This is a genomic window from Lentzea tibetensis (assembly GCF_007845675.1).
Lineage (GTDB): Bacteria > Actinomycetota > Actinomycetes > Mycobacteriales > Pseudonocardiaceae > Lentzea > Lentzea tibetensis.
The window spans coordinates 1-170,844 of sequence record NZ_VOBR01000019.1; the positions used below are offsets into that span (position 1 = coordinate 1).

At 69.6% G+C, this 170,844-nt stretch carries 168 protein-coding genes, 2 tRNA genes, 3 pseudogenes and 2 riboswitches; of the genes and pseudogenes, 83 read left to right on the top strand and 90 right to left on the bottom strand.

What is annotated here, in order from left to right; genetic code table 11:
* Positions 1–311: 311 nt before the first annotated feature.
* Complete coding sequence (gene typA / locus FKR81_RS26955; protein ID WP_146355777.1) at positions 312–2,207, bottom strand: translational GTPase TypA; 1,896 nt, start codon at positions 2,205–2,207, stop codon at positions 312–314.
* A 162-nt stretch (positions 2,208–2,369) separates the two neighbouring features.
* Here typA and FKR81_RS45685 point away from each other — a divergent pair, with 162 nt between their 5' ends.
* Together FKR81_RS45685 and FKR81_RS26960 are read left to right on the top strand one after the other, a co-directional pair.
* Positions 2,370–2,492, top strand: coding sequence for a hypothetical protein (locus FKR81_RS45685; protein WP_268891585.1), 123 nt, complete (start codon positions 2,370–2,372; stop codon positions 2,490–2,492).
* A 55-nt stretch (positions 2,493–2,547) separates the two neighbouring features.
* Positions 2,548–2,886 carry a hypothetical protein gene (locus FKR81_RS26960; protein WP_222598416.1) on the top strand — a complete coding sequence of 113 codons (339 nt, stop codon included), beginning with the start codon at positions 2,548–2,550 and terminating at the stop codon, positions 2,884–2,886.
* Here the strand turns inward: FKR81_RS26960 and FKR81_RS26965 are convergent.
* A complete protein-coding gene (locus tag FKR81_RS26965) occupies positions 2,876–3,178 on the bottom strand; it encodes a YciI family protein (protein WP_146355780.1) in 303 nt (100 codons plus the stop codon). The genes FKR81_RS26960 and FKR81_RS26965 overlap by 11 nt on opposite strands.
* A 166-nt stretch (positions 3,179–3,344) precedes the next feature.
* Here FKR81_RS26965 and trpS point away from each other — a divergent pair, with 166 nt between their 5' ends.
* A complete protein-coding gene (gene trpS, locus FKR81_RS26970; RefSeq protein ID WP_146355782.1) occupies positions 3,345–4,283 on the top strand; it encodes a tryptophan--tRNA ligase in 939 nt (312 codons plus the stop codon).
* Here the strand turns inward: trpS and FKR81_RS45195 are convergent.
* Genes FKR81_RS45195 through FKR81_RS26985 form a run of 3 tightly spaced genes read right to left on the bottom strand, consistent with a single transcriptional unit; the run spans position 4,276 to position 7,049 of the window.
* The gene (locus FKR81_RS45195) at positions 4,276–5,049 is read right to left on the bottom strand and encodes an NUDIX domain-containing protein (protein ID WP_235921788.1); all 774 of its coding nucleotides are present in this window, start codon (positions 5,047–5,049) and stop codon (positions 4,276–4,278) included. The two genes, trpS and FKR81_RS45195, sit on opposite strands and share 8 nt — an antisense overlap.
* A 9-nt stretch (positions 5,050–5,058) precedes the next feature.
* Entirely contained in the window at positions 5,059–6,321 is a 1,263-nt protein-coding gene (locus FKR81_RS26980; RefSeq protein ID WP_146355784.1) for a sensor histidine kinase, read from the bottom strand.
* On the bottom strand, positions 6,318–7,049 hold the full coding sequence (locus FKR81_RS26985) for a response regulator transcription factor (protein WP_186763192.1): 732 nt from the start codon (positions 7,047–7,049) through the stop codon (positions 6,318–6,320). The genes FKR81_RS26980 and FKR81_RS26985 overlap by 4 nt, the downstream gene beginning before the upstream one ends.
* A gap of 134 nt (positions 7,050–7,183) precedes the next feature.
* On the opposite strand from FKR81_RS26985, the gene FKR81_RS26990 reads away from it, so the two are divergent.
* The 3 genes from FKR81_RS26990 to FKR81_RS27000 are packed head-to-tail and all read left to right on the top strand — an operon-like array spanning position 7,184 to position 10,103.
* Positions 7,184–8,239, top strand: coding sequence for a LolA family protein (locus FKR81_RS26990; RefSeq protein WP_146355786.1), 1,056 nt, complete (start codon positions 7,184–7,186; stop codon positions 8,237–8,239).
* Positions 8,236–9,258, top strand: a complete 1,023-nt coding sequence (locus FKR81_RS26995) for an ABC transporter ATP-binding protein (protein ID WP_146355788.1) — start codon at positions 8,236–8,238, stop codon at positions 9,256–9,258. The genes FKR81_RS26990 and FKR81_RS26995 overlap by 4 nt, the downstream gene beginning before the upstream one ends.
* Complete coding sequence (locus tag FKR81_RS27000; RefSeq protein ID WP_186763193.1) at positions 9,255–10,103, top strand: ABC transporter permease; 849 nt, start codon at positions 9,255–9,257, stop codon at positions 10,101–10,103. Before FKR81_RS26995 ends, FKR81_RS27000 begins: the two co-directional genes overlap by 4 nt.
* On the opposite strand, the gene FKR81_RS27005 is transcribed toward FKR81_RS27000, so the two are convergent.
* The 3 genes from FKR81_RS27005 to FKR81_RS27015 form a co-directional block, all read right to left on the bottom strand.
* Positions 10,065–11,039 carry an ABC transporter ATP-binding protein gene (locus FKR81_RS27005; RefSeq protein WP_146355790.1) on the bottom strand — a complete coding sequence of 325 codons (975 nt, stop codon included), beginning with the start codon at positions 11,037–11,039 and terminating at the stop codon, positions 10,065–10,067. The genes FKR81_RS27000 and FKR81_RS27005 overlap by 39 nt on opposite strands.
* Complete coding sequence (locus tag FKR81_RS27010; protein WP_235921789.1) at positions 11,039–12,592, bottom strand: ABC transporter permease; 1,554 nt, start codon at positions 12,590–12,592, stop codon at positions 11,039–11,041. The genes FKR81_RS27005 and FKR81_RS27010 overlap by 1 nt, the downstream gene beginning before the upstream one ends.
* 35 nt (positions 12,593–12,627) lie before the next feature.
* A complete protein-coding gene (locus FKR81_RS27015; RefSeq protein WP_146355794.1) occupies positions 12,628–13,623 on the bottom strand; it encodes a thiamine ABC transporter substrate-binding protein in 996 nt (331 codons plus the stop codon).
* Positions 13,613–13,727, bottom strand: a riboswitch (TPP riboswitch). Its footprint overlaps the gene before it by 11 nt.
* Before the next feature lie 47 nt (positions 13,728–13,774).
* Between FKR81_RS27015 and FKR81_RS27020 the strand changes: the two genes are divergently transcribed.
* Both FKR81_RS27020 and FKR81_RS27025 read left to right on the top strand, forming a co-directional pair.
* Complete coding sequence (locus FKR81_RS27020; RefSeq protein WP_146355795.1) at positions 13,775–14,068, top strand: 4a-hydroxytetrahydrobiopterin dehydratase; 294 nt, start codon at positions 13,775–13,777, stop codon at positions 14,066–14,068.
* An 81-nt stretch (positions 14,069–14,149) separates the two neighbouring features.
* Positions 14,150–15,118 carry a glycoside hydrolase family 88 protein gene (locus FKR81_RS27025; protein WP_186763194.1) on the top strand — a complete coding sequence of 323 codons (969 nt, stop codon included), beginning with the start codon at positions 14,150–14,152 and terminating at the stop codon, positions 15,116–15,118.
* Here FKR81_RS27025 and FKR81_RS27030 read toward each other — a convergent pair.
* The 3 genes from FKR81_RS27030 to FKR81_RS43755 form a co-directional block, all read right to left on the bottom strand.
* The gene (locus tag FKR81_RS27030; RefSeq protein ID WP_146355799.1) at positions 15,035–16,249 is read right to left on the bottom strand and encodes a mannosyltransferase; all 1,215 of its coding nucleotides are present in this window, start codon (positions 16,247–16,249) and stop codon (positions 15,035–15,037) included. The two genes, FKR81_RS27025 and FKR81_RS27030, sit on opposite strands and share 84 nt — an antisense overlap.
* Positions 16,250–16,507: 258 nt before the next feature.
* Entirely contained in the window at positions 16,508–16,663 is a 156-nt protein-coding gene (locus tag FKR81_RS43750; protein ID WP_186763195.1) for a DUF6131 family protein, read from the bottom strand.
* Positions 16,664–16,713: 50 nt separating this feature from the next.
* Positions 16,714–16,884, bottom strand: a complete 171-nt coding sequence (locus FKR81_RS43755) for a hypothetical protein (RefSeq protein WP_186763196.1) — start codon at positions 16,882–16,884, stop codon at positions 16,714–16,716.
* A gap of 156 nt (positions 16,885–17,040) precedes the next feature.
* Here FKR81_RS43755 and FKR81_RS27035 point away from each other — a divergent pair, with 156 nt between their 5' ends.
* Complete coding sequence (locus FKR81_RS27035) at positions 17,041–17,559, top strand: RICIN domain-containing protein (protein ID WP_186763197.1); 519 nt, start codon at positions 17,041–17,043, stop codon at positions 17,557–17,559.
* A gap of 101 nt (positions 17,560–17,660) precedes the next feature.
* On the opposite strand, the gene ychF is transcribed toward FKR81_RS27035, so the two are convergent.
* A complete protein-coding gene (gene ychF, locus FKR81_RS27040) occupies positions 17,661–18,740 on the bottom strand; it encodes a redox-regulated ATPase YchF (protein WP_146355803.1) in 1,080 nt (359 codons plus the stop codon).
* Between the two features lie 80 nt (positions 18,741–18,820).
* Between ychF and FKR81_RS27045 the strand changes: the two genes are divergently transcribed.
* Together FKR81_RS27045 and FKR81_RS27050 are read left to right on the top strand one after the other, a co-directional pair.
* Positions 18,821–20,149 carry a DNA-3-methyladenine glycosylase 2 family protein gene (locus FKR81_RS27045; RefSeq protein WP_146355805.1) on the top strand — a complete coding sequence of 443 codons (1,329 nt, stop codon included), beginning with the start codon at positions 18,821–18,823 and terminating at the stop codon, positions 20,147–20,149.
* Complete coding sequence (locus FKR81_RS27050) at positions 20,146–20,652, top strand: methylated-DNA--[protein]-cysteine S-methyltransferase (protein WP_146355807.1); 507 nt, start codon at positions 20,146–20,148, stop codon at positions 20,650–20,652. The genes FKR81_RS27045 and FKR81_RS27050 overlap by 4 nt, the downstream gene beginning before the upstream one ends.
* A gap of 162 nt (positions 20,653–20,814) precedes the next feature.
* Here the strand turns inward: FKR81_RS27050 and FKR81_RS27055 are convergent, their stop codons facing one another.
* Positions 20,815–23,694, bottom strand: coding sequence for an AAA family ATPase (locus tag FKR81_RS27055; RefSeq protein ID WP_146355809.1), 2,880 nt, complete (start codon positions 23,692–23,694; stop codon positions 20,815–20,817).
* Complete coding sequence (locus tag FKR81_RS27060; protein WP_146355811.1) at positions 23,691–24,830, bottom strand: exonuclease SbcCD subunit D; 1,140 nt, start codon at positions 24,828–24,830, stop codon at positions 23,691–23,693. Before FKR81_RS27060 ends, FKR81_RS27055 begins: the two co-directional genes overlap by 4 nt.
* A 99-nt stretch (positions 24,831–24,929) precedes the next feature.
* On the opposite strand from FKR81_RS27060, the gene FKR81_RS27065 reads away from it, so the two are divergent.
* Both FKR81_RS27065 and FKR81_RS27070 read left to right on the top strand, forming a co-directional pair.
* A complete protein-coding gene (locus tag FKR81_RS27065; protein ID WP_146355813.1) occupies positions 24,930–25,841 on the top strand; it encodes a DNA recombination protein RmuC in 912 nt (303 codons plus the stop codon).
* Between the two features lie 129 nt (positions 25,842–25,970).
* Positions 25,971–26,744, top strand: a complete 774-nt coding sequence (locus tag FKR81_RS27070; RefSeq protein WP_235921790.1) for a DUF6542 domain-containing protein — start codon at positions 25,971–25,973, stop codon at positions 26,742–26,744.
* A 71-nt stretch (positions 26,745–26,815) separates the two neighbouring features.
* Here the strand turns inward: FKR81_RS27070 and FKR81_RS27075 are convergent, their stop codons facing one another.
* Complete coding sequence (locus FKR81_RS27075) at positions 26,816–27,760, bottom strand: 4-hydroxy-3-methylbut-2-enyl diphosphate reductase (RefSeq protein ID WP_146355815.1); 945 nt, start codon at positions 27,758–27,760, stop codon at positions 26,816–26,818.
* A 64-nt stretch (positions 27,761–27,824) separates the two neighbouring features.
* Here FKR81_RS27075 and FKR81_RS27080 point away from each other — a divergent pair, with 64 nt between their 5' ends.
* The 8 genes from FKR81_RS27080 to FKR81_RS27115 all read left to right on the top strand — a co-directional run bounded on the left by FKR81_RS27080 (position 27,825) and on the right by FKR81_RS27115 (position 33,184).
* Positions 27,825–28,316 (top strand): lipid droplet-associated protein, encoded by a 492-nt coding sequence (locus FKR81_RS27080; protein ID WP_146355817.1) that lies wholly within the window; start codon positions 27,825–27,827, stop codon positions 28,314–28,316.
* Positions 28,313–29,551, top strand: coding sequence for an exodeoxyribonuclease VII large subunit (gene xseA / locus FKR81_RS27085; RefSeq protein WP_146355819.1), 1,239 nt, complete (start codon positions 28,313–28,315; stop codon positions 29,549–29,551). Before FKR81_RS27080 ends, xseA begins: the two co-directional genes overlap by 4 nt.
* Positions 29,544–29,885, top strand: a complete 342-nt coding sequence (locus FKR81_RS27090; protein WP_235921791.1) for a sugar ABC transporter substrate-binding protein — start codon at positions 29,544–29,546, stop codon at positions 29,883–29,885. The genes xseA and FKR81_RS27090 overlap by 8 nt, the downstream gene beginning before the upstream one ends.
* Positions 29,882–30,091, top strand: coding sequence for an exodeoxyribonuclease VII small subunit (locus FKR81_RS27095; RefSeq protein WP_146355821.1), 210 nt, complete (start codon positions 29,882–29,884; stop codon positions 30,089–30,091). The genes FKR81_RS27090 and FKR81_RS27095 overlap by 4 nt, the downstream gene beginning before the upstream one ends.
* 68 nt (positions 30,092–30,159) lie before the next feature.
* Positions 30,160–31,200, top strand: coding sequence for a class II fructose-bisphosphatase (gene glpX / locus FKR81_RS27100; RefSeq protein ID WP_146355822.1), 1,041 nt, complete (start codon positions 30,160–30,162; stop codon positions 31,198–31,200).
* Positions 31,201–31,321: 121 nt separating this feature from the next.
* Complete coding sequence (locus tag FKR81_RS27105) at positions 31,322–32,092, top strand: S1 family peptidase (protein ID WP_146355824.1); 771 nt, start codon at positions 31,322–31,324, stop codon at positions 32,090–32,092.
* A gap of 116 nt (positions 32,093–32,208) precedes the next feature.
* Positions 32,209–32,742 carry a L,D-transpeptidase gene (locus FKR81_RS27110; protein WP_222598417.1) on the top strand — a complete coding sequence of 178 codons (534 nt, stop codon included), beginning with the start codon at positions 32,209–32,211 and terminating at the stop codon, positions 32,740–32,742.
* A gap of 31 nt (positions 32,743–32,773) precedes the next feature.
* Complete coding sequence (locus FKR81_RS27115; protein ID WP_146355828.1) at positions 32,774–33,184, top strand: L,D-transpeptidase; 411 nt, start codon at positions 32,774–32,776, stop codon at positions 33,182–33,184.
* On the opposite strand, the gene FKR81_RS27120 is transcribed toward FKR81_RS27115, so the two are convergent.
* Positions 33,128–33,385: a hypothetical protein gene (locus tag FKR81_RS27120; RefSeq protein ID WP_146355830.1), complete on the bottom strand. Its 258-nt coding sequence runs from the start codon at positions 33,383–33,385 to the stop codon at positions 33,128–33,130. The two genes, FKR81_RS27115 and FKR81_RS27120, sit on opposite strands and share 57 nt — an antisense overlap.
* Before the next feature lie 203 nt (positions 33,386–33,588).
* On the opposite strand from FKR81_RS27120, the gene FKR81_RS27125 reads away from it, so the two are divergent.
* Positions 33,589–35,178 (top strand): PQQ-dependent sugar dehydrogenase, encoded by a 1,590-nt coding sequence (locus FKR81_RS27125; RefSeq protein WP_186763198.1) that lies wholly within the window; start codon positions 33,589–33,591, stop codon positions 35,176–35,178.
* Here FKR81_RS27125 and FKR81_RS27130 read toward each other — a convergent pair.
* The gene (locus FKR81_RS27130) at positions 35,175–36,146 is read right to left on the bottom strand and encodes an NAD(P)/FAD-dependent oxidoreductase (RefSeq protein ID WP_146355834.1); all 972 of its coding nucleotides are present in this window, start codon (positions 36,144–36,146) and stop codon (positions 35,175–35,177) included. The genes FKR81_RS27125 and FKR81_RS27130 overlap by 4 nt on opposite strands.
* 63 nt (positions 36,147–36,209) lie before the next feature.
* On the opposite strand from FKR81_RS27130, the gene FKR81_RS27135 reads away from it, so the two are divergent.
* Positions 36,210–37,604 carry a class II fumarate hydratase gene (locus FKR81_RS27135; RefSeq protein WP_146355836.1) on the top strand — a complete coding sequence of 465 codons (1,395 nt, stop codon included), beginning with the start codon at positions 36,210–36,212 and terminating at the stop codon, positions 37,602–37,604.
* Positions 37,605–37,627: 23 nt separating this feature from the next.
* Here FKR81_RS27135 and FKR81_RS27140 read toward each other — a convergent pair whose 3' ends face one another.
* Complete coding sequence (locus tag FKR81_RS27140; protein ID WP_146355838.1) at positions 37,628–38,548, bottom strand: DMT family transporter; 921 nt, start codon at positions 38,546–38,548, stop codon at positions 37,628–37,630.
* Between the two features lie 46 nt (positions 38,549–38,594).
* Here FKR81_RS27140 and pdxR point away from each other — a divergent pair, with 46 nt between their 5' ends.
* A complete protein-coding gene (pdxR, locus tag FKR81_RS27145; protein WP_146355839.1) occupies positions 38,595–39,959 on the top strand; it encodes a MocR-like pyridoxine biosynthesis transcription factor PdxR in 1,365 nt (454 codons plus the stop codon).
* Here pdxR and FKR81_RS27150 read toward each other — a convergent pair.
* Entirely contained in the window at positions 39,932–41,743 is a 1,812-nt protein-coding gene (locus FKR81_RS27150; protein ID WP_186763199.1) for a tachylectin-related carbohydrate-binding protein, read from the bottom strand. The genes pdxR and FKR81_RS27150 overlap by 28 nt on opposite strands.
* A 129-nt stretch (positions 41,744–41,872) precedes the next feature.
* Positions 41,873–43,687, bottom strand: a complete 1,815-nt coding sequence (locus FKR81_RS27155) for a tachylectin-related carbohydrate-binding protein (RefSeq protein ID WP_186763200.1) — start codon at positions 43,685–43,687, stop codon at positions 41,873–41,875.
* A gap of 184 nt (positions 43,688–43,871) precedes the next feature.
* Between FKR81_RS27155 and FKR81_RS27160 the strand changes: the two genes are divergently transcribed.
* On the top strand, positions 43,872–45,395 hold the full coding sequence (locus FKR81_RS27160) for an ATP-dependent DNA ligase (RefSeq protein ID WP_146355845.1): 1,524 nt from the start codon (positions 43,872–43,874) through the stop codon (positions 45,393–45,395).
* A gap of 97 nt (positions 45,396–45,492) precedes the next feature.
* A complete protein-coding gene (locus tag FKR81_RS27165) occupies positions 45,493–47,124 on the top strand; it encodes an RICIN domain-containing protein (protein ID WP_186763201.1) in 1,632 nt (543 codons plus the stop codon).
* A gap of 17 nt (positions 47,125–47,141) precedes the next feature.
* Here the strand turns inward: FKR81_RS27165 and FKR81_RS27170 are convergent, their stop codons facing one another.
* Genes FKR81_RS27170 through FKR81_RS27180 form a run of 3 tightly spaced genes read right to left on the bottom strand, consistent with a single transcriptional unit; the run spans position 47,142 to position 49,267 of the window.
* Entirely contained in the window at positions 47,142–48,179 is a 1,038-nt protein-coding gene (locus FKR81_RS27170) for an amidohydrolase family protein (protein ID WP_146355849.1), read from the bottom strand.
* The gene (locus FKR81_RS27175; protein WP_146355851.1) at positions 48,176–48,772 is read right to left on the bottom strand and encodes a DUF3558 family protein; all 597 of its coding nucleotides are present in this window, start codon (positions 48,770–48,772) and stop codon (positions 48,176–48,178) included. Before FKR81_RS27175 ends, FKR81_RS27170 begins: the two co-directional genes overlap by 4 nt.
* A 30-nt stretch (positions 48,773–48,802) precedes the next feature.
* On the bottom strand, positions 48,803–49,267 hold the full coding sequence (locus FKR81_RS27180; protein ID WP_222598418.1) for a CAP domain-containing protein: 465 nt from the start codon (positions 49,265–49,267) through the stop codon (positions 48,803–48,805).
* Between the two features lie 140 nt (positions 49,268–49,407).
* Between FKR81_RS27180 and FKR81_RS27185 the strand changes: the two genes are divergently transcribed.
* Genes FKR81_RS27185 through FKR81_RS27195 form a run of 3 tightly spaced genes read left to right on the top strand, consistent with a single transcriptional unit; the run spans position 49,408 to position 52,600 of the window.
* Positions 49,408–50,847, top strand: a complete 1,440-nt coding sequence (locus FKR81_RS27185; protein WP_146355855.1) for a GuaB1 family IMP dehydrogenase-related protein — start codon at positions 49,408–49,410, stop codon at positions 50,845–50,847.
* Positions 50,841–51,806, top strand: a complete 966-nt coding sequence (locus FKR81_RS27190) for an ABC transporter ATP-binding protein (protein WP_146355857.1) — start codon at positions 50,841–50,843, stop codon at positions 51,804–51,806. Before FKR81_RS27185 ends, FKR81_RS27190 begins: the two co-directional genes overlap by 7 nt.
* The gene (locus tag FKR81_RS27195) at positions 51,803–52,600 is read left to right on the top strand and encodes an ABC transporter permease (protein WP_235921792.1); all 798 of its coding nucleotides are present in this window, start codon (positions 51,803–51,805) and stop codon (positions 52,598–52,600) included. Before FKR81_RS27190 ends, FKR81_RS27195 begins: the two co-directional genes overlap by 4 nt.
* 52 nt (positions 52,601–52,652) lie before the next feature.
* Here the strand turns inward: FKR81_RS27195 and FKR81_RS27200 are convergent, their stop codons facing one another.
* The gene (locus tag FKR81_RS27200) at positions 52,653–53,942 is read right to left on the bottom strand and encodes a PhoH family protein (protein ID WP_146355865.1); all 1,290 of its coding nucleotides are present in this window, start codon (positions 53,940–53,942) and stop codon (positions 52,653–52,655) included.
* 392 nt (positions 53,943–54,334) lie between these two features.
* Entirely contained in the window at positions 54,335–55,585 is a 1,251-nt protein-coding gene (locus FKR81_RS27205; protein WP_146355867.1) for a DUF885 domain-containing protein, read from the bottom strand.
* Positions 55,586–55,814: 229 nt separating this feature from the next.
* Between FKR81_RS27205 and FKR81_RS27210 the strand changes: the two genes are divergently transcribed.
* Together FKR81_RS27210 and FKR81_RS27215 are read left to right on the top strand one after the other, a co-directional pair.
* Positions 55,815–56,087 (top strand): hypothetical protein, encoded by a 273-nt coding sequence (locus tag FKR81_RS27210; protein ID WP_235921793.1) that lies wholly within the window; start codon positions 55,815–55,817, stop codon positions 56,085–56,087.
* 83 nt (positions 56,088–56,170) lie between these two features.
* Positions 56,171–56,440 carry a hypothetical protein gene (locus tag FKR81_RS27215; RefSeq protein WP_186763202.1) on the top strand — a complete coding sequence of 90 codons (270 nt, stop codon included), beginning with the start codon at positions 56,171–56,173 and terminating at the stop codon, positions 56,438–56,440.
* Between the two features lie 64 nt (positions 56,441–56,504).
* Here FKR81_RS27215 and FKR81_RS27220 read toward each other — a convergent pair whose 3' ends face one another.
* Positions 56,505–57,284, bottom strand: a complete 780-nt coding sequence (locus tag FKR81_RS27220; RefSeq protein WP_146355871.1) for an isoprenyl transferase — start codon at positions 57,282–57,284, stop codon at positions 56,505–56,507.
* A 101-nt stretch (positions 57,285–57,385) separates the two neighbouring features.
* Here FKR81_RS27220 and trhA point away from each other — a divergent pair, with 101 nt between their 5' ends.
* Entirely contained in the window at positions 57,386–58,057 is a 672-nt protein-coding gene (gene trhA, locus FKR81_RS27225) for a PAQR family membrane homeostasis protein TrhA (protein WP_146355873.1), read from the top strand.
* 81 nt (positions 58,058–58,138) lie between these two features.
* Here the strand turns inward: trhA and FKR81_RS45690 are convergent.
* Positions 58,139–58,684: pseudogene (locus tag FKR81_RS45690) on the bottom strand (DUF1062 domain-containing protein); the annotation flags it as partial.
* A gap of 253 nt (positions 58,685–58,937) precedes the next feature.
* Complete coding sequence (locus tag FKR81_RS27235; protein WP_146355875.1) at positions 58,938–59,927, bottom strand: serine hydrolase domain-containing protein; 990 nt, start codon at positions 59,925–59,927, stop codon at positions 58,938–58,940.
* 138 nt (positions 59,928–60,065) lie between these two features.
* Between FKR81_RS27235 and FKR81_RS43760 the strand changes: the two genes are divergently transcribed.
* A complete protein-coding gene (locus tag FKR81_RS43760; protein WP_186763203.1) occupies positions 60,066–60,203 on the top strand; it encodes a hypothetical protein in 138 nt (45 codons plus the stop codon).
* Positions 60,204–60,251: 48 nt separating this feature from the next.
* Here FKR81_RS43760 and FKR81_RS27240 read toward each other — a convergent pair whose 3' ends face one another.
* Both FKR81_RS27240 and FKR81_RS27245 read right to left on the bottom strand, forming a co-directional pair.
* Positions 60,252–60,806, bottom strand: coding sequence for a hypothetical protein (locus FKR81_RS27240; protein ID WP_146355877.1), 555 nt, complete (start codon positions 60,804–60,806; stop codon positions 60,252–60,254).
* Between the two features lie 72 nt (positions 60,807–60,878).
* Positions 60,879–62,834, bottom strand: a complete 1,956-nt coding sequence (locus FKR81_RS27245; RefSeq protein ID WP_146355879.1) for a thioredoxin domain-containing protein — start codon at positions 62,832–62,834, stop codon at positions 60,879–60,881.
* Between the two features lie 54 nt (positions 62,835–62,888).
* On the opposite strand from FKR81_RS27245, the gene FKR81_RS27250 reads away from it, so the two are divergent.
* The 3 genes from FKR81_RS27250 (at position 62,889) to FKR81_RS27260 (ending at position 67,651) form a co-directional block, all read left to right on the top strand.
* Positions 62,889–64,241, top strand: coding sequence for a 3' terminal RNA ribose 2'-O-methyltransferase Hen1 (locus FKR81_RS27250; protein WP_146355881.1), 1,353 nt, complete (start codon positions 62,889–62,891; stop codon positions 64,239–64,241).
* Positions 64,241–66,715 (top strand): polynucleotide kinase-phosphatase, encoded by a 2,475-nt coding sequence (locus tag FKR81_RS27255; RefSeq protein ID WP_146355883.1) that lies wholly within the window; start codon positions 64,241–64,243, stop codon positions 66,713–66,715. The genes FKR81_RS27250 and FKR81_RS27255 overlap by 1 nt, the downstream gene beginning before the upstream one ends.
* A gap of 165 nt (positions 66,716–66,880) precedes the next feature.
* Positions 66,881–67,651, top strand: coding sequence for a nucleotidyltransferase domain-containing protein (locus FKR81_RS27260; protein ID WP_146355885.1), 771 nt, complete (start codon positions 66,881–66,883; stop codon positions 67,649–67,651).
* A gap of 12 nt (positions 67,652–67,663) precedes the next feature.
* Here FKR81_RS27260 and FKR81_RS27265 read toward each other — a convergent pair whose 3' ends face one another.
* The 3 genes and pseudogenes from FKR81_RS27265 to mca form a co-directional block, all read right to left on the bottom strand.
* Complete coding sequence (locus FKR81_RS27265; RefSeq protein ID WP_146355887.1) at positions 67,664–68,128, bottom strand: hypothetical protein; 465 nt, start codon at positions 68,126–68,128, stop codon at positions 67,664–67,666.
* A 26-nt stretch (positions 68,129–68,154) separates the two neighbouring features.
* Positions 68,155–68,364, bottom strand: a pseudogene (locus tag FKR81_RS27270) (hypothetical protein); the annotation flags it as partial.
* On the bottom strand, positions 68,361–69,242 hold the full coding sequence (gene mca, locus FKR81_RS27275) for a mycothiol conjugate amidase Mca (RefSeq protein WP_146355891.1): 882 nt from the start codon (positions 69,240–69,242) through the stop codon (positions 68,361–68,363). The gene mca and the pseudogene FKR81_RS27270, both read right to left, overlap by 4 nt.
* Before the next feature lie 112 nt (positions 69,243–69,354).
* On the opposite strand from mca, the gene FKR81_RS27280 reads away from it, so the two are divergent.
* Positions 69,355–69,777 carry a DUF4307 domain-containing protein gene (locus FKR81_RS27280; RefSeq protein ID WP_235921794.1) on the top strand — a complete coding sequence of 141 codons (423 nt, stop codon included), beginning with the start codon at positions 69,355–69,357 and terminating at the stop codon, positions 69,775–69,777.
* Between the two features lie 184 nt (positions 69,778–69,961).
* A complete protein-coding gene (gene greA, locus FKR81_RS27285) occupies positions 69,962–70,459 on the top strand; it encodes a transcription elongation factor GreA (protein ID WP_146356075.1) in 498 nt (165 codons plus the stop codon).
* A gap of 67 nt (positions 70,460–70,526) precedes the next feature.
* On the opposite strand, the gene FKR81_RS27290 is transcribed toward greA, so the two are convergent.
* Entirely contained in the window at positions 70,527–71,021 is a 495-nt protein-coding gene (locus FKR81_RS27290; RefSeq protein ID WP_146355895.1) for an Lrp/AsnC family transcriptional regulator, read from the bottom strand.
* Positions 71,022–71,094: 73 nt separating this feature from the next.
* On the opposite strand from FKR81_RS27290, the gene hppD reads away from it, so the two are divergent.
* From hppD to FKR81_RS27305, 3 genes are all read left to right on the top strand, one after another.
* Positions 71,095–72,276 carry a 4-hydroxyphenylpyruvate dioxygenase gene (gene hppD, locus FKR81_RS27295; RefSeq protein WP_146355896.1) on the top strand — a complete coding sequence of 394 codons (1,182 nt, stop codon included), beginning with the start codon at positions 71,095–71,097 and terminating at the stop codon, positions 72,274–72,276.
* Between the two features lie 95 nt (positions 72,277–72,371).
* The gene (locus tag FKR81_RS27300) at positions 72,372–72,884 is read left to right on the top strand and encodes a hypothetical protein (RefSeq protein WP_146355898.1); all 513 of its coding nucleotides are present in this window, start codon (positions 72,372–72,374) and stop codon (positions 72,882–72,884) included.
* A 49-nt stretch (positions 72,885–72,933) separates the two neighbouring features.
* A complete protein-coding gene (locus tag FKR81_RS27305) occupies positions 72,934–73,179 on the top strand; it encodes a hypothetical protein (protein WP_146355900.1) in 246 nt (81 codons plus the stop codon).
* A 54-nt stretch (positions 73,180–73,233) separates the two neighbouring features.
* Here FKR81_RS27305 and FKR81_RS27310 read toward each other — a convergent pair whose 3' ends face one another.
* The 6 genes from FKR81_RS27310 to FKR81_RS27335 all read right to left on the bottom strand — a co-directional run bounded on the left by FKR81_RS27310 (position 73,234) and on the right by FKR81_RS27335 (position 78,659).
* A complete protein-coding gene (locus FKR81_RS27310) occupies positions 73,234–74,388 on the bottom strand; it encodes a cystathionine gamma-synthase (RefSeq protein ID WP_146355903.1) in 1,155 nt (384 codons plus the stop codon).
* Positions 74,389–74,401: 13 nt separating this feature from the next.
* Positions 74,402–74,926: a hypothetical protein gene (locus FKR81_RS27315; RefSeq protein WP_146355905.1), complete on the bottom strand. Its 525-nt coding sequence runs from the start codon at positions 74,924–74,926 to the stop codon at positions 74,402–74,404.
* A 14-nt stretch (positions 74,927–74,940) separates the two neighbouring features.
* Complete coding sequence (locus FKR81_RS27320) at positions 74,941–75,597, bottom strand: hypothetical protein (RefSeq protein ID WP_146355907.1); 657 nt, start codon at positions 75,595–75,597, stop codon at positions 74,941–74,943.
* 10 nt (positions 75,598–75,607) lie between these two features.
* Entirely contained in the window at positions 75,608–76,150 is a 543-nt protein-coding gene (locus FKR81_RS27325) for a hypothetical protein (RefSeq protein ID WP_146355909.1), read from the bottom strand.
* Positions 76,151–76,154: 4 nt separating this feature from the next.
* Entirely contained in the window at positions 76,155–77,210 is a 1,056-nt protein-coding gene (locus FKR81_RS27330; protein WP_222598419.1) for an RDD family protein, read from the bottom strand.
* Positions 77,211–77,288: 78 nt separating this feature from the next.
* The gene (locus tag FKR81_RS27335) at positions 77,289–78,659 is read right to left on the bottom strand and encodes a cystathionine beta-synthase (RefSeq protein ID WP_146355911.1); all 1,371 of its coding nucleotides are present in this window, start codon (positions 78,657–78,659) and stop codon (positions 77,289–77,291) included.
* Positions 78,660–78,771: 112 nt separating this feature from the next.
* Between FKR81_RS27335 and FKR81_RS27340 the strand changes: the two genes are divergently transcribed.
* The 3 genes from FKR81_RS27340 to FKR81_RS27350 all read left to right on the top strand — a co-directional run bounded on the left by FKR81_RS27340 (position 78,772) and on the right by FKR81_RS27350 (position 81,275).
* Positions 78,772–79,635, top strand: a complete 864-nt coding sequence (locus FKR81_RS27340; RefSeq protein ID WP_146355913.1) for an SGNH/GDSL hydrolase family protein — start codon at positions 78,772–78,774, stop codon at positions 79,633–79,635.
* Between the two features lie 46 nt (positions 79,636–79,681).
* On the top strand, positions 79,682–80,902 hold the full coding sequence (locus FKR81_RS27345) for an acetyl-CoA C-acetyltransferase (protein ID WP_146355915.1): 1,221 nt from the start codon (positions 79,682–79,684) through the stop codon (positions 80,900–80,902).
* Between the two features lie 157 nt (positions 80,903–81,059).
* Complete coding sequence (locus tag FKR81_RS27350) at positions 81,060–81,275, top strand: hypothetical protein (protein WP_146355917.1); 216 nt, start codon at positions 81,060–81,062, stop codon at positions 81,273–81,275.
* 1,143 nt (positions 81,276–82,418) lie between these two features.
* On the opposite strand, the gene FKR81_RS27355 is transcribed toward FKR81_RS27350, so the two are convergent.
* Positions 82,419–83,222 carry a Bax inhibitor-1/YccA family protein gene (locus FKR81_RS27355; protein WP_146355919.1) on the bottom strand — a complete coding sequence of 268 codons (804 nt, stop codon included), beginning with the start codon at positions 83,220–83,222 and terminating at the stop codon, positions 82,419–82,421.
* Positions 83,223–83,539: 317 nt separating this feature from the next.
* On the opposite strand from FKR81_RS27355, the gene FKR81_RS27360 reads away from it, so the two are divergent.
* The 3 genes from FKR81_RS27360 (at position 83,540) to FKR81_RS27370 (ending at position 86,791) form a co-directional block, all read left to right on the top strand.
* Positions 83,540–84,928 carry an MSCRAMM family protein gene (locus FKR81_RS27360; protein ID WP_146355921.1) on the top strand — a complete coding sequence of 463 codons (1,389 nt, stop codon included), beginning with the start codon at positions 83,540–83,542 and terminating at the stop codon, positions 84,926–84,928.
* Complete coding sequence (locus FKR81_RS27365; protein ID WP_235921795.1) at positions 84,913–85,608, top strand: class F sortase; 696 nt, start codon at positions 84,913–84,915, stop codon at positions 85,606–85,608. Before FKR81_RS27360 ends, FKR81_RS27365 begins: the two co-directional genes overlap by 16 nt.
* 169 nt (positions 85,609–85,777) lie before the next feature.
* Positions 85,778–86,791, top strand: coding sequence for a polysaccharide deacetylase family protein (locus tag FKR81_RS27370; protein WP_235921796.1), 1,014 nt, complete (start codon positions 85,778–85,780; stop codon positions 86,789–86,791).
* On the opposite strand, the gene FKR81_RS27375 is transcribed toward FKR81_RS27370, so the two are convergent.
* Complete coding sequence (locus FKR81_RS27375) at positions 86,792–87,823, bottom strand: PQQ-dependent sugar dehydrogenase (protein ID WP_146355925.1); 1,032 nt, start codon at positions 87,821–87,823, stop codon at positions 86,792–86,794.
* Between the two features lie 154 nt (positions 87,824–87,977).
* Positions 87,978–88,967: a PQQ-dependent sugar dehydrogenase gene (locus tag FKR81_RS27380; RefSeq protein WP_146355927.1), complete on the bottom strand. Its 990-nt coding sequence runs from the start codon at positions 88,965–88,967 to the stop codon at positions 87,978–87,980.
* A 262-nt stretch (positions 88,968–89,229) separates the two neighbouring features.
* Between FKR81_RS27380 and pqqA the strand changes: the two genes are divergently transcribed.
* The 9 genes from pqqA to FKR81_RS27425 all read left to right on the top strand — a co-directional run bounded on the left by pqqA (position 89,230) and on the right by FKR81_RS27425 (position 96,582).
* A complete protein-coding gene (gene pqqA / locus FKR81_RS27385; protein WP_146355929.1) occupies positions 89,230–89,334 on the top strand; it encodes a pyrroloquinoline quinone precursor peptide PqqA in 105 nt (34 codons plus the stop codon).
* Positions 89,335–89,414: 80 nt separating this feature from the next.
* On the top strand, positions 89,415–90,110 hold the full coding sequence (pqqC, locus tag FKR81_RS27390; protein WP_146355931.1) for a pyrroloquinoline-quinone synthase PqqC: 696 nt from the start codon (positions 89,415–89,417) through the stop codon (positions 90,108–90,110).
* Positions 90,107–90,385, top strand: coding sequence for a pyrroloquinoline quinone biosynthesis peptide chaperone PqqD (gene pqqD, locus FKR81_RS27395; RefSeq protein WP_146355933.1), 279 nt, complete (start codon positions 90,107–90,109; stop codon positions 90,383–90,385). Before pqqC ends, pqqD begins: the two co-directional genes overlap by 4 nt.
* Positions 90,369–91,460: a pyrroloquinoline quinone biosynthesis protein PqqE gene (pqqE, locus tag FKR81_RS27400; RefSeq protein ID WP_146355934.1), complete on the top strand. Its 1,092-nt coding sequence runs from the start codon at positions 90,369–90,371 to the stop codon at positions 91,458–91,460. Before pqqD ends, pqqE begins: the two co-directional genes overlap by 17 nt.
* A 13-nt stretch (positions 91,461–91,473) precedes the next feature.
* Complete coding sequence (pqqB, locus tag FKR81_RS27405) at positions 91,474–92,358, top strand: pyrroloquinoline quinone biosynthesis protein PqqB (RefSeq protein WP_146355935.1); 885 nt, start codon at positions 91,474–91,476, stop codon at positions 92,356–92,358.
* A 357-nt stretch (positions 92,359–92,715) separates the two neighbouring features.
* A complete protein-coding gene (locus tag FKR81_RS27410; RefSeq protein WP_186763204.1) occupies positions 92,716–93,681 on the top strand; it encodes a YncE family protein in 966 nt (321 codons plus the stop codon).
* Between the two features lie 31 nt (positions 93,682–93,712).
* Positions 93,713–95,083 carry a hypothetical protein gene (locus FKR81_RS27415; protein ID WP_146355937.1) on the top strand — a complete coding sequence of 457 codons (1,371 nt, stop codon included), beginning with the start codon at positions 93,713–93,715 and terminating at the stop codon, positions 95,081–95,083.
* 16 nt (positions 95,084–95,099) lie between these two features.
* The gene (locus tag FKR81_RS27420; RefSeq protein WP_146355938.1) at positions 95,100–95,963 is read left to right on the top strand and encodes a tachylectin-related carbohydrate-binding protein; all 864 of its coding nucleotides are present in this window, start codon (positions 95,100–95,102) and stop codon (positions 95,961–95,963) included.
* A gap of 19 nt (positions 95,964–95,982) precedes the next feature.
* Positions 95,983–96,582, top strand: a complete 600-nt coding sequence (locus FKR81_RS27425) for a hypothetical protein (RefSeq protein WP_146355939.1) — start codon at positions 95,983–95,985, stop codon at positions 96,580–96,582.
* Here FKR81_RS27425 and FKR81_RS27430 read toward each other — a convergent pair.
* Positions 96,557–97,828 carry a hemolysin family protein gene (locus tag FKR81_RS27430; RefSeq protein WP_146355940.1) on the bottom strand — a complete coding sequence of 424 codons (1,272 nt, stop codon included), beginning with the start codon at positions 97,826–97,828 and terminating at the stop codon, positions 96,557–96,559. The two genes, FKR81_RS27425 and FKR81_RS27430, sit on opposite strands and share 26 nt — an antisense overlap.
* Before the next feature lie 21 nt (positions 97,829–97,849).
* Positions 97,850–98,932, bottom strand: coding sequence for a cytochrome P450 (locus FKR81_RS27435; RefSeq protein ID WP_146355942.1), 1,083 nt, complete (start codon positions 98,930–98,932; stop codon positions 97,850–97,852).
* Between the two features lie 58 nt (positions 98,933–98,990).
* Between FKR81_RS27435 and FKR81_RS27440 the strand changes: the two genes are divergently transcribed.
* From FKR81_RS27440 to FKR81_RS27460, 5 genes are all read left to right on the top strand, one after another.
* The gene (locus FKR81_RS27440; RefSeq protein ID WP_146355944.1) at positions 98,991–99,992 is read left to right on the top strand and encodes a TetR/AcrR family transcriptional regulator; all 1,002 of its coding nucleotides are present in this window, start codon (positions 98,991–98,993) and stop codon (positions 99,990–99,992) included.
* A gap of 1 nt (position 99,993) precedes the next feature.
* The gene (locus FKR81_RS27445) at positions 99,994–100,857 is read left to right on the top strand and encodes an ABC transporter substrate-binding protein (protein WP_146355947.1); all 864 of its coding nucleotides are present in this window, start codon (positions 99,994–99,996) and stop codon (positions 100,855–100,857) included.
* A 31-nt stretch (positions 100,858–100,888) separates the two neighbouring features.
* Positions 100,889–101,848 (top strand): TIGR01777 family oxidoreductase, encoded by a 960-nt coding sequence (locus FKR81_RS27450; protein WP_146355949.1) that lies wholly within the window; start codon positions 100,889–100,891, stop codon positions 101,846–101,848.
* Positions 101,849–102,246: 398 nt separating this feature from the next.
* Positions 102,247–102,384 carry a hypothetical protein gene (locus FKR81_RS45205; RefSeq protein WP_407936556.1) on the top strand — a complete coding sequence of 46 codons (138 nt, stop codon included), beginning with the start codon at positions 102,247–102,249 and terminating at the stop codon, positions 102,382–102,384.
* A 175-nt stretch (positions 102,385–102,559) separates the two neighbouring features.
* Entirely contained in the window at positions 102,560–104,146 is a 1,587-nt protein-coding gene (locus tag FKR81_RS27460; protein WP_186763205.1) for a sensor histidine kinase, read from the top strand.
* On the opposite strand, the gene FKR81_RS27465 is transcribed toward FKR81_RS27460, so the two are convergent.
* From FKR81_RS27465 to FKR81_RS27520, 13 genes are all read right to left on the bottom strand, one after another.
* On the bottom strand, positions 104,130–104,846 hold the full coding sequence (locus FKR81_RS27465) for a GAF and ANTAR domain-containing protein (protein WP_146355953.1): 717 nt from the start codon (positions 104,844–104,846) through the stop codon (positions 104,130–104,132). The genes FKR81_RS27460 and FKR81_RS27465 overlap by 17 nt on opposite strands.
* An 18-nt stretch (positions 104,847–104,864) precedes the next feature.
* Complete coding sequence (locus FKR81_RS27470) at positions 104,865–105,596, bottom strand: GAF and ANTAR domain-containing protein (RefSeq protein ID WP_146355955.1); 732 nt, start codon at positions 105,594–105,596, stop codon at positions 104,865–104,867.
* 10 nt (positions 105,597–105,606) lie between these two features.
* Complete coding sequence (locus tag FKR81_RS45695) at positions 105,607–105,879, bottom strand: type II toxin-antitoxin system Phd/YefM family antitoxin (protein WP_146356079.1); 273 nt, start codon at positions 105,877–105,879, stop codon at positions 105,607–105,609.
* A 117-nt stretch (positions 105,880–105,996) separates the two neighbouring features.
* Positions 105,997–106,073, bottom strand: a tRNA-Leu gene (locus tag FKR81_RS27480).
* 110 nt (positions 106,074–106,183) lie between these two features.
* Positions 106,184–107,233 (bottom strand): ATP-grasp domain-containing protein, encoded by a 1,050-nt coding sequence (locus FKR81_RS27485; protein ID WP_146355956.1) that lies wholly within the window; start codon positions 107,231–107,233, stop codon positions 106,184–106,186.
* 62 nt (positions 107,234–107,295) lie between these two features.
* Positions 107,296–107,418 carry a hypothetical protein gene (locus FKR81_RS45700; RefSeq protein ID WP_268891586.1) on the bottom strand — a complete coding sequence of 41 codons (123 nt, stop codon included), beginning with the start codon at positions 107,416–107,418 and terminating at the stop codon, positions 107,296–107,298.
* A 200-nt stretch (positions 107,419–107,618) separates the two neighbouring features.
* Positions 107,619–108,944 carry an NAD(P)/FAD-dependent oxidoreductase gene (locus FKR81_RS27490; protein WP_146355958.1) on the bottom strand — a complete coding sequence of 442 codons (1,326 nt, stop codon included), beginning with the start codon at positions 108,942–108,944 and terminating at the stop codon, positions 107,619–107,621.
* Positions 108,945–109,086: 142 nt separating this feature from the next.
* Complete coding sequence (locus tag FKR81_RS27495) at positions 109,087–109,548, bottom strand: hypothetical protein (RefSeq protein ID WP_146355960.1); 462 nt, start codon at positions 109,546–109,548, stop codon at positions 109,087–109,089.
* The gene (locus FKR81_RS27500) at positions 109,542–110,771 is read right to left on the bottom strand and encodes a DUF58 domain-containing protein (protein WP_146355962.1); all 1,230 of its coding nucleotides are present in this window, start codon (positions 110,769–110,771) and stop codon (positions 109,542–109,544) included. The genes FKR81_RS27495 and FKR81_RS27500 overlap by 7 nt, the downstream gene beginning before the upstream one ends.
* Positions 110,768–111,709 (bottom strand): AAA family ATPase, encoded by a 942-nt coding sequence (locus FKR81_RS27505; RefSeq protein ID WP_146355964.1) that lies wholly within the window; start codon positions 111,707–111,709, stop codon positions 110,768–110,770. The genes FKR81_RS27500 and FKR81_RS27505 overlap by 4 nt, the downstream gene beginning before the upstream one ends.
* A complete protein-coding gene (locus tag FKR81_RS27510; RefSeq protein WP_146355966.1) occupies positions 111,706–112,056 on the bottom strand; it encodes a hypothetical protein in 351 nt (116 codons plus the stop codon). Before FKR81_RS27510 ends, FKR81_RS27505 begins: the two co-directional genes overlap by 4 nt.
* Positions 112,053–112,643: a DUF4129 domain-containing protein gene (locus FKR81_RS27515; RefSeq protein WP_146355968.1), complete on the bottom strand. Its 591-nt coding sequence runs from the start codon at positions 112,641–112,643 to the stop codon at positions 112,053–112,055. The genes FKR81_RS27510 and FKR81_RS27515 overlap by 4 nt, the downstream gene beginning before the upstream one ends.
* A 15-nt stretch (positions 112,644–112,658) precedes the next feature.
* Positions 112,659–113,429 carry a hypothetical protein gene (locus FKR81_RS27520; RefSeq protein ID WP_146355969.1) on the bottom strand — a complete coding sequence of 257 codons (771 nt, stop codon included), beginning with the start codon at positions 113,427–113,429 and terminating at the stop codon, positions 112,659–112,661.
* 55 nt (positions 113,430–113,484) lie between these two features.
* Here FKR81_RS27520 and FKR81_RS27525 point away from each other — a divergent pair, with 55 nt between their 5' ends.
* A complete protein-coding gene (locus FKR81_RS27525; RefSeq protein WP_146355971.1) occupies positions 113,485–113,916 on the top strand; it encodes a hypothetical protein in 432 nt (143 codons plus the stop codon).
* Here the strand turns inward: FKR81_RS27525 and FKR81_RS27530 are convergent, their stop codons facing one another.
* Positions 113,917–114,525: a uracil-DNA glycosylase gene (locus FKR81_RS27530; protein ID WP_328593162.1), complete on the bottom strand. Its 609-nt coding sequence runs from the start codon at positions 114,523–114,525 to the stop codon at positions 113,917–113,919. It abuts the gene before it with no gap.
* Between the two features lie 60 nt (positions 114,526–114,585).
* Here FKR81_RS27530 and FKR81_RS27535 point away from each other — a divergent pair, with 60 nt between their 5' ends.
* Positions 114,586–116,040 (top strand): S10 family peptidase, encoded by a 1,455-nt coding sequence (locus FKR81_RS27535; RefSeq protein WP_146355973.1) that lies wholly within the window; start codon positions 114,586–114,588, stop codon positions 116,038–116,040.
* Positions 116,041–116,114: 74 nt separating this feature from the next.
* On the opposite strand, the gene FKR81_RS27540 is transcribed toward FKR81_RS27535, so the two are convergent.
* From FKR81_RS27540 to FKR81_RS27605, 14 genes are all read right to left on the bottom strand, one after another.
* The gene (locus tag FKR81_RS27540) at positions 116,115–117,062 is read right to left on the bottom strand and encodes a hypothetical protein (protein ID WP_235921797.1); all 948 of its coding nucleotides are present in this window, start codon (positions 117,060–117,062) and stop codon (positions 116,115–116,117) included.
* A gap of 128 nt (positions 117,063–117,190) precedes the next feature.
* Positions 117,191–117,538 (bottom strand): hypothetical protein, encoded by a 348-nt coding sequence (locus FKR81_RS27545; RefSeq protein ID WP_146355978.1) that lies wholly within the window; start codon positions 117,536–117,538, stop codon positions 117,191–117,193.
* 139 nt (positions 117,539–117,677) lie between these two features.
* A complete protein-coding gene (locus tag FKR81_RS27550; protein ID WP_146355980.1) occupies positions 117,678–118,064 on the bottom strand; it encodes a hypothetical protein in 387 nt (128 codons plus the stop codon).
* A gap of 192 nt (positions 118,065–118,256) precedes the next feature.
* Entirely contained in the window at positions 118,257–119,252 is a 996-nt protein-coding gene (locus FKR81_RS27555; protein WP_146355982.1) for an ABC transporter ATP-binding protein, read from the bottom strand.
* Positions 119,245–120,222, bottom strand: a complete 978-nt coding sequence (locus tag FKR81_RS27560) for an ABC transporter ATP-binding protein (protein WP_146355984.1) — start codon at positions 120,220–120,222, stop codon at positions 119,245–119,247. The genes FKR81_RS27555 and FKR81_RS27560 overlap by 8 nt, the downstream gene beginning before the upstream one ends.
* A 5-nt stretch (positions 120,223–120,227) precedes the next feature.
* Entirely contained in the window at positions 120,228–121,160 is a 933-nt protein-coding gene (locus tag FKR81_RS27565; RefSeq protein WP_146355986.1) for an ABC transporter permease, read from the bottom strand.
* Entirely contained in the window at positions 121,153–122,076 is a 924-nt protein-coding gene (locus FKR81_RS27570; RefSeq protein ID WP_146355988.1) for an ABC transporter permease, read from the bottom strand. Before FKR81_RS27570 ends, FKR81_RS27565 begins: the two co-directional genes overlap by 8 nt.
* A gap of 72 nt (positions 122,077–122,148) precedes the next feature.
* Positions 122,149–123,780 (bottom strand): peptide ABC transporter substrate-binding protein, encoded by a 1,632-nt coding sequence (locus tag FKR81_RS27575; RefSeq protein ID WP_146355989.1) that lies wholly within the window; start codon positions 123,778–123,780, stop codon positions 122,149–122,151.
* A gap of 168 nt (positions 123,781–123,948) precedes the next feature.
* On the bottom strand, positions 123,949–124,905 hold the full coding sequence (locus FKR81_RS27580; protein ID WP_146355991.1) for a Ppx/GppA phosphatase family protein: 957 nt from the start codon (positions 124,903–124,905) through the stop codon (positions 123,949–123,951).
* A 63-nt stretch (positions 124,906–124,968) separates the two neighbouring features.
* A complete protein-coding gene (locus FKR81_RS27585; RefSeq protein ID WP_407936557.1) occupies positions 124,969–126,294 on the bottom strand; it encodes a lytic transglycosylase domain-containing protein in 1,326 nt (441 codons plus the stop codon).
* Positions 126,295–126,482: 188 nt separating this feature from the next.
* Positions 126,483–126,962, bottom strand: a complete 480-nt coding sequence (locus tag FKR81_RS27590; protein WP_235921798.1) for a DUF501 domain-containing protein — start codon at positions 126,960–126,962, stop codon at positions 126,483–126,485.
* On the bottom strand, positions 126,959–127,324 hold the full coding sequence (locus tag FKR81_RS27595; RefSeq protein WP_146355997.1) for an FtsB family cell division protein: 366 nt from the start codon (positions 127,322–127,324) through the stop codon (positions 126,959–126,961). The genes FKR81_RS27590 and FKR81_RS27595 overlap by 4 nt, the downstream gene beginning before the upstream one ends.
* A 127-nt stretch (positions 127,325–127,451) precedes the next feature.
* On the bottom strand, positions 127,452–128,738 hold the full coding sequence (gene eno / locus FKR81_RS27600; RefSeq protein ID WP_146355999.1) for a phosphopyruvate hydratase: 1,287 nt from the start codon (positions 128,736–128,738) through the stop codon (positions 127,452–127,454).
* A gap of 41 nt (positions 128,739–128,779) precedes the next feature.
* Positions 128,780–130,003, bottom strand: a complete 1,224-nt coding sequence (locus tag FKR81_RS27605) for a cytochrome P450 (RefSeq protein WP_146356001.1) — start codon at positions 130,001–130,003, stop codon at positions 128,780–128,782.
* Positions 130,004–130,018: 15 nt separating this feature from the next.
* Between FKR81_RS27605 and FKR81_RS27610 the strand changes: the two genes are divergently transcribed.
* Genes FKR81_RS27610 through FKR81_RS27620 form a run of 3 tightly spaced genes read left to right on the top strand, consistent with a single transcriptional unit; the run spans position 130,019 to position 132,006 of the window.
* Positions 130,019–130,720, top strand: a complete 702-nt coding sequence (locus FKR81_RS27610) for an alpha/beta fold hydrolase (protein WP_146356003.1) — start codon at positions 130,019–130,021, stop codon at positions 130,718–130,720.
* 1 nt (position 130,721) lies between these two features.
* Positions 130,722–131,618: a DMT family transporter gene (locus FKR81_RS27615; protein WP_146356005.1), complete on the top strand. Its 897-nt coding sequence runs from the start codon at positions 130,722–130,724 to the stop codon at positions 131,616–131,618.
* Between the two features lie 10 nt (positions 131,619–131,628).
* Positions 131,629–132,006: a tetratricopeptide repeat protein gene (locus FKR81_RS27620; RefSeq protein ID WP_146356007.1), complete on the top strand. Its 378-nt coding sequence runs from the start codon at positions 131,629–131,631 to the stop codon at positions 132,004–132,006.
* A gap of 606 nt (positions 132,007–132,612) precedes the next feature.
* On the opposite strand, the gene FKR81_RS27625 is transcribed toward FKR81_RS27620, so the two are convergent.
* Positions 132,613–133,452 (bottom strand): lysozyme family protein, encoded by an 840-nt coding sequence (locus FKR81_RS27625; protein ID WP_146356009.1) that lies wholly within the window; start codon positions 133,450–133,452, stop codon positions 132,613–132,615.
* A 109-nt stretch (positions 133,453–133,561) separates the two neighbouring features.
* Between FKR81_RS27625 and efeU the strand changes: the two genes are divergently transcribed.
* From efeU to efeB, 3 genes are read left to right on the top strand one after another with little or no spacing between them, the layout of a single operon-like run.
* On the top strand, positions 133,562–134,386 hold the full coding sequence (efeU, locus tag FKR81_RS27630) for an iron uptake transporter permease EfeU (RefSeq protein WP_146356011.1): 825 nt from the start codon (positions 133,562–133,564) through the stop codon (positions 134,384–134,386).
* 8 nt (positions 134,387–134,394) lie between these two features.
* Positions 134,395–135,513 carry an iron uptake system protein EfeO gene (gene efeO, locus FKR81_RS27635; protein WP_407936558.1) on the top strand — a complete coding sequence of 373 codons (1,119 nt, stop codon included), beginning with the start codon at positions 134,395–134,397 and terminating at the stop codon, positions 135,511–135,513.
* Positions 135,510–136,760: an iron uptake transporter deferrochelatase/peroxidase subunit gene (gene efeB / locus FKR81_RS27640; protein ID WP_146356015.1), complete on the top strand. Its 1,251-nt coding sequence runs from the start codon at positions 135,510–135,512 to the stop codon at positions 136,758–136,760. Before efeO ends, efeB begins: the two co-directional genes overlap by 4 nt.
* A 148-nt stretch (positions 136,761–136,908) precedes the next feature.
* Here the strand turns inward: efeB and FKR81_RS27645 are convergent, their stop codons facing one another.
* Together FKR81_RS27645 and FKR81_RS45705 are read right to left on the bottom strand one after the other, a co-directional pair.
* The gene (locus FKR81_RS27645) at positions 136,909–137,577 is read right to left on the bottom strand and encodes a hypothetical protein (RefSeq protein ID WP_146356017.1); all 669 of its coding nucleotides are present in this window, start codon (positions 137,575–137,577) and stop codon (positions 136,909–136,911) included.
* Between the two features lie 94 nt (positions 137,578–137,671).
* Positions 137,672–140,845 carry a S41 family peptidase gene (locus FKR81_RS45705; RefSeq protein ID WP_222598420.1) on the bottom strand — a complete coding sequence of 1,058 codons (3,174 nt, stop codon included), beginning with the start codon at positions 140,843–140,845 and terminating at the stop codon, positions 137,672–137,674.
* A 115-nt stretch (positions 140,846–140,960) separates the two neighbouring features.
* Here FKR81_RS45705 and FKR81_RS27655 point away from each other — a divergent pair, with 115 nt between their 5' ends.
* Entirely contained in the window at positions 140,961–141,470 is a 510-nt protein-coding gene (locus tag FKR81_RS27655; protein ID WP_146356021.1) for a hypothetical protein, read from the top strand.
* Position 141,471: 1 nt separating this feature from the next.
* Here the strand turns inward: FKR81_RS27655 and FKR81_RS27660 are convergent, their stop codons facing one another.
* Genes FKR81_RS27660 through mfd form a run of 3 tightly spaced genes read right to left on the bottom strand, consistent with a single transcriptional unit; the run spans position 141,472 to position 146,905 of the window.
* On the bottom strand, positions 141,472–142,401 hold the full coding sequence (locus tag FKR81_RS27660) for a MazG family protein (protein ID WP_235921800.1): 930 nt from the start codon (positions 142,399–142,401) through the stop codon (positions 141,472–141,474).
* Positions 142,398–143,336 carry a SurA N-terminal domain-containing protein gene (locus tag FKR81_RS27665; protein ID WP_146356023.1) on the bottom strand — a complete coding sequence of 313 codons (939 nt, stop codon included), beginning with the start codon at positions 143,334–143,336 and terminating at the stop codon, positions 142,398–142,400. Before FKR81_RS27665 ends, FKR81_RS27660 begins: the two co-directional genes overlap by 4 nt.
* A gap of 14 nt (positions 143,337–143,350) precedes the next feature.
* Complete coding sequence (mfd, locus tag FKR81_RS27670) at positions 143,351–146,905, bottom strand: transcription-repair coupling factor (RefSeq protein WP_146356025.1); 3,555 nt, start codon at positions 146,903–146,905, stop codon at positions 143,351–143,353.
* 321 nt (positions 146,906–147,226) lie between these two features.
* Between mfd and FKR81_RS27680 the strand changes: the two genes are divergently transcribed.
* Positions 147,227–148,366 carry a PQQ-dependent sugar dehydrogenase gene (locus tag FKR81_RS27680; RefSeq protein ID WP_146356027.1) on the top strand — a complete coding sequence of 380 codons (1,140 nt, stop codon included), beginning with the start codon at positions 147,227–147,229 and terminating at the stop codon, positions 148,364–148,366.
* A complete protein-coding gene (locus FKR81_RS27685; RefSeq protein WP_146356029.1) occupies positions 148,363–149,205 on the top strand; it encodes a glycosyltransferase family 2 protein in 843 nt (280 codons plus the stop codon). The genes FKR81_RS27680 and FKR81_RS27685 overlap by 4 nt, the downstream gene beginning before the upstream one ends.
* Positions 149,206–149,209: 4 nt before the next feature.
* Here FKR81_RS27685 and FKR81_RS27690 read toward each other — a convergent pair whose 3' ends face one another.
* Complete coding sequence (locus tag FKR81_RS27690) at positions 149,210–149,806, bottom strand: TetR/AcrR family transcriptional regulator (protein WP_146356085.1); 597 nt, start codon at positions 149,804–149,806, stop codon at positions 149,210–149,212.
* Positions 149,807–149,839: 33 nt separating this feature from the next.
* Positions 149,840–150,781, bottom strand: coding sequence for an acyl-CoA desaturase (locus tag FKR81_RS27695; RefSeq protein ID WP_146356031.1), 942 nt, complete (start codon positions 150,779–150,781; stop codon positions 149,840–149,842).
* A gap of 140 nt (positions 150,782–150,921) precedes the next feature.
* Here FKR81_RS27695 and FKR81_RS27700 point away from each other — a divergent pair, with 140 nt between their 5' ends.
* The 8 genes from FKR81_RS27700 (at position 150,922) to pth (ending at position 158,489) form a co-directional block, all read left to right on the top strand.
* Positions 150,922–152,046, top strand: a complete 1,125-nt coding sequence (locus FKR81_RS27700; RefSeq protein WP_146356033.1) for an alpha/beta hydrolase family protein — start codon at positions 150,922–150,924, stop codon at positions 152,044–152,046.
* Between the two features lie 115 nt (positions 152,047–152,161).
* Positions 152,162–152,232, top strand: a tRNA-Gln gene (locus tag FKR81_RS27705).
* A gap of 35 nt (positions 152,233–152,267) precedes the next feature.
* Positions 152,268–153,944 carry a GGDEF domain-containing protein gene (locus FKR81_RS27710; RefSeq protein WP_235921801.1) on the top strand — a complete coding sequence of 559 codons (1,677 nt, stop codon included), beginning with the start codon at positions 152,268–152,270 and terminating at the stop codon, positions 153,942–153,944.
* A 45-nt stretch (positions 153,945–153,989) separates the two neighbouring features.
* A complete protein-coding gene (gene glmU / locus FKR81_RS27715) occupies positions 153,990–155,459 on the top strand; it encodes a bifunctional UDP-N-acetylglucosamine diphosphorylase/glucosamine-1-phosphate N-acetyltransferase GlmU (protein ID WP_146356035.1) in 1,470 nt (489 codons plus the stop codon).
* A 17-nt stretch (positions 155,460–155,476) separates the two neighbouring features.
* On the top strand, positions 155,477–156,448 hold the full coding sequence (locus tag FKR81_RS27720) for a ribose-phosphate diphosphokinase (protein WP_186763208.1): 972 nt from the start codon (positions 155,477–155,479) through the stop codon (positions 156,446–156,448).
* Between the two features lie 317 nt (positions 156,449–156,765).
* Positions 156,766–157,368, top strand: coding sequence for a 50S ribosomal protein L25/general stress protein Ctc (locus tag FKR81_RS27725; protein WP_146356037.1), 603 nt, complete (start codon positions 156,766–156,768; stop codon positions 157,366–157,368).
* Positions 157,369–157,372: 4 nt separating this feature from the next.
* Positions 157,373–157,930 (top strand): DivIVA domain-containing protein, encoded by a 558-nt coding sequence (locus FKR81_RS27730; RefSeq protein ID WP_146356039.1) that lies wholly within the window; start codon positions 157,373–157,375, stop codon positions 157,928–157,930.
* The gene (pth, locus tag FKR81_RS27735; RefSeq protein ID WP_146356041.1) at positions 157,881–158,489 is read left to right on the top strand and encodes an aminoacyl-tRNA hydrolase; all 609 of its coding nucleotides are present in this window, start codon (positions 157,881–157,883) and stop codon (positions 158,487–158,489) included. Before FKR81_RS27730 ends, pth begins: the two co-directional genes overlap by 50 nt.
* Here the strand turns inward: pth and FKR81_RS27740 are convergent.
* The gene (locus FKR81_RS27740; RefSeq protein WP_146356043.1) at positions 158,486–160,096 is read right to left on the bottom strand and encodes a fatty acyl-AMP ligase; all 1,611 of its coding nucleotides are present in this window, start codon (positions 160,094–160,096) and stop codon (positions 158,486–158,488) included. The genes pth and FKR81_RS27740 overlap by 4 nt on opposite strands.
* Positions 160,097–160,252: 156 nt before the next feature.
* On the opposite strand from FKR81_RS27740, the pseudogene FKR81_RS43765 reads away from it, so the two are divergent.
* The 3 genes and pseudogenes from FKR81_RS43765 to FKR81_RS27760 form a co-directional block, all read left to right on the top strand.
* Positions 160,253–160,357 (top strand): annotated as a pseudogene (locus FKR81_RS43765) (DivIVA domain-containing protein); the annotation flags it as partial.
* A gap of 6 nt (positions 160,358–160,363) precedes the next feature.
* Entirely contained in the window at positions 160,364–161,461 is a 1,098-nt protein-coding gene (locus FKR81_RS44440) for a DivIVA domain-containing protein (RefSeq protein WP_407936559.1), read from the top strand.
* Positions 161,461–161,841 carry an SAM-dependent methyltransferase gene (locus FKR81_RS27760; RefSeq protein WP_146356045.1) on the top strand — a complete coding sequence of 127 codons (381 nt, stop codon included), beginning with the start codon at positions 161,461–161,463 and terminating at the stop codon, positions 161,839–161,841. Before FKR81_RS44440 ends, FKR81_RS27760 begins: the two co-directional genes overlap by 1 nt.
* Here the strand turns inward: FKR81_RS27760 and FKR81_RS27765 are convergent.
* The 8 genes from FKR81_RS27765 to rsmA form a co-directional block, all read right to left on the bottom strand.
* Positions 161,838–162,173 (bottom strand): DoxX family protein, encoded by a 336-nt coding sequence (locus FKR81_RS27765; RefSeq protein ID WP_146356047.1) that lies wholly within the window; start codon positions 162,171–162,173, stop codon positions 161,838–161,840. The genes FKR81_RS27760 and FKR81_RS27765 overlap by 4 nt on opposite strands.
* Before the next feature lie 255 nt (positions 162,174–162,428).
* The gene (locus tag FKR81_RS27770) at positions 162,429–164,195 is read right to left on the bottom strand and encodes an ABC-F family ATP-binding cassette domain-containing protein (RefSeq protein ID WP_146356049.1); all 1,767 of its coding nucleotides are present in this window, start codon (positions 164,193–164,195) and stop codon (positions 162,429–162,431) included.
* 42 nt (positions 164,196–164,237) lie between these two features.
* Positions 164,238–165,428 carry a hypothetical protein gene (locus FKR81_RS27775; RefSeq protein ID WP_146356051.1) on the bottom strand — a complete coding sequence of 397 codons (1,191 nt, stop codon included), beginning with the start codon at positions 165,426–165,428 and terminating at the stop codon, positions 164,238–164,240.
* 196 nt (positions 165,429–165,624) lie between these two features.
* Positions 165,625–166,590 (bottom strand): 4-(cytidine 5'-diphospho)-2-C-methyl-D-erythritol kinase, encoded by a 966-nt coding sequence (locus FKR81_RS27780; RefSeq protein ID WP_146356053.1) that lies wholly within the window; start codon positions 166,588–166,590, stop codon positions 165,625–165,627.
* A 56-nt stretch (positions 166,591–166,646) separates the two neighbouring features.
* A complete protein-coding gene (locus tag FKR81_RS27785; RefSeq protein ID WP_235921803.1) occupies positions 166,647–167,411 on the bottom strand; it encodes a MetQ/NlpA family ABC transporter substrate-binding protein in 765 nt (254 codons plus the stop codon).
* A gap of 53 nt (positions 167,412–167,464) precedes the next feature.
* Entirely contained in the window at positions 167,465–168,148 is a 684-nt protein-coding gene (locus FKR81_RS27790) for a methionine ABC transporter permease (RefSeq protein WP_146356057.1), read from the bottom strand.
* Positions 168,145–169,143 (bottom strand): methionine ABC transporter ATP-binding protein, encoded by a 999-nt coding sequence (locus FKR81_RS27795; RefSeq protein WP_146356059.1) that lies wholly within the window; start codon positions 169,141–169,143, stop codon positions 168,145–168,147. Before FKR81_RS27795 ends, FKR81_RS27790 begins: the two co-directional genes overlap by 4 nt.
* A gap of 202 nt (positions 169,144–169,345) precedes the next feature.
* Positions 169,346–169,439: riboswitch (SAM riboswitch) on the bottom strand.
* Positions 169,440–169,527: 88 nt separating this feature from the next.
* On the bottom strand, positions 169,528–170,367 hold the full coding sequence (gene rsmA, locus FKR81_RS27800) for a 16S rRNA (adenine(1518)-N(6)/adenine(1519)-N(6))-dimethyltransferase RsmA (RefSeq protein WP_186763209.1): 840 nt from the start codon (positions 170,365–170,367) through the stop codon (positions 169,528–169,530).
* Positions 170,368–170,844 lie beyond the last annotated feature (477 nt).

Genomic DNA, 170,844 nt, shown 5'->3' on the forward strand with positions numbered 1-170,844 from the left:
ACTCTCCCGGCCCACCAGCAGGGGCACGATCTTTCGTCAGGACTCAGACGTCCAGGAGGAACGAGTGCTCACCTGCCAGCGGCTACCAGACCCGAGTCTGCCCGACGGGCGACTCACGACTCATTAGAAGGAGCGCCCGCCGCACTGGTGACCCCGCACTGCCCAACGGGCGCGGCCCTCGAGCACAACCGGCGGCCGAACGATCTCCCCGAACTTTCCCGAGGTGGGTGGGGCCTCGCGACAACCCGGAAAGCCATGAGGGGAGCTTTCCCAGCGGTCAACGCTGGGAAAGCTCCCCTCATGGCGCACGATCAGCCGCGCTGCTTCAACTTCGAGCGCTCACGCCCACGCAGGTTGGCGTCCAGCGTCACCTTGCGGACGCGGACGACCTCGGGCGCGACCTCGACGCACTCGTCGGACGCGCAGAACTCGAGCGCCTCCTCGAGCGACAGCTTCCGGGGCCGGGCCAGCGTCTCCATGACGTCCGCGGTGGACGTGCGCATGTTGGTGAGCTTCTTCTCGCGGCACACGTTGACGTCGAGGTCCTCGGCGCGCGGGTTCTCGCCGACGACCATGCCCTCGTAGGCGTCCGCGCCGGGCTCGACGAAGAAGGTGCCGCGGTCGGCCAGCTGGATCATCGCGTAGGCGGTGATGGAGCCGGTGCGGTCGGCGACCAGCGAGCCGTTGTGGCGGGTGCGGATCTCGCCCGCCCACGGGCCGTAGCCCTCGGCGACGGCGTTCGCGATGCCGGTGCCGCGGGTCTCGGTGAGGAACTCGGTGCGGAAGCCGATGAGGCCGCGCGACGGCACGACGTACTCGAGCTTGATGCGGCCGGTGCCGTGGCCCGCCATGTTCTCCATGCGGCCCTTGCGGTTCGCGAGGAGCTGGGTGATCGCGCCGAGGTGCTCCTCGGGGGCGTCGATGGTGAGGTGCTCGTACGGCTCGTGGATCTTGCCGTCGACCATCCTCGTGACGACCTGCGGCTTGCCGACGGTCAGCTCGAAGCCCTCGCGGCGCATCTGCTCGACCAGGATGGCCAGCGCCAGCTCACCGCGGCCCTGCACCTCCCAGGTGTCCGGACGCTCGGTGGGCAGCACGCGGACCGACACGTTGCCGACGAGCTCGGCGTCGAGACGGGCCTTGAGCACGCGGGCGGTCAGCTTCGTGCCGCCGTTGCGGCCGGCGAGCGGCGAGGTGTTCACACCGACGGTCATCGAGATCGCGGGCTCGTCGACCGTGATGCGGGTCAGCGGGCGCGGGTCGTCGACGTCGGCGAGGGTGTCGCCGATGGTGATCTCCGGGATGCCCGCGATGGCGCACAGGTCGCCTGCCTTGGCCGACTCGGCGGGGATGCGGTCGAGCGCCTCGGTGATCAGCAGCTCGGTGATCTTGACGCGCTGGGTCGTGCCGTCCTCGCGGCACCAGGCGACGATCTCGCCCTTGCGGATCGTGCCCGCGGCGATGCGGCACAGCGCGATGCGGCCGAGGAACGTGGAGGCGTCCAGGTTGGTGACGAGCGCGCGCAGCGGCGCGTCGATCTCGACCTTCGGGGCGGGGATGTAGTCGAGCAGCACCTGGAACAGCGTGTCCAGGTTCTCCTCGTCCGGCAGGCCGCCGTCCTCGGGCTGGTTGAGCGACGCGCGACCGGCGCGCGCGGACGCGAACACGACCGGCAGGTCCAGCACGGAGTCGTCCGCGCCGACCTCGGTCGCCAGGTCGAGCAGCAGGTCGTGCGCTTCCTCGACGACCTCGGAGATCCGAGCGTCGGGGCGGTCGACCTTGTTGACGAGCAGGATGACGGGCAGACCGGCGGCGAGCGTCTTGCGCAGCACGAACCGGGTCTGGGGCAGCGGGCCCTCGGAAGCGTCGACGAGGAGCACGACGCCGTCGACCATGGCGAGCGCACGCTCGACCTCACCGCCGAAGTCGGCGTGGCCGGGGGTGTCGACGACGTTGATGATCACATCGCCGTCAGGCGTGTGACGCCTCACAGCGGTGTTCTTCGCGAGGATGGTGATGCCTTTTTCGCGCTCGAGCTCGCCGGAGTCCATGACTCGGTCCACGAGCTCGGCACGCGCGGAGAAGGCACCGGACTGGCGCAACATGGCGTCGACCAGCGTGGTCTTGCCGTGGTCAACGTGGGCGACGATCGCGACGTTGCGCAGGTCAGTGCGCGTCTCGGTGATCGACGCGGTGGCCGTGGGCACGCGGAACTCCTAGAGCTTGAAGTCAAGGGAGGGGCATGCGCCGGACACAGTTATGCGCACCGCCGTACTCCAGGGTACCGGCCGCGTCGCGAATACCACACAGTACTGCCCCGTGAGGTGAGCCTCACCTAGCCTAGCGACACCCGTCGGAGTGGAGAGCTAGTGGGTAAGAAACTCAAGAAGAAGTGCTGCCGGTCGAAGCCGCGGTGCAAGCGGTGCCCGGTGCTCGCACTGCTCAAGGCCAAGGAGAAGGAAAAGAAGAAGAAGGACAAAAAAGCTGCTTAGAGTAGTTGCCTCAACACGGTCGGCTACCGTCCGCCGCGATTGCGTCGACGAGGCGGTGCTCGCCGAGGAGGCGGGCTTCGACCGGGTGTGGGCCGTCGAGCACCACGGGCTCCGGCACCACGCGCACATGAGCGCCCCCGAGATCTTCCTGACGATCGCGACGGCCGCGGCGTACGGCGTCGGCGCGCTGGTGCTGGGCTTCGGCGGGCCCGACCACATCAGGGAGCTGCGCGGGACCTACGACAAGGCCATCGGCGAGCACCTGGTCTCGACCGAGGTGAACGACCACTTCGCCGCGCTGTGCCCCACGGTCGTCCTGCCGGACCGGGACCGGGCGCGCGAGGTGGGCCTGCGCGGCCAGCGGTTCTTCGTCATCCCGCGGTTCAGGTGGTGAGCACGGCCTCGTTCAGCATGACGACCTCGGCCGCGGTGCGGGTGGCCTCGAACTCGATCACCTCGCACTTCACGAGCTTCTGCACGACCCACGGGTCCGTCGCGAGCAGCGCGTCGAGCTTCCCGCGTGGCATGGGCCGGGTGAGGATCACGCCGCCGGTGCGCGGCCGCTGACGACCCGATGCGATGAAGAGACCCGCCTCGTACTGCTTCTCGACCCACGCGCGGTGGTCGGGCAGGGCGTAGTCGATTTGTTCCAACGGCGCGTCATATCGGAGCAGCACGATGAACATGGACCAACGGTAGTCCTAGAATGGTGAACGTGCGCACTCTGAACGTCTTCTGGTGGACCGTCTCCCGGCGGTCCTAGAGCTGTGCGCTCACCTCAACCAGGCCGCCCCATCGGGCGGCCTTTTTCGTGCGCTCGACGTGGCGGCCCTGCACCGAAAGGGCACGATCATGATTCGACTCTCGGCCATCACCCCGTCCGGGCACGTCCAGCTGGGCAACTACCTCGGGGCGGTGCGGCGCTGGGCGCGCGAGGGCACGCCGGACGACGTGTACTTCATCAGCGACCTGCACGCGATGACGTCGTCGCACAACCCGGCGAAGCTCCGCACCCTGACGCGAGAACAGTTCGCGGTGCTCATCGCGACCGGGGTCGACCCGCACAGCGTGTGCGTGCAGTCGGACCTGGTGCGCGAGCTGGGCGCGCTGACGTGGGTGCTGGAGTGCACGTGCACCTACGGCGAGGCCGCGCGGATGACGCAGTTCAAGGAGAAGTCAGCCAAAACAAATTCGGCTAGCCGGTCGTCGGTGCGGCTGAGCCTGCTCACCTATCCGGTGCTGATGGCGGCGGACATCCTGCTGCAGGGCGCCGGTGAGGTGCCGGTCGGCGAGGACCAGCTCCAGCACGTCGAGCTGGCGCGCGCGTTGGCGCGGCGGTTCAACGGCACGTACGGCGAGGTGTTCACGGTGCCGAAGGCCGTGGTGCCGAAGGCGGGCGCGCGCATCAAGGACCTCGCCGACCCGGCGCGGAAGATGGCGAAGTCCGCACGCGACTCGACGGGCACGGTGTTCGTGCTCGACCCGCCGGACCTGGTGCGCCGCAAGATCCGCCGCGCGGTGTCCTCTCCGGAGGGCATCGCGAACCTGGCGGACGTCCTCACCGCGTGCACCGGCAAGGAGGCCGAGGACTTCACGGATCGCTACGCCGAGTTGAAGGACGTCGTCGCCGACGCCGTCATCGAGGAGCTGCGCCCGGTCCGCGAACGCACCGTCGAACTGCTGGAGGACCAACCGGAACTGGACCGCATCCGCGCGTCGGGGGCGTCCCGCGCCCGCTCGCGCGCCCAGCACACCCTCGACGCGGCGCTGCGGCTCTCCGGCCTCACCTGAGGAGCGCCTCCAGCGCGGGGACGAGCACCCGGTCCGCCGGGAGCCAGTCCAGCGCGGGGATCTCGGCGGCGGTGAGCCACCGGATTGCCTTGTGCTCCAAGGCTTCCGGCTCACCGCCGTCGAGCTTCGCCGCGTAGACGCGGAGGAGCAGATCTTCCTTCAACGGGATGTCCGGCCCGACCTGGTCGCCCACGACGACCGGAACGCCCAGTTCCTCGTCGCACTCGCGCACCAGCGCGTCCACCGGCTCCTCGCCCGGTTCGACTCGACCGCCGGGCAGTTCCCATTGCCCCGCATGGGATTCCGGGTACGCGCGCTGCTGCGCCAGCAGCAGTCCGTCCCGCACGATCGCCGCGCCGACGACCACACAGGCCTGGTTCAACGCCTCGCAGCGCTTCGCCAGCGCGTCTCCCCGTTGTTCCAGCACGCGCAACGCCATGCCGCGCCCGACCGTGACGTCCACGAACCGGCCGAGCAGACCGCCCGGCGTCGTCCACGACACGAGGTCGACCACCATCGTCCCGGCGGCCGTCGGCACCAGATCTGTTCTGAGGGAAAGGAAATCGCCTTCAGCGGACACACCGGACAGATCTGCTCGCGTCACCTTCAAGCGCACGCCGAGCGGTCCGCCGAGCTCGTCGCCCAGGCACAGCAGCGGGCCCGCCACCTTCACGCCGAACTTGGTGATCAGCGACGTGTCGAGCAGCGCGCCCGCAACGGTCTGGACGGGCGCTTCGACCAGCGCGGAGGCTCGGAGTTCGGGCACCAGCGATCCTTACCAGGACGGCCAGCGGATCTCCAAACGCGCCCCGCCCGACGGCGACTCCCCCGCGCGCACGGAGCCACGCCGCCGCCGCACCAGGTGCGCAACCAGCGCGAGCCCGAGCCCGAACCCGCCGGACGACCGCCCACGATGCTCCTCGACCCGGTAGAACCGGTCGAACACGCGGGTCCGGTGCTCGGGCGGGATGCCGTGCCCGTCGTCGTCCACCATCAGCCGCACCTCCCGCCCGGCGGGCAGCACCGACACCGTCACCAGCGTCTGCGCGTATCGCGCGGCGTTGCGCAGCAGGTTGTCGATCACGAGCTCGACCTCGGACCTGGTCGCGGACACGAGGCACGCCGACGGCGGCGCGGTCAGCCGCACCACCAGGTCGGAGTCGAGCCGCGCGATGGCCGCCTCGGCCTCCAGCACCAGGTCGACGCCCTCGGCGCGGGGCAGCTCACCGGTGTCCGCGCGCGCCAGGATCAGCAGCGCGTCGACCAGTGAGGACAGCCGCTGCGACTCCTCGACGACGGACTCCAGCACCTCGATTGAGAAGTCCGGGTCGGGGTGCGCGACCGCGACCTCGGCCTGCGCGCGCACGGACGTCACCGGCGAACGCAGCTCGTGCGCGGCGTCGCCGGTGAACCTGGTCAGCCGCTCGGTGGCTTCGTCGCGGCGAGCCAGAAGCGCGTTCAACGCCTCGGCCAGAGCCTGCAGCTCGTCCTTGGACGCCGGCACGGGCAGCCGTTCCCCGCGCGGCAGCGAGGCCGCGGCGATGCGCATCCGTTCCACCGGCACCAGCGACGACCGCACGGCCAGCCAGGTCGCGATGCCCACCAGGCCCGCGACCAGCACCGCGGCGACCGCCAGCCAGCGCGTGCCGAGCGAGTTGGCGTTGCGGTAGCCGAGCAGCACGTCACCGGCGACCCGCAGCTGCGGTGTGCCGTCCGGGCTGAACACGACCTCGCCCTTCCACCGGTGCGCGGACGTCTCGTCGAGCCGCAGCACCGGCTCACCGGACTTGAGCTGCCGGATCTCCGACGTCGTCAGGTCGATCGACGGGCCGCCGTCGACCGGCGCGCCGGAGATGTCGAGCACCCGGACCATCCCGCCGCGGTCGAGCTCCTGGTCGACCGCGCTGATCTGCACCAGGCCGATCAGGCCGGGCGCGAGCAGGGTGAATGCGAGCAGGCACAGCAGCGCGACGCCGGTGGCGACGACGGTGATCCGGAACCGCAGCGAGCGCCGCAACCACCAGCGGCGAGGGTTCACCGGCGAACCCGGCTGGTGGACTGGCTGAGCGCGGAGTCCAGATCGGGGGTCGACGCGATGTAGCCGTGGCCGCGCACGGTCCGCACGACCTCGCCCGCGCCCATCGCGTCGAGCTTGCGCCGCAGGTAGCCGACGTACACCTCGACCGCGTTGCGGGTGGCGGCCTGCTCGTCGCCCCACACCGCGCGCAGCAGCTCGTCCTTCGTCACCACGGAACCCGCGCGCGAGGCGAGCACGTCCAGCACCGCGTACTCGCGCGGCGACAGCGCCACACCTTCACCGCCCCAGGTGACCTCGCGCAGCGCGCGGTCGATCACCAGCTCCCCCAGCGTCAGCTTGCGCCGCGCTCCGCCGCCGCGCCGCAGCAACGCGCGCACCTGCGCGACGAGCACGACGAACGAGAAGGGCTTCACCAGGTAGCCGTCGGCGCCGAGGTCGAGGCCGTCGGCCTGGTCGACCTCGCCGTCCTTCGCGGACACCATCAGCACCGGCGTCCGCACGCCTTCCGCGCGCATCCGCTGCAGCACCCGGTACCCCGACAGTCCCGGCAGCATGATGTCCAGCAGCACCACGTCGAACGCGCCGGTCAGCGCGACCCGCAACGCGGTCGGCCCGTCGGCGGCGGTGACGACCTCCATGCCCTCCGCCGACAGGCCGCGTTCCAGTGCGCGGCGCACGCCGATCTCGTCGTCCACGACCAGCACCCGAGGCTTCACACGGCACAGCATGCCGCCTACGAGGGAGAATCGCCTCGGGTTCCTCAGTCGACTCTCAGCATCCCGAGGCAGGCCGGAGCCGTCTCAGCGCGATCTCAGCAACGACCGCGCAGTGTTGGGGATGTCAGAGACCCACAGGAGGGGACATGAACAAGCGAAGGGTGACCCTGGCCGCTGCGGCGGCCGGCGTGGTCGCCGGTGTCGTCGGGCTGGGGGTGTCCGCGATGCCAGCGGGTGCGGGCCCGTCGCCCGACCTGCCGGACGTCACCGCACAGTCACTGGTCGAGTCGGTGCTCACCGCGAAGCCGGGCGCGTTCGGCGGCACGGTGGAGGCGACGAACAACCTGGGCCTGCCCGCGATTTCGGGTGTCCCGCAGCTCGCCGACGGCGCGCACAACGCCCGGATGTGGACCGACGGCGACGGCAGGCTCCGCCTGGCGCTGCCGGACGGCCAGTCCGAGCAGACGATCGTCGACGACGGCACCACCACGTGGACGTGGAACTCGTCGAAGTCCGAGGTCACGAAGGTCGTGCACGGTGCGGAAGCACCGGACGCGAAGGAGCAGTCACCGGGCGACCCGGTGTCGACCGCGCGTGAGCTCGTCGCCGAGATCGAGAAGTTCAGCGACGTGAAGGTGGACGGGACGGCACGCGTGGCCAACCGCGCCGCCTACGAGCTGGTGCTGGAGCCGAAGCCGACGGAGAAGACGCTGCTGCGCGAGGTCCGCGTGGCGGTCGACTCCGAGATGCGCATCCCGCTGCGGGTCGCCGTCTACACCAACGGCACCAACGCGCCCGCCGCTCAGGTCGGCTTCTCCGACATGAACGTCGGACCGCAGGACCCGGCTCTCTTCAAGTTCACCCCCGGTGCCGGCGTGAAGGTCACCGAGGGCAAGAAGGAAGAGGCCCGGCACGAGGTCGAGTCGGCTGAGGAGGCGATCGCGTCGGCGACGCCGCAGATCTTCGGTGACGGCTGGGACACGGTGGTCGGGGTCAGGGTCCCGGCCGACCAACTCCAGCAGATCACGGCTGAGGGCCGCGGCCTGGTCGACAAGATCATGAAGCCGGTCAGCGGCGCGTGGGGCAGCGGCAAGCTGTTCACCGCCAAGGTCGGCAACATCCTGCTCGCGGACGACGGCCGCGTGGTCGCGGGTGCCGTGCCCGAGCAGGTGCTCTTCGACACGATCGGACAGGTGAAGTGACCACCTCGACCAGCGCGCCGGCGACGGCGGCGCCCCAGAACGACGGGGCGAAGAAAGCCGCCGTCGCCGCTCGGACCCGCGGTCTGCGCAAGGTGTACGGGAGCACGGTCGCCGTCGACCGCGTCGACCTCGAGCTGCCTGAAGGCGCGGTGCTGGGCATGCTCGGCCCCAACGGGTCGGGCAAGACCACCACCATCCGGATGCTGCTCGGGCTCGTGCGGCCGACGCAGGGGGAGATCGAGCTGCTCGGCAAGCCCTTGCCGGAAGGGGCCGAACACGTGCTGCCGCACGTGGGCGCGCTGGTCGAGGGACCGGGGTTCCACCCGTTCCTGTCGGGGCGGGAGAACCTGCTCCGGTGCGCCGCTTTCGAGCCGCTGCTTCCCAGCGGTTCGGTCAGGCAGGCGGTGGAGGACGCGCTGGAGCGCGTCGGCCTCGCCGCGGCGGCGCACCGGCGCTACCGGGGCTACTCGCTCGGCATGAAGCAGCGCCTCGGCCTGGCCGCGGCGTTGCTGGTGCACCGCAAGCTGATCGTGCTGGACGAGCCGACGAACGGGCTCGACCCGGCGGGCACGCGGGAGATCCGCCGGATCATCGCGGACCTGCACGCGGCGGGCACCACCGTCCTGGTGTCGTCGCACCTGCTCAGCGAGGTCGAGGCGACGTGCACGCACGTGTGCGTGCTGCACCGCGGAACCGTGGTGGCGCAGGGGGAACTGGCGGACCTGTTGCAGGCGGGCGGTTCCGCGCTGCAGGTCATCACACCGGACGTGGAGGCCGCGCTGACCGCGTTGCGCCACGCGAAGATCTCGGCGCGGCCGCTGGAGGAGGGCCTGCGCGTCGAGCTGACCGGGACGTCGGCTCCGGCCGTCGTCGAGACGCTCGTGCACGCGGGGGTCGCGGTGCACGAGGCGACGAAGTGGAAGACGGGGCTGGAGGAGCTGTTCGCACGGCTCACCGAGGCCGAGGAGTCAGAGCACAGTCTGTCCGCTGTGGACACGCTGGACGGGGGGAACCGATGATCGTCGACCAGGGTGTGCTTCCCACCCGCGGCGGCATGCTGGTCCGGCAGCTGCGCTCGGAGCTGCGCTGGATGCTGCGCAGGCCGCGGACGCTGATCGGGCTCGGCGGCCTGTGCCTGGTGCCGATCGTCGTCGGTTTCGGCGTGTGGCTCGCGACCAGGGACGAGGGCGGCGGCGGTGGGGCCGGCCTCGAGGGGATCCTCAGGGGCAACGGCCTGGTGCTGCCGATCTTCGCGCTGTTCCTGTCGGCCGGGTTGCTGCTGCCGATGGTGGCGTCGATCTGGTCGGCGGACGGGCTGGCCGGTGAGTCGCAGCACGGCACGCTGCGCGGGCTGCTGATCGCGCCGGTGTCGCGGGTGCGGCTGCTCGTGATCAAGTTCTTCGGCCTGGCCGCGATGTCGCTGTTCGCGGTGACGATGATGGCGGTCGTCGGGGTCGTCTCCGGCATCGCGTTCCTCGGCAACGACGGGATGCTCACGTTGTCCGGCAACGTGTTGACCACCGGCCAGGCGGTCGGGCGCATCGCGTTGTTCGTGCTGCTGATCACGTTCCAGATGATCTCGATCGGCGCGGTCGGGCTGGCGATCTCGGCGTGCACCGAGCACCCGCTCGTGGTGCAGGCGTCGGTCATGGCCGGGTTCATCGTGTTCGCCGTGCTGGGCAACCTGCCCTCGCTGGACTGGCTGGACCCGTTCCTGATCACCACCGCGCTGCCGGGGCTGCTCGACGTGATGCGCGACCCGATGCCGACCGAGCAGCTGTGGGACAGCACGTTCCTCGCGGCCTGCTACCTGGTCATCGGGCTGTCACTGGCCACCATGCGGCTCGTCACGAAGGACAGCTAGGCCGTCCTGCTCGACGACGAGGCGGACCCGGTCACCGATCTCGGTGACCGGGCCGACCGCTTCGTACTCGTCGCCGTCGATCTCGACCAGCAGGCGCACGTGGTCGCGGCGGTGCACCCGTTCCAGCACCACGCCTTCGAGCGTGCCCGCCGGGTCGACTCGCAGCGCGGACGCCCGCAGACCGACCCGGTCGTTCGCGAGCCCGACGAAGCTGCCCGGCACGAACTTGTTGCAGCCCAGGAACTTCGCGGTCTCCACGTCGGCGGGCTCGCGCCACACCTCGGCCGGCGGGCCGACCTGGCGGATCTTCCCCTTGCGCATGATGGCGACCCGGTCGGCGAGCGTGAACGCCTCGTCGTGGTCGTGCGTGACGACGAGCGCGGTCGCACCGGCCTCCCTGAGCAGCCGCGCCAGGTCGACGGCGAGCTGTTCGCGCAGCGCGCGGTCGAGCGCGGAGAGCGGTTCGTCCAGCAGCAGCAGACGGGGTTGCGGGGCGAGGGCTCTGGCGAGCGCGACGCGTTGCTGCTCGCCGCCGGACAGCTGGGTGACCTTGCGGTGCTGGTAGCCGTCGAGACCGACGAGCTCGAGCAGCTCGTCGATGCGCTTGAGCCGCACTTCCTTGTCCACCTTGGCCATGCGCAACCCGAACGCCACGTTGCCCGCGACGTCGCGGTGCGGGAACAGCTGGCCGTCCTGGAAGACGAGGCCGAAGCCGCGCTCGTGCACCGGGGTGCCGGTGAGGTCGTCGCCGTCCCAGCGCACCTCGCCGTCGTCGGCCTTCTCCAGTCCGGCGACCGTGCGCAGCAGCGTGGACTTGCCGCAGCCGGACGGCCCGAGCAGCGCGACGACCTCACCGTCCGCGATGTCGAGGCTGACGTCGTCCACGGCCGTCGTCTGTCCATAGCGGACGGTGATGTGCTCGATCCGCAGTGACATCAGAACTCCCCGCTGCTCGGCACGCGCAACCGCTCGATCAGCAGCACGCAGGCGATCGTCACGACCATCAGCAGCGCGCACGCCGCGTAGGCCATCTGGCTGTTCAGCGCGCCCGGCCGCGACATGAGCCGCGCGATCACCACCGGCAGCGTCGGCGCGTCCGGCCTGGCGAGGAAACTCGTCGCGCCGAACTCCCCCAGCGCCACCACGAAACCGAAGCCCGCGGCGGCGACGAGGCTGCGTCCGACGAGCGGCAGGTCGACCTCCAGCCACACCCGCGCCGGGCCGGCGCCGAGCGTCGCGGCGGCCTGGCGCAGTCGTTCGTCGACCGCTCTGAGCACGGGCAGCACCATGCGCACGACCAGCGGCGTGACGACCAGTGCCTGCGCCAGCGGCACCAGCAGCGGGCTGGTGCGGAAGTCACCGGGCAGCGCGTCCATCGTGACGAGGTAGCCGAAGCCCACCGTCACCGCGGAGACGCCCAGCGGCAGCATCAGCGCGGTGTCCAGCGCCTCGGAGACGCGGCTGCCCGAGCGCTTCAACCCGATCAGCACGAACGCCGAGAACACGCCGACGACCAGCGCGATCGCGGTCGCGTCCGTGGCCGTGCGCAGCGAGTTCAGCGCCGCTTCGACCCCTGAGACGGACAACGTGCCGCGCTCGCCCGTGGTCGCGAGCGCCCGGTAGCCCGCTAGGCTCCAGCCATCCCTTGTGGACAGTGAACGAATGATGAGCCCGACAACGGGTGTGAGCAGGGCGAGCACCACAGCGCCCGCCGCGGCGACGACCGCCCACTCGCCGCCGGTGGGCCTGCGGGCCAGCTCTTCGCGGCCCTTCAACGCCAGCGCGGTCTCGCGGCGGCGCCGGGCCAGTGCGCCGAGCAGCAGCACCGCGATCACGGCCGCGAACTGGATCAGCGACAGCGCCGCCGCGCCGGACAGGTCGAACAGCTCGACCGTGCGCAGGTAGATCTCGGTCTCCAGCGTCCGGTACCGCGCGCCGCCGAGGATGAGCACGACGCCGAAGCTGGTGGCGCAGAACAGGAACACGACCGCGGCGGCCGAGCCGATCGCGGGCGCCAGCGCGGGCAGGACGACGCTCAGGAACGCGCGCGGCCTGGACGCGCCGAGCGCGCGGGCGGCGTCCTCGGCGCGACGGTCGGTGTGCGCCCAGAGCCCGCCGACCGTGCGCGCGACGACGGCGACGTTGAAGAACGCGTTGGCCAGCACGATCGGCAGCACGCCGCCGTCCGGCCAGAACGCGCGGAACGCCAGTCCGACGACCACGGTCGGCAGCACGAACGGCACCATCACGGCCGCGCGCAGGACGCCGAGCCCGCGGATCTTGCACCGGGCCAGCACGAACGCGACCGGGAGCCCGGTGATCACCGCGACGACCGTGGCCGCGGCGGCCTGGCCCAGCGTGAACGCGACCAGCTCCCAGGTGTCCGCGCTGGTCAGCGCCTCGGAGATGCCGCCTTCACGGAGCCCGAGCGTGATGATCGCCAGCACGGGCCACGCGAAGAAGACGGCCAGGAACCCCAGCGGCAGCAACGCCGCCAGGGTCCAGTTCAGCCTGGAACGCCGGTTCAGCCTTGAACGAGGGTGCGCCACTGTTCGACCCAGCGTTCCCTGCCGTCGCGCACCTTGTCCGGTGCCAGCTGCTGCGGCTTCTCGGGCAGCGGCGCGGCCTTCGCCCATGACTCCGGCAGCGCGACACCCTCGCGTGACGGGTAGACGTACATCTGCTCGGCGACCTGGGCCTGGAACTTCTCGCCCAGCAGGAAGTCCAGCACCTTGCGCGCGTCCTCGGCGTTCTTCGCGCCCTGCAGCACGCCCGCGTACTCGACCTGTCGGTAGCAGGTGTCGAGCAGCGCCTTGGTGCGGCCTTCCTCGGCGCTCGGTGAGGAGGCGTAGGAGACGACGACCGGGCGCGGGCCCTTGCCGCTGGAGCCGGAGAACTCCTGCGTGTAGGCCTCTTCCCAGCCGCTGACGACCTTGACACCGTTGGCCTTCAGCTTGGTCCAGTACTCCTGCCAGCCGTTCTCGCCGAACTTCGCGATGGTGCCGAGCAGGAACGCGAGGCCCGGTGAGGACGTGGCCGGGTTCTCGACGACCAGCTTGTCCTTGTACTTCGGGTCGAGCAGGTCCTCGTACGACTTGGGCTCGTTGCCCGCGAGCGCGCCGGTGTCGATGTTGACGCACACGTCGCCGACGTCGACGGCGTGCAGCTTGCCGGTGTCGTCCGCCTTGTACCGCTGCGCGCCCTTGTCCGCCTCGGGCGAGGCGTATTCCGCGAACACGCCCTCCTGGAGCGCGCGGCTGGCGAACGTCGAGTCGACGCCGAACGCGAGGTCGCCGATCGGGTTGCCCTTGGTGAGCACGAGCTTGTTCGTGAGCTCACCGGCGTCACCGCTCGCGAGCTGTTTCACGGTGATGCCCGAGGTGCGCTGGAACTCGTCCAGCACCTCCTGCTTGACCGCGAACGAGTCGTGCGTCACGAGCGTGACCTCGTGGCTCTTGGGCGCGGTCTGCGTCGAGCAACCCGCCGCGAGCAGCGCGGCGACGAGCACAATCCTTCTCATCATCTCTCCCTACGCCGGCATGAACCGGATCAGGTGGGGACGGTCGAGGGCTGGCGCGCCCTCCTCTCAGCCCGGCGCAGCACCGGACTCCCGTGGCAAACGCGCAGCTTACGCCCATGCATCAGATCGATTTGGGTGGGACGATCTGGACATGGCCGAACTGCTGACGGACGACCAGCTGACCGAGATCCTCACGAAGCTCCCCGACTGGACCGCGCAGGACGCCGCGCTGGTGCGCACGGCGGAGCTGGGCAGCTTCCCGATGGCGATCATGGTGGTGAACCGGGTCGCCGAGATCGCGGAGAACGACAACCACCACCCGGACATCGACATCCGGTGGCGCACGCTGACGTTCCGGGTGAGCACGCACTCCAAAGGCGGGATCACGGCGCTGGACGTGTCGCTGGCCGAGGAAATCGACGGCGTCCTGGACGCGCTCGCCTGACGTCCGCCAGGATGGGCGACACCGCCGCCTCGAGTGAGAGGCACCTTGATGCGGTTTCGCACATCTCTGGTTGTCGCATTTGTGGCGGTTGGGCTGGTTTCCACACCGGTCACCGCGCAGGCCGTGCCCTGTGCCGTCACGGACGCGATGACGAAGGCGAGCCAGCACTGGCTCACCAACGGCCCCGACCTCGCGGCGAACAACTGGTCCAACGCGAACTACCACGTCGGCAACCTGGCGCTGGTGCGCACGACGGGCATCAGCAACCACAAGACGTGGCCGTGGGTGAAGGCGAACAAGTTCCTGCTGCCGCTCGACACGGCTCACCCCTACGCGGCCGACCCGCAGTCATCGGGTGAGCCGTACCTGGACGTGGCGTTCTTCCACCCGGAGCCCGAGGTGCTGCAGCCGCTGCGGGACAACCTGCGCGCGCAGGTCCGCGACGGGAAGACCTACTGGACGACGCCGGACGCGCTGAACATGTCGCTGCCATCGTTCACCCGGATCGCCGTCGCCGACCGCGACCAGGCGATGCTCGACTACGCGCAGAAGTCGTTCCGCGCGTTGCAGCGCCGCACGTACAACGAGTTCACCGGCCTGTGGAGCTTCCACACGCAGACCAACGGGTGGGCCGTGCAGGGTCTCGCGAAGGCCGTGCTGAACCTGCCCGCCGACAGCCCGGCCCGCGCCGACTTCGCTCGCACGCTGCGCAAGTCCGCTGCCGCACTGGCGCGTCAGCAGCGTTCCGACGGGTTCTGGGCGTCGTCCGTGCACGGCCGCGACATCGAGGCCGCGTCCACCGCGATGATCACCTACGCGATCGCCGCGGGCATCAACGCGAACGTGCTGGACCGGCCGACCTACCTGCCGATCGTGCAGCGCGGCTGGGCGGCGCTGACGTCGAAGGCGCTGGCCGCGGACGGCAAGTTCGGCTACGTGCAGGCCCGCGGCTCGTCGACGCCCGCGTCAGCCGGTGACACCGCTGGTTTCGCGGTCGGCAGCTTCCTGATCGCCGGTCAGCAGGTCGTCCCGCTGACGCCGGGTTGCTAGCCCGATCGCGGCCAGCGTGAGCAGGCCCGCGGCCGGATAGCCCCAGCCGAGCAGCGAGAAGTACCAGGGCCGCGGGAAGTCCCAGATGTTCGGCTGGGCCATGAGCAGGAACGAGATGAGGTAGCCGCCGGTCGCGAGGACCCAGGCGACCGCGGCGACCGTGCAGAGGCGGTGTCCGCCCTGGTAGATGAGCCACACCAGGGCGGGCACCATCCACACCCAGTGGTGGCTCCACGAGATCGGCGACACCAGCAGCCCGAGGAACTGGACGCTGATGATCAGGGCGAGGGTGTCCTTGGTCTTGCTGACGGCGTACCAGGTGAGCGCGGCGGCCACGAGCACGCACAGCAGGTACGGGATCCCGGTCTTGACGTCGTAGCCGAGCGTGCGGGAGATCGCACCGCGCATCGACTGGTTGATCGCACTGCCGACGGGGCCGACGCGGCTGGCGTCACCGAGCAGCTCGAACCAGAACTTGTTCGACTGGCCGGGCGAGATCAGGTGCCCGATGCCGAACGTGGCCACGAACGCCGCGAACGACCACGCGGCGGCGGCCCATTTGCGCGTGATGAGGAAGTACAGCCCGGAGATCGCCGGCGTGAGCTTGATCCCCGCGGTAACACCGACGCCCGCACCGGCGACGTAGGAGCGGGCGCTGGCCAGCGTTCCGATGAGGACAGCCGCGAGCACGAGGTTGACTTGCCCGTAGTTCAGAGTTGTGCGCACCGGCTCGATCCACAGCGTGAGCCCGGTCCACAGCATCACTCGCCTGGGGTCGTACCTGCCGATCAGCTTGAAGCTGGTGCGGACGATGAACCACAGGCACGCCAGGCAGAGCAGCTGCCACACCCAGCGCGAGGCCTCCCACGGGATCCAGCTCATGGGCGTGAAGATCGCGGCCGCGAACGGCGGGTACGTGAAGGGCAACGGGAACACGTCGGCGTACTGGTCGAGCCGCCACTCGTAGAGGTCGCCGGCGAACAGATGCGGTGATCCGTTCCGGTAGACCAGGAGATCGATCATGGTCATCTTGGCCTGGAACTGGACCATCAGCAGGTGCCCGGCGACCGACAGGGCGAGCAGCCACGGTGCTACGGAGAGCACACGCGCTTCCACAGCACGCAGTTTCACCGAAATCACGTTACCGGAGGCAACATTTCGGGGTACTCCGGCGTCAGATGAGTTGGAGAGAACAACTGAGGGAGTATTGCTGATCATGTCTGTTGATCTTGTAGTCGCCGGGTTGGCCGCACTGGGGATGCTGGTTACCGCGTTCGGCGTCTTCGCGGTTGCCGCGCGCACCAAGGGACTCTGAGTTGCGCGCCTAGGGGCCTCGACCGAATTGGTCGAGGCCCCTTTTGCGTTACCTGCGTTATCGCGGCTCACGGTTTAGAAGTAGTGAGCACGCCCACCGATCGGACGGCCGACTGCACCGAGGACGGCCAGGATGGCGCCGATCACGAGCAACACGACGCCGATGGTAGTCAGGATGGAAATCCCGGCCAACCAGCCGACGACGAGCAGGATCAGTCCGAGGACGATCATGACACCTCCAAGTGGGGAATGCATTCCAGAGGTACCCCACGCGGACGGCATCAAACGTCGAGCAGAACGCAGATCGCATATTTCCAGGCGCGGTGTTCACCGCGCCGGGCAACACTCACCGCTTGGTCACCGACTATCAGCGCGCAGTCACAACCCTCGACGACCTGCTTCGGCTCGGGGACGTAGCTCCGTCCGGCCGCGCACAGCTCGGCCGTCAGCATCAAGGTCTCGGCCCGATGGCGTCACCGCGTTCGGGTTCGGTCGGAATCCGGTCACGTGACCTGGCAGCACCGGACAGTCGTCGGCAGAACGACGCAGCACCAGTGCGGACGGCGGCCGTTGCCGGTTCGGCGCCCGAGCCTACGAGAGGGATCCAGATGAGAAAACGGATCGTCGCAGCAACGCTCGCCCTGATGGCGGCCATGATCGGTTCGCTCGGCACCGCCACGCCGGCGTCCGCCGACGACCACTTCGACGTGACCGTCCGGAGCACGGCCACCGGGATGTGCCTGGCGCCGCAGGGCGAGTCGTTGGCCACCGGCGTGCCCATCGTCCAGGTCACGTGCAACGGCAGCCCGTTCCAGCGATGGGACTTCGTCGACCACGACGACAGCATCTTCCAGATCCGCAACGCGGTCTCGCGGAAGTGCATGGACGTGGCGGGTCGCAACAACAACGGGACGCCGGTCCTCCAATGGGACTGCGGCGCCGCCAGCAATCAGCGGTTCCAGGCGGGCACGAACCTGCCGAACTTCGTGACGCTCAGGTCGCGCGTCGCGCGCACGAGCTCCCACTGCCTCGACGTGCCGGGCGGTGTGGCCACCGAGGGCGCCGCGATCCAGATCTGGGTCTGCAACCGCACCCCCGCGCAGATCTACGGCGTTTTCCCCGTCTGACAGCAGGCCGGCCCGGCTGCGGCGACCCGTGCGGTTGCCGCGGCCGGTGTCGTCTCACCGCTCGGGGTCGGTCCACAGGATGTGTGGACCGACCCGAGCGCTCAGACGTTGAAGCGGAACTCCACGACGTCGCCGTCGACCATCGTGTAGTCCTTGCCCTCCATGCGGACCTTGCCCGCCGCCTTCGCGTCAGCCTTGGACCCGCACGCGACCAGGTCGTCGAACGAGACGACCTCGGCCTTGATGAAGCCCTTCTCGAAGTCCGTGTGGATGACGCCCGCGGCCTGCGGCGCGGTCGCGCCCTGCGGGATCGTCCACGCGCGCGCTTCCTTCGGCCCCGCCGTCAGGTACGTCTGCAGGCCGAGCGTGTGGAAGCCGGCGCGGGCCAGCGAGTAGAGACCCGGCTCGTGCTGGCCGATGGACTCCAGCAGCTCGCGCGCGGACTCCTCGTCCAGCTCCAGCAGCTCGGACTCGACCTTCGCGTCGAGGAACACCGCGTCGGCGGGCGCGACGAGCTCGCGCAGCTCCTTCATGCGGGCCTCGTCGCTCAGCACGCCCTCGTCGGCGTTGAAGACGTAGAGGAACGGCTTGGTCGTGAGGAGGCTCAGCTCCCTGAGCAGCTCACTGTCCACTTCGGACTGCGCGGAGAACAGCGTGCGACCGGAGTCGAGGATGTCCTTGGCCTTCTTGGCGTTCTCGAGCGGGGCGCGGCGGTCCTTCTGCATCCGCGCCTCCTTCTCGATCCTCGGGATGGCCTTCTCGAGGGTCTGGAGGTCGGCGAGGATCAGCTCGGTGTTGATCGTCTCGATGTCGCTCGACGGGTCGACGCGACCGTCGACGTGCACGACGTCCGGGTCGTCGAAGACGCGGATGACCTGGCAGATCGCGTTGGCCTCGCGGATGTTCGCGAGGAACTTGTTGCCGAGACCCTCGCCCTCCGACGCGCCCTTCACGATGCCGGCGATGTCGACGAACGACACGACGGCGGGCACCTCGCGCTCGGAACCGAAGATCTCGGCGAGCTTCGTGAGGCGCGCGTCGGGCAACGGCACGACACCGACGTTCGGCTCGATGGTCGCGAACGGGTAGTTCGCGGCGAGCACGTCGTTGCGGGTCAGCGCGTTGAACAGGGTGGACTTGCCGACGTTGGGCAGGCCGACGATACCGAGGGTCAAACTCACGAGCGACGAGTCTACGGCAGCGGAACGTCGTGTCTGATTTCCGCGAGCCATGTCGGGTTTCCGCTGGCAGGATCGTTGTCATGTTGGTTGACGAGGAACGCGCCTACCGAGCGGTCGCCGCACGCGACGCCCGCTTCGACGGCTGCTTCATCCTCGCGGTGCGCACGACCGGCATCTACTGCCGCCCGTCGTGCCCCGCCATAACCCCGAAGCGCCGCAACTCCCAGTTCTTCACCACCGCCGCCGCGGCCCAGACCGCGGGCTTCCGCGCGTGCCGCCGCTGCCTGCCGGACGCCGTTCCGGGCTCACCCGAGTGGAACCTCCGCGCCGACCTCGCGGCCCGCGCCATGCGCCTGATCTCGGACGGCACCGTCGAACGCGACGGCGTCCCCGGTCTGGCCGCACGTCTCGGTTACTCGGAACGCCACCTCACCCGCGTGCTGAACGCCGAACTGGGCGCCGGCCCTCTCGCTCTGGCCCGAGCCCACCGCGCCCACGCCGCACGCCTGCTGATCGAGACGACCGAGATGTCGTTCGCCGACATCACCTTCGCCTCGGGCTTCGCGTCCGTGCGCCAGTTCAACGACACGATCCGCACCGTGTTCGCCGCGACCCCCTCCGAGATGCGCGGCCGCAGCCGCTCCCCGCTCGGCACCTCGGGCCGCATCGTCCTGCGCCTGCCGTACCGCCCGCCGTTCGACGCGGCCGGCCTGCTGGCCCACTTCGCTGCCTCGGCTCTGCCCGGTGTGGAGGAGGTGACCGCCTCGTCGTACGCGCGGGCGTTGCGTCTGCCGCACGGCTCCGCCACCGTCCGCCTGGTCCCTCGTGACGGCCACGTCGAGTGCTCGCTGCGCCTGTCCGACGTCCGCGACCTGGGCAGCGCCGTCGCCCGCGTACGCCGCCTCCTCGACCTCGACGCCGACCCGCACGCCGTCGACGAGTTCCTCGGCCGCGACCCGGCTCTGGGCGGGTTGGTCGCGGCGACACCGGGCATCCGCGTCCCCGGCAGCGTCGACGGCGCCGAGACCCTCCTGCGCCTGGTGCACCCGTCACCGCCCCTGGGTGAGCCGCTCGACCAGCCGGACGGTTCACTGACCCACCTGTTCCCCGCGGTCGTCGACGACTGCGCGGTGTGTTCGGCCCTCGCGTCCGGACGCCTCGTCGTCGACGTCGGCCGCGACCCGGAGGACCTTCGCGCGGAACTGACCGACCTGGTCGGCCCGGCCGTCGCGGACACCGTCGTCATGCGGGTGCTCGGCGCACCGGACGTGCTGCCGCTCACCCCCGACGTGCGCGCCGCGGCGCGGTCGCTGGGCCTCCCGTCCGACCTGGCCGCACACGGCCGCACGTGGCGCCCGTGGCGTTCCTACGCGGCGGCACACCTGACCAGAAAGGCACCGACGTCATGAGCACGGCACACACGTCCACTGTGGACACTCCGGCGGGCCCGTTCACCGCGATCGTCGCGCCGGACGGCGCGGTGCTCGCGAGCGGCTGGACCCCCGGCCCCGACGCACTCGTGCCACTGATCAACGCCTCGCTGCGCCCCGCGTCGTTGCGGACGATGCGCGACCTCGGCCCGGTGACCGCCGCCGTCGTGGCCTATCACCGCGGCGACTTCGCCGCCGTCGAGGACGTCGAGGTGCGGCAGCGGTCCAGCGAGTTCATGGAGTGGTCGTGGTCCGTGCTGCGCGGGGTGTCCGCCGGCAAGCCCATCTCCTACGCCGACTACGCGGCGCTGGCCGGGCGTCCGGCCGCTGTGCGGGCCGCCGCTTCCGCTTGTGCGCGCAACGGCGCCGCGCTGTTCGTGCCGTGTCACCGGGTGGTGCGGACCGGCGGGGCGCTCGGCGGGTTCCGGTGGGGTGTCGACGTGAAGCGGTGGCTGCTCGGCCACGAGTCGTCAGAGGCCTGAGCCCACGCCGCCCCCGCGTTCCTCTTCCTTGCGGGAACGAATGGGACCACCCCTTGCGTTCCTCACTTTCGGGCGATGTGGATGGACACCGAGCGTGAGTTGACCACCGTGAGCCCTGTCGCATTCACCCTGTCGAGGGGCACGCACGCAGCGAGCGAGCTACTAGCTGGCTACCACCTCCAGGGTTGAGCCGGTGCGCGCTTTGTGCACGCGCAGGCGGGTGGGGATGCGCTGGCGCAGTTCCTCGACGTGCGAGACGAGGCCGACCACGCGGCCGCCTGCGCGGAGTTCGTCGAGGGTGTTCATGACGGTGTCCAAGGTGTCGGAGTCGAGCGTGCCGAAGCCCTCGTCGACGAACAGGGTGTCGAGCAGTGCGCCGCCGGTTTCGTTGGCGACCACGTCGGCCAGGCCCAGTGCGAGTGAGAGCGAGGCCAGGAAGGACTCGCCGCCGGACAGGGTTTTCGCCGGGCGTTCGCGGCCCGAGTAGTCGTCGAGCACGTCGAGGCTCAGGCCGCCGCGGGTGCCGCGGGCGCCTGCCTCGTCGGAGTGCACGAAGCTGTAGCGGCCCTGGCTCATCCGCTGCAGGCGGGCGCTTGCGGCTACCGCCACCTCCTCGAGGCGGGCCGCCAGCACGTACGAACGCAGGGTCATCTTCTTCGAGTTCTGGCCTCGGCCGTTGATCACGTCGGTCAGCGCGTCCAGTTCCGCGTACTCGGTTTCCAGCGGCTCCAGGGACGTCCACTCCGCGCGCAGGCGCGCTGCCAGTTCACTGACGCGTTCGTGCGCCTTCGTGAACCTGCTCAGATCCGCGGACGCCTGCGCCGCCGAAGCGCGGGCTTCGGCTGCACGCGCCTCCACCCCGGCGAGGTCGAGCTCTTCGGCGGGGTCGACGCCGGGCAGTTCGGCGAGTGTCGCCTCGGCTGCCGCGCGGGTGCGTTCCCACGCGGCGATGCGCTCGTCGAGCTGAGCCAGCTGCGCCTCGGTGCGCGCTGCGGCCAAAGCAGAAGCGACGTCGGGGAACCCCGCCTCGGTGGCCAGGGACGACGCCAGCGACCGCTGTTCCTCGACACGGTCGCGTGCTGTCGCTGAGGTGGCTCGCCGGTCGGCGAACGCCGTGAGTGCGGACGCCAGCTCCAGCAGGTGTGCGCGCCTGGTCAGGACGTCGGCGTGCTCGCCGCGGGCCTCGTCGAGGCGGATCGCTCGTGCCGCAACGGTTTCGCGCAGCTTCGCGTCCTCGACGCGCAGGCCGGCCAGCTCCTGCTCGACGCGGCCCTTCTCGGCGCCGAGGTCGCGCGTACGGGCCTCCAGGCCGACGAACTCGTTCTGCCGCTGCGACCTCGTGCGCGCCAGCTCGGCCGCCGCGCGGAACTCTGCGATCACCGACGCCGGGTCGGCCGAGCCGAGCACATCGCGGTAGCCGTCCAGCCGCAGCGAGGCCGCCTGGCGCGCCTGCTCGGCGAGTGCGCGCTGGTCGAGCGCGCCCTGCTCCTCGGCGTGCGCCGCCTCCTCATCCGCCGCGTCCACGGTGCCGAGCATCGGCTGCGCGGGCGACGGGTGCCTCGGCGAGCCGCACACCGCGCACGGGCGGCCGCGCTTCAACGCGGCGGCGAGCTCGATCGCCATGCCCTCCAGGCGCTGCTGACGCACCTGCAGCAGCACGTCCTTCGCCTTCTGGTGCACGTCGATCGCGAGCCGCAGCGAGTCCTCGGACCGCGCCAGCGCCGACACCGCCTCCGGCAGCTGGGTGGCCGCGTCGAAGCGCACCTTCAGCCCGTCCAGCCGGGCCGCAGCTTCCTGAGCGGCGTCCAGCTGCGTGCGGCACTGCGCCAGCTTCTCGGGCAGCACCTCCAGGTCGTTGCTCAGCAGTTCGAGCCGGTGCCGCACGTTGTGCTCGACCACCTCGATCTCGTCAAGCCTGCGCAGGTCGCGGCGGTGCTGTTCGGCCTCGGCGGCGAGTTGGTTGAGCCCGCCCGCCTCCTCGCGGAACCGCGACGCGTCGTCCCGCAGCTCCTCCCCGGTGTAGCCGAGCCGCGCCACCGCAGCCGCGGCCTTCGCCTCGTCGGACAGCGCGAAGTCGAGCGTCGTGCCCAATCGGGTGATGGCCTGGTGAGCCGGCACGACCGTCACCGCCCGCCGCGCGGCGTCCCGTTCGGCGATCCACGCACCGGGATCGACCTGCGCGTCCAGCGCCTGCCGGGCCTCCCGCACGCGTTGCACCCGTTCGGCCTGCAGTCGCGTCTCCGCGAGCACCGCGTCGAACACCTGCCGCAGATCGGACGCGTCCGACGAGCGCTGCGCGGCCTCCTGCAGAGCCTCGCTGATGCGCTTCTCCACGCCGCTCAGCCACTCGCCGTCGTCGCGCTCGTCCGGCGGCTCCTCGCCCGCCGCCTCCGCGACCCGGCCGAGCACGTCGCGCGCGACCTGCCTGCGCTGGTCGAGCACCCGCCCGGCGACCACGCGCCGTTCGCGGAACCAGTTCTCCACGTCGAGGAACCGCTGCGTGCCGAACAGCTTCTCCAGCAGCTTCTCCCGCTCGGCCGTGTCCGCGCGGAGGAACCTCGCGAACTCGCCCTGCGGCAGCAACACGACCTGGAAGAACTGCTCGTGCGTCATGCCGAGCAGGTCCTCCACGACCATCGCGACCTCGTCGATCCGCGTGACACCGTCGCCGTGCCAGCCCTCGAGCCACGTCAGCGACGCCTTCGCGGGCTGCGTGGTGAACCCGCCGCCGCGCTTCTTCGGCCGGTCGAACTCCGGGCTGCGGACGATCCGGAACCGCCGGTTCTGCACCGTCAGCTCCAGCGACACCGACGTCGGCGTCTCCGGGTCCGCGTACTCGCAGCGCAGCTTCTTCACCTCGCCGCGCGCGCCCGGCACCCGGCCGAACAGCGCGAACGCCACCGCGTCCAGCAGCGTCGTCTTGCCGGCGCCCGTGTCGCCGTGCAGCAGGAACAGGCCGTCGGCACCGAGCACGTCGAAGTCGACGACCTCGGGTCTCGGGTAGGGCCCGAACGCGGTGAGCTCCAGCCGGTGCAACCTCATGTCAGCTTCTCCCGCGCGACCTCGGCGAACGCCTCGCGCAGCAGCTTGCGCTCACGATCGTTCGGCTCGGCGCCGCGGCTGTCGCTGACGAAACAGCACGCCACCTCCTCGTCCGTCCGCCCGCGCACCCGCTCCGCGTACGTCATCGCGTGCGACCGGCCCTGTTCGGGGCGCCACTCCACGTGCACGGCGTGCGGGAACCGCTTCTGCAGCTGCCGCAACGAGTCCATCGGCCGCACCGCGTCGGTCAGCACGACCGAAAGGTAGTGGCCTTCGAGGTCCGCGTGCTCCGGTGCGGTCAGCAGTTCGCCCAGCGTCCCCGTCAGCGCGGCGAGCGGCCGCGGCACCGGCAGCTCGCGGCGTTCGACACCGGCGAGGCCGCCCGCGTCGAGGTCGACCAGCCACACCGATTTCCGTTGCCGCGCCTCGGAGAACGAGTACGCCAGCGGACTGCCCGAGTACCGCAGGTTGTCCGCGAGGCGCTGCGGGCCGTGCAGGTGCCCGAGCGCCACGTAGTCGATGCCGTCGAACACCGACGACGACACGTCCTGCACGCCGCCGACCGCGATCGTGCGCTCGGACTCCGACGGCGCACCACCGGTGACGAACGCGTGCGCGAGCACCACCGACCGCGTCCGCCGCGCGGACAAATCGGCCCGGACGCGGCGCATCGCCTCCGTGAGCACGCCCGCGTGACCACGCGTCTCGACCTGCAACGCGTGCCGCGCGGGCTCCGGTTCGAGAAACGGGATCCCGTACAGCGCAACGGGTCCGTGCTCGTCGTCGAGCAGCACGGGCTGGTCGAGCTCGGCGATGCGGGTGCGCAGGTGCAGGCCGCCGAACGCCGCGAACTCGCCGAACACGCCGATCCGCGCCGCCGAGTCGTGGTTGCCGGGCGTGATGACGATCCGCGCGCCGGCCGCGCGCAGCCTCATCAGCACTCGGGCGCACAACCCGACCGCGTCGGCGGACGGCACCGCGCGGTCGTACAGATCGCCCGACACCACCACGACGTCGACCTTCTCGTCGACGACCAGGTCAGCGAGGCCGCCCAGCACCGACTCCTGCTCCACGAGCAGGTCGCGGCCGTGGAACGTTCGCCCCACGTGCCAGTCGGAGGTGTGCAGGATCCGCATGCCGACCACGCTAGAGGCGGGCACTGACAAAACTCGCCGAGGGTCCCCGGCGTGTCACCCGATCGAGAATTGTCGGTGTCGTGGAGCATCATCGGTGCCGTGACCGCAGTGATCAGCACAGCCGCGATCGTCCTGGCCCTTCTCCTGGCCGGGGCGCTGGTGGCCGTGTGGCGGCTCTACCAGGACAGCGTGCGCCGCACGGACGCCGCGCTGGCCGCGATCCAGTCGGAACGCCAGCGCTTCGACGCGCAGCAGGTCGCGTTGCAGCGCTACGAGGTGGCGTTCTCGTCGGTGTCCGGCCGCGGTGAGCTCGGCGAGCAGGTGCTGGTGGAAACCGCGCGCGCACTCGGTCTCAGAGAGGGTCTGCACTTCACGCTGCAGACCGACGTCGCGGGCGGCGGCTCCGTGCGACCGGACATGGTGCTGAACGTCGGCGGCAACAGGCTGGTGCCGGTCGACTCGAAGATGTCGATGGCCTGCTGGGCCGAGGCCGTGGAGACCGACGACCCGCAGGAGCGGGCGGACGCGTTGCGCGTGCACGTCCGCAACATCAGGTCCCGCGCGGCCGAGCTGGCGGGCAAGGGTTACCAGCGGTGGGCGGACGCGATCTACGGGACGATCATGTTCGTGCCCAACGACGGCGCCGTCGTGGCGGCGCTGGACACGGATCCGGAGCTGCTGCGCTGGCTGCTGGACCGCCGGGTGTTCCTGTGCGGCCCGACGGGCTTCGCGGTGATCGCGTCGTCGGCGATGTTCGCGGTGACCGAGCGGGCGCTGGCCGACGACGTGGAACAGGTGCGTGCGCAGGCCGGTCGCGCGCACCGGGCGGCGGACACGGCGATCGACGCCCTCAACCTGTCGAGCACGCACCTGCAGCGGTTCCTGTCCGCCCGCAGGCGCGAGCTGGACGCGCTGGAGGGCTTCCGCGCGGCCGTGGAGCCGCTGACCGAGGCGTCGGGCACGCCGACGCCCATCCCGTTGGTGAGGAGGGCCGACGAGCAAACTGCCTGACAATTGTTCCTCCGTGTCCCAGGACACGGCTGTGAAGAAACAACGCGATCGGGCGATGCGAGGTTGCTCGTGAGTGAGATAACGACGGACTCACGAACAGCTGAAGCCTGAGCGGCTACCGTGTGCCGCGTGAGTGAGCAGCGTGACCGCCGGGTGGCACTCGACGATGACGACGACTTCGAGGTCCTCGACGCCCCAGCCTGGAACTACCGCGCCATCGCCGGGACCTTCAAGGGCATCCCGTGGTGGGCGTCGATCCTGTGCGCGCTGGTGCCCGCGATCATCGGGGCGTACATCGACATCAGCTCGGGCAAGACCGTCGGCTGGATCTTCAACATCCTGTTCTTCGTGGGCGCGATCGCCGGTATCTGCCTGGTGCAGCGCCGCAGCCTGTTCGCGCCGATGGTGCAGCCGCCGCTGGTGCTGGCCGCGACGGTGCCGACACTCGTGCTGCTCACCGGTGGCGTCCCCAAGGCGGCGCTCACCGCGATGGCGCTCGGCCTCGGCAAGCCGCTCATCGACAGCTTCCCCGTGATGGCCGTGACGACGCTGTTCACCGTCGGCATCGGCATCGCGCGCATGTTCACGCAGAAGGACCCGAACCGGCCGACGAAGGCCGAGGTCAGGGAGGCGAAGGCCGACCTGAAGCGCAGGCCGAAGCCCGCGGCCGAGCCGCGCCGCCGTCCCGCCGCCGAGGAGCGCCCCGCGCGCGACCCGGAGCGCCGTCCGCGCCCCGACGCCGCGCGCCGCGAGCCGGGCCGTGAGTCAGGCCGTGAGTCGACGGGCAGGCGCCCGGCGCCGCAGTCCGAGGGTGAGCGGCCCCGCCGTCCCCGCCCGGACCAGGCCCGCGGGGAACGCCCGGCCGCACCCCGCCGCCCGCGCCCGCCGCGCGACGAACGCTGACCAAGACGAACGCTGACGAACGCGAAAGGGGCCACCTCGATCCGAGGTGGCCCCTTTCGCGTGTCAGAACGTCAGCGCACGAGGTCCTTCCGGAGCTCGCGCGGCAACGCGAAGGCGATCTTCTCGTTGGCCGTGGTGATCTCCTCGACCTCTTCCCAGCCGCGTGCCTCGAGAAACTTCAGCAGCTCCATCACGAGGATGTCGGGCACGGAGGCGCCGGACGTGACGCCGATCGTCTCGACGCCCTCCAGCCAGGCCGGGTCGACCTCCTTGGCGTAGTCGATGAGGTACGAGGCACGGGCACCCGCCTGGAGCGCGACCTCGACGAGGCGCACCGAGTTCGACGAGTTCTTCGAGCCGACCACGAGCACCAGGTCGCACGAGGGCGCCATCGTCTTGACGGCGACCTGCCGGTTGGACGTGGCGTAGCAGATGTCGTCCGACGGCGGGTCCTGCAAGTCCGGGAAGCGCTCCTTGAGCTGCCGGACGCGCACCATCGTCTCGTCGACGGACAGCGTCGTCTGCGACAACCAGACCACCTTGGACGGATCGCGCACCTCGACGGTGGCGGCGTCCTCGGCGGTGTCGACGAGCCGCACGTGCTGGGGTGCCTCACCGGCGGTGCCCTCGACCTCCTCGTGGCCCTCGTGGCCGATCAGCAGGATGTCGTAGTCGTCGCGGGCGAAGCGCTTGGCTTCCATGTGCACCTTGGTCACCAGCGGGCAGGTCGCGTCGATGGTGCGCAGCGACCGCGCGGCCGCCTCCTCGTGCACCATCGGCGACACGCCGTGCGCCGAGAAGACCACGAGCGCGCCCTCGGGCACCTCGTCGGTCTCGTTGACGAAGATGGCGCCGCGGTCGCTGAGTGTCTCCACGACGTACTTGTTGTGGACGATCTCCTTGCGCACGTACACCGGTGCGCCGTACTGCTCGAGGGCGCGTTCGACCGTCTCGACGGCACGATCCACGCCCGCGCAGTAGCCGCGTGGCTTCGCCAACAGCACTCGCTTGGACATGGCCCCCAGGGTACGCGGCGCTGTTTGTAGGCATTCGGGACGGAACTACGGCAGGCTTAGGCGCATGAAGCCACTGCCGTTGCCGGTCCGCGTCGCAGCCGGACTCGCGGCGTCCGCCCTGGAACAGGCCCGCAGGCTGCCGCAGCAGCTCGCCGGGCTGCCCGTCACGGTCGTCAGCGAAGCGCTGCAGTTGTCCATGCGCGTGCAGCAGCATGTGACCGAACTCGCCATCAAAGGTGACGACGTGCTGTCCGGGTTGCGCCCGGTCGAGGAAGAGCCCGAGTGGGCGACGTTCGACGAGGATGAGCCGGAAGCCGCCGAAGAGGACTCGGACGAGGGCGACCCGTGGGCCGAGGAGGAGCGCGCGCTCGCCCAGGAGGTTCCAGGGGCGATTCCGACGTACGACGACCTCTCCATCGCGCAGCTGCGGGCGCGGCTGCGGAACCTGACCGTCGAGGACCTCGAGGAACTGCTCGCGTACGAGAAGGCCCACGCCGCACGGCCCGAGTTCGTCGGGATGCTGAACCGCCGCATCACCACCGTGCGTTCCCAGTGACCGACGCACCATCCACCGCCGAACAGCCGTGGCCGGTGCGGACGGTCGCGCGCAAGGTACTCGAGTGGATCAACCGCCTCGGCCCCGTGTGGGTCGAGGGCCAGGTGACCCAGCTCAGCAACCGCAGCAGCACCGCGTTCCTCACGCTGCGCGACCCCAGCGTCGACATGTCGATGTCCCTCACCGCCCCGTCGGGCCTGCTCAGGGACATGCAGCTCACCGAGGGCAGCCGTGTCGTCGTGCACGGCAGGATGAACTTCTACCCGGCCCGCGGCACGCTCAGCCTGCGCGTCGACGAGATCCGCGCGGTCGGCATCGGCGAGCTGCTGGCCCGCATCGAACGGCTCAGGAAGCTGCTGCACGCGGAGGGCCTGTTCGACCCGCGCCGCAAGCGCAGGCCGCCGTTCCTGCCCACCAAGATCGGCCTCATCACGGGACGGGCGAGCGCCGCCGAGCGCGACGTGCTCACCAATGCCCGCGGCCGCTGGCCCGGCGCGCACTTCCGGGTCATCAACGTTGCGGTACAAGGTGTTTCGGCTGTGCCGCAGATCGTGACGGCACTGTCCACGCTGGACCGCGACCCCGAGTGCGACGTGATCATCATCGCGAGGGGCGGGGGCAGCGTGGAGGACCTGCTGCCGTTCTCGGACGAGGCGCTGTGCCGGGCGGTCGCGGAGTGCCGCACGCCGGTGCTGTCGGCGATCGGGCACGAGCCGGACACCCCGCTGGTGGACCACGTCGCGGATGTCAGGTGCTCGACGCCCACCGATGCGGGCAAACGGGTGGTTCCTGACGTCGCCGAGGAGACGGAGCGTGTTCGGCAGCTCCGTGACCGGGCACGACGCTCCCTGCACGGGTGGGTCGACCGGGAGCGCCGCCTGCTGGACCAACTCCGGTCCCGACCAGCACTTTCGGACCCGTACGGTCCGCTCGACCGACGTGCCGAAGAAGTGAAAAGGCTTCGTGAACAGGCACGACGCGCCGTCCAAACGCGTCTCGACAGGGAGCACGTCAACCTGGAAGGGACCAAAGCCCGCTTGACGACCCTCGGTCCGGCCGCCACGCTGGCCCGCGGATACGCCGTTGTGCAACTCGTCACACCGGACGGGGTGGACGGTGTGATCCGGTCCACCGCCGACGCACCGGCGGGAACGCAACTGCGGGTACGGGTCGTTGACGGGGCGGTGCACGCCGTCGTCACGGAGCTGGAGGAAGGGGGAGGTACCGGTGGTTGAGCCCGTGTTCCTCCCGCTCACCATGGCCGCGGCCGGTGACTGCACGTCGGGTGTGCGCAGCGTCGCGGAAGCCGCGAACAAGGCCGCCGCGCACTGCTGGACGGCGCTCGTGGGCGGCTGCGACTCGACCAGCCGCAGCTCGCTGATCCTCACGCTGCACGACCTGTCGGCCGCCACGGCCGGATCGGCGCACTACCGGCGTGTCGCGGAGGCCGAGTGCCGCATCGACGAGGCCGTGCGAGAGGGTGACGGCGCCGAGTTCGCGGAGGCGTTCGTCGGCTACGACCAGGCGGTTGCCACCGTACTGAGCCGACTGAGGAGCACACCCGCGTGACTGAACTGGGCTATGAGGCCGCCAGGGACGAGCTCGTCGAGGTCGTCCGCAAGCTGGAGGCAGGTGGCCTGTCGCTGGAGGACTCGCTCGCGCTGTGGGAACGCGGCGAGGCACTCGCGAAGATCTGTGACCAGCGTCTCGCCGGCGCGCGTGAGCGAATCGATGCAGCTCTCGCCGTCGTGGAGGAGGACGTTTCCGAGGGGTGACTCCGTGCAAGGATTCGGGCGAGCCGATCAGATCTTGGCCCGCTGAGCAATCCCCCTGGAGGCGCGCAATGGTGAACACCCCCGCGGAACGACGTCGCGAAGCCCCCGACCGCAACCTGGCGCTGGAGCTCGTGCGCGTCACCGAGGCGGCGGCCATGGCCGCTGGCCGCTGGGTGGGTCGCGGAGACAAGAACGGTGGTGACGGCGCGGCGGTCGACGCCATGCGCAAGCTCATCCACACGGTCTCGATGCGCGGCGTGGTGGTCATCGGCGAGGGCGAGAAGGACGAGGCGCCCATGCTGTTCAACGGCGAGGAAGTCGGCAACGGCGAGGGCCCGGACTGCGACGTCGCGGTCGACCCGATCGACGGCACCACGCTGATGGCGAAGGGCATGCCGAACGCGCTGGCCGTGCTCGCGGTCGCCGAGCGGGGCGCCATGTTCGACCCGTCCGCCGTGTTCTACATGGAGAAGCTGGCCGTCGGCCCGGACGCGGCCGACGTCATCGACATCACCGCCCCCATCGCGGAGAACATCCGCCGGGTCGCGAAGGCCAAGCACAGCGACGTGTCCGACGTGACGGTCTGCATCCTCGACCGGCCGCGGCACGAGCAGATCGTCAGCGAGGTGCGTTCCGCGGGCGCCCGGATCCACTTCATCTCCGACGGCGACGTCGCGGGCGCGATCTCCGCTGCCCGCCCGAACACCGGCGTGGACATGCTGATCGGCATCGGCGGCACGCCCGAGGGCATCATCGCGGCGGCGGCGCTCAAGTGCGTCGGTGGCGCCATCCAGGCCCGCCTGTGGCCCAAGGACGACGCCGAGCGCGAGCGGGCCATCGCGGCGGGCCACGACCTCGACCGCGTGCTCATGACGGACGACCTCGTGAGCGGCGACAACGTCTTCTTCTGCGCGACCGGCGTCACGGACGGTGACCTCGTCCGCGGTGTGCACTACCGCGCGGGCGGGTGCACGACGCAGTCGATCGTCATGCGGTCGAAGTCCGGAACCGTGCGCATGATCGACGGTTTCCACCGGTTGACGAAGCTGCGCGAGTACGCCTCGGTCGACTTCGACCGTCCGGAGGACGCACTCCCTCCTCTGCCGTAGTCCTGTGAACAGTTAACGCACCGTCACCGTCCGAGTGGGGCTGGTCACACTGTGACCTTTGTCCATAGTTTCCGAACCGACCCCGGCATCCCTGCGCCGGGGAAGGAAAGGAACGGAAACGATGAGGGCACGTTCCCTGTTCACCGCATTCGTCGTGGCCGCGGGCGCCCTGCTCGCCTCGGCTGCCGCGGCTTCAGCGGCTCCTAGCGACCAGCCGGACGGCGACATCACGCCGTACATCGTCGGCGGGCGCAACGCCACGCAGGTCTACTCGTTCATGGTGTCCCTGCAGAGCACCGCGGGCAGCCACTTCTGCGGCGGCTCGCTGATCAAGGCCAACTGGGTCGTCACGGCCAAGCACTGCGTGCAAGGCCGTTCGCCGGCTTCGGTCCGGGCGCGGATCGGCACGACCAACCGCACCACCGGCGGCACCGTCGCCACGGGCGCGCAGATCGTCGTCCACCCGTCGGCGGACCTGGCGCTGGTGCGTCTGTCCACTTCGGTCGCCAACGCGCCGATCAGGCTCGCGGCGGAATCGGGCCCGGTCAACACCGCGACCCGGATCATCGGCTGGGGCCAGACCTGCCCGTCGCCGGGTGGCTGTGGCGCTCCGACGATCCTGCAGGAGCTCGACACGTCGATCGTGGCCGACAGCCGTTGCGGCGGCATCCGCGCGGCCACTGAGATCTGCACCAACAACACCGGCGGCAACAAGGGCGCCTGCTACGGCGACTCCGGTGGCCCGCAGGTCAAGTCCGTTGGTGGCGCGTGGCAGCTGATCGGTGCCACCAGCCGCAGCGGCGGCGGCTCCGTCTGCGCGACCGCGCCGTCGATCTACGTCGACGTCCCCGCGTTCCGCTCGTGGATCGCCACGTACGCAGGCGCTGTGTAGCTCCTCCGCACGTCTGGGCCCGTCTCCCGATCGTTATGGGAGGCGGGCCCTCTTGCTGCAACCTGTCGATCTCCCCGGTCGTCTATGTCGGCAAGGGATGCAACAGGGGGTGCGCGATGGGGAAACTGCTACTGGTGGTCGCGTTGTTGTCGGTGGCGGGGTGCACGCAGCAGGTGGTTCACGCGGACACGCAACCGCCGACTTCTTCAACTTCTTCAGCGGCGCCATCGTCTTCATCAGCGGCGCCGTCGGTCGAACCGTCGACCACCACGCCGCCGCCTCCTCCCCCGCCACCGCCGCCCACACCGTGCGACATCACCGACGGCGCGTGTGTGCAGCTCTCGACCAACCAGACGTGGCTCCTGCGCGGCAACAAGATCGCGCACGGCCCGTTCCCGATCACGTCGGGCATGCCGGGCTACAACACGCCGATCGGCAAGTTCCCGGTGCTGCGCAAGGTGAAGGACGAGTGGAGCAAGCCGTACAACGGCCCGATGCCCTACTCGACGTACTTCACGCACAGCGGCATCGCGTTCCACGAGGGCAGCCTGACCCAGCCGTCGCACGGCTGCATCCACCTGGCGCGCGGCGCGGCAGCGACGTACTTCAGCGAACTCTCGATTGGCGAGACGGTTCAAGTTGTGGCGTAGTGGTTACCCCACGTGTTGAGGGGTGATTCGGATGCGAATACTCGCAGTCGCGGTGCTCTTCCTCCTCGGCATGGCCGTACCGGCTCAGGCCGCGGCGGGATGCACCGTCTACAACGGAGCGTGTCTGCAGAAGTCCACCAACACAGCGTGGTTGGTGTTCAACGGCAAGACCAGCTACGGACCCGTTCCGATCAGTCACGGCAGGCCCGGCTACGAGACGCCCGTCGGGATGTTCTCGGTGCTGCGCAAGGTGAAGAACGACTGGAGCATTCCGTACAACGCTCCGATGCCGAACTCCGTGTACTTCACGTCGTCCGGCATCGCGTTCCACATGGATGACGTCAACGTGCCCTCGCACGGATGCATCCACCTGCAGCCCGAGCCGTCACTCGTGTTCTACGACAACCTGATGATCGGCGAGCAGGTCCAGGTGCTCCCGTAGGTAGAGCCTTCCGAGGTCGATGAGGAACTGTCCCAGCTCCTGATAGCGCTCCGCGCGTTCGGGAGCTGGGACCAGTCCGCACGTGCCCAGCAAGTGCTTGGCCAGCAACGGTCCCAGCTCCGGGATGTCCTTGCGCACCTCCTGCGACAGCCGTTGCAGGCTCAGCCGCAGCAGGTCGTCGGTCAGCACGTCACCGGCCACGGCCGCATCCCCTCCTTCTCACGCCCCACCAAGTTGTTGCCACGTCAAGGATGCCTCGGAGGCACCACACCGGCGCCACACAACGTCTCCTGGAAGCCGTCAAGTCCGGGTTTCTGTCAGACGATCGACAGCAAGTCCGGTCCCGGAAATTTCCGCCCGTCTCAACAGCGACGTCGAAACCGGCTTCGCCATACCTTCGGCACGTGGTTTCACTGTCGCGCCCGGCCTCGGTGGCCGTGTCAATCGTCCTGCTCGTCAGCACAGCAACTCCCGCTACCGCGACACCGGATGGCCTCAAGGTCACCGCGGTGTCCCACACGAGCGTGACGCTCGCGTGGAACGCGTGGGCGGGCGATGTCTTCTCCTACGAACTGGTCCTACCCGACCGCGTGTTCCGGATCGTGCCCGGCGACAGAACGTCCAAAACGGTGGACAACCTGGTGCCCGGCACCGAGTACCGGTGGCGGATCGCGGCGCGGGACCAGGACATGCGCCTGTCGGCGTTGAGCGACGAGGTGGTCGTCAAGACGCCGCAGTACCCGGCGGACTCCGAGAAGCCGGGGGCGCCGTCGAATCCGCGCGTTGCGAAGAGCAGTGCGAACAGCATCTCGTTGGTGTGGAACGCATCCACCGACAATGTCGGTGTCGCGTCGTACGATGTGTTCGACGGCGACAAGAAGGTCACCACCGTTCCCGGCACGGCGGCGGCCGTCAACGGGCTGCGCGCGTACAGCCCGCACGAGTTCACAGTCGTGGCGAAGGACTTCGCTGGAAACCGTTCCGCCGCAAGCGATCCGGTGGCGGCACGGACGCGCGTCGGCGCGGATCCGGTCGGTGAGGCGCGCACGGTCGCCACGAGCGACGACATCCCGTGGGGGCTGACGTTCCTGCCGGACCGGTCGGCGCTGTTCTCCGAGCGGGACACGTTCCGGATCTACCACGTGTCCGGCGGCAGGAAGACGCTGGCCGCGACGGTGCCGGACACGCACAGCCTGCGCGGCGAGGACGGCGTGCTCGGGCTGGCCGTGTCACCGGACTTCGTGCGTGACCGGTGGGTGTACGTGTTCCACACCAGGGAGAACGACGGCCGGATCGTGCGGGTGAAGTTCGTCGACGGCACGCTCGACTTCACGCGGGCGGAGACCGTGCTGGCCGGCATCCCGCGTGCGAAGAAGCACCTCGGCGGCCGGTTGCGGTTCGGGCCGGACGGCAAGCTGTACGTCAGCACCGGCGAGTTGCAGCGCGGCGAGCTGGCGCAGGACCTGTCGACGTTGGCGGGCAAGATTCTGCGGATCAACCCGGACGGCTCGGTGCCGTCGGACAACCCGTTCCCCGGCAGCGCGATCTACAGCTACGGGCACCGCAACCCGCAGGGGCTCGCGTTCGACTCGCGCGGGCGGCTGTGGGTGGCCGAGTTCGGGCACTTCGAGGTCGACGAGATCAACCTGGTGAAGCCCGGCGGCAACTACGGCTGGCCGTACTGCGAGGGGCCGTGCGGGCGGTTCGTCGACCCGGTGCGCACGTTCCGCACGTTCGACGCGTCACCGGCCGGGATCGCCATCGTCGACGACGTCATCTACCTGGCGGGTGCGCGCGGGAAGCGGTTGCACCGCATGGTGATCCGCGGTGACGCGACGAGCGAGCCGGAGCCGTTCTTCCGCGACCACTACGGCAGGCTGCGCACGGTCGAGGCCACCCCCGCCGGCAACATCTGGTTGACCAGCACGGGTGGCGACGACCTGCACGAGCCCGGTGGCGACGCGAACGTGATCGTCGAGGTCCGGTTGCGCTAGCCCGCGTTGCTCGAGTGCCCCGGGAACAGGTGCGCGTCGGGGTTGAGTGCGACGGCGATGTTGTTGACCGCCGTCGCCGCCTCGCCGAAACCGGTCGCGATGAGCTTCACCTTCCCGGGGTACTGGGCGACGTCGCCGGCCGCGTACACGCGGTCCAGCTTGGTCCTCATCGTGGTGTCGACGACGACCGCGCGGTGGTCCAGCTCCAGGCCCCACGACTCGATCGGCCCCAGGTCCGCGGTGAAACCCAATGCTGCCACCACGCTCTGCGCGGGCAGCACCTTCTGGTCACCGGACTTGAGCCGAAGCTCCACTTCGGACAGCGGCTCGCCACGCAGCTCCAGCACCTCGGCGTCGGTGATGATCTCGATGCCGAGCTCGCGCACCTTCGTGACCGTGCCCGCGTGCGCGCGGAAGGTCGCGCGGCGGTGCACGAGCGTGACGCTCGCCGCGATCGGGTGCAGCGCGAGGGCCCAGTCGAACGCCGAGTCGCCGCCGCCGACGATGACGACGTGCTGGTCGGTGTGTTCGGCGAGCACGGGCACGAAGTGCACCATGCCGCGGCCGAGCCAGCCGTCGCCCGCGGGGAGCGGCCTCGGGTTGAACTCGCCCATGCCTGCGGTGATCAGCACGGCGCCGGTGTTGACGACGCCGCCGTCCGCGAGACCGACGGCCAGACGTCCGTCCTCCAGTGTGGACAGCGTGCGCGCCTGCTGGCCGAGCAGGTACAGCGGTTTGTACTGCCCCGCCTGTTCGACGAGTCCGTTCACGAGGTCGCGGCCGCGCACGGCGGGGAAGCCGGCCACGTCGAAGATCATTTTTTCCGGGTACATCGCGGTCACCTGGCCGCCCGGTTCGGGCAAGGCGTCTACCAGTGCGACGGTCAGTTCCCGGAACCCCGCGTAGTAGGCGGCGAACAACCCCGTGGGTCCAGCGCCCACGATGAGGAGGTCGACGTCACGCTCCATGAGTTGAGCCCTTCTGCCAGTGGTGGGTGGCAGTGCTGAGATCGACCATAGAGACTCGGGAGCATGTCTGAACAGGAGTACCGCGTCGAGCACGACACCATGGGCGAGGTCAGGGTGCCGATCGACGCGTTGTGGCGGGCGCAGACGCAGCGCGCGGTGGAGAACTTCCCGATTTCCGGTCGTGGCCTCGAACGGTCCCAGATCCGCGCGCTCGGCCTGCTCAAAGCGGCTGCCGCGCGGGTGAACGCCCGGCTGGGCGTGCTGGACGAAGACGTGGCGCAAGCGATTGCGTCCGCAGCCGACGAGGTCGCCGACGGCAAGCACGACGCGCATTTCCCAGTTGACGTGTTCCAGACGGGCTCGGGCACGTCGTCGAACATGAACGCCAACGAGGTCATCGCGACGCTCGCCACCCGGTCGCTCGGCCGTGACGTGCACCCGAACGACCACGTGAACGCCTCGCAGTCGTCCAACGACACCTTCCCGACGACCCTGCGCGTCGCCGCGACCGAGGCCGTCGCGAAGGACGTGATCCCCGCGCTGGAGCACCTCGCGGGCGTGCTGGAGTCACGGGCGGCCTCGTGGTCGGCGCTGGTCAAGTCCGGTCGCACGCACCTGATGGACGCCGTGCCGATCACGCTGGGCCAGGAAGCGGGCGCGTGGGCCACGCAGGTCCGGTACGGCGTCGCGCGGCTCGAGTCGTCGCTCCCCCGGCTCGCCGAGCTGCCCATCGGCGGCACCGCGGTCGGCAGCGGCCTGAACGCGCCTGCCGAGTTCGGCGCGGCGGTGTCGGCCGAGCTGGCGTCGGTGACCGGGCTGCCGCTGACGGAGGCCGCGGACCACTTCGAGGCGCAGGCGACGCAGGACGGCGTCGTCGAGATCTCCGGCCAGCTGCGCGCGACCGCCGTGGGCCTGTTCAAGATCGCGAACGACCTGCGCTGGCTGGGGTCCGGCCCGCGCACGGGGCTCGGCGAGCTGTCACTGCCGGACCTCCAGCCGGGTTCGTCGATCATGCCGGGCAAGGTGAACCCGGTGATCTCCGAGGCGACGATGATGGTCGTGGCCCAGGTGATCGGCAACGACGCGGCCGTCGCGTTCGCCGGTTCGCAGGGCAACTTCCAGCTCAACGTCATGCTGCCGGTGATCGCGCGCAACGTCCTCGAGTCGTCGCGCCTGCTCTCCGCCGTGGCGCGGCTGCTGGCGGACAAGGTGCTCGTCGGCGCCGAGCCGCAGGTTGAGCAGATGCGCGAGTACGCCGAGTCGTCGCCGTCGATCGTGACGCCGCTGAACCGCTACCTCGGCTACGAGGAGGCCGCGTCGATCGCCAAGCAGTCCCTGAAGGAGCGCAAGACGATCCGCGCGGTCGTCCTCGAGCGCGGCCACGTTCCCGGCAAGCTCACCGAGGAGCAGCTCGACACCGCGCTCGACGTTCTGCGGATGGCGAACGGCGGCCGCTGAAATCTTTGGCGTGAACGGGCCGTTCACTGCACAGCACCGGCGGAGATGTCGGTGCTGTGTGGCAACGTTGTTTCTGGGGTGTCCCCCTCAAGGGGACCCCTGCTCAAGTTTGCGCTGCGGCCTCTGCGCAGGCCGATGACGCAGCCGAGGCCGACCGTGAGCGCGCCGAGCACGGACACGAGTGTCAGCTGTTGCGCGCCGAGCGCCACCGAGGTGACCAGCCCGGACACCGGCATCATGCCGATCAGCACACCGGCCCGGTCCGGCCCGAGCGTGTTGACCGAGAAGTACCAGAGGCCGAACGCCACGGCCGTCAGCAACGTGCCCAGCAGGATCAGCGCCACGAGCTGACGGGTGTCCGGCATCCGCCAGCCGCCGACGAACGTGCCGGCCACCGCACCGATCACCGCCGCCAGCAGGCACGTCCACGTCGACACGGCCAGCACCCCGAGCCGCCGCACGACGCCCACCGCGAACACGGTGAACGACACCTCACCGGCCATCGTCAGCAGGGCGAGCGCCAGCCCCGGCCCGTGCCACGCGCCACCACCGGACAGCACGACGACACCCGCGCCGACCACCACGGCCCCCACGACCGCGGCCGCCGAACGCCGTGCCGCGAGCAGTGCCAGCGCGATCGGGCTCGCGCCGAGCACGGCCGCGACGAAGCCCGGCTCCGCGTAGCGCTGCGCGGCCAGGATCACCGCGTTGAACCCGAGCATGCCGGTCGCCACCAGCCCAAGCAGCGCGGGCATGTCCCGCAAGGCCGGCAGCGGCAGGCGCTTGCCGCTCACGAGCACGACCAGCAACAACACCGCAGCGCCGAGCGCGTACCGCATCGCCTGGCCGGTCAGCAGCGGGTAGCCCTCCAGCATCCCCGTGACCGGCACCGACGCCCCGACGATCGTCGCCGCCCCCGCTCCCGCAACCACCCCTAGTCTCATGCGAACAGCCTCAACTCAATGTGGTCCAGGTTTAAGCTCCACTTCGATGGAGACGAACTGGACCACTTTCCGCGAGCTGCTGCTGCCTGAGCACGGCAGGCGGCGCGGTGTGGAGGCGGAGCTGCGGCGGGCCATCCGCGAGGGCAGGCTCACGCCCGGCACCCGGCTGCCGTCCAGCCGCGACCTCGCGCAGCAGCTCGGCATCGCTCGCGGCACCGTGACGTCCGCCTACGCGCAGCTCGTCGGCGAGGGCTACCTGACCGCGCGCCGCGGTTCCGGCACGACCGTCGCACCGCTCGGCCCGGAAACGGCCGAGCGCACGCCGGAGCCGCCCGAGCGGTGGCGCTACAACCTCCGCCCCGGCCTGCCCGCGCTCAGCGCGTTCCCGCGCGCCGAGTGGCTCGCCGCGCACCGCGCCGCGCTGACCGAGCTGCCGGACGACGACCTCGCCTACCCCGACCCGGCCGGGTACGCGGGGCTGCGCGGCGAGCTCGCCGACTACCTCGCCCGCGTCCGCGCCGTCACCGCACGGGACATCGTGATCACCAACGGCTCGGCCGACGCGCTCTCGCTGCTCGCGCGCGTGCTGCGCGGCAGCATCGCGGTCGAGGAGCCGAGTCACTTCGGCGCGGTGGGCATGCTGGCGTCGCACGGACTGCGCATCGTGCCGATCCCGGTCGACGACAACGGCATCCGCGTCGACCTGCTGTCCACAACGGACTGCTCGGCCGTGCTGGTGACGTCCGCGCACCAGTTCCCGCTCGGTGTGGTGCTGCACCCCGAACGCAGGCGCGCGCTCGTCAAATGGGCACAGGCGCGCGACGCGGTGATCATCGAGGACGACTACGACGCCGAGCACCGCTACGACCGGCCCGCGCTCGGCGCGCTGCAGTCACTCGCCCCCGAGCACGTCGTGTACCAGGGCAGCACCAGCAAGGTGCTGGCACCGGCGATGCGGCTCGGCTGGCTCGTCGTACCGGAACGGCTGCGCGACGCGGTCGTGGACCGCAAGCGCCTCGACGACCTGGGCAGTGCCACCATTCCCCAGGCCGCGCTGGCGCATCTGCTGCGCACCGGCGGCTATGACCGGCACCTGCGGCGCACGCGCACGTTGTACCGCAAGCGTCGGGACGCTTTGTTGGACTCCTTCGCCGAACACCTCCCTTCGTGGCAACCGATCGGCGTCGCCGCCGGGCTGCACGTGGTGATGCGGCTGCCCGACGGTATCGACGACGTTGCCCTGCAACAAGAATTGGCGGGCAAGGGCATCAACGTGATGGCCCTCACCAACTACTACCAGGGCACACCGACATTTCCGGGCCTCGTCCTCGGGTACGCGGCGCTGTCCCCGGACCGCCTGCGCGAGGCGGTCCGGGAGATCGCTCAGTCGAGGTTCGTGCAGGTGGCCTGAGCCGCGAGCGAGCAGTACCGCAGCGACTGGGTGCCGTGGCGGTACAGCAACGCCATCTCGCCGGTGCGGCGGAAGATCAGCGCCGGGTCCGACGTGGTCTCCGTGTCACCGGTCTCGATCTCGGTCCACGGGCCGAACTCGCCCGAGCCGGGAGCGGCCTGCGTGGTGCGTTCCCACTTGCCGTTGAACTTCCGCGCGACGATCGTGACCTTGCCGTCGGCATCGCGCGCGAGGGCCGGTGACGACGTGTTGTAGTAGCCGAGCTGGTTCCACGACCGGCCGGCGCCCGCGACGATGACGTGGCCCTGCTGGGACTGACCCGCGACCCACACCTGACCGGCGCCATCGGCGACAGCCGTGACGCCGTCGCTGTACAACAGGATTCCGTTGCCGAACTGCTGGAACTCACCGAGCCCGGATGCCGTGTGCGTGACCTCGAACAGCTCGCCGCGGGTGTTGCGCACGAACAGGTTCACCGAGCTGTCGGTCTGCTTGCCGATCGTCGCGTAGCCGCTCAGGTCGGTGCCGCCGAGTGCGCGCCACGGCAACGTGCCCTCGCGCAGCCAGAGCTGGCCGTCGACAACTCCGTACAGCGCAACGGTTCCGTTCGCGCGGCGGTGCACCGCGGGCGCGTGCGACAGGTAGCCCGCGTGCTCCTGGCGCTGCTGCCACTGACCATCCGCGGACCACCGGTTGGCCGACGCGCCGAAGCGCTCGGTGCCGTACACCTCGGCGACGCCCGTGCTGGACACGTGCGGCCGCAACACGTTCCCGTACACCTGGCCCGGCGCGGTGGTGGAGCGGAAGCTCGCCGGATCGGTCATCGTCCCGTGCACCAGGGAGTCGTTCTTGACCTGGAACGTGTGCAGCACACCGAGATCGGAGTCGACGACCGCGGGCGGGTAGGTGGACCCGCTCAGCCCGTGCTCCTCGGGCGAGCGCATCGTCTTCGAGCGGCAGTTCCACGTGTTCGCGCCGATGTCGCGCAGACCTGCCCAGTCACGGCCGGCCAGCCGCCCGGTGTCCGCCACCCACCGGTTGCTCGCCTCGTCGTAGCCGTACCAGAGGAGATCACCGTTGTAGCGGTTCACGCCGTAGAGGACGTCGCCGCCCATGGAGAACATCTTCTCGAACATCTGCCAGCCCTGGCCTGAGCTCGTGTTCTCGCGGATCCAGCGCTGCGAACCCTGGTGGTACCGGAAGCGCGTCATGGCGCCGTCCGAGCGCCTCGCCTGCAGCACACCGGGACCGGCCGCGGTGATCATGTCGTACTGGCCCCAGCCGGTGGCCAGCACGCGGCCGCTCTCGGGGTGCCAGCCCTGGTGCGCCTCGTCGAAGTACCACCAGCGCAGGTCGCCCTGCTGGTCGATCGTGAAGAGCGCGCCTTCGGAGTCGAACGTGATCCGGTTGCGGTAGGCCGCCGACGTGTAGAGCTGCCAGTCCGAGCCGATCACGTCGTACTGGCCGCCGTGCGGCAGCTGCCGGAACTCCCTGCCGTTGAAGGAGAACTTCCGCAGCTCGCCGGAGTCGGTGATGTTGTGGACGGATCCGCCGCGCCCGACCAGCGTGCGACCGGACCAGCCGGTGCCGATCCGGGTCGGTTGCGGGCCGTACCAGGCGAAGCCGCCGTTGGCCGGGTCGCCGTGGGCGAACACCCAGTACTCGCCGTTCTGCCGAACGGTGTGGATCCAGCCCTCCGACGCGCACGACACCGTCGGTGACTCCGACGTCGCCACCGCCGCCGGAGCGGTGATCGCAGTGGCCGCCGCCGCCACTGCGAGCACAACGGGAACATGTCTCAGTCTCATCGAACCCCCAGTTGGTCGTGGCGCAATTGTGCCGGGAGGGTCTGACAGTTCTACTGCCGTTCGGTCGAACGGCCCCCGGACCGCCGAAGCGGTCCGGGGAGTCGATCAGCCGACCTTGCCGCCGACGTAGCCGGACGCGGTGCGCTTGTAGACGTGGCTGGCGTTCGCCGAGTCGCGGAACGTGATCACCAGCTGGCCGGTCGCCACCGAGCGCACGATGGCGGGCGCCGACGAGTAGCCGCCACCGACCGGGACCCACGGTCCGAACGCGGTGCCATTGGGCTCGAGCTGCGTGCTCACGACCACCTGGCCACCACTCGCGCGGCGCACGATGTCGACCCGGCCGTCCGGGCCGGCCGCGGCCGCCGCGGCGTTGCCGTACGACGGGTCCGGGCCCGCCACGGTCGTCCACTCCTGCGAGCCGGAACCGCCGATGCGCCGCGTGACCAGGGTCTTCTCCACGACGTCCGTGTAGGTCACCCGGACCGTGCCGTCGGCGTCGAGCGACAGCGCCGGGTCCAGCCCGGCCGGCCCGTTGAGGGGCTGCGCGTCGCTGAGCCGGCCGTGGTCGTCGGTGAACATGACCGGCTCGGTCGTGGTCCGGTCGTTGACGACGAGCACCACGACACCGTCGGCGCGCGTGATGGCGGTGAGGCCCCAGTTGCCGATGTTGGTGTCCTTGCGCCGCCACGGGCCCTCGCCGTAGCGGTACCAGAGATCGCCTTCGGCGGAGAAGTACGAGTAGCCGACCTGGGTGACCACCGGCAGTTCGTTGGCGCGGCCACCGAGCTCCGTCGCCGGGGAGACCACGCCGTTGTCGCCGACGGTGAACGCCCGCGCGCCGTCGAGGTGTTCCGCGGTGATCTGGACGCCACCGTTGACGGGCAGTGCCGAGATGTCCATGACGTACTGGCCCTCACCGACGGCGCGGGAGCTCCACGAGCCCTCGGCGTCCTCGGTCAGGAAGCGGATGGTGCCGTTGTCCTGGCGGTGCGCGATCCGGAGCTTGCCGCCCGACTCGACGATGGCGCTCGGCGCGTTGGACGTGATGCCGTTGCTCGGCGTGGACGGGCCGCGCTCGGGAACACGCGTGCACGTGTCAGGAGCGACGACCGTGTCGATGTCCTTGGCCCAGCCGGAACCGGCGACGTTGCCCGGCGGGTAGGTGTGGGTGTCGTCGTTCCCCGAGGTGTCCCGCTGCCAGTTCAGGTCGTCGTGGACCCAGTTCACGCCGAAGAAGATGCCGCCACCGGCACCGGCGAGCTTGCTGTAGGACGGCCACCCCGGCGTGTCGCTCTGCACCGCCTCGTAGAGCCGGTTGGAGTCCCGGTGGTAGCGGAAGCGGTCCAGGTAGCTGTTGGCACGCGCGTAGATCGTGCCCGGCCCGGACGCCGCGATCAGGTTGTACCCTCCCCAGCCCTGCGCGATCACCTCTGACCGCAGCTCGTTGCCGACCACGAAGGACCGGCTGAGCCTGCCCTGGTCGTCGATCGAGTAGAAGTCGCCGAGCGAGTCGACGGTGATCTTGTTGCGGTGCTCGGCGGTCGCGAACCGGCCCCAGCCGCGCCCGATCACGTCGTAGGCGCCACCGCGGTCCCAGCCGTCTCCGTTCCACCGGAAGCGGCGGACGTCACCGCTCGCCGTGATGCTGTAGACGTAGCCGAACTGACCGGCCAGCGTGCGGCCGCCCGCCCAGTCGGTGCCGATGTGTCTCGCGCCCGCCCACGCGTACCCGCCCGCCGCGGGATTCGCGTGCTCGTAGAGCCACAGGTTGCCGTTCGGCTGCACCGTGAAGATGCGCGCCTTCGACTCGCAGCGCACCTCCTGGTCGGCGGCGGCGGGCGAGCTGGTGACCACGGCGAGTGATGCGGACAGGCTTATCACGGCCAGCGCGGAGCCGGCCGCCCCCAGTTTCCTCATGGTTCCCCTCAGAACTGTTCGGTAGGCGACATTCTGCCTGCTCATGTCCACAGTGGAACCGGGTTTGTCTGCTTCATCTCACGGCGTAACGCCCGAGGTCCGGCTCCGGTCGAGAGCATGGCAGATGGCACCGACAATCCCGCTCGGACCGAAAATTGTCAGGGGTCGGGTGCACCATGGATCCGTGCTCCTCTCCGAGGTCGTAGCCACATCTGTCGCGGTCGCCGCGACGCGGTCCCGCCTGGCCAAGGTCAAGGCGTTGTCCGCGTTGCTGCGCTCGGCAACCCCCGAGGTTGTCGAAGCCGTGGTGTCCTTTCTGATCGGCGTGCCGAAACAGGGCCGCATCGGCGCCGGCTGGCGCACGGTGTTCGAGCTGTCTGTCGGTCCCGTCGGCAGATCGGCGCTCACGGTCGCAGAGGTCGACGCCGCTCTGGCGGCGGTGGCAGCCACGAGCGGCAAGGGGTCGGCGCAGCGGAGGACCGATCTACTGGTCGACCTGTTCAGCCGGGCCACCGAGGCCGAACAGGACTTCCTGCGCAGGCTCCTGACCGGCGAACTGCGACAGGGCGCGTTGGAGGGAGTCATGCTGGACGCCATCGCGGCGGCCACCGAGGTACCCGGTGAGACCGTGCGCAGGGCGTTCATGCTGTCCGGCCGTCTACCTCAGACGGCCGTGGCGGCGCTGGCCGGCGGCGCGTCGGCGTTGGAGGCGTTCCAGCTGGAGGTCGGGCGACCGGTCCGCCCGATGCTCGCCTCCCCCGCCGAATCGCTGCCGGACGCGCTCGCCGAGCTCGGCAGCTGCGTGGTCGAGCACAAGCTCGACGGAGCCCGCATCCAGGTGCACAGATCGGGCGACGTCGTGCGCGTGTTCACCCGCACGCTGCGCGAGATCACGAAGACCGTGCCGGAGCTGGTCGACCTGGTCCGCGGACTGCCCTGCCAGTCCGTGGTCCTGGACGGCGAGACGCTGGCGCTCACCGACGAAGGGAGACCCCGTCCGTTCCAGGAGACGATGAGCAGGTTCGGAGCGCAGGACGCCCGCGAACTGCTGCTGAAACCGTTCTTCTTCGACTGCCTGCACCTCGACGGCGTCGACCTGCTGGACGTGCCCCTGCGCGACCGGCTCGCGGCGCTGCGGCGGGTGGCCGGTGAGCACGTCATCCCAGGCGCGCTCGACCCGTCGCCCGCTGAGGCCGAGGCGGTCGTGGCCGCCGCGATGTCGTCGGGCCACGAGGGCGTCATGGTCAAGGCGCTCGACTCGCTCTACGCGGCCGGGCGACGCGGCAAGGCGTGGCAGAAGGTCAAACCGGTCCACACGCTCGACCTGGTCGTCATCGGCGTCGAACGGGGCAGCGGCCGCCGCAGGGGCTGGCTCTCGAACCTGCACCTGGGGGCCCGCGACCCGGACGGCGGGCCGCCGGTCATGGTCGGCAAGACCTTCAAGGGCCTCACCGACGAGCTGCTGACCTGGCAGACCCGCGAACTGCAGGCCATCGCCACCTCGACTGACGACTGGGTGGTGCACGTGCGCCCCGAGCTGGTCATCGAGATCGAGCTCGACGGCGTGCAGGTCAGCACGCGCTATCCGGGTGGCGTCGCGCTCCGGTTCGCGCGGGTGGTCCGGTACCGGCCGGACAAGGACGCCTCCGAGGCGACGACCATCGAGGAGGTGCGCGGGCTCCTACCCGGCCATACCATTCGTGAGTGATCTGTATCACACGCGGTGATGGCAACCTCTTCTACGACTACAGGACGACGACGTGCGCATGCGCCGTCCCCTGACGTCGAACCGGAAGTGGGAAGCCATGTCACAACCGAAAAGACCGCCGCAACCATTCGAGGACATCGTCAAGGTCGCGGAGACCAAGCTGGGTGAGGCGCCGGAGAGCTTCGAACTGGTGCAGGACTACCTGCGCCGCTTCGGGTACCTGACCGAGAACCCGCAGTCAGAGGAAGCAGCGGTCGCCGGAACGCTGGACCTCGACACCTCCAGCGCGCTCGCGAGCTACCAGGCCTTCCACGGGCTCCCGGCGACCGGAATCTTCGACGAGGCCACGCGGGAGATGATGACCCGCTCGCGATGTCTGCTGCCGGACCCGCAGCTCGTGGGGCCGACGTTCTCGACGACCTGCGCGTGGAACAGGACCGCGTTCACCTACGCGTTCGACGCGGGCACGAACGACATCGCCGGTGACGCCGAGCGGCAGGCGGTCCGCAACGCCTTCATCACGTGGTCGGCGGCGGCGCCGGTCGCGTTCCGGGAGGTGGCCACGAACCAGAGCCCGGACGTCCTGATCCGCTGGGGCAACGCGGCTTGCGGCGACGCCAACATGACCGGTGGCGTGCTGGCGCACGCCGACTACCCGCCGGGCTGCGGCTTCTTCGGCAACGCGTTGCCGCGGCCGCTGCACTTCGACGACCAGGAGCACGCCTGGGTCATCGGTGCGGTGGCCAGCTCCTACGACGTCGAAACGGTGGCGTTGCACGAGATCGGGCACATCCTCGGGCTGCAGCACTCGAGTGTCAGCGGCGCGGTGATGGCCTCGTCGGTCTCGGCCAACACGACGATCCGGGCGCTGACCAACGACGACATCGAAGGCATCCGGAAGCTGTACCCGCCGACGGGGCCGATCTTCGTCAAGCACAGCGGGAAGTGCCTGGACGTCGAGGGCGTCTCGACGGCCAACGGCGCGGACCTGCACCAGTGGGACTACTGGGGAGGCAACAACCAGATATTCAAGATCGAGTGGATGGAGACGGGTCACTACCGGCTCATCGCCCAGCACAGCAACAAGGTCGTGGACATCGAGGGGCAGTCCACGGCCAACGGCGCGCAAGTGCACCAGTGGGACTGGTGGGGCGGTAACAACCAGCGGTTCCGGCTCGATCCCGTCGGCCACGGCTACTACCGGATCGTGGCGAAGCACAGCAACCGGGTGCTCGACGTCTCCGGCATCTCGCAGAACTCGGGCGCCAAGGTCGTGCAGTGGGACTGGTGGGGCGGCGACAACCAGCGCTGGCGCGTCGGCCCCGCACCGATCACGGCGCGGCACAGCGGCAAGGTCGTCGACGTCTCGGGGATCTCGCTGGCCGCGGGTGCGCCGGTGATCCAGTGGCAGTACTGGGGCGGCGGCAACCAGCGGCTGCGGCTCGACCCGGTCGGTGGCGGCTACTACCGGATCATGGTCGAGCACAGCGGGATGTGCCTGGACGTCGAGGGAATCTCGACCGCACAGGGCGCGCGCATCATCCAGTGGCCGTACTGGGGTGGCGACAACCAGAAGTGGAAGCCCGAAGGAGTCGGCGACGGCTACGTGAAGTTCGTGGCGAAGCACAGCGGCATGTGCCTCGACGTGTTCGGCGCGTCCGCGGACAACGGTGCTCAGCTGATCCAGTGGCCCTACTGGGGCGGTAACAACCAGAAGTGGAGGCTGTGACTGAACCTCACCAGCGGTCAGCGAACCCTTCTGCCGCGCAGGATCACGGCGACGGGGTGCGCGAGCTGGTCGAGGTCCAGGCGCGGATCTTCGCGGTACACCACGGCGTCCGCGGGAGCGCCGAGCTCGAGGCCGCCCAGGCCGAGGTAGGCGCGGGCCTCCCACGAGGCGGCACCGATGGCGTCGTGGGGACGCATACCCGCGCCGGCCAGCGCGCGCACCTCGTCGAGGACGCGGCCGTGCGGAACGGAGTCCGTCCCCGCGAGCACGCGGACGCCGGCCTCGGACGCGGCGGCCACCAGGTCGCCGTGCACCGAGGCACCGCCGAGGAGCCACTCCTTGACCGGGCTGTCGGGTCGCGAGTGGACGGTCGGCAGCATCGACTGGAACGCGGACAGGGTCGGCGTGAGCGCCGTGCCCTGCTCCGCCATGCGCGTCAGCAGGCCGGGGTCGAGGCACATGCCGTGCTCGACGGAGTCCACTCCGGCGGTCACGGCGGCGACGCCGCCCAGCGCGTGCTGGGTGTGGACGGCGACCCGGCCGCCAACGGCGTGCACGGCGTCGACCACGGCGGTGAGCACCTCGACGGGTACGGGATCGTCGCCGACGCTCCAGTCGGCGATGATCTTCGCCCACCCGGTGCGCGCGGCCTGCGCGGCAGCGATCGCCGGGAGTGCGGCGTGGTCGGCGCGACGGCCCCAGCCGTCGAAGAACTGGCCGTGCTGGGCCAGCCACGGGCCCGCGTGCCAGGCCCGAGGCAGGTCCGGATCGGTGCCGAACCAGTCGGGCGGCTCACCGGCGAGGCCGGGTGAGCGGACGGCGGTCACACCCGCGTCGACGTGCTGGTTCAGATGCGAGCGGAGGAGCTGCTCGTCGAGCGGGTCGCCGGGCTTCTCGGCACCGGGGTGCGTGTGCGCGTCGACCAGTCCCGGCAGCAGCCAACCCGAAGCGAGCTCGGCACCCCGCACGGGGTCGGTGGTCCACCGGTCGCCGTCGGCGTACAGGTCCACGTACTCGCCGTGCGGAAGGGCGTATCCGCGGACCCGGACGGTCATCGCGGCATCTTCAGGCGCTCGATGACGGCCGCGGCGGCCTCGTTGGACGCCGTGCAGGGGTTGGAGTACTCGTCCGGTTTCGGGTCGAGCACGGTCGCGAACACGGTGACGCCCTCGAAGTCGGCGGTGGCGACGTGCGTCGCGCAGACGTTGTCGTCGTCGTTCTTCTCGGTGGCCTCGAGCGAGGGATAACCGGAGATCGTCCCCGGCCGGAAGTACTTGAAGCCGTCCGCGGGACGTTGGTAGTGCGGGTAGAGGCCACTGCGGTTGTGCAGGAGCATGACCTCGATGACGGTGCCGCGTTCCCGGTCCGTCGGCCCCCACCAGCACCGAACCACGCCGTTCTCGACCGTGGCGGTGCCGGTGATGGAGAGATCGTGGTCCTCCAGCCAGGGCTGCCTGATGATCTCGCAGGGGTTCTTCGCGTAGGCACTGACCTTGAGCGCGGGCTCGGTGACCGGCGGTGGCTCCTTGACGCTCGTGCCCTTCCACCGGGATGTCGAGGTCGGAGCCGAGGACGGCGCCGGGGCCGCGGCGGGCGTGCCGCAACCGACGAGCACTGCGACGAGCAGCGCGAGGAGAACAGGCCGCACCGAAGAACCCCCATCGAACGGTCGGACGAGTCAGACCGTACCGAAGTTCTGCACCCACAGATGGCGATACCGCGCGGTCGACGAGGTCGCGTAGCCGACGCCGATCGACTTGAACCTGCAGTTCAGCATGTTCTTCCGGTGCCCGGTCGAGCTCATCCACCCGCGCACGACGGTCGCCGGGTCGGCCTGTCCCGCGGCGATGTTCTCGCCCTGCCCCGACCGGGACGGGTAGCCGGCGCGCGCGGTGCGGTCCCACGGGCTGCTGCCGTCGCGACCGGTGTGGCTGAAGTAGTCGTGGACACCCATGTCGACGGCGTGGCCCTGCGCGGCGGAGTCCAAAGCGGAATGGCGCGTCAGCGGGCCGCAGCCGGCTTTGGCGCGCTCGGCGTTGGTGAGCGCGACGACCTCGGCGCGGAAGTCGGCTGCGGCGACCGTGGTAGCGGTGGACAGCATCAGCGTCGTGCACACCAACGCGGCCAAAGTGGATCGAGACATGTGGTGCCTCCAGGGGTGACGGAGGCCCGCGGCGACGGTTGCCTGAAACCAGTTTGATTGACGTTCGGCAAAGGAATCCCTAGCCATCTGACGTGCCCGAACTGCGACAACGCTGTCAACAGGCGTAGTGTCGGGTACTCGTGCGGTTCATCGAAGGGCATCGCCCCACCAACGACCTGACCTACGACGACGTGTTCCTCGTCCCCGGCCGCAGCGCTGTGGAGTCCCGGTTCGACGTCGACCTCGCCACGTCCGACGGCACGGGCGCGACCATTCCGATCGTCGTCGCGAACATGACCGCGGTCGCCGGGCGGCGCATGGCAGAGACCGTCGCCAGGCGTGGCGGACTGGTCGTGCTTCCGCAGGACGTCGCACCCGAAGCGGTCGCGGAGATCGTCAGCTGGGTCAAGGCCCGGCACACCGTCTGGGACACCCCGCTGACGCTGCACGCGTCCGACGCCGTGGCCGACGCGTGGAACCTGCTGCACAAGCGGGCGCACGGCGCGGTCGTCGTCGTGGACGACGCGGGCAGGCCGACGGGCGTCGTCGACGAGGCCGCGTGCACGGGTGTCGACCGGTTCACGCGCATCGCGGACGTCGAGGACACGCACGTCCTCACGCTTCCACTCAGCACCCCGCCGCGCGAGGTGTTCGACCGGCTCCAGGGCAGCACCCAGCGGATCGCGCTCGGCGTTGACGACGAGGGGCGGCTCGCGGGTGTCCTCACCGCGATCGGGGCGCTCAGGGCCGACATCTACGCGCCGGCCACCGACGCGGACGCCCGCCTCAGGGTCGCGGCCGCGGTCGGCGTCAACGGCGACGTGGGCGGCAAGACGTCCGAGCTGCTCGCGGCGGGCGTGGACGTGCTGGTCGTGGACACCGCGCACGGCCACCAGGAGAAGATGATCTCCGCGCTGAAGGCCGTCAGGGACGCCGGTCCGCGCGTCCCGGTCGTCGCGGGCAACGTCGTGACGGCCGAGGGCGTCCGCGACCTGGTCGACGCGGGCGCGGACGTGATCAAGGTCGGTGTCGGGCCCGGCGCCATGTGCACGACGCGGATGATGACCGGTGTCGGCAGGCCGCAGTTCTCGGCGGTCGCCGAGTGCGCGCGGCAGGCTCGGCAGCTCGGCAAGCACGTGTGGGCGGACGGCGGCGTGCGGCACCCGCGCGACGTCGCGCTCGCACTCGCCGCCGGCGCGAGCAGCGTGATGGTCGGCAGCTGGTTCGCCGGCACCTACGAGTCGCCGGGCGACCTCCAGCGCGACGAGCGCGGAAACCTCTACAAGGAGTCGTTCGGCATGGCGTCCAAACGCGCTGTGACGGCGAGGACGCGCACGGACAATTCGTTCGACAGGGCCAAAAAGGGACTGTTCGAAGAAGGAATTTCGTCCAGCAGAATGTCGCTGGACCCGGTGCGCCCGAGCGTGGAGGATCTGCTCGACGCGATTACGTCCGGTGTGCGATCGGCGTGCACCTACGCGGGTGCGGTGAACCTCGAAGAGTTCCACGAACGTGCGGTGCTGGGTGTCCAGTCGGCCGCCGGATTCGCTGAAGGACGGCCGCTGCCAGGGGGATGGTGAGGGTGGACGAAGAAGCTGTACTGGTCGACAACCTGGTCAAGGTCTACAAACCTGGCCAGAAACCCGCCGTGGACGGGCTGAGTTTCAGCGTCCGCAGGGGCGAGGTGTTCGGGCTGCTCGGCCCGAACGGCGCGGGCAAGACGACGACGGTCGGCGTGCTGACCACGCGGGTGCGTCCGACGAGCGGCAAGGCGACGGTCGAGGGCGTTGACGTCGTCACGGACTCGCAGCGCGCCAGGCAGTTGCTGGCCGTCGTGCCGCAGCGCAACAACCTGGACCGCTCGCTGAACGCGCGACAGAACCTGTTGTTCCACGCGGCTTATCACGGTGTGGGGCGTGCGGAGCGCAACGCGCTGGCCGACGAGATCCTCGAACGGATGGGGCTCGCCGACCACAAGAAGGCGTTGGTGGACACGCTGTCCGGCGGTCAGGCACAGCGGTTGATGATCGCTCGCGCGCTGATGCACAAGCCGAAGGTGCTGTTCCTCGACGAACCGAGCACGGGCCTCGACCCGCAGGCGCGGTTGTTCGTGCACGAACGGGTCCAGGCGCTGCACGAGGAAGGCGTCACCGTCGTGCTCACCACGCACGACATGGACGAGGCCGCGAAGCTGTGCGACCGGGTCGGCATCGTCGACCACGGCAAGCTGCTCACGCTCGACACGCCGGAGGAGCTCACCAGGAGCCTGCCCGGCAGCACGACCGTGAGCGTCACGGTCAGCCTGAACGGCTCCGGCTCGGAGCCGGTCACGAAGGCGTTGTCCGAAGTGGACGGTGTGCAGCGCGTGGAGGAGGTCGGCGACATGTTCCGCGTCTACACCGACGTCGACACGTCGATCACGCTGCCCGCCGTGCTGGGCACGCTCCAGAAGCTCGACGTGCCGGTCAGCGACCTGTCGATCGGCAAGCCGAGCCTCGAGGACGTCTTCATCCACCTGACCGGAAGGGAGCTGCGATGACTCCCCAGATGACTCCCCAGACGAAGACCAACTCGTTCCGGACGTTCAACGCGATCCTGTGGCGCGACACGTTCGTCACCGGTCGCGAGCTGCCGAGCTTCCTCGCGCAGGTGATCATCCAGCCGTTCTTCATCCTGTTCATCTTCGCCAAGGTGCTGGGCGACATCGGTTACGTGCAGGGCGACTTCGCACAGGTGCTGCTGCCCGGCATCATCGCGATGAACGGGTTCCTCGGCGCACTGCAGAACACCACGCTGCCGCTCGTGCTCGACTTCTCGTGGACGCGGGAGATCGAGGACCGGCTGCTGGCGCCCATCCCGATCCCGGCCGTCGCGGTCGAGAAGATCGTGTTCGGCGCGATCCGCGGCCTGCTGTCGGCGTTGCTGATGGTGCCGGTCGGCTTCATCATGCTGGACGTCAGCTGGCCGCTGGCGGGCATCCCCGGCGCACTGCTGATCATCGTGCTGGGCACGCTGGCGGGTGCGTCGGTGGGCATGGTGATCGGCACGGCCGTGTCGCCGCGCCGGATCAACGTGATGTTCGCGGTCATCCTGACCCCGTTGCTGTTCACGGGTTCCGCGCAGTTCCCGTGGACGGAGCTGGACAACCTGCGCTGGTTCCAGATCATCTGCGCGCTCAACCCGCTGACCTACGTCAGCGAGGGCATGCGCGCCGAGCTGGCGCCGGGTGTGCCGCACATCCCGTTCGTCATCTGCCTGACCGTGCTGACCGTCGCGACGGTCGGCTTCGGACTGCTCGGCATGCGCGGGTTCATGAAACGCGCGCTCGACTAGAACGGAGAACGGCCCCGCACCAACCGGTGCGGGGCCGTTCCCATCTATCCACTCAGGACGCGTAGTCCTCCAGCATCTCGGTGACGAGCGCCGCGATCGGCGAACGCTCCGAACGCGAGAGCGTGACGTGCGCGAACAGCGGGTGACCCTTCAGCTTCTCGATCACCGCCGCCACGCCGTCGTGCCTGCCGACGCGCAGGTTGTCCCGCTGGGCGACGTCGTGCGTGAGCACGACGCGGGAGTTGCTGCCCAGCCTGGACAACACGGTCAGCAGCACGTTGCGCTCCAACGACTGCGCCTCGTCCACGATCACGAACGAGTCGTGCAGCGAACGGCCGCGGATGTGGGTGAGCGGCAGGACCTCGAGCATCCCGCGGTCCAGCACCTCCTCGACCACTTCCTGGCTGACGAGTGCGCCGAGGGTGTCGAACACCGCCTGCGCCCACGGGCCCATCTTCTCGCTCTCCGAGCCCGGCAGGTAGCCGAGCTCCTGTCCGCCGACGGCGTACAGCGGGCGGAAGACGACGACCTTCCTGTGCTGCCTGCGTTCCATCACCGCTTCGAGACCGGCGCACAGCGCCAGTGCCGACTTTCCGGTGCCCGCACGTCCGCCCAGCGAGACGATGCCGACATCCGAGTCGAGCAGCAGATCCAACGCGATCCGCTGCTCAGCTGACCTTCCGTGCAGTCCGAACGCCTCCCGATCGCCGCGCACCAGCTTGATCTGCTTGTCCGCGGTGACCCTGCCCAGAGCACTGGAGGTGCCTGCCAGGAGCCGGAGCCCCGTGTGGCACGGCATTTCGGCGACGTGCGCCAGGTCGTACAGGGCAGGATCGATGACGCTGTCCTTGAACAGTGCGTCGACCAGTGTCTGGTCGACGTCCAGATCGGACATCCCCGTCCAGCCGGACAGGGTCACGTCGTGCGCCCGGTACTCGTCCGCTGCCAGGCCGACCGATCCGGCCTTGACCCGCAGCGGCATGTCCTTGGTCACCAGGGTGACCGAGCGGCCTTCACCAGCGAGGTTGAGGGCACACGCGAGGATTCGGGCGTCGTTGGAGTCCGTTCGGAAACCTGATGGCAACACCTCCTGATCGGAGTGGTTGAGCTCGACGTGCAAGGTGCCTCCCAGTTCCCCGATGGGGACCGGTGAATCGAGGCGACCATGCCGCAAGCGCAGGTCGTCGAGCAGGCGCAGAGCTTCCCTGGCGAACCAGCCGAGTTCCGGGTGGTGGCGTTTGCCTTCCAACTCGCTGATGACCACGAGCGGCAGCACGACTTCGTGCTCCGCGAACCGGGTGGGGGCGAGAGGATCGGACAGCAACACGGACGTGTCCAGCACGTATGTGGTGATGGCTGGCGTGTTGCGACGCCGGGAGGTACTGCGCGATGAGCCTGAGGAACGGCTCGCGGGACGTCGTGCGTTCACGGCAACTCCCTCACGAACGCGGCACCCGCGTCCGCTCCTCGCTGGGCCAGGCACCACCCTGATTGGTCGTACGCCTTCAGCCGTCTGGCCTCAGGCGGACCGACCACGAGGGCCGGGTGCCGGCCCCCTCGCGACTTTGTCTGCCACGATCAGAGCCTCCCTGCGCGGTCCGCAGTGGTCGCGTCCCGCCGCTTTCGAAGTTACCTGCGCAAGTGGCCTGTTTGCAGGCAGCCACACAGGTGAATCCCGATTTGTCATCTGCACGAAAACAACCCGAAACGTGACCGCACGCGTATATCCGCAGGTCAGACCTCGTTTTCCGCGATGTTGCGGGCGAGCCACGAAACGCCTTCCGCCACCTCGTCCGCGAGCATCTTCGGCACCAGGGGCTCGTCGAGGAGGCGCAGGTACCTGTCGTCGAGCGACTCGCCGGGCGCGCGGACGTCCAACCAGGCCCTGACCAGGCGCACTCCCTCGACGTAGGTGGTGGTGTACGCCCGCCACAGCGGGTCGGCCAGGAAACGCACCATCTGGCGTGCTCGCGGCTCGGGGACTAGCAGCCATCTCCGCAGGTGGTCAACCACGTCATCCGGATCCGCACCCCGATCGTGTAGCAGCAGCGCGGCGTCCTGGCGGACCGTGAGCAGCCCGGACGCCGCCAGCTCGACCCGTTCGGCGAGCTCACCGTCCATTCGCAACCCGAGGTCGCCGTAGACCTCCTCCGCCCACGGGCCCCAGCCCGCTCCGACGACCGCGTGCAGCCCGAGGTCCGCCATGCCCTCGGCCATGAGGCATTGGGGCGTGTTGATCAGGAAGATCGACTGCTCGGCGAACCCGCGCTTGGCGACGAGGTCGGCGTCCTTGCGGCAGTGCTCGGTGTGGTGCCCCGGATAGGACTCGTGCGCCACGAGGTGCGGCAGGTTCGACATGCGGTGCCCGAGGTCCGCGTTGATCGCGACGCGGGAGCGGTAGCCGCCGAGGTAGTAGTTGAAACCGCTCCACGGCTTGTCCGTGACGATGCGGTACTCGACGATCTCCTCCTCCGGCAGGTGGTAGCGCTTTCGCACGCGGTCGCGCAGCGCGCTGGAGAGCGCGTGCACGCAGCCCTGGAGCCTGCGCGCCGGGATCTCGTCGGTGGTGCGGAAGCTCGCGAGCCGGTCCCGCAGCGGCTTGCGCCCCGGCAGGATCTCGGACAGCCGGTCGTGCGCCTGCGCGTAGGTGTCCTCGTCGCCGGGCCGCACGCGCACCTGGAAGTACGTCTCGACCTCCTCGACGAACCCGATGTGCTCGCCGGCGAGCTTGCGCGCACTGCACTCGAGCGCCTTCAGGTGCGCGTCGAGGAACCGCCTGCGCGGCTCGCTCAGCTCCACGCCGACGAGGTCGCGGCGCAGCTGCCGCGCGTCGGCGGCGAGCACGTCCGGGTCCGGGCGCGTCTCGTTGTCGACCTGCCTGCGCAGTGCGGGATCGCCGGTGTACGAATCGACGATTCCGGGCTCGAGACGGCCGAGCCGGAGCCCGAGCGTCAGGTACCCGCGCACCACCTGGTTGGCGTCCATGGACCGGAGAGCCTACGGCTCCTACCACAGCCACCTTCAGGCGACCGAATCGTGAAAAGAAAGCCCACCTGACGGGTGATAGTTGACGATCTTGCCGTCACACAATGGTGTCAGCACGCACGCGCGGGGAGTTTCGAGACGCTAGCTTTTGCGCCCGAGGACCCCACCGTCCGGAGATCCCCGAAGACTCCGGAAATGACGGGGAAAACCCGACATGAAGGAGATTGACGTGAAGAAGGTAGGCGCAGTCGCCGCTGCCGCGGCCGGCCTGATGATGATCGCTGCCCCGGCCGCGATGGCGGACGGCGGCCACGGTGGCCACCACTGGAAGAACGGCCCGCTGCTGGTCGCGCTGAACGGCAACAACCTCAACGGCACCATCGGTGCCTGCGGCAACAACGTCGGCGTCTTCGGCGGTGCGGTGCCGATCAACTCGCCGTCCATCACCGAGACCTGCGCCGCCGGCGGCATCTCGGACGGCGACGACCTCAGCCAGGGCTGAGTTCCCAGTCTCGAAATCCGGGGACGTCATTCGTGACGTCCCCGGACTCGTTTCAGCAGTGAACACTTATAGGGAGAATTAAAGTGCTGAAGAAGGCAGGCGCCGTCGCGGCCGCCGCAGCGAGCTTCTTGATGGTCGGCGCCCCCGCGGCGATGGCTGACGGTGGCCACGAGTGGGAGAACGCCCCGCTGCTGGTCGTCGGCAACGCCAACAACCTGAACGGTGTCGCGGGCGTGTGCGGCAACAACGTCGGCGTGTTCGGCGGTGCGGTCCCGATCAACTCCCCGTCCATCACGGAGACCTGCGCGGCCGGCGGCATCGAGGACGGCGACGACCTCACGGTCGAGGGCTGATCCCAGCTGTTGTGAAAGGGGCGCCCCTTGTTCGGGGGCGCCCCTTTCGCGTGCCTGGGGTAGCTCAGTTGCCGTAGCGGCGGTGCCGGGCCGCGTACTCGCGCATCGCGCGCAGGAAGTCCGTGCGCCGGAAGCCGGGCCAGTACGCCTCGCAGAACCAGAACTCCGAGTGCGCCGACTGCCACAGCATGAACCCGGAGAGCCGCTGCTCACCGGACGTGCGGATGATCAGGTCCGGGTCGGGCTGGCCGGACGTGTAGAGGTGCTCGGCGATGTGCTCGACGTCCAGCACCTCGGCCAGTTCCTCGATGGTGCCGCCGCTCTCCGCGTGCGCCTGGAGCAGCTTGCGCACTGCGTCCGCGATCTCCTGCCGCCCGCCGTACGCGACCGCGACGTTGACCTCGATCCCGGTGCGGTCCTTGGTGCGCGCCGACGCCGCGGCCAGCCGCGCCGCGTGCTCGGCGGGCAGCATGTCGATCGCGCCGACGTGCCGGATGCGCCACGGCTTGTCGGGCTCGGCCAGCTCGTCGACGATGTCGGAGATGATGTCCAGCAACGGCTTGAGCTCGTCGTCGTCCCGGTTCAGGTTGTCCGTGGAGAGCATCCACAGCGTGACGACCTTGACATCGGCGTCACCGCACCACTCGAGCAGCTCGAGGATCTTGCGCGCCCCGGCGCGATGCCCGTGCGCGACGTCGGTGTAGCCGGCCTCACGCGCCCACCGACGGTTGCCGTCGAGTACGACGCCCACGTGCCTCGGACGCTGGGCCCCGCTGAGCTCACGCCGGAGGATCCACTCGTAGAAGCGGATGATGACGGTCTTGACGCGGGAACGAAGAGCCACGTCCGAACAGCGTACGCCCGTGCGACGGCGGTCACTGAAGCGCGTGCAACGTTGGTCACTGAAGGCCGGTCGCGAACCTACGGTGCCGTAACCTCGAAGCCGTGACCACTGAGACCCTTCCCCCACAGCCCGCGTCGCGGCCTCGTTTGCGTGGATGGCTCCACCTCTGGTCCTTCGCCGTCTCCATCGTCAGCGGCGCGACCCTCATCGCACTGGCGGCGTCCACAGTGTCCGCGCTCGCCGCACTGGCCACTTCGGTCTACGTCGCGACCGTCCTCGGCCTCTTCGGCGTCAGCGCGATCTACCACCGCGTCACGTGGACCAACGAGCGCGTGCGCACGTGGATGAAGCGCCTCGACCACTCGATGATCTTCGTGTTCATCGCCGGGACGTACACGCCGTTCGCCCTGCTGGCCATGCCGCAGGACACCGGCCGCGTCGTGCTCGCCGTCGTGTGGATCGGCGCGTTGTCCGGTGTGACTCTGAAGCTCGCGTGGCCGCACTCACCCCGGTGGCTCGGGGTGCCCATCTACATCGCTCTCGGCTGGGTCGCCGTCTTCGTGCTGCCCGACCTGATGCACCACGCCGGTGTCGCCGCGCTCGTGCTGCTGCTCGTCGGCGGTGCCTTGTACACGGCCGGCGCGATCTTCTACGCCACCCGGTGGCCGAACCCGTGGCCCCAGGTCTTCGGGTACCACGAGTTCTTCCACGCGGCGACGGTCGTGGCGGCGATCTGCCATTACATCGCCATCTGGTTCGCCCTCTACCCCTGACCTGGCGAAAACCTCCTCACCTCGGGCGACGAAGGTGAAGTCTTCGCGCGCCTTCGCGTCGATGGCCATGGGCAGGCGGATGCGGCCGGAATCGACCATGCCTCGCACCACGGACCGGCTGAGTCCGAACCCGGCCGTGAGCAGCTTCTCGACTCGAACAGGTACCGGGAGCTCGAACCTGGTGAACACCTGGAGCGGCACCGCGTCCTCGCCGTCGAGTTCGTAGAACGGCATGTCGGTTTCCAGCTTCCAGGTGCCGCGCCAGTCGAGCTGGTACGCGGCCTTGCGCGCCAGCGCCGCGTCCATGACCAGATGACGCGCCATGGCCGGGTCGTTGTTCTCGAACCTCAGCAGCCGCTCGTGCTCGAGTACCCGCACGTGGACGCGTTCGTGGACGGGGACTTTCGACGTGCGGTCGCACTGCTCGCAGCCGATCAGCATCCAGACGTCGAGGAGCTTGCCGTTCGCGTTCACCCGGAACTTGCCGGTGGGGTGGTGACGCGTGGACCTGCACGACACGCACGCTTTGACGATGGCGGGCAGACCGAGCTCTTTCACCACCCACAACGCTTTCCGGTCGATGTCGGTGCCGTCCGCGGGCATGCGGGTACTGCGAAGGTCGTTCATGGATCCCCCGAATTCCACTGTTCACAGGGCAGGTTTCAGGCAGCGCTTCGCCGCGCGACGACGTGACAGCGCACATCGCGTCGCGTGAAGGAATCCCCGCTAGGGGCGGGTTTCGGATGGCACGCCGGAGAGAGACGGGGAGAGACTCGACCCGTCTTCAATCCGCATGTGCAGCACTGCTCACTGACCCATGTGGGCCATGGTGGTCAACTAGAGGTCACCCGAGCAACCTGTTTTCCGAGCCCCGTGAACCTCAGGAGTTGAGGAACCGGGCGACCGGCCACACGCCATCGGACGTGTTCCCGATGACCGTGCGGGTCGTCCCCGACTCGGGCTCGTGCACGCTCTTGAACGACACCCCCGCGTCGCCTCCGACCAGCAGTACCGCGCTGCTCGACGCGTGCAGCCAGAAGCCGAGCCCGTACCGCAGCGACCCCGGCCCCTCGGTCTCGTCGCTGTGCGGCCGCACCATCTCGGCCACCCACTCCGGCGACACGATCCGGCCGGCGAAGAACGCTCGCCACAAGGCGCTGACGTCGGCCACCGTGGTGTAGATCCCGCCGTCCCCGCTCCCGCGGATCGGCAGGTGGAACACGTTGGTGCGCCACTCGCCGTCGACCGGCAGGTAGCCGACCGCCATGCGTTCGCCGAGCGAGTCGGACCTCAGGAAGTCGGTGTCCGCCAGGCCCGCGGGCTCGCAGACCCGTTGCAGGACCAGGTCGTGGAACGGCACGCCGCTCACCCGTTCCGCGATCAGGGCGAGCACGACGAAACCGCCGTTGCAGTACTTGAAGCGGGTGCCGGGCTCGAACTGCTGCGGATACCCGTCGAGCACCGCCAGGTACTGCTCGGTGTCCCGCAGGTTCTGCACGGGCACGGGCAGCACGTACGCGGTGATGTCGGTGAGGACGTCCTCGTCGTAGAAGTCGCCGATGCCGGACCGGTGTGCAAGCAGGTGCTCGACGGTGACGGCGTCGTCGATCAGCGGGAGGTCGTCACCGAGCACCTCACGAGCCCTCGTCGACAGGCTCAGCAGGCCCTGCTCGATCAGGCTCACCACGGTCAGCGCGGTGAAACCCTTGACGCCGCTGGCGATCGCGAAGCGGGTGTCCACCGTGTTCGGGATGCCGTACCCGCGATGGGCGAGCCCGTACGCCTTGGCGAACACCTGCCCGTCGCGGTCGACCCGGACCACGCCCGAGAAGTCGGCGGCGCGGGCGACCTCGTCCAGCTCGTCTTCCATTCGGCCACCGTGGCACGACCGGCGACGCGAAGGCTCGTCAATTTCCGATCCCAGGGCGCCAGTTGAAGCTGTCGAAGCCCTCTCGGTGAGGCGGAGTTCCTTCCCCGGCAACGTGGGAGCGCTCTACCGTTCGAGGCCATGCGAACCATGGGAAAGTTTCTCGTCGCGGTGGCGATCGCCGTCTCCGCGGGCTCGGGCACCGCGCTGGCGGACGACCCGGTCGGATCCGTGCCCACGCCGGTGAAGTGCCTGCCGATCATCGGCTGCCCGAAGTAGCCGATGGCTGAGTGGGGGAGCTACCCGGCGGACAGCTCCCCCAGTCGCTCAGGCCAGGTCCGGGCCCTTGTCCCGCAGGTCGTCCACCTTGGACATCGCCTCGCGCAACGAGCCGAGCCAGGTGTCGGCGTGCTCGCCGACCAGGCGGACCGCCCACGCCAGTGCCTCAGAACGGGAACGGGCGACGCCCGCCGCCACCAGGGTGTCGAGCACCTGGCGTTCCGGCTGGCGCAGCCGCGTCATCACCGGCACGGACAGGGTCGTGAACAGCTCCGTGGTCCCGCCCAGCGTGGCGCCCCAGGCGACCTTGCGGCCGTAGCGGTGCTCGGCCTGCCGGGCGATGTCGATGCGTTCGTCGCGGGTCTGCTCGCGCCACCTGCTGATGCGGCCGGACTCGGCTGACGCGCGCGCCGCGTCGTCGAACTCGCCCTCCAGTGCGGGCAGGGTGCCCACCACCAGGATCTCCTCGCGGTCGACGGTCACGGTCGGCGCGCCCGTGAACCAGCCGTCCGGCAGGCGGCCCGCGAACCAGGCCGCCGCGTCGTCCGCTGACGGCAGGTCCGCCTGCTGCCAGCCTCCTCTTCCTCGCCATCCACGACCCATGACCACTCCCCTGATTACATGATTACGTTATTACCGACGTTACGCCTGTAATCAAGGGAGGGGTGTTCGCTCTCAGCGGAGCGACTCCAGGAGGGCAGAAGCGCTGGTCACGGGCCTGTCGCAGACGTAGCCGCGGCACACGTACGCAGCGGGTGCCTCATCGACCAGTGGACGTGACTCCAGCAGCGGCGCCGAGTCGGGCTCCCCTGCCACCAGAACCGCGCCGCCAGGCAGCGCACCGAGGGCCGCGGACCACAGGGCAGAACGCCGGGGATCGGACTCCGAGCCCACGATCGCCACCTGCACGGGACCGGACTCCAGAGCCTCCGCGACGGTCAGCCAGTGGCCGGCGAACCGCGGCGCGCGGGCGGCCAGCAACCCGGCGCGGGTCACCGCTTGCTCGGCAGCGGTCCGATAGGAGGACGGGCCCGCCAGCAAGGAGGCGGTCAGCAACGCACCTGCCAGGGCGGAGGCACCCGAGGGCGACGCGTTGTCGGTCGAGTCGGCCGGGCGGCGGACCAGGGACTCCGCGTCGTCCGCGGTGTCGTAGAAGGCACCGGGGGCGTCCGGGACGGCGAAGTGGGCCAGTGCGGTGTCGAGCAGGCCGCACGCGGCGTCCAGCCAGCGGATCGAGCCGGTGACCTGGTGCAACGCGAGCAGGCCGTCGGCGAGGCAGCCGTAGTCCTCCAGCACGCCGGCAGCCGTGCCGGGCACGCCGTCGCGCGACGTCCGCAGCAGACGGCCCTCGACGAGGTGCACGTCGAGCAACAACTCGGCCGCGTCAGAAGCAGCCGCGATCCACGACGGCTCGGCGAAGAACGCTCCCGCCTCGGCCAGAGCGGCGATGGCCATGCCGTTCCACGCCGTCACGACCTTGTCGTCGCGACCCGGCTGCGGCCGCTTGTTGCGCTCGTCGAGCAACGCGGCGCGCACGGAAGCGTCCACGTCGTGCACGAACCCCAGGGTGGACGTGCCGTGCTCGAAGTTCGGCGTCGACGTGACGCCGAATGCCTCAGCAGAGGAACCCAGCTGCTCGAAAGTCCACACATAGGTCGAGCCCTCGACGCCATCGGTGTCGGCGTCCAGAGAAGAAGCGAAGCCGCCCGAAGAAGTGCGCAGATCACGCAGCAGGAACTCAGCCGTGTCCCGCGCCACCTGGCGGTATCGAGGACTGTCGGAAACACGGGCGAGGTGCGTGTAGAAGCGGAGCAGCAAACCGTTGTCGTACAACATCTTCTCGAAGTGCGGCACGGTCCACGACCCGTCGACGCTGTAGCGGGCGAAGCCGCCGCCCAGCTGGTCGTACAGGCCGCCGTTGGCCATCGCGTCCGCGGTCACGGTGGCCATCGACAACGCCTCGACCGAGCCGGTGCGCTCGTGGTGGCGCAGCAGGAACTCCAGCGCCATCGACTGCGGGAACTTCGGTGCGCCGCCGAAACCGCCGTGCCTGCGGTCGAACTCGCCCAGCAGCGACACCACGGCGCCCGACAGGGCGTCAGCGTCCACAGCGGACGGAGGCAGCGGCAGTGCGCGTTTGGCGACCTCGGAGACCACGGCCGACGCCGACGTGAGGATCTCGTCGTGCTGGGTGGTCCACGCGGCGGTCACGGCCTCCAGCAGCTGCTGGAACGACGGCATGCCGCGCGAAGGCGCGGGCGGGTAGTAGGTGCCCGCGTGGAACGGCGAGGCGTCCGGCGTGAGGAACACGGTCATCGGCCAGCCGCCGTGACCGGTCATCGCCTGGGTGACCTCCATGTACACGGCGTCGATGTCCGGGCGTTCCTCGCGGTCGACCTTGACCGACACGAAGTTCGAGTTCAGGTACGCGGCGACAGCTGGGTCCTCGAAGGACTCGTGCGCCATCACGTGACACCAGTGACACGCGGCGTACCCGACGGACAGCAGCACCGGCACGTTCCGCGCGCGGGCCTCGTCGAACGCCTCCGGGCACCACTCCCACCAGTGCACCGGGTTGTCGGCGTGCTGCTGCAGGTACGGGCTGGTCGCGGACGCGAGCCGGTTCGTCATGCCATCCACCCTAATTCGACGGCGAAGAGCCAACAGGTCAGTCAAACTCGGCGGGTGCTGCTGACCTTGACCACCACCCACCAGCCGGCGACCGACCTCGGTCACCTGCTGCACAAACACCCCGACCGGGCTCAGTCCTTCTCGACGAGCTCGGGCACCGCGCACGTCTTCTACCCCAGGGCGGATCACGAGGAGTGCACGGTCGCGCTCCTGCTCGAGGTCGACCCCGTGGCGCTCGTGCGAGGTCCCGGCAGCACGCTCACCCAGTACGTCAACGACCGTCCGTACGCGGCCGGGTCGTTGCTCACGGTCGCGCTCGGCAGCGTGTTCCGCACCGCGATGAACGGCCGCAGCGAGAGCCGCGCCGAGCTGGCGGACACGCCGATCCCGCTGAAGATCAACCTGCCCGCGCTGCCGCACCGGCTGGTCGAGCGGCTGTTCACGCCGCTGGGCTGGGACGTCGAGACCAGGCCGATCCCGCTCGACGAGCACGAGGAGTCGCGGTACGCCGACGTCACGCTCACCGGAACGGTGAAGCTGTCCGACGCGCTGAAGCACCTGTACGTCCTGCTGCCCGTGCTGGACGGCAGCAAGCACTACTGGGTCGCGGCGGACGAGGTCGACAAGCTGCTCAGGGCCGGTGAGGGCTGGCTCGCGCAGCACCCGGACCGCGAGCTGATCACCACGAGGTACCTGGCGCGCAAGCGTCCGCTCGTGGTGTCGGCGCTCGCGCGGCTGGCCGAGGTGGACGAGGTCGAGCCGGAGGAGCTGGACAACGCCCTCACCGAGCCGAAGATCTCGCTCGCCGTGCAGCGACGCGACGCGCTCGTGAAACAGCTCAAAGAAGCGCGGGCGAGCAAGGTGCTCGACCTCGGCTGCGGTGGCGGCGCGCTGCTCAAGGCACTCCTGGAGCAGCCGGAGTTCACCGAGATCCAGGGCGTCGACGTGTCCGCGCAGGCGCTGCAGGTCGCCGAGCGCAAGCTCCGGCTGGACCGGATGTCCGACCGGCAGCGCGAACGGCTCACGCTGCGCCAGTCGTCGCTCACCTACGCCGACCCCGCGCTGCAGGGCTACGACGCGGCCGTGCTGATGGAGGTCGTCGAGCACCTCGACCCGGACCGCCTGCCCGCGCTGGAGAACTGCGTGTTCGGCGTCGCCCGGCCGAGGACGGTGCTCGTGACGACGCCGAACGTCGAGTACAACGTGCTGTTCGAAACGTTGCCGGAGGGCCAGATGCGCCACTCCGACCACCGTTTCGAGTGGACGCGGGCGGAGTTCCGCGCGTGGGCCGACGGCGTCGCCGGACGTCGCGGCTACACCGTGCGGTACCTGCCGATCGGACCCGAGGACGCCGAGCGCGGCGCACCCACCCAGCTCGCCGTTTTCACCGTGGGGGACACGAACTGATGGAGCTGAAGATCCCTGACCTGTGCCTGGTCGTGCTGGTCGGCGCGTCCGGGTCTGGCAAGTCGACGTTCGCGCGCAAGCACTTCCTGCCGACGCAGATCCTGTCGAGCGACTACTTCCGCGGCCTCGTCGCGGACGACGAGAACGACCAGTCGGCGTCGGGTGACGCGTTCGACGTGCTGCACTACGTGGCGGGCAAGCGGCTCGACGCGGGCCGCACGACGGTGATCGACGCGACGAACGTGCAGCCGGGCGACCGCGCGCAGCTGATCGAGATCGCGCGCAGGCACAACGTGCTGCCGGTCGCGATCGTGCTGGACACGCCGGAGGAGGTCTGCCTCGCGCGCAACGCGCGGCGCCCGGACCGCGACTTCGGCGCGCACGTCGTGCGCAGGCACCGCACCGCGCTGCGCAAGTCGTTGAAGTTCCTCGGCAAGGAGGGCTTCAAGAAGGTGCACGTGCTCCGTAGTCAGTCCGAAGTGGACGATGCGACCATCGGGTACGAGCGCCTGCTGAACGACCTGCGCCACGAGACCGGCCCGTTCGACGTGATCGGTGACGTGCACGGCTGCCGCGCGGAGCTGGAGGACCTGCTCGTCGAGCTGGGCTACGAGCTCGTGCGCGACGACGAGGGCCGCGCCGTCGACGCCGTGCCACCGGGGAACCGGCGTGCGGCGTTCGTCGGCGACCTCGTCGACCGCGGCCCGGACACGCCCGGTGTGCTGCGACTCGTCATGGGCATGGTCGAGTCCGGGCACGCGTTCTGCGTGTGCGGCAACCACGAGCAGAAGCTGGTGCGCGCGCTGCGCGGCCGCAACGTGCAGGTCAAGCACGGCCTGGCGGAGTCGCTGGCGCAGCTCGCCGCCGAGCCGGAGGACTTCCGCAGGCGCGCCGAGCGGTTCTGCGACGGGCTGGTCGCGCACTACGTCCTGGACGGCGGCGACCTCGTGCTCGCGCACGCCGGCCTGCCGGAGCGCTACCACGGCCGGGCGAGCGCGCGGGTGCGCAGCTTCGCGCTGTACGGCGACACGACCGGCGAGACCGACGAGTACGGGCTGCCGGTGCGCTACCCGTGGGCGAACGAGTACCGCGGCCAGGCGATGGTGCTCTACGGGCACACGCCGACGCCCGAGGCCGAGTGGGTCAACAACACCATGTGCCTCGACACCGGTGTCGTCTTCGGCGGCAAGCTGACCGCGCTGCGGTACCCGGAGCGCGAGGTCGTTTCCGTTGCCGCGCACAAGGTCTGGTACGAGCCGGTGCGCCCGCTGGTCGTTCCGGAGGTGGAGCGCGAGCCGGACGTGCTGGCGCTGACCGACGTGCTCGGCCGCCGCACGATCGAGACCGCGCACCGCGGCCGCGTCACGGTGCGCCCCGAGCAGGCCGCGTCGGCGCTGGAGGTGATGAGCCGCTTCGCGATCGACCCGCACGAGCTGCTGTACCTGCCGCCGACGATGGCGCCGACGGCGACGTCGCGCCGCCCGGACGTGCTGGAGCACCCCGAGGACGCCTTCGCCGAGTACCGGTCCGCCGGTGTGCGCGAGGTGATCTGCGAGGAGAAGCACATGGGCTCGCGCGCGGTCGTGCTGGTGCGCCGCGAGGGCGGCGCGATCCACACCCGGACGGGCCGCGCGTTCTTCGCCGAGCCGCTGGGCTCGGAGCTGCTCTCGCGGGTCCGCGACGCGGTGACCGGCGCCGGGCTGTGGGACGAGCTCGACACGGACTGGCTGCTGTTCGACGCCGAGCTGCTGCCGTGGAACGCCAAAGCGACCGGGCTGATCAAGGAGCAGTACGCGTCCGTCGGCGCGGCCGCGCTCGGCGTGCTGCCACCGGCCGTCGCCGCGCTGACGGCCGCCCGCGACCGCGGCGTCGACGTCGGGGCCCTGCTCGAGCGCACGACGTCGAGGCTCGCGAACGCGCACGGGTACTCGGCGGCCTACCAGCGGTACTGCTGGCCGACCTCCGGCCTCGACGGCGTGCGGATCGCGCCGTTCCAGCTGCTCGCCGCGGCGGGCCGGACGTTCCACGACCGGCCGCACACCTGGCACCTCGACCTGGTCGCGCGGCTCACCGGCGACGTGTTCACGCAGACCAGGCACCTCGTGGTCGACACGGCCGACGAGGCGCAGGTGGCGGCGGGCATCAGGTGGTGGGAGGAGCTCACCGCCGGCGGCGGCGAGGGCATGGTGGTGAAGCCGCTGGCCAACCTGGTGCCGAACGTGCAGCCGGGCGTGAAGGTGCGCGGACGCGAGTACCTGCGGATCATCTACGGCCCGGACTACACCGAGCCCGCCAACCTCGAGCGGCTGCGGCAGCGCGGGCTCGGGAAGAAGCGGTCGCTGGCGCTGCGGGAGTACGCGCTCGGGCTGGAGGCGCTGGAGCGGGTCGCGCGCGGTGAGCCGCTGTGGCGCGTGCACGAGTGCGTGTTCGCCGTGCTGGCGCTCGAGTCGGAGCCGGTGGACCCGAGGCTGTGAGCACGCCGTCTCAAGTGGACGGCGTTCCAGGTCCACGCGAGGAGGAATCAAGGGGAGAACAGGACCGTTAATGATCCGTTTGCGCACGATGTGCCCGGAAATGTTGCGCACGAGCATGTAACGCAACGACGCTGATCGGGAACGCGTCTGAGGGAGGGAGGTGTCGTGAGCTACGAGATACCAGACCTGAGCGAGGTGGTGCGGGAGCAGCCGACACCGCTGCTCTTCGCGACCGTCTCCGGCGCGCACCTGTACGGGTTCCCGAGCCGTGACTCCGATGTGGACCTGCGCGGCGTGCACATCCTGCCGGTCGAGGACGTCGTCGGCCTGCGTCCCGGCCCGGAGACGCTCCAGCGCATGTGGGTGCGCGACGGCGTCGAGCTGGACCTGGTGACGCACGACCTGCTCAAGTTCTGCCGGTTGCTGTTGCGTCCCAACGGGTACGTGCTCGAACAGCTGCTGAGCCCGATCGTCGCGCACACGACGCCGGGTCACCAGAAGCTGATCGGCCTGGCGCAGGACTGCGTCACGAGCAGGCACGCGCACCACTACCGGGGCTTCGCGCACACCCAGTGGCGGCTGTTCGAGCGGACCGGCGAGCTCAAGCCGTTGCTGTACACGTTCCGCGCGCTGCTCACCGGGGTGCACCTGATGCGCACCGGTGAGGTCGTCGCGCACCTGCCTACGTTGCTCGACAAGCTGGACGGGCCCGGCTACCTGCAGCCGCTCATCGAGGCCAAGGAGCTGGGCGAGCACCGCGGGCTCGCCGGGGTGCCCTACCGGCCGGTGAAGTCACGCCTCGAGCAGGACGTGCGGGAGTGGCACGAGGAGCTGCGGCTCGCGCAGGAGGCCAGCGAGCTGCCGGAACGGCCCAGCGCGGACGAGGCCGTGAACGACCTCGTCATCGAGCTGCGCATCGCGACCCGGAAGACCTGACGACCAGTAGAGCTAGACCAGGTCCAGCCAGGCGTGACCGGGGTGCACGCGCTCCAGCAGCTCGGCCAGCCGTTCGCGGGCGGACGCGCGCAGCCACGGCAGCGTCGACTCGAGGTCCGCCGTCGCCTTCTGCTCGGCCTTGAACAGCAGCACGAACTCGGGCCGCAGGTAGCGGACACCGCCGCTCTCCCACGTCACGTCGTCCAGCGGCAGCACGACGGACGGGTCGAGCGGGAACACCCAGTTCCCGTCGGCCGAGCTGTTCAGCCACACGTCCAGCGAGCCCGCTGCCAGCCGATCGGGCGACACCCGTGTGAGGCCGGGCAGCGCCGCGGCCAGTGAGGGCAGGTCGTCGGCGAACAGGGTGAGATCGGTGTCCGGGTGCGGCCTGCGCACGGCCGTGAACTGCGCCAACGCTCGGCTACCCCCGATCCACCACGGGACGGGCAGGTCGAGCAGCTGATCCGGTAGGTCCACGGCGGACCAGGCTAGTCCTCGTCCTTCTCAGTCGGCTCTTCGAACGACGCGGGCAGCTTCTTCAGGTGCTTGGTCATCGAGCGCACCAGGAAGAAGACGGCGACGAAGAACAGCACCAGCACGAGCAGGCCCAGCGGCGAGGACTTGCCGAAGTCCTCACCCTGGCCGCCCTTGTCCTTGTCCGGAGCCGGGGATGGCTGCCCGACCAGGGCGACCGTGTCGGTCCAGGCGTTCACGCGTCCACCTTCTCATGCACGCCCGCGAACAGGTCGTCCTCGGGCAACGTGCTGTCGACCAGCGACCGCGCCAGCTCGTACTCCTCGGTCGGCCACACCTCGCGCTGCACGTCGAGCGGCACGATGAACCACCGGCTGTTCGGGTCGATCTGGGTCGCGTGCGCCTTCAGCGCGTCGTCGCGCTGCGGGAAGTAGTCCGCGCACTCGACGCGCGTCGTCACCCGGTCGATCACGTCCGGGCGGTCCGGATCCCAGTTCGCGAGCCACTCGGTGTACGGCGACTCGATGCCGCGGGCCTCCAGCGCCTCGTGGAACGCGGTCAGCTTCGCGCGCGAGAACCCGTGCGAGTAGTAGAGCTTCAGCGGCTGCCACGGCTCGCCAGCCTCGGGGAAGCGGTCCGGGTCGCCCGCGGCGTCGAACGCCTCGATCGACACCTCGTGGGTGCGGATGTGGTCCGGGTGCGGGTAGCCGCCGTTCTCGTCGTAGGTGACGATCACGTGCGGGCGGAACTCGCGGATGACCTCCACCAGCGGCGGGACGGACTCCTCGAGCGGGACCACCGCGAAGCAACCCTCGGGGAGCGGCGGCAGCGGGTCGCCCTCGGGCAGGCCCGAGTCGACGAACCCGAGCCAGCGGTGCTGGATGCCGAGGATCTCGGCGGCACGCGCCATCTCGTCCCTGCGGACCTCGGCCATGTTCTCCAGCACCTCGGGCCGGTCCATGGCCGGGTTGAGGACGCTGCCGGCCTCTCCACCGGTACAGGTCACGACCATCACCTCGTGACCTTCGGCAACGTAGCGGGCCATCGTGGCCGCTCCCTTGCTCGACTCGTCATCGGGGTGCGCGTGCACCGCCATCAGGCGCAGCTTCTCGACCATGACCCCCGCGGTCCTCCTCAACCCTGAACCCTGCTGGTCGGAGCCGGACAGGCTCCTGCGACACTCACAACCGAACGTCGTACATCATTGTTCCCCACGGGTAGGAGGGCGCGTGAAAGTGGCAGAACGCGCACTCCCCGAGGGGCGGTACGGCACGAAGAAGGCACCGCGGCCGTGGCTCCGCTGGTCGTTACTCGGCGTAGCGCTGCTCGTCGGGCTCGCCGTCACCTTCATCGGCTATCGAAATCTCGGCACCAAACCGATCGAGTCGAAGCAGACGTCCTTCGTGATCGTCGACGACGGATCGGTGAAGGTCACATTCGAGGTTTCCCGGGACACTCCGGAACGACCCGCGGTTTGCATCATTCGGGCCCGCTCGAAGGACGGCGACGAAGCCGGTAGACGCGAAGTTCTCGTACCGCCGGGGAATTCGATCGTCCGCGAGACAACTCTTTTGCACACGTCGAAGCCCCCGGTCACCGGCGAGGTGTTCGGGTGCTCCTACCAGGTTCCCGCATATTTGTCCACGACCTAGCGGCCAAGCGGGTGATCTGCGGGTTTAACGGCGAGATCGGGAACAATTGATCTCCGCTGATCGTTGTGTGCGTGTTACTCTTGACGCTCAGCACGGCCCCGGCGCGGGCCGTGTTTTTCCGTTCCGGGCGCACGCGCCCGGGAACTGCCGGCCCGTACACGCGGGCTTGGAGCAAGACGAGGAGTTGGTGACCGTGAGCGACACCCAGGTGACCTGGTTGACCCAGGAGGCCTACGACCGGCTCAAGCACGAGCTGGACGAGCTGATCAACAATCGCCCGGTCATTGCTGCCGAGATCAACGCCCGCCGTGAAGAGGGCGACCTCCGCGAGAACGGCGGCTACCACGCCGCTCGCGAGGAGCAGGGCAAGCAGGAGGGGCGAATTCGTCAGCTCCAGGAGCTCCTGCAGGCCGCCAAGGTCGGCGAGGCCCCCACCACCAAGGGCGTTGCGGCACCAGGGACCGTGCTCACAGTTCGCTACGAGGGTGACGACGAGACCGAGGACTTCCTGCTGGCCACTCGCGAGGAAGGCACTGAGGGCGGGATCGAGGTCTACTCCCCCGCGTCCCCGCTCGGCAAGGCGCTGCTCGGCGCCAAGGACGGCGAGACCGTCTCGTACGAGCTGCCCAACGGCAGCACGCAGAAGGTCACGCTGATCAAGGCAGTTCCGTACTCGGGCTGACCCCACAGACACCGAAGGGGCGGCCACCAGCGAGGTGGCCGCCCCTTCGTCTTGTGCGCTGCCGATTTCACGTGATGCGTTCCAGCAGCGGGCGCACGCGGGGTGGCACCGGCGTGGAGAGCGCGATCGACGTGGAGAGGCGTTGCACGCCGGGCACGTCGACCATCTCGTCGATGACGCGCTGGAGGTCGGCGTTGGAGCGGGCGACCATCCGCACGAACAGGTCGCCCTGACCGGTCGTGGCGTGGACCTCGCACACCTCGTTGATGGCGGCCAGGCCGTCGGACACCTCCTGCCGCCTGCCCTGCGCGATCTCCAGCACCGCGAACGCCGTGAGGCCGAAGCCCATGGCCGCGAGGTCGAGCGCGGGCGGGAACCCGGTGAGCACGCCCTTGGCCACCAGCCGGTCGAGCCTGGCCTGCACGGTTCCCCGCGCGACACCCAGCCTGCGCGAGCACTCGAGCACGCCGAGCCGCGGCTCGTCGGTCAGCAGGAGGAGGAGCCTCGCGTCGAGGGAGTCCAATGGCTGGTCAGAGTGTTCACTCTGCTGATCGCTAGGCATAGATCACTGTACATTCTGCGCAGCAAATTTTGAGACTGTTGCTCATCCTGCCTGGTCTACTCATCCTTGGGGTATGACGCAGCAGCTTGACGACGTGAGCTACGACCAGCTTCGGCAGCTCGTGGGTCTGGTCGACTACGACGCGACCAAGGACCCGTTCCCCGTGCGTGCCATGGACGCCGTGGTGTTCGTCGCGGGCAATGCGACGCAGACCGCGTGGCTGTACCAGGTGGCCTTCGGGATGGAGCTGGTCGCGTACGCCGGCCCCGAGACCGGCCAGCGGGACCACAAGTCCTTCGTGCTGAAGTCGGGTTCGGCCCGCTTCGTGATCAACGGTGGCGTGCGGCCGGACAGCCCGCTGCTCGACCACCACCGCAAGCACGGCGACGGTGTCGTCGACCTGGCGCTGGAGGTCACCGACGTCGACCGCTGCGTCGAGCACGCGCGGGCGCAGGGCGCCACCGTCCTCGACGAGCCCTACGAGGTCAGCGACGCGTTCGGCACGGTGCGGATGGCCGCGATCGCGACGTACGGCGAGACCCGCCACACGCTCGTCGACCGCTCCCGCTACGACGGCCCCTACCTGCCCGGATACGTGGCGCGGACGTCGACCGTCGTGCGTCCGGCCGGTGCGCCGAAGCGCCTGTTCCAGGCCATCGACCACTGCGTCGGCAACGTCGAGCTCGGCAAGATGGACTACTGGGTCGAGTGGTACAACCGCGTCATGGGCTTCGTGAACATGGCGGAGTTCGTGGGCGACGACATCGCGACCGACTACTCGGCACTGATGTCCAAGGTCGTCTCCAACGGCAACCACCGGGTCAAGTTCCCGCTGAACGAGCCGGCGATCGCGAAGAAGAAGTCGCAGATCGACGAGTACCTCGAGTTCTACGAGGGCGCCGGCGTGCAGCACATCGCACTGGCCACCAACGACATCGTGCGCACGGTCGAGTCCATGCGCGCGTCGGGCGTCGAGTTCCTGGAGACCCCGGACTCCTACTACGACGACCCGGAGCTGCGGGCCCGCATCGGCGAGGTCCGGGTGCCGATCGAGGTGCTCAAGCAGCACCGCATCCTGGTCGACCGCGACGAGGACGGCTACCTGCTGCAGATCTTCACCAAGCCCATCGGCGACCGGCCGACGGTGTTCTACGAGCTCATCGAGCGGCACGGCTCGCTGGGCTTCGGCAAGGGCAACTTCAAGGCTCTGTTCGAGGCCATTGAGCGGGAGCAGGAGCGCCGAGGCAATCTTTAACGCCGAGGCGCCATCGAACTCGCGAGGCAACCTCTGACAGACCCCGGCGTCCTGGAACACGAAAGCTAGAACATCGTGTTCCTGGGGGGAACGTCATGAAGTTCGTCAAGGGTTCTCTGCTGCTCGCAGGCGCTGCCGTGCTCCTGACCGCGTGTTCGGTCACGGCGGCGCCGCCGGCGGCCAAGGACGTCCCGGTCGGCGTGCCGACGGTGTCGGTCGGGCCCGTGCCCACCTCGTCCGCGCCGGATCCGACCGACGCCAAGCCCAACGGGGCTCGGACGGTCGACGTCGCGATCATCAAGGGGATCCACAAGGGCGCCAGGGTCACCTGGGTGGCGGGCAAGATCGTCAAGGCCGAGGTCAACAACGTGAACGTGGTGCCGGTCGATGGCGCGCAGGAGGAGACCGCGGAGATCTCGGCGGACGCGACGTTCTTCGACCCGCTTGAGTGCGAGAAGGGCCAGGGCCTGAAGCTCGACGCGGAGGGCCTGGGCGCGCTGGAGTGCTCGAGCGAGGAGTACCAGAACCTGTCCGGCCACTACGGCACGCGGATCGTCATCAACGAACGGGGCCAGGTCGTCAAGATGGCTGACCGTTACCACCCGTAGGGTCACGGGTACCCTGCACAGCGGGGGCCCATCGTCTTGGGGAGGTGGCATGGCACTCGCGCGACGCGTTGCCGCGGTTGTACCGCTGGTCGGAGCCGTGACCACGGCTGCGGCGCTGACCGGCGCGGCGTTCTTGACCGTGGCGCACGCGGGTTGCGACGAGGCAGGCGGCTTCGTCAGGACCAGCACCGGGCTCGAGCTCGTCGGCGGCTGCGTCAGCGGCCGCGACCTGCCACCGGCTCCGGTGGCCGAGGTCGACAACATCAACCGCTTCGGCGGCGCTACACAGCCTTAGCGGAAGGGCCCCTCCAGCCGGAGGGGCCCTTCTTCGCTGCCGGCCCGGCAGCGGTCAGCCCAGTGCTTCGAGCAGGTCCGCGACCAGGTCGTCGCCGGACTCGATGCCGACGGAGATCCGCACGAGGTCGGACGGCACCTCCAGCATCGAACCCGCGGTCGACGCGTGGGTCATCTTGCCGGGGTGCTCGATCAGCGACTCGACGCCGCCGAGCGACTCGGCCAGCGTGAACAGCTTCGTCCGCGAGCACACGGCCAGCGCCGCCTCCTCGCCGCCGTCGACGATGAACGAGATCATGCCGCCGAACCGGCGCATCTGCTTCGCCGCGACCTCGTGACCGGGGTGCGTCGGCAGGCCGGGGTACAGCACCTTCTTGACCTTCGGGTGCTTGACCAGCGCCTCGACGACCAGCTCGGCGTTGTCCGAGTGCTTGTCCATGCGCAGCTCGAGCGTCTTCAGGCCGCGCAGCGTCAGCCACGCGTCGAACGGGCCGGGCACCGCGCCCGCACCGTTCTGCAGGAAGCCGAACGCCGCGTCGAGCTCGCTGTCGGACGTGATCAGCGCGCCGCCGACGACGTCGGAGTGGCCGCCGACGTACTTGGTGGTCGAGTGCAGCACGACGTCCGCACCCAGCTCCAGCGGAGTCTGCAACGCCGGGGAGGCGAAGGTGTTGTCGACGACGAACTTCGCGCCCGCGTGGTGCGCGACCTCGGCGATCGCCGCGATGTCCGCGATGTTGAGCAGCGGGTTCGTCGGCGTCTCGACCCACACGACCTTCGTGTTGGGGCGGATTGCGGCGCGCACGGCGTCGACGTCCGACAGCGCGACCGGCGTGTGCTCGACACCCCAGTGGCTGAGCACCTTGTCGATCAGGCGGAACGTGCCGCCGTACGCGTCGTTCGGGATGACGACGTGGTCGCCGGGGCGGCACATGGCGCGCAGTGCCGTGTCCGTCGCGCCCATGCCGGACGAGAACGCGCGCCCGTGCTTGCCGCGCTCCAGTGAGGCGAGACACTGCTCCAGCGCGGTCCGCGTGGGGTTCCCGGTGCGGGAGTACTCGTAGCCCTGGCGCAGCCCGCCCACGCCGTCCTGCGCGTAGGTCGAGGTCGCGTGGATGGGCACGATGACGGAGCCGGTCGTCGGGTCAGGTTCCTGACCCGCGTGAATGGCCCTGGTCGCGAAGCCGTACGGAGTAGTGCTGTCTGTCATGGAACGAGAGTACTCACTGATGCTTGGCGGCGAGCCAGACGGCCGTGGAGGGCAGCGCGGCGAGTACCGCGGCCACGGCGGGCAGCACGAACTTCCACAGCAGGAACACGATGCCGAAGGCGCCGGGGCCGACACCGACGAAGGCCAGTTCGGACGCCGCCACGATCACGAACGTCTGCACCACCTCGACACCGATGAGCAGGAACGCGCCGGCGATCGTGAGGTACCTGCCCGCGTTGAAGCGGGCGAACAGCAGAATCGCGCCCGCCAGCAGGAGCACCGCGCCGAACGCCGCCACGACGTACGGGACGAGGAACCACGTCATGACGGGATGAGCGGCCGGCGACAACTCCGTTCCGGGCGCCGATCCGGGCATGAGGCCGCCGCTGAAGATGTAGGCCATGGTCAGCGCCTGCGACCCGGCACCCAGTGCCACGAACAACCCGACCGCGCCCGACGCGACCGCCGTCGCCGGGCTCGGAGATCTCGGTGCGGGCGACGGTGCCTCGGGCGCCTGTTCCGGCTGCGGCGTGGTCATCCGCGGAGTATCACTCAGCCCGGTGGCGGTCCGTACCCCGTTTGCGGATATCCCTGAGGCGGCATGCCTTGTGGCGGCATTCCCTGCGGGGGCATCCCCTGCTGCGGAGGCATCCCGTACGGGGGCGGGCCCTGCGGCGGGAAGCCGGGCGGCGGTCCCTGCGGCGGGAAGCCTTGTGGGCCCTTCTTCTTCGCCGCGATGTGCGCCGCGGTCGAGGGCAGGATCGCGAGCACCGCCGCGATGATCCCCAGCAGCAGGGTGATCAGCCCGATCAGCGGCAGCCGGGCGACGACGATGCCGGAGACCCCGATGAACGACCACACCACGAGGCCCAGCTTGATCACCACGCCCGCGACGACCAGGAACCGCCCGGCCCCCGCGCGAGCGAACAGCATGATCGCGCCGACCAGCAGCAGGAGCACCGCGATGCCCTGGCCACCGAAGGAGATCCAGAAGACCGGGTGGTCGACGGCGATGCCGACGTAGCCGCTGATCGCGATCAGCGACGACACGAGGAAGAAGCCGGAGATCAGGCCGGACAGCAGTGCGAGGATCGCGGCGGCGGTCGTCGTGCCTCCGGACGCCTGCTTCGGCGGGAACCCAGGACCGGGCCCCTGCCCCTGCCAGTGCGGCTGGGGCTGCTGCGGGTAGGGCTGCTGGGGATAGCTCACGAACCGAGTATTACCACTGCTGGGGCGGGTGGTATCCCGTTTGCGGATTTACCGGTTGCCGCGCCCGGCGCGTCGCGATGTACGCCGCCGTCGACGGCAGGACCGCGAGTGCGGCGGACAGGAGCGAGGCGGCGAGGCAGCCGATCACGACGTCCTGCAGGACGCCGACGTGGAAGAGCAGCGGCTGGCCGAAGAACCCGGTGAACTTCGTGAGCGTCATCGCCAGCTGGAGCAGCACCGCCAGCGCGCCGGCCACGACCAGCACCCGGCCCGCGCCGACGCGCGCGATGAGCAGGACGCCACCGATGCCGAGCAGCAGCGTCTCCAGCGACTGGAGCACGAGCGCGGTGATCACCGGTCCGTGGTCGAGCTTCACGCTGAACAGGTTGGCGTTGACGACCGTCTCCAGGACGCCCATGGCGAAGAACGCCGCGGCGACGAGGCCCGCCATGCCCGCGAGCGACGCGGTCAGCGGGCTCGGTTTTCCGTTCTCACCGGCACCAGCCCCCGGCCACTGGGCCGGGGGCTGGTGCGGTGGGTGCTGAAAGCTCACCGAGTTACCACTGCGGCGGCTGGCCGTAGCCCTGCTGCGGCTGCTGCTGGCCGTACGGGTTCTGCTGCGGCGGCTGGCCGTAGCCGGGCTGACCGCCGTACGGCGGCTGGCCGTAGCCACCCGGCGTCTCCGGGGCGTTGACCACGATGGTGCCCATGATCTTGTCGGCCCAGGTCTGCTTCTTCGGCTCCCACAGCGGCGCGAAGTAACCCGCGTAGCACGGGAGACCGTCGACGATGTGGCAGAGGGCGCGGACGAACGCGTTGCCGAAGCCGATCGGCTGGTTCGTCTCCTCCTTCAGCAGCTTGATCTTGGCGATCTTCTTGCCGAAGGACTGACCGGTCGTGCCCGCCAGGTACCAGGAGTTGTAGACCTGGAAACCGATGAGGCCGAGGTACCCGATCGCGGTGAGGATGAAGAACACCGTCGGGTCACCGGCCGCGCTGCCGACACCGAGCAGGATGCCGAGAACGACACCCGGCGCGACGTAGTCGACGAGACCGGCGATCAGTCGCGAGCCCCACTCGGCGTAGCCGGTGGGCGGCGGCGGGTAGGCACCCGGCATCGCGTAACCCGGCTGACCGCCGTACGGGGCCTGCTGGCCGTAGCCCTGCTGGGGCTGGCCGTACGGCTGCTGCGGCTGACCGTAGGGCTGCTGCGGCTGTGCGGGCTGGCCGTAGGGGTTCGACTGCGGCTGGCCGTACGGCTGCTGGGGCTGCTGCGGGTAGCCCTGCGGCTGCCCGTAGGCCGGCGGCTGCTGGGCGGGGAACCCGCCCGAGCCCGGCTGTGCCGGGAAGCCACCGGAACCCGGCTGCTGAGGGGCCTGACCGTATGCGGGCGGAGCGGCGGGAGGTACCTGACCGGGGCTGACGACCTGGGTGGCGTCGGCGTTCGGCTGGCCAGGCTGCTGCCCGCCGGGCACGACCTGGGTGGCGTCCGGCGGCGCTGCCTGCGGCTGGCCACCACCTGGCACCACCTGGGTCGCGTCGGCGTTAGGCACCTGCTCCTGCGGCTGCTGACCGCCGAAATGCTGGTTTCCTGGCGGCTGCGGAGCGTTCATCCGGTTTCCAACCCCCTTGGCTGGGCCGTTGTGGCTAGTGAGTCGGGGTCACGCTACTGGACGCACCAGTAGCCACGCTCAGCGACCAGCCAAGAAGCCGAGAATGTCCTGGCGCGTGACGACTCCGGCGGGCTTTCCGTCCTCGAGCACGAGCGCACCGTCCGCATGGGACAGTGCGCTCATCGCGGCACCGACGGCCTCGCCGGCGCCGATCGTCGGCAGCGGCGGGGACATGTGCTTGTCCAGCCGGTCGGACAGCTGCGCCTTGCCGGTGAACAACGCGTCGAGCAGATCGCGCTCGTTGACCGCGCCGGACACCTCGGCCGCCATCACCGGCGGCTCGGCGTTCACTACGGGCATCTGCGAGACGCCGAACTCGCGCAGGATCGCGACCGCGTCGCCGACCGTCTCGTGCGGGTGCGTGTGCACCAGGTCGGGGAGCTTGCCCTCCTTGCGCCGCAACACATCGCCGACGGTCGCGCCGGTCGAGTCCGGCGGCAGGAAGCCGTAGCTGGACATCCACTGGTCGTTGAAGACCTTCGACAGGTAGCCGCGGCCGCCGTCCGGCAGCAGCACGACGACGACGTCGTCCGGGCCGAGCTTCCCGGCGATGCGCAGCGCGGCCGCGGCGGCCATGCCGCACGAGCCGCCGACGAGCAGGCCCTCCTCGCGGGCGAGCCTGCGGGTGACGTCGAACGAGTCCGCATCGGACACCTCGACGATCTCGTCGCAGATGTCGCGGTCGTAGGTCTCCGGCCAGAAGTCCTCACCGACGCCCTCGACGAGGTACGGCCGGCCGGTGCCACCGGAGTAGACGGAGCCCTCCGGGTCCGCGCCGATGATCTTGACCTTGCCGTTCGAGACTTCCTTGAGGTACCTGCCGGTGCCGCTGATCGTGCCGCCGGTGCCGACGCCCGCGACGAAGTGCGTGATCCTGCCCTCGGTCTGCTTCCAGATCTCCGGGCCGGTCTGGTGGTAATGGCTCGCCGGGTTCTCCGGGTTCGCGTACTGGTTCGGCTTCCAGGCGCCGGGGATCTCGCGGACGAGCCGGTCGCTCACGTTGTAGTACGAGTTCGGGTGCTCCGGCGCGACGGCCGTCGGGCACACCACGACCTCGGCGCCGTAGGCCTTGAGGACGTTGCGCTTGTCCTCGCTCACCTTGTCCGGGCAGACGAACACGCACTTGTAGCCCTTGCGCTGCGCCACGAGCGCCAGGCCGACGCCGGTGTTGCCCGACGTGGGCTCGACGATCGTGCCGCCCGGCTTGAGCTCACCGGAGCGCTCGGCGGCCTCGACCATGCGCAGCGCGATGCGGTCCTTCACGCTCCCGCCGGGGTTGAGGTACTCCACCTTCGCCAGCACCAGCGGCTTGATGTCCCTGGTCAGGGAGTTGAGCTTCACCAGCGGCGTGTTGCCGACCAGGTCCACGACGTGCTCGACGTACTCCACCGGACTTCCTTCCCACTCCCCGAGATAACAAAACGAAGCCTAACCCTAGTGAAGTCGGAGGTTAACTCGAACGACCTGCCGGACGATTGACTGGTCAAAGGGGGTGGTTCGGATGATCGGGTTAACGCGGGTGGGCCTGGCCGTCGGCGCGCTGGGCGGACTGTCCGGAGCCCTGTACGGCTTGCTGGTGGAGCAGGGGCGGCGCGCTCGCGTGGCGATCGGCGTGCTGGAGCACCTCGCACCGTCGGCCGATGGGCTGTTCGGTTCGTCGCGCGGCGGCACGCCGCTGCGGTTCGCGGTGCTCGGCGACTCGATGGCCGTCGGCGTCGGCGCGCTGACGTTCGAGGACCTGCCGGGCGTGCGGCTGGCGCGCGCACTGTCCGAAGAGGCCGAACGACCGGTGCGGCTGGAGACGTTCGCGATCAGCGGGTCGACGACGCTGGACCTGCCTGGGCAGGTGGACAAGGCGATGGTGGAGCCGCCGGACGTGGCGCTGATCATCATCGGCGCGAACGACGTGACGTCGAAGGTGTCGTTCACCTACGCGGCGAGCCTGCTGGGTGAGCAGGTGGCGCGGTTGCACGAGGCGGGCATCGGCGTGGTGGTCGGCACGTGCCCCGACCTCGGGTCCGTGCTGCCGATCGCGCAGCCGCTGCGCTCGGTCGCGCGCGGGCTGAGCCTGCGGCTGGCTCGGGTGCAGCGGATGGCCGTCGCGCACGCGGGCGGGGTGCCGGTGGCGCTGGCCGACCTGCTGTCGCCGGAGTTCCTGGCGCGTCCCGGTGACTACTTCAGCGCGGACCGCTTCCACCCCAGTTCGACCGGTTACGAGGCCGCCGCGGCCGTCCTGCTGGCGCCGCTGTGCGCGGTCGCGGGAGTCTGGCACGGCGGGCCGCTGCCCCGTCGTCCGTCGCGCTCCGCCGCCGCCGAGGCGCGGCGACCGACGTCACGTGTGGTGGCCTGGCTGAACCGGCGTTAACTAGGGTGCGCACACACGTTGCGGCGAAACGAAGGGGTTCCGCAAAATGCCTGAGGCTGTGATCGTCTCTGTCGCCCGTTCTCCGATCGGGCGTGCGGGCAAGGGTTCGCTCAAGGACATCCGTCCGGACGACTTGGCCGCGCAGATGGTCAAGGCGGCGCTGGACAAGGTGCCCCAGCTCGACCCGGCGCTGATCGACGACCTGATGCTCGGCTGCGGCCTGCCCGGCGGCGAGCAGGGGTTCAACATGGCCCGCGTGGTGTCGGTGCTGCTGGGCCACGACGAGCTGCCGGGCACCACGGTGACCCGCTACTGCGCGTCCAGCCTGCAGACGACCCGCATGGCGCTGCACGCCATCAAGGCCGGTGAGGGCGACGTCTTCATCAGCGCGGGCGTGGAGACGGTGTCCCGGTTCGCGAAGGGCTCGTCCGACTCGTGGCCGGACACCCACAACCCGCTCTTCGCCGAGGCGGAGGCCCGCAGCGCGGGCGTCGCCGAGGCGGGCGCGGTGTCGTGGGAGGACCCGCGCACCTCCGGCAACGTCCCGGACATCTACATCTCGATGGGCCAGACCGCCGAGAACCTGGCTCTGGCCAAGGGCATCTCGCGCGAGGAGATGGACCAGTTCGGCGTCCGCTCGCAGAACCTGGCCGAGAAGGCCATCGCGAACGGCTTCTGGGCCCGCGAGATCACCCCGGTGACCCTGCCGGACGGCACCGTGGTGTCGGCCGACGACGGCCCCCGCCCCGGCGTCACCTACGAGGCGGTCTCCGGCCTGAAGCCGGTGTTCCGCCCCGACGGCCGCGTCAACGCGGGCAACTGCTGCCCCCTGAACGACGGCGCGGCAGCCCTCGTGATCATGAGCGACGTGAAGGCCCGCGAACTGGGCATCACGCCACTCGCACGAGTCGTGTCGACCGGCGTCTCCGGCCTCTCGCCGGAGATCATGGGCCTCGGCCCCGTCGAGGCCTCGAAGCGCGCACTCGCGCTGGCCGGCCTGTCGATCAACGACATCGACCTGGTCGAGATCAACGAGGCCTTCGCGGCCCAGGTGATCCCGTCTTACCAGGACCTCGGCATCGACCTGGACAAGCTGAACGTGAACGGCGGCGCAATCGCCGTCGGCCACCCGTTCGGCATGACCGGCGCGCGCATCACGAACACGCTCATCAACTCCCTGCAGTTCCACGACAAGCAGTTCGGTCTCGAGACCATGTGCGTCGGCGGAGGCCAGGGCATGGCAATGGTTCTGGAACGTCTCAGCTGACGTACGGCTGACTGCAATTGGCCGTGTGCAAGTACCTCCAACCACCCGATTGGAGGTACTTGCACTCACACCACATGCCGATGACGTTATTCGCCGCTAAATGGCGTCATCACACGAGTGGGAGACCGTCCCTACCGGTGAGCAAGGAGGGTCGGACATGCCATACGTGTGGTGGCACAGCGGATACGACCTGCGATGCCACGCCTTCGCCGTAGAGCAGGCGAACGACGGGCAACGCGGCTTCTACGAAGCGGTGTGCGAACACTCGGTACCTCTGGAACGGGTCGAGCGCGAGCAACACGGACAACTCTGCACCGCCTGCCTGATCAAGGTAGGAACGGAACTACCGGAAAACGTCCGCTGGACGACGTGAGGGGCGCCCCTTTGGGGGTCGCCCCTTTTTTGATCAATGCCAGGCCGCGCCGCCAGGAATTGTCGGTGTCGCGTGGGATGGTTGATTCAGGGGTTCCCCTGGGAGGGGGACGGCTGCGAAGCGCGTCCTTTGCGGTGGCGCGCACACCTCGCCCTTGATCGGGGCTCGCCGGGTTGATTCGGCGGGCCCGGTGGGCGAGCCGTGCGCGCTGGCCGGGACTACTCGCGCGTGTCGACGCACCCGGTCGCCAGCCGGGCCGCACCGCGCGCGCCGAAGCACTGCCTTGCGCACGTCGACGCGCCCGGTCGCTCGTCGGGCCGCACTGCGCGCCGAAGCGCTGCCTTGCGCATGTCGACGTGCCCGGTCACTCGTCGGGCCGCTCAGCCTTTGCCGAGCCGCCTTGCGCGCGTCGACGTGCCGATCCAGTTGAGTCCGGGTTCCTTGCGTGCTGCCGTTGGGCTTGGCTGCCGGTGAGCGCGGCCGCGCTCACGCAGGCGTCCCCCGGTGCGGAGAACCCCCCGAATCCATGCTCGCAGCCAGCACCGACAATCCCCGGCTCCACAACCACGTCAACCGCGAAGCCGGGGTGCGGCAACCTGCAACTTCTGCGGCGCGGCGTCGCCCCGCGAGCGAAGCGAAGCCAGCACCTGCGACCACCACGAACCGCAGGAACGAAGGCGGGCCACGCCCCGGTCGGCACGAACCAACCGAGCATCAGCCCCTGCCAGATACCAAGGGAGCGCCGCCACACCTCCAGGTACCAAGAGAGCCCGACGAAACCGGCAGGCACCAAGGGACCACAGCGAAAACCGGCAGGTGCCAAAAGAAAGGAGCGCCCGCCGCACCAGCAACCCCCGCACTGCCAACCGGGCGCGGCCCCCGAGCCAAAACCGGCAGCCGAATGATCAGGACAAACTTTCCCGGAGGGCAGGGGGTGGGGAGGTCCTCGCTGATCAGGCGCAGCCTTGCTACATCGAAAAGCCCTTGTCAAGGCAGCTTTTCCGCCTTGACAAGGGCTTTTCGATGTAGCGACCGTGAGGTGATCAGCGAGGACCTCCCCACCCCACCACCACAATCTCAACCCCCACAACAAGAACGGGGCCGCCCCAACCAAGGAGCGACCCCGTTCCCACAGCAGAGAGATCAGTCGGAGTTGAAGTACGACAGCAGTCGCAGGATCTCGGTGTACAGCCACACCAACGTGACGGTGAGACCGAACGCGACCTGCCACGCGTACTTGGAGGGAACCCCGGCCCGGATGGCCTGGTCAGCGGCATCGAAGTCGATCAGGAAGCTGAACGCCGCCAGCCCGATGCACACCAGGGAGAAGATGATCGCGATCGGACCACCGGTGCGGAGGCCGAAGCCGCCGTCCATGAAGAACGACGCGATCAGGTTGAAGAGCATCAGGACGCCGACACCGATGATGGCGCCGGTGATCCACTTCGTGAACTTCGGCGTGACTCGGACGGCGCCCGTCTTGTAGACGACGAGCATGCCGGCGAACACGCCGAGGGTGCCGATGATGGCCTGGCCGATCACGGCGATGCCGGTGCCCGGACCGGTGACCCGGTCGAGCGCGCCGCCGATGATGCCGCTGATGCCGCCGAGGAAGATGCCCTCGGCCGCCGCGTAGGCGATGACCAGGGCGGGGCTCGGCGAGCGCTTGAAGATGATGATCAACGCGAGCACGAGACCGACGATGGCCGCCGGAATCGCGAGCACGAACGCGCCCGTCAAGTAGGTGGCGACGGCGCCGACCGCGACCACGCCGAGCGTGATCGCCGTCTTGGTGACGACGTCGTCGATGGTCATCGGCCGCTCGCTGGTCAGCGGCGGTCCCTGTTGGTAACCGGCCGCGTCCTGCGGCTGACCGAAGCCTGCGTAGCTCCCGTACCCGCCGCCCGTGGGCAGGTTCCGGAATGCCGGGTTGCTGGTGGAACGCACCTCGTCCTCCTGGGTGGCGTATCTGACGCCGTCACGGGTTCAACGAACGTGCCTTGTGCTCGGTTCCCCCGTCGGTAAAAGGGACTTTACCCTCCGGGTCGATCACATGTACGCCAACATGCGATAACTCCGCAGCGTAGTGAGACGACGGCGTGTCGCGGCGAGTCGACCCCAATGTGAGTAAGCCTCGTCACATTCCGATCACGTTCACACCCTGAGTGACCACACACTTCCCCCCTGTGGCGGCTTGTCCCACATGTGGGGGAGGGCCAGTCTCGCACCCGGAAATCCACAGGTCAGAGGGGATCAAGATCCAGATGAGCTGGAAGAGACTTGCCGGCGCGGCGGTGGTGGCGGGGCTCACCCTGCTGACCGTCCCCGCGACGGCGGACGCGGTGGGCGTCAAGGGCATCGGCTTCAACGCCGGGCAGCTGCAACCGAACGCCCCGACCGGCTCCGAGTGGCACGGCTCCTACATCTGGCAGGGCAAGCAGGTCTGGTGCGTGCAGTACGCGCTCCCGGCCCCGGACAGCTCCGTTCCCTACAAGAACGGCGACGAACTGCTCACCAAGGGCGGCGCGAAGCTGTCCGCCGAGACCGCCGCCAACATCTCCTACCTCCTCCTCCGCTACTCCACGACCAAAGCGCCCGAAGAAGCCGCGGCGCTGGCGCACCTGCTGCACAGCTGGACCGCGTTCCCGCACGCGCAGCTGCGCTACGACACGACCGACCCGAAGTTCCTGGCGTACAACGCGGACTTCTACTTCAACAACCTGCCGCAGTCCGTTCGCGACGCGGTGGTGCGGCTCAAGAACGACGCCGCGGCCAACCGCGGCCCGTGGTCGCTCGAGGCCAAGGCGCCGACCGGCCCGCAGGTCATCGGCACGCCCGACGAGTGGGTCGTGCAGCTGCTGAAGGCGGACAAGAAGGGCGTCCCGAGCGCGCCGATCCAGTTCACGCTGACCGACGCCAAGCTCGAGGACGGCTCGACGACGGGCACGCTCACCACGCCCGCCGACGGCTCGCCGCTGAAGTTCAAGGCGATCCCGACCGGCACGAAGCCCGCGCTCGCGATCGTCGCGGACAGCCCGGCCGACAAGCCGGTCGTGCAAGTCCCCGAGACGACCGACAACATGCAGCGCATCGTCACGACCGGCGGCGAGAAGAAGCTGCCCGCGAACGCCGAGACGACGGCCAAGACGGCGCCCGGCGCGGTGAAGATCACGAAGATCGACTCCGAGACGAAGAAGCCGATCGCGGGCGTCGCGCTGCGCGTCACCGCGGGCGACAAGATCGCTCCCGCGCTGAAGCAGGACGACACGCAGCTCGTCGGCACCGACGGCAAGCCCGTCGTGCTGCAGACCGGTGACGACGGCACCGTCGCCATCCCGGACCTGCGCACCCCGCAGGACATCTGCATCATCGAGGTCGCGGCACCCAAGGGCTACGAGGAGTTCTTCGACCCGAAGGCGCCTCCGGCCGCGTGCGGCAAGATCGAGCCGGGCCAGACGCTCGCGCTCGAGGTGCTGAACAAGCCGAACAAGCCGGTCGTGCCGAGCACGATCCCGGCGGGCGCCGACGGCAAGACGCCGGTGGCGACGGCCTCGTTCGACACCGAGCTGCGCGGCGGCCTGGTGCTCGGCGTCGGCGGTCTGGTGCTGTTCGGTGCGGCACTGGCAGGCTTCCTGGTGTGGCGCAGGCAGTGAGCTCCAAGGCGTTTCTGACCGGCGTGCTGGTGGCGGGCATCCTCGCCACCGGCACGCTGGTCACCACGTCACGACCCGAGGTGCTGGCGGGCTCGGCGACCGCGGACGAGATCCCGGTCGTCCCCGCGGGCCCCATCGGTGACAGCCTCCGCACCGGGCGCGGCCCCGACCTCACCGGACTGCCCGGCGGCGCGAGCTCCGCGCTGCCCGAGCAGCCGAAGCAGGCACCGCCACCGGACAAGCCTGAGCCCGGCACGGTCCGGCTGCCCGAGGGCGGCGCGGCGACGCTGGTGCGCAAGGAGGTCGTGGACGGCGTGCTGCCCGTTCCCGACGGCATCGGCGAGGCCACCTGGTGGGGCGCCGAGCTGACCGGCAGCGAGGGCGCGACCGTCCTCGCCGGACACGTCGACTGGAAGGGCGCGAAGGGCCCGTTCGCCGAGCTGTGGCGCGCGGCGACCGGACGCGAGGTCGGCATCACGGACAGCGCGGGTACCCAGTACCGGTTCAAGGTGTCCCAGGTGCTCACCATCAACAAGAACGACCTGCCGAGCCGCGCGCTCGAACTCTTCGGACCCCGCGGCACGCACCGGCTGGTGCTCGTGACCTGCGGCGGACAGTGGGTCGGCGGCCAGAGCGGCTACGAGGCGAACCGCGTTGTGATCGCGGATCCCATCACCTGAAGCAACCCATTCGGGTGACGGCGAGTCTTCTCCCTATGTGAAGCGCTGGGCATGGTTGAGCACAGGGGTCGCGCTCTCATTGACCCTCGTCCTGCTGGTGTTCTCCGGAGGAACACCGGAGGACCGGAATCCTGAGAGCGCTCCCTTAGGCCTGGCCCCACGTCTGCCGGTGCCGAAGAACACGGGTCCGACGCCGGTGGTGCCGACGCCGTCCGGCAACCAGCCGCGGATGCGCAAGCTCGCGCCCGGCGAGAAGCCGCCGCAGTTCGTGCTGTTCTCGTTCGACGGCGCCGCGTCCAAGGAGCACTGGGACCGCGTGCTGCCGATCACGAGGCAGAACAACGCACACGTCACCGGTCTGCTGTCCGGTGTGTACCTGGTCGCGGACCAGGACAAGATGCAGTACACCGGTCCCGGCCACGAGCGCGGCTACTCGTCCATCGGGTTCGGCGGCAGCAGGCAGGACGTCGCGAACCGCATCACCTACCTCAACGAGGTGATCGGCGCGGGGCACGAGCTCGGCACGCACTACAACGGCCACTTCTGCACCGGCGACGAGCCGGCGGTCGGCAAGTGGGACGCCAAGGCGTGGAACGACGAGCTCGACGCGTTCGGCCGGATCCTCGACAATGCCCGCGCGCAGGGGCTGAAGCTGCCGAAGGAAGCCGTGCGCGGCGGGCGCACGCCGTGCCTCGAAGGCGACTGGAAGCAGGCGTTCCCCGCGATGCTCGGCCACGGGCTCGCCTACGACACCAGCCACGTGAGCCTCGGCGTCGTGTGGCCGTCCGTTGTGGACGGCATGTGGGAGTTCCCGATGCCGGAGGTGAAGGTTCCCGCGCTGGGCAAGCAGGTCGTGATGATGGACTTCAACCTCTGGTTCGCGCTCAACGGCGCCAAGGAGGACGCCTCGCGCAGCGCGGAGTTCACCCAGATCGTCGTCGACACGTACCGGTCGGTGCACCGGGCCGCGTTCAACGGCAACCGCGCGCCCATCGTGATCGGCAACCACTTCAACGAGTGGGCCGGTGGCGCGTTCTCGAAAGCCGTCGAGCAGTACATGGGTGAGGTGTGCGCACAGCAGGAAACCGTGTGCGCCACCTACACCGAGGTCATCCAGTGGATGCAGCTGCAGGATCCGGCGGTGCTGGAGCAGCTCCGCCGGATGCCCGCAGCAGTCAACTAGCTAGCCGTCGGTCGACAGGATTCGGTCGTCCTGCGCGCCCGGCGAGCCGTTGGCGTCCTGGTTGGACGTGCCCAGCCACAGCGTGCCGTCCGGCGCCGGGGCGACGGAGCGGATCCGGCCGTACCCGGTGAACACGGACTGCGGGGTGCCGAGCGAGGTGCCGGTCACCGGGATCTTCCACACGCGCTTGCCGGTCACGGCACCGATGTAGAGGGCGTTCTTGTAGAACGCGATGCCCGACGGGCCCGCGGTGTTCTTGTCCCACGACTTCGCCGGGTTGGTGAAACCGGGCGTGCTGCAGGGACCCTCGCAGTCCGGCCAGCCGTAGTTCTTGCCGGACTCGATCTTGTTGAGCTCGTCGGTCTTGCCGTCACCGAACTCGGTGGCGTACAAGGTGTTCCCGACCCACGCGAGACCCTGCGGGTTGCGGTGGCCGTAGGTGAAGACGACGGTGCCGAACGGGTTGCCCGGCGCGGGCTTGCCGTTGGTGTCGAACTTCAGGATCTTGCCGCCGAGCGACTTCTTGTCCTGCGCGTTCGGCTTCACCTGACCGTCGCCGGTGGACGCGTAGAGGAAGCCGTCCGGGCCGAACTCGAGTCCACCACCGTTGTGGTACTTGTTCTTCGGGATCCCGGTGACGATCGGCTGGGGCTTCCCGCCGAGCTTGAGCTTCGCCACCCGGTTGTCCGAGGACGTCGAGTAGTAGATGTAGACCGTGTTGTCGGCCGCGAAGGTCTTCGACACGGCGAGGCCGAGCAGTCCGCCCTCACCGCCGGTCAGCACGACCTCGTTGACGGTCTGGACGTCGGACACCGCGGTGCCCTTGATCTTCCGGATCTTCTTGGTGTCCCGCTCGGTGAAGAGGGCACTGCCGTCCGGAAGGAACTCGATGTCCCAGGGGATGTCGAGCTTGGACGCGATGGTCCGCACTGCTTGAGCCGTCGGCTCGTCCTGCGCGAGTGCAGGGTTCGCGCAGAGCGAGATGGCGACGGCTGCGGCGAATGCCGCGGTCGCGTAACGACGAGCACGCATGTGCTCTTCCTCCAGGTCCGCTCGTGGTGGGCGGCGGCGGATCTTGGCGGAGGTGATGGAATCACAATCGTGAACGGTTACACAACAGTCATCGGAGGGGTTGCGGCGCCCCGTGCCTACGAGCGGGTGAGACACGGGGCACCGCAGGCTACTTTCAGTTACCGTCGGCGATGTAGATGCCGCCCGGGGTGACTACCCAGAGTGAGTTGTCCGGGCCGTCTTCTTCCGCACGGGTGCGGCCGAGGTTGGTGTAGATCTTTCCGCCGTTGCCGCTGGCGTCCAGCTTGTAGGTGCCGCCCTTGAGCGACGCCATGTACAGCTTGCCGCCGAACGACGCGAGGCCGCTCGGGGTCGCCGACGAGGTCGGCCACTGCTTGACCGGGTTCACGAAGCCCGCGTTGTTGCAGGAGCCCTCACAGGTCGGCCAGCCGTAGTTCTTGCCGGACTCGATCTTGTTGAGCTCGTCGACCTTGCTGGCACCGATGTCCGAGACGTACAGCGTGCTGCCGAGCCACGCGAGGCCCTGGACGTTGCGGTGGCCGTAGGAGTAGACGAGCGAGTTGAACGGGTTGCCCGGCGCGGGCTTGCCGTCCTTGGTCATGCGCAGGACCTTGCCGCCCAGCGAGTTCTTGTTCTGCGCGTTGCCACCGTTCTGGCCGTCGCCGGTACCCGCGTACAGGTAGCCGTCGGGGCCGAACTCGAGGCGTCCGCCGTGGTGGAACTGCGAACCACGCGGGATGCCGGTCACGATCGGCTGCGGCGTCGAGGTGCCGAACGGGAGCTTCGCGATCCGGTTGTCGTTGCCGGTCGTGTAGTAGATGTAGAGGAGCTTGTCGGTCGCGAAGTCCGGGGACACGGCGACCCCTAGGAGGCCGGCCTCCTTGGTGACGCTGACACCGGGGATGTCAGCGATCTTGGTGACCTTGCCGTCCTTGGTGATCGTGCTGACGGTCTTGGCGTCCTTCTGCGTGAAGACACCGGTCCCGTCAGGCAGGAAGTCCAGACCCCAGGCTTGCTTCAGTCCGCTGGCGATCTGCTTGATGGCCATCGGCTCGACGTCGTCCGCGGCCTGCGCCGTCGGTCCGACGAAAGTGCCGACCGCCAGCGCTAGGACGCTTGCGAACGCAATACGACGAGCACTCATGTGCTCACCCTCCAACTCCGCGTCGGTCGGCGGCGGATCTCCCTGTAACCGTGGTCACAGGGTGGGGGCACTAAGGATGCAAGCACAGTGCGTAGTTGCTCCCGTACCTGCCAACGGGTTAATCACCCGATGACTTTAGGTAACTTTATGTACGGTCTAGCGCTGCGAACTGAGAAGACATAACGTGTGTTTCGCCGCCGCGCCCCACGGAGTACTGAGGGTTCCTCACGAGAGCCCTGCACACGACCCGAGGAGTTGCGCAATGCCTGTTACCGAGACTGTCACTGAGAAGCGCACGTGGGTGAAGCCGGACTTCCGCGACTTCGAGACGCCCATGGAGGTCACGGCTTACGCAGCGCGCAGCTGACGCGAGCCTCAGCCGGGGTTCCTGCCGATCGGCAGGAACCCCGGTTCAGCCTTGAGCCCTTCCCTGCCGAGGAGTCCGCCATGACCCTTGCAGCTCCCGACGTGTTCGTCGCCGAACTGCGCGCCCTTGCCCCCCGGTACTGGGACAGCCACCCGTTCCACCTGAGGATGCACGAAGGCAGCCTCAGCAAGCACGAACTTCAGGCGTGGGCGGCGAACCGCTGGTACTACCAGCGTTGCATCGCCCAGAAGGACGCCGCGATCCTCTCCAACTGCCCGCTGCCGGACGTCCGGCGGCAGTGGCGGGAGCGGATCATCTGGCACGACGGCACGCAACCCGGCGAGGGTGGCGCGGAGAACTGGATCCGCTTGGCCGAGGCCGTCGGCCTGACCCGTGAAGAAGTGCTCGACGAGCGGCACGTGCTGCCTGGCACGCGATTCGCCGTCGACGCCTACGTGACGTTCGCCCGCACCAAGCCGTGGGTCGAGGCGGTCGCCTCCGGCCTCACCGAGATGTTCTCCGGCGCGCTCATGCGCAAGCGGCTCGCGGCACTGCGGGAGCAGTACCCGTGGATCGCCGAGGAGGGCTTCGCCTACTTCACCTCGCGCATCAAGGCCGTCGCGGGGGAAGGACGGTCCACAGTGGACCTCGTCGTGGAGCACTGCACCACACGTGAGCAGCAGGAAGCCGCGGTCGCGGCCCTGTCGTTCAAGTGCGACGTGCTGCGCGCCGTGCTCGACGCGGTCGACTACTACTCGGGCAAGGGCAGGCCGTGACGTCACTCGAGGCCGTTCCCCGGATCCGGCGAGGTGTGAAGTGCACCTACGACCAGATCCGGGGCAGCCACGTCGTCCTGTTCCCCGAGGGCGTGCTGGTGCTGAACGAGACAGCCGCCATGGTGGTCGAACGCTGCGACGGAAACACGACCGTCGGCGACATCGCGTTGCGCCTGGCGGAGGAGTTCGATGGCGTTGAACCGCAGGACATAGCCGAGCTCGTCTCGCGGCTCGTCGCCCGGAGGGTGGTTGACATCGATGTCACCGACGGCTGAGGCTCCTTTCGGCCTGCTCGCCGAGCTGACCCACCGGTGCCCGCTGCAGTGCGGGTACTGCTCGAACCCCATCGAGCTGGTGAAGCGCGACGCCGAGCTGTCCACAGAGGACTGGATGCGGGTGTTCGACCAGGCGCGGGCACTCGGCGCGCTGCAGATCCACATGTCGGGCGGCGAGCCGCTCGGCAGGCGTGACCTGCCGGAGCTGGTCGAGCACGCCAACAGCCTCGGCACCTACGTCAACCTGGTGACCTCCGGCGTCGGCCTCACCCGCGAACGCCTGCGCGACCTCGCGAAGCGCGGCGTCGACCACGTGCAGCTCTCGCTGCAGGACGCCACCCGCGAGGGCAACGACCGGATCGCGGGCATCAAGGCGTTCGACCGCAAGATCGAGGCCGCCGCGCACATCCGCGACGAAGGCCTGCCGTTGACCGTCAACACGGTGCTGCACCGGCAGAACCTCGACAACGTCGCCGGCCTCATCGCGATGGCCGAGGAGATGGGCGCCGAACGGCTCGAGCTCGCCAACACCCAGTACTACGGCTGGGCGCTGCGCAACCGCGCGGTCCTGCTGCCCACCAAGGAGCAGCTCGCGCGCGCGGACGCCGTCGTCGAGGCGGCGCAGGAGCGGCTGCGCGGCAAGATCGAGATCGTGTACGTGATCGCCGACTACCACGAGGCGCACCCCAAACCGTGCATGTACGGGTGGGGCGCCCGGCAGCTGACCGTCGCGCCGAACGGCGACGTGCTGCCGTGCCCGGCGGCCACCGTGATCACGTCGCTGAAGATCGAGAACGTCCAGAACTCGTCGTTGCACGACATCTGGTACCACTCGGAGTCGTTCAACGCGTACCGCGGTTTCGAGTGGATGAGCGACCCGTGCCGCAGCTGCCCGCGCAAGGAGATCGACTTCGGCGGGTGCCGTTGCCAGGCGTTCCAGCTGACCGGTGACGCCGCGAACACGGACCCCGTGTGCTCGCTCTCGCCGAACCGGCAGACCGTAGACTTGATCTTGGACACGGAGATGCGCCCCGCCGTCGAGCCGGCGATGGCGATGCGGAAGATCAGCCAGTGAAGATGACCAGCCGATGAAGGCGGTACTGCTCGGCACGACCGCCGGCGGTGGTTTCCCGCAGTGGAACTGCGCCTGCGCCCTGTGCGCGGAGGTCCACTCGGGACGACTGTCCCCGCGCAGTCAGGACTGCCTCGCGGTCAGCGGCAACGGCGCGGACTGGTGGCTGGTCAACGCCTCCCCGGACATCCGCACGCAGATCACGTCCACACCGCTGCTCAACCCGGGACCGGGCCCGCGGGAGACCCCGCTGCGCGGCGTCCTGTTCACCGACGCCGAGCTGGACCACACGCTCGGCCTGCTGACGCTGCGCGGCGGCGCGGACCTGTCGGTCTACGCGCCCGCCACCGTGCAGCACGCGCTGAGCGAGTCGTTCGACCTGCGCACCGTGCTCGACGGGTACTCGCCGTGGAGCTGGCGGCAGGTCGACCCGGACCAGCCGTTCACGCTCACCGGCGGGCTGACCGTCACGGCGATCCCGATCAGCGGCAAGCGGCCGAAGTACACGCGCGGGTCCGCCGTGGACGGGCACTGGGTGGTGGCGTACCGGATCGAGGACCCGGCGACCGGCGGGGTGCTGGTGTACGCGCCGTGCCTCGCGTCGTGGCCCGCCGGGTTCGACGACGTCGTCGCCGGGGCGGACTGCGTGCTGCTCGACGGCACGTTCTACGCCGCCTCGGAGATGGGGTCGGCGACCGGCAGCTCGTCCGGGCAGGCCGCGATGGGCCACCTGCCGATCACGCTGAGCCTGCCCGAGCTGCGCAGGCACCCGCACGTGCGGCGGATCTACACGCACCTGAACAACACGAACCCGGTGCTCGACCCGGAGTCCGCCGAGTCCGCGAAGCTCCGCGAGGCCGGTGTCGAGGTGCCGCCGGACGGCACCGTCATCGAGCTATAGAGTGATCACAGAGGGTAGTTGAGGGTCCTTATACCGGAGCATGTTGGCAACGGACAGGGAACAAAGTCCCCTTAACGGGTTTAAGACAAAACCCTCGGAAGAGTGGTGTTCAGGCGTAGCCCGTGACGTTACGACCACGCTAAGTGTTAATTAGCAACGTATATGTCTCAACTGGGTTACAGCCTGCCCAGCGGTCACTCCCGGTGATAACAACCGCGTCCTTCTCGTCGAATCACGAACCAATTGGTTCGACGAGAGGGGACTGGCGGCATGGCAGAGGAATACCGACCACTCTCCCGGCGCACGCTCCTGACGGCCGCCGCGGGAGGGGTCGCCGCTGGGATTGTCAGCACGAGCTTGCTCACGGGAACGGCGGGCGCCGCGGCGCTGCCGGGTCGGAAGCGGCTGCTGATCGGCAACGTCGACGCACTGGGGAACGGCAGCATCGCGGTCGCGGATCCGAGCCTGACGGGGACGCCGTCGAGCATCGCGGTCAGCGGTCAGCCCAACAGCATCGCGGGGGCGCCGGACGGCATCAGGGCGTGGGTGGCGACGCAGTTCACGCCGGGACTGGCGCTGGTGGATCTGGACAAGGGCAAGGTCGAGACCGAGGTCATGGTCGGCGGCTTCGCCAACAACACCGTGGTCTCATCCGACGGCAAGCGCGCCTACGTGTCAGTGGGGTCCAGCGGTGGCGGTGGCTCGCGCGGCCACGTCGCGGTGGTGGACACGGCGAACGGTGAGGTGCGCGCCCGGATCAAGGTGGGTTTCCTGCCGAGCCAGCTGGCGCTGACGCCGGACGGCAAGCGGCTCTACGTGGCGGACGCGACGGCGACCGGTGTCTCGATCATCGACACCGCCAAGAACGAGGTCGCCGGTGCGGTGAAGACGGCGAAGACGCCGTTCCGCATCGCGATCGACGCCAGGGGAACGAAGCTCTACGTCGCCTCCTTCCGCGAGCTGACCACGTTCGACCTGGGGACCGGACAGCAGAACGGCACGACCGCGCTCACCGGGCGCCCCTGCGGCCTCGCCGTGGGACCCGCCGGGACGTTCGCCGCCGTCAGCCTCTTCACCGGAAGAACCACACCGTCGTTGCTCGCACTGGTGAACACCCAGACGAACAAGGTGAGGAACCAGTCCGAGAACGGCCGCGCGCACGGCCCGCTGGTGCTCAGCCGGGACGGCGGCAAGGCGTTCGTGCTGGACAAGGAGAACCGCAAGGCGACCGCGTCGAACACGACGGACGCGAAGCCCGAGAACGCACTGTCGTCGCCCAACTCCTCGAAGCCGACCTGCGTCGCCTTCGTCGAGACCGCCTGAGTTCGGGGAGGAACTTCCAATGGCTTTTTCCATGTCCGTCAAGACCCTGGACTACACCCCGGCGTACCCGCCGTACCCGAGCCTGTGGATGGGTGGGTACGGCGGTGCCCCGCGCGGCAACGCGGGTCAGGTCGGCAAGCGGCTGCGCGCGCAGTGCGTCGTGATCGACGACGGCGTGTCCACGAAGGTGATGCTGCGCGTCGACGTGGTCAGCATCCCCAGAGAAGTGCACCAGGAGATCAGATCTCTGGTCGACCCCATGATCGGCGACACGGCCGACTTCATGATGATCGCGAGCCACACCCACTCCGGGCCGTTCATCGGCACCACCCGGCCGGACCCGTACATCCTGATGGGCCTGACTGCTGCCGACATCAACGCGGTCGCGGCCACCACGGACGTCTTCATCGGCCAGCTGGTCGCGCTCGTGCAGCAGACCATCAACATGGCCCGCACGCCGGTGACGCTCTGGTACGCCGAGGGCGACGTCGTGATCGGCTACAACCGCGCGGACGGCTCCGCGGTGCTCGACACGGTTCCCGTGATGGTGGCCCGCAGGACGAACAACAACGCGCTGTTCGCGGTGCTGTTCGGCTACGCGTGCCACGCCGTCGCGCGCGGCAACGACAAAGTCTTCTGCAGCGACTACCCCGGTGCGGCGACGGACCGGATCACCGCCCAGCTCGGCGTGCCCGCGTTCTTCTTCCAGGGCGCGGCGGGCGACCAGGACCCGCTCGACCCGCACCAGCCGAGCCAGGTCGACACGCTGGGCAACCAGCTGGGCAACGAGGTCATCGCGGTCGTCAACAACACCGGCCTGTTCTCCGAGGTGACCGGCCCGATCGTCACCGCGTACACCGAGGTGGACCTGCCGCTGAGCGTCGACCTAGGCGACCCGGCCGCGCTGATCAACCAGTCCAACCGGTACTACGGGTTGATGGGCGAGTACGAACCGGGCAGCTTCGGCTCGAAGCACGCGGAGGTCATGACTCAGCAGATGGAGCACGGCTCGGTCGGCGTGCCGACGGCGATGCCGATGCCGATCCAGCGCTGGCGCATGGGCGGTCTGACGATCCTGGCGCTCGCGCACGAGGTGCTGAGCCCGTACGCGATCAAGCTCAGGAACCAGTACCAGGGCGGCGACCTCTGGGTCATGGCCTACGCCAACGAGACCGAGGGCTACGTGGCGGCCAACTACATCCTGCAGGCCGGCGGTTCCGAGCACCTCGGCTACGAGGCGGGCTGGATCGACGACGACACGATCTCGGGTGAGGGGACGTGGACGACGTTCTACGCCTACCCCGCGCCGCTGAAGGCCTCGCCGGACGGCGTGTCGCAGGCGGTGCCCGGCACGGCCGAGCACCTGGTGATCCAGACCTGCATGAACCTGCTGAACAGCTGACCTGGGGAGCGAGAGAATGCCAGCACCGAGCACGACTTTGAAGGCCCGCTACAACATCGCTCCGATCTACCCGGTGGACCCCACCGGCCCGATCTGGCTGTTCGAGCACGAGGCGTCGACGACCGGCGGCTACACGTGGGGTGACGGCTACGAGATCGGCAGCGGGTGGGCCGGCCGCACCCTGGCGGGCCCGAGCGGGTGGATGTACAGCATCACGCCCACCGGCGAGCTGAGGTTGTTGCACTACAACGGGACCAACTGGGACACCGTCAACGGCGCGGGCTACGCGGTGCTCGGCCAGGGCTGGTCGTACACGGCCGCCGCGCAGCGCCCGCGGATCTCGGTCGACGAGGACGGCGTCATCTGGACGCTGGACGTCGCGGGCAACCTGAAGGCCAGCTTCTACGACGTGCAGACGAACCAGTGGCTGGTGCAGAACGCGCTGATCGACACCGGGCTGACGCAGTACAACGCGATCATCGCGTGCAGCCGCGGCGTCGTGTTCGCCCGCACTCCGGCGGGCGCGTTGTGGCGCTACTACATCGACTTCTGGACGAGCCCGAACCTGCCTTCGTGGAAGAAGCCCACCGCCGCAGTCGTCGCCACCGGCTGGACGGGGCTGAAGAACTTCAGCTCCGCGGGCGGCGAGACGATCTACGCGGTGAAGTCCAACGGCGACCTGGTCTGGTACTCGTACAACCCGGTGACCAAGAAGCTGTCGGCCGCGAAGGTGATCGGCAACGGCTGGGGCGGCGACGTGGACGTGGTGGCGCAGTCCAACGCGTGCAGCCGCTTCGACTTCGGCACCGCGCACCTGAGCACGCACCACCCGGACAAGGTCGCGGTCGCGGCCCGGTTGAACGCGGTCAAGAAGAACTGAAAACGGGTATGCCGGTGCGGTGACGTCACTCAGCACCGCACTGGCCGCCCAGCTCGAGAACCAGCGCGCCGCGCTCCGCCGCGGCGCGTGGCGCGTCGGCTGGAAGATCGGCGCCGGGGACCGGGAACGCATGGACGGCGGTTTCGTCGTCGGGCACCTGACCTCCGAGACCCAGCTGACCTCCGGCCAGAACCACGTCGAGCGGCGGGGCGAGCAGCTGCACGCCCACGCCGCGATCGCCGTGACGGTCGGCCCGGACCTGTCCTTCTCCCCCGCACTGGAGATCGTCGACCTCAGCGGGACGGATGAGGCCGGGAAGATCGTGGCGGACAACGTGTTCCACCGGGCTTTCGTGCTCGGCGCGCCCGCTCCCCAGACAGCCGAGGACGCCCGCATCCTCGTCAACGGCCAGTGCCTGGCGAGCGCGCCGGTGCCGTCCGACCTCGTCGAGCGGGTGGCTTCGGTCGGCTGGATCCTGGAGTCCGTCGGGGAACGGCTGCGCGAGGGCGACCGGGTGCTCACCGGCGCTGTCGTGCAGGTGCCCGTTCGGGCGGGCGACGACGTCGTCGCCGAGTTCGGGCGGCTCGGACGGGTCAGTCTGACGGTGTCAGCTGCCTGAGCCGCACCCTGGTGATCGCGTGGTGCTCGACCTCCAGCACCTCGACGCACCACCCGGACACCTCGACCTCGTCGCCCGGTTTCTCGGGGATGCGGCCGAGCAGTGCGAGCACGAGCCCGGCGATCGTGGTGAAGTCGACGTCGGGCAGATCGCGCAGCTCGACACCGAGGTCGACCAGGTCGTGCATCGGGAACGTGCCTGGCAGCGCCATCGAGCCGTCGCTCTCCCTGCGCACGCTGATGATGTCGTCGTCGGTCTCGTCGTAGATCTCGCCGACGATCTCCTCCAGTAGGTCCTCCAGCGTGACGATGCCCTCGATCGCGCCGTGCTCGTCGACGACGAGCGCGAACTGCTCGCGCTCGGACTTGAAGCGGCGCAACGCGTCCGTGACGCGCAGCGAGTCCGGGAACAGCACGGCGGGACGGGACTGCGCGACGAGGTCGAACCCGTCGTCGAGCAGGTCGCGGACGTGCACGACGCCCAGCACGTCGTCCAGGTGGGTGTCGCGGACGACGGGTGCGCGCGAGTGGCCGGACTCGACCATCACCCGCCGCACGGTGGCCAGGTCGGAGCCTGCGGGCAGCGTGACGACCTGCCTGCGCGGGATCATGACCTCCCGCAGCCTGCGCTCGTGGATCTCCAGCGCGCCGCTGATGATCGTGCGCTGCTCGGCGTTCAGGCCGCGCTGGCTGGCGACCAGCTCGCGCAGCTCGTCCGGTGACATCTGCCCGGAGTCGGCGTCCGGGTTGCCGCCCAGCATCTTGACGACGAAGGTCGTCGACGCGCTCAGCAGCCACACGACGGGTCGCGAGATCGTGGACAGCAGGTCCAGCGGCTTGGCGACGATCAACGACCACCGCAGCGCGTACTGCATGGCGAGCCGCTTCGGCGCCAGCTCGCCGAACACGAGCGTGAGGAACGTCAGCACGACGGTCACCGCCGCGATGGCGGCGGCGTTCGCGGCACCGCCGAGGAAACCCAGCAGCGGCACCAGCGGCGCGGAGAGCGACACGGCGGCGGCCGCGGACGCGAGGAAGCCGGCGAGCGTGATGCCGATCTGGATGGTCGCCAGGAACCGGTTGGGGTCGTGGGCGAGCTTCACGAGCGTGGTGGCCTTCCCTTCGCGCTCCAACGCGCGCAGCTGACCCCTGCGCAACGAGATCAGCGCCATCTCGCTGCCCGCGAAGATCGCGTTCAGCAGGACGAGCACACCGACGAGCACCAGGTTGAAGCCGAAGCCCTCCATCGCCCGAAGCTATCAGCGCGGTCAGAGATCCACGGGGAGCGAAGCCAGCCGGAGCGTCCCCGGATCGGGCGCCCGCAACGGGTCCCCAGCGGGCCTCAGGCGCGGGAAGCGGCGCAGCAGTCCCCCGATGGCCAGCTCGGTCTCCACGCGCGCCAGCGAGGCAGCCAGGCAGAAGTGCGGGCCGTGCGAGAAGCTCAGATGCCCGTTCGGGCCGCGGGTGACGTCGAAACGGGCCGCATCGGCGAACGCCCGCGGGTCGCGGTTGGCGGCGATGATCGCGACCGTGACCGGGTCGCCCGCCCGGATCACCTCACCGGCGACCTCCACGTCCCCGGTCGCGTAGCGCGGCGTGGTCAGCAGCTGAGGTCCGCACCAGCGCAGCAGCTCCTCGACCGCGCGCGCCGGATCCGCCGCCGCGGCGGCGAGCTGATCCGGGTGCCGGAGCAGCGCGTCGACGCCGTTGGCGATGAGGTTCGTCGGCGTCTGGCCGGCGAGCACAAGGTGCCACACCAGGGTCACCCGCTTGGTCTCGCTCAGCGCGACCGACAGGACGTGCTCGGCGTTCTTCGCGTCCTCGATGATGCGCGGGATCGCGGCGACGAACGCCTCACCCGCACCGGACGCGACGGCGGCGCCGTACTCGCGCCACCGCGGGCGCGCCTCGTCCGGGATGCCGACCACCTCGCAGATGACCTCGATCGGCAACGGGCGCGCGAAGTCCCGCAGGAGGTCCACGTCGTGCGCGGGCAGTTCGTCCAGCAGCCGGTCGACGATGCGCGCGATGCGCGGCCGCAGCTCGTTCGCGCGGCCGACGGTGAACGCGGGCGCCGCGGCTCTGCGCAGCCGGGTGTGCTCGGGGCCGTCGATCTCGGCCATCGTGCGCAGGTACGGCAGGCAGTGCTCGGGGATGCCGGGCGGGCGCACGAAGCTGCGCTGGTTCACCTCGAAGCGCGGGTCGGACAGCACCGCCCTGGCCTCGGCGTGCCTGGTGACGACCCACAGGTCGCCGATGCCGGGCACGGGCATGCGGGCCAGCGCCGACTCCTCCCTCGCCCGCTCGTACGCCGCGACGGGGTCACGCACCACCTCGGTGAGATCCAGCATGTTCGGATGCTAACACCAGATGTTCATGACATCTGAATGGTGACGGTACGTTGACGCGATGGTCCGGCTCACGAGGGCAGAGACGCAGGAGCGCAATCGCGCGCGCGTGCTGGCTGCCGCCAGGGACGAGTTCACCGAGCGCGGTTTCCGCGACGCCAAGATCGACGCCATCGCGGAGCGGGCCGAGCTGACCCGCGGCGCGGTCTACTCGAACTTCCCCGGCAAGCGGGCGCTCTACTTCGCGGTGCTGGCGGCGGTGGCCGAGGAGATGCCTCGCGGGACACCTGGCAGGACGCCGCGCGAGGCACTGGGTGCGTTCGCCCGCGCGTGGGTCGCCCGGCTGCCGCTCGCGACCGATCCGGCCGTGCTCGGCGCGGACCTGCTGGCGGAGATCATGTCCGACGAGCTGACGCGGACACCGTTCGCACAGCTGACGAAGCTCAACGCGCTGCTGCTCGGGCTGGCGCTGGAGGACCTGCGTCCGGGCGCGCCCATGGTGCGCGTCGCCGAGACCGCGCTGACCGTGCTGCACGGCGCCTCGCAGCTGGCCGCCGCGGCGCCCGGCTTCGTCGAGCCGTTCGACGTCGTGCGCGCGTGCGAGGAGCTGGCCGACCTGGAGTTCGACGAGCGGCCGCCCGTTCCCCCGATGGGGCCGCCGGTCCGCCCGGTCGACGAACCGTGGGCGCCACCGCCGTCGGTGGACCTGCTGGACGACGCCGGCCCGTTCACCGACGGCGTGATCACCGTGCTCGGACTGCACCGCGCGTCGGCGGTCGAGGACGCCGTGCGGACGGGTGAGGACGTGACGCTGGTGCTCGTGAGCGCGGCACCGGGCGAGCTGATGCCGTTGGCACGACTGGCGATCGCGGAGATGCGCGGCTACCTGCGCCAGTCGGTCGCGTGGTCACCGCGGCTGCGGATCGTGTGCGACCCGGCGTTCGCGGCCGCAGCGGGGGTGCCGTCGGTCAGCGACGCCACCGAGACCGCGGTCCGCGTGCGGGACGGCCGGATCGTCGCGCGGTCGGACGGCTGGGGCGCCTGCCAGTCGATCGGGGGCTGACGTGCGCGTCGTCTCGTTGCTGCCCGCCGCGACGGACATCGTCGCCTCGCTGGGCCACCTGTCGTCGTTGGTGGGACGCACCCACGAATGCGACTGGCCGCTCGAGGTCGCGTCCGTGCCTGTGGTCACCACCACCGCCGTCGACCAGAACTCGTTGAGCAGCAGGGAGATCTCGCTCGCCACCGCGCACCGGGGGTCGTCGCTGTACGGGCTGGACGCGGAGCTGCTGGCGTCGCTGGCGCCGGATCTGGTGCTGACGCAGGACCTCTGCGACGTGTGCGCCGTGTCGTACCAGCGGGTGTCGGACGCCGTGCGCGAGCTGGACGCCGGGCCGCGGGTGCTCAGCCTCGAACCGCGCACGCTGCCCGAGGTGCTGTCGTGCCTCGACGTCGTCGCGTCCGCGCTGGGCACCTCGGCGGCACCGGTGATCGCGTCCCTGGAGGCGCGACTGGACCGGGTGCGGTCGGCGGTGGCCGGTCGGGCACGGCCGCGCGTCGCGGCGATCGAGTGGCTCGACCCGGTGTGGCCCGCCGGTCACTGGGTGCCGGAGCAGATCACCATCGCGGGCGGCGAGCCGCTGCTGGCCTCCCCCGGCGAGCACACGCGGCCGATCTCGTGGGACGCGGTCGTCGCGGTGCGGCCGGACGTCGTGCTGCTGCTGCCGTGCGGGTTCCCCCCGTCGCGGACGCTGGCCGAGCTGTCCGTGCTGCCGCTCCAGGACGTGCCCGAGGTGTGGGTGCTGGACGGTCCGGCGTACTTCAACCGGCCGGGCCCGCGCGTGGTGCGCGGGGTCGAGGTGCTGGCGCGCGTGCTGCACGGCGTGGGGTCGGTCGATGTGGCGGAGGCCGTCCGGCAAGAAAGTTGAACGCGTTCAAATCTGGTGTTACGGTCGTGCCATGGGGGAATCCAAGAAGATCGTCATTCCTGGCGGCAGCGGCCACATCGGCACGATCCTGAGCAGGTCACTGGTCTCGCGAGGGCACGAGGTGGTCGTGCTGGGCCGCGGCCGAGGGGGCGCCGGGGACGTGCGCCACGTCCAGTGGGACGGGTGCGCGCTCGGCGCGTGGGCCGCCGAGATCGACGGCTGCGACGCCGTCATCAACCTGGCCGGGCGCAGCGTCAGCTGCCGCTACACCAAGACCAACCTGACCGAGATGATGAGCTCGCGGGTCGACTCGGCACGGGTCATCGGCGAGGCCATTGCCAAAGCGGCTTCGCCACCGCGCGTGTGGCTGCAGATGAGCACCGCAACGATCTACGCGCACCGCTACGACGCGCCGAACGACGAGGCGACCGGTGTCATCGGCGGCCACGAGCCGGACGCGCCCGCGTACTGGCGGTTCAGCGTGGACATCGCGACGGCGTGGGAGGCGGCCCAGCGGGAGGCGCCGACGCCGGACACGCGCAAGGTCGCGCTGCGCACGGCGATGGTGATGGCGCCGGACCGGGGCGGCGCGTTCAACCACCTCTCGCGCATCGCTCGGCTCGGCGTCGGCGGCCCGGTCGCGGGCGGCGGGCAGTACATGTCGTGGATCCACGACGTGGACATGATCCGCGCGGTCGACTTCCTGCTGGCGCGCGACGACATCAGCGGCCCGGTCAACCTGGCCGCGCCCGCTCCCCTGCCGCACCGGGACTTCATGAGCGCGGTGCGCAGCGAGTGGGGTGTGCCGTTCGGGCTGCCCGCGACGCGGTGGATGACCGAGATCGGGGCGCTCGCCATCGGCACGGACACCGAACTGCTGCTCAAGTCGCGCCGGGTCGTTCCAGGACGGCTGCTCGACGCCGGGTTCTCGTTCGAGTTCCCGCACTGGCCCGAGGCGGCCGCGGACCTGGTGGCGCGCAGCAGAAACTGAGTCGCTCCCCGCCGGTTCGCCCCCGTCATCGGGCTCGAAGAGGCTACCCCTCCGGTGGTGAAAGTGCGGTGGCACCGCGAGTCCCTTCTCGCCCGCACTCCCAAGGGACACCTGGAGGGAGTGAGCAATGTGCGTACTCGCCGCAGAACTGCCGCAGCACGTCGGATCGCACGTCGAGATCGCCGGCTGGGTCCACCGCTGCCGTGCGTTGAAGTCCGTCACGTTCCTGGTCGTCCGCGACCACTCGGGCCTGGACGCACTGGGCTTCACCGAGATCCACACGCCCAAGATCGTGGGTTCGGCGACCGAGAGCCGAGCCGCACGACACCGTCCGGCACCTGGCGCAGTACACGAGCCTCGACGCGGGGCTCGGGTTCATCACCGACCACCGCGACGTGATGGCCGTGCTGCGGGACACCGTCGCCGCGATGGTGTCGTCGGTCGCTTCCCGTGCCGCGTCGGCGCTTTCCCTGCTCGACGTCGCGCTGCCCGTTGTCCCGCTGTTCCCGAGGGACCTGCACCGGTTGACCCCCTGACGGGCGTCACCCGTACGGACCCCACGCTGTCGGCGGCTACTGCGAATTTGTCCACCGGCGTAAGTTCAGCCCTGTGGCCGGCTCAACGCCGGTCATGTCGGCCCGGACCCCGCTGACGCTCACGAGCTTCCGCGGTGAAGGGCACCCAATGCCGGACGGCGCCGACCCGTCACGCATGTCACGCAACCGGTTCCCCGCGTTGCTGCGGGCCCACGCGGCCCTCACCGGTGAACTGGACCCGCAACGCGTGTTGCGGTACCTCGCGGACATCGCGCGTGAGCTGGTGCACGCCGAGTACGGAGCGGCCGCACTGGTCGGCGACGACGGCGGGATCGACGAGTTCGTCTACGCGGGCGTGGCGGCCGACGTCGCCCAGCAGATCGGGAATCCTCCGGCGGGGCACGGGATTCTCGGGCTGCTGACCAACCACCCCACGCCGATGAGGCTGCCCGACGCGGGCGCGCACCCCGCCGCCAAGGGTTTTCCGCAGCACCACCCGGAGATCGCCGGCTTCCTCGGCGTGCCCATCCGGGTGCGCAACCGCGTGGCGGGCAGCCTCTACGTCGCCGACCGGGCGCGGGGCCGGTTCAGCGCCGAGGACGAGCAGGTGGTCGTCGCACTGGCGGTCGTGGGCGGTGTCGCACTCGACAACGCGCGGCTGCACCACGAGTACGAACGGCACCGGCGGTGGCTGGCCGCGTCGACCGAGGTCGCGCGGCGGCTGTTCACCGGAACCGATCCCCGGCCGCTCGAGATGGTGCTGCACCACGCCCAGCTGGCCGCCGACGCCGACTTCGCGACGATCGCGCTGCCCGTCCGGCACGGACAGCTGGTCGTCGAAGCCGCTCTCGGCATGCTCGCCGCCCCGCTGGTCGGCACCGTCGTCGAGCTCAGCGGCAGCCTGGAGGAACGCGTCCTGCGGTCCGGCACACCGCTGCGGGCCGCGTACGCCGCGGCCGCGATGCCGCGGGAGGCGGGACCGGTCATGGCGGTACCGCTGTCGGCGGGCGACGGAGACGTGGCTGTGCTCGGCCTCGGCAGGGCGCGCGGTCAGCGGTCGTTCACCGACGCGGACCTCGACCACCTCACGGCGTTCGCCCGGCACGCGGGCGAGGCGCTGGAGATCAACCAGGGGCACTTCGACCAGCAGACCCGGTTGCTGATCGAGGACAGCGACCGGATCCGGGCCGACCTGCACGACCACGTGATCCAGGAGCTGTTCGCCATCGGCATGGGCCTGCAGGGCCTCGCACCGTTGCAGGAGAAGGCCGACAGCCGCATGCGCATCAACGGGTACGTGGTGCGCCTGGACACCGCGATCCGCCGCATCCGCTCGACGATCTACGACACGCCGCTGCACCACCACGACGACGCCGGCCTCCAGCAGCGGCTGCTCGACGTCGTCGAGGACGAGTCCTCGGCGAACGGCCCGCCCGTCCAGCTCCGGTTCGCGGGCCAGCTGAACCAGTCCGTGCCACCCGCGCTGGTCGAGCACGTGGTGGCCGTCGCGCGGGAAGCGTTGTCGAACATCGTCCGCCACGCGCACGCCAGCCGCGCGAGCCTGAGCGTGGGCGTGCTCGACGGCCTCGTCACCGTCGAGATCGTGGACGACGGACGCGGCATCGGCACCACCACTCGCGCCAACGGCCTGGCGAACATGCGCCGTCGCGCCGAGACGCACGGCGGCACGCTGAGCGTGGCTGCGCCGGAGGGCGGTGGCACGCACCTCATCTGGACGGCGCGCGTCACCCCTGCGACGTAGACAGGTCGATCGTGCCGTCGATGACCGCCTCCGCGATCACGCTGATGTACTGGTTGTGGCTCCTCGCGTAGTGCCGCAGCATCTCGAACGCCTGGCCCATGTCGACCTGCAGGCGTTCGGCCAGCACGCCTTTCGCCTGTTCGATGAGCACCCTGCCCTGCAACGCGGTCTGCAACTGCTCCGCGAGCAGCTCCCGGTGGCTGATGACCCGCGCCTGCAACAGGCCGATGGTGGCGACGTCCGCCATCGCCTGCGCGATCCTGATGATCGCCGGATCCAGCGCACCCGGTCTCGCCGTGAACAGGTTCAGCGCGCCGATCGTCTCGGACCGCAGCCGCAACGGCAGCGCGTGCACCGCGGCGAACCCCGCGTCCACCGCCATCGCGGAGAAGTCCGGCCACCGCTGCGGAACCGAGCCCAGGTCGGTCAGGCTGACCTGCGCACCGGTGACGTAGCACTCCATGCACGGCCCTCGGCGGTGTTGCAGCTCGAAGAGCTCGAGCAACCTGGTCCGCTCGGTCGAAGCACCGACCACCTGCAGCTCACCGTGGTGGTCGACGAGCAGGATGCCCGCGGCGTCGACCGCCAGCGTGTCGACGCATCGATCCGCTAACAGGTGCATGAACTCGACCGGGTCGAACTCGGCCACGAGCGTGTCGGCGAGCTCGACGAACGTCTCTGCCAGATTCTCCACTGACATGGGGGCCACCTCTGTTGGTCAGTCGCCGGACGATGGATCGGACGCGTCGGCCGGATTCAGTCGCAGACGCCGGGCCACGACGTCCCGCGCGACGTCGATCACCGGCCGTTCATTGGCGAACGCGTGTGCGCGCAGCCGCACCAGCGCCTCTTCCACGCCCACCCCCAGCTGCACGGACACCATGCCGGTGGCCTGGTGGATCTCACCCCGGCTCATCGGCACGCCGTCCACCGGCAGGCCGACCCGGACACGGGTCAGCTCGTCGAGCAGCAGGGACAGGATCACGTCGGCGATGACGAGCGAGTCGGCCACCTGCTCCGCGGTCAACGGGCCGATGCGCTTCCGGTGCAGCACCAGCGCCCCCGTCCGGATCGCACCGCTGCGCAACGGGAACGCGAACACCGCCCGCGCACCCGCGTCGAGCGCGGCGGGCACGAACATGGGCCAGCGCCGGTGGTTCTGCCCGGAGTCCAGCTCCTCGACCAGCACCGGCACCCCCGAGCGGAACGCGTCCGCGCACGGGCCCTCGCCCAGCGCGAACCTCAGCTCCTCGAGCCGGCCACCGATCAGGTCCGTCGAGTAGCGCGACTCGCCCCGGTCCGGACTGTTCATGAGCGTCACCTGCGCGCCGCTCACGTCGATCAGCCGGACCGCCGCGTCACACGCCGTCTGGCTGGACACCGAGGCACCGCGGCCCGCAGCGTCGTCGGCGATGTACGCCAGCACACGGGCCAGCCGATCACCGCTCACGCGCAGAACCCTACTCGCCGGTCAGAGATCGAACGCGGCGAGCGGAGCGCGGCGCGGATCCGGCCGCCGAGCGAGCACGCCGGCCACAGGTTCGCGGCCGCCGCGTCGAGACGGCGTCACCAGCGTTCCCCGTCGCGCATGGCCGAGACCAGCTCATCCGCGTCCGCTCCCGGCTCCGCGAGGGCACGATGCGCGCGATCGCTTTGCCCCGGTTGGTGATCTCAACGATCTCACCGCGCTCGACCAGCTCCAGCACACCTGCGGTGTTCTGCTTCCGTGCCAGACCGTGGCCCGGATGGGGGTGAGCACATCGCGTCCACGACGCACGTCACTGCCAGTTACAAGATCATCTTTAGGCTATACTTCCACAGGTCAGCACCATGATCATTTGGGTGAACACTGGTGCCCCCGACGGGATTCGAACCCGTACTGTGATCCTTTTAAGGGACCTGCCTCTACCGATTGGGCTACGGGGGCAGCGGGGAGCCTAGGCGTTGATCGACGGTTTGTGTGGGCGCTTGAGGTGAAGTCGCCCACCCGGCCCAGCAAGTTCCGCTATACCGCGCACCGGGGTAAGCCGTTGGCAGTCATGATCGGCCCCTCCCCGCTCCCAGCAGCTCCTTGAACCTGGTGGCGACCCAGTCGTGCACGGCCGCGGACACGGAGTTGTCCTGCGCGCGGTGCTCGAACCAGCGCCAGTCGCAGTTGACGTTGATCTCCAGGAACACGTGGTCCTTGCCCGTGACGAGGAGGTCGAACGCGGCGACCTGCACGCGCCAGTGCCGGGCCAGCGCCAGCAGTCGGTCGGCCAGCCCGTCCGGAACGGACGTGGGCGTCACGCGCACCGCATCAGGATCCACCCAGAGCTGCGCGGGGTCGAGCTTGTCGACCTGGTAGGCGATGCACCGCTCGCCGACGACGAAGACGCGCAGCTCGGTGTCGGACGGCACGTACTCCTGCACGATCACCGGTGCGGGCTCGGCGACGCCGCCCGCCCGCGAGGTCTCCAGCGGGCGCGGGAACAGGCCGTGCTGCACGCCTGGGCGTGGCTCCAGCAGGTGCCGTCCGGCCGTCTTGACGATGCAGCGGCCGCCGCCGGGGCGGGTGCGGCCCGGACGCGTCGTGACGGCGGTGCGCGGGATGCGCAGGCCGAACGCGGCGGCGTCGGACAGCTGGGTCAGGCGGTCGAGGTGGGTCGTGGAGCGCGCCGGGTTCACGTGGGCCCAGTCGCTGCGCGAGGAGAGCCAGTTCGCGACCGAGTTCCACTGGTCGACGGCGTACGCGCCGGCCAGGGTGCCGGGCTCGACGGGGAGTGCGGAGAGCTCGAAGTGCCTGCGCCACACCAGCAGGGGCCTGAGCAGCCAGCGGTCCAGTTCGAGCAGCGGCTGGTCGGTGTAGACCGAGAGCGGGATGTCCAGGCAGCGGTCAGCGTCGATGCGGGCCATCCGGATGCCGCGTTCGGCCAGTGCGATGGAGAGCTCGTTCATCTCCATGTCGGCCGCGCGGGCGAGCACCAGGACGCACGGTTGGGGGCTGCCGTCACCCTCGTCGACCATGCCGAGGCGGTGGACCTGCTCCTGGAAGTCGAGACACTTCGGCGGGGACCGGAAGAGGTAGTCCTGTCCCTGCAGCAACAACGGTCTGGCAGCTTCGGACGGGGCGTCGCCTCCGCTTGGTCCCCGCCCTTCAGCTGACCTGGTCAATCGTCCTTCTTGCTGCGGAAACACTTCCCTGCGTTGGCGTACTCGGCGGCGTACTGCGCCAACGCGGGGTCCTCGATCTCACCGCGACGAAGCTGTGCGGCCAGCTCCTCGAGAGACATCGGGATCACCTCTCTCCCCACACAGGCGGATCACGCATTCAGGTGATGCACCAGCGGTAGTCTCTGGTTCACGTTACGCAATGTCAAGGCGAGCCCAGGAGGGTTACTCCTATTGGGGGCTCAAGTTACGGCACTGGGCCATAAGGGTGCCCCGCCGCTAGAGCCAAATGAGGCAGCGACGGGGCCATCACCCGCAGTGATCAGCTCTTGACCGCGCGGTCGAACTCATCCTTCGGGTCGTTGATCTGACCCAGAGCGACGACCTCACGACCGTAGAACAACGCCTGCGTCCAGTCCATGAGCACGCGGAGCTTGCGGTTCACGGTCGGCACGAACGCCACGTGGTAGCTGCGGTGCATGAACCACGCGATCGCACCCTTGAAGCGCAGGCCGAACACGTCCGCGACGCCCTTGTAGAGGCCGAGGCCCGCGACCGAACCGAGGTACTTGTGGAAGTACTCCTTCGGCTCCTTGCCGCGCAGCGTCGCGATGATGTTCTTCGAGAGCAGCTTCGACTGGCGGATGGCGTGCTGCGCGTTCGGCACGCACGTCGCCGTCGGGTCCTCCTCGATGCGCGACAGGTCCGGCACGGCCGAGCAGTCACCGGCGGCCCAGACACCCGGCAGGCCCTGCACCTGCATCGCCGCGGTGCACCGGACGCGGCCGCGCTCGTCGAGCGGGAGGTCGGTGTTGCGCAGCATCGGGTTGGCCTTCATGCCGGCCGTCCAGATGATCGTGTCCGAGTCGAACTCGGTGCCGTCGTCGAGAACGACGTGGCCGCCCTCCATCGACTTCACGCGGGTGTCGAGGAAGCACTTGATGCCGCGCTCCTCGAGCCGCTCGACGGTGTACACGCCGAGCTTCGCGCTCACCTCGGGCATGATCCGGCCGGTCGCCTCGACCAGCACCCAGTTCATGTCCTCGCGCTTGAGGCCCTCGTAGTAGCGCAGCGCGTAGCGCGCCATGTCCTCGAGCTCGGCCAGGGTCTCGATACCCGCGAAGCCGCCGCCGATGACCACGAAGCTCAGCAGCCGCTTGCGCAGGTCCGGGTCGTTCGTGCTCGCCGCCTGGTCGAGGCGCGACAACACGTGGTTGCGCAGGTAGATCGCCTCGCCGATGGTCTTCATGCCGATGCCGACCTCGGGCAGGCCGGGAATGGGCAGTGTCCGCGAGATCGCACCCAGTGCGGACACGAGCACGTCGTACTCGTACTCCTCGATGTGGCCGTCCGCGAGCTCGACGGTCACGGCCTTGCGCGCGTGCTCGATGCGGGTCGCGCGGCCGGTGACGACGTGGCAGCGGTTCAGCACCTTGCGCAGCGGCACGACGACGTGGCGCGGCTCGATCGAACCAGCGGCCGCCTCGGGGAGGAAGGGCTGGTAGGTCATGTGCGGCTGCGGGTCGATGACAGTCACCGACGCCTCACCGGATCGCAGTTTCTTCTGCAACCCGAGCGCGGTGTACATGCCGACGTACCCACCGCCGACGATCACGATCCGAGTGGGTTGCGACTTCACAGCAGCCATACGCACATGGTCGCACCGAGACCCGCTTTCCCGCTCGCTCGCGAGGCCCGTTGTGACCACGGTCGCCGCGTGATGCCGAACACCCATGCCAACGACCTGCGGCGCTCCTGAAACACCTAGTGAAGACGCTGAGAGGAGCGATTCAGATCCTCAGCGCGACCAGGGCCGCGACGAGTGCCGCGGAGGCCAGTCCGGCGACTTCCAGCGGCACCGGAGTCGGGCCGGACGGCAGCAATGCGGCGATTCCTGCTAGTGCCAGCGCGACGGCCTGCACCGCCGCGAATCGGCGGGCCGGAGCGCGGAGCGCGGACATCTCCACACCGGCTTTTCGAGGAATGACCACGGCCAACGCGCTGGTGACGTGGACCAGGTGCAGCAGCGGGATCAGGACGAGCACGCCGATGCGCAGCGGGTTGCCGTCGGCGAAGGTCATCACGACCGCCGCGAACGCGATCACCAGTGCCGGGGCCGCGCTCGCCGGCATGAGCACGGTGATCACGACCAGCGCGGCGAAGATCGCCAACTGCACCAGGCCCAGCCCGTTCGCGCGGAGCACGACGCCGATCGCGAGGCACGCGACGGCCGTGACGATCCTGATCAGCACGTCGTCACCACCACCCCGTGCCGCGCCATCAGCGCCAGCCGGGCCCGCTGCTCGGCGGCGATGAGCGCGGTCGCCGCCACGCCCCACGGCTCCTCGGCGTCCGGGAGCAGCGGCGACGGCAGGCTGTCGACGGCCAGCACCAGGTGCCCGCGCCGCGCCGCGTGCACGGCGATCTCGGCGACGGCGTTGTCGAGGAACGGCGAGAGCACCACGACGACCGCGCCGTACGAGATGTGCGGCAGGTACGGCCGCTGCGCCCACCCCGCGGCCCGCGCGCACACGACGAGCTGGTTGCGCAGCCGCAGCAGATGCCGCCTGCCGACGCCGGAGCGCACGTTGAGCTGCGGCCGTCCCAGGTCGACGAGCGCGACCCGGTCGCCCTGGCGCAGGTAGCTCGCCGCGAGCGACGCGGCCGTCCGCACCGCGCGGTCGAGGCTGCCGCCGGTCCGGGTGGTCGTGCCGTACTCGACGGCCGCCCACCCGGCGACGTCCTGCGCGACGTCGCTGCGCGTGTCGACCGCCAGCACGACCTCGGCGTCGGCCTCGGCGTGCCGCTCGCGGACGTGCAGGTTGCCGGTGCGCAGGCTGATCCGCCAGTCGATGCGGCGCAACCGGTCACCCGGCTGGAACGCGCGGATGTCGCGCAGCTCGGTCGAGTCGCCCGGACGCGGCGACCGGTGCGCGCCGACGAGCCCGGCGGCGCGCGGCGGCAGCGGTCCGGCCGGGAGGTACTGCAGCGGCGGCAGCACCGTGCGGCTGTGCTCGACGCCGACGACCGGCCCGTAGACGTGCAGCGCGTCCGGCCCGGCGAACAGGTGGTCCACGCGCAGGTCGACGCCGGGGCCCCAGGCATCGCGGCGGACCTCGATCGGGATCGTCCCCGCGCCGGACGGGTAAGCGCGGGTCTCGTGCGGCAGCCGGACGACGACCAGCTCGGTGTCGGTGGCCGGGTCGATGTCCGCCGCGGTGTGCGCGCTTCCGGGTTCCGCCAGGCGCGGCAACGGCCGGACGGTCACGCCGGGCTCGCCGGACGGTTTGCGCGCGAAGAGGAGGCTGAGCAGCAGCGGCACGCCCATCAGCACGAGCTCCACCTCGTGCATCAGCGCGCCGGCGACCACGAAGCCGCCGCCGAGCAGCGCGGCGCGGATCAGCGCGTCGGTGGCGTGCCAGTGCGCGCCCCTGCTCGCGGCGATCGCGTCGCTGATCCGCGCATATCGACTCATGAGCTGGGCGGACCCGGTACCTGCCCGAGCAGCTCGGTGACGATCTCGACGCCGGTGACACCGGACGTCCACGTCTCCGGGCGGAGCGTCAGCCGGTGCGCGAGCGCCGGTACCGCGCATTCCTTGACGTCCTCGGGAAGCACGTACGAGCGTCCATCCATTGTGGCCAGAGCTCGCGAGACCAGCGTCAACGCCTGCGCACCCCGTGGCGACGCGCCGACCTCGACGGCCGGGTGCTTGCGGGTCGCAACGGCCAGGTCGACGCAGTAGCGCAGCACGTCGTCGTCCACTGTGGTCTGCTCGAGCTCCTGCTGGAGCTCGGCGAGCCGGTTCTCGGCCAGTACGGGCGGGACCTCGGTCTCCTCCTGCTGGCGGGCGATGCGCCTGCGGAGGACCTCGACCTCCTCGTCGGGCGGCGGGTAGCCGATGTCGAGCCGCAGCAGGAACCGGTCGAGCTGCGCCTCCGGCAGCGGGTAGGTGCCCTCGTACTCGATGGGGTTCGCGGTAGCCAGCACGTGGAACGGCCTGGCCAGCGGGAACGTGGTGCCCTCGACGGTGACCTGGCGTTCCTGCATGGCTTCCAGCAGCGCGGACTGGGTCTTCGGCGGCGTGCGGTTGATCTCGTCGGCGAGCAGCAGGCCGGTGAAGATCGGGCCGGGCCGGAACGTGAAGTCGCGGTCGCTCGGGTCGTAGAGGAACGAGCCCGTGACGTCCGACGGCAACAGGTCCGGCGTGCACTGCAGGCGGCGGAAGTCGAGCCGCAGCGCCTGGGCGAGGCTGCGCGCGATCAGCGTTTTTCCGAGGCCGGGCACGTCTTCCAGCAGCACGTGCCCGCCGGCGAGGATCGCGGCGAGCGCGAGCCGCAGCGACCGCTGGCGGCCGACGACGACCTTGCCGACCTCGTCGAGCACGGCCTTGGCTTCGACCTCGACACTCACTCGGTTCTCCTCAGCATCTCGGTCAGCTCGTCGGGCGGCGGCAGCGCGTCGACGTCGATGCCGAGCTTGCGCAACCTCGGCTGGATCCGTTCGCGGAAGCGGACTTCGTCGTCCGCGGCCTGCGCGAGCCTGGTCGCGAGCGTGCTGGCCTGGACGCTCGCGATCGCGCTCGGCGGGTCCGGCGGCGGCTGCCACACGACGTCCGTCGCGCGCGGCAGGTAGCTCGCGAGCAGCGCCAGCGCGGCGGGTGGGACGGCGAGTGCGGTGGCCCACAAGGGATTCGCGCCGAACCGCCACAGCACCAGCCCGGTGACCACGGCGGTGGCGAGCACGATGAGCGTTCTCACGCGAGCTCCCCGATGATCCGCTCCAGCTCGCGCTCGGCCTTCTCGGCGTGCTGCTTCGTGATGGCTTCTTCGCTGAACCGCGCGCGTTGGTACAGCTCGCGCAGTGCCGTCGCGTCCGTCGGCAGGTTCGTCGTGAACTCGGTCGGCGTCAGGTGCGGCTCACGGGGCTGTGCTTCCTCGAGCTTCAGCCACGCCGCGATCACCGCGTCCTTCGGCTCCCGGTTGGCCCGCAGCTCGATCAGCGCGCGTTCGGCGTGCTGCCGGAAGCTCGGCGGCGCGGGCGTCTCCTGTTCGACGATCTCCACGCCCCGCTCCCCTTTGGCGCGCCCGCGGGTGAAGCTGACGGCGAACGCCATGCCGATCAGTCCGAACAAGACGAACCCGATGAGCACGCTCATCAGGATCAGGAACGGGATGCCGCTGCCCTCGGTCGACACCTCGACCTGCCCGATCCCGGACGCCGGCGCCCCCGTGTCGCGGACGTCCGGCTCGACGGGCGGTGGCTGGAAGGTCACCGGCGACGTGCCGCGCGCGGCGATGACGACGAGCAGCAGCGCCCCCACCACCACGACGGCCCGCGTCCTCATCGCACCAGCATGCAACTACCAGGGGAACATCGGGAAGTCCTCGCCGCACCGGCGCGTCTGCTCTTCGTGCCGGTCCTCCCAGAACTCGAACCTCCACCCCGGCCAGCACGCCGCCAGCTCCTCGACCGTGCCGAGCAGTGGTGCGAGCGTCCAGACGCCGACCTCGCGTTCGTCCACGTCGATGTGCACGCCGGACTCCGGGCCCGTGTCGCTCTCGCCGTGCCTTTTGCGTCCGGGCGCGGGAGCGAGCCCGCCGGCCAGGTCGACCAGCTTCGGCCCCGCCCACGGCAGGTCGCAGTGCTGCGCGCTCACCAGGTACCCGCGCAGGGTGCCACCTGCGCGGATCGTGATCACGAAGTCGCCGTCGTCCGGGTACTCCAGCAGGTGCTCGTTGACCAGCCTCTCGATCGGCTCCCGCTCGGTCCGCACCCGCTTCCGATCGACACCGACGTACGCGGCCACGTCCTCGACGCCGCCGTACGCCCAGCGGATCTCCCAGCCCGGCCACGCTTCTGCCAGCTCGTGGAGCCAGGTCTTCCTGTTCGTGACGCCCCCGTGGTGCCAGGTGAAGAGAAGCAGGAACCTGCGCGGGACGTCGATCAGCACCGCACCCTCGCACCAGACGTCGTCCAGCCAGGCCGCGTCGGCGCGCTGCTCACGAACGAACTCGATCGCGGAGTCCGGACCGTCCAGGAAGTTCCGGTCGATGGTCAACGCACCCCATTGGGAGTGGAAGAGCTCGTAGCCGTTCTCGCCGACCAGCACGTAGTTCGCTCGGTCACCCATGGTCGGCCAATGTGGCCCTGCTCGGCGGCCCGGTCAACATCGGTAGGGTTCTCCGGTGGCTCTGACGATGGACCTTGACGAGCACCAGCTCAGACAGCACGAATGCGGTTGCTGCCAGGAGGCGGTCGAGCGAACGTGGAACTTCGTCCGCCGCGACAACGTCGCGCACGCCGTGTACTTCGCGACCTGCTACCACCACCGCGACCAGCCGCACGAGGCGTGGATCGACGCCATCTTCGGTTCCTGGGGCGCGGACTCGTTCGACGACCACGTGACGTTCGGCTGCCGGGTCGGCCCGGTGGCGAACAGCCCGGAGCCCGCGGCCACGCTGGTCCAGGCGTGCCAGGACGGGTCGGGCCGCGAGATCCACGGCGTGCTGCTGTCCCGCGAGGAGGGCCTGGTCCACCCGCGGCTGCCGGAGTTCTGGGACGTCGTCGACTTCGTGCTGGCCAACGACCCCGCGGTCAACGCCCACCTGCACCGCTGACTACAGCCCAGCGCACTCCTTGGCCCTCGTCAGCACGTCCTGGAGCATCTCCTGGGTCAGCCGGCCGGTGAAGGTGTTCTGCTGGCTCACGTGGAAGCAGCCGAACACGCGCAACCCGGCGACCTCCACCTCGACGCCGTGCCCGAACTTGGGCCGCGGCCGCGGGTTCCCCAGCACGGGCAGGAACGCGTCCCACCCGAACGCCCCGAGCACGACCACGGCCTTCAGGGTGGGCCGCAGCAGCGCCAACTCCTGCTCCAGCCACGTCCGGCAGTTGTCGCGCTCTGAAGGGGTCGGCTTGTTGGCGGGCGGCGCGCAGTGCACGGGCGCGGTGATCCGCACCCCGGACAGCTCCAGCCCGTCGCCGATGTGCGTGGCCGTCGGCTGGGACGCGAGTCCGACCTCGAACAGAGCCCGGTACAGGAAGTCCCCCGATCGGTCACCGGTGAACATCCGCCCGGTCCGGTTGGCCCCGTGCGCGGCGGGCGCGAGGCCGACGATCAGCAGAGACGCGTCCATCGGGCCGAACCCCGGCACCGGACGGCCCCAGTAGGTCTCCGAGCGGAACGCCGCGCGCTTGACGCGGGCGACCTCCTCCCGCCACGCCACCAGGCGCGGGCAGGCGCGACACGCCGATATTCGTTCGTCGAGTTCCGTAATGTCGCTCCCATGTCCGAGGAAGAAAAGGCCGAGCCGACCCCTCCGCCCGCTGACGATCTCGTCACCACCCAGCACAGCATCACCGTCAAGCGCCGCAAGTTGAACTACACCGCGACGACCGGGCGCGTCGTGCTGCGCGAAGAGGTGCTGACCGACGGTGCGTTCGACGGGCACAAGCCGAAGGCCGAGGTGTTCGTCACCTCGTACACGCTCGACGGCGCGGACCCGGCGAAGCGGCCGGTGACGTTCGCGTTCAACGGCGGGCCCGGCTCGTCCAGCGTGTGGCTGCACCTCGGGTTGCTGGGGCCGCGGCGGGTGCTGTCCGGCGACGTCGGCGACATGGTGCCGCCGCCGTACGGGATCGGCGACAACCCGGAGACGTTGCTCGCCGACAGCGACCTGGTGTTCATCGACCCGGTGTCCACGGGGTACTCGCGTGCCGCGAAGGGCGAGAAACCCGGTGCGTACCACGGGTTCCAGGGCGACATCGAGTCCGTCGCCGAGGTGATCCGGCTGTGGACGTCGCGCAACGGCAGGTGGATGTCGCCGAAGTTCCTGTGCGGCGAGTCGTACGGCACGCTGCGCGCGGCCGGCCTCGCCGAGCACCTCCAGTCGCGGCACGGCATGTTCCTCAACGGACTCATGCTCATCTCGTCCGTGCTGGACTTCGCGACGCTCGAGTTCAACGAGGGCCACGACCTCGGCTACTCGCTCTACCTGCCGACGTACACCGCGATCGCGCACTACCACGGCAAGATCGACGGCACGCTGCCGGAAAGGCTCGCCGAGGCCGAGGAGTACGCGTCGCGCGACTACCCGTGGGCGCTCGGCCGCGGGTCGCGACTGTCCACTGAGGAACGACAGGAGGCGGTCGCCAAGGTAGCCGCGCTGACCGGCCTGTCCGAGGACTACGTGGACCGGGTCAACCTGCGCGTCGAGCACATCCGCTTCTACACCGAGCTGCTGCGCGCCGAGCGGCGGACGGTCGGCAGGCTCGACGGCCGTTTCTCGGGCTGGGACAACGACTACGGCCGCGAGCAGCTGTCCGAGGACCCGTCGTTCTCCGCGATCATGGGTCCCTACACCGCCGCGCTCAACCACTACGTGCGCACCGAGCTGGAGTACGAGAACGACCTGCCGTACGAGATCATCTCGCGCGCGGTGCACCCCTGGTCGTACAAGGAGTTCGAGGGCGCACACGTCACCGTGGCCGGCAAGCTCGCCGCCGCCATGCGGGCGAACCCGCACCTCAAGGTGCACGTGGCGTTCGGCCACTACGACGGCGCCACGCCGTACTTCGCGGCCGAGCACATGATCGCGCACCTCGCGATCCCCAAGGAACTGCACGAGAACATCGAGTCGGCCTACTACCCGGCAGGCCACATGATGTACGTGCACGAGCCGTCCAGGGTCCAGCAGTCCGCCGACCTCGCGAAGTTCGTCAAGGCGTCCTCGAACGTCTAGCGCGTCCACTTGATGAGGGGAGCTTTCATCAAGCTGAGGTTGATGAAAGCTCCCCTCATCAAGGTTGGGCAGGCTTACGCAACGCCCGCGGCCCTCATTTGGACCGGTGGGCGCGGACGGTCGGACGCAACCCGATATCCGGCACGAATCTCCGCGACCACCGCGTCTGGGTCGTCACGGAGCCGCGCGGGTGAGGTCTGCAGGACGACTACGCCCGACGCCATGTACCTGGCGTTGCGACTCAAGGTATTCGCGTACTCGTCGCGCCCGGAGTGGTACTGGTACGAGTCGATCTCCCAGGCGAATGCGACCTCATCGCACCAGAAGTCAGGCATCCCGATGAACTCACCGGTGGCGCTGAACAGCGGCACATTGCAGTGCGGCGAAGGCAGGCCGGTTCCGCGCCAGACCTGGAGCGCGTCGGCTTCCGCAACCGAGCGGACACCGAAGTCGATCTCGTTGAGAACTCGGCGAGGCAGCGCTGTCCCACGTTTGGTGCCCGTGTCCAGCTCACGACGAAGCTCGAACGGATCAGCCAGCTTCTTGTGCGCCGCCTCGATCAGGATCGACCTGACCGTGTTCCGGTTGCGCACGCGTCGGACCCCGTCGAGTACCGCCCGCTCTGGCGGGGCCAGTGGGACGCCGTCTCGCATCCATGGTGTCGGGAAGGACTTCGTCCGCTCAACCACCGCGAACCCCGAGCTCAACACTTTGTAGTTGTGGGGCAGCAGCAGGTGGATGAAACCTACGTCTGGTGGGGTACGAAGGCCGTAGAGACGTGCAGCCTCGAATCCGGTGACGAGCGCGTCATGGCGGGCATGCAGGAGCGCGGCCTCGATGCGCTGCCGGACCGTCGGCTGTGACCTCGCGAGCAGGACGATGCCAGGCAACAGGTGCAGCCACCTCCCGCCTGGCTGGCACTGCTGGTAAGTCGTCGTCTGGGAAACGCCCAGTTGCTCCAGCGTGCTCGCTCTGATCACGCCGAAGCGGCTGTGCGCCCACAGCTCTTCCTGCTCGACCACCCAGCTCCCACGATCCATGACACTGAGCATGCACCCGACCACCGACAGTTTCGGGTTCGTGGTTGATGAGGGGAACTTTCATAAAGCTGAGGTTGATGAAAGCTCCCTTCATCAACCACGACCAGGGGCTAGGGCGTCCACTTCGTGTCGAAGCAGTTCGCCGAGACGTAGTCACGGGCCAGGTCGCCGTTGCCCGCGGCGGCCTGGCGCGCGGCGTCGCGCACGTACTCGCGGCCGGCCGCGTCGGCCTCGGGCGGGTACCGCGTCACCACGTCGGTCATCGCGGCCAGAGAAGCCGCGACAGCGGCCGCATCGCCGCGCTGGACGGCCAGGTCCCACGAGCGGTACCAGGCGCAGGTGTTGACGACGGCCAGCGTCTGCCGCGACTGGCCGGGCGGTGCCTGCTCCCCGGCGGGCGGGCCGGTGAGCTTGATCAGCGCGTCCAGGTCGGGCGTCACGTCAGCAGGCCACTTCATCAACGGATACTGCGCCCGGATCTCAGCGGGGTAATCGAGAACGGGCGGTGCGGCCGACTGGGCGGTTCCGCACCCCGCCAGCAACAGCAGCAAGAAACAGAAATACCTCATCGGCCGCACCCGTTCAGTCGAAGAGAATTCAGTTGATGTTCCACCACACGTTGCCGTTCCACGTGTCCGTGGAATTGCTGCCGTAGCTCTTCGCGGAAAGGCAGAAAACGGTGCTCGCGCGGAAGTTGGACCCGATGCGGACGCGGGGCGTCGGGTCGGCGTTCTGCAGGCGCACCTCGGAGCCCTCGGCACCACCTGCGCAGCGGCGCCACTTCACGCCGATCTCAGGACCGTCGGTCTTGTTGACGTAGATGTTGGTGCCACCAACGGTGACGGTCCGCTGTGTTGTGTAGTTGACCCACGCGCCCTTGCGCAGGTTTCCGGAAATACCGGACGACGACGCGCTTGCCGGAAGTGCGGTCGCGAACAGCGCCGCAATAACACCGAGCACCAGGAGAACGAGCTTCTTCTTCATCGCCTACCTCCCCAGGAATGGGTGATCGAACGCGATGAAAGGTAGTCAGCGCGAAGAAGTGCGCATACCGCCGTAAGAGCAGCGACTAACAAGATCTAGAGCTACTTGGTTAGTAACCAACTAGTCCGAAGGAGTGACGGCAAGCCACCGAGAGAGTGGGGCCGCACACGGTGAACGGCCCCACTGCATCACTCAGACGACGGCGCGCTCCTCCGCGAAGTGACATGCCGACGGGTGGTCGGCCACGCGCACCTCGAGTGCGGGCACCTCCGTGGCGCAGATGTCCTGCGCCTTCCAGCACCTCGTGCGGAACCGGCAGCCCGACGGCGGGTTGAGCGGCGACGGCACGTCACCGGTCAGCCGGATCACGTCACGCCGCCCGCGCATCGTCGGGTCCGGCACGGGCACCGCGGACAGCAGCGCCTGCGTGTACGGGTGCGTCGGGTGCTCGTAGATCTGCTCCTCGGTGCCGATCTCGACCATCTTGCCGAGGTACATCACCGCGACGCGGTCGGACAGGTGCCGCACCACGGACAGGTCGTGCGCGATGAACACGTACGACAGCCCGAACTCGGTCTGGAGGTCACCGAGCAGGTTCATCACCTGCGCCTGGATGGAGACGTCCAGCGCCGACACCGGCTCGTCGCACACGATCACCTTGGGCCGCAACGCCAGCGCACGCGCGATGCCGATGCGCTGCCGCTGGCCGCCGGAGAACTGGTGCGGGTAGCGGTTGATGTGCTCCGGGTTCAGCCCGACGACGTCGAGCAGCTCCCGCACCTTCTGCGCCCGCGAGCCCTTCGGCGCCACCTCGGGGTGGATCTCGAACGGCTCGCCGATGATGTCGCCGACCGTCATGCGCGGGTTCAGCGACGTGTACGGGTCCTGCAGCACGATCTGGATGTTGCGCCGCAACCGCCGCAACGCCGGACCGCGCATCTTGAACATGTCCTCGCCCTCGAACAACGCGGCGCCGGACGTCGGTGGCTCCAGGCGCATCAGCACCTGGGCCAGGGTGGACTTGCCGCAGCCGGACTCGCCGACCACGCCGAGGGTCTCGCCCTTCAGCAGGTCGAACGACACGCCGTCGACGGCGCGCACCTGACCGACCGTCGACTTGAACAGCACGCCTCGCGTGACCGGGAAGTGCTTGACCAGATCACGAACTTCCAGGATCGCCTCAGCCACCGACGACCTCCTCAGCGAAGTGGCACGCGCTCGAATGGCCGAGCCCCAGGTTGTGCTGCCGCGGCACGTCGACCCGGCAGACGTCCTGCACCCGCGCGCACCGGGGGTGGAACGGGCAGCCGGACGGGATCCGCATCAGGTTCGGCGGCAGTCCCTTGATGGTGTTCAGCTCGGTGCCCTTCTGGTCCAGCCTGGGCATCGAGGCCATCAACGCCTCGGTGTACGGGTGGCCCGGCGAGCGGAACAACGTCACCGCGTCCGCCTGCTCGACGATCCGGCCCGCGTACATGACCGCGATCCGGTCCGCGACCTCCGCGACGACACCGAGGTCGTGGGTGATCAGGATCATGCCCATCTTGCGGTCCCGCTGGATCTCGGCCAGCAGGTCCATGATCTGCGCCTGCACCGTCACGTCGAGCGCGGTGGTCGGCTCGTCCGCGATGAGCACCTCGGGGTCCAGCGCCAGCGACATCGCGATCATCGCGCGTTGCCGCATACCGCCGGAGAACTGGTGCGGGTACTCGCGAACCCGTTGCGCCGCATGCGGAATCTTCACCAGGTCGAGCAGCTCGATGGCGCGCTTGCGCGCATCAGCCCTGCTCATGCCGCGGCGGACCCGCAGCTGCTCCTCGATCTGGAATCCCACCGTGAACACGGGGTTCAGCGCGGACAACGCGTCCTGGAAGACCATCGCGATGCCGGACGCGCGGGTCTCGCGACGCGCTTCGGCAGCCATCGTCAGCAGGTCCTCGTCGTGGAACCGCACCGCGCCCTTGGTGACGAACGCGGGCGGCGAGTCCAGGATGCCCATGACCGCCTGCGCGGTCACCGACTTGCCCGAACCCGACTCACCCAGAACCGCGAGGGTCTCCCCGGCGTCGACGTGGTAGCTCACGCCGTTGAGCACGCGCGCGACGCCGTCACGCGTGCGGAACTCGACGTGCAGGTCCTCGACCTCGAGCAAAGCCACTCAACTCACCTGAGCTTCGGGTCGAGAGCCTCACGCACCGCGTCGCCCAGCATCACGAAGGCGAGCACGGTCACGGTGAGGAAGGCGGACGGGAACAGCAGGGCGTGCGGCGCGACGCGGATGTAGTCCTTCGCGTCGTTGATCATCACGCCCCACGAGACGACCGGGTTGCGCAGGCCGACGCCGAGGTACGACAGCGTCGCCTCCGCGCCGATGAACGCGCCGAGCGCGATCGTCGAGTACACCAGCACGGGCGCGAGGCAGTTGGGCAGCATGTGCCGCACGATGATCCGGGTGGGACTCGCACCCAGTGCCCGCGCGGCCTTGACGTAGTCCTGCTGCTTCGCGGTGATCGCGGCGGACCGCATGATCCGCATCGCCACCGGCCACGACAACGCCGCGATGGACAGCACCACCAGCGAGATGATGCGCACCGCGCCGCCCTGACCGGCCGTGTTGAGCGAGGTCAGGATGACGATCGCGCCGAGCACGAACGGGATGCCGACGAAGATGTCCGACACGCGCGACAGGACCGCGTCGAGCCAGCCGCCGTAGAACCCGGACAGGATGCCCAGCACCGAGCCCAGGATCACGACGCCGATCGTGGCGAGCAGGCCGACGAGCAGCGACGCCCGCGTGCCGTAGATCGCCCGCGCGTAGACGTCGTAGCCCTGCTGGTCGTAGCCGAACCACGCCTCGCCCGACGGTGGCTTGCGGCTGCGCGACAGCATGCCCAGGTTCGGGTCCGCGTGCGCGAACAGGCCGGGGAAGATCGCGATCAGCAGCACCAGCGTGATGATCGCGATGGAGATCCAGAACAACGGGCGCACGCGCAGCTCGCGCCACGCGTCGCCCATGAGGCCGCGGGGCTTGCCCAGCGTGGCGCCGCCACCGGCCTCTGCGACCGCCTCAGAAGTCGCGGACGTGGGGTCACTCATAGCGAATCCTCGGGTCGAGCACGGCGTAGAGCATGTCAACCAGCAGGGTCATCAGCAGGTACACCAGCACCAGCAGCGTGACCAGGCCGGTGACCATCACGCCTTCCTTGGTCTGGATGGACTTGTAGATGAGCCCGCCGATGCCGGGCACGTTGAAGATGCCCTCGGTCACGATCGCGCCGCCCATGAAGGCGCCGAGGTCCGTGCCGAGGAAGGTGATCACCGGGATCAGCGAGTTGCGCAGCATGTGCACGCCGACGACGCGGCTCTGCGGAAGGCCCTTCGCGAACGCGGTGCGCACGTAGTCCGCCCGGCGGCTCTCCGAGATGCTCGCGCGTGTCAGTCGCGCGACGTAGGCCATCGAGAGCGACGCCAGCACGAAGCCGGGGACTATGAGGTCGGTGAACCCGGTGCCCTTGATCGTCGGCGAGATCCAGCCCAGCTGGATGCCGAACACGAGCTGCACCACCGAACCGGTGACGAACACCGGGATCGAGATGAGGAACAGCGTCGACACCAGCACCAGGCTGTCCAGGAAGCCCCGGTTGCGCAGGCCGCTCACGATGCCAGCGGAGATGCCGATGATCGCCTCGATGATCAGCGCGACGATGGCGAGCCGGACGGTGACCGGGAACGTCGCGGCGATGCGGTCCGCGACCTCGGTGCCGGAGAACGTCTTGCCGAAGTCGCCCTGCAGCAGGTTGAGGATGTACTTGCCGTACTGGACGAGTAGTGGATCGTCCATGTTGAACTGAGCGCGCATGGCCTGCACGTACTGTTCCGGGCACTCGCGCTCGCCGCACTTGCCGGCGAACGGGTCACCGGGTACGGCCCACACGAGGGCGTAGATCAGAAACGTCGTCCCGAGGAACACCGGGATCATTTGCAGCAGCCTGCGCAGCACGTAGCGGCCCACAGAGAACTCCCTATCGCGCCGAGCCGGCCCGCGGCGGGAACTCCGCGGACCGGCCCGGCTGAGCGCCGACTATCAGCTGACCTCGACGGTCGCCATGTCCAGCCAGCGGAACGGGTCCATCTTGGCCACCTTCAGGCGCGACGACTTGCCCGCGATCGTCTTCTGGGTCCACAGCGGGATCACCGGCATGTCCTCGGCCATCAGCTTCTCGCCCTCCTGGTACAGGCGGTTGGCGTCTGCCGTGGACGTGGCCTTGTCCGCCTCGGCCCACTTCGCGTCGACGGCCGGGTTCGTGTAGAGGCCGTCGTTGGAAGAAGCGTCGGTCTTGTACAGCGGGTTGAGCCAGTTCTCGATCGACGGGTAGTCGGCGATCCAGCCCGCGCGGTACATGCCGGTCATCTCGTGCGCGTTGACCTTCTGGCGGAACTCCGCGAAGGAGGTCGACGGGGCGAAGGCGCACTCGAGGCCGATGGCGTTCTTGATGCTGTTGCAGGCCGCCTCGGCCCACTCCTTGTGCCCGCCGTCCGTGTTGGACTGCAGCGTGATCGCACCCTTGTAGCCCGACTTGGTCAGGTACTCCTTGGCCTTGGCCGGGTCGAACTTGCAGTACTCACCGCACTGGTCCTTCTTGTACCCGTCGGTCAGCGGGTGGACCCAGCCGTCGGCCGGGATGCGGGAGCCCTCGAAGATCTTCTGCGTGATCTCCTCGCGGTTGATCGACATGGAGATCGCCTTGCGCAGGTCCGCGTTCTTGTACGCGTCGACGTACAGCGGGAACGAGATCGTCTGCAGCTGCAGCGTCGACTTCTCGACCACGCGGTCACCGAGGTCGCCCTCGTACTTCTTGCCCGCGAGCGCGGACGGCGGGAGCTCGTCGATGAAGTCCAGGCTGCCGGACACGATGTCGGCGTAGGCCGACTCACGGCTCTGGTAGACCTTGAACTTCAGGTCCTTGAACTTCGGCTTGTCGCGACCCTGGTAGTCGTCGTTGCGGGTCACGTTGATCTCGGTGCCGACCTGGCGCGAGGTCCACTTGAACGGGCCGTTGCCGACCGGGGCCTCTTCGTACTTCTTCTGGTCGGTGAAGAAGACCTCGGGCATCGGCGAGAAGACCTCGTAGCCCAGGGTCACCGGGAACACCGAGAACGCCTCGGAGAGCGTCACCTCGAAGGTGTTGTCGTCGACGACCTTGAGGCCGCTCATGTCCTTGACCGCGGGCTCCGGCGCCTTCTGCGGGCCGTCAGCGCCGTCCGGGTCCTTGGGGTGCACCTCGGCGTAGCCCTGGATCTGCGACATGAAGCTCGCGCCCTGGGTCGCGTTCGGGCCGTAGGCGGTCCAGTTCCACGCCTTCACGTAGCTCGACGCCGTCACCGGGGTGCCGTCGTGGAACTTCCAGCCCTTCTTGAGCTTGATCGTGAAGACCTTGGAGTCCTTGGTCTCGATCGACTCGGCCATCGCGTTCTCAGGCTTCGCGTCGTCGGCGCTGTACTCCACCAGACCGGTGAAGAGCGCGTCCAGGACGTGACTACCGCCGACCTCGGTGGTGTTACCGGGGACCAGCGGGTTCTCGGGCTCGGTGTTGAACACCGTGATCGCGGCGTCGTTGTTGGTCGCGGCCTGATCGCCGCCACCGCCACAACCCGCCGCTACCACGGCCACCGCGGCCGAGAGGGCCACGACAGAAGCCGTGCGTGATCGCGACATGCGTCCTCCCACCTCGTGGCGACGCCGCGGGTTCGCGAGCGCGCCCTAACCAGGGAGGGCAAACCCTCCCAAAACGTGAGAGGACGTTAACCGGGTGCCACATGGAGCCACACGGCGAACCGGGTTACAAAGTCGTCACGATCGGCTCAATTCAGCCTTAAGTGTCGCTCAGACCAGGGAAAACGCTATCCCGTCGAGGATGTCGTGCTCGCTCGCGACGAGGCCCGAAATGCTTGCGCGCGCAGCGAGTTCTTCTGCGAGTGTGCGCACGACTACGGCGCCGCCGCAGATGACGTCGACCCGGCCCGGATGCATCGAGCCGATCGCCATCCTTTCGTTGTGGGACATGTGCAGCAACCTGTCCACGACGTCGTGCACCTGGTCGAGTGACATCCGGGCGAGGTGGATGCGCTCCGAGTCGTACTCGGGGAGGTCCTGCGCGATCGCGGCGAGCGTGGTGATCGTGCCCGCGACACCGATCCAGGTGCTCGCCTTCGCGACCGGGACGGTCTCGAACGCCACCGCCAGCGCGTCGCGCACGATGCTCGCCGCTTCGTCGATCTCCGCCGCGGACGGCGCGGTTCCGGCCTTTGTGGACTCGGCGAAGCAGCGCTCGGTCAGCCGGACGCAGCCGACGTCGACCGACCGGCCCGCCTCCATCTCGAGGCCGCTGCCGAGCACCAGCTCGGTCGAGCCGCCGCCGATGTCCGACACGAGGAAAGGGCCTTCCTCGGGCTCCATGTCCGCGACGGCGCCGACGTAGGACAGTCGCGCCTCCTCGTCGCCGGTGATCACCTCGGCGGGTGCACCGAGGATCTCCTCGGTCATCGAGAAGAAGTCGTCGCGGTTGCTCGCGTCGCGCGTCGCGGAGGTCGCGACCATGCGGGCGCGCTCAACTCCCTTGCGCCGCAACACGGTCGCGTACTCCAGCAGCGCGGTGCGGGTGCGCGCGATCGCCTCGGGCGCGAGCTGCCCCGTCGCGTCGACGCCCTGGCCGAGCCGGACGATCTTCATCTCGCGGTGCACGTCGCGCAGCCACGCGGTGCCGTCGTCGCGCGCGGTCACGTCCGCGACGAGCAGCCTGATCGAGTTCGTACCGCAGTCGATGGCGGCAACCCGCGCCATGATCACTCCGTACTTTCTTGGCCGCTCCTCCGGAGACGGCGGCGAGGGTCGGCCGGGCGGTGACTAGCTCGGGGTCGTGGAGGTCAGCGAGCTCGGCGAACGCGACGAACTACCGGTCGACGAGGTGCTGCTCGACGTGTCGCCCGACGGGGTGTTCGTGGACGGCGTGTTGGCCGGCGGCGTGTTCGCGGGCGGGTTGCTGGTCGAGGCCGCGCTGCTCGACGACGAGGAGCTCGAGGTGCTCGACGAGGACGACGAGGACGGCGGCGTGCTCGTCGGGCAGGTCGGGATGACCGGGCCGGACGGGCTCGTCGTCGGGGTCGACGTGGTCGTCGAGGTGCTCGTGGAGGTCGGCGTCGACGTGGTCGTCGTCGGGCACAGCGGCGTGCTGGTCGATGGCGGGGTGCTCGACGACGGAGGCGTCGAGCTGGGCGGCGTCGACGACGGAGGCGTGGTCGGCGTGGTGCTGGGCGGGGTCTGGCCCGGCGGCACGGTGTCGTCGTCGGTCGACGGCAGGCTCGGCAGCGCGTCCACGTTCTCCGCGTACGCCTCGGCCCACTCCAGCACCTCGCGGACGTACGCGTCCGAACGGTTGTAGCGGAACACGGCGGCCGCGCGCTGGGTCGGGTTGCGCATGTCGCCGCCCGCCGCGCACAGGTACTTGCCCGCGCCGACCGTGGCGTCGTAGATGTTGTTGGGGTTGGTCTCGCCGTCGTTGTTGGCGTCCGCGCCCGAGCCCGCCCAGGTGGACGGGAGGAACTGCATCGGGCCGACCGCGCGGTCCCAGGCCTTGTCGCCGTCGTACTTGCCCGCGTCGGTGTCCTTGACCGCGAGGAAGCCGAGCGAGCCGTCCAGCACCGGGCCGAGGATGGGTGACGTCGTGTCGCCCTTCGCGTTGACCTTGCCGCCGCGCGCGTGGCCGGACTCGATGCGGCCGATCGCGGCCAGCAGCGGCCAGTCGAGGTGGCAGTTCGGCTTGAGCTCGGCGAGCTGGTCCTCGGCCTGCATGTACGCGTCCAGCATCACGCCGGGGATGCCCAGCTTGCCGTCGGGGACGTTGTCGATGCCGTCGTCGAGGTCGTCGAGACCGCCCTCGAGGTCGCGGAGCAGCTCGGCGCCCAGCTCGTCGGTCTCGGGGAGCCTGCCGCCCGCGCCGAGCCCGTCACCGCGGGACAACGCGGCGTAGATGTCCGCGGGGCCGAGGGGGCCTGCCGCGATGTCCGAGCGACCGGCGACGTTCACCCAGTCGATCATGGTGGTGCCGGTGATGATGGCCGGGGCGAGCATGGCTGCCAACGCCGCCGCGGCAAAGCCGCGCTGACGCGGCGACATGACGGCGGGAGCCGACGTCAGCCTCGTCTTGCGCTTGCCTCGCCGCTTGCTGGGCATAGCCACGGATTACTCACCTCTCGTGCGTGAATCGCGGCGTGCCGTTACTCCGTTACGGCGAACGCCCCCTCGTCGGCCACCACCCACCCTGCCCGAAAGAAACGGCAGTGTCACGAGGACTTGTGTACCGAAGACGGAGTGAAGCCCCAGTACGGTTCCATTCACAGTTGACACAACGGGAATCGCGCTCACGCGCAGTCGCCGGAAGGCCACGAGTCACGCAGCATCTCGAGCGCCTCGTCGCCGAACGGGTTGACCCCCGGCCCCTTCGCCAGCGCGTGCGCCACGTGCACGTGCAGGCACTTGACGCGGGTCGGCATGCCGCCCGCGGTCACCTGGGTGCCGAGCGACTCGATGGCGTCCCGCTCGGCCAGGTACGACTCGTGCGCGCGCTGGTACGCCGCCGAGAGTTCCTCATCTTCGGCGAGCCGGGCTTCCATCTCCTTCATCCGCCCGGTGCCCTCGAGCGTGCTGACCAACGAGTTCAGCTTGGGGCAGGTCAGGTAGTAGAGCGTCGGGAACGGGGTGCCGTCCGGCAGCCTCGGCGCCGTCTGGACGACCGACGGGTGGCCGCTGGGGCAGCGCGCCGCGATCTCGCGCGTCCCGCGCGGCGCGCGGCCCAGCTGCTTCGCGACCGTCTCGAGGTCCTCCGCCGTTGGCGTCGTCACTTGTGCGTCACCGATTCCCACAGTTGCTCGTACCAAGACCTGTTCGCCGCGGGCTTGCCCGACGGCCTCTCCTCTTCCGTCTTGCGGTCCGCGTCACCCGGCAGCTGGACCACGTAGGGCGTCTCCCCCGGCCGCACGAAGTGCAACCGGGTCCGCGCCTCGATCTCGACCTGCGCCGGGTCGCTCAGCTGCTGCTTGCGCTGCTCCAGCGCGGCCACGTCGGTGCGCAGCTTCTCCTGCTGCTGCGTCACTTCGCGGAGCTCGTCGCGCTGGGACAGGTAGGTGCGCAGCGGGACCGCGATGCTCAGCGCCAGTGCGCACAGCACCATCGCGAACATCGCGGCCCGCCGCGTTCCGGTCATGCCGAATGCGCCGCCCGTGCCGGCTCCCGGCCGTTGCGGTGCCTTCGGTCGTGGCGACTTGCGAGCGCGCTCGGGCCTGGCCTCGCCTTCGCGACGAGGCCTCCGGGTGTGACCGCGCTCAGCCACCTCAGGCCTCCGGCGTGTACCTGGGGAAGGCCAGCTCACCGGCGTAACGCGCGGCGTCGCCGAGGCTCTCCTCGATGCGCAGCAGCTGGTTGTACTTCGCGGTCCGCTCACCGCGGGCCGGTGCGCCGGTCTTGATCTGGCCGGCACCCGTCGCGACGGCCAGGTCGGCGATGGTGGTGTCCTCGGTCTCGCCGGACCGGTGGCTCATCATCGACTTGTAGCCGTAGGAGGTGGCCAGCGCGACCGCGTCCAGCGTCTCGGACAGCGTGCCGATCTGGTTGACCTTCACCAGCAGCGCGTTCGCGGCGCGGCGGGAGATGCCCTCCTCGAGGCGCTCCGGGTTCGTGACGAACAGGTCGTCGCCGACGATCTGGACCTTCTCGCCCAGCTCGGAGGTGAGCTGCACCCAGCCGTCCCAGTCGTCCTCGGACAGCGGGTCCTCAATGGACACCAGCGGGTAGTCGCGGACCAACTCGGTGTAGTAGCCGGTCATCTGCTCGGCGCTGCGCTTGGTCTTCTCGAAGGTGTACGCACCGTCGTTGAAGAACTCCGTCGCGGCGACGTCGAGCGCGAGCGCGATGTCGCGGCCCGGCCGGTAGCCGGCCTTCTCGATGGCGACCAGGATCAGGTCGAGCGCGTCGCGGTTGCTGGACAGCGACGGTGCGAAACCGCCCTCGTCGCCGAGGCCGGTGCCGAGGCCCTTGCTCTTCAGCACGCCCTTGAGCGCGTGGTAGACCTCCGCGCCCCAGCGCAGCGCCTCGCGGAACGTCTCGGCGCCGATCGGCGCGATCATGAACTCCTGGATGTCCACGTCGGTGTCGGCGTGCGCGCCACCGTTGAGGATGTTCAGCATCGGCACCGGCAGCACGTGCGCGTTCGGGCCGCCGACGTAGCGGAACAGCTCGAGGCCGCTGCTCGTCGCGGCCGCCTTCGCGACGGCGAGGCTGACGCCGAGGATGGCGTTCGCGCCGAGGCGGGACTTGTCCGGCGTGCCGTCCAGGTCGACCAGCTTCTGGTCGACGACGCGCTGCTCGACGGCCTCGATGCCGACCAGCTCGGGGCCGATCTCGTCCAGCACCGCGGTGACCGCGCGCTCGACACCCTTGCCCAGGTACCGCTTCGCGTCACCGTCCCGCAGCTCGACGGCCTCGTGCTCGCCGGTCGACGCCCCGGACGGGACAGCCGCGCGCTCCAGGGTGCCGTCGTCCAACGCGACCTCGACCTCGACGGTGGGGTTGCCACGCGAGTCAAGGATCTCGCGTGCGCCGACCTGCTCGATGACCGCCACTTGCGCTCCCTATTTCTGCTGCGTCTCGTCTCGGCCTGAGCCTACTTGGACGGGCTGACCGGCAGGTGTTTGACACCGTTCTGGAAGTTGGACCTCAGGCGCGTTGGCTCTCCGTTCATCTCCAGTTGGTGCGGGAGGTCACAGACAGCGGCGAAGAGCGCTCTCATCTGCGTGCGCGCCAGGTGGGCGCCGAGGCAGAAGTGCGGGCCGTGTCCGAAACTCAGGTGTTCCGCTTCTCGTCTGGTGATGTCGAACGCGTCCGGGTTCGTGTAGACGGTCTCGTCGCGGTTGGCGCTGGAGAACCACACGACGACCTTGTCGCCGCTCTTGATCCGCTGGCCGCCCAGCTCGGTGTCCTGTGCCGCGGTGCGGCGGAAGTGCATCACCGGGGTCCACCAGCGGAGCATCTCCTCGACGGCGCCTGGGAGCAGGTCTCGGTCGTTCCGTAGTCGCTCGTACTGCTCGGGGTGTCGCATCAACGCGATCATGCCGCCGGGGATGCCGTTGCGGAGCGTCTCGTTGCCCGCGACCGAGAAGAGCCAGAACAGGTTCTCGAACTCCTCGATGGTGATGTCCTCGCGCATGAGGTTGCTCATCACGTCGTCACCGGGGTGCCGCCGCTTGTGCTCGCCGAGCGCGTGGGCGTACGCGTACAGGTCCGGCATGCCGTTCCTGGCGCGCGGGTCGCGGCCGTCGTCCGGTCGCTGTTCGAGCGCCTTCTTCGCCATGTCCGTCATGCCGGTGGTGTCGCTGCTGCTGAACGCGTACTCGTCGTCCTGGAAGCCGATCACCCGGTTGCTCCAGTCGAAGAGCAGCTTGCGGTCCTGGTGCGGCACGCCGAACACCTCGGCGAGCGTCAGCAGCGGCAGGTCCGCGACGTCGTGGGCGAAGTCGCCGGTCATGGTGTCGATCGTCGATCGCGCGAACTGGGTGATCCGCTCTTCCAACCTGGCGATCGTCTTGGGGGTGAACGCCCTGGTCAGCATGCCCCTGAGCCGGGTGTGCACCGGCGGGTCCTGGTTGAGCATCATCTGTCGGACATAAGCCAGGTCGTCCGGCCGCGGGTCACGGATCTGGGTCGCGCCGCGATGTGAGGAGAAGACCTTCGGGGTGCGCAGGACCGTCCGGACCTCGGCGTGCCGCATGACCGACCAGAAGTCACCGGTCCGCACAACGGGCTGTTTCCTCAGTCGGGTGAGTGCGCCGTGGGGCACTCCGGCGGTATACGTGTCCGGATCGACGATGACCTCGGCATCGGTGGGCATGGAGAGGATTCTGGCGTGGTGCACGTGGAACGCGGTGGGGACGGACCTCTGCTCGTGCTGTTGCACGGCCTCGGCGCGACCGGCGAGGTGTGGCGCGACGTCGTGCCGCACTGGCCGGGCAGCTGGCTCGTGCCGGACCTGCCGGGCCACGGCCGCTCGGCCCCGATGTCCCGCTACTCGTTCGGCTCGTTCGCGGCGGCCGTCGCGGCGGCGATCCCGCCGTCCGGTCAGGTGGCGGTGATCGGCCACTCGCTGGGCGGCGTCGTCGGCCTGGCGCTCGCGAGCGGCTGGTTCGGCGTGTCCGTGTCGTCGGTCGTCGGCGTCGGGATCAAGGTCCGCTGGTCCGAGCCCGAACTGGAGAAGGCCGCGTCGTTGGCCGCTCGGCCGGCTCGGGTGTACGAGACCCGCGAGGAGGCGGTGGAACGGGCCTCCAAGGTGGCGGGCGTGCGCCTGCTCGACGGCGTGACCGAAGTGGACGGCGGCTGGCGGATCTCGTTGGACGAGAAGGCCTTCGCCGTAGGCGCTCCGGACATGCGGAGCCTGTTGCGCGCGTGCACCGCCCGCGTCACCCTCGCGGCCGGCGAGTACGACCCGATGGGCCCGCCGCAGCACCTGTCGTCGTTCGTCCCGGACCCGTACGTGCTGGCAGGCGAGGGCCACAACGTGCACGTCGAGTCACCGGCCGCGCTGGTACCCCTGCTGGACAAGCTGCGCTGACGTGCGCATACCCCCGTGGTTCGCCGCTCTGACGGTGTTCGTCTGGGCGTCGGGCTACCCCGTCGGCGCGCTCGGCGTGGCCGTCGCACCCCCGTTCCTGCTGACCGCGATCCGCTTCCTGATCGCCGCGGCCTTGATGGCGTTGATCGCCTTCTTCGGCCGTGCCGCCTGGCCGCGCGGCTGGGCACTCGTGCACACGGCGGTGGCCGGCCTGCTGATCCAGGCGTTCCAGTTCTCCGGCGTCTACCTGGGACTGCGCCTCGGCGTTCCGGCGAGCGTCACGGCTCTGGTGATCTCGTGCACCCCGGTCCTGACCGCCGTGGTCGCCGCACGGGTCTTCCGCACCCGCATCGGCGTGGCCCAACTGGTCGGCCTGGTCTTGGGCGTAGCAGCGGTGGTGCTGTCTCTGGGCGACCGCCTGACCGCCACCGACTCGGGCGCGGTGTTCACGATCTTCGGCATGCTCGCGTTCGTGGCGGGCAGCGTCTACCAGCAACGCTTCTGCCGTGACATCGACGTCCGCACGGGCAGCGCCGTGCAGCACTTCGTGTCCGTGCCCGTGGTCGCACTGATGGCGCTGGCGTTCGAGTCCGGCGGCGTGACCGACTGGTCGCAGTTCTGGCTGGCGATGACCTGGCTGGTGCTCGTGAACTCGATGGGCGGCGCGACGCTGTTCCTGGTCGGCATCCGCATGGGCGGCGCCGCGCGCATCACCACGCTGTCCTGTCTGGTGCCGTCCGTGACGGCGTTGATCGCCTGGCCGCTGCTGGGCCAGGGCATCACCCCCGGCGTGGTCGCGGGCCTGGTACTCGGCTCGATCGCCTGCTGGCTGGGGACGTCCACACCATCGAGTCGTGTCATCCGGACGGCAGTCGAAGAACCAGCCAACGATGGGTAACTTTGATCGAATGACGGACAGCACCTTCGACGCCTTCCGCCGAGCCGAGGCGCTGCTGGCCGAGCGCCGACCGCTGGAGGCGTTGCGCGAACTCCGCACCGTGCTCGAGGAAGCACCGGATGCCCCCAGCGTGCAACTGCTGGCGGGCCGCGCATACCTGAGCTCAGCCCAACTCCAACGCGCCGAGGCGGCGTTCCGCAAGGTGCTGGACCTCGACCCCAGCGACCACTACGCGCGGTTCGCTCTCGGCCGCACCCTGCAACGGCAGAGCCGGTTGCCGGAGGCGTTGGCGCAGCTGCGGATGGCCGCTGCCATGAACCCCTCGCCCGAGTACCAGGAAGCGCTGGGCGAAGTCGCCGCGCGGATCGCCGTGGAGCGCGACCGCTGACCCGCCGGTGTCCGCGCGCCCGGCTCGTGGGCCGGTGCGCGCACACCTCGGTCGGCTCGGCTTGGCCGCGCGCTGGCTGAGGTGTCAGGGCACGCCGGGAATTGGGCGTGTCGACGTACCGGCCTAATTGGCTGCGCTTGGCTGCCGGTGACGGACCACGCCGACCACTCGCCGCTGGGCCCAGCTTCGCCGGGTACGACACGCCCCCAGCCCTGCCGGGCCGCTTGCTCGCGGCCGCGCTCACGCGGGCGTCCCCCGCACGCGAGACCCTCCGAATCCATGCTCGCAGCCAGCACCGACATTCCCTGGCCTCGAAGCCACACCAACCACGAAACCGGGTACGGAAGCCCGCGACTTCTACGGCGCTGTGTTGCCCCTGCGAGCGAAGCGACGCCAGCGCACCAAGCAACCCACCACGAAACCGGCAGGTACCAAAAGAAAAGAGCGCCCGCCGCACTCCCAACCCCCGCACTGCCAACCGGGCGCGGCCCCCGAGCCAAAACCGGCAGCCAAATGATCCCAAGCATCCGAAGGGCCGGGGGTGGGGAGGTTCTCGCTGATCAGGCTGCGCCTGATCAGCGAGGACCTCCCCACCCCACCACCACTTCACCCCAAACTGGCACGGGCATAAGCATCAGCCCCAGAAAACACGTTCCGCCCGTACTCGACAGAGTTGTTGTAGGACATGACGGCCTGCCACCACCCACCCCCGGTCCCAACGTCCCGCCCCCCGGCACACAGGTACCGAGCAGCGGTCAACGCGGCATCGTCGATGTTCTGCGGATCAGCGGGCAGCCCATCCCCCGCGGCCCGCTGAGCCCACCGGTTCCACGTACCGGGGATGAACTGCATGGGCCCGACGGCCCGATCCCACTCGGTGTCCCCGTCGAACCGCCCACCGTCGGTGTCGCGAATCGCCCGGACGCCGGGCGACCCGTTGAGCGGAATCCCGATGATCGGCTTGCTGGGTATGCCGGAGTCCTGCAGCCGCGCCCCGAAGATGCTCCCGTGGTGCGACTCGACGCGTCCGATGCCGGCGAGCGTGGCCCACGAGATGCGGCAGGCGGGCGCCTGCGACTGCATGATCACGTCGGCCTGTGCGTAGGCCCGCAGGGCGCGCACGGGGATGTCCGTTTTCCCCGCGACCCGCCGGGCCCACTCCTCGACCGGGTCGACGGTGGCGCCCGGTGGTGGGGCGGCGGGTGCTTGGGCGGCGCCAGGGGCGGCGGCGCCCGGAGCGACGTCCTGCAGGGGAACGAGGAACGGGGGCGGCCCGATCGGGTCTGCTGAGCGGCGCGCCAGTGAGCCGAGCGCCCAGGCACCGCCCCCGACGAACCCGATCAGGAGCAGCACGAGCGCAACGCGGCCGGCCAGGTTGCCGGCACGTCTACGTGCGCGAACAGGCGGAACGACGGCGGGCTCCTTCGGCGGCGAGGGGAGGACCACTTCACCAGGCTAGCGCGCAGATGTGATGAAACCGCCGCTCTGGCGGCTGGACACCGAGGGGAGCCTTACCTAAATTCAGGCTGCCCTATCTTAAGAAGAAGGTGGCGAAATGTTGTTCAACAATGCTCTGATCGGGCTACGAGAAGGTCTCGAAGCCGCGCTCGTCGTGAGCATTCTCGTCGCCTTCCTGGTCAAGACCGACCGGCGCCACGCGCTCAGGTGGGTGTGGGTCGGCGTCGGCACGGCCGTCGTGCTCAGCGTCGCCTTCGGGGCCCTGATCACCTTCTCCGCGGCGAACATGACCTTCGAGCAGCAGGAGGCGTTCGGCGGCGGCATGTCGATCATCGCGGTCGCGTTCGTCACCGGAATGATCTTCTGGATGCGCAAGGCCGCTCGGACGATTGCCGCCGAGCTGCGCGGGAAAATGGACAACGCGCTCAAAATCGGACCCGCCGCCGTGGTCGTCGTGTCCTTTTTGTCCGTCGGCCGGGAAGGGCTGGAAACGGCCGTCTTCTTCTACGCGAGCGTCCAGAGCGCCGGTGTCGGCACGACGCAGCCGCTGATCGGGTTCCTCGTCGGCATCGCCGTCGCGGTCGCGCTGGCGTGGCTGCTGTACGCGGGCGCGATCCGGTTCGACCTCGGCAAGTTCTTCAAGGTCACCGGTGTCCTGCTGGTCTTCGTCGCCGCGGGTGTCCTGTCCTACGGCATCCACGACCTCCAGGAAGCCGCGATCCTGCCGGGCCTGGGCGACCTGGCGTTCGACATCACCGAGACGCTCCCCGAGGCGTCCTGGTACGGCGCCCTGCTGAAGGGCGTCTTCAACTACTCGCAGCAAACGAGCTGGCTGCAGGCGATCGCATGGGTGTCGTACGTCGCGATCGTGCTCCCGCTGTTCCTCATCCGGCCACGCGTCCGCGTCGCCGCAGCCAACTGACAGGAGTGATCGTGCGCAAGGCACTCGTCATCATCGGTTCCCTGGCACTGCTGACCGCGTGCTCCGGCAACGGCACCCAGGACGCGAGCGGCGCCATCGCCGTCGAGGCGACGGACGACGCCTGCAAGGTCGCGCGGACGAGCGCGGGCACCGGCAACGTCACGTTCGAGGTGACGAACAAGGGCACCAAGGTCACCGAGTTCTACCTGTACGCCGAGGGCGACCGCATCCTCGGCGAGGTCGAGAACATCGGGCCCGGCCTCACCCGCAAGCTGATCGTCGAGGTCGGCGAGTCCGGCAAGCTCCAGACCGCGTGCAAGCCCGGCATGAAGGGCGACGGCATCCGCGGCGAGTTCACCGTCACCGGCGACGCCAAGAAGGCCACCGACGCGGACGCCCAACTCGCCGAGGCCACCAAGAGCTACCAGCGCTACGTCAACTCGCAGGCCGACCAGCTGCTGGTGAAGACCGAGGAGTTCGTCAACGCCGTCAAGGCGAAGAAGGTCGACGAGGCCAAGGCGCTGTTCCCGATCTCGCGCATCTACTGGGAGCGCATCGAGCCGGTCGCGGAGAGCTTCGGCGACCTCGACCCGAAGATCGACGGCCGCGAGGACGCGATCGAGCCCGGCACCGAGTTCACCGGCTTCCACCGCCTGGAGAAGGACCTCTGGGTCGACGGACTCAAGGACGACTCACCCAAGATCGCCGACCAGCTGCTGGTCGACGTCAAGGACATCGTGAACAAGGCGAAGACCGTCGAGCTCAACCCGACGCAGCTCGCCAACGGCGCCAAGGAACTGCTCGACGAGGTCGCCACCGGCAAGATCACCGGTGAGGAGGACCGCTACTCGCACACCGACCTGTGGGACTTCCGGTCCAACGTGGACGGTTCGCAGGCCGCCGTCGCCGCGCTGCGCCCGGTGATCGCCGCGAAGGACGCCGCGCTCGCGACGTCGCTCGACGAGAAGTTCAAGGCACTGGACGAGGCGCTGGAGAAGCACCGCAAGGGCGACGGCTTCAAGCTGTACACCGAGCTGACCCCGGACGAGATCAAGGCGCTGGCCGAGACCCTCGACGCACTGGGCGAGCCGGTCAGCAAGGTCGCAGAGGTGGTGACGTCCAAGTGACCGCCAACCTCCCCCGCCGCAGGCTGCTGGGACTCGCGGGCGCAGGCGCTGCGCTCGCGGGTGCCGGCGCCGCCGTCGGCGCGTTCGCGAGCAACCGCCCCGACCCGGAGATCGAGAACCTCTCCGCGGCCAAGGTCCCGTTCCACGGCGCCATCCAGGCGGGCATCACCACCCTCGCGCAGGACCACATGCACTTCGTGGCGCTGGACGTGAAGACGACCAAGCGCGAAGAACTCGTCGCACTGCTGAAGGAGTGGACGAAGGCCGCCGAGCGGATGACGTCCGGGCTCGAGGCCGCGGAGAACGGCGCCGTCGGCGGCCACATCCAGGCACCGCCGAAGGACACCGGTGAGGCGCTGGACCTGGCGGCGTCCGCGCTGACGCTCACCATCGGCTTCGGGCCCTCGTTGTTCGACCAGCGGTTCGGCATCGCGGACCAGAAGCCGGAAGCGCTGATCGACCTGCCGCTGTTCCCGCTCGACGACCTGGACCCGTTGCGCAGCAACGGAGACCTGTGCATCCAGGCGTGCGCGAACGACCCGCAGGTCGCCGTGCACGCGATCCGCAACCTGGTGCGCATCGGCTTCGGCAAGGTCGCGGTGCGCTGGTCGCAGCTCGGCTTCGGCCGCACGTCGTCCACGACCCGCGCGCAGACGACGCCGCGCAACCTGTTCGGGTTCAAGGACGGCACGCGCAACCCCAAGGCCGAGGACACCGACCTGCTGCGCGACCACGTGTGGGTGCCCAAGGGCGAAGGGCCCGAGTGGCTGGCGGGCGGCACGTACCTGGTGACCCGCCGGATCCGGATGCACATCGAGATCTGGGACCGCACGTCGCTCTTCGAGCAGGAGCAGATCGTCGGCCGCACGAAGGGCGAGGGCGCGGCGCTCGGCCAGACCAAGGAGTTCGACGAGCCCGACCTGAACGTCAAGGGCGCGGAGGCAATCCCGGTCATCGGCGAGGTAGCGCACATCCGGCTCGCTTCACCGGAATCCCTCGGTGGGGCGCGGATCCTGCGGCGCGGCTACAACTTCACCGACGGCAGCGACGGGCTCGGTCACCTCGACGCCGGGCTGTTCTTCATCGGCTTCAACAGGGACTCGCGCAAGGCGTACGTCCCGATGCAGCAGGCGCTGTCCTCGAAGGACGAGATGATGGAGTACGTGGAGCACACCGGTTCCGCGCACTTCGCGATCCCGCCCGGTGTCCGCGAAGGCGGCTACTGGGGAGACACGCTCTTCAAGTAGAGGCCGCGGGCGGCCGGGGTCGCAATGACTACCCCGGCCTGCCCACGGCTACCGATGGCCCAGCTCCGCGGGGCGGAAGTCGGCGGAGCGGGCGGAAGAAGGCGCAGCCGCGGCCGGCCGGGCAGTCGGGGAGCCCGGCCGGCCGCGACTACTGACCAGCCACCGACGGCGCGGAAGGGGCTGGGGTCGAGGTCTCGACCGGAGCCGACGGCTCCAGCGAGGGCTCAGGAGCCGGAGACGGCGTCGGCGACGGGGTCTCCGAACGCGGGCACGGCGTGCTCGTCGCAGGCACCTCGGTCGTCGGCGGTTCCGCGGGCTCGGACGTCACCGGCGGCTCCGCGGGAGCCGACGACGGCGGCGAAGGCGGCTGGGTGACCGACGACGAAGCCGACGAAGCGGGGGGTTGCGTCGGCTCCAGCTCGGTCGGCTCACCCGGCACCTGCGGCGCCGACGTCGACGTCGGGGACTCGTTGCGCCCGGTCGGCTGCGGCCGGGACGTCGAGGAGTCCGAAGTGGACGTCGCGGGCAGCGTGGTCGTGCTCACCCGGCTCGTCGTGGCGAACAGCGCGCCGCGCATGTCCTTGCGCTGCGCTCCCACGACAACGGTTTCCAGCGTGTTGGTGGGCGTCTCCAACGGCTCCGTCCACCACATGCTGGTCTTCGTCGGCCGCGCGGGCGCCGGTGCGCCGAGAGGGCTGTCCTCCGGCGATCCGGTCAGCGCGATCAACGCGAACATCCCGCCAAGTGCCAGGAACGGCACGATGACGACTGCTCCGAAACATCCGCGCCCACTGCGCGGCTCGTCACGATGACTCACTGCTCCCACCCCCGAACGACGACCAATTCCATCTTGTTGATCGTCCACAAGGAACGGTGCGTGACAGTTCTTTAGTCACACATCCGGGTGGTCCCTACAGCGGAGGCAACTCCGGAGGGTGAGCAGCCGGCCGTTGTGAAAGAGCTTCAAGTACCAGCTCAACGGCCTTTTCGAGCTGCGGATCGCGCCCGGCAGCGCGGTCCTGAGGCGTGATCACGACCTCGACGTCCGGGTCGACGCCGTGGTTCTCCACTCCCCAGCCGTGCCCGGAGAACCACGTGGCGTACCTCGGTTGGGTGACGAGAGTGCCGTCCACCAGGGTGTAGCGCATGTCGATGCCGATGACGCCACCCCACGTGCGGGTGCCGACGACCGGCCCGATGCCGAGCTCCTTGATGGCCACGTTGACGATGTCGCCGTCGGATCCGGCGAACTCGTCCGCGATCGCGACGACCGCGCCGCGCGGCGCGTCCTGCGGGTAGCTCTCGGGTGCGGTGAACCCGCGCGCGACCGACCAGCCGATGACCTTGCGGCCCAGCTTCTCGATCACCAGCTCGGACGTGTGCCCGCCCGCGTTCTCCCGCACGTCCAGCACGAGCCCGTCCTGCTGCACCTCCACCCGCAGGTCGCGGTGCAGCTGCGCCCAACCGGCGCCCATCATGTCCGGCACGTGCAGGTAGCCGACGCGACCGCCGGACAGCTCGCGCACGCGCGCCCGCCGGTCGGCGACCCACGCGTGGTACCGCAGCGGGCCCTCGTCGTCCAGCGGCACGACGACCACGCGCCGCAGCTCACCGCCACCGCCGGGCCGCACGGTCAGCTCGACCGGCTTGCCCGCGGTGCCGACCAGCAGCGGTCCTGGCCCCAGCAGTGGCTCGACGTGCCGTCCGTCGACGGCGACCAGCGCGTCACCCGCGCGCACCGCGACACCCGGCGCGGCCAGCGGCGACCGCGCGTGCGGGTCGGACGTCTCGCCGGGGATGACCCTCTTGACCAGCCACGACCCGTCGTCGATCCGCTCGAGGTCGGCGCCGAGCATGCCCTGCTTGCGCGCCGAGTCGGACCGGCCGCCGCTGCCGTAGACGTAGGCGTGCGACGTGCCGAGCTCGCCCTGCACCTCCCACAGCAGGTCGACGAGGTCGTCGTGGCTGCCGAGCTGGTCGACGAGCGGCCGGTAGCGCTCCAGCACGCCCACCCAGTCGACGCCGCCCATGTCCGTGCGCCAGAAGTGGTCGCGCATCAGCCGACCGGTCTCGGCGTACGCCTGCCGCCACTGCTGGCCGGGGTCGACGACGACGCGGATGCGCGCGAGGTCGATCTCCACGTAGTCGCTGGAGTCCTCGTCGGCCTTGCTGTCGGTCGGCACGACGCGCAGGTCACCGCGGTCGTCGAGGATCATCCGCTGACCGTCACCGCTGACCGCGAACCCGTCGACGCCGTCGGCGAGCACCTCGGCCTTCAGCTTGGTGAGGTCGAACCGCTCCAGCACCGTGCGCGGCGGCCGCGCGTCCGGCGAGGCCAGGTTGTCGCCGAGCACGCCGACGAGCGGGCGGCGCAGCCACAGCACCCCGCCCTTGGCCGTGCGCAACGACGCGTAGTGCGCCGCGGGCACCGGGATCGGCACGACCCGGTCGGCGAGCCCGTCGAGGTCGACCTTCGTGGCGGGCGTGCCGTCCTCGTCGTCCTTCTTCTCCTTGTCGTCGTCACCGCCGACCGAGCGGCCCTTCTGCTGCGGGTCGAACGGCGACGGCGTCGTCGCGGCGAGCGGCACCAGGTGCGGGCGGCAGCCGGTCGGGAACGACAGGTCGAACACGTGCGCGTCGTACACCGGGTCGAAGCTGCGCACGCTCAGGAACGCCAGGTACTTGCCGTCGTCGGTGAACGACGGCGAGAAGTCGGTGAACCGCAGCGGCGTCACGTCCACGATGGACAGGTCGGTCGTGTTGACCATCCTGATGTGCCGCAACGGACTCGGACCGGGGTGCGACCACGCGAGCCACGCCGAGTCGGGCGAGAACGCGAGGTTCGTGACGTTCGCGTTGGCGCCGGTGACGACCTCGCGCACCTCGCCGGACGACACGGACACCATCAGCAGCCTGCCGTCGTGCGTGGCGACCGCGACGCGGCTGCCGTCCGGCGACACGACGTGCGAGAGGACCCGCCCGAGCTGCCCGACCGCGATGCGCCGCGGCGTGTTGCCCGGCTCGACGCCCCCGACCGGCGAGATCTCCAGCGCCTCCTCGCCCTCGACGTCGGTGACCCACACGACGTGGTCGGTCTCCCCCACCACGCGCGGCAGCCGGGCCCGCACGTCGGAACGCTCGGTCAGCGCGCGCACCGGGCCGTCCTTGTGCGTCACCCAGTGCACGGTGCCCTGCACCTCGACGGCGCTCGCGCGGCCGGTGTGGTCCGGGCAGACCGAGTCGACGTTCCCGCTGGCGCGCAAGCGCTTGGGCTGCCTGCCGGTGCGCGGCCCGCCGAGCCGGATGTCGAGCTTGCGCGACTCGCCGTCCGCCAGCAGCCACACCTCACCCGCGTGCTGGTAGACGATCCGCTGCCCGTCCGTCGTCGCCGCTCGGGCGTAGAACTCCTGCTCCGTCAGGCGTTGCAGGTCGGTGCCGTCCGGGTTGACCGAGTAGACGCTGCCGACGCCGTCGTGGTCCGACAGGAACGCGATGCGCCCGTCGACCCACATCGGGCTGTTGAGCGAGCTGGTCAGCTCCGGCAGCAGCCGGGCGAACTCGCCGTCGCCCGACGCGTCCACCCACAGCTTGCCCGCCGCACCACCTCGGTACCGCTTCCACCACGCGGGGTCGTGGCCGTAGACGCTCGTGACGACGACCGCGCCGTCCGGGCCGAACGCCACGTCGCCGACCCAGCCGAACGGCAGCACCTCAGCCGGTCCGCCGTCCACCGGGATCGCGTGCGCGTGCTTGCGGTTCGTGTTCGCCTGCCCGGCCGCGGTGGTCGCGAGAACGCGCCCGTCCGGGGTCCAGCCGCGCACGCCCGTCGTGTAGCTGCCCCAGTACGTCAGCCGCTGGGACGGGCCGCCCTCCACCGGCGCGACGCGCACCTCGTAGGCGCCGTCGACGCTCGACGTCCAGGCGAGCTGGGTGCCGTCCGGCGAGATGCGCGGGTGCCGCGCGGGCACCTGGTCGGCCGAGATGCGCCACGCCCTGCCGCCGTCGATCGGGGCCAGCCACACGTCGTCCTCGGCAACGAACGTCACGAGGTCGCCGTGCAGGTGCGGGAACCGGAGATAGGTCACGTGATCGACGTTAGCCGGTGACACGTTCGAGTGGCCTTGGCTCGCGCTGGATAACACCGAACGTAATTGATCGATCACCCAGATGTTTCGCATCACCCGAGATTGGAGGTTCACCATGTCCAGACGAAGATTCACAGTCACGGCCACCGTGGTGGTCGCCTTGCTCGTGCCAGCGATACCCGCCGCCGCGGCAGACACCCCCGCCATCGTCGTGTGCCACGGCGTGACCACGACGACCTTCGACCCGCCGCTCACCCCGACCCCGCAGGCCGTCGACCGCACGACGACCGAGGAACTGCTGTGCGAACCCGTGTCCGGCATGCCGTTCACCGGCAGTCGCACGGCGAAGGTCAGGGCGACGCTGTCCTGCCCCGCACTGGCCGAAGCTCCGGGACCGCAGACGTTCCGCTACACCTGGGACACTCTGCACCCGCCGAACTTCAGCGTGATCAAGTCGTACGGCTACCCCGGTGACCTCAGGACCTCGCGTGCCGGCGTCGTGATCAGCGGCCGGTACAAGAACTACAGCTACATCCAGGTGACCGACACGGCCCCGCCCAGCTGCGCCAGCAACGGCATCGCGGAAACCACCACCCGCTCGACCGCCACGTTCCTGTCCCCCTGACTCAGGAAGGCCAGAACCGTCGCCAGTCAGCGGGGGTGAGGATGTCGAGTCCTTCGGCGCGCGCCTTGGACTCGGCATCGCGGACGTTGGCTGCGAACCTGCGACACACGGCGCGAAGCTCGGTCTCCGGGTCCTCACCCGCGAGCTTCGCCAACGCGGTCACCGCGAACAACGTGGTTCCGGTGTCGTCGCCCTCGGGCAGCAGGTCGACCGGGAAACCCGCGCGCTTGACGCGTTGCACGAGCTTGGCCGCCAGGGCGACCGCAGGCTGGCCGAGTGCGACACCGTCCACACTGGACTCGCGCTTCTTCTCGACCTGCTTGAGCTCCTCCCAGCGGTGCTGCTGGGAGGTCGCGTCGTGCACGGCCGGATCGTGGCCCTCGAAGACGTGCGGGTGGCGTCCGACGAGCTTGGCGACCAGATCGGTTGCCACATCGTCGATGTCGAAGGAATCAGCGTGCTCAGCCGCCACTCGGGCGTGGAACAGCACCTGGAGCAGGACGTCGCCGAGCTCCTCGCGCATCGCGGCGCGATCGCCGTCCTCGATGGCCTCCAGCAGCTCGAAGGTCTCCTCGAGCAGGTACTGGCGCAGCGACAGGTGGTCCTGCTCGGCGTCCCACGGGCAGCCGCCGGGCGAACGGAGCCGGTCCATCACGGCCGCCGCGTCGAGCAGGCCCGCACCGGCGGGCTCGGGCGTCCGGATCACCACGGCGTCCGGGTAGGCGTCCGGCTCGGTCGTGAGCACCACCGAGCCGTCCGGAAGATCAGCGGGGACCGGGCCGTCGACGCCCAGCGGCTCCCAGAAGTCCAGCGGCACGCCCGCGCCCGCGTAGACAGCGGGCGCGGAACGCAACGCGGACAGAGCGGCGGCCGGAAGGACGGCGTCCAGCCGCTCGCTCAGCAGGACAACAGTGATCCCAGAAGAAGTCACGGCGCGGTGGACTTGCGGGCCACCGCGACGAAGCCCGCCTTCTCCTCGCCGTTCGGGGCGACGGCCATGACGGCCGGGTCCCACTCACCGAAGCGCGGGTTGACCTTGATCTGCAGGTCGTCGGCGACCAGCTGCGTCATCCGCAGGCCGGTGTCACCGAGGACGCGCGGGTTCAGCTCCTCGGCGGAGGCACTGCTGGACGCCTTGCCGTCGGTCTTGCGCTCGCGGATGAACGCGACCATCCACTCGGCGTTGGCCGGGTCCGGCAGGAACGCGACGACCGTGCCGGGCTTGGTGCCGAACAGCAGCGTCGGGCCCTGCGACGGCGTCTCGGACGTGCGCACGACCTTGCCCAGCTCGGCGAGGCGCGCACCGTCGGCGCTCTTGGGTGCGTCGCGCACGAACTCGGCCATCTTGTCCGGGTTCGCCGCGACCTCCTTCGCCTTGGCGATCGCGTCGCGACCGTCCTTGGTGTAGAAGAAGTCGATCTTGACCTCGAGCTTGTCGATGTAGCGGCGACCCAGCTCGGTCTGGATGAGCGTGTCGCGCACGAAGTCGCGGATCGTGGCCACGTCGTGGATGTTGTTCTGCGCCGCGGTCTCGGCACCGCCCGCGTTCTCCAGCGTCTTGTCCACCTCGGTCTCGTCGACCGTGATGCCCTCCTGCTGGGCCGCGCGCTTGAGCAGCTCGTGGCGCACGAGGTCCGTGACGATGGCGCTGGCGACCTGTGCGAGCTTGCCCTGCTCCTGGAGCTTCCTCGCCTCCGGCTCGGTCCTCAGCACGGTGTCCAGCCGCTGCTGCACGACCTCGAGCGGGATCGAGGTGTCACCGATGATCACGGCCGATCCGGCCTGCGAGGGCCCCGTGCCGCAGCCCGCCAGAAGCAGGCCGACAGCGGCCCCGAGCAGCGAGAAACGCTTCAGAACAGTGCTCACGAACAAGTACCCTCTCACGCCGGGGTGACGGGGCTCACGGGAGTCCCCGCAAGCGACTCCAGGAACTTCTGGCACCAGTCCAGCAGCTCTTGATCACGCAGCTGCGGTGCGCCCATTCGGCCGCCAGCCGCTCCTTCGGTCGGCCTAGGCACGGTCACGGTGCCGACCGCCGCCTTGTAGACCGCCTTCGGGAACAACCTGCGCAGGCGCACCATCTGCGACTCGCGCAGCTCCAGCTTCCCGAACCGGATGTTCTGCCCCATCGTGATGACCTCGGTGACGCCGTGCGCGCGGCACGCGTGCCGGAACCGGGCCACGCCCAGCAGCCGTTCGACCGGCTCCGGCGGCGTGCCGTAGCGGTCCTTCAGCTCGTCCCACACGGACTGGAGCGCACCGGCGTCCGGCGCGGCCGCGATCTTGCGGTACGCCTCGAGCCGCAGCCGTTCACCCGGCACGTACTCGTGCGGGATGTGCGCGTCGATCGGCAGATCGACGCGGACCTCGGCCATCTCGTCCTCGGCGTCCGACTCGGCGCCGGCGTGCCTGCGGAACGCCTCGACGGCCTCGCCGACCAGCCGCACGTACAGGTCGAAGCCGACGCCCGCGATGTGCCCGGACTGCTCGGCGCCCAGGATGTTGCCCGCGCCGCGGATCTCCAGGTCCTTCATCGCGACGGCCATGCCCGCGCCCAGCTCGGTGTTCTGCGCGATCGTCGCGAGCCGGTCGTGCGCGTGCTCGGTGAGCGGGGCCTCCGGCGGGTACAGGAAGTACGCGTACCCGCGCTCGCGGCCGCGGCCGACGCGGCCGCGCAGCTGGTGCAGCTGGGCGAGGCCGAGCAGGTCGCCGCGTTCGACGATCAGCGTGTTCGCGTTCGAGATGTCCAGTCCGGTCTCGACGATCGTCGTGCAGACCAGCACGTCGTACTCGCGTTCCCAGAAGCCCTGGATGAGGTGCTCGAGCTTGTCCTCGTTCATCTGCCCGTGCCCGGTGACGACGCGGGCCTCCGGCACGAGCTCGCGGATGCGCTTCGCGGCCTTCTCGATCGTCGAGACCCTGTTGTGCACGTAGAAGACCTGGCCGTCGCGCATCAGCTCGCGGCGGATCGCGGCGCCGACCTGCCGGTCGTCGTACCCGCCGACGTAGGTGAGGATCGGGTGCCGTTCCTCGGGCGGGGTGAGGATCGTGGACATCTCGCGGATGCCCGCGAGCGACATCTCCAGCGTGCGCGGGATCGGCGTCGCGGACATGGTGAGCACGTCGACGTGCGTGCGGAGCGCCTTGATGTGCTCCTTGTGCTCCACGCCGAAGCGCTGCTCCTCGTCCACGATCACGAGGCCGAGATCCTTGTACCGCACCGTTTTCTGCAGCAGCCGGTGCGTGCCGATGACGATGTCGACCGCGCCGTCGGCGAGCCCGGCGATCACCTGCTCGGACTCACCGGGGTCGGTGAACCTGCTGAGCCCCTTGACGTTCACCGGGAACGCGCGCATGCGTTCGGTGAACGTGTTGAGGTGCTGCTGCGCGAGCAGCGTCGTCGGCACGAGCACGGTGACCTGCTTGCCGTCCTGCACCGCCTTGAACGCCGCGCGGACCGCGATCTCCGTCTTGCCGTAGCCGACGTCACCGCAGATGACGCGGTCCATCGGCACGGACCGCTCCATGTCCGCCTTGACCTCGTCGATGGCGGCCATCTGGTCCTGCGTCTCGGTGAACGGGAACGCGTCTTCCAGCTCGCGCTGCCACGGGCTGTCCAGCGCGAACGCGTGGCCGGGCGCGCTCTGCCGCGCCGCGTAGAGCTGAACCAGCTCGGCCGCGATCTGCTTGACCGCCTTGCGCGCCTTGGACTTCGTGTTCTTCCAGTCGCTGCCGCCGAGCTTGTTCAACGTCGGCAGCTCGCCGCCTACGTACCTGCTGACCTCGTCGAGCTGGTCGGTCGGCACGAACAACCGGTCGCCCGGCTGGCCGCGCTTGCTGCTGGCGTATTCGAGAACGAGGTACTCGCGCGTCGCACCGGCGACCGTGCGCTGCACCATCTCGACGTACTTGCCGATGCCGTGCTGCTCGTGCACGACGAAGTCGCCCGCCCTGAGCGCCAGCGGGTCCACCGCGTTGCGCCGCTTCGACGGCATCCGCCGCATGTCCTTTGTGGACGTACCACCGCGACCGCCGGTGAGGTCGGTCTCGGTGAGCACCACGAGCGCGAGGTCCGGGATGACGAACCCGTCCTCCAGCGCACCGCGCGCGACGGTGACCAGGCCGCCCTGCGGCGGGTCGACGAGCCCCTTGTCCGCCAGCGTCGCGGGCACGTCGGCCTCCGCGAGCTGCTCCACCGCGCGCTGCGCCGTACCGGCACCGGGCACGACGAGCACCGCGGCGCCACCGGTCGCGGTGTGCGCGCGCAGGTCCGCGAACGCCCGGTCGATGTCGCCCTGGTAGGCCTCGACGGGCTTGTAGTCGAGCCGGACGACGTCGCCGGCCTCGGTGGTGAGCTGGCTGAGCGTCCACCACGGACGGTTCTTCTCCCGCGCGGACTCGGCGACCTCGGCGAGGCTCCGGTACGCGGACGCGCCGAGGTCGATCGGCGCCTTGCCGCCACCGGCCGCGGCCATCCACGAGGCCTCGAGGAACTCCTGCCCGGTGCGCACCAGGTCGTGCGCACGCGTGCGGATCTTCTCCGGGTCGGCGAGCAGCACGTGCGTGCCCGCGGGCACGACGTCCGTGAGCAGCTCCAGCGCACCGGGGCAGAGCGCGGGGATCAGCGCCTCCATGCCCTCCGACGGGATGCCGCTCGCGATCTTGTCGAGCATCTCGACGAGGTGCGCGTCCGACTCGTGTTCGAGCGCCAGCTCACGGGCCCGGTCCTTGACCTGCTCGGTGAGCAGCAGCTCGCGGCACGGCGGCGCGACGAACTCGTCGACCTGCTCGGGCAGCGACCGCTGGTCGGCGACCGCGAACGGCCGGATCTCGCTGACCTCGTCACCCCAGAACTCGACGCGCAGCGGGTGCTCGGCGGTCGGCGGGAAGATGTCGAGGATGCCACCGCGCACCGCGTACTCACCGCGCTTCTCGACCATGTCGACGCGCAGGTAGGCGTTCTCGGTGAGCCGGTGGAGCAGCTCGACGAAGTCCTGCTCCTCACCGGTCTTCAGGTGCACCGGCCGCAGGTCGCCGAGGCGCGGCGCCATCGGCTGGATGAGACTGCGCACGGTCGTCACGACGACCCGGAGCGGGTTGCCTTCCGGGTGCTTGAGCCGGCGCAGGATCTGCAGCCGCGCACCGACCGTGTCCGCGCGCGGCGACAACCGCTCGTGCGGCAACGTCTCCCACGACGGGAACAGCGCGACCTGGTCGTGCCCGATCAGGTCGCTCACGACGTTCGTCAGCTCTTCGGCCTCGCGGCCGGTCGCCGTGACCACGAGCACCGGCTGCACCGTGCTGAGGGCAGCCGTGACCAGCGGACGGGCGGCGAGAGGTCCTTCGAGCTCGAGCTCCGGCGCACCGGCCGAGTCGATCAACGTGCGGAGGGCTTTGTCGGGGAGTACGCCAGCGAGCAGGCCGAGAAGCGGCATTGCCTCAGCCTATCCGGTGTTGTATTGCCGCTGCTCCGCAGACGGCGGCGAGGTCGCCGGGAAGTCGGTCGTCCGGACACCCGCTCCAGGCGCAGCCGCTCCGACCGGGCCGCAGCAACCCGGCCTACGCCGTGCAGCCCCCTGGCGGCGCGCAGGTACGTCGAGGAGTGGACGGTCGGGATCACCGACGTCACGCCCGTCGCGCACGCGGTGCACGATCGCGTCCGCGCCCGCGACCTGAACGGTGCGCGAGCCCTCCTGCCACCGGAGCGCCCGTACACCTGACGGAACCTTCACGCCGCCGGGCGCGTACTTATAGGTATGCGCGCACTCCTCGTAGTGGTGATGCTGGTTGCCGGTTGCTCGACGGGCGCGGGCGGCAGCGTGCCGACGAGAGAGCTGCCACCACCGTCCTCCGAAACGGAAACGGCCGCCCCGAAGAGCGCGAGCCTCAAGGTCGAGGAGGTCACCGGAGGTCTCGAGCACGGTTGGGACATCGGCTTCCTCCCGGACGGCTCGCAGCTGGTCTCCGAACGCGTCGCCAGGTTCACCCTGGTCAAGAACGGCCAGAAGACCGAGGTGGACGCCGACCTGTCGAACGTCGCCGTGCGCGGCGAGGGCGGCCTGCTGGGCCTGGTCGTGCACCCGGACTTCGCCCAGTCCGGCGAGTTCACCGCGTGCTTCAACACCGACCAGGACGTGCGGCTGGTGACGTTCCGCCTGCAGGGCAGCAAGGCGACGCGGGTGAAGGACCTGCTCACCGGACTGCCGTCGAACCGCAGCGGCAGGCACTCCGGCTGCCGCCCGACGCTCGCGAACGACGGGAGCCTGCTGGTCGGCACGGGTGACACGGCGAACGGGCGGTTCGCGCAGGACCGGACGAACCTCGGCGGCAAGCTGCTGCGGATCTCGCTCGACACGGGTGAAGGCGTGCCCGGCAACCCGTTCATCACCTCGCAGAACGCCAACGAACGCCGCATCTACACCTTCGGCAACCGCAACGTGCAGGGCGTGGCGGTGCGGCCGGGCACCGAGCAGGTCTTCATGACCGAGCACGGGCCGGACGTCGACGACGAGGTCAACCTGGTGCAGGCGGGCGGCAACTACGGCTGGGACCCGTCGCAGGGCGGCACGGTCGGCGGGTACGACGAGAGCGTGCCGATGACCGACACCAAGCGGTTCCCGGACGCGGTGCCCGCGCTGTGGTCGTCGGGCAAGCCGACCGAGGCGATCTGCGGTGCGGCGTTCTTCGACGGGATGCTCGCCGTGCCCGCGTTGAAGGGCTCGAAGCTGATGTTGTTCACCGTGGACGACGCGGGCAAGGTCACGTCCGTCGCGGTGCCCGCCGAGCTGGACGACAAGTACGGCAGGCTGCGCGCGGCCCGCACCGCGCCGGACGGCTCGCTGTACGTCACGTCGTCCAACGGCAAGGACGACAAGCTGTTGCGCATCACGCGATGACGTACGACGTGGTGATCCCGACGGCCGGGGATCGGCGGCAGACGCTCGAGAAGTGTCTGGCGTCCGTGCGCGAACAGCACCCGCCACCGCAGCGGATCATCGTGGTCAACTCGGGCGGCGAACTGGACGTCGAGGGCTGCGAGGTCGTCGAGTCACCGCGCCGGTCGGCGTCGGCGCAGCGCAACCTCGGCGCGGCCGCGGCCACGGCGGACCGGCTGGTGTTCCTGGACGACGACGTCGTGCTGGAACCGGACACCGCGGCCCAGCTGTGCGCGGTGCTGAGCGAAGACGTTCTGGCGTCCGGTGGTGTGGTGACCGGAGCGGTGGAGTTCGGGGAACGCACATGGCGGTCGTACCTGCACGCGCTGCTGGGCCACACGCACATCGCGTTGCGGCCGCGGGAACGCGGCTCGGTCTTCAAGGCGTCCGGCTGCGTGAGCCTGGTGCCGGCACCAACGTCCCCTGTGGACACCGAGTTCCTGCTCGGCGGACTGCTGGCGTGCTGGCGGAAAACCGCGCTGGACGTGCCGTTCGCCGACCTGTGCGACGGGTACGAGGACCTGGACTTCTCCGACCGGGTCAGCCGGATCGGCCGGATGATCCAGACGCCGGCGGCGAAGGCGCACCACCTGGACGCGCCGATGTCCCGGGACACCTACCAGGAAGGCTTCCCCGCGGCCTACTTCCACTGGCACGCAAGGGAACCCGGCCTCGTCGGCTCGACGTGGTGGGTGGTCGCGCACCTCACCTACGCGCTGCGGATCCGTCGTGACGCGGGCCCGTACCTGCGCGGCTGCGCGGACACCGTGCGCAGGCTGTGGCGCGAGCAGTCCTGGTGACGAACTAGCGGCGGGTGCGCAGGCGGGGCTTGGGATCCATGGCGGACAAGCCCTTCCAGGCGAGGTTCACCAGGTGCGCGGCGACCTCGTCCTTCTTGGGCTTGCGCACCTCGAGCCACCACTGACCGGTCAGCGCGACCATGCCCACGAGCGCCTGCGCGTAGAGCGCGGCGAGCTTGCGGTCGTAGCCCTGGCGGGCGAAGTGCACGCTGAGGATGTGCTCGACCTGCGAGGCGATGTCGTTCAGCAACGACGAGAACGTGCCGGTCGACGACGCGACCGGTGAGTCGCGCACGAGGATCCGGAAGCCGTCCGTGGAACCCTCGATGTAGTCCAGCAGCGCGCAGGCGGCCTGCTCGAGGAGCTCGCGCGGGTGACTGCCGGACAAAGCGGACACGATGTGGTCCATCAGCCGCTGCATCTCGCGGTCGACGACCACCGCGTAGATGCCTTCCTTGCCACCGAAGTGCTCGTACACAACGGGTTTCGAGACTCCCGCGCGGTGCGCGATCTCCTCGATCGAGGTGACCTCGAAACCCTTCTCGGCGAACAGGGCCCGAGCGACGTCAAGTAGCTGCTCGCGCCGCTCCTTGCCTGTCATTCGGACCCTGGTCACCGAACCAGCCTACGTTGCTTACTTCTTGACGCTGATCCTGGCCAGTCGCTGCTCGCTCGGCCAGCGGACGTTGGTCGCCCAGCCGAACTTCTCGAACACCCAGATCAGTCGCGCGGACGTGTCGATCTGACCGCGCTTCACGCCGTGCCGCGCGGACGTCGGGTCGGCGTGGTGCAGGTTGTGCCACGACTCGCCGAACGACAGGATCGCCAGCGGCCAGAAGTTCGCCGACTTGTCGCGCGCCGCGAACGGGCGCTCGCCGACCATGTGGCAGATCGAGTTCACGGACCAGGTCACGTGGTGCAGGAACGCGACGCGGACCAGACCGGCCCAGAAGAACGCCGTCACGCCGCCCCAGACGGACCAGGTGATCAGGCCGCCGAGGATGCCGGGCGCCACGAGCGAGATCGTCGTCCACAGCACGAAGAGCTTGTCGACCCAGACGAGGTCCTTGTCGGCCAGCAGGTCAGGGGCGAAGCGCTTGTGGTTCGTCTTGTCGCGGTCGAACAGCCAGCCCGTGTGCGCGTGCCAGAAGCCCTTGGCGAGCGCCTTGGGCCCGGTGCCGAAGAGCCACGGCGAGTGCGGGTCGCCCTCGCGGTCGGAGAACGCGTGGTGACGACGGTGGTCGGCGACCCAGTCGATGACCGGTCCCTGCAGCGCCATGCTGCCCGCGATCGCGAGCCCGATCTTCAGCGCGCGGTTGGCCTTGAACGAGCCGTGCGTGAAGTACCGGTGGTAACCGATCGTCACGCCGAGCCCGGACAGGTAGTAGAAGGCGACGAACAGAGCAACGTCCACCCAGCCCAGTCCCCACCCCCAGGCGAACGGAACTGCCGCCAGCAGTGCCAGGAACGGCACGATGACGAAGACGTAGACGCCGAGCTGCTCGGCGTGTCCGCGCTGGCCGTCGAAAATCGGCTTTGGGCCTTGGTCTGTAGACCGGTCCATCGTCGTGGTCATACGGGATACCTCGGGGGGTTTCGGGGGCTGTCCTACCTACGCAACCGTAACTTACGCAAGCGTAGGTTAGGCCACCCTTGTCCACCAGACCTCAGCTCCAAAATCACGGCCACTTCTCAGGAAACTGCGATGATTCACAGATGAGGAAGCGCAAGATCGTCAAGCTGGCGATCACCTCCGTGCTCGTGCTGCTCCTGCTGGTCACAGCGGGTCTGGGAGCGGTCGGCTGGTACTACAGCGGCGAGCTGCTCGAACCGGAGGAAGTGGTCAAGCGCTACCCCGAGACGGCGCTCGGAACCGACGGCAAGAACGTGGTGCTCGCTGAGTCCAAGCTCACTGCGCTGCGCGGCACCTTCGGCGTCGTGTGGGACAACGGCACCGCCAAGGTCGGCGACGTCGCGAAGGTCGCCAACGGGAAGGTCCAGCGCCCGCTGCTGGAGGGCTCGGCGCCGCCGGACGGCACGAAGGTCCGCATCGAGACCGACGTCTACGAGGGCGACCCGAAGACGTCGCTCGGCCTCGACTACACCGAGGTGCAGGTGCCGACCGAGCTGGGTGACGCGCCCGCGTGGCTGGTGCGCGGCACCGCGCCGACCTGGGTCATCACCGTGCACGGCAGGGGCGCGTCCAGGGAGGAGGCGCTGCGGGTAGTGCCGCAGCTGCACGAGGCGGGCCTGTCGGTCCTGTCCATCACCTACCGCAACGACGTGGGCGCGCCGAAGTCGCCGGACGGGCTGTACCACCTGGGTGACACGGAGTGGCGCGACGTCGAGTCCGCGATCCGGTACGCGCAGGGCGAGGGCGCGGCCAAGGTGATCCTCTACGGCTGGTCGATGGGCGGCGCGATCGTCGGCCAGACGCTCACCAGGTCGTCGCTGGCCACCGCGGTCTCCGGGGTCGTGCTCGACTCCCCCGTCACGAACTGGTCGAAGACGCTCGACCTCCAGGCCGAGAACCGCGGCGTGCCGACGTTCCTCACGCCGGTCGCCGAGCTGGTGTCCGGCTGGCGGACGGGTATCGATTTCGACAGGTTCGACCTGCTCGAGCAGCCGCCCGCGATCAAACCGCCGACGCTGCTGATCCACGGCAGCGCGGACGGCACGGTGCCCGCGCAGGCCTCGCGCGACCTCGCGGTGGCGGCGGGGCGGCTGAGCTGGCCGATCCAGTACGTCGAGATCCCCGGCGCCGACCACACTTCGGGATGGAACGTCGCGACCGACACCTACAAGAGCGCACTCGGTGACTTCCTCACCAGGACGAATTAGCTCACCGTCGTGATCTGACTACGGTGCGAACAGCCGCCAGTTGAGTGGTCGTGCGACACGTTGACCATTACTCATGACAACATGTGTGACGCACGGGCGAGGACCCCTCGCCCGTTCCGCCATGGTGTAAAGGCAGCACCTCGGATTTTGGTTCCGATGGTCCAGGTTCGAATCCTGGTGGCGGAGCAGGAAGACTGCATTGATCTCCGTCTTGGGGAGGTGTGACGCTGCCCGAGGAAGCGGTCGACGAGCAGGGCAACGTGGGCCACCGGTTGCACGAGATGTCCGACGCGTGGCTGGTGGGTCGCGCGAACGAACTCGTCGCCGTGGCCCAGAGCAGCCATCTCCAGGACCAGCTGGAGGCCACCGCCGAAGTCGACGACATCCTCGAGGAAGCGCAGGGCCGCGGTGAGCCGCGGATCGTCGCGCAGCTGCTCAGAGCGGCCGCGATCGTCCGGCTCGTCACCCCCGGCCTGGTCGACCTGGCCGACCCGCAGCTCGACGAGCTGCTCACCCACACCCGCCGCCACGGCCTGCTCGTGCTGGAGGCCGACGCGCGGGCGTTGCGCGGCCGCCGGTTCCTGCTCGGCAACGCGGAGGACAAGGCGTTGACCGAGGTCGCGGCCGGTCTCGCGATGCTGGACGAGGACCTCGCGCCGGACCCGGTGATCGACAAGCGCACGTGGGACCAGATGCTCGCGTCCGCGCTGCAGAACATGAGCCTCGTGCTCACCCAGCTCGGCGTCTACGAGCTGGCGGACGACGTGCTGGCCCGCGCGCACAACGCGCTGTGGGAGAGCGGCCAGCCGCACCAGATCTTCGTGCACCTGCTCAACCGCACCCGGCTCACGATCGGGTGGGGTTTGCGCCTGGAGCGGGTCAACGAGCACGAGAAGGCGCAGGGCCAGTTCGACACCGCCGCCGGGCTCGCCGAGGCGGCCGAGGTGCCGTTCCGGCAGTCGCTGCACCCCGGCAGGCGCGACCTGACCGCGGCCGAGCAGGTGCCGATCCTGGGCGCCGCGCGGGCGCTGGCCGGCCCGTCCGGCGACCACCTCGACCGGCTGTGGTCGTTGCGCGGGCTGTCGATGTACGCCCGCGAGCTGATCATCGTGGCGATCGCGCTGGCCAGGTGCCTGGTCGTGGACAACCGCCAGGACGACGCCCTCAAGGTCCTCTCGGACACCCGGACGCAGATGGAGCACGACACGTCCGAGCCGACGCTGCTGCTCTCCCTGGAACGCGAGTACGCGCAGCTGTCCGGTGCGCACACGACCAGCGCGCTGCAGGCGTACAACCGGGCGCTGGAGAACGAGCTGTGGCAGATGCGCGAGTCGCGCGTCGCCACCCTGAACACCCGCCGCGAGCACGAGCGGCTGACGCGGGCGCACGGCGCCATCGCGCAGCAGGCCATGCAGGACCCGCTGACCGGACTGCCGAACCGGCGGGCGCTCGACGAGAAGATGGCCGAGCTCATCACCGGCCAGACCTACCCGCTGTCGATCGCGCTGGTGGATCTCGACGGGTTCAAGGGCGTGAACGACAAGTACTCGCACGCCGAGGGTGACGATGTGCTCAGGGTGATTGCGAGCACACTTCGCCAGGCGTTGCGGGGTGACGACATGGTCGCCAGGTACGGCGGCGACGAGTTCGTCGTACTCCTTCCGGGTGCTCCTCTGTCGGCTGCCGAGGCGGCGCTCGGCAGGGCCGTGGATGCCGTGGCGCACCTGCCTCTGGACCTCTCACGTGGGGTGACGCTGTCCGTCGGCGTGATCTCGTTGCGACCGCGCGAAACCTCGAACCAAGCCCTGTCCAGGGCCGACTCGGCGATGTACGTGGCGAAGCGCCAGGGCGGCTGCCAGGTCGCCGCTGTGGCGGGAGACGCCGCCGAAGAGGCTTAGTCTGGTCGTCGCACGTCGACAACCAGCCTGTTAGGGAGAGCATTGATGCTCGAGGGCGGAGTCAGCACGATCGTCTTGGCGGCGGGTGAGGGAACCCGCATGCGCTCGACGACACCGAAGGTGCTGCACCGGATCGCCGGACGAACGTTGGTGGAACACGCGGTTCGCGCCGCGGCGGGCACCGACCCCGATCACCTGGCCGTCGTGGTCGGGCACGGGCGCGAGGCGGTGACAGCGCACCTCGACGAGCTGGCGCTGGCACTCGGCCGCAAGGTCACGACAGCCGTGCAGGAGCAGCAGAACGGCACCGGTCACGCGGTGGGCTGCGGTCTCGCCGAGCTGCCGTCGGACCTGGGCGGGACGGTGCTGGTCACCTACGGCGACGTCCCCATGCTCGACACCACGACCCTGCGCGCGCTGCTCGCCGAGCACTCGGAGCAGGGCAACGCGGTGACCGTGCTGACCGCCGTGCTGGAGAACCCGACCGGCTACGGCCGGATCGTGCGCTCCGCCGAGGGCGCGGTGCTGCGGATCGTGGAGCAGAAGGACGCTTCTGCCGAAGAGCAGGCCATCACCGAGATCAACTCGGGCGTCTACGCGTTCGACGCGGCGGTGCTGCGCGACGGCCTGTCCCGGCTGTCGACCGACAACGCGCAGGGCGAGCTGTACCTGACCGACGTGCTCGGCATCGCGAACGCCGACGGCCGCCGCGTGGGCGCGCTGGTCGCGTCCGACCGCTGGGTCACCGAGGGCATCAACGACCGCGTGCAGCTGGCCGCCGTCGGCGCCGAGCTCAACCGGCGCATCGTCGACGGCTGGATGCGTTCGGGCGTCACGTTCGTCGACCCCACCTCGGCGTGGATCGACGCGGACGTCCAGCTCGGCCAGGACGTCCTAGTGGAGCCGAACGTGCAGCTCCGCGCGGGCACGACGATCGGCGCGAACGCCACGGTCGGCCCGGACACGACGCTGTCGGGCGTGACCGTCGGTGCCGGCGCGAAGGTCGTCCGCACGCACGGCAGCGACTCGGTGATCGGGGAGGGCGCCTCGGTCGGCCCGTTCGCGTACCTGCGGCCCGGCACCAACCTCGGCGCGAAGGGCAAGATCGGCACCTTCGTCGAGGTCAAGAACTCGGAGATCGGCGCGGGCAGCAAGGTGCCGCACCTCTCCTACATCGGCGACGCGACCATCGGTGAGCAGTCGAACATCGGTGCCGCGAGCGTCACGGTCAACTACGACGGCGTGAAGAAGCACCGCACCGTCATCGGCGACCACTGCCGCACCGGCTCGGACAACATGTTCGTGGCTCCGGTGACGGTCGGCGACGGCGTCTACACGGGCGCGGGCACGGTCGTGCGCCGCAACATCCCGCCGGGTGCACTGGCGGTCTCCGGCGGTCCGCAGCGCAACTTCGACGACTGGGTCATCTCCCGCAGGCCCGGCTCCGCCGCGGCTCAGGCGGCAGAAGCGGCCAAGGCGCAGCAGAATGCCGAGACAACAGAGGAAGGTCGCTGACCGTGGTGAACCCGATGATGGCCGGCACACCCAAGAAGAACCTGATGCTGTTCGGGGGCCGTGCTTACCCCGAGCTGACCGAAGAGGTCGCCAAGCACCTCAACGTGACGGTGACCCCGCAGTCGGCGTACGACTTCGCCAACGGCGAGATCTTCGTCCGCTTCGAGGAGTCGGTCCGCGGCTGCGACGCCTTCGTGATCCAGTCGCACACGGCGCCCATCAACCAGTGGCTGATGGAACAGCTGATCATGGTCGACGCGCTGAAGCGGGCCTCCGCCAAGCGGATCACCGTGATCATGCCGTACTACCCGTACGGCAGGCAGGACAAGAAGCACCGCGGCCGCGAGCCGATCAGCGCCCGCCTGGTGGCGGACCTGTTCAAGACCGCAGGTGCGGACCGCCTCGTGTCCGTCGACCTGCACACCGCGCAGATCCAGGGCTTCTTCGACGGCCCGGTCGACCACCTGTGGGCGATGCCGCTGCTGGCCGACCACATCCGCGACAAGTACGCGGACCGCGACATCACCGTCGTCTCCCCCGACTCTGGCCGCACCAAGCTGGCCGAGAAGTGGGCGGACACGCTGGGCGGCGCGCCCATCGCGTTCATCCACAAGACCCGCGACCCGCTGCGTCCCAACGAGGTCGTGTCGAACCGCGTGGTCGGCAACGTGAAGGACCGGCTCTGCATCGTGATCGACGACATGGTCGACACGGGCGGCACCATCGCCGGTGCGGTCAAGCAGCTGCTGGACGAGGGCGCGTCGGACGTGGTCATCGCCGCCACGCACGGCATCCTGTCCGGCCCGGCGACCGAGCGCCTCGAGAACTCCGGCGCCCGTGAGGTCGTGTTCACCGACACGCTGCCCATCCCCTCGGAGAAGCGCTCCCCGAAGATGACCGTCCTCTCGATCGCGCCGCTGCTCGCGCGCGTGATCCAGGAGGTCTTCGAGGACGGGTCCGTCACCTCGCTGTTCGACGGCAACGCCTGACGTTCGTTCGCAGAGAGCCGCTCCGATCACCGGTCGGGGCGGCTCTCCCGCGTTGACCGTGTTCGCCCTGCTCAGGCGGGCGGGAACCCCCTGTTTTCGTTCGGGTACCCCCCGATTGGTGTTGGCCTGAGGGGAGGCCTACACTGGTCGGGTTGCCTCGGCGAGGGCGAGCATCACGCTCGGCGTGATCGACGCGGCGGCTTGATGCCGCGCGTGTTCTACGTTCCGCGCTGCTCGCCGCCGCAGCCACCCGCAGCTGAAGAATCTTGTGCTTCCCGCCCGACGTACAAGGCCAGACCTGTAAGGAGAGCCCCACCGTGTCCGAGGTCCGTCTCGCCGCTGAGCAGCGCACCGAATTCGGCAAGGGCGCAGCCCGCCGTACCCGTCGCGCCGGCAAGATCCCCGCGGTGCTCTACGGCCACGGTTCCGACCCGAAGCACCTGGCCCTGCCGGCGCTCGAGTTCGCCCGTGTCGTCCGCGAGCACGGTCACAACGCAGTCCTCACCCTCGCCATCGGTGGCGAGAACGAGCTTGCGCTGACCAAGACCGTCACCACCCACCCCCTCAAGAACTACATCGAGCACGTCGACCTCCTCCTCGTCCAGCGGGGCGAGAAGGTCACCGTCGACATCCCCGTCGTCGTCACCGGCGAGGCTCAGTCGGGCACCCTGGTCAACCAGGAGGTCATGACGGTCTCCGTCGACGCCGAGGCGCTCCACATCCCCGACCAGATCGAGGTCTCGATCGACGGTGCCGCTCCCGGCACCCAGATCCACGCCTCCGACCTGACGCTGCCGTCCGGCGTCACGCTCGCCGTCGACGGCGACGCGCTGATCGTGGCCGTCAACGACGCCCCGACCGCCGCGCAGCTCGAGGGCGAGGAGACCACCTCCGAGGCTCCGGCCGACGACGAGAGCTGAGCCCATCACGTCGGGCAGGTCTGACGGCTCGCCACCCCCGGACTCCGGGGGTGGCGAGCCGTTCCTTCGTCCGACGCAGGTGCGCACAGCCACCTTCCGCACCGTCCGCAAGGGCTACTCCCCGGACCAGGTGCACCAGGTGCTGCACATCGCGGCGGACGCCCTCGCCGGGCGGATCAAGTTCCACCCGGACCACGTGCGCACCGCCGTGTTCAAGGTCGTGCCGAACGGCTACGACCAGAAGCAGGTGGACGAGTTACTGGCGCTGCTGGAGCACCAGCTGCGCAACGGGATCGTCCCCCCGACGGGCATCGAGACCGGCGAGAAGCTGCTCGCCGTGAAGATCCCCCGCGGGGCGAACGGATACGATCGCGGTGAAGTCGACGCCTTCCTCGCCCGCGCCGCGGCCAATCTGGACGGCCGGGGCAAGATGACCGCGAACGAGGTCAGGAACTCCCGGTTCAGCACCACGTCCGGCCTGATGAACCGCGGGTACCAGGTGCGGGCCGTCGATGCGTTGCTGGACGACATCGAGCAGGAGTTGCGGTTCCGTGGACGATGAGCTGGCCCTCGTTGTCGGGCTGGGCAATCCGGGTCCCAGGTACGAAGGCAACCGCCACAACATCGGCTTCCTCGTGCTCGACGAGCTCGCCGGCCGGGTCGGCGGAAAGTTCAAGGCGCACAAGGCGGGCGCCGAGATCCTCGAGGGCAGGCTCGCAGGCAAGCGGGTCGTGCTCGCCAAGCCGCGCAGCTTCATGAACCTGTCCGGCGGCCCCGTCGCGGGCGCCATGAAGTTCTTCAAGATCGAGCCGGCCAGCGTGATCGTGGTCCACGACGAGCTGGACCTGCCGTTCGCCACGATCCGGATGAAGCTCGGCGGCGGCGACAACGGCCACAACGGACTCCGCTCCATCACGAAGTCGTTGGGCACCAAGGACTACCTGCGCGTCCGCTTCGGCGTCGACCGCCCGCCGGGCCGCATGGACCCGGCGGACTACGTCCTCAAGGACTTCTCCACCGTCGAGCGCAAGCAGCTCGCCTTGGAGATCGACACCGCCGCCGACGCGGTGGAGGCGTTGCTCGCCTACGGGCTGGAAGCCGCGCAGAACAAGTTCCACTAGACGAGCGCGGCGGCCGCCGAACGGCGAAGCTTGCCCGACGGCGTCTTCGGCAACGTGCCCGGCGGCTGGACGACGACCGCGAACGGCCGCAGTCCCACGGCGTCCACGACGCGCGCGGCGATCTGCTTCGTCAGGTCGCGCACGGCGTCCTCGTCGTCCGCGAGGCGCGACTCCACGACGACGGCGAAGCGTTCGCGCTGCGTCCCGGCGTCGAGCCGCACGGCGACGGCGTTGCCCGCGCGCACGCCCTCGACGGAGCACGCGGCGCGTTCGACGTCGGTCGGGTAGATGTTGCGGCCGCCCATGATGATCACGTCCTTGCGGCGTCCGCAGACGACGACCTGACCGTCCACGACGTAACCGATGTCGCCGGTGTTGAGCCAGCCGTCGGCGTCCTGGGTCGCGAGCGGGCCGTCGACGGTCAGGTAGCCGGGTGTGACGGCCGCGCCGCGCACCCTCAGTTCGCCGACCTCGCGTTCACCGAGCAGCTTGCCGTCGTCGTCCACCACCTCGACCTCCAGGCCCGGCAGCGGCGGTCCCAGCAGCGGGAACGCACGTCCCTCCGGCGACGGCACGGCCCGGTGCTCGGTTTCGAGCGCGTCGGCGTCCACGACGTCGACGGTCAGCCCGGTGAACAGCGGCGCGAACGCGACGCCGAGCGTGGCCTCAGCCATGCCGTAGGCGGCGAGGATCGACTCAGGCCGCAGCCCGAACCGGGCGCCCGCGTCGGTGAACAGCTTCACGGCGGCCGGGTCGATGGGCTCCGCGCCGTTCAGCGCGAGCCGCATCGTGGACAGGTCGAACGTGTCCGTCGAGCTGGCCAGGCGGCGGGCGACGATCGCGTAGGCGAAGTTCGGCGCCGCGGTGATCGTGCCCTTGTGCCGGGTGATGAGGTCCGCCCACAGCGTCGGGCGGGACAGGAAGTCGACCGGGGTGACCTTGACCAGTTCGAGCCCGAACAGCATCGGCACGGTGAGGAAGCCCACCATGCCCATGTCGTGGAAGAGCGGCAGCCACGACACCATCACGTCGTGCTCCGGGTCGAGGCCCGCGGCGACCCTCATGCCCAGGGCGTTCGACATGAGGTTTCCGTGTGTGATGCGCACGGCTTTCGGATCCGCGGTCGATCCACTGGTGAGCTGGAGCAGAGCCGTGGCATCCTCGGAGACAGGGACAGGTTCGGCGATCGGTTCGCCGTCGAGGTCGTCGATCTTGCGGTAGGCGATGCCGTGCTCGTCCAGCACGCCCGCGAGTGCGTCGAACGGGCGGCCGAGCAGCACGAGCGTCGAGCCGATCATCGACAGCACCTTGAGCGTGTCCTCGGCCCATTCGGCGAGGTCAGTGCGCGCGGTCGGCTGGTGGAGCATGGTGACGCTGCCACCGCGCAACCACGCGGCCTGGACGGCGGGTGCGATCGAAGCGGGCTCACCGGCGAGCACGGCGATGGCGGTTCCGGCAGGTACGTCGAGCGCGCCGGCGACGCGTTTGGCGTGCTCGTGCACCTCGCTCCAGGTCCTGCGGACGGGGGCGGCGGGCTCGCCCGTCGTGATACCCCGGTCGCGACCACTGGTGGCGGTCGCCAGCATCATGTCCACGAACTGACTCATGTTCACGGAGCCTAGTGGCGAGTGTTGCTCCGTCAGGGCGAAACACCTCGCCACCGAGCACGCGATACTCCCCGTAACAGGGGCACGAGGAGGTCATTGGTGGATCGGGCCGGTTACGAACAACGGCAGCACGCTGCGCCAGCTCATCCAGCACCTCTGCTCACAGCACAGGATGTCGCGCAGGTCGCGTTCCACCGCCCACCGCGCGGGGAGCGCGGCTACGACGCGGGCGAAGTCGACGCGTTCCTCGACCTCGTCGAGGACACCATGCGCGGCAAGGACTTCCTGAGCCGCGAAGACGTGCTCAAAATCAAGTTCAGCCCGGCTGGCGGCAAGGACCCCGGTTACGACGTCAACGAGGTCAACGTGTTCATCCAGCTGGTAGCGGACACGTTGCGGTCGACTCCGCAGCGTCAGCAGAAGTCCGCACCGGCGCAGGGCGCGCACGCCACGTCGTCCCGCCTGACGCCCGCCATGCGGCTGACCCCGGAAGACGTTGCCGCCGTGCGGTTCCACAAGCCGCGAGCAGGCACGAAGGGCTACCACGAGGGCCAGATCGACGCGTTCCTCGACCGCATCGAGGCCACCCTGCGCGGCGAGGACGAGCTCACCTCGGAGGAAGTGCAGAACACCGAGTTCAGCCCCGCCGCGGCCGGGACGTACGGCTACGACGAGGAGGACGTGGACACGTTCCTCGACCTGGTCGTGGTCATGTTCGAGACCGCACCGCCACCCCGCCGTCCCGTCGCCCCGCCGCCGGTTGCGGCTCCGGTTCCGGCGCCGGTGAAGCCGGTCGCGGCCAAGGCGCCCACGCCTCCGCCGCGCAGACCGGACGGGCCGAAGCTGACCCCGCAGGACATCCGCGACGTCGGTTTCCACCGCCCGCCCCGCGGCCGCCGCGGCTACCAGGAGTCGCAGGTGGACGCGTTCCTGGACCGCATCGAGGCCACCATGCTCGGCAGGGACAACCTGACCGCGAAGGACATCCGCGACGCCAGGTTCAGTCGTCCGCTGATCGGCAGACGGGGCTACGACGAGTCCGAGGTGGACGCCTTCCTCGCACGCGTCGAGAAGCAGCTGTCCGGCCCGGTGCGCTCGATTCAGCCGGTCCGCTCGTGGAAGGAGTTGCGCCAGCTCCGCATCCCCACCGCACCACCCGGCCAGCGCGGCTACCGCATCGCCCAGGTCGACCGCATGCTCGAGGAGATCGGCGTCGCGCTGGACGGCATGCTCGGCGCGTCGTCCGAAGAGGTCGCGAAGGCCAAGTTCACGTACTCGCTGCTGACCGGCCAGGGCTACGACAGCTCGTTCATCGACGAACTGCTCCCCATGCTGGCCGCGGAGCTGAGGCGCCGGGGCCGCTGATGAGCGCCCGTCTCGCGGCAGTGGTCTCGCAGCTGGAGGTCCGGCCGTCCGACCACGTGCTCGAGATCGGCTGCGGCCACGGCGTCGCGGCGTCCCTGATCTGCGAGATCCTCTCCGGCGGCACGCTCACCGCGGTCGACCGCTCGGCCAAGATGGTCGAGGCGGCGACCCGCCGCAACCGCGCTCACGTCGTGTCCGGCAGGGCCGAGTTCCTCGTCGCCGACCTGGAGGACCTGCGGCTCGGCGACCGCCGCTTCACCCTCGTGTTCGCGGTCCGCGTCGGACTGTTCCACCGGGAACCCTCACAAGCCCGCGCGTACGTCGAGCCGTGGCTGGCACCGGACGCGAGGGTGCTGTCCTTCTTCGACACTCCCGGCTAGAACACCAGCGCCGCGACCACCGGCGCCATGTACAGGAGCGGGAACGCCACGTGGCCGTACGAGCGGGCCCTCAACACCGTGATGGCGGCTCCGGTGAAGTACAGGACGAGCCCGATCCCGGCCGCGATCCCGATGACTGGCACGAACAGCCCTGCCACCAGGCCGGCCGCGCCCGCCGCCTTCGCCGCGCCGAGCCACGGCCACCACGCGGCAGGCACGCCGTACGCGGCCAGCGGATCCACGACCCACGTTGCGCGGATGAAGATCGAGAACGCCGAGAAGGCCGCCATCGCGGCGCCGACGAGGGTGAGGACGACGTGGGTGGTGGACATCTGGGCTCCTCGGTCAGGGGTGACTACACCGCACTGACCCACCAGGCTTGGCGAACGTGACCGCGCTTGGGCGTGACAGCCGTCACGCCGAGGTCGACCTGCCGCCACAGCCCACGCCGCTGCAGCTCATGCCGCGCTAGCGCAGAGGTCCCCGCCAGGGGGTCCCCTGCTTTGATTCTCCCAGCCGACACCGACAGTTCCGGTGCCGAATGCGCACCAAGAGCCCGAACTCGCCGAAAAGAATTCGGCAAGCGGTCAGCCCTCGACGACCTCGGCGGCTTCCATCCACTGAGCCTCGACGTCCGACAGTTCGGCCAGGACGGTCTTCAACTCAGCGCCCAACGACAGCAGCTTGTCCGGATCGGTAGCGGCCTCGGCAAGCGCGGAGTGCAGCGAAGCTTCCTTCTTGTGCAGCTGCTCCAACCGCCGCTCCAACCGAGCCAGCTCCTTGCGCGCGGCACGCTGGTCGGCCGCGTTGGACGGCGCCTTGTCCACAACAACCGGACCGACCTCGCGGTCCCGCAAGGAGTCCCGCCGCAGCAGGTACTCCTCGATACCGCCGGGCAGCGAGGTCAGCTTGCCGTCACCGAACAAAGCCACGACCTCGTCGCACACGCGCTCCACGAGGTACCGGTCGTGCGAGATCACGACCAGCGTGCCGGGCCACGAGTCGAGCAGGTCTTCGAGCTGCTGCAACGTGTCGATGTCCAGGTCGTTGGTCGGCTCGTCGAGCAGCAGCACGTTCGGCTCGGCCATCAGCAGCCTGCACAGCTGCAGACGCCGGCGCTCGCCGCCGGACAGATCGCCGACGGGCGTCCACTGCTTCTGCGACGAGAAGCCGAACCGCTCGCCCAGCTGCGACGCCGACATCTCGTACTTGCCGAGCACGACGCGGCGGGCGATCTCCTCGATCGCCTCCAGCACGCGCATCGAGCCGTCCAGGTCCTGCAGCTCCTGCGACAGGTGCGCGAGCTTCACGGTCTGGCCCTGGATCCGCTTGCCCGTCTCGGCTTCCAGCTCACCGGCCAGCAGGCGCAGCAGCGTCGTCTTGCCGGAACCGTTGACACCGACCAAGCCCATGCGGTCACCGGGACCGATGCGCCACGTCAGGTCGCGCACGAGCACGCGGTCCGGAATGGACAGTGACACGTCCTCGAGCTCGAGGACCGTGCGACCGAGGCGGCGCTTGGCGAACGCCATCAGCTCCACGGTGTCGCGCGGCGGGGGCACGTCCGAGATCAGCGCCTCGGCCGCCTCGATGCGGTAGCGGGGCTTGGACGTGCGTGCGGGAGCACCGCGGCGCAGCCAGGCGAGCTCCTTGCGCGCCAGGTTCTGCCGCTTCTCCTCCAGGGTGTTCGCGAGACGAGCGCGCTCGGCGCGGGCGAAGATCCAGTCCGCGTAGCCGCCCTCGTACTGCTCCACCTTGCCCTGCACCACTTCCCAGGTGCGGTTGCAGACGGTGTCGAGGAACCACCTGTCGTGCGTCACGACCACCAGGGCGCAGCGGCGCGCGGTCAGGTGCTCGGCCAGCCAGCGGACGCCCTCGACGTCGAGGTGGTTGGTCGGCTCGTCCAGCACGACGAGGTCCAGATCCTGAATCAGCGCTGCCGCGAGTGCGACGCGGCGGCGCTCGCCACCGGACATCGTGGACACCACGGAGTCCAGGCCCAGCGCGGTGATCCCCAGTCCGTCCAAAATGGACCGCACGCGGGCGTCGGACGCCCACTCGTGCTCCGCGTCGTGGCCGAGCGGGTCGATGACCGCGTGCCGCACGGTCGAGCCCTCCGGCAGCTCGGTGCGCTGGGTCACGACCGCCATGCGCAGGTCGCGCGTGCGGGAGACGCGGCCGTCGTCCGGCGGCTCGATGCCCGCCAGCACTTCGAGCAGCGTGGTCTTGCCGCCACCGTTGAGGCCGACCACCCCGATCCGGTCGCCCTCGTTGACACCCAGCGAGACCCCGTCCAGCAACGGGCGCACGCCGAACGACTTCGAGACGGACTCCAGGTTGACCAGGTTGGCCATCAAAACCTCACGACTAGACGAAACTGCCAGCCTGAAGGCTACCTAGAAGGGCCAAAGCCCCTGCTCACCCGTCTCCAGAAGCCCGATCGCCCGGAACGCGGACTCCGAGAGCCCGTCGTAGCAGTACCTGTTCGGCACGCTGACCGACGCCGGGCCGGACCGGCCGAGGCTCCAGACGTGCAGCGGCACGGACCTGGGCACCGCCCGGTGCAGCGGGCCGTCGATGTCCTGCTCCCCGGTGACGACCACGACCCGGTCGTGCCGACGGAACCACTTGCGGATGACTCGCACCACGTCGTCACGGCGCAGGAACCCGCCGCCGCGTCGCCACCGCACGATCTGCGCGTGCTCGCAGTTGCTCGCCAGCAGGTCAGCGCCCCGCTCGAACCCGGCCGCGGTGTCGATCAGCACGAGGGTGTGGCCGGGCACCCGCGGCACGGAACGGCCGGCGGGCGCCCGCACGTCGCCCAGTCCGGCCTGCTCGAGCTCGGGGAGCGAACGCAGCAGCTGGCGGTCGGTCATCGTCGGCAGCAGGACCTCCCACTCCGCCGCGGTGAGCTGCCGCTTCAGCCAGCCGTGCACCGAGACCCAGGTGATGCCCCCGTCCGCCACGGCCGCGGCGTCGAGCCGACGCGAGCGGACGGGCACCGCGGACAACGCCGCGCGAGCCCGCACGACCGCCAGCTCGGCCGGGATCTCGGCGTTGCGGCGGTACCTGCGGTCGACGGCGTAGGAGAACAACGCGGCCTGGTGGGCGTCGACCGGAGCCGGGTGCACGCGCGCGAGCACGTCGCCGAACCGGATGCTGAGTGAGGAGCCGTCGTGGGCGAGCAGCGACCGCTCGGTGTAGAGGCGGCGGACGGCGTCGGCGACCCCGCGCTTCAACGGTTTCGGCAGGGTGCGTCCGTGCCAGTGGTTCCAGTACGCCAGCAGCCAGCCCGGCTCGTCGGCCTGGCGCAGCACGGAGTCGACGACCTGCCGGGACAGACCGTGCTGACCCGCGGCACGCCGGGCAGCGACGAACTCGGCCGCACCGATGAACGCGCTGGACACCAGGTCCGCCTCGTGCCGCACCCAGCGCAACAGCCGGGCCGTCCACTCCGGATCGTCGACGGCGCACCGGCGCACCAGCTCGACGTAACGGGCGAGGTGGGCGGCGTTGTACACGGGGTCGTCGCTGACGAGGTGCGACGCGGCGATCAGGAACAGCTCGGTCTTGGTCGATCTGCCCACGTTCGCCCCCTCACAGCAAAAGACCACACGTGCCCCGAGATCGGAGTTGGCTCTCGGCCGGACGGGGTTTACCGACCCGCCCCGCGCCACTGACCAAGCCCGCGGAGACCCGCGAGACCGCGCACCGGGGCACGTGTGGAGCTTCCGGAGAAGCCGGGAGAACTGTAGATCGGCGGATTCGACTGCCGCAGCCGGATCAAGCGTGCACCTCGGGCGGAATGGGACGCGGCGCCTCCTCGGTCGAGATGACCTTCGCACCGGGCACCGGCCCGGACGCGACGCGCACCGTCCGGCACACACCCGCTCCGGCCAGCTCGGCGGCCACGCGCACCGCGGCGTCGCTGTCCGTGCAGAGGAACGCGCACGTGGGCCCGGAGCCGGACACGATGCCCGCCAGCGCACCCGCGCTCACGCCCGCGCGCAGCGTGCGGCGCAGGTTCGGGCGCAGCGACACGGCGGCCGCCTGGAGGTCGTTGCCGAGCAGCAGGGCGAGCTGGCGCGGGTCGCCGGACGACAGGCCCTCCAGCACCGCCTCGACCTCGCCGACGCGCGGCGGGTCGCCCTCGCGGCGCAGCCGGTCCAGCTCGTCGAAGACGTCCGGCGTCGACAGGCCGCGCCGGTCGAACGCGAGCACCCAGTGGAACTGGTGTCGGGCCAGCACGGGCACGATCCGCTCGCCGCGGCCGGTGCCGAGCGCGGTGCCGCCGTACAGCGCGAACGGCACGTCCGCGCCGAGCTTCGCGGCCAGCCCGGCCAGCTCGTCACGGCTGATCTCCAGCCGCCACAACGCGGCCAGACCGACGAGCGTGGCGGCGGCGTCCGCGCTGCCGCCCGCCATGCCGCCCGCGACCGGGATGGCCTTGCGGATCACGACCCGCACCTTCGGGTCTTCCGGGTCCTTGCCGACGTGCGCGGCCAGCACCCGGACCGCGCGCCAGGCGAGGTTGGAGGCACCGGTGGGCACCGAGTCGGCGCCCTCGCCGTGCACCTCCACTCCAGGCTCGTCGGCGACCGCGACTGTCACCTCGTCCACCAGCGACAACGCTTGGAAGATGGTGACCAGGTCGTGGTAGCCGTCCTTGCGCACGTCGCCGACAGCCAGGTGCAGGTTGACCTTGGCCGGGACGCGGACCGTGACAGGGGGTGGGACTACAGCGAGCACCACGTCAGCGTACGGGCGTTCGGGTGGTCCACACGTATCCCCTGGTCACAGTGATCTCATACGGCGATGACGGAACCGGCGAAGGTCGACTTGATGTAGTCCTTCACCTGAGGCGACCCGAGCAGCTCGGCGAGCTTGCGGATCCGCTCGTCACCCTTGAGCTCGGCCCTGGTGACCAGGCCGTTCGCGTTCGGGTTGCCCTCGGCCTCCTCCAGCGCGAGCGCGTCGGTGGCCGGCTTGAGCTGGGCGTCGATCGCGTAGTTGCCGTTGATCACCGACGCGTCGGTGTCCTCCAGCGACCGCGGCAGCTGCGCGGCTTCGAGCGTGACGAACTGCAGGTTCTTCGGATTGTCCGAAACGTCCCGAACGGACACGTCCGCACCGGACTTGCCGAGCTTGATCAGACCGTTGGCCTCCAGCAGCCGCAGCCCGCGCGCCTCGTTCGTGGCGTCGTTGGCCAGGCCGACCTTCGCGCCGGACGGCAGGTCGCTCAACGACTTGTGCTTCTTGGAGTAGACGCCGAGCGGTTCGATGTGGACCGGCGCGATCCACTCGACCTGCGCGCCGCTCTGGCCCTTGAACGTCTCCAGGTACGGCACGGTCTGGAAGTAGTTGGCGTCGAGCGAACCGTCGACCAGCGCGGTGTTGGGCTGGACGTAGTCGGTGAACTCGACGACCTCGATCTTGAGGCCCTTCTCGGCGGCGAGGTTCTCCGCGACGTAGCGCAGGATCTGCGCGTGCGGGACGGGCGAGACGCCGACCTTCAGCGCGTCGGTCGACGAGGCGGTCGAGCCACCCGCGGAGCAGGCCGTGGACAACAAGAGGGCAGCCGAAATCAGGGCAGCACGAATACGCATTACGTTCCTTGTGAGAGTTAGACAGAAGCGTGCCGGCGTCGGTCGGACGCACGAGCGGCACGGGTGAAGCCGAACTGGATGACGGTGGTCAGCACCGCGAGCCACGCGACGGTGCTCCACAGGAGGCGGGCGTTGAACCGCTGGTAGCCCTCGCGGATGGCGAGGTCGCCGAGTCCGCCGCCACCGATCACACCCGCCATCGCGGAGTACCCGATCAGCGCGATCACGGTCACGCCGATCGCGTTGATCAGCGCGGGCAGCGACTCGCGGATCAGCACGCTGCGCACGATCCGCACCGTCGACGCACCGGTCGTGACGGCCGCTTCGACGACCGACACGTGCACCTCGGACAGGATGTTCTGCACGAGCCGCCCGACGAACGGGATTGCGCCGACGGACAGCGGCACGATCACCGCGCTGGTGCCGATCGACGCGCCGACGACGAGCCGGGTGACCGACATCAGCGCGACGAGCAGCACGATGAACGGCATCGAGCGGCCGAGGTCCGTGACGAAGCTGAGCACCCGGTGCAGGTTCGCCTGCGGCCGCAACCCACCTGGCGAGGTGAGCTGCAGCCACACGCCGACCGGAATGCCGAACAGGGTTGCGATCAGGGTGGCGACGCCGACCATGTACAGCGTCTCGCCGGTGGCCTCGACGAGCCGGTTGAGCACGTCGGACCAGGGTGTCGCAGACCTCACGCAGCTACTCCCTGCGGACCCTTCAGCGTCCGGCGCACGACGCCACCCGCCTCGGAGATCCACTCGAGCGCCGAGTCGGCCCGCTCACCGGTGATGCCGAGGCGGAACCGCGCGACCGGCGTCTCGGCGAGCCGGGTGAGCCCGCCACCGAGCAGGTTCACCTCGACGCCGAACCGGTGCGACGCCTCGGGAAGCAGCGCGCCGACGGCAGCGAACCCGACGAGCACGACGTCCGCGACGCGGTCGAAGTTGCTCTCGTTCACCGGGTTCAGGTCGACCGCGGGCAGCAACGCGGAAGCGGTGCGGCTGTTCGAGTCGCCGATCAGGTCGAGCAGCTTGCCGTTCTCGACGACCCGCCCCTCTTCGAGCACCGCGACGTCGTCGCAGATCTTCCGCACCACAGCCATGTCGTGCGTGACCACGAGAACAGTGACACCCAGCTCAGCACGGGCCCGGTCGAGCACCGTCAACACAGACCCGGTCGTCTCGGGGTCGAGCGCGGACGTCGGCTCGTCGGCGAGCAGCACCGACGGCCCGGCGGCGAGCGCACGCGCCACGGCGATCCGCTGCCGCTGCCCACCGGACAGCTGGTCGGGGTAACTACCGGCCTTGTCGGTGAGCCCGACGAGGTCGAGCAATTCACCAACCCGGCTGCGCCGCTGCGGTCCGGGCACGCCGGCCGACTCCAGCGGCAACGCGATGTTGCCGGCGGCGGTCCGCTGCCGCAGCAACGAATCCCCTTGCGGCACAACACCGATCTGCCGCCGAGCGTTGCGCAGGGCAGTACCGCCGAGCGCGGTCAGGTCGGTCCCGTCCACCCGGATGGCACCGCTGTCCGGCCGCTCGAGCAACGCGACGCACCGAGCGAGCGTGGACTTGCCGGCACCGCTGGGTCCGACGACCCCGAGCACGCTGCCGGACTGGACGTCGAGGCTGACGCCGTTCAGGACAGGAATGCCCTGGAAGGACTTGGTGAGGTTCTCAACTGTGATCACTGTTTCGCTCCACGAATGCGCGCGGCACCGCACGCCCCAGGGCGTGTGCTGGCCGGAGTCCTGCTAGAGAAGCGTCCGAAGTGGACGACGAAGACCTAGAGAAGGCGCCTTAGACGAGGTGGCGACGACAGGCAGAAGCGGTACGGCGGCACTGGTCGACGACTCGCCGGCGCGTGAGCATTCGCTGCGTGTGCACTGTGATCCTCCATCGCTCCTGGCGGTAGCACCTGCCCACATCGAGTGGGTGGTTGCTGCGACGTCGTAGAGCCAGGTCTCTCAGTCGCTCGGGATGGCACTTCGAAGTGAACCCGACAGGACTAGCCGAACGCAAGCCAAAATTGGGATCGTTCGTCAGATCACACTGTTGGCCGAAGGATCAAGCGCTCAGACCTCGGCTATCCGGACGAAGTCTCTGACGCCCAGTTGCTCACCCCTCAGGCCGGGGTCAACCCCGGCCTTACGAAGCCTCACTTCAGCCTCAGCAGCACTACCAGCCCACCCCGCGAGCGCCGCCCGCAACGTCTTCCTGCGCTGCGCAAACGCCGCGTCCACCAGCGCAAACAGCTTCTCCCGGTCCACATCGGACACCAACTCGTCGTGCCGCGTAAATGCCACCAACGCGGAGTCGACGTTGGGCACCGGCCAGAACACGTTGCGCCCGACCATCCCGGCCTTCTTGGCCTCGGCGTACCAGGCGAGCTTCACACTGGGCACGCCGTAGATGCGACTACCAGGCGCGGCGGCCATCCGGTCCGCAACCTCGGCCTGCACCATCACCAGCCCCTTGCAGAGGGAGGGCAACTCGGCCATGAGGTGCAGGACGACAGGTACCGCCACGTTGTACGGCAGGTTCGCAACCAACGCGGTCGGCTCCGCAGGCAGGTCACCGACCGCGACCTTCATCGCGTCTTTGAGCACCACGCTCAACCGACCCGCCAGCTCAGGCGCCTGCTCCCGCGCGGTCTGCGGCAGCCGAGCGGCCAGCACCGGGTCGATCTCGACCGCGACGAGCTCCTTGCAAGCGGGCAGCAACGCAAGGGTGAGCGACCCGAGCCCAGGCCCCACCTCGAGCACGACGTCCTCGGGAGACAACTCAGCCGAGGCCACGATGCGCCGCACCGTGTTGGGGTCGTGCACGAAGTTCTGCCCCAACTTCTTGGTGGGCCGGATGCCCAACTCAGCGGCAAGCCTGCGCACGTCGGCGGGTCCCAGCAAGTTCACCAGGGCATTCTCTCACCACTGACGACGAACACCGCCCAACAGGGGCGACGCCGAAGGCGAGCCGACCAAGGCACGATGCCGAAGGCGAGCACCCCAAGCCCGCGATGCCGAAGACGAGCCGCCCCAAAGCCCGCGATGCCGAAGGCGAGCCGTCCCAAGCTTGTAGTGCCGAAGGCGCAACAACCACAGGTGGGGGCGGTCTCCGTACGGCGCAGGCGAAGCCCTGCCGCATTTCAGGGTGGGGGTCAAGACGTCTTTTTGTCTTGACCCCCACCCTGAAATGTGGCTGCCTCTGGTGCGCCGTACGGAGACCGACACCACCAAGGCGACCCACTACGGAACCCAGCCCGAGGCCTCCGGTGGTGCCGGGGTCCGGGGCGGAGCCCAGGCGGGGGCAAGGGGCGGATTCGAGGGATCGTTGCAACACGCATGATCAACTGGCTTCGGTCAGGAGCTTAGCCAGGCGCTCGGCTGGGGTGT

Coding starts and splice junctions, on each gene's coding strand:
- FKR81_RS27130 (WP_146355834.1), bottom strand. CDS start 36,146: ATGGAGCGTGACGTCGACCTCCTCATCGTGGGCGCTGGACCCACGGGG.
- FKR81_RS43750 (WP_186763195.1), bottom strand. CDS start 16,663: ATGATCGTCCTCGGACTGATCCTGCTCGTCGTCGGCTGGTTGGCCGGG.
- FKR81_RS27245 (WP_146355879.1), bottom strand. CDS start 62,834: ATGACGAACCGGCTCGCGTCCGCGACCAGCCCGTACCTGCAGCAGCAC.
- FKR81_RS27330 (WP_222598419.1), bottom strand. CDS start 77,210: ATGAACGCTCCGCAGCCGCCAGGAAACCAGCATTTCGGCGGTCAGCAG.
- FKR81_RS27235 (WP_146355875.1), bottom strand. CDS start 59,927: ATGGAAGACGAGCTGGACGAGGTCGCCCGCGCCGCCGACTTCTCGGGC.
- FKR81_RS27440 (WP_146355944.1), top strand. CDS start 98,991: ATGGTCCGGCTCACGAGGGCAGAGACGCAGGAGCGCAATCGCGCGCGC.
- FKR81_RS27460 (WP_186763205.1), top strand. CDS start 102,560: ATGTCACGCAACCGGTTCCCCGCGTTGCTGCGGGCCCACGCGGCCCTC.
- FKR81_RS27605 (WP_146356001.1), bottom strand. CDS start 130,003: ATGCCCACCGATGCCGAGGTCATCGTCGATCCGGACACGTATACCGCC.
- FKR81_RS27105 (WP_146355824.1), top strand. CDS start 31,322: ATGAGGGCACGTTCCCTGTTCACCGCATTCGTCGTGGCCGCGGGCGCC.
- trpS (WP_146355782.1), top strand. CDS start 3,345: ATGATTCGACTCTCGGCCATCACCCCGTCCGGGCACGTCCAGCTGGGC.
- FKR81_RS27465 (WP_146355953.1), bottom strand. CDS start 104,846: ATGTCAGTGGAGAATCTGGCAGAGACGTTCGTCGAGCTCGCCGACACG.
- mfd (WP_146356025.1), bottom strand. CDS start 146,905: ATGCCGCTTCTCGGCCTGCTCGCTGGCGTACTCCCCGACAAAGCCCTC.
- FKR81_RS27110 (WP_222598417.1), top strand. CDS start 32,209: ATGGGGAAACTGCTACTGGTGGTCGCGTTGTTGTCGGTGGCGGGGTGC.
- FKR81_RS27180 (WP_222598418.1), bottom strand. CDS start 49,267: ATGTCTCGATCCACTTTGGCCGCGTTGGTGTGCACGACGCTGATGCTG.
- FKR81_RS27760 (WP_146356045.1), top strand. CDS start 161,461: ATGAGCGCCCGTCTCGCGGCAGTGGTCTCGCAGCTGGAGGTCCGGCCG.
- FKR81_RS27380 (WP_146355927.1), bottom strand. CDS start 88,967: ATGAGTGCTCGTCGTATTGCGTTCGCAAGCGTCCTAGCGCTGGCGGTC.
- FKR81_RS43760 (WP_186763203.1), top strand. CDS start 60,066: ATGCGAACCATGGGAAAGTTTCTCGTCGCGGTGGCGATCGCCGTCTCC.
- FKR81_RS27545 (WP_146355978.1), bottom strand. CDS start 117,538: ATGAAGTGGCCTGCTGACGTGACGCCCGACCTGGACGCGCTGATCAAG.
- FKR81_RS27165 (WP_186763201.1), top strand. CDS start 45,493: ATGTCACAACCGAAAAGACCGCCGCAACCATTCGAGGACATCGTCAAG.
- FKR81_RS27695 (WP_146356031.1), bottom strand. CDS start 150,781: ATGACCACGACGATGGACCGGTCTACAGACCAAGGCCCAAAGCCGATT.
- FKR81_RS27190 (WP_146355857.1), top strand. CDS start 50,841: ATGGTGAGGGTGGACGAAGAAGCTGTACTGGTCGACAACCTGGTCAAG.
- FKR81_RS27430 (WP_146355940.1), bottom strand. CDS start 97,828: ATGGAGGGCTTCGGCTTCAACCTGGTGCTCGTCGGTGTGCTCGTCCTG.
- FKR81_RS27205 (WP_146355867.1), bottom strand. CDS start 55,585: ATGGACGCCAACCAGGTGGTGCGCGGGTACCTGACGCTCGGGCTCCGG.
- FKR81_RS27575 (WP_146355989.1), bottom strand. CDS start 123,780: ATGTCGCGATCACGCACGGCTTCTGTCGTGGCCCTCTCGGCCGCGGTG.
- FKR81_RS27075 (WP_146355815.1), bottom strand. CDS start 27,760: ATGTCCAAGCGAGTGCTGTTGGCGAAGCCACGCGGCTACTGCGCGGGC.
- FKR81_RS27345 (WP_146355915.1), top strand. CDS start 79,682: ATGCCTGAGGCTGTGATCGTCTCTGTCGCCCGTTCTCCGATCGGGCGT.
- FKR81_RS27520 (WP_146355969.1), bottom strand. CDS start 113,429: ATGGGTGACCGAGCGAACTACGTGCTGGTCGGCGAGAACGGCTACGAG.
- pth (WP_146356041.1), top strand. CDS start 157,881: ATGCGTTGCTGGACGACATCGAGCAGGAGTTGCGGTTCCGTGGACGAT.
- FKR81_RS27415 (WP_146355937.1), top strand. CDS start 93,713: ATGTCCGTCAAGACCCTGGACTACACCCCGGCGTACCCGCCGTACCCG.
- FKR81_RS27055 (WP_146355809.1), bottom strand. CDS start 23,694: ATGAGGTTGCACCGGCTGGAGCTCACCGCGTTCGGGCCCTACCCGAGA.
- FKR81_RS26965 (WP_146355780.1), bottom strand. CDS start 3,178: ATGTTCATCGTGCTGCTCCGATATGACGCGCCGTTGGAACAAATCGAC.
- FKR81_RS27005 (WP_146355790.1), bottom strand. CDS start 11,039: ATGTCACTGCGGATCGAGCACATCACCGTCCGCTATGGACAGACGACG.
- FKR81_RS26985 (WP_186763192.1), bottom strand. CDS start 7,049: ATGCTGTGCCGTGTGAAGCCTCGGGTGCTGGTCGTGGACGACGAGATC.
- FKR81_RS27770 (WP_146356049.1), bottom strand. CDS start 164,195: ATGGCCAACCTGGTCAACCTGGAGTCCGTCTCGAAGTCGTTCGGCGTG.
- FKR81_RS27595 (WP_146355997.1), bottom strand. CDS start 127,324: ATGACCGGAACGCGGCGGGCCGCGATGTTCGCGATGGTGCTGTGCGCA.
- pqqA (WP_146355929.1), top strand. CDS start 89,230: ATGCCTGTTACCGAGACTGTCACTGAGAAGCGCACGTGGGTGAAGCCG.
- FKR81_RS27305 (WP_146355900.1), top strand. CDS start 72,934: ATGGCACTCGCGCGACGCGTTGCCGCGGTTGTACCGCTGGTCGGAGCC.
- FKR81_RS27435 (WP_146355942.1), bottom strand. CDS start 98,932: ATGCTGGATCTCACCGAGGTGGTGCGTGACCCCGTCGCGGCGTACGAG.
- FKR81_RS27195 (WP_235921792.1), top strand. CDS start 51,803: ATGACTCCCCAGATGACTCCCCAGACGAAGACCAACTCGTTCCGGACG.
- FKR81_RS27050 (WP_146355807.1), top strand. CDS start 20,146: ATGAGCACGGCACACACGTCCACTGTGGACACTCCGGCGGGCCCGTTC.
- FKR81_RS27035 (WP_186763197.1), top strand. CDS start 17,041: ATGAGAAAACGGATCGTCGCAGCAACGCTCGCCCTGATGGCGGCCATG.
- FKR81_RS27140 (WP_146355838.1), bottom strand. CDS start 38,548: ATGAGACTAGGGGTGGTTGCGGGAGCGGGGGCGGCGACGATCGTCGGG.
- FKR81_RS27115 (WP_146355828.1), top strand. CDS start 32,774: ATGCGAATACTCGCAGTCGCGGTGCTCTTCCTCCTCGGCATGGCCGTA.
- FKR81_RS27490 (WP_146355958.1), bottom strand. CDS start 108,944: ATGGCTGCTGTGAAGTCGCAACCCACTCGGATCGTGATCGTCGGCGGT.
- FKR81_RS27655 (WP_146356021.1), top strand. CDS start 140,961: ATGTCCAGACGAAGATTCACAGTCACGGCCACCGTGGTGGTCGCCTTG.
- FKR81_RS27135 (WP_146355836.1), top strand. CDS start 36,210: ATGTCTGAACAGGAGTACCGCGTCGAGCACGACACCATGGGCGAGGTC.
- FKR81_RS27015 (WP_146355794.1), bottom strand. CDS start 13,623: ATGAGAAGGATTGTGCTCGTCGCCGCGCTGCTCGCGGCGGGTTGCTCG.
- FKR81_RS27585 (WP_407936557.1), bottom strand. CDS start 126,294: ATGCCCAGCAAGCGGCGAGGCAAGCGCAAGACGAGGCTGACGTCGGCT.
- FKR81_RS27450 (WP_146355949.1), top strand. CDS start 100,889: ATGGGGGAATCCAAGAAGATCGTCATTCCTGGCGGCAGCGGCCACATC.
- FKR81_RS27080 (WP_146355817.1), top strand. CDS start 27,825: ATGAAGCCACTGCCGTTGCCGGTCCGCGTCGCAGCCGGACTCGCGGCG.
- glpX (WP_146355822.1), top strand. CDS start 30,160: ATGGTGAACACCCCCGCGGAACGACGTCGCGAAGCCCCCGACCGCAAC.
- FKR81_RS43755 (WP_186763196.1), bottom strand. CDS start 16,884: ATGCTGACGGCCGAGCTGTGCGCGGCCGGACGGAGCTACGTCCCCGAG.
- FKR81_RS27375 (WP_146355925.1), bottom strand. CDS start 87,823: ATGCGTGCTCGTCGTTACGCGACCGCGGCATTCGCCGCAGCCGTCGCC.
- FKR81_RS27690 (WP_146356085.1), bottom strand. CDS start 149,806: ATGACAGGCAAGGAGCGGCGCGAGCAGCTACTTGACGTCGCTCGGGCC.
- FKR81_RS27340 (WP_146355913.1), top strand. CDS start 78,772: ATGATCGGGTTAACGCGGGTGGGCCTGGCCGTCGGCGCGCTGGGCGGA.
- FKR81_RS27720 (WP_186763208.1), top strand. CDS start 155,477: ATGGCCGGCACACCCAAGAAGAACCTGATGCTGTTCGGGGGCCGTGCT.
- FKR81_RS27350 (WP_146355917.1), top strand. CDS start 81,060: ATGCCATACGTGTGGTGGCACAGCGGATACGACCTGCGATGCCACGCC.
- FKR81_RS27550 (WP_146355980.1), bottom strand. CDS start 118,064: ATGAAGAAGAAGCTCGTTCTCCTGGTGCTCGGTGTTATTGCGGCGCTG.
- hppD (WP_146355896.1), top strand. CDS start 71,095: ATGACGCAGCAGCTTGACGACGTGAGCTACGACCAGCTTCGGCAGCTC.
- FKR81_RS27155 (WP_186763200.1), bottom strand. CDS start 43,687: ATGAGGAAACTGGGGGCGGCCGGCTCCGCGCTGGCCGTGATAAGCCTG.
- FKR81_RS27255 (WP_146355883.1), top strand. CDS start 64,241: ATGGAGCTGAAGATCCCTGACCTGTGCCTGGTCGTGCTGGTCGGCGCG.
- FKR81_RS27310 (WP_146355903.1), bottom strand. CDS start 74,388: ATGACAGACAGCACTACTCCGTACGGCTTCGCGACCAGGGCCATTCAC.
- FKR81_RS27420 (WP_146355938.1), top strand. CDS start 95,100: ATGCCAGCACCGAGCACGACTTTGAAGGCCCGCTACAACATCGCTCCG.
- FKR81_RS27535 (WP_146355973.1), top strand. CDS start 114,586: ATGTCCGAGGAAGAAAAGGCCGAGCCGACCCCTCCGCCCGCTGACGAT.
- FKR81_RS27240 (WP_146355877.1), bottom strand. CDS start 60,806: ATGGGTCGTGGATGGCGAGGAAGAGGAGGCTGGCAGCAGGCGGACCTG.
- mca (WP_146355891.1), bottom strand. CDS start 69,242: ATGGTCGAGAAGCTGCGCCTGATGGCGGTGCACGCGCACCCCGATGAC.
- FKR81_RS27740 (WP_146356043.1), bottom strand. CDS start 160,096: ATGAGTCAGTTCGTGGACATGATGCTGGCGACCGCCACCAGTGGTCGC.
- FKR81_RS27045 (WP_146355805.1), top strand. CDS start 18,821: ATGTTGGTTGACGAGGAACGCGCCTACCGAGCGGTCGCCGCACGCGAC.
- FKR81_RS27360 (WP_146355921.1), top strand. CDS start 83,540: ATGAGCTGGAAGAGACTTGCCGGCGCGGCGGTGGTGGCGGGGCTCACC.
- FKR81_RS27565 (WP_146355986.1), bottom strand. CDS start 121,160: ATGAGTGACCCCACGTCCGCGACTTCTGAGGCGGTCGCAGAGGCCGGT.
- pqqC (WP_146355931.1), top strand. CDS start 89,415: ATGACCCTTGCAGCTCCCGACGTGTTCGTCGCCGAACTGCGCGCCCTT.
- efeU (WP_146356011.1), top strand. CDS start 133,562: ATGTTGTTCAACAATGCTCTGATCGGGCTACGAGAAGGTCTCGAAGCC.
- FKR81_RS44440 (WP_407936559.1), top strand. CDS start 160,364: ATGCGCGGCAAGGACTTCCTGAGCCGCGAAGACGTGCTCAAAATCAAG.
- FKR81_RS27020 (WP_146355795.1), top strand. CDS start 13,775: ATGGCCGAACTGCTGACGGACGACCAGCTGACCGAGATCCTCACGAAG.
- FKR81_RS27685 (WP_146356029.1), top strand. CDS start 148,363: ATGACGTACGACGTGGTGATCCCGACGGCCGGGGATCGGCGGCAGACG.
- FKR81_RS27000 (WP_186763193.1), top strand. CDS start 9,255: ATGATCGTCGACCAGGGTGTGCTTCCCACCCGCGGCGGCATGCTGGTC.
- FKR81_RS27680 (WP_146356027.1), top strand. CDS start 147,227: ATGCGCGCACTCCTCGTAGTGGTGATGCTGGTTGCCGGTTGCTCGACG.
- FKR81_RS27300 (WP_146355898.1), top strand. CDS start 72,372: ATGAAGTTCGTCAAGGGTTCTCTGCTGCTCGCAGGCGCTGCCGTGCTC.
- FKR81_RS27170 (WP_146355849.1), bottom strand. CDS start 48,179: ATGACCGTCCGGGTCCGCGGATACGCCCTTCCGCACGGCGAGTACGTG.
- FKR81_RS45700 (WP_268891586.1), bottom strand. CDS start 107,418: ATGTCTCTCGAGGAGCTGGCCGCACAGCTTCGTCGCGGTGAGATCGAG.
- pdxR (WP_146355839.1), top strand. CDS start 38,595: ATGGAGACGAACTGGACCACTTTCCGCGAGCTGCTGCTGCCTGAGCAC.
- FKR81_RS27060 (WP_146355811.1), bottom strand. CDS start 24,830: ATGCGGATCCTGCACACCTCCGACTGGCACGTGGGGCGAACGTTCCAC.
- FKR81_RS45205 (WP_407936556.1), top strand. CDS start 102,247: ATGGCCGTGCTGCGGGACACCGTCGCCGCGATGGTGTCGTCGGTCGCT.
- FKR81_RS27700 (WP_146356033.1), top strand. CDS start 150,922: ATGAGGAAGCGCAAGATCGTCAAGCTGGCGATCACCTCCGTGCTCGTG.
- FKR81_RS27580 (WP_146355991.1), bottom strand. CDS start 124,905: ATGGCGCGGGTTGCCGCCATCGACTGCGGTACGAACTCGATCAGGCTG.
- FKR81_RS27765 (WP_146356047.1), bottom strand. CDS start 162,173: ATGTCCACCACCCACGTCGTCCTCACCCTCGTCGGCGCCGCGATGGCG.
- FKR81_RS27515 (WP_146355968.1), bottom strand. CDS start 112,643: ATGAGGACGCGGGCCGTCGTGGTGGTGGGGGCGCTGCTGCTCGTCGTC.
- glmU (WP_146356035.1), top strand. CDS start 153,990: ATGCTCGAGGGCGGAGTCAGCACGATCGTCTTGGCGGCGGGTGAGGGA.
- FKR81_RS27290 (WP_146355895.1), bottom strand. CDS start 71,021: ATGCCTAGCGATCAGCAGAGTGAACACTCTGACCAGCCATTGGACTCC.
- FKR81_RS26990 (WP_146355786.1), top strand. CDS start 7,184: ATGAACAAGCGAAGGGTGACCCTGGCCGCTGCGGCGGCCGGCGTGGTC.
- FKR81_RS27620 (WP_146356007.1), top strand. CDS start 131,629: ATGACGGACAGCACCTTCGACGCCTTCCGCCGAGCCGAGGCGCTGCTG.
- pqqB (WP_146355935.1), top strand. CDS start 91,474: ATGAAGGCGGTACTGCTCGGCACGACCGCCGGCGGTGGTTTCCCGCAG.
- FKR81_RS27315 (WP_146355905.1), bottom strand. CDS start 74,926: ATGACCACGCCGCAGCCGGAACAGGCGCCCGAGGCACCGTCGCCCGCA.
- FKR81_RS27500 (WP_146355962.1), bottom strand. CDS start 110,771: ATGAGTCGATATGCGCGGATCAGCGACGCGATCGCCGCGAGCAGGGGC.
- pqqE (WP_146355934.1), top strand. CDS start 90,369: ATGTCACCGACGGCTGAGGCTCCTTTCGGCCTGCTCGCCGAGCTGACC.